Consider the following 230686-nt stretch of genomic DNA (forward strand, 5'->3'; position numbering starts at 1 on the left):
CTCCTAATTTCATCTTTTCAATATCTAAAGGATCTAAAACAGTGGTCATTAGTGGAGCGCAAAACGGATGACATTTCTCGCCAAAAGCAAACACGTACACATACTCTTTTATTTTTGATGTGTTAATAATATTGAAATCTTTATCTACTTCTGTAATCGACAAAGCTCTAAGATCTTGAGGCAGATTATAATTAAATAACTCTAAAAAAGCAGTTTCGTCTTCAATTTTTTCTTCTAGAAATAATTCAAATGCACCTTGTTCCGCAGACACTTTAGCATCGGTTCGTCCAGAACCCAATGTTTTAAAAGGCTTTCCATCCATGATAAATCGCATGGTTTTATCTATCATTAAATGTACGGTTTTAAGTTTTGGTTGCTTTTGCCAACCATGAAAACGATAACCTAAATATTGAATGGTGATAAGATAAAAATAACGTTTTTTCAACTGAATAAGTTTTTAATAAGAGACGGCAAGTAACTTATTTTAGTAGACTTCTCAAAAATTTTACTACTTTTAATCGAAATAAAATTTTACGCCTTTTTAATTATGAATAACGCAATTAAACCTCCCGTTTGGTATTGGTTAGTAACTGGATTTTCGCTTTTATGGAATGGTATGGGAGTTAATGCCTATTTTCATCAAATAAATAATACCGAAGCTTTTAGGTCGCAATATACCGAGGCACAATTACAAGATTTCTTAGAAACGCCAACTTGGGTTATGCGAGCATATGCAGTGGCTGTTTTATTCGGGTTTCTTGCTAGTATTTTATTAATGGTAAGAAAACGGTTAGCCTACCCCATGGCTTTAACATCTTTAATTGCCGTTATAGCACAAATGAGCTATTTGTTTTTTGATGTAAAACCACCAAATTTATTTATGCCAATTTGTATCGTTATCTTTTCTGTGTTTTTACTTTGGTTTACAAAATTCTCTAAAAAGAAAGCATGGATTGTTTAATATCTATGCCTTCTTTTAATAAAAAATTAGGAATTACTCACCTTAAGAACTTCGTTTAAAACTTGTTTAAAAACATTTACTGGTTGTGCGCCTGTAACCGCACTTTTTCTATTAAAAACGATAGTTGGCACAGAGTTTACTCCCATGTTTTTCCAGTATTGTTCTTTTTCTCGAATGTTTTTTTGTGCTTCCTCGTTATCTAAAAGCGCTAAACCTTCTTCAGCATTCAAACCCACATCTTGTAATGCTTGCTTTAAAACCTCGCGATCTGAAACGTCTTTACGATCACTAAAAAAAGCTTTGGTTAATTGCATTTTTAACGCTGTTTGTTTCCCCGAGTCCTTGGCATATTCTAATAGAATATGAGCTTGAAATGTATTTACCATTCGCATGTCATCAAAATAATCAAATGTAAAACCTAATTCCGCGCCAGCTTCCGTCATGATTTGTTGAGAATGCTTTTGTTGTTCTAAGGTAGAGCCGTATTTTTCTTCTATATGATCGTGTACGTTTTGACCCTCCTTAGGCATGTTAGGATTCAACTCGAAAGGTTGCCAGGTAATATCTACTTCATTTTCAATTCCTAATTCTGAAATTGCTTTCTCCAATCGCTTATATCCTATAGTACACCAAGGGCAAACTACATCAGACACTATATCTATTTTCAATTTATCTTTCATAATATTAATTTTTATTAGTTTTTTTTTGGAATCCAAGAGTAACAATTAAATTCCTTCTTTACTCTCGTTAAGCGCTTTGTCTAAAGCAGCATAATTGAAATCAATACAAAACTAACCAATCAGTTAGAAACAGAAAAACTATTAACTTTATTTTCAGAATATGTCATGCCTAAAAAACATCTACACATAGTTTATAGCGTTGCTAATCGGCTATTAAATAAATAGCCAGAGTACATGTTTTTATAATATACTTTTTGCTCGATAGATTCTATAACTTTCGAAGCAAAATCGACTTCATACATATCGGCCATTAAATTTAATCCACCAGGACTAAACACATTAATTTCCATAAGCTTATCGCCTACAATGTCAATGCCAACCAAAAACATACCATCTTGAACCAATTTTGGTCTTACAATATTTGCCAATTCCATAATTTGGTCAGTCATTTTAACTTTCATGGCCTTCCCTCCTGCATGAATATTGCTACGAATATCTCCTGAACCATTAACACGCTGCATTAAGGCATATTCATCGCCCACTTTTAACGGTTCTCCATTCATTAAAAACAATCGGGTATCGCCCTTTGTTGCCTCTTTTAAATATTCTTGAGCGATAACATATCCATCTCTACAAATGGCTTCTATAGTTTGTTTTAAGTTATGAGCATTAGCTTTGTCCATTAAAAACACATTGGTGCCTCCAGAACCTTGGAGTGGTTTTAAAATCATTTTTTGCTTTTGTTCCTGAAAAAATTCTTCAATTTCTTTATGGTCGCGCGTAATAATGGTTTTAGGTCTTAACACTTCTGGAAAATGCTGAAAATACATCTTGTTTACTGCTAAGGCTAAACTTTTTGGGTGATTTAAGACGATAACGCCATTTCGCATAGCTATTTCACCAAAAATAAATGCTGCATTTTGTGCCCAATCGCGTTCATTAATTTCATCGGCAGGATTATTTCTAAGGAAAAGCACATCTAAGTCTTCAGAAGATACACTAATAAATTCTTCTTTTTGAAGCGCCTTAAAATAGGTTTCTTCACTTTTAAATACTTTATCCTTAATGGTTTTACAACGTACAGATAAATGGCCTGTCGATGCATAAGATAATTCTCCTACACCAATAAAATAGACATCATGGCCTTTTTTATAGGCCGCAAAACCTAAGGTTGGTGTGGTGTAATTGTGCTTTTCTGTACTGTGATCGTTTATTATAAATGCTATTTTCATGATATCTTAATTTACAAGTTCTTTAATTTCTATACCTTCATATAAATGGTTTAAACGCTTTATTACAGACTCTCTTTGGTAAAATCGAGGAATTTCTGCTGGATTTAAAACATTTCTATAAAGTAATTCTTCAATAATATGTGTGTGGGTAATATTAAATTTCCCTGTATATAAATAATCGATTTTACCACCTTGTTTTAGGTAATTCATTAAATCCATGATTCCTGCAAGGTAAATAGCATCTTTTGTTAGTCCGCCGCCTCGATACACGCGCATGGTAATGGTATAAGCTGAATAGGCCGAAAAACTATATTTAATTCTGAGGATATTAAAAGTGGTGATAAAATTCGCGCCTTTTAACATCGACTCCACAGCCATAACCCGTCCAGCTAATAACCGCAATCGATTTACCGTTAAACCGCCAACCAAATATTCTGCAATTACGGCTAGCCCTTCTTGAAGTTGATCGTAACCTTCAAAACCTTCATACATTTGCTTAATGGGTTGATTTTTTCCATTACAATACGTCAGAATATGCGTGCCAATTTCATGATGAATTAAAGCATCTACCCGTTTTTCATCGACAAGTAACTGATCGTTAATTAGCAATTTAGATTTAGAAACCATAATACCTGCAACATCGTTTCTAATTTCGAGCCCAATATCTGCATTCGGAAAAATGCCATTGTAATAATCTAATTCGGTTTGGGCTACATCTGCAAATTCGTAGCAATCCAATCGTTTTGCATGATTTACAATTTCTGGTTCCGGAAAGGTTTCTAAAATATGTTTTGCTTCTTTTAAAACTGGAGAAGCAATTCCGCCATATAAACTTTCGCCTACATATCTAAAATTTTTAGAACCACGTTCTTCCAACATGATGAGTTGTTTTTCTATTTCTAATCGTTTCCCTCTAAAAATAAAAGCTAAGGTGGGGTCTTCAATTTTATCTATAGGAATATTATATAATTTACGTTTTTCAACTTCGGGATCTAAGGCAATTAAACGGTATTTAAACGCGGGTTCCTTTTCAAAATCTTGCTCCTTAAAACGATCCCATTCTTCATTACTATTTACAGGAGTTACTCTTAACAGAAAGGCCATACGTTCGCTAATATCGGCTAATTCCTTATCGGTTTGCAAGGTGATTTCATCGATATGAGTTTTACCTAACATCAAATAATTTTTAAAATCATCGGAAGTTTGCACACGAATAAATTCGTAAACTGAACGTTTAATCGTTTCAGAAAACACAGCATAGAACTCTCTGAAAAATAAAGAGTATAACTCATTTGACTTCGAGTTTTTGTATAAGGTTGGAATTTCTAATCCAATAATTAAAGTACCCGATTTTTTAGAAGCATTAGAATCTAATAAGGGCTGTAAATGGTCTGGATGTCGATCTAAGGTATCTATAACCTCTGTGGTTAAATTTGGATGTGTAGCTTTCAACTTATTAAACCCTGTATACAATGCTTTAACCGCACCGGGAGCTTTATCTTCCGGACAAAATACATTGAATTGGTTAGACTGATCTTCCACATTTGGCCACATTTCTAACACCAAAAACATTTCGAATTTTTGAGATATTAAAAGATTTATAGCATCTAATAAATGTGAAACATTAATAGTTTCATCGACTATTAAATACGACGCTTGAGTTTTTATCAATCGCGAAAAGTACACATCTATTTCTTTATATCTGTACACGCATATAAACGGCATTAATTTATCGATATGCAATAAGCCCTTATTAGGTAGATGTTCGTTTACAGGTTGATTTTTAGATAAACTAGCACAAATGCTTTCTATAATATCTGAGTCTAATGCTACCATAATTATTTAGAATAGGTATTATAAAATTGAGAAGCATGTTGCTTAATTTTCAACCCTAATTGCTCTCTTACGTTGGTCACTATTTCAGGATAGATAATTTCTTTAATTTCATCGCAATACACCTTTCCAATTTCGGTTGCTAACACTAAGGTGTTTTTAAAATTCGCTGTAATGTATTTTAAGAAGTAACCATTACCTTGAAAGGTATCGTTAATTCCAGCAGTAGATGGAATATGTTTAGACAGTTTAATTTCTGTAAGCATATGTCTCCACCCGTTAATCACCTTCTTAAAACGGGATTCGTCTACATTTGATGTGCCTAAATTCCATGTTGGTATGTCTCTATCCCAACGTTTTATATTGAAACTATGCAAATCGTAAACAATGGCATGACCGTAGATACTTTCTATAGTCGCTACCAAATGATGGAGTACTTTATAAAAGTTTTTGTGTTTGTTTAATGCACGATCGCGTAAAGACTTTAACAGAGGTTTTTTCCAAAGCGGCTTTCCCCAAGCATCTTTATAAATGGCTTCTTCTGGCGACCTATTTAAGTCGTACTCGAATCTTGAATCTAATCCGGAAATTACTATAGGACAATTGGAAACCATATGTTTGGTTTCCGGGTCTTCTTCATACCAACGTTCGTATTCAGAATGGGTACAGTATTCCCATAAATCGCGTTTAAAATGATGACCATCATGAATTGCTCCACAAATAAAAGGTACATATTTTTCAACTTTAATGGTAAATGAATAATCTGAAGCGACAGCATGAAAATGCTCTCTAGCTTCAATTTTTTTTACGATATTTTTAATAGTCAACTTTTCCATAGTCATATAAAACTATGAAATTGAATCTTAAAAAGAAGTTAAATCACTGATTTACTGGATATAAAACCGCTTTGAAAATAAAAGTAATTAATATATTATCGCGTTCGAAAAAATAAATAACGCAATACATCCTATTTTGAAGATTTACTTTTTATAATTGTCGTCCCAATCTTTTGCTTTAGGCTCTCCAAGTTTGCCTACAGACTTTGCGACTAACATGGTTACCGCAGCATCTCCAGTTACATTTACTGTGGTTCTACACATATCTAACGGACGATCTACTGCAAAAATTAAAGCTAATCCAGCCTCAGGTATTCCTGCTTGAGCTAAAACAATAACCAACATTACCATACCTGCACCAGGTACTGCAGCACTACCAATAGAAGCTAATGTTGCAGTAGCAATAATACCTAATTGCGCACTTAAACTTAAATCCATTCCAAACGCTTGTGCTATAAAAACGGCTGCCACAGCTTGATATAAACTCGTTCCGTCCATATTAATAGTAGCTCCAATTGGTAAAACAAAACTAGTTACTTCTTCATCTACTCCTAAATGTTCTTCTACACGTTCCATGGTTACAGGTAAAGTAGCTGCACTACTACTTGTTGAGAACGCTAATAATTGCGCTGGAGAGATACCGTTAAAAAAGAATTTTGGTGTCCTTTTTGTAAATATAAACACAATCCCGGCATACACCGCCATCATTAATCCTAAGCCTAAAAGCACACTAAAGGCATACCAACTGAGTGCTTTAAATAAATCGGCACTAGGTGCTTCTACAATTAAGGCGGCTAGTAAAGCAAAAACCCCATAAGGTGCTGCCAACATAATAATATCGATAAGCTTTAAGATAACTTCATTAAAACCATCAAAAAAGTCTTTAACAGGTTTTGCCTTGTCTTCAGGAATAAGAATCAGCCCAATACCAAAGAAAATTGCGAAGAATATAACTTGCAGCATATTACCATTATCACTTGCTGCTTTAAATATATTACTAGGCACTAAATCTTCTAAAGCTTTTAAAGGACCTGCTTGTTTTTGTTCTTCTGCCGCAGCAATTTTAGAATCGGCATCGCCTTTATAACTTTCTACAAGTTGGGTTCTAGTTTCTTGAGTTATAGATTTACCAGGTTGAATAATATTTACCACTGCCAAACCAATAGTTACTGCAATAACGGTTGTTATGATATATGTGGCAATAGTTCTTCCCCCCATTTTAGAGAGTTTAGAAATATCTTTTAAATCGGAAACTCCTTTAATTAAAGATGCCAAAATTAATGGGACCGCAATTAATTTTAAGGAGTTAATAAAAATGTTTCCAAAGGGTTTAATCCAATCGCTTACAAAATCATTTCCCCATTCAAATTGGGTCATGACCATTGCAAACAAAACCCCTAAAACCATTCCTAATAAAATTTGCCAGTGTAATGCGAGTTTTTTCATAGTATGGTTTTAGTACGTTATCTTTATTTCTTAAAAGTTGAATTAATTTTTATTTATACATTTTATCAAGTAGCATATAATCTGCCAACACTAGAGCAGCCATAGCCTCTACAATAGGTACGGCTCTAGGTACTACACATGGGTCGTGACGCCCCTTACCTTGCATTTCTACTATATTACCTTCCTTGTCTATGGTATTTTGCGTTTGCATTATGGTTGCAACTGGTTTAAAAGCGACTCTAAAATAAATATCCATACCGTTACTTATTCCACCTTGTATTCCTCCAGATAAGTTGGTTTTTGTTGTACCGTCTGTATTATATAGATCGTTATGTTCGCTTCCTTTCATTTTAGCACCACAAAATCCGCTACCATATTCAAAGCCTTTTACGGCGTTTATAGATAACATCGCCTTACCTAACTCGGCATGTAATTTATCAAACACAGGCTCTCCTAAACCTATGGGCACATTTTTAATCACGCAAGTCACGGTACCTCCAATGGTATCTCCAGCCTTTCTGATGTCCTTAATTTTTGAAATCATCTTTTCGGCAGTATCTGCATCAGGACATCTTACAATATTACTTTCTATATCATTAAAATTGATGTCTTGATAAGGCTTTTCCATAAAAATATCGCCTACAGACGACGTAAACGCATGTATTTCTATACCGCTTAAAACCTGTTTAGCGATTGCGCCTGCCACAACACGACAAGCCGTTTCACGAGCAGAACTACGTCCTCCTCCTCTATAATCGCGAATTCCGTATTTTTTTTCGTAAACATAATCGGCATGCGACGGACGAAATGAATCTTTAATATGGGAATAATCGTGAGATTTTTGGTTCGCGTTTTCTATAATAAAACCTATAGACGTTCCTGTAGTTTTTCCTTCAAAAATACCTGATAGAAATTTAACTTCGTCTGGCTCTTTACGTTGTGTTACAATAGCAGACTGCCCGGGCTTTCTACGATTCATTTCATGTTGAATAGCATCTAAGTCTATAGAAATCCCCGCAGGACATCCGTCTAAAACACCACCTAATGCAACACCATGAGATTCACCAAAAGTGGTGAGCTTAAAAATTTTTCCGAAGGAATTTCCCGCCATAACAAATTGTATTTTTTTGCTAATTTAAAAGTAATATTACTAATAATAAAATAGAATATCACGAAACAGGAAATAATATAGAGAAAGCTTGGTAACCTAAACTTTACAAAAAGCTATTTATTAATTAATTAGGACTTTAAGTTAAAGTAACATATGTTTTTGTTATTTGTAATAATAGCAACATTTAACACCCTAGTTTATTGAAAATTAAAAGAAAAATCGAAGTTGCCGTCATTTCAGATGTGCATTTAGGGACATTTGGCTGCCATGCCAAAGAATTATTATCGTATTTAAATAGTATAAATCCTAAAAAACTCATTTTAAATGGCGATATTATAGATGTTTGGCAATTTAACAAGCGGTATTTTCCTAAAGCACATATGCAAGTTATAAAAAGATTATGGATATGGCTTCTGATGGTATAGAGGTGATTTATATAACAGGAAATCATGACGAAATGTTACGTCGGTTTAGTGATTCAACCATCGGTAATTTTTCGATAGTAGATAAATATACAATGGAATTAAACGGAAAAAACGCCTGGTTTTTCCACGGTGATATTTTCGACGTTTCCATACAAAATGCCAAGTGGCTTGCAAAATTGGGTGGCTATGGATATGATGCATTAATTTTAATTAACCGACTTGTAAATTGGTGTTTAGACAAAATGGGACAAGAAAAATACTCCATCTCTAAACGCATTAAAAATGGTGTAAAAGGCGCTATAAAGTACATTAATGATTTTGAAACTGTCGCTACCGATTTGGCTATAGAACAAGGGTACGATTATGTGATTTGCGGACATATCCACCAACCAAAAATGTTAATTAAAGAAAATAAACACGGTAAAACCATGTATTTAAACTCTGGCGATTGGGTTGAAAATTTCACAGCTTTAGAATATCAATTTAAACGCTGGAAAATCTACAATTACAATCACGATAAGCTTTCACCTTTTTTTGTAGATGAAGAGCTAAAGGCAATGGATATGCAAGATTTAATTGCGGCTATAACAATAGTTGATAAAAAAAATAAAAAACAAAAATCAGATTAACGCGTGTCGCAAAATTGAAACTGGGTGCTGCGCTTCTCGCGCCGTTCCGTCTTTAATTTGATGTCTACAACTAGTACCATTTGCAGAAATTACAACATCCTTAGTGGCTTTTCGAATAGCAGGAAACAAAGTTTGTTCTCCTACATTCATACTAACCTCGTAATGTTCTTTTTCGTAACCAAAGCTTCCAGCCATACCACAACATCCACTAGGTATTATCGTGGCCTTGTAGCCCTTTGGTAAATTCAAGATGGTAAACGTTGATAATTGATTACTCATTGCTTTTTGATGACAATGTGAATGTATTTTTATGACTTTCTCTTCGGTGTGAAATTGATCTGATGAAATATTTCCTTTTACGATTTCTGAATATAAAAAATCTTCAATCAAGAAAGTGTGTTTTGCAATTTGTTTAGCACTTTCCTTATCGTCTGCCAGCATTAAATATTCATCTTTAAAAGTAAAAATAGCAGATGGTTCTATGCCAACCAAAGGCGTGTCTTCAGTTATTAAATCTTTATACGCTTTTACATTTTTAACAGCACAATCTTTAGCCTGTTCTAAAAACCCTTTCGATATAAAAGCACGTCCAGATTCGGCATGTTTTACAAATTTTAAATTATAATTTAACCCTTGTAACAAGGCAATAGCATCTAAACCAATTTGAGTGTCTAATAGGTTAGTAAATTCATCTACAAAAACATAAATAGTTTTGATATGTTTTTTACTAACACCATCATTATTAATACCTTTAATATGATTATTTAAACTTTTAGATGATACTAAAGGCATGCTACGGTTTTCGGCTATTCCAAATGCCTTTTTCATTAAATCTGAGGTCCATTTGGTTTTAAAAAAGAAATTCGTGATGCCAGAAATATGAGTGGTTAGTTCATTGACTTTATTATTATAAGCAAAGAGTTTTGAGCGTAAACTAAAACCATTTACTTTTTGATATTGGTATAAAAATTCTGATTTCATACTCGCAATATCCACTGTACTTGGACATTCGTTTAAGCAAGCTTTACAGCTTAAACACAAGTCTAAAACCTCTTTTAATTCTTTATGATTAAAGGGGTTTTTCTGATCTGAGTTCGTTAAAAATTCACGTAGTGCATTGGCCCGAGCTCGAGTCGCATCTTTCTCGTTTCGTGTTGCTCGGTAACTTGGGCACATGGTACCTCCTAATTCGGGTGGTTTTCTACAGTCGCCACTCCCATTACATTTTTCGGCCTGTCTCAGAATACCTTCAGTAGCAGAAAAATCCATTAATGTTTTAATTTCTGGCTCTTTCCGGTTGGCTACATAGCGTAACTTTTCATCCATGGGAAAGGCATCAACTATTTTCCCCGCGTTAAAAATATTCTTCGGATCGAAAACTGATTTAATACGTTTTACAATGCCGTAATTGTCTTCTCCAATCATTAATGGAATAAACTCGGCTCTCACAATACCATCTCCATGCTCTCCAGACATCGATCCTCCGTATTTTTTAACCAAATGGGCAACATCGGTAGTAATTTTTCGAAACAACACTACATCTTCCTTTAGTTTAAGGTTTAAAATAGGACGCAAATGCAATTCCCCCGCCCCAGCATGGGCATAATAAACTGCCTCTTGTTTATAGCCTTTCATTAAGGCCGTAAACTCATTAATATAATTTGCAAAATCGGGAAGCGCCACAGCTGTATCCTCAATACACGCTGCCGATTTTCTGTCGCCTATAATATTTCCTAATAACCCTAATCCCGCTTTTCTTAACTCAATTGCTTTTTCAATATCGTCGCCATAAAGTACGACATTAGCGTAGCTTAGTCCTTCTACCTCTAGGGCATTAACTAAAGCTTGGGCTTGAAGTTTCGCTTCATCTATAGTGTGTCCTCTTAATTCGTTCATTAAAATAGCTTGAGGATCTCCTACGACAAACTGTCTATTTTCTTGTTGCTTTAAATTGTTTTTTGTGCAATCTAGAATCGTTTTATCCATCATTTCACACATAAACAAATGATGTTTCATGCACGTGGTCGTTCCCACTAAAGCATCTGAAATCGATTTAAAGTGCGCCGCTACCATAACACGTTCGGTGGGTGGTAAATCGTCTAAATGTAAAGTGATTTCTGTTGTAAAAGCTAAAGTCCCCTCGCTACCGGTTAATAAATTACACATGTTAAATGGCTTGTCGGAGGCTCCAAAAGCAGAAGAATCGATCAATTTATCTAAAGCATAACCCGTATTTCGTCTGTGAATTTCTGGTTTCGGAAATTCCTTTTGTATATTTTTCTTGACACTTTCAGGTTCCAATTCCTTATAGATGGTCTTATATAGATCACCTTCTAAGTTTGTTAAACTCAACTTTTCCTGAAATTCATCTGAGGTTAAATTCCCAAATTTAGCTTCACTACCATCGCTTAAAATGGTTTTTAATTCTAAAACTTTATCACGAGTTACCCCATACCTAATAGAGGTAATACCACAAGAATTATTACCAACCATACCCCCAATCATACATCTATTTGATGTTGAAGTGTCTGGCGAAAAGAATAGACCTAAAGGTTTAAGCTGAAGATTTAAAAAATCTTTTACTACCCCTGGTTGTACTGTAACCGTTTTTGCCTCTTTATTAATGGCAATTATTTTTGTAAAATGTTTAGAAACATCTACAACAATTCCTTCTCCTACACATTGACCAGCTAACGATGTTCCTGCTGTTCGAGGTATTAAGGTAATATTATTAGTGTTTGCAAAAGCAATTAAAACTTTTAAATCGGTTTCGTGTTTTGGATAAGCAACTGCTAGAGGTAAACGCCTATAAACCGAGGCATCTGTGGCATAAATGGATTTAATTAAATCATCGAAATACAAATCGCCATCTAGTGACTTGTTTAAGGTTTGCAAATCGAAAGACACAGATTTAGTCATAGTATAAAGGATTAATACCGGTTAAATGTTAAGCTATTTCAAAGTAAAGATAGTTATTAGAATTAACAAAATATTCGTTTGCGTTCATCATTACTAAGTTCTAAATTTTATTTTTGAGACTTAATTCAAAGAAAATTATTAATGAAAAATTTATTTTTAACTACAGCTTTTTTTTAATTGGGATAAGTGTTTTTGCTCAAGAAATATCAAAAAATGCTTTAGGGCTTCGTCTGGGGAGTAATAATGGCTTTGGCGGTGAAATCTCTTATCAGCGAGCTCTTGGAGATAACCATAGATTAGAATTAGATTTGGGATGGAGAGATGGAAAGGATTACGATGGATTTAAACTTACCGGCTTGTACCAATGGGTTTGGCCCATAGAAAACAGGTTTAATTGGTTTGTAGGTGTTGGTGCTGGGCTTGCAAATTACGATTATAATAATGGTCATAATCATTCAGATAATCATAATCACCATCATGATAGTGATACATTTATTTTCGCAGCCGGAAACATTGGTATAGAATATAACTTTAAAATTCCATTATTAATTTCGTTAGATTTTAGACCTGAGTTTGGTTTTGGTGATTACGATGACGACTTAGATTTAGATATCGCTTTAGGACTAAGATATCAGTTTTAGCATTTTTTTTATGCATAAAGGCTTCAGATTAATTAACTAAACTGAAGCCTTTATAAATATTTAATTTTGAGAAATTACAACTTTTTAGAAAAATTAATAAGAAGATTTTAAGGTTTATACTGATAAACTTTTCTGTAAAGTTTCTTCATATAACTTTTCGTATTGCGGAACAATTTTATGTAAATCGAAAATATAAGAGCGCTCTTTCGCGTTTTGTTTGAATTGAGCTAAACGCCCTTCGTCACTTAATATAAAAATTGCATTCTGGCTCATATGTTCAATATCGCCCACATCGCTTAAAAAACCTGTAATACCATTAATATTCACTTCTGGAATACCACCGGTGTTACTCGAAATAACAGGTACACCAGATGCCATGGCTTCTAAGGCTGCTAATCCGAAACTTTCGGTTTCTGATGGCAATAAAAACAAATCACTAAAACATAAAATTTTATCAATTTCGTTACTTCTTCCAAAAAATACCACTTTATCAGAAATACCTAACTGCTGACATAAAGCTTCAGCCTTTTCTTTATCGGGACCTTCCCCTACTACCATTAATTTAGCTGGAATTTCCTTCTGTACATTATAAAAGATTTTAATAATATCTAAAATGCGTTTTACTGGTCTTAAATTACTAATGTGGGTAATGATCTTTTCAGTATCTGGAGCAATCATGCCCCGCTGACAATCGGTAAAAGAAAATTTATACTTTTCTACATCAATAAAATTTGTAATGACATTAATTTCATTTTTTATATCGAATAATCTAAGCGTATCTTCTTTTAAACTTTCGGAAACCGCCGTAACGGCATCAGATTTATTAATACTAAAACTTACTGCGGGTTTATAAAAGGGATGACTGCCCACAAGGGTTATATCGGTGCCATGTAACGTGGTTACAATTGGAATATGAATGCCATCTTCTAACAACATTTGTTTTGCCATATAGGCAGCATAAGCATGAGGAATGGCATAATGCACATGTAAAAGCTCAATTTTATGAAGCTTTACCATATCTACTAATTTACTAGATAAGGCCAACTCGTAAGGCTGATAATGAAATAATGGGTATTCTGGTACAGTAACTTCGTGATAGTGCACTTTGTTACTCAATAAATCTAACCGTACCGGCTGGTTATAAGTAATAAAGTGTATTTCGTGTCCGCGTTTAGCCAATTCTAAACCCAGTTCGGTGGCTACTACACCACTTCCTCCAAATGTTGGATAACAAACAATTCCTATGCGCATCTTAATTTATAATTGCTTCGTAAATGAGTTCTTGAATATCTGTTCTAATATTTTCTCTTAATAACATATTAATTTCTGAAGAAGGATAGGTTCTATTTGCTAGAAACACATATACCAATTCTTCGTCTGGATCTGCCCAAGTGTAGGTTCCGGTGAACCCGGAATGCCCAAAACTTTTCATAGACAAGCAACCACAGGTTGGTCCACTTTTTCCCAATTGAGGTTTATCAAATCCTAAACCACGTCTGTTACCATTATTACAATAATAACAGGTATTAAACATATCTACCGTTTCTGGTTTAAGATAACGCTTTCCGCCATAAAAACCTTCTTGTAAATACATTTGCATAATTTTAGCAATATCGTTGGCATTACTAAACACACCCGCATGTCCACCTACTCCATTTTGCATGGCTGCTCCCATATCGTGCACGTAACCTTGTACCACTTGATGGCGGTAATAGGTGTCATTTTCTGTAGGCACTATATGTTTCATTGGAAATTTTAAATACGGATTATACGTTGTAAAATTCATACCCAGGGATTCGTAAAAATGAGTTTGAACCAAATGATCTAATGTTCTGTCGTAATACGTTTCAATAAATTTCTTTAAAATATAGTAAGGTAAATCGCTGTAACGATACCCCTGTTTTTTTAGCAAGTCTGAGTCCTTGATAACCTTCTGAATACTATCAGGATAGTCCCGTTTTAAGTACAAGTTATTGGTTACTTTTATATTGAAAATTTCTGTTGGTGTTTTACTATAATATTCAGAACTCGGCATTTTAGCCGAGTCGAGTGTTGCAATATAAAAAGGAATCCAGGGTTTTAAACGTGCATAATGCGACAACATTTGTTTTAATGTGATATTCGCTTTATTAGAATTTTTATAATCTGGCAGTAATTCCCCAAGTGTTGAATTAATGGTTATGTCATCGTCTTTTTCAACAATTTCCATGACTAAAGGTAGTGTTGCTACAATTTTTGTTAAGGACGCAATATCGTAAATATCATTAAATTCTACCGCTTCAGATTTTTTATCGTAAGTGTGCTTTCCAAAATTTTTATTATAAATAATCTGTCCTTTTCTAGCTACTAAAAGTTGAATTCCAGGTGTCATATGCTCATCGACAGCGCGCTGTGCAATAGCATCTATTTTATGTAATTTTTCTGAATCGATACCTACACGTTCTGGAACGGTATACCCCAATCTTAAAATAGAGCTGATCTCTATACCATCTCCGGCATGCAGCCCATTACCCACAGAAACTGGTAGTTTCCCTTTAGCCGAAAGCGCACCAAAAATAATTTGTGCCGACTTTTCTTGAGCAACTTCACTATTTTGATAACTAACAACTATACCTTCTATATTTTCAATTGTTGGTAAATCTAACAAGGCATAAGGTTTTACAAAGACATCTAAAATAACGGTATGAGTCTGTGCTATACTTTCTAATAATTGAATTTCTTCCGGAGTAAAACTAAAACTTTTCCACGGATTAGCATTCGAACGGTGTAAACCGACAATGACCGTGTTGTAACTATCTAATTTACTTTTTATATAGCCATAGGTGTCCGATTTAACTTCATGAACCTTAGTGTATTTTTTTAATTCGTTTAAAAAAGGTGTACCGCTATCGTCTCCTAATTTAACATAAGCTATTGCCTTTTTATCTAAATCTCGAATAGGTAATACTTCTTTGTCATTTTTTACAACGGTTATAGCGTTTTCAAATAACTCTTCATTTAAAATATCATCCTCTAATCGATTTAAATCGGAAATAAGGTTTGTGGTATCAATGGGTTTATAATGATTTAAACCCACTTTATATTTAGCCATTAAAATTTTCTTTACCGAATACGCTAAACGTTCTTCAGTAATTTCTTTAGCATTATAAGCCTCGGTAATTTTAGCCATAGCTTTTGGCACATCTTCAGAAATCAATAATATATCGTTTCCAGCTAAAAAGGCCGCTAAATCTATATCGCCCGGACTACTAAAATTAGCAACTCCTTTCATTTCTAGAGCATCGGTAAAAATTAATCCTTCGAAACCCATTTTTTCTTTAAGTAAATCGGTAATGATAGCTTTTGATAAGGAGGATGGAAAATCTGGTTTAGGCTCTAAACTCGGGACATTTAAATGTGCCACCATAACACTTTCCATTCCGTTTTTAATCAAAGTTTTATACGGATAAAGTTCTATAGAGTCTATACGTTTTTCTGTAAAAGTAATTGTTGGCAACGCTTTATGAGAATCAGTTTCTGTATCGCCATGACCAGGAAAATGCTTCCCAGTAGCCATTACGCCAGCACTCTGCAAACCTTTCATAAAAGCCAAAGCATGTGCCGTTACTTCTTCGCGATTTTCTCCAAACGAACGGTTTCCTATTATAGGGTTATTTGGATTTGTATTGATGTCTACATCTGGACCGAAATTAAAATGTATTCCTAAACGTTTACAGTGTTCACCAATATGCTTCCCCGCTTTCTCCACTAAATACTTGTCTTTAATAGCGCCCAAAGTCATGTTCCACGGAAATGCATAGGTAGAATCTAACCGCATGCTTAAACCCCATTCAGCGTCCATACTCATAAGCATAGGAACTTTAGACAGGCCTTGGTAAGTATTACTTAATTTAGCTAATTTTTCGGGTCCACCCTTAGAAAATATGATACCGCCAATATGATTATTTTTAATAAGGGCCTTAATGCCATCTACATCTTTTGTATTTGCAGATGTCATGGCGCGAACCATAAATAATTGTCCAATTTTTTCTTGAAGGGACAAACCATTATATATACTATCTACCCATTTTTTTTGACCTAAAGCGTCTTTTGTAACTAAAGGATTATTGGGATTTTGACTATAAGAAAAATGAATACTAAAAAATATAAGGGATATATATAAAATATTGCGCATGAATAAATCAATTTGATTGTAAATACATTATTTACGATAAATAAGTAGGCAAAATACCATATTTAATATGAAGATAAAAAGACTTTAAGATAGATTTATAAAGTTTTAACTTAACAGTGTAACGCGGCAAAAACATGATACTATAGAAAATCTTTTTATGTATTAATTTGGGGCTAATACATAAACACCCTTCATGTATTAAAAATAAAAGAAGGGTGTTTTATAGTGTCGATTTAGAGCTTACTCCACCAAATCGATATATCTGTCATGATAACCTAATAAATACAAAACACCATCTAATCCTATACTAGAAATAGAACTTTGTGCATTATCCTTAACTTTTGGTTTGGCATGAAAAGCAATACCTAAGCCAGCAAGATTTAACATGGGTAAATCGTTAGCACCATCTCCAACAGCAATGGTTTGACTAATATTGATACCTTCTAAATTGGCAATCTCTTGAAGATACTCTGCCTTTTTATTACCATCTACTATATCGCCAAGATACCCTCCTGTAAGTTTACCATCTACAATTTCTAATTGATTAGCAAAGACATAATCTATGCCTAATTCCTTTTGTAAATAATATCCGAAATAGGTAAAACCTCCAGAAAGGATTGCTGTTTTAAATCCGTAATTTTTTAAAGTGTCTATTAGTCGGCGAGCTCCTTTCGTGATTGGTAAATTTACAGCGACTTCTTGTAACACATCTTCACTCAATCCTTTTAAAAGTTTCATCCGGCGTTTAAAACTTTCATTGAAATCTATTTCGCCTTGCATAGCAGATTCTGTAATGGCTTTAACTTCTGCTCCAACACCTGCTAATTCGGCTAACTCATCGATTACTTCGGTTTGAATTAAAGTAGAATCCATATCAAAACAAACTAAACGTCTGTTTCTTCTATAAATATTATCTTCTTGGAAGGCGATATCGACATCTAAATCCCGTGAAATTTGCATGAACTTTGCTGTAAGTTCAGACTTATCATCAATTTGTCCTCTAATAGACAACTGAATTGAAGCCCTGGGATACTCTTCTTCTTTTACTAAAGATAAACGTCCTGTAAGTCGTTTAATAGCATCGATGTTTAAGTTTTTATCTGAGATCACTTTTGTAACTTCCGAAATTTGTTCGGCTGCTAATTTCTCTCCTAGAATCGTTATTATATAACGATCTTTTCCTTGTAATTTCACCCATTTTTCGTACCCATCCAATGTAATTGGAGTAAATTTGGCCGTAATGCCAAGTTCGTAAGCTTTAAATAATAAATCTTTTAAAACAGCTGCAGATTTTTTCTTTGATTGTATTTCAAATAAAATTCCTAGCGATAAGGTATCGTGTATATTGGCCTGACCAATATCTAAAACTTTGGCACCGTATTGTGCTAAAACACCCGTTAAGCTAGAAGTTAGACCTGGTTTATCTTGTCCTGAAATGTTTAATAAGATAATCTCATTATTCATAATGTTGTAAATATCTTTTAAAGTTGAAAAAATGATGCACTAAGGTTTAATAGCACATGTTTATGATTGATAGCTGTAGTATGTTGAAAATAATGTTTGGAAAACATTTTTAATAGATTATTTAAGAAATCTATTGTGCCAACTGTCGCTAGCAGGCACTTCCCAATTCTCTTTGTATTCAGCAATATTATTTACCAAATTATTAAAAACTATGGTATTTTTAGATACGGCTTTGTCTTTAGCCATCTTTCTAAATTCAGTTAAAGTTTTGTAGGCAACAAATTCCCCTTGCTTGTAAGAAACATTCATTTTGTCTAGTAAATCTACATTATACTCTTTTTCTAATTGCTGAATAAAATGTACCGAAGCATCTAAAGAACATCCCGATGCTTTGTTGATGTCTTGATTTAACCCGATTACAATAAAACGCTTATATTTAATGTCGTAGCCTGCACTTAAGTCGGCACCATGGGCAGTCCAGTTTTCTAAAAACACTTCTATTTTAGATTTTATTTCGTCTAATTCTTGGTCTGAAAATGAACGATTGGCTTGGTATATCCAAACTTTTGAAGTTTCTGGTAATGTATTAAAATCTACTAACATGGTTTAATTCTATATTTTAATTAGTGATGATTTTTGAAATTAATCTCAAAAAATACACCTCAAATAAATCTTGTTTTTTCTGATTGAAATTCTGAAAGGATTCTTGTTTAAATAGTATAACCTAATCCTATTTGTGTTTACAAATCTTGGGCATTAGCAATAAGTTCGGCTATATCCATTACATCTACTTCGGCTTCCTTATCTTTGGCTTTAACACCATCGGTCATCATGGTATTACAAAACGGACATCCAGCCGCGATAATATCTGGCTTTACCTCTATAGCTTGTTCTGTGCGTTCTACATTTACTTCTTTATCCCCTTTTTCGGCATCTTTAAACATTTGCGCACCACCTGCTCCACAACATAAACCTTTGCTTTTACAGTTTTTCATTTCGACCAATTCGGCTTCTAACTTCTGAATTAAATCGCGTGGCGCTTCATACACATTATTAGCACGTCCTAAATAACACGGATCGTGAAAGGTAATGCGCTTCCCTTTATATTGGCCGCCTTCAATAGTTAATTTCCCTTCGTCTAAAAGCGATTTTAAGAATTGCGTATGGTGCATCACTTCGTAATGTCCGCCCAATTCTGGATATTCATTTTTAATGGTATTAAAGCAATGCGGACATGCGGTTACAATTTTTTTAACCTCGTAAGCATTTAAAACTTCTATATTAGTTACCGCTTGCATTTGAAATAAAAACTCGTTTCCAGCACGTTTTGCAGGATCTCCAGTACAACTTTCTTCTGTACCCAAAACTGCAAAATCTACTTTTGCTTTGTTTAATAATTTTACAAATGCTTTAGTAATTTTCTTAGCTCTATCATCAAAACTTCCGGCACAACCTACCCAAAATAAGACATCGGGTTGTTTGCCTTGAGCCATATATTCTGCCATAGTTGGCACTTTTAGTAATTCGCTCATGTTCTATTTTGATTTTGTGTATTTATTAACTTTAAGCATATTAAAACCTATTCGTCTTTCCAGTTTAAACGATCCATTTGGTTGTAAGGCCAAGGTGCACCGTTATTTTCTATGTTTGTCATCATGTTATTTAGTTCTGCTGGGGCAGCCGATTGCTCCATTACTAAATACCGTCTCATATCTATAATTATGGATAAGGGATCTATACTAACCGGACAAGCTTGTACACAAGCATTACACGAGGTACATGCCCAAAGCTCTTCGTTAGTAATATAATCGCCTAATAATTGTTTTCCGTCGTCTTTAAATTCACCATTATTTGCATCTATATTTTTCCCGACTTCTTCCAGACGATCTCTGGTATCCATCATAATTTTACGTGGCGATAATTTTTTACCCGTTTGGTTGGCCGGACATTCGTCTGTACATCGTCCGCATTCCGTACAGGTATAAGCATTTAATAACTGTACCCAATTTAAATCTTGTACGTCGCTCGCTCCAAATTTAGCTACATCATCTGTTCCCGATTCATCTTCTGCAGGGGCTGCAAATGGATCGGCATCGGGATCCATCATCATTTTAACCTCTTTGGTTACAGCCTCTAAATTATCTAATTGCCCTTTTGGTTTTACTTTACCGTAATAGGTATTTGGAAAGGCTAAAAGAATATGTAAATGTTTAGAAAAATATAAATAATTAAGAAAGATTAAAATACCAACAATATGTAACCACCACGCACCACGCTCGATAATATGAAGCGTGCCTTCCGACATATTACTAAATAAAGGTGCAATAAATTGACTTATAACATTTCCATTATTCATAGCTTGAAAATGTACATCTGTGGCATTCATCACTAAAAATAAGGTCATTAAAATCATTTCAAAATAAAGGATGATATTACCATCACTTTTTGGCCAACCTTTCATTTCAGATTTCCAAAATCGTTTTAGCTTAATTATATTCCTACGAATCCAAAATATAATAACCGATACAAAAACTAGTAAGGCCAAAATTTCGAAGGATCCTATTAAAAACCCATAAAAACCACCCATAGCAGAGAATATACGGTGGGTTCCGAAAAGGCCATCAATAATAATTTCTAGAACTTCAATATTTATAATTACAAAACCAACATATACAATAATGTGTAAAAATCCAGCAATAGGGCGACGTACCATTTTGCTCTGCCCCAAAGCAATCCGGGTCATATTTTGCCAGCGTTGCGAGGTATTATCACTGACATCTACATCGTGGCCTAGTTTAATATTTCGGATTAATTTTTTTACATTTTTTGCAAAATAACCTATCCCTGCTATTAAAATTAATGCAAATAATATGTTAGGAAGTATACTCATAGTTTAGTTAGTTGTTGGCGATTGCACGTCTACGTTTAAACCATTATCCTCTACTTGATTTTCTTCAGCATCAAACTTACCTGGTCTTTTTCCGAATAGAGAGAAGTGAACATAACGTTTCGGATTTAACTTCATATCCTGTAATAATTGCTCTAATTGTAAAGATGCTCCTTCTATATTGTTATATAACTGATCGTCTTTTAATAATTTCCCAATAGAGCCTTTTCCGCTATTTACATCGGCCAATACGCCATTAAATGTATTTAAGGTATGTTCTAACTTAACCACCACACCAGATATATTAGACGCTGCTAAAGAATCTGTTAATTCTGAAATATGTGACGAAGCATTGTTTAAATTAGATAAGGTACTTTTAATATTATCTTTATTATCTACTAAAATACCGTTTAAAGAATTTGAAGTCGATTTAAAGGAAGACATGGTTTGGTCTAAAGAAGCGATAGCATGTTTTAAAGAGGCTTTAGTGTCTTCGTCGAAAATACTATTTACATTTAAAAGTAATGAATCTGCATTGTGTGTTAATGATTCTATCTTTTCTTGAAGCGGGGCTAACTTTTCGCCAACTATATCTGTTAAGCCTGATTTTCTTCCTGCTACTAAATAATCTTGATCTTTTGCTAAACCGGCATTATCGAAAACAGGGATGATAGCAATGGCTTTACCTCCTATTAAACTCGTGTCGTATAATTCGGCCTTACTATTTTTAGAAAAAGTATAATCGTTATCTACTACTAAGGTTACCAATAAATTGGTAGTTCCGTCTTCTAACAACTTTATATCTTTAACCTTCCCAACATTTAAACCACTTATAGTAACAGGAGTAGATGGTGTTAAACCTTCAACATTATCATAAACAACATAAAATGTTCTTGATGATGAGAATAAGTTTTCGCCTTTTAAAAAATTAAAACCGAATATAAAAAATATGATACCAGCTATAACTAGGATAGCTACTTTTACTTCTTGCGTTATTTTCAAAGCTATGTTTTTAGTTTATAAACAAAATTAGAAATAATAAAATTAGAATACACTTAATTTGATGTAGTTTTTAGCACTTTATCTAAAAGCACTTGCTCTCCATTTTTAAAAGCAACAATAAAACTAGTGTCAAATCCTTTAGATTTGGCCCGAGATAATAGGCTTTTTATTTCAGCGTAATCTGAGGAATTTCCGTAATAATATTTATACATCTTACCTACTTTATCTCTAGAAATCGGACTTAAGCCACTAAAATTAAAGGGTTTCGTTTCTAGTTTTTTTGAACTAGCCGCTATTTGAACTTTAAATTCTACATCATCATACACTTCGGAAGTGCGTTTTTCTAACACAACACTTTCCTTTTTCGGGGCGCCAATATTTTCTCCTACATTTAAGTCTAACGATCTTTTGTATTCTAATATAGCGTCTTCAATTGCTTGCGAGATTTCTGCCTGCCCTTTCGATGAGTTCAAATAATGCCCTTCTTCTTTATTAGTAATAAATCCAGTTTCTATAAGTACACTTGGCATATAGGTGTTATGCATTACCCATAAACTTGCTTGTTTTACTCCTCTACTTTTACGTTTAAGATTGTTCGCAAAATTATGTTCTATCATACCTGCAAGCAGAATACTATGATCTATATAATCTTCCTGCATTAAAGTTAGTCCGATTAACGACTCTGGTGCATTCGGATTGAATCCGTCGTAATGCTTTTCATAATCGTCCTCTAAAAGAATTACTTCGTTTTCCTCTTTAGCAACATCAAAATTTCGTTTGGTATTGGCAACCCCTACCACATAAGTTTCAGTTCCAGAAGCTTGAGAGTGGTGGGCATTACAGTGTACCGAAACAAATAAATCGGCATCGGCCTGATTTGCAATTTTTGCTCGTCCTCTTAGCGTTACAAACACATCGGTTTTACGCGTATAAATAACTTTTATATCGGGATTCTTTTCTAGTGCTGCTCCAATTTTTAAAACTATCTTTAGAGCAACATCTTTCTCTGTAAATCCATATTTTGTAGGCTTCCCAGGATCGTGTCCACCATGACCAGCATCTAATACAACAACAAATTTATTGGTATTAGGTTCATTATCATTGGTAAAAGATGTTAGAACGGTTACACATACAATACATAAGAAAAGTAACAAGAATTTCGTTTTCATATAGACTATAACACTTAAGGCTTCTGTTTATTATTAAATTTTAGTGAATATTATTCAATCACAAAAAAATATATGTAATTTTGACTTTTTTAATCAGCAATATACACTTTACAAAAATACATTTAAAAGCATTGCGTACAAACTACTTTCAAATACTTTTAGCTTTAAGTTTTACAGTGCTTATCAACACTAATAGCTTTTCTCAAGACCTGCCACAAACCGTTAAGGTAATTAAACCAAATACACCAAACACCCCTTTAATTACTATAGATAGTTTAGCCGTTCGTGAAATTACAGAACAAGCGCAAGACACCACTAAACTTGATAGTGTCTTTATTCAAAAAGAATTTTTAACTAATATCGTAAAATATAGCGCTAAAGACTACTCTTCTTTTAACCGCTTAGAGCAAAAATTATATTTATATAATGAAGCCGAAGTAGATTATGAAGACATGAATATTAAAGCAGGCTCTATTGTAATAGACTATAGTAAAAACGAAGTGTATGCAGGAAGAATTCCAGATTCAACGGGAGCGTTAACACAAAAGCCTGTATTTACACAGGGCGCAAGTGTGGTAGAACCCGATTCAATTCGTTTTAATTTTGATACGCAAAAAGCATTAATTTTTAATTCGAAAACCGAGCAAAGCGGATTTCATATTATTGCGCCTGTAGTAAAAAAGGAAAGCGATTCGGTTATATTTATGGCTAAAGCAAAATTTACAACTTCGCAGAATACCGAAAACCCGGAATATTATTTTAAAGCGAGTAAGATTAAATTTGTACCAGACAAAAAAATTGTAGTTGGTCCCACAAATATGGTAATTGCCAATGTGCCTACTCCTATTGCCGTGCCTTTTGGTTTTTTCCCTTTATCAGACAAGCAAACGTCGGGAATTATAATTCCTAGTTTTGGAGAAGAAAGTAACCGTGGGTATTTCTTGCAAAATGGTGGATACTACTTTGCCGTAAGCGATTATGCCGATTTAACCCTTTTAGCCGATTATTATACCAATGGAAGTTACGGATTTAGGGCAGAGAGTAATTATGCTTTTAAGTATAAATTTAGAGGAAACGTTGGGTTTAGATTCGAAAGTTTAATTAATAGCGAAAAAGGATTCCCAGATTACTCAAAATCTACAGTTTATAACTTAAGGTGGTCTCATAGTCAAGATGCAAAATCGAATCCTACCTCCCGATTTTCGGCATCTGTGAACTTAGGTAGTAGCTCGTATTATAGAGAATCTATAAACCAAATTAACACCGGGAATTTTTTAAATAATACCTTATCATCATCTGTTTCGTATTCTAAATCGTTTACGGGAGAACCTCAAGTTAATTTAAGTGTAACGGCAACGCACTCTCAAAATACCCAAACAGAACAGATAAACATGACCTTACCAACATTTCAAGGAAGTGTAAGTAGAATGTTTCCATTTGCTCCAAAAACAGGTACTAAAAAAGGGATTATTCATAATTTAAATTTACAGTATAGTGTACGTGCCGAAAATCAGATAGAAACTACAGATTCTTTATTTTTTAAACCCCAGATGTTTGATGATGCAAGAGCAGGTATACAGCAATCAGTTCCAATAAGTACAAATTTTAAACTTTTTAAACACTTTAGTTTAAGTGCTGGAACGAATTATCAAGAAAATTGGACGTTTAAAACCGTAAATAAATATTTCGACGAAGATACCGATGAAGTGATTACCGAAACTGTAAATGGATTTGATTCGTTTAGAACCTACAATTTCAATACAAGTTTAGGAACCACTATTTATGGAATGTTCGACTTTAAAAAACCTGGTAAAGACCCAAAAATACAAGCAATAAGGCATGTTATGCGTCCTTCCATAAGTTATAACATAAATCCGTCGTTCGATCAATATTACGACACTTATGACGTAATTTCTGCCGATGGAATCACCCAAGACACATATACGAGATTCGAGGAATCTTTATTTGGCGCACCTAACCAAAACTTCTCGTCCTCTTTAGGTTTATCGTTAGCAAACAATTTCGAAGCCAAAGTAAAAGATAGAGATAGTACGTCTACCGAACCCAAAAAAATCATGTTACTTAATAACCTGAATTTTTCTACAGCCTATAATTTTGCAGGAGACTCTCTACAATGGAGTCCTGTAAGAGTATCTGGTGGGACACAGATTCTTAATAATAAAATGAATATAAATTTTGGTGCCACTTTAGATCCGTATGCTCTAGACAATAACAATAGAAAAATCGATGTTTATAACATTAAAAATAATGGAAGTCTATTTAGATTAACCAGTGCTAATATGACGGTGAGTTATTCCTTATCTAGCAAAATGTTTAGTGGTGAAGCAGAGGATAAAAATGACCGCGGTATCCAGGAAAATCTAAGAGGTGGTGGACGAGATGACGATTTATTTGGTCGATCTCAAGATTTTTCTGATCAGAGTTTTTTCGATAATGAAGATGAAGAAGAGAAGGAAGAAAAGGACACCGAATTTTATAAGTTTAAAATCCCTTGGACACTCAATTTGGCCTATGCCGTGAATTATGCGAATTCGGCTAGGCAGAACGAAATCTCATCGCATTCCTTAATGTTTTCTGGAGATGTAGAACTCTCTCCGCGATGGAGTGTTGGGGCATCTTCAGGTTACGATTTTAAAAACATGGGATTCACCTATACACAACTACGATTTGAACGCGATTTATTAAGTTGGCGTATGAATTTTAGCTGGGTACCTTTTAGCACGCGAAAATCGTGGTATTTCTTTATTGGAATTAAATCGAGTATTTTAAAAGATCTTAAATACGATAAACGTTTACAACCAGATCAACAACTTTAAAACATAACATATGAAAACGATTATTACAACCCCTAATGCTCCTGCTCCTATCGGTCCGTATAACCAAGCTATCTTAAAAAATGGTATGCTATATGCCTCTGGACAAATTGCGATTCACCCATCTACTAGCGAATTGGTTTTAGATGATATTCAGATAGAGACCAAACAAGTTATGGAAAACATAAAAGGGATTCTAGAAGCTGCCGATATGACGTTTAATGATATTATTAAAACTTCTATCTTTATTAGCGATATGCATAATTTTGCTCAAATAAACGAGGTGTACGCCACCTATTTTGATGAAGCTACAGCGCCAGCAAGGGAAACTGTAGAAGTCGCAAACTTGCCAAAATTTGTAAATGTTGAAATAAGTTTTATCGCATCAAAATAAACAATATTTCTTAACCTTATAGGTCCAAACTAATTAACACTATTCGTTAAAGTTTGGGCTATTTTTTTTATTCTACTTTTTCAAACAAAACTTAAAATGTACTTTTATAACAAACAAAAACACTTACGGTATGCGCATTGAAAATGAAATAAAATTAGGCTTTAAAGATGTTATGATTCGCCCAAAACGATCTACTTTAAAAAGTAGATCTCAAGTAAGTTTAGAACGTGAATTTACATTCTTACACAGCAAAACTAAATGGACAGGCGTACCAATTATGGCTGCTAATATGGATACGGTCGGAACTTTTACACTTGCCCTAGCGCTAGCCGAGCAAAACTTATTTACAGCTATTCATAAACATTATACCCTAGAAGATTGGGACCGATTTTTAGATCAAGCTCCTGAAAACATCGAGAATTATATAGCCGTAAGTACGGGTACTGGAAAACAAGATAGCGAAAAACTAAAAGTTATTTTTGAAAAACATCCCAACCTGAGATTTATCTGTATTGATGTGGCTAATGGCTATTCAGAGCATTTTGTGAAATTTGTAGAATATACTCGAGCTCAATTCCCAGATAAAGTGATTATAGCTGGAAATGTGGTCACCGGAGAAATGGTAGAAGAACTTTTATTATCTGGTGCAGATATTGTAAAAGTAGGAATTGGCCCAGGATCGGTGTGTACGACCCGTGTAAAAACAGGTGTTGGATATCCTCAATTATCGGCAATTATAGAATGTGCTGATGCAGCTCACGGATTAGGTGGACAAATAATTAGTGACGGTGGATGCGCTGTTCCTGGCGATGTATCGAAAGCTTTTGGTGCTGGAGCAGATTTTGTAATGCTTGGTGGTATGTTAGCGGGCCATTCAGAAAGTGGTGGGGAATTAATTGAACGCGAAGGCAAACAATTCAAGAAATTCTACGGTATGAGCAGCGAAACGGCTATGGATAAATATGTTGGAGGAGTTGCAGAATATAGAGCTAGCGAAGGAAAAACAGTTGAAGTTCCTTATCGCGGCGATGTTAATAATACCCTACAAGATATTTTAGGAGGTTTAAGGAGTACCTGTACCTATGTAGGCGCACAACGCTTAAAAGAACTTACAAAACGGACGACGTTTATTCGTGTAGCGGAACAAGAAAATAAAGTTTATACAGAATAATCACTATCTAAACTTTCTAAAAACAAAAAGAGGCTGTCGAAAAAGTTGAGTTTTTGTCATTCTGAAATAAATTCAGAAAGACGGATTTCAAAACTTTTTAAACAGCCTCTTTTATATTATGTTTTATAGACCAGAGTTTGGTTAATACTCCACAATTTTGTCTACAACCAATTGTCTCATATTTTCGCCATCTTCCAGTTTATACTGAATTTGTCTTGTCTTTCCTGTAGGCGCATTATTTTCGTAAATCGGGAAACGTTGTACAAAAGTACCTTCTACCATCGCGAATTCATCATGACCATTATAGCCTTTACTAGCTTCTGCATTATCTGAAACATTAGGAATATTAAACTGGCTCATAGACTTACCATTGTTTACAGAAATTCCAATAGCTTCTCCTTTTGCATTCGAACCTGTTTTGGTATAAATTATTACCTCAGGAAAAGAATCATTATTTAAATCATCCATTTCAACATTAGTAATTTCTCCATGAATTGGATAAGTTTGCGGATCTGAAACGTCTGTTAAGCCTATTGGTGTTACACTTACTTCTCCCCCATTTTCTTCAATAATAAATGTATAGTCTCCTTGTGTAACAGATTTAACATATCCCGTTTTATCAATTTGACTTGCATCTAAATCACCATTTAGTTTTGTATATGTTCCTGCTAAATTTGCACCACCAGAACAATAATACGCTAAACCATCTTTATCAGATTCTGGATCTGTACCTATAGTCACGGAATCATCTTTAAAAGAGAATACTATGGTAAATCCGTTTTCGTAAACTTTCAATGTGTTTTCATCACTTACGTTCCCAATAGCATCAAAAGAACAGGTTGCTCTTTTTTTATCCCCTCTAGAACGAACAGATAGTTTCACTTTAAAATCGTCTATAGGTTTTACAATTACTGCAACCCAATCGTAGCCTTCATCTTTTTTGGCATAATCACTATCTACGTAATTTCCGTAATGCGACGTGTTGAATTTAGATTCAGAAGGTGGTGTTTGTTCTTCTATTTCGGTAGTTTTTAATTGTCCTTTGGCAATTGTCTCGTCGCCTTTGGCCCAAGTAAATTCACTGCCTTTAGTCCACAAAACATATCCGTCTTCCCCCTGATACTTTATTCCACTAGCACTTTCTACTCGCTGCAACGCATAGTCTTTATTGGCGTTAGAATCATGAACTGTTATTTTTCCATCATCACTTCCTGGATTAGCTATCACCACGTATTCATTGGCATTATCGCTAGATACAAAAATAGTGGACGAGTTGGAATCTGCTAATTCTAAAGCAGATGCAGTACTTTTTTTAGAATCATTGCAAGACATTAAACTTAAGGATAAACAAACTGCACTTGCAATAATAAAAGGTTTATTCAGACGAATCATAAGTATTGTTTTTATAAATAATGAATTAATAAATTTAGTTAAAAAATAAATATTGAAGCTTAAAAAATTAAGAAGAATTATAAAAAGTCAGTAGGAAAATTAAATTTCTTCTGAAGACAACCCAAGATAGGACTTAATTTAGAAGTGCATATAGAGTCTAAAAATTTAATTCATTTTTGTACTTTAAATTCTAAATTCCGGTTCACTCATTTAAACTATTACTAAAAAAATCTCAGATTAATTTTAAACCTGAGATTTTAAAAGTTATATATTTTATGAGATAATCTATGCTATATCTAAATAGGATCAAGGAGATAAACGCTCTTTTTTCCAATCGTAATCTTCTTGAAGTTTATAACGGATTCTATCATGTAAGCGGTTTGGTCTGCCTTGCCAAAATTCTAATTCTACAGGTCGTACTATAAATCCGCCCCAATAATCAGGTCTTAAAATTTCTTTACCTTCATACTCGTCTTCTAAAACTTTTAATTTAGAATCTAAATACTCTCTGCTCTCAACCACTTCACTTTGATGAGATACTATAGCTCCAAGCTGACTCCCGCGAGGGCGAGATTCAAAATAGCCATCGCTCATATTGGCTGGAATTTTTTCTGCTACACCTTTAATAATGATTTGACGTTCGGCTTTTGGCCAGAAAAACGATAAACACACATTGGGGTTCGCCAAAATAGCTTTCCCTTTTTCACTTTCGTAATTGGTATAAAAAATAAAGCCTTCGTACGTATAGCGTTTTAAAAGTACCACACGACTTTTAGGAAATCCGTCTAAACCAATGGTAGACACTGTCATGGCATTTGTTTCGTCCTCTAAGAAATGCTGATCGACTTCTAAAAACCAACTTCTAAAAAGTTCTAAGGGATTTTCTGGAGTGTCTTCTGCGAGAAGTTCTCGCTTTTCGTAAACCTTTCTGTAATTGCTTAAATCTTGTTCTTCCATAGCCTTAAACGCTTTACAAGTTATATATTAAATACTTTACCCACTTCTGCTAATTCTACGGCGTCGTACACTTCTTGTGCTTCAAATTTAAATTCATTTAAATCGTCGTAGCGTGTAGAAAAATGCCCTAGAATAAGCTGCTTTGCATTGGCAAGTTTAGCTATTTTAGCAGCTTGTTTTGCAGTACAATGCTTTGTTGGCTCGGCATTTTTTCCGTGTTTTTCTAAAAATGTAGATTCGTGATATAAAGCATCTACATCTTTTATTAAAGGTACGATGCTTTCTGTATACACAGTGTCACTACAAAAAGCATAACTTTTAGGAGGCGTTGGCGCTTTTGTTACACTTTCGTTTTTAACTAAAACTCCGGCTTCGTTATAAACATCGGCGCCTTGTTTTAGTTTTCTGTAATACGCCACATCGATATCATCGTTTAAAATGGCATTCATATCGAGTTTGCGTTCACCTACTTTTTCTTTAAATAAAAATCCGTTAGTATAAACGCGATGTTTTAAAGGAATGGTATGTACTTCTACCTGCTCGTCTTCGTATATTAATTCTGATTCTTTAGATGTTAATTCATGAAAAACCAAGTTGAAATTAGTCCAATTCCCACCTAGTTTCATTTGAAGCGTAATCACTTCCTTTAATCCTTTAGGGCCATAAATATGTAAATCGGTTTCTCGGGTTAACAATCTAAAGGTAGATATTAAACCCACTAATCCGAAATAATGATCTCCGTGTAGATGAGAGATGAATATGTGTTTAATACGATTAAATTTAACCTTATACTTTCTGAGTTGCACCTGCGTCCCCTCTCCACAATCAATTAAAAATATCTGATTCTTAATGTCTAAAACTTGCGAGGTTTGGTGGGCATTAATACGTGGTGTTGCACTGTGACAACCAAGAATAGTTAATTGCATAGATTAAAACCCTAAATCGCGTTCCATTTCTTCCATCTCAATAATATCGTAGGCCTCTTTTAAGGTAGGTACCACAACAATTTCGTCTGGAGTTTCTGATAAATTGATTTTATCGGTTACAATTACAAAAGAATGTTTTGCTTTTCTATGATTATTAGATAATTGAAGAAACTCAATAATGTTTTCTAACGTTAGTTTATTTAATGACGATAGGTTAACAATGATATTATCGTTTTTAAATTTTGTATACGAACTTTCAATTTTCTTAACTAATTCTATAGGAGTTGCATTTTCTTGGGTCACGATAGTCGTGTTCCCTTCTGTATTTAAAATCATAAATTACTGTTTTATTTTTGAAGCTAATAAATATATTACAGCCATCCTAATTGCCACACCATTTTGTACTTGATCTAAAATTATGGCTTGTTTAGAATCGGCAACATCACTCGTAATTTCTACACCACGATTTATAGGTCCTGGATGCATAATAGTAATTTCTTTGTCTAGACTATCAAGCAACGCTTTATCTACTCCAAACTGTTGAGTATATTCTCTTGTGGATGGGAAATAACTAATATCCATACGTTCGTTTTGCACACGAAGCATATTAGCTACATCGCACCATTCTAATGCTTTACGTAAATTTGTTTCAACCTTTACTCCAAGATTATTAATGTACTTCGGAATTAATGTTTTTGGTCCACAAACCATAACATTTGCACCTTGAAGTTGTAAGGCGTATATATTTGATAGGGCAACTCTACTGTGTAAAATATCGCCTACTATAACCACATTTTTACCTTTGACATCGCCTAATCGTTCGCGTATAGAATACGAATCTAACAAGGCTTGTGTAGGATGTTCGTGGGCACCATCGCCGGCATTTACAATACTTGCCTTAACATGTTTAGAAAGAAAAACACAGGCACCAGGGTTTGGATGGCGCATAACAACCATATCTACTTTCATAGATAAAATATTGTTTACCGTATCTATTAAAGTTTCTCCTTTTTTAACTGAAGATTGTGCTGCAGAAAAATTAATAACATCTGCAGATAATCGTTTTTCTGCCAATTCGAAAGACAATTTTGTTCGGGTAGAATTTTCGAAAAACAGATTGGCAATAGTAATATCTCGAAGCGAAGGCACTTTTTTAATCGGCCTATTGATAACTTCTTTAAAATGATCGGCAGTTTCAAAAATTAACTGAATATCTTCTTTGTTAAGATATTTAATACCTAGTAAGTGGTTTACACTTAATTCGCTCATCTTAGTCTAATTATTAATTAAATACACGGCGTCTTCCCCATCTTGTTCTTGCCATTGTACTATTACTTTTTCTTTATTTATCGCATCTACTTGTCGCCCTCTATAATTAGGCTGAATTGGTAAATGTCTACTAAAACGTCTGTCTATTAACGTTAAAAGTTCTATTTCTTCTGGTCTTCCAAAAGATTGTATTGCAGTAAGGGCTGCACGTATACTACGGCCAGTATATAACACGTCGTCTATAAACACGACATTTTTATTTTCTACTACAAAATTTATTTCGGTGGTATTGGCCTCCAGAGGTTTGTCGCTTCTTCTAAAATCGTCACGATAAAAGGTAATATCTAACAGACCTAGTTTAAGATCTTTAATTTTATAATCGTCTTTTAAAATTTGAGCTAACCGCAGTGCTAGAAATTTTCCTCGAGGTTGTAATCCTATTAAAACGGTATTTGAAAAATCGTTATGTTTTTCAATAAGTTGACAAGCCAATCGATGAAGAATGATGTTTACCTCTGTGGCGTTAAGTAACACTTTTTGACTCATATTGTTTTCAAACATATTTGCTAAACAAAGGTAAGGTAAAATTTTAATAATTGGGATTGCCTTAGAAACAAAACATAAAAAAGCCTTCCAAAATATGGAAGGCTTTTAAGTTATAAACAGTTAGAAAAAAATTATTTTCCTTCCATTTTATCTTTAAGAGCTTGTAAAGCATCGTTAGCATCACCTAAAGTTGGCTTAGCTTCTTGCGCTTGAGCAGCTACTTTTTAGCAGCAGCTTTAATATTAGCAATCTCTTCTTCTTTGAAAGTAGCTGTATGAGAAGCTACTACTCTTTTAAATTCTTTGTTGAATTCAATGATCTTAAATTCTGCAGAATCTCCTTTTCCTAATTTAGAACCATCTTCTTTCTCTAAGTGACGAGAAGGAACAAAAGCAACGATATCTTCGTTAAAGTCGATAGTAGCACCTTTATCTACAACATCTGCGATAGCAGCTGTATGTACAGTACCTACGGCGAATTCAGTTTCATACTTATCCCAAGGATTAGCAGTTGTTTGTTTGTGACCTAAAGATAATTTACGTCCTTCAACATCTAACTCAAGTACAACAACTTCTAATTTATCTCCAACAGCACAGAATTCTGATGGGTGCTTAATTTTCTTAGTCCAAGATAAATCTGAGATGTAAATTAATCCGTCGATACCTTCTTCTAATTCAACAAATACACCAAAGTTTGTAAAGTTACGTACAATACCTGTGTGCTTAGATCCTAATGGATATTTAGTTGTAATATCTGTCCATGGGTCTGGAGTTAATTGCTTAATTCCAAGAGACATTTTACGCTCTTCTCTATCTAAAGTTAAGATAACTGCTTCAACCTCGTCTCCTACAGAAACGAAATCTTGAGCTGAACGTAAGTGAGTAGACCAAGACATTTCAGAAACGTGAACTAAACCTTCAACACCTTCTGCAACTTCGATAAATGCACCGTAATCTGCGATTACAACAACTTTACCTATAACTTTGTCTCCAACTTTAACGTCTTCACCTAAAGCATCCCAAGGGTGTTTAGATAATTGTTTTAAACCTAATTGGATTCTTGATTTATCTTCATCAAAATCAAGGATTACAACGTTTAATTTTTGATCTAATTCAACAATCTCGTTAGGGTGGTTAATTCTAGACCAAGAAAGGTCTGTAATATGAATTAAACCATCTACACCACCAAGATCGATAAAGACACCGTAAGACGTAATATTTTTAACAACACCTTCTAATACTTGTCCTTTTTCTAATTGACCAATAATTTCTTTCTTTTGTTCTTCAATATCAGCTTCGATAAGCGCTTTATGAGATACAACAACGTTTTTAAATTCGTGATTAATTTTCACAACTTTAAATTCCATTGTTTTGTTTACGTACTGATCGTAATCTCTAATAGGCTTCACATCGATTTGAGAACCTGGTAAGAATGCTTCAATACCAAATACGTCAACGATCATACCACCTTTAGTTCTGCATTTTACAAAACCATTAACGATTTCACCAGTTTCGTGAGCCGCGTTAACGCGATCCCAAGCTTTAATTACACGAGCTTTTCTGTGAGATAATACTAATTGACCAGTTGCGTCTTCACGAACATCAATTAACACTTCTACTTTGTCTCCAACAGCTAGGTTTGGATTGTAACGGAATTCGTTTAAAGAAATAACACCTTCAGACTTTGCGTTAATGTCGATAATCGCATCACGATCTGTAATATGTACTACAGTTCCTTCTACAACTTCGTCATCTAAAGTGTCAACAAAATTTTCTGCTACTAATTTTTCAAATTCTTTTAATTGAGAATCTTCAACTTCATCAATACCTTCTTGGTAATTGTGCCAGTTAAAGTCTGCTAAGAATTTTTCAGGATTTGCTTGAGCTTCAGATACTTTTGGAGCCTCTACAGTTTTTGCTTCAGTTGCTTCAACTTCAGCTTGTTTTGCTTTTTCAGCCATTTAAATAAAATTAATAATGTTTGTGTTACTTTTCTATAAGGTAACCACCCACATTATGTTTTGTATCCTGTCTGTTCTTGGAAGATTTATGCGACAAACACACAGAAGTGTTATATATAATTTAGTTTCATTCCTTTTATCTTTCCAATTGTCGCTAAAAGGAGTGCAAAATTAATTATATTTTTTTAAATAGCCTAATAATTATAATTTAAATTAATCTACTGAAAACAAGCACATTAATTCTTTAAAGGAAATCCTTTAAAATGTGAGATAAGTCTTGAAGAAAATTAATATCTTGTAGTCACAAAAAATAAATTTAATATGACAGCAAAAGCAAAATATCAAGACGTACTTGATTTGGGAGAATCACTTAAAATTCAGAACGGCGATGTTTCTGAAGAAAATGGGGTTTTAAAAGTGAAAGGTATGGCTAAAACACAATACGAAAAGAACCTACTTTGGGACAAAATTAAGGCTATTGGCGGAGAACATCCTACCGACATTAAGGCTAATATTACAGTTGAAGACACTAGTGTTTTTCATAGACATATTGTAAAAAGCGGAGAAACCTTAGGAAAAATTGCCAAACAATATTATGGCGACGCTTCTAAATATCAAGCCATTTTTGAAGCTAATACAGATAAACTTAAAAATCCGGATCTTATTCATCCGAATCAAGAATTAGTGATTCCTAATTTATAAGACAAAACAATTTAAACAAGGGGCTGTTTAAAAAGTTAAATTCTCTACCACATGCTAAGTATGTGATAACATTCTAAATTACATATAGAATGAGAGTTGTTTACTTTTTGGACAGCTTTTTTTTATGCCTTTAAAATAGTTTGAACCTGCTGTAATATAAAGTCTAATTGTTCTTGTATGGTTAAATTAGAATTATCTATAGCAATGGCATCTTCTGCTTTATATAAAGGTGAATCTTTACGCGTGCTATCTAAATGATCGCGTTTTTGTACATTTTCTAAAACATCCTGATATGAAACTGTTTCTCCACGGTCTGACAATTCTTTAAATCGTCTTGCCGCTCGTGTATCGGCCGAAGCTGACATAAAAATTTTAAGTTCGGCATCTGGAAATACTACAGTTCCAATATCACGGCCATCCATAACAACCGCTTTATGTTTCCCTATTTCTTTTTGAATTTTAACCAATTGCGCACGAACTTCAGGAATCGCAGCAATGGTACTCACCAAATTTGAAACCTCTAAGGTTCTTATATCTCGCTCAATGTTTTCGTCGTTTAAATAGACTTCTGCAAAACCCAATTCGTCATTAAACTTAAATGATACTTTTGCATTGGGTAGTTCTGCAATTAGCTTGTCTTTAGAGAAATGATTGTTAGAAATCATATCATTTTGCATAGCAAAAAAAGTAATAGCCCGATACATGGCTCCAGAATCTACATACACATAACCCAAGGCTTTAGCGACTAACTTAGCAACTGTGCTTTTTCCTGTAGATGAAAATCCATCAATAGCAATCGTAATTTGTTTCATTATTTTAAGTCTATATTAATTCCGAAAAAGCTAGAACTCGCTGCACTAGAGTATCTGGCATAGGTATAACTAAATCGCATTCTATTCATTTTAATTCCAATTCCAGCAGAAAGTCCAGAGAAATTTCTTTCATCAACAATACGTAGCTCCTCACCTCTTCTAAAACTGTATCCCAATCGGATATTAAATCCGCTATCTGGAAAAAGCTCTGCACCTACAATGGTATGTCGAAACACATTTTTTAAAAACCCGACATCTTCAGAAGTTTGATTGCCTTCTAAATCGGTTTCATCGCGGGCAGGATTAGCGACCGCAATAGGCCATTGTTGTAAATTCTCGAAAGTTACATGCCAACGGATGGGTACGTTTTCTAATTTTTGAGAGAATCCTAAATCAATTTCTAAAGGTAATGGCTCATGCTGCCCAGCGTAAGTGGTAATTTGAGTTCCTAAATTTCTCACCACCAGAGCTGCATTAAAATCAATATCTTCATTGATATAAATTACACCAAAATCGAAGGCTGCTCCAAACGACGTGTATTGCTCTAATTTAGACGTGATTAGTTTTAAATTAGCGCCTACATAAAAGTCTGAAATCCCTACTCGTAACGCGTAACCTAAAGATAACGCAGATTCTCCTCCGCTAAACTCTCCAGTTTCATTTCCATCTTCATCATAGCCGTCAAACTGACCATAATTAACGTATGTAACACCAGCATGAAAGGTTTGTCTACGTCTGTCGTAAGTATGAGCAAACGCCGCCGTACCATAACTAATTACACCTAAATGACTGGTGTAATTTAAGGCTAACTGATTATCCATTTCATAATTAATAGTCGCCGGGTTGTATAAGGCTTGGGTAACATCGTAATCGACATTGGTAATCACTTTTCCCCCTAAAGCTGCTTGTCGTGGCGAAGACACTAAATTTAAGAATTGGTAAGTCGATTCGCCTCCCAATTGAGCAGACGCCACATAACTACAACAACCCATAAAAAATAATGCTAATTTTCGCCTCATACGGATGCAAATTAAATAAATCTTAAGTTTAAAACGCCTATTTCTTAATTATATTTTTAGGGATTTACAATGTTTTGTAATTGTTGACTTTACCTTCGAAAAACAAAAAATGCATCAAAAACAAAGTTGTTTTATGATGCATTTAAAAGTTTAAGATTATATTTTAAACTAAAATTATAAGGTTTTAGCGTTTTTTACTTTCTCCTTTGTAAGTGCAATTTTCAAGACATCGCTCATCTCGGAAACATAATGGAACGTTAATCCTTTTAAATATTCTGGTTTTATTTCTTCAATATCTCTTCTATTATCCTCACACAGCATAATTTCTTTGATACGTGCACGTTTAGCCGCAAGAATTTTTTCTTTAATTCCGCCAACAGGTAATACTTTACCACGAAGTGTAATCTCGCCTGTCATAGCTAAACTTTTCTTTACTTTTCGTTGTGTAAATAAAGACACTAAAGAAGTTAACATGGTAACCCCAGCACTTGGCCCATCTTTAGGCGTTGCTCCTTCTGGTACGTGAATATGTACATTATATTTATCGAATACATCCGGATTTAAATCTAGTTCCTCTGCATTTGCTTTTATATACTCCATAGCAATGGTTGCAGATTCCTTCATTACTTTTCCTAAGTTTCCGGTAATGGTTAAATTTCCTTTTCCTTTAGAAAGTATAGATTCTATAAATAAAATATCTCCACCAACACGTGTCCAAGCTAAGCCTGTAACCACACCAGCAACATTGTTATTTTCGTATTTATCGCGTTCTAATTTTGGTCCGCCTAATACTTCAATAATATCTTCGTTGGTTACTTTTATATTATAGGTCTCCTCCATGGCAATATTTTTTGCCGCATGACGTACCATTTTGGCAATTTGCTTTTCTAGGCCACGAACTCCAGATTCTCTGGTATAACCTTCAACTATTTTCTCTAGTTGTGCTTTAGCAATTTTTAAATCTTTATCGCTTAAACCGTGTTCTTTTAACTGCTTTGGCACCAAATGGCGTTTAGCAATCTCCACCTTCTCTTCTATAGTATAACCAGTAACATTAATAACTTCCATACGGTCTAATAATGCCGGTTGTATAGTATTTAAACTGTTAGAGGTCGCTACAAACATCACCTTAGATAAATCGTAGCCTAATTCAAGGAAATTATCGTGAAACTCGCTATTTTGCTCCGGATCTAATACTTCTAATAAGGCAGAAGATGGATCTCCTTGATTAGAATTCGACAATTTATCTATTTCGTCTAATACAAATACCGGATTAGAAGTCCCTGCCTTTTTAAGACTCTGAATAATACGTCCTGGCATAGCCCCTATATAGGTTTTTCTATGTCCGCGAATTTCTGCTTCATCGCGTAATCCACCTAAAGATACGCGTACATACTCTCTTCCTAAGGCCTCGGCAATCGACTTTCCTAAAGAAGTCTTACCAACTCCTGGAGGTCCGTAAAGACATAAAATTGGAGATTTCATATCGTTACGTAATTTTAATACCGCTAAGTATTCTATAATACGACGTTTTACATCCTCTAAACCGTAATGATCGCGATCTAGAATACGTTGTGCACGTTTTAAATCGAATTTATCTTTACTAAATTTCTCCCAGGGTAAATCTAGAAACAAATCTAAATAATTACGCTGAATAGAATATTCGGCCACTTGCGGATTCATACGTTGCATTTTTGCAATTTCTTTTTCGAAATGCTTAGCAACATCTTTGCTCCATTTTTTCTTTTTTGCACGCGCTTTCATTTCTTCTATCTCCTCTTCATAACTCACGCCACCCAATTCTTCTTGAATGGTTTTCATTTGTTGATGTAAAAAATATTCACGTTGTTGCTGATTCATATCACTCTGAACTTTCAACTGGATGTCGTTTTTAAGTTCAAGTTTCTGAAATTCAACATTCATATAACGCAAGGTCTCCAAAGCACGTTCTTTAAGATCGTTAGTTTCTAATAGACTTTGTTTTTCCTGAACCGTTAAATTCATATTAGAAGACACAAAATTGATTAGAAACGAATTGCTCTCAATATTTTTAATGGCAAACGAGGCTTCAGAAGGAATACTTGGACTCTCTTTAATTATTTGAAGCGATAATTCTTTAATAGAGTCGATAATCGCTGCAAATTCTACATTCTTCCTTGCAGGTCTTTCTTCAGGAACTTCTGCAATGGTAGCTGTTAAATAGGGTTCTTCGGTAATAACTTCGTTTACTTTAAAACGTTTTTTACCCTGAATTATAACTGTGGTATTACCATCGGGCATTTTTAAAACACGTAAAATGCGCGCAACTGTACCCGTTTTATAAATATCATTTGAAGAAGGATCTTCAATAGTTTCATCTTTTTGAGACACTACACCTATAACTTTTCCTCCTTTATTCGCGTCATTTATAAGTTTAATCGATTTGTCTCTACCTGCAGTAATAGGAATTACCACTCCTGGAAACAACACGGTATTACGTAACGAAAGTATAGGTAATGTTTCAGGAAGTTCCTCTTTATTTATTTCTTCTTCGTCCTCTGGGGTCATTAAAGGAATTAACTCTGAATTTTCATCAAATTCCTGCAATGACAAACTGTCAAGACTTAACAAATTAGATTTTTTCATATATATATTTAAGTCAATCTGTCATTATTAATGGTAATTCACAGATTGTTTTGTTTTAATTATTTCTATTACAAGCTATTATTTAATTCAAAATTAGCTTATTACCACTACATTTTTAAACATAGGTAATATCTATTTTTCAATTAATATGCCAAGCTAATAATATTATTAAAAACTTTGCTCTTAAAACTGTAACAATAAAGTAATACCTTCATCTATATAATAAACCATTAGTCATTTTTTGTAATTGTCAATAACAAATCAACATATCGATACGCTTATAGAGCATTGTAAAACAGGAAACCAATCGGCCCAATTGGAAGTTTACAATAGGTACTATAAAGCGATGTATAATACCTCTTTCAGAATTGTAAAAAACAGTTTTGAAGCCGAAGACATTATGCAAGATTCGTTTTTAACGGCATTTACAAAACTAGAAACGCTTAAAGATGTAAAAACCTTTGGAGCTTGGCTAAAACGTATAGTAATTAATAATAGTATTCAGCATTTTAACAAAAATAGTAAATATGAAGATGTCCCTTACGACACAGTAATGTATAAAATTGAAGACACTTATGTTGACGATAATCAAGATGAAACTTCAAAACAACGAGCAAAATTTGTTTTAGATGGCATGAATACTTTAAAAGATAATTACAGAATTGCGCTCACTTTACATTTAATTGAAGGCTACGATTACGAAGAAATTTCTAGCATTATGAATGTGAGTTATGCCAATTGTAGAACTACAATTTCTAGAGCCAAAGAAAGTTTAAGACAAAAATTACAAAAAGTCGTTTAAAAATATAAGATTATGAAACCAAACGATTCTATAGAAGATTTATTTAAAAGTTTACAACACGATTTTGATGTTGAAACGCCACATACCCATCACGAAAAGCGGTTTGCAGCAAAATTAAAGCTTCAAAATTCGGAGATACAACCTCGTAAAAAAACATATCCATTTTTAAAACCTCTTTTAGCAGTGGCAGCTACAGTTGTGCTACTTTTAGGATTAACGTTTGCCTTTAATAACCATAATAAGGAAGCAGGTTTAGCAAGCGTGTCGCCAGAAATGGCAAAAACTCAAAGTTTTTTTAATGCCACTATTGCTCAAGAATTAAAACAATTAGAAAAAGAACAAGCCCCAGAAGTACAGCCCTTAATACAAGATGCCTTAAAACAATTAAATATTCTAGAAGCCGATTACGAAAAACTAAAATTAGATTTAACAAAAAGTGGCAACGATAAACGCGTAATCTATGCCATGATTGCAAACTTTCAAATCGCATAGACATTCTACAAAATGTTATGGAAACTATAGACAATGTAAAACAATTAAAACATATTACTTATGAAAACCAAACTACCATATAACATCGCTTTTTTATTCTTACTCATTCCTTTAGCGGTGTTGGCTAATAATCCTTTAAAAGGAAAACATACCAAAGAAAAGGTCATTAAAAAAGAGTTTAAAGTAAATAGTAATGCAACCTTAAGTGTTGATAATAGTTACGGAAACCTAGATATTATTACTTGGAATGAAAACCGAATTGTGTTCGAAATTACGATCACTACCAATGGTAACGATTCAGATAAAGTACAGAATAAATTAGAAGATATTACAGTTGCATTTGATGCCTCTTCTAACCATGTGTCTGCGAAAACTATTTTTCATAAAACGAAATCGAAATGGTGGGACTGGAACGGTTCCGACAATGTAAACATGAAAGTCAATTATGTTATCAAAATGCCTATAACCAATAGTGTAGATTTAAGTAACGATTACGGTGCTATTAACCTAGATAAGCTAGAAGGAAAGGCTAAAATTAGCTGCGATTATGGTAAAATTACCACCAAAGAATTAATGGCCGACAATAATGAAATAAATTTCGATTACACCTCTAAATCGTATTTCGAATATATTAAAAGCGGACGTATTAATGCAGATTATAGTGGGTTTACAGTTGCAAAAACTAAAGATTTATTTATCAATGCCGATTACACCCAAAGTAAAGTTGAGATTGGCGAAAATGTGAGCTATAACTGCGACTACGGAAGTATTACAGTTGAAAAAGTTAATAATTTTAAAGGTGAAGGCGATTATTTAACCGTCGTGGTTGGCGATGTTTACAAATCTGTAAATATAAATGCCGATTATGGATCTATAAAGATTAAAAACATGACCGCTAATGCTAAAAATATAACTATCGATTCCGATTATGTCGGAATAAAAATCGGATACGATGCGAATTATCATTTCAACTTCGAATTAGATTTAGAGTATGCCGATTTACGAGATCAAGACGGATTCGAATTTAGCACCAAACGCATAGAATCTTCAGACAAATATTACAAAGGATATTACGGCAGTTCTAACACATCGAATACCATTACAATTAACTCAGATTACGGTAGTGTATCTTTTATAAAAAACTAAAAACACTTATTATAAATAATCATCAAAATCAATCAAAAAATGAACATTAATTATTTAAAAAAGGTCAGTCTAATTACCGTACTAGCCTTAGTATTAAACGCATGTGCAAGTTACGAACACCATGGCATTCAAGGTAATGGCAATGTAATTTCTACAACCAGAGCAACCACAAGTTACGACGCTATTACCTGCTCTGGAGCTATGGATTTTGTTTTAGTAAAAGGTACTGAAGGTGAAATTTCTATTACCGGAGAATCTAACCTTATTCCCTATATCCTAACCGAAGTGGAAGGAAACACATTAATTGTAAAAGTTAAAGAAGGTATAAATATAAGACCTAGTCATAACAAAGATGTCTTGATAAATATTCCTTTTGAAGATATTTTTGACGTTTCCCTCACGGGTTCAGGCGATTTAACGACTAAAAATACTATAAATTCTGAACAATTAATGGTTGGAATTACTGGATCTGGCGATATTATTTTAGATGTAAATACGACAACTGTTGATGCTAAAGTAACAGGTTCTGGAGACTTATCACTAGAAGGCCAAACAGAAAACTTAAACGTAAACGTTACCGGTTCTGGCGATTTTAACGGATATAATTTACAAACCAAAAATACCGACGTTTCAGTGAATGGTTCTGGAGATGCCCGAGTAAATACTCAAACCTATTTAAAAGCGCGTGTTTCTGGTTCTGGCGACATAGAATACAAAGGCAATCCTGAAAAAGAAGACTCTAAAGTATCGGGTTCTGGAAGTATTTCTAAAGCATAAACACTTTAAATATTTAAGGATTAGGCTATATCTAATTAAAAACGGTCATTTTGAAATAGATTCAGAATGACCGTTTTTAATATTTAACGTTATGAGAACCTAAATCAAGTTCAGGCTTGACGAAAACATGTTTTTTATTTTTTCACTTCCTCTTTAGGAATACGATATAATAGAATTATTCCTATTAAAAAGAAGACAAATAAAAACAGGATTGAATTTCGCATACTCCCCGTTATTTGATCTATACTTCCGTAAATAAGCATCCCTATAACGATACCAATTTTTTCGGCTACATCGTAAAAACTAAAATACGATGTTGTTACTTCTGTGTCTGGCAAAAATTTAGAATATGTAGATCGTGACAGGGCTTGAATTCCGCCCATTACCAAACCAACAAACATCGCTGTAATATAAAATTGCATAGGAGTTTCTACAAAATATCCATATAAACACAGACACATCCATATAAAATTAATAACAATAAGTGTTTTTACATTTCCAAATTTTGCAGAAGCTTTAGAGGTTAATATAGCACCTAAAATAGCAACTATTTGAATAACTAAAATACTACCTATGAGTCCCATAGTTTTAGCTTGATCGCCTCCCCACTCTACTTCTTGTTCTCCAAAATAAGTCGCCACCAGCATTATGGTTTGTACCGCCATGCTGTACACGAAAAAAGCACTTAAATAACGCTTTAAGCGTAAGTTCTTTTTTATGTCTTCAAAAACATGTTTTAATTCTTTAAAACCGTTTAATAATACATCTTTAGTAACCTTGTCTCCCGTTTTTACACCTTTAGGTAATATATAATAGGTGTACTGACTAAATAAAATCCACCAGATTCCCACACTTATAAAGGAATATCGCATGGCTTTCATAGCTGCTTCACCCTCGGTACCTGTAATACCGAAAAAGTCGGGTTTCATTACCATGGCTAAATTCAATATTAACAATAAAACACTTCCTAAATAGCCTAAAGAGAATCCTTTCGCACTAATTTTATCTTGTTGTTCGGGAAATGCTATATCTGGTAAATACGAATTGTAAAATACTAAACTTCCCCAATATCCTATCAACCCTAAAAAGTAGAATGCCAAACTCACATAAATATAATCTAAGCTAAACCAGTTTAATCCTATACATGCTAAAGCTCCAGTGTAACAAAACACTTTCATAAACACTTTTTTATTTCCTATATAATCGGCAACTCCCGATAGAATGGGCGAAATAAAAGCGATAACTAGAAAAGCAAATGCGGTAACAAAAGATATTAAGGCTGTATTTTTTACATCGGCTCCAAAAATATGAACACGCTTATCATCTGCTGTAAATAAAGCCCCGTAAAAAATGGGGAAAATGGTTGAAGCAATGGTTAAAGTATAAACAGAATTTGCCCAGTCGTAAAACGCCCAAGCATTTAAAAGTGTTTTACTTCCTTTAGGATATATTTTCATTAAAAATTTGGATTAATACCTTAATAATTTAAATGTGTATTTTAAACGAATAGATTGATTATTCGGTAAACGAAGTTACACCGAATTTTTTTGCTTCTGCTCTAGCATTCGGTACCAAAGCATTTAAACTTGAGATTCGCGATGCATTTGATGGATGCGTCGCTAAAAGTTCTGGAACATTAGAAGATTCCATACGTTTCCATAATTCGGGAGTAACCGCAGGGTCGTAACCTGCAATAGCCATTAAAACAATTCCTATTCTATCGGCTTCGGCTTCATGACTTCTACTAAACGGTAACATACCCGCTACATTCGATCCGATTCCGTAATACTGATTAAATAAATCGCGACTTTGATCGTCTGTAATGGCTACATTCCCGGCAATAGCGATACCTTGCTGAATATAAGCGGCACTCATACGTTGTTGACCATGGTTAGCTAAGGCATGAGCAACTTCATGTCCCATTATGGCCGCAATCCCAGCATCTGAACCTGCAATTGGTAGTATTCCGGTATAAAACACAATTTTACCACCTGGCATACACCAAGCATTTTTTTCCTCGCTATCTACTAAATGATATTCCCATTGATAGCCTTTTAAATACCCTACATAACCGTTTGCATTTAAATACCGCTCGGCAGCTTTTGCAATACGCTCTCCTATTCTTGTTATTCTTCTGGCGTCTTCAGTTCCTTTTACTACTTTATGTTCTTTTAAAAAGGCATCGTACTGTTGGAAAGAAGCAGGAAATAATTGATCGTTGGAAACCAAAGCCATGGTTTGCTTACCTGTAAACGGATTTGTCGCGCAAGATCCAAACATTAACATGCAAGCTAAAAAGCAAACACGGAAAGTTATATTCATAACATTTATTTTTTAATTAAAATTACAAAAACCTATCGGAATGTGATTTTTAAAACTTTTTCTTTTATTTTTTCGTAAGTATAATCATATAAAACGACAATTTAAATAAAACAATTATAATATGAAACCATTTTTTTTGATATGCATTGCCTTTAGTCTTTTTTCTTGCCAAGGGTTTTCACAACAAAAAGACTCTAAAACGACCTCTTATAAAGTAACCAAAAGTAGTTCAGAATGGAAGGCTCAACTTACCGACATACAATACCGCGTGATGCGAGAAGAAGGTACCGAACCACCTTTTTCTAGTCCGTTAAATAAAATTTACGAACCTGGAACTTATCATTGTGCAGGTTGCGATACTCCATTATTTAATAGTGAAACTAAATTTGATTCGGGTACAGGCTGGCCAAGTTTTTACGATTATATAAAAGGAAATGTTAGCTTTTCGTCTGGAGGTGGCGGCATGTATGGTATAGAAGAACACTGCGCAACTTGTGGTAGTCATTTAGGCCATGTATTTAACGATGGTCCAAGAAAAACTACAGGGAAACGCCATTGTATAAATGGTGTGGCTTTAAAATTTGTACCTAAAACGAATTAAATATCAGACTTTAATTTTCTTTTAAACGGACGAATAATTAATCGGGCTTCTCTATCGAAACGAATATAATTATATACCCAGTTTACAAAAACAATCATCCGATTTCTAAATCCGATTAAAAAGAATAGATGAACAAACATCCATACAAACCATGCAAAAACCCCTTGAAATTTAAATTTAGGCATATCGACAACGGCCTTATTTCTACCTACTGTAGCCATAGCGCCTTTGTCTTGATATTTAAACGGAACCATAGGCTTACCAGCCAATAAACGTTCTATATTTGGCCCTAGTTGTTTTCCTTGCTGGATGGCAGGTTGTGCCATCATTGGGTATCCAAAAGGATGGGTTTCTGTTTCTATTTGTGCCACGTCGCCAATAGCGAATATATTTGGGTATGCCTCTAACTGATTATAAGCGTTAACTTTAATACGATTGCTTCTTAAATCTATATTTTCGGCATCTAGGCCTTTTATAGCAGCACCTTTAACCCCTGCTGCCCAAACCATAGTAGCAGTTTCGAAAGTCACATCACTATTCGTTGTAACCGTTTTACCATCGTAACCTTTAACACGTAAATTTTTCCAAACATTTACCCCTAATTCTTCTAAAAATTCTTCCGCATTTTCTGAAGCCGTTTCACTCATTTCTTTTAAAATACGATCTCCAGATTGTATTAAATGAATTTGGGCCAAACGCGTATCTAAATCTGGATAATCTTTTGGTAGAATCCCTTGTTTTATTTCTGCCAAAGCACCAGCAAGCTCTACCCCTGTGGGTCCCGCACCAACAATTACAAAGTTCATTAACGCGTTGCGCTCGTTTAAATCGTTAGTAAGTAAAGCATCTTCAAAGTTTTCTAAAATTAAACTTCGTAAGTTTAAAGACTGCGGAATGGTTTTCATGGCCATACTATGAGTCTCTATAGAGGTATTACCAAAATAATTGGTTTCAGAACCTGAAGCAATCACCAAATAATCAAATTTTAATTCCCCTATATCGGCTTTAATCCATTTTCCTATGGGATCAATTTCTAACACATTTGCCAAACGAAATTGAAAATTTTTGTAATCTTTAAGGATTTTTCGAATAGGATAAGCAATAGAATCTGGTTCTAAACCTCCTGTAGATACCTGATATAGTAAGGGTTGAAAATTATGATAATTATGCTTGTCTAGAAGTACAACCTGGACTTCTAATTTAGATAATGTCTTGGCCAAAGATACGCCAGCAAAGCCTCCTCCTATAATAACAACACGAGGGTTACTCGTTCTGGGTATATTCATATTTAATAAGTTACAGAACAAATATAATAAAAGATCTATTTTTTAACTTCCAAAATTCATAATTCGAAATAGGTTTCGTAAATTCGTAGTCTTAAATGATTTAAAGAATTAGACATGAGTAAATACGATATTATTGTTCTTGGAAGTGGTCCTGGAGGCTACGTAACCGCTATTAGAGCGTCTCAATTAGGTTTTAAAACTGCCATTGTAGAAAAGGAAAACTTAGGTGGAGTTTGTCTTAATTGGGGATGTATTCCTACCAAAGCCCTTTTAAAATCGGCTCAAGTATTCGAATATTTAAAACATGCAGATGACTATGGTTTATCTGTAAAAGAATTCGATAAAGATTTTGGCGCTGTTGTAAAACGTAGCCGAGGTGTAGCCGACGGAATGAGTAAGGGTATCCAATTTTTAATGAAAAAAAATAAAATTGACGTTATTAATGGATACGGTACTTTAAAACCAGGAAAAAAATAGACGTTGATGGTACGGTATATAGTGCCGACCATATTATTGTGGCTACAGGTGCACGTTCTCGTGAATTACCAAGTTTACCACAAGATGGTAAAAAAGTAATTGGTTACCGTGAAGCTATGACTTTACCAGAGCAACCTAAGAAAATGATTGTTGTAGGTTCTGGAGCAATTGGTGTAGAGTTTGCATATTTCTATAACTCTATGGGTACAGAAGTAACCATAGTAGAATACTTACCTAATGTAGTTCCTGTAGAAGACGAAGACGTTTCTAAACAATTAGAGCGTTCTTTCAAGAAAATTGGAATTAATATCATGACATCTTCAGAAGTTACTTCTATAGACACGTCTGGAAAAGGTGTTAAAGCTACTGTAAAAACAAGTAAAGGTGAAGAAGTTCTTGAAGCAGACATCATCCTTTCGGCAGTAGGAATTAAAACAAATATTGAAAACATCGGATTAGAAGATGTTGGTATTGCTGTAGATCGCGATAAAATCTTAGTTAACGATTATTACCAAACAAATATCCCTGGATACTATGCAATTGGTGATGTTACTCCTGGTCAGGCTTTAGCACACGTTGCTTCTGCAGAAGGTATTTTATGTGTTGAAAAAATTGCAGGAATGCACGTTGAGCCAATCGACTACGGAAACATTCCAGGTTGTACCTATGCATCTCCAGAGATTGCAAGTGTAGGTTTAACTGAAAAGCAAGCTAAAGAAAAAGGTTACGAATTAAAAATTGGTAAATTCCCATTCTCTGCTTCTGGTAAAGCTAGTGCCGCTGGAAACAAAGATGGTTTCGTAAAAGTAATTTTCGATGCTAAATATGGCGAATGGTTAGGTTGCCATATGATTGGTGCTGGTGTTACAGATATGATTGCTGAAGCAGTTTTAGGACGTAAACTTGAAACTACTGGTCATGAAGTATTAAAAACCATTCACCCTCACCCAACGATGAGTGAAGCTGTAATGGAAGCTGTAGCTGCTGCTTACGACGAAGTAATTCACATCTAATAAAACATCGTTTTATTTTATATATAGAAAAGGAGATTCAAATTGAATCTCCTTTTTTTATGTACTATAATTATATGTGGACTTAGAACATATATCCTACCCCAAATTGCCATACACTATTCTTGCCATCTACGTCTCCCAAAATGGTGTCATCTTCAAAAATTTTGGTTAAACCTAAAGTGTAGCGCGCACTTAAAAATAAACCAGCATCAAACTTGTACGAAGTACCAAAGGCTAAGCTAGTTTCAAAATCTTTCACATAAGAATCGTTACTATCAACTTCAAAATCACCACTATCAGCATTTGGCTCCCAATCAAATTCTTCATGAATTTTAAATCCAAATTGTGGCCCTACTTCAACACTTAATCCTTCAATTAAATATGCTTTAATTAATAAGGGCACCTGAATATAATCTAATTGATACTCTAAATTCTCATCGGTATCAAATACATTATCCTGATCTATTTCTAAAATATCAAACCCTTGCCCAGAATAAAATACCTCAGGTTGGAAAGAAATTCTTTCAGAAATAGGAATTTCGGCCAATAGTCCCGCATTAAAACTTGTTCTTGAATCTACATCGTTAAAATCATCGCCTATTAGCTTAGAAAAATTAACTCCTGCCTTCGCTCCAAATTGAACGGCTTTAGAATCTGATTGCGCGTAAATCGATGTTATAGTAAATACTAATACTCCTGTAATTGCAATTAATTTTTTCATATTTTTTTAATGTTTTAATTGAGTTATTAACCCAAATCTATAAGCCATAAATTAACTGACAATAAGACTTAACAGCATATTAACAAGATGTGTAATTCTTCAAAAAAACAATCGTAATTATTAAAATTTAGAGGCAACTCTATTGAAATAATTGTTAACTCCTTTGCTTCAATTTGCCACATTTAAAATGAGTTTAGAATACCTTGCAAAATCGTTAAAGACAGAAAAAAATTGAAATCTTTACTCTATATATTATCTATTCAAAACGTCTAGACTTCTAATTACACTATTACTTTTACACGATATTTTATAAAAAAATGTAGATATAAGCTTCGCTATTCATACTTTTGAAAAAAGTACATCATATGGAATTAAAAGACCTTATCGCTAAAAGGCGCTCTGTAATGCCCGATCAATATAATTCAAAACCCATTTCTAAAGCCGTTATAGATCAACTTTTAGAAGCGGCAAATTGGGCTCCCACCCATAAGCGTACAGAACCATGGCGATTTAAAGTTTTACAAGGAGATTCTCAAGAGGCTCTAGGAGTCTTTCTTTCAGAAAAATTTAAAAGTACAACCGATAAATTTTCAGAATTTAAATTCAATAAACTGAGAGAAAATCCTAAAAAAGCAGGAGCTATTATTGCCATTTGTATGGCACGTGATCCGGAGGCTAGTATTCCCGAATGGGAAGAAATTGCTGCTACAGCTATGGCCGTACAAAATATGTGGCTTATGGCTACAGACCTACAATTAGGCTCGTATTGGAGTTCTCCTGGATTAATAGATTATATGGACGAATTTTTCAGTCTAGCACCTAACGAGCGCTGTTTAGGTTTTTTCTATTTAGGATACTACGATACGCCATCACCAGAACGGATACCAAAACCTCTATCTGATAAAGTAGAATGGCTATAATTTTAACAATTATTTAGTCCACTTTCTTCCTTAAAAACTACCAAAAGATAGTATATTTACACAATAAAAGATAAAATTATCTTTTATTGTGTAATTTATAGTATTATGAACACATTTATGCCAGTAATAGATACCTTACCAGAAGGACATCCTGTACGTGTTTATTTTGAAGAGGCTAAACTCATAGAAGGCTTATTAGATGAATTGCAAGGTGTAGATCCTGCAGAAGATTTTCAGAAATATTTTAATATTTTTAACCAACTTGCTACTATTGAAAAGCGGTTTAGAAGAAAGGAAAACCAATTGTTTCCATATTTAGAAAAATATGAATGGTACGGCCCTTCTAAACAAATGTGGTCTTTTCACGATACCTTAAGAGATCAAATACGGTTATTAAATATACACAACGAGGTACGCGATATACCAAAAATAAAAAAGGATCTTCCCTATTTAATCAATGGCATAAATCGCCTGTTAGAAATTGAAGATATTCGTTTATTTCCAAATGCTATGGAATTATTAAGTGATGACGATTGGAAAGAGTTTTACGAAGGAGACGAAGAAATTGGTTGGATGTTAGCCAATAAACCAATGCCCTACCCTGCTGTAACGGAACAGCCTTACGAACATCCTAGTCAAGCAATAAATACGCCTGAATTGACTTTTTCGCTAGAAAATACTTTTCATTACGATGAAGGATATATGACGCCAGAACAGGTTAATTTATTATTGCGTTTTTTACCTTTTGATGTGACTTATGTTGATGAAAATGATAAAGTCATTTTTTATAACCGCGGAGACGATCGTGTATTTCCAAGAAGTAAAGGTATTATAGGTCGTGAGGTTAAATTTTGCCATCCTCCAAAAAGTGTCGATACCGTTTTACGAATTTTAGAAGAGTTTAAAGCTGGCAGAAAAGATGTAGCCGATTTTTGGTTCGATATGAAAGGGCAGATAATCTATATTAGATATTTCGCTATTCGCGATAAAAACAAAACATATAAAGGTGTGCTTGAAGTGTCTCAAGACATTACCACTATTAAAAAGCTAGAAGGTCAGAAACGACTTTTAGATTGGGATTAATTTTATATACAGTTAAAAACGAAAGTGGCTGTCTAAAAAAGTTAAGTTTTCGTCAACCTGAACTCGATTCAGATTCTCACATAATTGATTACTATTGTGATATTCTAAAATAAATTTAGAATGACGAATTTCAATACTTTTCAGACGGCCTCTTTTTATATAAAGCTTTTTATAGCCAACTCGTAACTTTGTAAGCCAAAACCAAGAATAACACCTTTAGCATTAGGCGAAATATACGACTGATGTCTAAACTCTTCTCTAGCAAAAGTATTAGAAATATGAACTTCAACTACTGGAGTTTCTATGGCCTTCACAGCATCTCCTATGGCAACCGAAGTATGTGTATAAGCTGCTGCATTTAATACAATACCATCAAAACTAAACCCTACTTCATGCATTTTATCTATGATTTCTCCTTCTACATTAGATTGAAAATACGATAAATCTACCTCTGTATATTTTGCTTTTACAGTCTCAAAAAACTCTGTAAAGGTTAAACTTCCGTAAATTGCTGGTTCGCGTTTTCCTAATAAATTTAAATTAGGTCCGTTTATTATTAAAATTTTCTTCATAAAGTAAATGTAAAAAAGATTGAGACATAAAAAAAGAGCGATTAAAAAAATCGCTCTCCTATATAATTAATAGTAAGTTTGAACTTAGTTTAGGTTCAACATAACTCCAAAATTAAGGGTAGACCATGTTACCCAACTGTTGTTGTTACTAACACCTGTATAAGAAAAGTTTAACTGCACTAAATCTGATAAGTTAAAAGCAAATACTGGTCTGTAGTAGAAACCACCATCAAAACTATCGCTAATTCCTATAGCGTACCCTAGGTCTGCACCAAACTCAATTTTAGGAGTTGGAACATAACGCGTTGCTACAGCAACTGGAATAAATTGAAAATCTTCACCTTCATACTCAACAAAAACACCTTCATAATCATCTCCAAATACAATTCCATATCCAGAGGCAATACCCATGCTTAATTGTGGAACAACAGGATATAAATAGTTTACATCAATAGATAAACCTGCAGAAGAGTAATCTGATAAATCTGCTATTGGTAGCATAAAACTTGCTCCAAAATTTAATCCGGTGTGTCCACTAGAAACAGGTCTGTAAACCGTTTGTTGTGGGTGAGTTGTCGTGGTAGTTGTTGTACTTCTAACTACGGTTTGTGCTTGCATACAAGCAAAAGAACCAAGTGAAATTAAAGCAATTAAAACTAATTTTTTCATAATAAATTTATGTTTGATTAACAATTCCAAATTACTAACTTTTTTGTTTAATATTAAAAATAAAACTGAAAAATATTCATATTAAACAATTGAAGTCTGTCTAAACAGCTGTATTTTACTAGTATGGCAATCGAATAAATAATTAAACCGAGTTTGCTTTAAATATGATTAATATTTGATATTTTGCTAGCATGAAATGGGAAAACGCTTTAAAAGATTATAGTTTATTTTTAAAAATAGAGCGCGGATTATCGGCTAATTCGGTAAGTAGTTATGCCTTAGACGTTAAAAAACTAATGGTGTTTCTAGAAACCAATACGATTAGCATCTCGCCTGTAGAAATTTCATCGGAACACATTCAACAATTTATTTACGAAGCGGCTAAAACATTAAATGCACGGTCCCAAGCACGTTTAATTTCTGGTCTTCGTAGTTTTTTTGATTATTTAATTTTTGAAGATTATCGGGCAGATAACCCTTTAGAGTTGATTGAATCTCCTAAAATTGGTAGAAAACTACCAGACACTTTGAGCGAAGAAGATATAGACCAATTAATTGAAGCCATCGATTTATCATCAAATGAAGGCGAACGAAATCGTGCTATTTTAGAAACACTTTACAGTTGTGGCTTACGGGTAAGCGAATTAACGAATTTAAAAATATCTGACTTATATTTCGACGAAGGTTTTATAAATGTAACCGGTAAAGGCGATAAACAACGCTTTGTGCCTATTGTGGCTTCAACAATAAAATATATTACTATTTATTTAAGAGATATCCGCCCACATCTAAACATTCAACCAGGTCATGAAGACACCGTATTTTTAAATCGTCGTGGCAAGCAATTAACCCGCGCTATGATTTTTACCATAATTAAACAATTGGCTGTAAAAATTGACCTTAAAAAGCGTATTTCTCCGCATACCTTCAGACATTCGTTTGCGACCCATTTGCTTCAAAACCAAGCCGACTTACGATCCATCCAATTGTTATTAGGTCATGAAAGTATCACTACTACCGAGATTTATGTGCATCTCGACAAAAAACATCTTACCGAAGTTGTAGAGAAATTTCACCCTAGAAAGTAAGTGGTTATCATTTAGATTTAATCCTTTTCTGTTGTATTTGTATCGGTGTGTGTTTATGAATACAGTTCCGGCAATTCTTAAAAAGAACTGTCCTACTTTGTATCATCTTTAATTTATAGTATCTTCAAATTAGGAAACCTTACTAAAAGTCTCTTTATTTATGTTATACCTGTATAATAAAGAGACTAAACCATATTGGCCAGACTATGAAAAAATTATTATTCTTATTTAAACGATTAAAATCTACCTTTTGGTTTATTCCTGTATTAATAATAATATTATCTATTTTTCTTTCTATAGGTCTTGTGTCCTTAGACCAAGTTGTAACCTTACCGCACGAGGGTTTAGCTCGGTTCTTTTTTGTAAATAGTGCAGATTCTGCTCGTAGTATTTTATCTACCATCTCTGGCGCTATGATTGGTGTTGCCAGTACTGTATTTTCTATAACCTTAGTAGCTTTAACTTTAGCGTCTTCGCAATTTGGACCGCGCCTCATTCGGAATTTCATGTATGTAAGGCTGAATCAAATTGTATTGGGGTCTTATGTGTCAACCTATATTTATTGCCTTTTTGTGTTAAACGCTATTAAAGAAAGTGACGGTTATACGTTTATGCCATCTTTATCTATACTTGTGGCCATAATAGCTGCGTTTATAAACATTTTGCTGCTTATTGTTTTTATTCACCAAATCGCAACAAGTATTCAAGCGGATAAGGTAATTTCTGATATTTCTGATATTATTTCCAACCAATTCCAGTCCTTATATCCTGATAAAATGGGTGAAGAGTTAACACCAGAAACCCCTTTGAATGTAGAATTTATAAAATCGGAATATTTAATCCAAACTCCTATAACATCTAAAAAAAACGGATATATACAGTATATAGATAACGATGCCCTTTTGGAGGCTGTTAGCGATTTAAACGCCGTACTAGACTTAGACTTTAAACCTGGAAATTATATTGTGGATGGCCTTGAAATTGGACTATTATATTCCAACGAGACTTTGGATGAAAAGCAATTAGAATCCATCACAAATCAGTTTGTAATTGGTAAAACAAAAAATGCACAACAAGATCTTGAGTTTTCTATTTTACAGATGGTTGAAATAGCATCTCGAGCATTATCTCCGGGTGTTAACGATCCGTTTACGGCCATTACTTGTATAGACAATCTAACGTCTACGTTATGCCACTTAACTCAAGTAAAATTTCCTTCTAATTACAGAATGGACAACGATCGTCATTTAAGAATAATCACGGAGCATTTATCATTTGAAGACTTTTTAGATTCGGCTTTCAATCAAATTCGTCAATATTCTGCTGGATGCACCTCTGTAATATTAAAATTGATGGATGCATTAATTACCATCAACAAATTCGCTAAAAAAGCAGTATATAAACAAGCACTTATAAAACATGCAGAAATGGTTGTAAATGTGGGCAAAGCGTCTTTAAAAGAAAAACGTGATCTTGATTTGTTATTAGTTCGGTCTAAAGCCATCTTATAACACAAAAAAGGTCCAGAATTACTTCCGAACCTTTTTAAGTAACACCTATTAAAATTCTACTGCTTAATAATTTTTATAAAATGAGATTAACCTTTTAACCACGCCTTACGTAATTCTATTTGTTTTGCTGTAGCTTCTGGATTTGCTTTAAGTGCCTGCCCTGTAGTATAGGTTTTGGTTAATTTTGTTTTAATCACCACTTCTTTACCAAATCTTGTTAAACGTACATCGATATCTTGTCCAGGCTGCCACATGATCATTTTCTGTAACATATCATTCGCGTTTACAATGGTCATTTCCTCTCCATTTATACTCTTAATAATATCGTTTGGCAATACCCCTTGCTCATGCCAAAAACTATTGTCTCTTACCAAATCGCTAAAAAATATCGTTCTCGTAACAGGATCACCTCCTAAAATTAATTCACCATTATTCAGTAAATAATTGGTTTCAATTTTACTTTCAGTTTCTATTAAACCTACTTTATTAAAATAAATATTATAATCTATAGGTGTTGTTCCTACCACATGTGTATTTAAAAATTCTCCCACTTCAGGATAGGTCATGCTTGTAATTTCTGCAATTAAACTATCATCATCAAATGGTTTATTTTTACCATATTTTTTCGATAATTCTTTCATTAAAGATAAAATACCACGTTGTCCGTTGCTTTCTTCACGCATAATAATATCGATACACATACCAATTAAAGCACCTTTCTGGTACACATCGATATAGTTATCGGAATATGGTTTTTCTAAGATATTTTCACTCATTTTAGTAAAACTCATGGTATCATCAAAACTCTTAGACATATGGATTTTTTCCATGAGTTTTGAATAAAACTGATCTTCAGAAACCAAATCTTCACTTACCTGAAACAAGGTTGCAAAATACTCTGTTACCCCCTCATACATCCATAAATGCTTAGAAAAAGTAGGATTGTTATAATCGAAATAATGTACATCTGCAGAATGCACACTTAAAGGCGTTACAATATGGAAAAATTCATGAGACACGACATCTATCATACTTTCATCTAAAGCTTCTTCAGGCATACTATCTTGTAACACCACCACTGTAGATGTGTTGTGCTCTAGAGCTCCAAAACCTTTCGGGTTTCCTTCTCCTTCACCAGCCAAATACAAATAAATGTCGTATCGAGAAGTTGTATGAATATCGCCTAAAAATGCTTTTTGAGCTTGCATCATTTTTTCCATAGTCTGACGCAATTTTTTAGCGGTATGTGTTTTAGATGGCGAGTACACACTTAAAACCACTTTTATATCGCCAACTTGAAATGTTTCAACATCTAAATCTCCATACATCATCGGGTTATCGGTAATATCAAAATATCTTGGTGCAGCATAACTCGTGGTTACTGTAGTACCATCTTCACTAGTTACCTCTTTTACATTTTGTAACGCCGATGTGCGTTTAAAAGTAGCTGGAGCTGTAACATCTAAGGTATATTGATTGTTTTTTAAAGAATCGAAATACCCAATAAATCCGTGCAGATTTAATACATAGTTGTTAGGTTCTATATTCGTCCCAGAAGGTGAAAATGGGGTATCCCCTCCTATTCCTCCTTCTACTTCTATATCGAAAGTGTCGTTAACATAATAGGTAACATAATCTAGGTTTACGGCATTAGGGATCGTCCAAGAATTAACGTCTAATTTAGTTGTCGGAATTTCTTCGCCTTTATAATTGTAAGCTTTAAAATCGTCTATATATTTACCAAAATCGCTTACAGAGTAAGTACCCTGTACTACGCGCGGCAATCTATAAACAACGGTGTCTTGTGCAAATCGACCAGGGTTAATAGTAACAGGTGCTTTATCGTCTACCACTTTAGTTAAATTGATAGAAGTTACAATAGGTGTATTTAAAGCCGAATCGTCTTTTGATACTTTTTTAGTAGAGCCACAGCCTACAAGTACTAAACCTGCAAGTGCTAAAGCAAAGAATTGATTTTTCATGTATTAGTTTGTTTAATCTAAATTAGTCTGCCAAATTAATAATCTGAAACAAAAAAGGATGACAACATTTTGTTAAAAGAAATTTGAATCACAGCTTACAAATGTAACTTTTTATCTGAAATTAAAATTTTTCTTATTAATTCGACATGCAATTCTTATCTTTGACAAACATATTTTAGGAATGCAGTTTAAACACCCAGAACTTCTTTACGCTCTTTTTTTATTACTTATTCCTATTATTATTCACTTATTTCAGCTCAGAAGATTTAAAAATGAAGCCTTTACCAATGTCGCTATACTTAAATCTGTAACGCAACAAACTCGTAAAAGTTCTCAGCTAAAAAAATGGTTAACTTTACTTACCCGTTTACTTCTCTTAGCGTGTATAATATTGGCCTTTGCACAACCCTTTACTACCTTAAAAAATACGGTTGAAACCCCTAAAGAAACGGTTGTATTTCTAGACAATTCGTACAGTTTACAGCAAAAAGGAGCGCAAGGAGAATTACTTAAACGTGCCGTACAAGATTTAATTTCTGAAACCGATTACGATAAACCTATCACTTTAGTTACCCACGATGCGGTTTATAAAAACACCACTTTAAAAGCAATTAAAAACGATTTATTACAACTAAATTATACCGCAAGTCCACTATCTTATAAAGCCGCCTTGCTAAAGTGTAAATCCCTTTTTAAAACACCTTCACAGCGTAAACAGCTTATTTTTATTTCCGATTTTCAGGAACTAAAAGATCCCTTTTCTGTGGATACAGACTCGTTAACTCAGGTGGAATTAGTACAACTAAAGCCAATAAATACCAATAATATTGCGATAGATAGTGTTTACATTTCGAAATCAAATCCGACACAAACAGAATTAACTTTAATCTTAAAAAATTATGGCGATGCGGTAGATAACCTGTCCGTGGCCTTGCACAACAACGATAAGTTAATTGCAAAATCGGCAGTTACTATAAGTGATAAGGCTGAAACACAATTTACTATTCCTAGCAATGAAGTGCTAAATGGCACTTTTAGTATTGAAGATTCCGGATTACAATTTGATAATACCCTATATTTTAATTTAAATGCTCCTGCTAAAATTCATGTTTTAAGTATAACAGATGGAGATGACAGTTTTTTAAGAAAAATCTATACTAAAGATGAATTTGAATTTTCTTCTATCGCAGCAAATCAATTAGATTATAACACTTTAGAAACGCAGAATACCATCATTTTAAATGAATTAAAAGACATACCAACTTCCCTAATTAATATTTTAAAATCGTTTACAGATCAAGGAGGAAATGTGATTGTAATACCGTCTCAGCATTTAAATTTAAACGCTTATAATAAGTTGCTGTTAAATTATAACACCTCGTTTCAGTCGCATATAGATTCAGAAAAACGGGTAACAACTATAAATTATTCGCATCCTATTTATAAGGATGATGTTTTTGAAAAACAGGTAAGTAATTTCCAATACCCCAAAGTTAATCAATATTATAATTTAAGTGGAAATTTAGGGAGTTCAGCCTTAAGTTTTGAAGATGGAAAACCATTTCTAACTCAATTTTCAAATGTTTTTGTGTTTACCGCTCCCATAAATTCTGAAGTTTCTAATTTTAAAAATTGGGCTTTAATAGTCCCTTCTTTTTATAAAATGGCAGTAAGTAGTTTACAGCATCCTAAATTGTATTACACTATTGGAACTCAAAATAATTTTGATGTTGAAGTCGCTTTAAATCAAGACGATATTATTTCAATAAAAAATGAGCAAGGAGATTTTATTCCGCAGCAACAATACTTCAATAATAAAGTAAGTGTAATTACTACCAATCGTCCAGAACATTCTGGAATTTATCATATTACAAGCAAAGAAAAAACACTTAAAAATATTAGTTATAATTATAATCGTGCCGAAAGCAGATTGGTGTATCAAGACCTTTCAACACTTAAAAATGTAACTATCAATAATTCAATACCAAGTCTTTTCAACACTCTAAAAAGTAATACAAAAGTTAATGAGCTATGGAAATGGTTTACTATTTTTGCATTAGCCTTTTTGATTATTGAAATGCTCATCTTAAAATTTTTTAAATGAACGTACTTATAAAATCTGCAACCATTATTGATACTAAAAGTGAGTTTCACAACCAAACTCTTGATATTTTAGTAGAAAAAGGCAGTATTTCCAACATTGGAAAATCGTTAAAAAATCCGAATAACTACGACGAAATTTCTCTTGAAAACCTTCATATTTCTCAAGGTTGGTTTGATAGTAGTGTGAGCTTTGGAGAACCAGGTTTCGAAGATCGTGAAACTATAGAAAACGGACTAAAAACAGCCGCTTTTTCTGGGTTTACCACAGTGGCGATGAATGCAAATAGTCACCCAGCTATCGATACTAATAGTGCCATTACATTTGTAAAAAGTAAGTCTAGAGATCATGCCGTAACCCTATTACCTATTGGAGCACTTACCAAAAATAGCGACGGTGTAGATTTAGCCGAGTTATACGATATGAAATCTGCTGGTGCTGTAGCCTACTACGACTATAAAAAACCGATTAGCAATGCAAATCTTATGAAAATTGCCTTGCAATATGCTAGTAATTTCGACGGTTTGGTTTATTCTTTTCCGCAGGACAATAAAATAGCTGGAAAAGGTGTCATGAACGAACATATAACAAGCACCACTTTAGGGTTAAAAGGCCTGCCTTCTGTCGCCGAAGAATTACAAATAGCACGCGATTTATTTTTATTAGAATATACCGGTGGTAAATTACATATCCCAACCATTTCTACAGCTAAATCTGTAGCCTTAATTCGCGAAGCAAAAGCTAAAAAATTAGACGTAAGTTGTAGTGTTGCCATTCATAATTTATACTTTGATGACAGCGTACTAAACGATTTTAATACCCATTACAAAGTATTGCCTCCATTGCGAACAAAGACCGACATCGACGCTTTAATAGAAGGTGTAAAAGACGGCACTATAGATATGGTAACCAGCGATCATACCCCTTATAATATTGAGGAAAAGAAAGTTGAATTCGATTATGCCGCTTACGGAACCATAGGTTTAGAAAGTGCTTTTGGTGCTTTACAAACTATATTTTCTTTAAAGAAAACTATCGATATTTTAACCAAAGGAAAACAACGTTTGGGAACAGTAAACACCCCGATTGCTGTCGGAAATTTAGCGAACTTCACATTATTTAATCCAGAGAAGAAATATACGTTTACTACAAACGACATAGTGTCTAAATCTAAAAATGCCATTTTTGAAGGCGCTTCTTTAAAAGGCCAAGCTTACGGCATTATAAATAACAAGCAACTCATTTTAAAATAAAAACCCATGATAAATCAAACCGTTCAAGAAGGTAAAACAATGGCAATTATTTGCTATTTAACGTTTATTGGTTTAATAATTGCAATAATTATGAACCTAGAAAAACGTAATCCGTTTACCTCCTTTCATATAAGACAAATGCTTGGATTACTTATTATGCTACTTGTTTCTAACATGATAGAAAAGTATTTAAATAGTTGGCTAGGTACCATTTGTTGGTTTTTCACCGCAGGTTGTTGGCTGTATGCCTTTTTTCATGTAATAAAAGGAGAAATGAAACTGATACCCTATGTTGGCGATAAATTTCAAGAATGGTTTAGAAATATAAGATAATGAAAGACCTTAGTTTATATCACATTACAAGACCTTCAACTCTGAAGGAAAATGCACCACTTTTAATTATGTTTCATGGTTATGGTAGCGACGAAAATGATTTGTTTTCTTTTGCATCAGAATTACCTGAAGACCTATTTATAATTTCGGTTAGAGCACCATTTGCTATGCAACCTTACGGAAATGCTTGGTATGCCATTAATTTTGATGAAGACAATGGAAAGTGGAGCGATGACGAACAAGCAAAAACATCTCGAGATTTAATATCTAAATTTATAGATGAAGCAACCGAGCAATATCCAGTAGATAAAGAAAATGTTAGCCTTTTAGGCTTTAGCCAAGGAAGTATTTTAAGTTATGCTGTTGCACTAACCTATCCGGAAAAAGTAAATAATATCATAGCTTTAAGCGGATATATTAATCAGGAACTGATTCCTAAAAACCATAATACCGAAGATTATAAACACCTTAATTTCTTCTGTTCTCACGGTAGTGTAGATCAAGTCATTCCAGTAGATTGGGCAAGGAAAACACCAGGTATACTTGATGGTTTAAGTATAAAACATGAATATCATGAATATCCCGTGGGTCATGGGGTAGCACCACAAAACTTTTACGATTTTAAAAACTGGTTATCAAAATTGGTTTAAATTCCATCCCATTATAAATAGAAAAGTGTATAAAAAACCAGAATTAAACATGGTATTTTATACACTTTTTTTTATTCGATTAAAATTCAGATAATCGTTTTCTAATAAAGATTTACTGAAGTGGGTATAACAACGAGTCTATAACATCGAAAGTCACTTCGTTCTGATTTATTACTTCGTATTTAATTAGAAGTTCTCCCCAGAAAATACCATCAGAGAAATCGGTAATCAACCATTTATGGTTTAATATTTTAATGGAGTTTATAAGCATCGATTTTCCTTCGTTTGCAGCATACGGAATTAAGGGGTTCCCTCCTTTTACTGTATTTTGCTTATAAATTTCATCTTTAATAAACGGAATTAAAGTAGGTACATCAAACCCTTTATTTTCTAAATACGTAATGGCATCTTCATTGTGCTCGATATTAAAATACGACAATTCAAAAATCTTATCGTTTAACACCGCAACAGAATCTTTTAAGGTTTCTACTCTAGCGTTACACTTTTCTATGGTTCTTATATCGTCTTCAAAAACATTTTTGGAATTCACATATTGAAATAAGATAAGGAGTAACGAAAAAATAAATAGGTACATGAAAATTTTCTGCTTCATTATATAGTAATTTGGAGGTTATCGTATGCTAAAAATACGTTTTTTGGTAATTGATTTTGAACCACGTCATGGAAACCTAACAAATGACTAATATGAGTTAAGTAGGCCTGTTCGGGTTGTACTTTTTTAATAAATGCTAAGGCTTCATCTAAACTAAAATGCGATATATGTGGCTGAATACGCAGGGCGTTTACCACTAAAACTTTAACGCCTTTTAATTTGTCTATTTCTTCATTTTCTAAAGTTTTCATATCGGTTAAATATGCAAAATCCTTAAAGCGAAACCCAAAAACTTGCAATTTAAAATGCATACCATTAATAGGTATAACTTCTAAATTTTCAATTTTAAATGGTGTATTAGTAATAATATGTGGTTGCACACTTGGCGCACCTGGATACTTATTTTCGGTTTCAAAAATATAATCGAATCTACGCTCTAAAGAGGTTAACACCCGTTCGTGAGCATAAATATCGATATCGCCTTGACGAAAGAAAAACGGACGAATATCATCTAAACCAGCTGTATGGTCGGCATGTTCGTGTGTAAATAAAATACCATCTAAGCTTTCAACTTTATTGCTTAACATTTGCTGTCTAAAATCTGGACCGCAATCTATAACATAAGAAAAGTTGTCCCATTCTATTAAAACAGAAACACGAAGGCGTTTATCTTTTGGGTTTTCACTTAAGCATACCGGATGATCGCTACCAATTATGGGTATGCCTTGTGATGTTCCTGTACCTAAAAAAGTGATTTTCAAAAGTGTAAAGTTTTAATACAAAAATAGACTTATTTTTTTGTTAAGTAGGCTAATTTAATACCTTTGTAACACACATACAAATCTACATTTAAAGATGGAAATCACCCTGAAAGGAGACAAAAAGATTGAAGATATTCCTTCGTTAAAAACGAAAGCACTTCGAATCAATTTAAATGAAAACATTTATGGAACGTTTGCCGAAATTGGTGCAGGACAGGAAACTGTTCGACATTTCTTTAGAGCTGGTGGTGCCTCAGGAACAATAGCAAAAGCCATGTCGGCTTACGATAAAGCCTTTAGTGACGCTGTTTATGGTGTTGAAGATGATGGTAGATATGTTACTGAAGCTCGTTTATTAAAAATGCTTAATCACGAAATTGGACTGATAGAAGAGCGTATTACAAGAGACAAACACCCTAATAAAATGTTTTTCTCTTTTGCCAATACCGTTACAACTATCGATTTTGCAAAGCAATTTAAAGGTCATGGTTGGGTTGGAATTAGATATCAAGTAGAGCCAAATCAAGATTATAACGAAATTACTCTTCACCTTAGATTTAAAGAAACAGACGCCAGATTACAACAAGAAACACTAGGTGTGCTAGGAACCAATTTAATTTATGGTGCGTTTTATAAGTATAATGAGCCTAAAAAATTATTGCGCTATTTATACGATCACCTACACAAAGATCAATTAGAAATTGATACTATAAATTTTTCGGGACCAATTTTTGAAAATGTAGACAACCGATTAATGAGTTTACAATTGGTGAAAAATGGCATGACAGATGCCGTAATGTTCGATCCTGATGGAAACAACGTTTTACCAGCTCGTGTACTTTATAAGAAAAATATTTTAGCCTTACGCGGAAGTTATAGACCTGTAACGAAAGTGAACATGGATATGTTTCATAAATCGTACGACATGTTTATTAAGGAAAATAAAGTCGATGAAGCTAATACTAAAGTTATTTTCGAGATTACCTTATCTAACTTACGTGCCGAAGGAGAAATCGATGAGCAAGATTTCATGGATCGCGCCCAATTACTGTGTTCTTTAGGTCAAAGTGTACTTATTTCTAATTTTCAAGAGTATTACAAATTAGTTGAATATTTCTCGCAATACACTAAAAACCGCATGGGATTAGCCATGGGTGTAAATAATTTAGTTGATGTATTCGATGAAAAATATTACCGCCATTTAAGTGGAGGTATTCTAGAAGCTTTTGGTAAATTATTCTTTAAAGATCTTCGCGTATACTTATACCCTATGTTAGACGAAAATGGGGTATTAATGAATAGCGAAAACTTAAAAGTACACCCACGTATGAAAGAATTATATAAATTCTTTAAATACAATGGTAAAGTTGTAGATGTTACAGATTACGATCCTAATATCCTTTCGGTATTTTCTAGAGAAGTACTAAAGAAGATTGCTAATAACGAAGAAGGTTGGGAAAATATGCTTCCAGAAGGTATTGCTAAATTAATTAAACAAAAATGTTTATTTAGCTGCGAATCGGAAGAAACATTAAATCGCTAAACTCGAAATAGTTCGACAATATTCAAGAGCCTTTAATGTGGTCTTATTGGATTAGAAGTTATGTTTTTTAAATTTTGATACAGTGTTTCTATAACATTCTTACCAAACTATAAATAGTAAATTATTATAAATATTAAACGCCCTTTGAATTCATCTTCAAAGGGCGTTTAATTTTTACTTTATTTAGTTTAGGCCTTTGGACTCTGTTTTTGTTCTTCTGCCGGCGGAGCAGCTAATTCGGGTTGCTCGAACAAATCTAAGTAAGCATAACCTATGTGCGAAATCACATCAGAAGCAATTAAGCTTTGGTAACTTTTAGATTCAATGGCAATATCGGCGGCTTTACCATGTAAATAGGTTCCAAAACAAGCAGCTTCAAACGGTGTATAACCTTGAGAAACCAACCCTGTAATAATTCCCGTTAATACATCTCCTGTTCCAGCAGTAGCTAAACCTGGATTTCCGGTGGAATTTATATAGTATTTGTTTTGGTATACCGTTATAGAATTGGCCCCTTTAATTATTACAATAAGCTTATATTTCTTAGTAAATGCTTTTACTTTATTCAGCTTATTAAAATCGTCTTTCCATGGTCCGATTAAGCGTTCTAACTCTTTCGGGTGCGGAGTTAAAATGGTGTCTGGTTTTAATAATTTCAATAAACTTTTCTTTTTAGACAGTAAATTCAATCCGTCGGCATCAATAATTAAAGGGAGTGTATTTTTTTCTAAAAAGGCTTCAAAAGCATTTAAGGTTTTTGTGTCGGTACCCAAACCTACACCTAGCCCAATCACGGTTGGTTTGACGTCGAAAGTCATGTTAGAAATAAGCTGTTCTTCTGCATCTGTAATTACCATAGCTTCAGGTACAGCGGTCTGAAGCGGGATATATCCACATTTCGGAACATAAGCTGTTACTAAACCTGCTCCTGCAGCCAAAACAGCCCGACAAGCCAATTGAACCGCTCCAATTTTACCATAACTTCCACCAATAATAAGTGTATGCCCAAAATCGCCTTTATGCGAAAACTTATCTCGTTGTTTGTACATAGGCAAAACATCCAACTTCCCTAAAATATGTGCTTCGGTTTCTGTGGTTTGTAAATATTCAGGGTCTATACCAATATTTAATGCTTCCCATTGATCGATATATTTCGATGTTTCGGGTAAGAAAAACACCAATTTAGGAGTTTGAAAACTTAAAATTAAATTAGATTTAACCACTTCATCTTCATGACTCGGAATGCGATCTGTATATAATCCTGAAGGAATATCTACGGAAATCGTTAACGCTTCGGATGCCTTTAAATGTTTAAATAAAGCCACTACCCAATCGTTAATTGGTCGATTTAGTCCGACACCAAAAATCGCATCGATTACAATATTTTGTTTCGAAATTTCAGGAAAATCATCTTCCTTATGTATAGAAACCGGCCAATCTTTGGTTGTTTCTTTTAAACGCTCATAATTGGTTAAAAAATCTTGCGACCGTTTATCGCTAAAATCAACGATATAGGTTTTTACATTATAACCATGAGTAATTAAATGCCTTGCCAACACCAAACCATCGCCCCCATTATTACCTATACCACAAAAAATTTGGATAAGTACCGGTGCGCCTTGTAATCGGGTGTCTAACCAATTAAACAAACTAATTCCGGCGCGTTCCATTAAATCAGCCGAGCTAATATTCTGTTTTTTTATAGTTAATCTATCGCCTTCATAGATTTGTTCTTTAGAAAATATTTTCATTCGTATTTATTTTGAAAAAATTCATTAGAGATTATTCATTTTTATAGATATAAATTGTATTTAAATAAACAATTTATGCTTAACAGTAAATAATCTGTAAAAAATTATGATCCGTTTTTTTATAACAGTAAAAGTAATACATTTGAGAAGTTTAGTAGTAAAAAATGCAAAATACAGAATTTACATCTCAATTTATTTCAATTCCAACACACGTTGGTTATACTGCTATTATTCGTACTTCTATATTAAACATTATTACCCCTTGGGGTAATTAATTATATATCTTCCGTCCACTCAATTTGTAATATTATGTTACAATATCAAAATATTAAGTTATTAAATTTATACAATCTAATCTAAAATGAAAGTATTAAAATTCGGAGGAACTTCTGTAGGATCCTCAAAAAACATAAACAACGTCGTTTCTATTCTAACAAAATATGCACAAACATCTCAGGTAATTTGTGTGGTTTCAGCCGTTGGTGGTATTACCGATAAATTATTAGAAGCAGGCCAATTAGCACAATCTAAAAACAGTGCATATCAAGAGGCTTTTTCAAATATTAAATCTATTCACCTAAACATTATTAAGGAATTAATTCCCGTAAATAATGAAACCGTTTTAAGCACTGTTGAAAGTAAATTAGACGATTTAAAAAACCTTTTAGATGGTATTTTTTTAATTAACGAATTATCGCCAAAAACATCTGATAAATTAGTGAGTTTCGGAGAATTATTATCTTCTTATATTATTGCAGAAACGCTTAAAGATCGTGGTGCAAATGCCGAACGTAAAAACAGTCAGGAATTAATTACTACCAATTCTAACTTTACTAAAGCAGAAGTAAATTATACCATTACTAACGACAATATTAAAAGCTATTTTAAAGATAGTAATTACGATATTACCATTTTACCAGGCTTTGTATCTAAGTCTATTACTGGAGAAATTACTACTTTAGGCCGTGGTGGATCTGATTTTACAGCAGCCATTGTTGCAGCAGCGTTACAAGTAGAGCAGTTAGAAATCTGGACCGATGTAAGTGGTATGTATACCGCCAATCCTAGAATGGTTAAACAAGCCTTGCCTATCGATAAATTATCGTATCAAGAAGCGATGGAACTGTCACACTTCGGAGCAAAAGTACTTTATCCACCAACAGTGCAACCGGTATTAAGTTTACAAATTCCTATTCATATAAAAAACACGTTAGAACCAGATGCGGTTGGTACCATTATTTCTAAAGACAGTAATAATGTAACCAATACAGCAAAAGGAATTACAAACATTAGTAATGTAGCCTTGTTAACACTTCAAGGAAACGGTATGGTTGGAATTCCAGGATTTTCTAGACGTTTATTCCAAACTTTAGCGCAGGAGAAAATCAATGTCATTTTAATTACTCAGGCATCTTCAGAGCATTCTATCTGTTTCGGGATAGATGAAAAAGATGCTGCATCTGCAAAAGTTGCTATCGATACGGAGTTTGAAAATGAAATTTCGCTTAAAAAAATCGATCCTATTTTAGTGGAGTCTGATTTATCTATCATTGCTTTAATTGGTGATAGCATGAAGAGTCACCAAGGTGTTAGCGGGAAAATGTTTAGTGCTTTAGGTAAAAACAACATTAATATTAGAGCGATTGCTCAAGGTGCTTCAGAACGTAATATTTCGGCAATTATCGCTCAAAACGATGTTAAAAAAGCCTTGAATATATTACATGAAGTCTTTTTTGAAGGTAATATAAAACAACTTAACGTATTTATTACAGGTGTTGGAAATGTTGGTGAGCGTTTGGTTGAACAAATAAAACAACAACGTAAATATTTAAAAGAAAACCTTAAAATTAATTTACGTGTTGCTGGACTTTCAAATTCAAGAAAAATGATTTTTGACGGTGAAGGTTTATCCCTAAAAAACTGGAAAGAACAATTAGAAACCGGTGAAGATGCAAGTTTAGAAGGCTTTTACGAAGGGGTTAAAAACTTAAACCTACGTAATAGTGTGTTTGTAGATGTTACTGCCAATAAGGATGTAGCCGATTTATATGCCAAATATTTAAAACAAAGTATAGCGGTGGTAGCATGTAATAAAATAGCGTGTTCTAGCAAGCTTGAAAAATATAAAGAATTAAAACAATTATCGTACAAATACAACGCACCTTATTTATTTGAAACCAATGTAGGTGCAGGTTTACCTGTAATTGACACGTTGAACAATTTAATCGCTTCTGGTGATAAAGTAACCTCTATTCAAGCTGTATTATCGGGAAGTTTAAACTTTGTGTTTAATAATTTTAACGATACGACTAAATTCTACGATGTTGTAAAACAAGCGGCAAAAGAAGGATACACAGAACCAGATCCAAGAATCGATTTAAGTGGTGTAGATGTAGCCCGTAAAATATTGATTTTAGCCCGTGAAAGCGGTACTGAAATGAATTTAGAAGATATTGAAAATACACCGTTCCTGTCTGAAGCAGGAGTAAAAAGCGATACGGTAGACGATTTCTACCAAACTTTAATTGACGATGAAGCGCATTACCAAAGTTTATATGCTTCGGCAAAGGCCAATAACAGTCAGTTAAAATATGTTGCAGAATTTAACAACGGACAAGCTAAAGTTGGCTTGAAAGAAATTCCAGAAGGACATCCATTCTATAACTTAGAAGGAAAAGATAATATTGTAATGTTTTACACACAGCGTTACCCAGAACAACCTATGATTATTAAAGGAGCTGGTGCCGGTGCAGAAGTTACAGCTTCAGGATTATTTGCAGATATAATAAGAATAGGAAACAACTAATTTAAATTTTAAGACAATTTTTATCTGAAAATTTAATAAAGTTGTCGCTTTAAAAACATGAACGAATTAAGAATATTTTCGCCTGCTACTGTTGCTAACGTTTCCTGCGGATTCGATGTTTTAGGTTTTTGCTTAGACAGTATTGGCGATGAAATGGTGATACGTAAAACCGATAAAAAAGGCATTCATATTACTAAAATTGAAGGCTATAATTTACCCTTCGAGGCCGAAAAAAATGTAGCTGGGGTGTCGGCTCTTGCGTTATTAGAAGATTACAAATCCGATTTTGGTTTCGAAATAGAAATCTATAAAAAAATTAAACCAGGCAGTGGTGTTGGTAGTAGTTCTGCAAGTGCCGCTGGTAGTGTATTTGGCATGAACGAACTCTTAGGTCGTCCATACAACAACACACAGCTTTCTTATTTTGCCATGAAAGGTGAAGCTTTAGCGAGCCAAAGTGAACATGCCGATAATATTGCTCCTGCCCTTTTTGGTGGCTTTACACTGGTTAAAAGTGTGAGTCCTTTAGAGATTTTAGAGATTCCAACACCAGACAATTTATATGCTACTATTATACATCCGCAGATAGAAATTAAGACTTCTGAAGCGCGTGCTATATTACCAAAGCAAGTCGATTTAACAGATGCCATTTCGCAATGGGCCAATGTAGGAAGTTTAATTCATGCTTTACACACAAGTAATTACGGATTAATTGAACGTTCACTACACGATGCCATTGTAGAACCGCATAGAAGCAAATTAATACCCTTATATCAGGACGTTAAATTAGCAGCCAAATCGGCTGGTGCTTTAGGAAGTGGTATTTCGGGTTCTGGACCATCAATTTTCAACCTATCGGAAGGTTTGGAAACAGCTAAAAAAGTAGAAGAAGCCATTCGTAAAGTTTATGCTAAAAGTGATATTGCATTCGATACTTATGTATCTAAAATCAATGCTGAAGGCATGAAAATACTAAGTCAACACAACTAAAAATATGAAAATCCGTAGTCATTCACAAAATCACTCGTCACTCTGAATTTATTTTAGGGTCTCAACTAAAAGTTTTGATTTATAAGCTTCGGTATGACGAAAACAAATAATTACAATAGAAAACGGATTATTAGACCAAAAAAAGAAAACTAAGAAAAAACCAAAACAAACGCTATGAATTATTTTAGTTTAAACAAAAAAGCTCCAAATACAACATTTAAAGATGCTGTAATTAGAGGCCTAGCTCCAGACCGTGGGTTATATTTCCCAGAAAGTATCACACCTTTATCTGAAGACTTTTTTAAGAATATCGATGCCTTATCGCATTCAGAAATTGCATTCGAAGCCATAAAACAATTTGTCTCTCCAGAGATTCCTGAAGCCGATTTAAAAACGATAGTAGAAGAGACATTAGCTTTCGATTTTCCGATAGTAGAACTAGATAAAAATATTTCTTTTTTAGAATTATTTCACGGACCAACCATGGCTTTTAAAGATGTTGGCGCACGATTTATGGCACGTTGTTTAGGACATTTTTCTAAAGAAGATGCCAAACAAGATGTTACCGTTTTAGTAGCCACTTCTGGCGATACTGGAGGTGCTGTTGCTAACGGATTTTTAGGTGTAGAAGGCGTAAACGTAGTTATTCTTTACCCTAGCGGAAAAGTGAGTGATATTCAAGAAAAGCAATTAACCACCTTAAAAAAGAATATTACAGCTTTAGAAGTTAATGGTACGTTTGACGATTGCCAGGATATGGTTAAGCAAGCGTTTTTAGACGACGACTTAATTTCTAAAATGAAATTAACATCGGCAAACTCTATAAACGTGGCCCGTTGGTTACCGCAACTGTTTTATTTTATGTTTGCCTATAAAGAACTTCATAAAAAGTACGACGAGCTTGTATTTTCTGTACCTAGCGGAAACTTTGGAAATGTTTGTGCTGGTATGATGGCACAACGCTTAGGTTTACCAGTCTCTCATTTTGTAGCGTCTAACAACGAAAATAATGTGGTAACACGATTTTTACAAACCGAAGAATACAGCCCTAAACCTTCTGTACAAACCATCTCTAATGCCATGGATGTTGGTAACCCGAGTAACTTTGTAAGAATTCAAGAAATCTATAACAACGATTTTAAAACGTTGAAAGAAAACCTGTCATCTTACAGCTTTACAGATGAAGAAACTAAAGAAGCTATGACAGAAATTTATAACGAGTATAGTTATGTTGCAGATCCGCATGGTGCTGTGGGATATTTAGGAGCAAAAAAATATATAGAAACGCATCCTAACGCACATTGTGTGTGTTTAGAAACTGCACACCCAACTAAATTTTTAGATGTTGTGGGCGAAGTTATTAAAGAAAACATCGCTTTACCTCCACAAATTTTATCGGTAATGGATAAAAAGAAAAAGTCTATTAAAATTGATACCTATTCAGATTTGAAAAACTATTTATTAAAATAGAATTTCATTTTTTAAGAAGGAATCAAATTTTTCACATAAAAGGCTGCCAAAAAAGTTTTAAAAGCCGTCATTCTGAATTTATTTCAGAATCTCATCATATTGATAACCAATCATTATGAGAACATGAATTACCTTGCCTACCGGCAGATGGGAGTTCAAGTTGACGAAAATCTAACTTGTTTGACAGCCTTTTTTTTATTTTGATCATGAACACGCTTAGCTAAAAAGGATTTAAATATAATCCTACTACTCCGCTATCCAGAAAAGTTTTTATTTAACTATTAACTACACTATGTTCTACCATTTCTATATTTTGGCTAAGTTTTCTATTCGTATTAATAAAACGAATAATTAGGTAGCCATAAAATACCAACACGGGTAATTTCATAAAATCCCAATACGGATTATTCGTATCACTACCTAGATGCCATAAAACTAAAATTGCAATAAAAAATACATAAATTCTTATACCTCTAAAACGGTTAAAAGCAGCATTTAAATGGTCAATGATTGTTTGTAATTCATTATTCAACGTATCTATACCTACAAAATCAGATTTTGAATCTATAAATTTCAAATGCTTTAATAGCTTAAGTTCATACCATCCATTTGGAAGGTATATAGCAGAACTCAGCGCTAATAGAATTAATAATCCACTATCTATCCATTTAAAAACATTTAAGTCTAAATGCTCAAAAATTTTAGATAACACAACAATCCCTGCTAAAATAATGGTTAAAACGAGTTCTATTACCGTTGATTTTTTTAGAAATTTAATTCGTTTTTCATTCTCTATTTTATTATCTGCTAGATTAGATTTTAGCGAAAAAATAATTTGTATCCGCTCCTTAATTTTTTGATTCATACCCCATTAATTAGTTTTGTTTCATTTTTGGAGTAAACAATTTAAGTACCAAAGCTAATCCTATAGCACTTAAACCTCCTCCTATGGTAGACCATATATCATTATCTTTAAAAAAATAACCCAAGCAAATTCCTAAAATAATAATTGCAATTCCGATACCTTGTTGTCTATTCATAATATTTTAAAATGTTTTTGTTATTTAAGTGCATCAATTCCAAAGCCACCATTCGGCTTTAAATCCTAAGTAATAGCCCCAACGTTCTGCACCAGTAAACTGTAAATAGGGTGAATACAGATTTTCCATAGCAAAATCGTTATACCTGGCTACAGAAGCAACGAATCGCAAATGTGGTCTGGCCCAAATATTTCGGGCACCTGTGGGGACATAAACCGGAGCTATACTTAATTTAGTCATACTGGCCATAGGGTTTTCGCCATCCTTACGCTGCGAATAATGTAGTTCGGCAATAAGGTGAAAATAATCGCTAATGTAAAATTCGTTTCGAGTACCTACCGAAAAATCATGTTTTCTATTATAAACCTCCTTTTCAAAATAAGTAGGCGCCATATCATTAGATGCTGCACCACCTTTACTCTGAGTTAAAATAACATAACCATTTAAAGAATAAAATTCAGAAAAATTAAGCACCATATTATTTACAATCGCCAAAGAATAAGCGCCTTTATAACTTAAAGATAGCGAGTCTGGAGCACCATATGTTAACCAGGTTTTCGATAAGCCCCCATCGCCCCCATTAGCAATTCCTGTACCGTACCGTATGGTAAAATCGTTAAACGAATCGGGTTTCATTTTAAGAAATTTTTTATGATGCCTTAACCCTACCACAAAACCCTTATCGGAAGGAAAATTAACCGCTACTTCAACATCGCCTTCTTCGGTTAAGTCATTCTCGTTATCGCCGTCTCCCATATAATGAAATTCACCCATAGCTGTAATAGCATTCGATTCATTAATATTAAAATCGTGCTCGCCAATAAACACAGTACGTTGTCTTAAAGCGGCACTTGGTGTTCCTGTTTTTATATTTAAATAAAAGTAAGGCGGCAATGTAGACGTGGTATCTACAGAGGCAACAAAAATAGCTGCAAACCTCGATTTTTTATATTCTACGCCCACCCCTTGACCAGAATGATCGTTAAAATAAAAATGATCGGCTATATGTGCATCTTGTCCGCGATAAAATCGAGAACCAATCCAAATATTTAAATCTTTTCCTCTAATATTTCTAGCTTCAACATACAATTCTGGCATAGCTATGGTTAATCCGCCCAAACTTGATGTCGAAGAGTTTCCTATAGATGTTAAACTCGTAGAATAGGCAGACAAACGCATTTGCATATGTATTTCTGTGCTATCGCCTTTTTTCGGTGTGAATGTTAAATTAGGTACCAGTTCTACATAGTCTTGTTCTTCTAACCGTCCACCAATACTTCCCATATTATTTAGGTTAAGTCGGCGACCAATAGATTCGCCATTTTCAAAAGACCAATCTACCCCTACACGACCATAAGACCCAATATAAAACTTTTTGTTTTTGGCATATTCGTAATTGACTTGCGAAAATCCGTGAAAAGAAATAGACAAAAATGCCAATAAAATAATAGCGTTTTTAATAGATGTAAAATCAATAAAGTTCTTGATTTTCATATAATTTAGTTAGTTGGTTACTCAAATATAATAAGTTATGCTGAATAAATACAATCTTGATTTACATTAAATTATTAATAAACCATCTTCTTATTCAAGATTAAAGCGTGCTATAATTAAGTTGATTTTATACACTTCTCCCGCTAAAAACAGATAAATTTCAATACTTTTGCAGCATATTCAATTCTATCTAAATGAAAAAAACAGCTTTAACTACAACTCACGAAGCTCTAGGTGCTAAAATGGTACCTTTTGCAGGATTTTATATGCCCGTTCAATACGAAGGTGTAAACATAGAACATGAAACAGTTAGAAAATCTGTAGGTGTTTTTGATGTAAGTCACATGGGAGAATTTTTAATTGAAGGTCCTAATGCCTTAGACTTAATTCAAAAAATAAGTAGCAACGACGCTTCTAAATTAACAGTAGGTAAAGCACAATACAGCTGTTTACCAAATGAAGATGGTGGTATTGTTGACGATTTAATTATTTACAAACTAAAAGAAGAAACTTATTTACTTGTTGTAAACGCTGGTAATATTGAAAAAGATTGGAATTGGATTACCTCGCAAAACGATGTTAGTGCAAATATGCGCAACTTAAGCGAAGATTATTCTTTATTAGCGATTCAAGGCCCAGAAGCTATAGAGTCTATGCAACCATTAACAAGCAAAAATTTAGCTGGGATTGCGTTTTATAGTTTCGAAATTGGTGATTTTGCAGGAATAGAAAATGTTATTATTTCGGCTACAGGATATACTGGTAGTGGTGGCTTCGAGATTTATTGTAAAAACAATGAAGTAAAACAAATTTGGGATAAAGTTGTAGATGCTGGTGCCAAACCTATAGGACTTGCTGCTCGTGATACCTTACGTTTAGAAATGGGGTATTGTTTATATGGAAATGATATAGACGACACCACATCGCCAATAGAAGCAGGTTTAGGGTGGGTAACAAAATTCACTAAAACCTTCACTAATTCTGAAGCCTTAAAAGCAGAAAAATTAGCTGGACCAGACAGAAAATTAGTCGCATTTAAAATAGATGGTCGCGGAATTCCTCGTCATGGTTACGACATTGTAGATAACGATGGTAACAAAATAGGAACCGTAACTTCGGGTACCATGTCGCCTTCTTTAGGTATTGGTATTGGTTTAGGTTATGTGTCTTCGGCTTATACTGCTATAGACAGTAAAATTAATATACAAATTAGAAAAAATGCTATTCCTGCAACGGTTGTAAAGCTTCCGTTTTATAAAGGCTAATAGTAGCTAGGCTTCTCAAGAAGTAGGTTTATGAAGGAGAGCAGAAGCAAACATAAAATCTTAATTTTAGGAGCAAGTGGCTTTATAGGTAATGCGATCTATAAAGAGCTTTGCTCCTATTTTAATACCTATGGAACTTATCATATTTCTAGAAAAGAGTTTGATAACAATCAGCATTTTTTTCAGTATAAAGTTGAAGAAGATGATATTTTCGAAATTCTAGACGCCGTTCGACCTACTATCATCGTATCGGCATTACGCGGAGATTTTTCAGCACAAATTATAGCTCATAATCACCTATCCGAATATCTCTTGGCAACCAATACACGACTCTTTTTTATGTCATCGGCCAATGTTTTTGATGCCTATAGCCAATATCCTAGCTACGAATACGACAAAACATTGAGTCATAGCATATATGGGCATTTCAAAATTAAAATTGAAAACATGCTCATGCGATTGCCTAAAAGACAAATTGTTATTTTAAGGGTACCCATGGTATTTGGAGCGCAGTCGCCAAGAATACAAGAGATTAAACAGCATTTACACGAAAAGACTGCTATAGAAGTATTTCCTAATTTAATTATGAATGTAACGTCCGATTCTAAACTTACGCAGCAAATTCATTATTTAATTAATAGGAATAAATATGGGATTTATCATTTAGGGAGTACCGATTTAGTACATCACGATGAATTTATAAAGGAAATCATTTCAACTATTGGGCTTTATAACCCGGTTTTAAAACAAGTATTTACTACAAACGACGATAGATATTTAGCAGTTTTACCTAAAGATAACTTATTACCAAAACACCTAAGAGTGATTAGCAAACAAATATTAACCGAATTAGAAGTGTAATTGATTTTACCAGTAATAATCACTATTTTTAGTACCAATTAAAACACAAAAAAAATGAGCAAATTATCAGAAGAAGATATAGAAAAGCGTTTATTAAACTTACCAGAATGGGAGTATTACGAAGACGCCATACACGCCGAATTTGAATTCGAAAACTTTAAAGATTGCTTTAGTGCTATGAGCAGAATTGCATTCGAGTGCGAAGCCTTAAACCATCATCCAGATTGGTCTAATGCCTATAATGTACTCTCTATTTCGCTAACTACACACAGCGAAAATGGTGTTACAGAAAAAGATTTCAAATTAGCAAAAGCGATAGAAGATATCCTAGAACCAGACGAAGATTAAACTTAAATTTGTTGACATATTTTTTTAAATTTGCAATCAACTAAAAACATATACATATCCAATATATTTCCGTAAGCAGTTCTTGTAATAAAGATGCTGGCTTGTCTAGCAGATTTGAGATTAGCCCATTTAAGGTCGGGCTCAAAAAACACTACTTTTGGATGTAGACGGATACCTAATAAAAATATTAAAATACATAAGAAATGGGAAGAGCTTTTGAATTTCGTAAAGCACGTAAAATGAAACGTTGGTCTGCCATGAGTAAAGCATTTACTCGTATTGGTAAAGACATTGTAATGGCAGTTAAAGAAGGTGGTCCAGATCCAGATAGTAATGCACGATTACGTGCCGTTATCCAGAATGCTAAGGCCGTTAACATGCCTAAAGACAATGTAGAACGTGCCATAAAACGAGCTAGCGACAAGAGTTTAGGCGATTTTAAAGAAGTCCTTTTTGAAGGCTATGCACCTCATGGAATTGCTATTTTAGTAGAAACGGCTACAGATAATAATACGCGTACCGTTGCCAATATACGTAGCTATTTTAATAAATGTGATGGGAGTTTAGGAACATCTGGATCTGTTGTTTTTATGTTTGACCATACGTGTAATTTTAGAATTAATGCCGAAGGTATAGATCCAGAAGAATTGGAATTAGAATTAATTGATTTTGGAGCCGAAGAGGTTTTTGCAGACGACGATGGTATTTTAATCTACGCTCCTTTCGAGAGTTTTGGTGCCATTCAAGCCGAATTAGAGTCTAGAGAAATAGAAATTTTATCTTCAGGTTTCGAACGTATTCCGCAAATTACAAAGGAATTAACAGCAGAACAGGTTGCCGATGTAGATAAACTTTTAGAAAAAATTGAAGAAGATGACGATGTACAAAACGTATATCACACCATGAAAGAATCTTCAGACGAAGAGTAAATTCAAACTTCAAAAATCATATTAAAAAGAAGCCGTCCGAAAAGTATTAAAGTCCAACCTTCTGAATGTATTTTCAGATGTTCATCCATGGAAAGTCAAGGGTGTAAAAATTGAATTTCCTTGCCTATTTGTAGTCAAGAATTCAGATTGGAAAAATTCAACTTTTTAGACAGTTTCTTTTTTATTCCAAATAAAATTATCTCCTAAAGGTGAATAAATCTATAAAACCTAGAAAATATATGATTAGGGTTTTGTAAATTTGACTTCCAAAAATACATTCATTTAGCTCTCATAAAATATGCCTCACATTAAGCGTATAGAATCAGAAATATCAGATTTACAACATAAATTACGTCACCATAAATTATACGATGTGCTTACCACCGCAGAAGATGTTAAGCTATTTATGGAACATCATGTGTACACCACATGGGATTTTATGTCTTTGTTAAAAACCCTGCAATTGCAATTTTCTACATTTAAATTACCTTGGGTACCGAATGATAATCCCGACATTTTTAAATTTATAAATGAAATCGTAGCTGCAGAAGAAAGCGATGTTAATGAATTGGGTGAAACCAAAAGTCATTTTGAGATGTATGTAGATAGTATGCATCAAATTGGAGCGAATACGACCTTAATTACAACTTTTACAGAACTTATACATAATAAAATATCGGTTTCTAAAGCGGCTAAATTGGTGTATATTCCAGAGTTTATAAAAGATTTTATCGAATTTACGTTTAATATTATTGAAACCAAGAAGCCACATGTTATGGCCGCCGTTTTTATTTTTGGACGAGAAGATATTATTACAGATAAAGTTTTAAAAGTGATTAACTCTATCGAATCTGAAGATATTTCATGTTCTAAAATAAAGTTTTTATTAAACCGCTATCTCTTCTTAAAACAAGAAGATCATCGTGCCTTATCGTATAGGATGTTATCTAAATTATGTGGTTCAGATCTAGTAAAATGGGAAGAAGTATTAACCGCTTCCCGCGAAGCTTTAGAACACCGTATTATTCTATGGGATAATATTTATACTATTATAAAAACCAATAAAGAAGAATTGGATTAGTCTCGTATTACCTTATTGTTTTATCATAATCCAATTTTTATGCATTTAACCTTTAAATTATGAATTGGATTTTACTTGTAATAGCCGGCTTATTCGAAGTAGGTTTTGCTTCTTGTTTAGGTAAAGCAAAATATACCCAAGGCATAGAAGCCACATATTGGTATATTGGCTTTTTTGTGTGTTTAACCATAAGCATGGTGCTCTTGGTAAAAGCAACCGAAACATTACCTATAGGCACTGCCTATGCCGTGTGGACAGGAATTGGGGCTGTTGGTACCGTGTTAGTTGGTATATTTATTTTTAAAGAACCTGTAGATTTTTGGAGAGTATTTTTCTTATCTACTTTAATACTTTCTATTGTTGGATTAAAATTTGTATCGCATTAACCGAAACTTTTTTCCGGCACTTTACCTACAACACCTTTAAAAAAGGCCTCCATAAATTTAAAATCGGCTTCCATATCGTCTGTAGGATAGAATGGTTTCGAAATCACATTTTGCTTTTTACCAAAATCGAAAGTTATCATTACAATAGGTACGTTAGCTTCTTTAGCTATGTAATAAAACCCCGTTTTCCAGGCTTCAACTTTCTCACGCGTTCCCTCGGGAGCAATATTTAAACGAAATTCTTCTCTGTTTTTAAACAACTCGGCAATAGCTTGTACTTTATTTTGTCCAGAAGTTCTATCTAAGGCCACACCTCCTACTTTCCTGAAATACCAACCCATAGGCCATTTAAAAAGCTCTTTTTTGGCTACAAAATTTATAGGAGTGTCTTTAATTTTACGAATTAAGATACCGATATAAAAATCGTGCCAACTGGTATGAGGAACAGCAATTACGATATACTTTTTTAAGTCGCGTGGAAAATCACCTATTAATTTCCATTTTAATACCTTAAAATATATAAACTCATAAAGTGATTTAATCATAATAAAAAAATTTACAGGCAGTTGCTGTTACATAACACTGTACATGCTTTTTAATTTATCTCTAGTAATTGTTTTTTTCCAATTTGGTCCTAAAGCATTTTCCCAAAGCGGTACAAGACTTAAAGCGACATCGATCATCGTATTATACTCTGCATCAGTTAAATCTTTACACAGCCCTTGAGGTAATTGGATGTTATGTTTTAGTTTCATGGCTTTAAAAAGCTTAACGCCTTCCGGATAAAACTCTTCCAATTGATCGAACACGATGCAATTTCCTAGTCCGTGTTTTGTTCCTAATAAATAAGACAAACCATAACTCATGGCATGCGCAATACCTACCTGCGAATAAGCAATACTCATGCCACCATGCCAAGAGGCCATCATTAATTTATCTTGCGCTTCCTTTTTGTCTAATGTATTATCTAGAAAAACCTCCTTACACAAAGCCATAGCTTTTTCGCCATAACTTTGGCTAAATGCATTTAAATAAGTACCTGTTAAAGATTCTACACAATGAATATAACAATCCATGCCGGTATAAAACCATTGGTTTTTAGGAACATCATTTATTAATTCTGGGTCTAACACCACCTGATCGAAAGGTGTATAATCTGAATTTATTCCTAATTTTTTTTCAGGCCCTGTTAACACGGTGGTTCTAGACACTTCAGAACCGGTTCCGGAGATCGTTGGAATTCCAACGTGATAAATTGCTGGATTTTTAACTAAATCCCATCCCTGATAATCACTGGCTTCTCCTTCGTTTGTCAACATAATAGATACCGCTTTAGCAATATCTAATAAAGTACCGCCTCCAATACCAATTATACCAGATGGGCGGTCTTTAAATTTTAAAATAATATGTTCTACAAGGGCATCAATTTGTGAAGTTTTTGGTTCATCGGCCGCAGAAACAAAAATTATTTCATCTTCATACCCTAACGGAATACGAGAAGTGATTTTGTCGTTGCCTTGAAAAACGTCATCAACAAAATATATAAATGGTGCTTTTACGTTTAAACGTTTAGGTGCTAAAATGTCTTCTAACTGATTAAAACTACCACGTCCAAATATGACTTTGGACACCATCGGAAAATTTTTAAAATTCATACTAATTATATAATAACACGTGTATTATTCAGTTTATAAAAGCTGTAATAAGTCTTTTAAACCATTAAGAGTCTTATACGCTTTATTTTGTATCTCGTTTTCTGTAACTTGTTCGTGTACCCAAGTGGTGTGAAACGGAATATGAATGGCTTGGGCATTTATGTTTACAAGGGGCAGTACATCAGATTTTAAAGAGTTCCCAACCATTAAAAATTCGGAAGGATCAATCTTTAAATGATTTAATAAATTAGAATAGTTTTCTTCTTTTTTATCGCTAACCACTTCTATATGATGAAAATATTGCAATAAACCCGATTGTTTTAATTTGCGTTCCTGATCTAATAAATCGCCTTTAGTGATTACTATTAATCTGTAGTTTTCTGCTAATGATTTTAAAACCAGTTCTACATCTGCTAATAAATCTACAGGTTTGTTAATCATCTCTTTTCCTATATCTAGAATAGCTTTTATAGTACTATTAGAGACTGTATTATTAGATATTTCTAGAGCCATTTCAACCATAGACAACACAAAACCTTTTATACCGTAACCGTATAAAGGCAGGTTTTTTAACTCCATTTTAAAAAGTTCCTGATCGATTTGGTTTATGGTTTCGTACTGAGATAATAAGGTTGCAAATTTTGCCTCCGCATCTCTAAAATAGGTTTCGTTCACCCATAAAGTATCATCGGCATCAAACCCAACTACTTTTATTTTACTATAATCTACTTCCATAATTTCTTGGCGCGTTCTAAATCTTCAGGCGTGTCAATTTCTACTCCTTGTACATCGGTTTCTACCATTTTTATACGCTTACCATATTCTAAATAACGAATACATTCAATTTTTTCTGAAGCTTCTAGAGGCTTCATTGGTAATTTATAAAAATCTAAAATCGCCTCTTTTCTAAAAGCGTAAACCCCTTTATGTTTAAAATATTTTACGTTTACATTGGGATCTCTCGGATACGGAATCGGGCTTCTAGAAAAGTATAAAGCAAAATTAAAATTATCGACAATCACTTTTACTGTATTCGAATTAGCTATTTCCTCCTGATCTGTAATATGAACCATTAAAGAAGCCAAATCGATTTGTTTGTCGGTATCGTCCTTAAATACTTCTATTAACTTTCTTAAAGATTCTACATCTGTAAATGGTTCATCACCTTGTACATTTACCACAATGTCTATATCTAAAAACTCGACTGCTTCGGCAATTCTATCGCTACCACATTCGTGTTCTTTAATGCTCATAATCGCTTTACCTCCATTATTTACAACTTCATTATAAATAATATCGCTATCTGTTACAACAATAACATCGTCGAATAATTGGGTGGCAACTGTAGCTTCGTAAGTCCGTAGAATAACACTTTTCCCTCCTAAATCTTGCATTAATTTCCCCGGAAAACGAGAGGCGCTATACCGCGCAGGAATCATTGAAATTATTTTCATAGTATAAAACTAAATCAACTTCAAAAATACAATTTTCTAATACATTTTAGGTGTCGCAAATCGTAAAGTTTTTATAAGTGTTACAACTCAAAAAGATTATTCTTAAATAAAAGACAATTTTTAACAGAGCAACTTCATTAATTCGTAACTTTAACTAACATTAATTTTAAAAACCATAAAAAAATGTCTGGTATATTAGATTTATTAAATAGTGATTCAGGTAAAAGCCTAGTAAACGAATTAGCAGGACAAACAGGTCAAGACGAAAGTAAAACAGGACAATTACTCTCTATGGCATTACCGGTACTCATGCAAGCTATGAATAGGAATGCAAGTGCTTCTCCTGAAAGTGCCGATAGCCTTTTAAACGCTCTAAACTCAAAACATGACGGAAGTATTTTAAATGATTTAGAAGGGTACTTTAAAGGTGGAGTTGATGAATCTGCTATAAACGACGGAAGTAAAATTTTAAATCATGTTTTAGGGGATAAACAACAACACGTAGAACATGCTTTAAGTCAGAAGTCTGGAATTAACGCTGGTACCGTTGCACAAATTTTAAAAATGGCGACACCTTTAATAATGGGCTATTTAGGCAAAAAGAAAGCCGAACACAATGTCAATAATTCTGGCGATTTAGGAGGATTATTAGGAGGATTATTAGGAGGAAGCGATCCTAAACATGAACGTAGTTTCTTAGAATCTATTTTAGATGCAGATGGAGACGGAAGCATTGTAGACGATGTTGCAGGTATGTTTTTAGATGGCAATAAAAAAGGAAACTCTGGTGGATTATCTGGAATGATTGGTGATTTACTAAAATAATCTTTTACATACTTTACAATATAAAAAAGCCAAGCCACGTTGCTTGGCTTTTTTGTGTCCCTACTTTACTTTTAAAACTTAATTAATAATTGTATATTTAATAAAATTCGTTTTAAAATGAAAGCACTAGTCTACATCTTTATAATTGCCATTTGTTTTGTTGGATGCCATTCCACCAAGCCAAAAGTAGCTAGTGGCACCTCTGAAGTGAATCTTACAGAAAACGATACCGTTCGCATAGAAAATGATAGTTTAGAGTATGAAATTATTATTATAGAACCTGGTTTTAATTATTGGTTGGCTAGTACAGCCCGGCCGGAAGGATACTACACCCAACAATTCTTAGAATCTAGAAACTACGTGATGGTTGTAGAGTGGAATAATCGTGTAATTAACCCAGGTCGCTACGATCCTAATTTATATGAACTCACCATAGATTATAGGCCCAATATAGATTATGGATATGAAGTGAATTATAAGCTTTATAATTATTTTATATACTTTCAGATAAAATACAATCAGAAATTGTCTGGTTTTGTTCCTAGAATTTAACATATATTTGCAGTCGTAAATATTTATGGAAAAATTTAAAAAACATTGGGAAATCACTAAAAATTGGCAACTCATCTTTCCAATTGTAGGGTTATTGACCCTTATATATAGTGGTTTTAAGATTTCTCGCTCCATTCTCGGAAATTACAGTCCTTATATTATTGCCCTATCGACTGTAGTAATTTCATTTTTACTATTAAAATTCTTTCTTTTTCTGTTTAAAAAAGTAGAAAAAAAATGGGTCTTAAACTACCGTTGGGAAATGATTCGTGTGTTTATGGTATTTGCCGTAACAGGGTCTTCCTCTCTATTTGTTGGTAGACCTATTATGCAATGGATTGGAATTACTAAAGAGAATTTAAGCCCGTTTTTATACTGGACCTTATACATTATTGTAGGTATTATATTTTACCAGATTCTATTGGTCTTTTTTGGATGGTTATTCGGGCAGTTTGAATTTTTCTGGACATTTGAAAAGAAAATGCTACGTCGTTTTGGTTTAAAACGATTTGTAGATTAGTATGCAAAAACTAAAAAAACATATTGCTTTTAAATCCTTTACCTTGGTATTGGTTTTTACCCTCCTAACTCCAACATTGGTGAAGTTTCATCACATTTTTGAAACCCACCATCACGAGGTTTGTCACGGCGAAAAAAACACGCATCTACACACAGCAAATGTAGATTGTGAGTTCTATAAATTTCAATTAAATCATCTTTTTACGATACCAATTTTTATTGCCGAAATTCCCTTGGTTAAAGAAAATCACCAATTAATTTCATCGCAATATCACTTTATAAGCGATTACCAACATCTCCCTTTTGCATTAAGAGGACCTCCTGTTTTAATTTAAACCAACTCACTTAATTTGATTAAAATCAGTACTTTACATTGTTTAAATTAAACACATACAAATGAAATCATTCATAATAATATTATTATGTTTTGTAGCAATGCCCAGTATGGCACAAAACATACTACAAGGTCGTGTAGTAGAAGACGACACACAACAAAGCCTAGCATTCATAGAGGTATATTTTCCACAACTTGAAAAAGGAGCTATTACCGATGGGGATGGAAATTTCGCTATAGAAAACCTACCTACAGGAACTTACAAATTGGTTAGTTCTTCTATGGGTTACGAGACAACAACGCAAAACGTTACTTTACCTTATACAGGAAACCTTTTAATTTCTATTAAAACGTCTGCTATAGAAATGGAAGAAGTTATAATATCGACTCCCTTTCATAAATTACAACGCGAAAACGTTATGAAAGTGGAACGTGCAAAAGTTGGAGATTTAAAAGCAAGTGGAGCAGTAACTTTAGCTCAAGGGATTACAGATATTCCAGGTGTTGAAAGTATTACTACTGGAATGAGTATTGGTAAACCGGTAATTAGAGGTTTAAGCTCCAATCGAGTATTAGTTTATACTCAAGGTGTCCGTTTAGAAAACCAGCAATTTGGAGACGAACACGGGTTAGGTATAAATGATGCTGGTATAGAAAGTGTGGAGGTTATAAAAGGTCCGGCATCCTTGCTTTATGGTAGCGATGCTTTAGGAGGGGTTTTGTATTTAAACCCAGAACATTTTGCGGCACAAGATGAATCTCACGGAGATTTTGGAGTAATGTATTATGGAAACACCCAAGGTATCAGTACCAATTTAGGATATAAAACATCTGCTAATAAATTTAAATTTTTAATCCGAGGAAGTTTATCTGAACAATCCGATTACAACACAGAAGATTACCGCGTTACCAATACACGTTTTAAGGAAAAAGATTTAAAAGCAGGATTCGGATTTCAAGATACTCATTTTAAAACCGAAGTTCGTTATAATTTAAACGATTCTAGACTAGGTATCCCTGAAGAAATTGGCGAACAGTCTACTAATAAATCTCCACTGTTGCCCTATCAGCAAATTACCAACCATATTTTTAGTTCCAAGTCTAGTATCTTTTTTAAAGACTCGAGTTTAGATGTAAATCTTGGTTTTTTATATAATGACAGAAAAGAGTTTGAAGAAGAGCACGACCATGATCATGACGATGACCACGACCATGACCATGCCATAGCTTTTGATGAACATGATGAGCATGACGATCACGAGGAATTACACCCGGCACTTCATATGAAGTTAAAAACATTTAATTACGATATTAAATACAACATGGCAACCTATGGTAAAGTAGAAACTATAATTGGTGTGCAAGGTATGCATCAAGTGAATACCAATTATGGAGAAGAAACTTTAATTCCAAATGCAACGACAAACGATATTGGTATTTTGGCAACATCACATATCCATTTTAATACAATAGATGTGCAATTAGGAGCCCGGTTTGATACACGAAGCATTTCTACAGAAACAGAATTAAATAAAACATATAATAGTTTTAATGGTGCGGCGGGTTTAAAAACCAATATTGCAAAAAACACCTCCTTACGATTAAATTTAGCTACTGGATTTAGAGCTCCTAACTTGGCAGAATTAACATCTTACGGAGCACATGAAGGCACAAATCGTTTTGAAATTGGGAATCCGGATTTAGAAAACGAGCAAAATTTTCAAACAGATTTAGCCATAGAATATAAAAACAAGCATATTGAAGTATTTGCAAATGGTTTCTATAATATAGTTAACAATTACATCTACCTTTCTCCTAACGGGGAATATATAAATAACGACCCCGTGTATTTATACCTACAGGACGATGCTGCTTTATATGGAGGTGAATTTGGTGTTCACATTCACCCACATCCAATCCATTGGTTACATATTGAAAGTAGTTTTGAAACAGTAACCGGGAAACAAGATAGTGGCGAGTACTTACCTTTAATTCCTGCAAATAGTTTTAACAATACCGTTCGTGTAGAGTTTGAAAAAACCTGGATGCAAAAAGGATATGCGTTTGTAAAATTAAGCACCACTCTAGACCAAGATAACGTCAGTGAATTTGAAACCGACACAGATGGTTACAACTTGTTTAGTGCTGGTATTGGAGGAAACTTTAAAGTATTTAAAAATATTTTAAATGTAAGTATTACAGGAACTAACCTTACCAATAAAAAATATATAAATCACTTATCGCGATTAAAAGCAGATGGTATTTACAATATGGGTAGAAATATAAGTGTAGGTTTAACCTACAAGTTATAAGGATAACATATTAGGATCTCAAACAAAAAAGTCTCTTATATAAGAGACTTTTTTGTTTTTAATTGTTGTTGTTTAACTTTCTTAGCGCTGTACACATAGGTGTAAAACCACATTAAGGTAAACGTTGGTATGATATCTAAACCAGGCATAGCTTCTTCTAAAAACGAAATTCCTGCTGCAATTTTTCCTTGTTGTCCTTTATACATTTTGGTCATGATCCAAGCCGACATTGGCGCCCAAATAATATCGAAAAACTCTCCTATTCCAGGGATAATAAAACTAACATATCCTATAGCATCTAAAAAGATGCTTAAGACTAGCTTTTTATAATTTTTGTTATTTGACATATAGTACACTTAGTATTGTTTAACTCCTTAAGTGCAAGAAACATACCAGATTATAACTATGACAAATTTTCACTAATAAGCTTTAAAAACTCATTACGTGTTTCTATTTTCTCAAACTGCCCACGAAAGCCCGAAGTTGTTGTTACCGAATTCTGTTTCTGAACCCCTCGCATCATCATACACATATGGCTCGCTTCAATAACCACAGCAACTCCTTGAGGTTTTAAGGTTTCGTTTATACAGTCTAAAATTTGCTGAGTTAATCGTTCCTGTACCTGTAATCGTCTTGCAAAAACATCTACTATTCGTGGTAATTTACTCAACCCGACAATGTGACCGTTTGGAATATACGCAATATGTGCTTTTCCGAAAAAAGGTAACATATGATGCTCGCAAAGCGAATATAATTCTATATTTTTCACTATTACCATTTCGTTATAAGACTCTTCGAACATGGCACTTTTTAAAATTTCGGCTGCATCTAAATCGTAACCTTGAGTTAAAAATTGGATGGCTTTAGAAGCCCGTTCAGGAGTTTTAATTAAGCCATCGCGAGAGACATCTTCACCAATATTTTCAATAATACTTTGGTACTTTAATTTTATATCGTCTGTAAGGTCTAAGTTATATTCTTCGTAATGTTTATAAGGCATAAATTGGTGTTTAAATGAAACAAAGATAGTAGTATTGATTGTATTAAAGATAAAGAATATAAATTAGACCTAAATAAGAAGAGTTTCAAATACGATTAGTCAATGAAATATGTACAAAATGTTGTAAAATGATAATATGATTAAAAACGTACAATCTAGAAAACATTATATGATTCTAAACAGCGGTAACACTTTGTTGTAATGTATGTGTTTTCCTAGTTCTATATTTTTTTTAATTCAGAAGAAATCAAAATCTATTTAATTTTGTAGGATAATATATAAGTATTACTTTAATCATCTTAATTACATTGCATGATTCAAGCGAAAAACATTCATAAATATTACGACGATTTCCATGTTTTAAAAGGTGTAAACCTGCATATAAAAAAAGGTGAAATTGTATCGATTGTAGGTGCTTCTGGCGCTGGAAAAACTACCTTATTACAAATCTTAGGCACCTTAGACACGCCATCAAAAAGAGAACCTTGCGAACTTATAATCAACGGTGTAAATATCCAAAATTTAAAAGAAAAGAGCTTAGCAAAATTTAGAAACGAACACATAGGATTCATTTTTCAATTTCATCAATTATTACCGGAGTTTAGTGCTTTAGAAAACGTATGTATTCCTGCTTATATAAAAGGAACGACTACCAGTGCGGCCGAACCTAGAGCAAAAGAATTACTAGATTTTTTAGGTTTATCGCACCGTTATCACCATAAACCTAGCGAGCTGTCCGGCGGAGAACAACAACGTGTCGCCGTAGCACGAGCCTTGATAAATAATCCAGGATTAATTTTTGCCGATGAACCTTCGGGAAATTTAGATAGTGAATCTGCCGAACAATTACACAATCTCTTTTTTAAACTAAGAGAAGAATTTGGTCAAACCTTCGTAATTGTAACACATAACGAGGATTTAGCGAATTTGGCAGACCGAAAATTAGTCATGGTAGACGGTAATATTAAAGCCTAATATGGAGACATACAAAATTATTTTACACCGCTTTATCACGTTTCTTAAAGCCCCTTACGTAGGTAACAAAACCTTGTTTCATGATTTTAATAAGGTTCAGGTTTTCATCACCGCTTTGGTAACCACATTTGTTTTAAACTTTGGTTTCACCATACTTTTTACCATTATAGAAACTATGGGGCTTGTTAATTTTGAAGATCATGCCTCTACAAAACTCTTCGAAGATTATCCACCTTATGCTATAGCTATTATTGGTGTAATCCTAGCTCCGTTATTAGAAGAACTCTTTTTTAGAGGTCCATTAACACTTTTTCATAACAACAAATGGTTTATTTATGTGTTTTATGTCTTTGCTATAGGTTTTGGTTTAATTCATATTAGCAATTTCGAAATAACACGAAATGTCATCATTTTGGCCCCTATTCTCGTAGCTCCTCAAATTGTTGTGGGATTATTTTTAGGAGTCATCCGATTACAATACGGTTTAGTGTACTCGATATTATTTCATGCCTTGTATAACGCTGTTTTAATTATTCCTGCCTTACTTTTTATGAATGAGCCATGACAGACAAAGACCTAAAAGAATTTCTAGATTCTAAAGTAGACCTTTATAATAATCCGAAATTTATTGAAAGCGACCCGATACAAATTCCACACCTATTTAGTGCCAAAGAGGATATTGAAATTGCTGGGTTTTTAACGGCGACTATCTCTTGGGGAAACAGGAAAAGTATTATTAAAAATGCAAAGTCTATGATGGCTTTATTAGACCATGCCCCTTACGATTTTGTGATGAATCATACGGAATCCGATTTAGAAACATTACACTCGTTTGTGCATCGTACTTTTAATGGAGACGATTTAAAACAGTTTATATTAAGTTTAAAGCACATTTATACAAATTACCACGGATTAGAATCTCTTTTTGCTCAACATGCAGAACCCGATACTCTCCAACCCGCAATACATAATTTTAAAAACGTGTTTTTTGAAAACGAACATTTACTGCGCACTCAAAAACATATTAGCGATCCGTTTAAAAATTCGGCCGCAAAACGCATCAACATGTTTTTACGTTGGATGATAAGAAAGGATAATGCCGGAGTAGATTTTGGCATTTGGAAGAGCCTTGCTCCTGCCCAACTTTCTTGTCCGTTAGATGTACATTCTGGAAATGTAGCCCGAAAACTAGCTCTTTTAAATAGGAAACAAAATGATGGAAAAGCTTTAGCAGAACTAGATTTAGCCTTACGTAACCTTGACAAATCAGATCCGGTAAAATATGACTTTGCTCTTTTTGGATTAGGTGTTTTTGAAGGTTTTTAATCCTATTTTAGTATATTTAAAATTCTAAACGACCACGCCATGAAACATTATTACGCCATTCTATTTTTATTATTTGCCATGTGTTTAAATGCACAATCCATAAAAATACCAGCAGATACCATGGTTGTTACCACACTTACAACCACTATAAAAAATAAAAGTATTTCATACACGGCAACAACTGGGACTCAACCTGTTTGGAATGAAAAGGGAGCTCCTATTGCAGCATTACATTACACCTATTACGAACGTAGTAACGTTAAAGACATGGCTAACCGACCTTTAGTGATATCGTTTAATGGCGGCCCGGGTTCTGCGTCTGTTTGGATGCATATTGCATATACCGGACCTAAAGTATTGAATATTGATGACGAAGGGTATCCAGTTCAGCCTTATGGAGTGAAAGACAACCCTAATTCTATTTTAGATATTGCCGATATTGTTTACGTGAATCCTGTTAACACAGGATACTCTAGAATGATTCCCGATAAAGAAGGTAAACTACCTGAGCGTGATATCTTTTTTGGGATAAACGCAGATATAAAATATTTAGCAGCATGGATTAATACCTTTGTAACAAGAAAAAACCGTTGGGAATCGCCTAAATATATTATTGGCGAAAGTTATGGAGGAACACGTGTTATGGGCTTGGCTAACGAGTTACAATCTCAACAATGGATGTATTTAAATGGGGTAATTATGGTGTCTCCTGCAGACTACCAATTATACGGCACGGGGCAACCTATTTATTCTGCACTTAATTTGCCTTATTTCGCAGCTACGGCCTGGTATCACAAGCTATTACCAGCCGAATTACAGCAAAAAGATTTATTAGAGGTGCTTCCAGAAGTAGAAACCTATACCATTAATACCCTTATGCCAGCCATAGCAAAAGGCGGATTTATCTCGGAAACAGAAAAACAGCAAGTTGCAAAACAGGTGGCATACTATTCGGGATTAACAGAAAAAGAAGTCCTACAAAATAATCTAGTGGTTCCAAGCAATTATTTCTGGAAAGCTTTATTACGCGATAAATCAGGTCAGACTATTGGTAGGTTAGACTCAAGATATTTAGGAATAGATAAAACAGAAATGGGTGTTTCGCCAGATTATAATGCAGAGATTAGTTCTTGGTCACACTCCTTTACTCCAGCCATAAATTATTATTTACGTGAACATTTAAATTTTAAAACCGATTTAAAATATTATATGTTTGGCGACGTTCACCCTTGGGATCGCAGAAATAATACAGTAAGAGAAGATTTAAGACAAGCCATGGCAGCAAACCCTTATTTAAAAATTTTGGTACAATCTGGATATTATGATGGTGCCACCACTTACTTTGCTGCAAAATATACCGCGGCTCAAATAGATCCTAGCGGAAAATTAAAAGATCGGTTTACAATTAAAGGCTACAGAAGCGGACATATGATGTACCTAAGAAAAGATGATTTAATCTCAGCAAACGAAGATATTCGAGAGTTTATTACAAAAGCATCTAGTAACGGTAAAGCTGCAAAATACACCAGAGAGTAACTTATTGAGTTTTCTATTTAAAAAGTTTAAGCCGATAGTTTGACATCTAGTCTAAGCTATCGGCTTTATTTTAGTACGAAAGTAAAGTCGATTGCTTACCGCTCATTTTCCTTTTTAAGAATGGAATACAAGCTTTAAATAATGTCTGAGCTTCTCATTAGTTTTGAAAATTAGTAATCTCTTATTATTAGGTATATCTGTTTAACTAAATTCGCATGCTATGTGATACTGAAACAAGTTCTGTTTGACGCTCTACTAGGGAGTTTTAATCTAAATTTACTTCAGAATATCTCAATATAAATTATAAATGAATGATTAGCATAAACAAAAAATCCAGCAACTTGCTGGATTTTTTGTTTGTATAAATAGGTAACTCTAAATATTACTTAGCAATATTAACAGCTCTAGTTTCTCTAATTACAGTCACTTTTACCTGACCAGGATAGGTCATATCTGTTTGGATTTTCTGAGAAATGCTGAATGATAAATCAGCTGCGTTTTGATCGTTAACTTTTTCACTTTCAACAATTACACGTAATTCTCTTCCGGCTTGTATAGCATAGGCTTTTTTAACACCTGTAAAACCAAATGCAATATCTTCAAGATCTTTTAAACGTTGTATATAACTGTCTAATACCTGACGTCTAGCACCTGGTCTAGCTCCAGAAATAGCATCACAAACTTGAACTATTGGTGCTAAAAGGGACTTCATTTCTATTTCGTCGTGGTGCGCTCCAATAGCATTGCACACGTCGTCTTTTTCACCAAATTTCTCAGCCCATTGCATTCCTAAAATAGCGTGAGGCGTCTCCATATCGGCTTCTGCATCTGGCACCTTTCCTATATCGTGTAATAAACCGGCACGCTTGGCTAATTTCGGGTTTAACCCTAATTCTGCAGCCATAATACCACAAAGCTTAGCAACTTCACGTGAGTGTTGCAATAAGTTTTGTCCGTAAGACGAACGATATTTCATTCGTCCAACCATTTTAATAAGCTCCGGATTTAAATTGTGAATACCTAAATCGATTACCGTACGTTTACCAACTTCTATAATCTCTTGCTCGATTTGTTTTCTTGTCTTTTTAACAATCTCTTCAATACGAGCAGGGTGAATTCTACCATCTGTAACTAATTTATGTAACGATAAACGTGCAACTTCACGTCGTACAGAATCGAAACAAGATAAAATAATAGCTTCAGGCGTATCATCTACAATAATTTCTACACCAGTTGCAGCTTCAATAGCACGAATGTTTCTTCCTTCACGACCAATAATACGACCTTTTACATCGTCTGATTCGATATTAAATACAGATACACAGTTGTCTACTGCTTCTTCTGTACCAATACGCTGAATGGTGTTTATAATAATTTTTCTTGCTTCTTGCTGTGCGGTAAGTTTAGCTTCTTCTACCGTATCTTGAATATAAGATAAGGCGTCATTTTTAGCTTCGCCTTTTAAAGATTCAATTAATTGCGATTTGGCTTCTTCTGCAGATAAACTAGATATAACTTCTAATTGATCAATCTGGCTTTTATGAAGACGCTCTATTTCTTCTTGTTTCTTGTCTAAAAAGTCTAAACGCTGATTGTAGTCTTTTAATTTAGCTTCGTATTCTTGATTTAATTTTTTGTTTTTAGATAACTCATTCGACACCTGAGATTCTTTGTCTCTCGTGCGTTTTTCTGCATCTCCTATTTTTTTATCGCGACTTAAAATTACTTTTTCATGCTCAGATTTAAGTTCAATAAACTTTTCTTTAGCTTGTAATATTTTGTCTTTTTTAATGGATTCACCATCATTTTTGGCATCTTTTATAATTTTTTCGGCTTCACTTCTAGCATCAGAAAGGACTTTCGATGCATTATTTTTTTCTAAAGTCTTAGCTATTATAAAGCCAATTATGACGCCGAGTAACGCGCCTCCTGCAATTAATATAATTGAGTTCTCCATGGGTTCAGTTAGTATTATTAATATATAAAAAAAGCCTGCACCGGTTTTATTGTTTTGTATAAACTCCTTAAAAACAAGTTTAGGGCTAACAAGTTGATCAAGGATCTGCTCTAAGACAGCTTGCTTTTACAACTTAAACTCACCCTTTTTAAAGAATTAACGTTGAGTTTATCAAAAATAAATAACCAATACAGGCAGTAACTTTGTCTATTTTAAAGATCGTTAAGAATTCAATTGTTCATGTAATAATCGATTTAAAGCGTTAAGCTTGTCCTCTACATGTTCACTTACAGATTCCTTATCTATTTGTTTTTGTTCTACTTGAGTTGCAAATTGTAACGCACACATGGCCAACACATCTTGCTTATCTCTAACAGAATAACTTTGCTCAAATTGCGTAATCATAGCCTCAATATTCTTAGCTGCTTTTCGTAAACCTTCTTCCTGCTCTGGAGCAATAGTTAAAGGATATACTCGATTAGCAATAGAAAGTTTAATTTTTAGCATCTCTGACATTACATCATTTTATGATTACATTATTCAGAGAGTTGTGCAATACAATAATCAATCTCCCTTACTAACGAATTTATTTTAAGCTTTGTTTCTCTTTTATTATCATCACTGCCAAGCATGCTTTTTGCTATTTTGAGAGCTTCATATTTTTCTGCCCAAGCTTCAATTTCTTGTTGCTGTGATTGAAGGTTAAGCCGAGATTGTTTTAAATCCTCTTCTAATTTAGCATTCGATTGCTTTAACGCGTCTACCCGTTGTAGCATCTTGCTAATTTTATCTTCTAGAGCATCTACAATTTCTTCAATATTACTCATTTGCAATTACCATACTTATCTCACAAAGTTAACATACCTAGGTAAAAATAACAATTGTTTTGCTCATAAAATTTAAAATACTTTATTCGCTCTCATTTTCAATATGATGTGAACCTAATATCAGATTATACTTTGGTTATTGGTAGCAAATAATTACTTTAGTGCCTCAATTTTTATTTATGCGAATCCCTTTTTTATTACTTTTTTTTATTCCTTTTGTACTTTTTTCACAAAACCCATATCCTCAAGATTATTTTAATAATCCGTTAGACGTTCCTATTGTACTAGCCGGTACTTTTGCCGAGTTACGCTCAAATCATTTCCATTCGGGTATGGATATTAAAACACAACATCGGGAAGGATTAAAAGTATTAGCTTCAGCCGAAGGCTTTGTAAGTCGGATTAAAATTTCTCCTTTTGGTTATGGTAAAGCGTTATACATTACGCACCCAAACGGGTATACTACGGTATACGCCCATTTATCAAAATTAGCACCCAAAATTGAGGCTTACCTTAAGGAACAACAATACGAAAAGGAATCGTATAGCATCGAGCTCTTCCCTCCTATTAAAGCGCTTTTAGTACAACAAGGCGAACTTGTTGCTTATAGCGGAAATACGGGAAGTTCTGCTGGCCCTCATTTACATTTCGAAATTAGAGATAAAAATGAACACCCTATAAACCCCATGTTGTTTGGCATTAATACTAAAGATACCACCAAACCAATTATTAGTAATTTATATGCCTATCCTATTGGCGAAAATTCTCAAGTCAACAAATCGGATAGTAAACAAAAAATACGATTAATTAAACAAGCAGACGGGAATTTTATTACCGAACCTATTGAAGCCGTTGGGAAAATTGGCTTCGGAATAGAAACCGTAGACCGTCAAGATTTAGCTAGAAATAACAATGGTGTGTACAACATCCAGACAAAAGTTAATGGCCAACCAAATTTTGAAATTGACTTTAGTACCTTTTCTTTTGATGAAACAAACGACATAAACAGGCTTATAGATTACCAAATTTATAAAGCCGATAAAGACCGCATTCAAAAACTATTTATAGACACTAATAATAGTCTAAGCCTATATAAAAACACTACCGACAATGGGTATTTAAGTGTTACAGACAGCACCTCTTTAGTTTACAAAATAAAGGTGAGCGATTTTGAAGCCAACGAAACTTGGGTTACCGTATCTATAGATGGAAAACATAGTCCAGATGTTTTAAAACAATCACCAAAAGTGACTCCTCATTATATATACGAAAATAAAGCTTCAACATTAACTGAAGGCAATGTCACTGTAAACTTCTATAAACATACTTTTTACGATGATTTCTTTTTAGATTTTCAAGTCTCTAACGATACCTTAACCCTAGGACCAGAAGGTCATGCTGCTCGAAAAAATTTCAATATCGCTTTTGATATTTCAAAATATAACGAAGCCGACAAATCAAAATTGTTTATTGCAGAACTTGTAGGCTACAGAAAAACACCCAGTTATTCTAAAACCACACGTCACGACAATACCTTGTCTACCTATACAAAAGATTTAGGAATATATACTTTAGTCTCAGATACTATGGCTCCAAAAATTACACCTCTAAATTTTAAAAACGAGCAATGGATTAGTACCTTAAATACATTGAAAGTAAAAATTACCGATGATCTTTCAGGCATTTCAGATTATAGAGCAACCATTAATGGAAAATGGATTTTGATGGAATACGAATATAAAAATAACACCCTGACTTACGATTTTAGCGATAATATAAGTACAGATACCACCAACGATTTTAAAATAATAGTAACCGATAATGTAGGAAATAGTTCTACATTTGAAGCTAGGTTTCACAGAAAATAAATGAAAACATTTTTTACTCACAAGCGTTTTTTACTGCAAATCGTATATGTCCTTATACCGTTTTTAGGACTCTCTCAAAATGGAACTTTGCAAGGGGTTATTCTAGATGAATTAAAACAACCTATACCTAACGTAAATATTAAAGCCGGAACAACAGGAACGCTATCTAATGAGAATGGTTTTTACACCATTAAAATTCCTGACAACAAAGATGTTACAGTTGTTTATTCACATTTATCATTTAAGTCTGTAACTGCTAGTTTTCATTTAAAAGATGGTGAAGTTTTTGAATTTAACCCCATTTTAAACACCAATGTAGAGCAAATTGAAACCGTTGTTTTATCTGGTAGAAAACGTAAAGATGTACAAGGTATTGTGAATTTAAATCCTGCCGAAATACGTAAAATTCCAGGCGCAAATCCAGGGGTTGAAAATCTATTAAAAACACTTCCGGGTGTAAGCAGCAATAATGAATTAAGTACTCAATATTCTGTTCGTGGTGGAAATTACGACGAGAATTTAGTTTACGTAAATGGCATAGAAGTGTATCGCCCATTTTTGGTGCGTTCTGGGCAACAAGAAGGTTTAAGTTTTGTAAACAGCGATATGGTACAAAATGTAGACTTTTCGGCGGGAGGATTTCAAGCTAAATACGGCGATAAGCTATCTTCTGTTTTAGATATTACCTACCGTAAACCTGTAAATTTTAGAGTTAATGCCGACTTGAGCCTGCTTGGTGGAAGTCTTTCTGTAGAAGGTGTTAGTAAAGATTCAAAATTCACTTCGCTTGTTGGTATGCGTTACAGAGATAATAGTTTATTGGTAGACGCCAAGGAAACTGAAACCAATTACGATCCTAAATTTGCAGATATTCAAGCGTATTTCACATACCAGTTTACAGATAAATTCAGTTTGAATTTCTTAGGGAATGCAACCATTAATAAGTACAATTACGAGCCAGAAACGCGCCAGACAAATTTCGGAACTCTAGATAATCCCTTAGCCTTACTTGTTTTTTACGAAGGCCAAGAAAAAGATGCTTACCAAACGCTTTTTGGCGCATTACAGGCTACTTACGAAGTAAGCGATAAATTAAAATTACATTTAGTGGGGTCTACATATCACACTACCGAAGAAGAATATTTTGATATTTTAGCACAATACAGACTCGGAGAAGTCAACAATAATATAGGTGATGAAAATTTAGGTGATGTTGAATTTAGCCATGGTATTGGCGGACAGTTAAATCATGGAAGAAACGATTTAGATGCCTTAATTTCTACAATCGAGCATAAAGGAAGCTATACCTCTAACGGAAATGATTTTGATTGGTCTGTTAAATTTACAAATGAAGATATTAGAGACCGTCTTGTAGAATGGGAAGTTATAGATTCTGCTGGGTTTTCTATTAACCCTCCAAAATTCAGAAATCCAAACAATCAACCTTACGAACCTTATGAAGGCCCATTGGTAGCCTTTCAAAATGTTCGTGCTACAAATCATACTAGTATTGATAGAATTCAGGCCTATTTACAATGGAGTCGCCGATTTGAACTTGGCGATGCCGAAGTCTGGGCAAATGCCGGTGTGCGATCACATACTTGGACTGTTAGTGGTGAGGATATCGAAAAAAACACACAAACGGTAATTAGTCCGAGAGCTCAATTCGCTATTAAACCAAACTGGAAACACGATATGCTTTTTAGAGTTTCTGGAGGAGTCTATTACCAGCCTCCTTTTTACAGAGAATTAAGAGATTCTAGCGGTACGGTTATTCCAGATGTGAAAGCTCAGAAATCGATTCATTTTGTAGCGGGTAACGATTATAGTTTCCAAATATGGGAACGCCCTTTTAAGTTAACCACCGAAGCTTATTATAAAAAACTTACCGATGTTAATCCGTATACGGTAGAAAATGTTCGTATACGTTATCGTGCAGATAATAATGCCGAAGCTTATGCCTATGGTTTAGACCTTAGAATAAACGGTGAATTTGTTCCTGGTACAGAGTCTTGGTTTAGTTTTGGATATTTAAAAACCGAAGAAAACATAGACGATCGTGGTTATATTGCTAGACCAACAGATCAGCGTTTAAAATTTGCCGCCTTATTTCAGGATTATGTACCTAAATTACCGGCTATGAAAATGTATTTAAATTTGGTATACAATACAGGACTACCAGGAGGCTCTCCAAGTTATGCGGACCCTTACGATTATCAAAACCGCTTACCAGATTATAAACGTGCCGATTTAGGTTTACAATATGTTATTGTTGATGTAAATGAAAACTTTGAAAACGGATGGAAAAAACCCTTTAAGTATTTATCTGTAGGGTTTGAAATTTTTAATGTTTTCGATGTTCAAAACTCGATTACAAACACTTGGGTTCGCGATGTGTATAGTAAACGACAATACGCGATACCTAATTATTTAACACCTCGCGTATTTAACGTAAGAACAACCATGCAATTCTAAATTTTCAATATAAAGTAAACTTTGTGCGACGTGAAAAAGGTAGACGATAAAGATACATGTTGGACAGTTTGCTCTGATTGTCACGGTCAAGGAAGAAAAAGACAGCGGCTACGCAAGAAGGATCGCCGTCATTACCAAAATGCGTTAAAACAATTTGAAAATTCTAAAGAGAAAGGCCCTGCTCCTGTTCGCCCTAAAGGCCCGTTAATTCCATGTATAAATTGTTCAGGCTCGGGAATAATCCCTGCTTCAAGCTATCCGAAACCGGACCATAACACCTATCCTCATGTTGCTATTATAGGAAGTGGTATTGGTGGTGCAGCTTTGGCTGTAGCTTGTTTACATCGGGGTATTCCATTTACCCTTTACGAACGCGATACGAGTTTCGATGATCGGGCTCAAGGATATGGTTTAACCTTACAACAAGCAAGTAAAGCTATTGCTGGCTTAGGAATACCTAATTTGAACGAAGGGGTCATTTCATCTCGACATGTGGTTCATACAACCCAGGGAGAAATTATTGGAGAATGGGGTAACAGAAAATGGGTAAAAACTCAAAACAAGGCTGCTTCAAAACGCACCAATATACATGTCCCTAGACAAGCCTTACGGAATGCTTTATTAAAGCAACTCGATAGACATAGTGCCATACAATGGGGCCATCAATTAATCGATATTAAAAGTCAGAAAGATAATAGTATTACATTAGGTTTTAAAGTGAATGGCGACATTAAAACTGAAAAAGCAACATTGGTTGTTGGTGCAGATGGTATTAGAAGTACGGTAAGAACTATACTTCTTAGCCCTCAAATTAGCCCACTACGTTATTTGGGTTGTATAGTAATTTTAGGAATTTGTCCGCTCGATAGCATCGCAAATACAGATTCTAATTTACTTGATTCTGCCACCGTATTTCAAACAGCAAACGGTAATGAACGTATTTATATCATGCCATTTACAGCAAACTCCGTGATGTGGCAGCTAAGTTTTCCCATTTCGGAACAGGAAGCTAAGGCTTTGAGCAAAGCGGGTTCGAAATCCCTAAAAAAAGAAGCACAAAAAAGAACGCAGTGGCATACCCCAATACCTCAAATTATAAATGCCACCCAAGAATCACAGATTTCTGGTTACCCAGTTTACGATCGCGAATTACTTAAACCGGAAGTATTAAATCATGCAGGCCCGGTTACACTTATTGGTGATGCTGCTCACCCCATGAGTCCGTTTAAAGGACAAGGAGCCAACCAAGCTTTATTAGATGCTCTTTTATTAGCAAGAGACCTTACAAAAGGATGCGGACCTCACTCTGATTGGAATACTAATGGCATTCGAAAAACAATTTTGGAAGATTTTGAAATTGAAATGTTAAAGCGTAGTGCATCTAAAGTAAAAGATTCTGCTGCAGCTGCAAAGTTCTTGCATTCAGAAATTGTACTTCATAAAGCTAACGAACCAAGAGGACGATGTTTAAAAAAGAAAAAGAATTAGGTTAAATCAAACTTATTTTGCTTGGCGTAAAGCATCGGCAAAAACGGCATCGAAATTGCTATTCTCAATGGCTTTCGCAGCTTTTTCTACATCATAACGAACCCTTTTAAAAGTCACCAAAATGGCTTCAGGATTACTAGGATCAAAATTTTCTTGGTCCCATTCTAAAATAACATAACATAATCTTGGATCGCCATCTTTAGGCTTTCCTACCGAACCAATATTAATTACGTGATTTGCTACCCCTCTATTCATTATCGTTCTATGAAATGGTTTATGTGTATGCCCGCAAAGCATAATATGTGCATTTCTACCGGTAAGCATATCTAGAACTTCATTTTCCGGATAATCTTTAACCATATAATCGTTTATCGCTTTTACACTTCCATGCACTAATAAAACATTAAATGGACTCTCATTCATAACAAAAGACAAGTGCATTTCCCTTGGTAAATTTTTTAAAAACTGACTGTGATTGTCATCCAACATCCCTCGTGTTAAAGCTTTATTAGAATGCGGATTTTTATCTTCTGCTTTCAACAAAAATTCTTCATGATTACCCATTATAGTAGGAATTGCTCGTTTTCTAATTTCATGGGTCACTTCATTAGGCCAAACATTGTAACCCACCAAATCTCCTAAACAATATATAGCATCGGGAGCCTCCTGCTCTACGTCTTCAAAAAAAGCCTCTAATGCTGGCAAATTAGCATGTATATCGGAAAAAAAAACAAATTTCATAATTAAAAAAATATGGGATTAATAAGTAAACAATGATAGAAAATTAGTTTATAAACAAAAAAAATCTCGTTAAGAGATTTTTAGTTTTATAATGCTTTAATAAGTAATTCTGCCGTTGCTGGGTTTGTAGCTAATGGCACGTCGTGCACATCGCAAATTCGCATTAACATAAATATATCTGGTTCGTGCGGATGTTTTTCTAGAGGATCTCTAAAAAATAACACCATATGGCATAAACCTTCGGCTACACGTGCTGCTATTTGCGCATCGCCTCCTAAAGGGCCAGATAAATAAGGAACCACTTGAAAACCTGCTTTCTCAACTTTCTGCCCCGTGGTTCCGGTAGAAATTAATGAAATTTTCTTTTGGTCTAAAATGTCTCGATGTTCGTTAAGAAACTGAACCATTTCAGCTTTCTTACCATCGTGAGCAATAATTGCGATCTCCATTAGTCTAAATCATTAGTGTGAAATTTCGCTAAACCTTCTATAGGACGTCTTGTAAAATTACCTACGGTAAAATTCATTTCTTTTGCCACGGCTAAAATCTCGTCTTTAGCAAAAAATGCAATCGATCCGGCAAAATGAACAGGAACAGTTTTCAATTCCTCTTTATATTGCATAATCATATTGTTAGCAAACAATCTTATCCCGTTTTTAATAAGATTCTGAATATACTCAGAGTCTTTATTTAAAAACATAAATTCGGCGAAAGAAGCCAAAAATGCATTTGGGTTTGGTTGCTTATAAATATTGTATTTAATATAATCGGCTTCTAAATTATATTTATCGGCCATCGCTACGCGGATAGCTTCGGGCATTTTATTAAAGTAATAATCGCGAATTAATTGCTTTCCGTAGTAATTACCACTAGCATCGTCCATTAAACTCCATCCTAAAGATTTTACGCGTTGGTGTAAATTAGTACCATCGAAATAACTACAGTTAGACCCTGTACCTAGAATACAAACTACTGCAGCTTCTGTAGGTGTATTAATTGTAGAATACACGGCAGCCATAGTATCTTCGTCTACTGTTATTTCAGCATTTACGAAGAAATCTTCTAAAATCCCTTTTAATAATTGTTTAGGTTTTTCTGTTCCACAACCTGCACCATAAAAGAAAACATGAGATACGTCCTTTTTGTGTTCACTTAAGGCTTCACTCTTTTTTAAAATTTTTCTTAATTTTTTTTCAGAAAGAATTGCGGGATTAATACCGCTTGTTCTGATTTTTTCGAGAAGTTGTTTCCCATTTTTATCTACAGCAATCCAATCTGATTTTGTAGAACCACTATCAACTATTAAAATCATATTATATTAAATAAAAAAAATCCGTAATTCTATACCTCTATGGTAATAGAAGATATAAAATTACGGAAATTATAAGTGAAAATTATAGATTGTGAACTTTTTCAGCTAAATCGATTAATTTATTTGAATATCCAAATTCGTTATCGTACCAAGATACAACTTTGAAGAATTTAGAGTTTAATTCGATTGCTGCTTCAGCATCAAAGATACTAGTACGAGCATCACTTACGAAATCTTGAGATACTACTAACTCATCTGTGTAACCTAAAACACCTTTCATAGCACCTTCTGAAGCCGCTTTAAATGCTGCTTTAATTTCTTCTAATGATGTATCTTTTTTAGTTTTTACAGTTAAGTCTACTACAGAAACATCTGCAGTTGGTACTCTAAATGCCATACCTGTAAGTTTTCCATTTAATTCTGGAATTACTTTACCTACAGCTTTAGCAGCTCCTGTTGAAGCAGGAATAATATTTAATAATGCACTTCTACCACCTCTCCAGTCTTTACGAGAAGGACCATCTACAGTTAATTGAGTCGCTGTAGTAGCGTGAACTGTTGTCATTAAAGCTTCTTCAATACCAAAGTTATCATTTAATACTTTAGCTACAGGAGCTAAACAGTTTGTAGTACAAGATGCGTTAGATACGATAGTATCTGTAGCTTTAATTTTTTCGCAGTTTACTCCCATAACAAACATTGGAGCATCTGCACTTGGCGCAGAAATTACAACTTTCTTTGCACCTGCTTGAATATGATAATCTGCTTTTTCTAGAGTTGTAAAGATACCTGTACATTCTGCAACGATATCTACACCAGCTTCATCCCACTTTAATTGTGTTGGGTCTTTTTCTGCTGTAATTCTTACGTGTTTACCGTTAACAACTAAATGTCCATCTTTTACTTCGATTGTACCGTCAAATTTACCATGTACAGAATCGTACTCTAATAAATAAGCTAAATGGTTTACATCTAACAAATCGTTAATTGCTACTACTTCTACATCTGGTCTGTTTAATGTAGCTCTAAAAGCGATTCTACCAATTCTACCAAATCCGTTAATTCCTAATTTTAATGTTGACATATTCTTAATTTAATGTTTAAGTGCTCATGATATCTGACACACGTAATAATTCTAAGTTAATTTTTGACTGACCTTTTATAGCTTGATCTAAAGGGGTTAATGCCATAACATCGTTAAGCAAACCGACCATGAAATTGGATTTTCCTTCTAACAAACTTTCTACTGCTTTTACTCCCATACGACTTGCCAAAACACGGTCGAAGCACGATGGTGAACCTCCACGTTGCATATGGCCTAAAACAGATACACGTACTTCATATTCCGACATATGTTCATCAACATAGTCCTTTAATTCAAATACGTTTTTTCCAATTTTATCACCTTCGGCAACGACTACTATACTCGATGATTTACCAGAGGCTTTACTTCTGCGTAAAGATTCTAATAATCTATCTAATCCTAAATCTTCTTCTGGTATCAATACCTCTTCGGCACCAGCACCTACTCCAACGTTTAAAGCGATATGCCCTACATCGCGCCCCATAACTTCTATAAAGAATAAACGGTCGTGAGAACTGGCTGTATCTCTAATCTTATCGATAACATCTACAACAGTATTTAAAGCTGTATCGTACCCTAAAGTATGGGTTGTTCCATAAATATCATTATCTATGGTTCCGGGAATTCCCATTACAGGAATGTCAAATTCTGAACTAAAAACCATGGCTCCAGTAAAACTACCATCACCACCAATAACCACTAAAGCATCTACTTCGGCCTTTTTAAGTTGGTCATAGGCTTTTTGTCGGCCTTCCTTGGTCATAAAATCTTTAGACCGCGCTGTTTTTAAAATCGTACCACCTTTATTAATAATACCTTTCACACTTCGTGCATCCATTGGAATAAAATCGCCACGAATCATCCCTTGATAACCGTGAACAATTCCTACACATTCTATATGATGAAAGGCACATGTTCTAACTACCGCACGAATTCCTGCATTCATTCCAGGAGCATCTCCTCCAGAGGTTAAAACACCAATTTTTTTAATGGTTTTTGACATGTTATATTGATTTGCTAGCTAAATTACTAAAGTTAATCAACATAAAAAACCGCTTTTAAGACTTTTTAACAATGGGTCTTAAACTATAACGTTTGAATACAGAAAAAAGTTAAAAACTTATTTTATTATTAATAAAATGGGAGATTTTACGGTTAATTTTCTTCTGAATCTTCGGATTTTAAAATAATGAATTCCGGAATCGCATTGTCATCTTTTGGAAGCTCGACAGGAACTTCGTTTTGGGTAGCACTTTCTATCTCCACCTTTTTTTCTCCTACAAAGATTTTTCGAATTAATTCTCTAAAAGTATCAAAGTCTACATTATATGAAATTCCGACACCTTGAGTATACCCTATTTCTTCTCCAAAATCGCGAATACTATTTTCTCGATTAAATACACTTGCTGTTAAAGTACCTTCCTCGTTCAATAAGAAATCAATTTCTATATCTCCTGCAATAACGGTTTGGCTCACCCCTCCTACCGGTACATCAACATTTCCATTAATCATCACCCGATCGCTAATTTTTGTTTGTAGCGTTACTCCAAATCGATCATCGGTTTGGTAATCGGGGTTATTTTCACCCAGTTCATAATTTAAACCAATATTCAATTTATTGTCTCCACTAGAAAACAACCCGTTTACAATTCCATTTAATCGTTCTGTTAAGGTACCGTAAGGATTAATACCCGATAAACCACTAGAAAACGATCCGGTAGTAAGAAGATATAGTGCTTGGTTATCGCGATCTTCCTTAGACTCTAATCTATAAGTAAGCTCGGACTTTACAGTGGAATTCACGTTTGGAAATTCAAAACCAAAATTAACTTCTGGCTTTTCTAACTGATTAGTTAACTCGATCTCTACATTTACAGGAATACTCTTATTAATAGGATTATCTAATAAAGGTGACGGATTAGCTTGTGTTTTATATATGGCTTTAATATCTATTCGGGCGCCTAACGGATTCCCATCCCACGCTAAAGTTCCCCCTGGCTGTACTATAAATTCCTTTTGAATTAAACCACCGTACATAAAATTATAAACTCCTTGAAACACCGAAAAATCGCCATAAATATTAAATTTCCCGTTGGTATTAATTTCAATTAGCAAACCGCCAATACCACGTCCCTTAATGGTGCTTCCAGAATCACGGTCCATTACAATTTCAATCTCGGCATTATTATTTACCTCCAAATCGAAATCTAATTCTAGTCCTTTTATATCTTTAATTAAAAGTTCTTTACCTGCAAGTTTAGCTTTCTTCTCTTCCGGACTTAAAAAATGAATAAAAGTATTGTCTCCAAAAGATTCTGAATCGCTCATAGGAATTTTAAACACGGTTCCTTCCATGGTTTCTCCTACAACCGAAATTACAAGTTCGTCTGTAGGACCATTAATTGTAGCGTTTCCTGCAATATAACCTTGACCATAATATAAGGCATCTTCAGAGTCGTCGGTATTTAAAACAAGTAGACGATCGGTTTTTATGTCGATACCCAATTCCCAATCGGTAAAATTTTGGTGTTTTATAAAACCTCCTAAAACTCCTTCTGTTTTAAACACGTTATCGGTGATTTGTATATCATCAAAAATAAACTCTTGGTTTTTTAAAACCACACGAGAATCATCTGCAAAATCATAATTGGTATTTAATACAGGCACTAACAAACCAGCTTCTCGTAAATTGAGTGCTCCTTCTAAAGCAGGCTTCTTTAAATCGCCTATTAATTTTACATTTCCAGACACAAAGCCGCGAATATCGCTAATAACATCTTTCCCTAAGGGACTAAAAGGTTTTAGATCGAAATCGTTAAACCTTAAATCGACATCGATGTGCGATTCGTTATTTAAAGCATCTATATACCCAATGGCTACAAAAGATCTATCTTCATCGTTCTTAATTTTAGCATCGACAAAATAGCGGGTTAAATTTTCGTTACCGGTAATATTACCACTAAAAGAACCTAATCTAAAACCATTCACTTCTAGGAAATCTATAGACACATCGGAACTTGGTAAATAATGCCCGTTTTGCTGAAACACATGAAGTTTTCCATTTAATATTCCGCCCAATTCTAAACTGTCGAATTGCGGTGTAACTTTTGCTAAATCTACTTTATCGAAAGTAAGTTCTAAATCTTTTTCTACAGAATCTTGTAAAAATCCTGATAATGAGATTTCTTCATCATCTAGCGACATTACCAGCTTTTCTATATTAAACTGTTTTAAATCGTGACTAAATTCTATCTTATTTAAAGTATCTCGATCCTGATTAATAAACCAAGTGCTATTTTTAAAAGTAACATCAGATTTTTTAAACCCGACTACAGAATTATTCACTTCATTTAAAGTGTGGTAAATATTTAAATTATAAACATCGTCATTTCGTTTACCACCCTGAAATTCGGTATGCATAATAAGGGTGTCATTAATCGTTTTATTTACCAGACTAAACCTAGAGATATCGTAAAATTTAGTATTTAAACTATCTATTTCTATGTAGGTATTAAAAATCGGATTTTTATTATCTACGTTTATAACAATGTCACTGGCAAAATAATCGTACAATTTAATTTCTGGCGACCTAAAAATGATGTTTACTTTTTCATCTTCGCTCTGCACATGTCCTTTTACAAATGTATTTGTACCCAAAGTAATGTTAGGATAAAATACTTCTACAATTTTATTATAAATCTTAAAATTGAAATCTAAATATTCGCTTGGTTCTATTTCTTTAGGCTCAAATTTGCTATAAATACTACCCAATGCATTTTTAAACAATACGCCAATATTTTTAAATTTAAAAATACCACTCATTTCACCTTCTATTATGTCTGGCGAGTTTACCAATACGTGACGAATAGAATCTTCAAAAACAGATGTTATGGTAAAATCGTCAAAAATATAGTTGTCGTGTTCATTTAAATAATTGGCATTAGAAATTGAAATAACACCTTCAATATCGTTTACAGATGTTCCCTCTGCTTTTATATCGACCAAACCTTTAAACATAGAAAGGCTATCATTTCTCACAAAATTTAATATTCTTAAATTGGCATATTTTACATCGGCAACAAAATCTACTTTATTAATTTGCTGTGAAAAATCGGCTAAGCCATCAAAATTTAGTTTAAAATTAGGATCATCGCTTACCAATTTCCCGTTATAAACGCTATTTCTAAAGTTTCCTAAAACGGTTAAATTCTTATAGGAGTAATTATTAAAGTCCATATAAAACACTTCACCGTTTACTTTAGTGTCTACATTTTCTGTGGTAAATCCGCTCCCATCAACTTCTAAATCTAATGAAGTTAAATGAAATTTCGGATCGTTTAAATAAGCCCCTAAATCGAAATCTGTAACTGCGATATTCCCTCTATACGCTGCTTTATCGATATGATCGATATCGGTTAAAATTAAATCAGATTTTATTAAACCTAAAGAGGTATTAATATTTAAGTTGGCATTAATTTTTGTGGATGTTATTTCTGAAGTTCCTGTAATATTAAAGTTTCCAAACCTATCGAAATTCGAAGGTATACTTTGCCCTAACACATTAGGCAGTAAAGCGATTAAATCTTTGTAGGTTGAAGATAAACGCGCGTAATTACCTTTCATATAAAAGGTATGGTCTTCTTTTGTAAATAGGTTTTTAAAGTTGAGATCTCCAATAATCCTAGAATTACGATTGGTTTTTAAGTTTAAATTATTAAGATTTAAATCGTTTAAAGTTCCCGTTAAATTAACCGAAAAATTAGCACGCTGATTAACTCCAAATTCATTATAAAAATAATTCAGATCAGAGAACGCTAAATCAGCATTATCTATATTGGCAATTACTTGTACTTTATCTGTAAAAACTGCTAAATCTTCCCGATTAAACTCGAACCTAATATCCCCTTCTAATTCAGAGTCTTTTGTTTTTAAACTTAAATCGGCAAGGTTAATATCACTTAATGTATAGGAAAAATTCGTTGTTAAATTTTCTACAACTAGTCCGCGACTATCCACAAATTTAAGCGTATTAATACGTGTAGAAACATCTGGTCCATTAATTAAAAAATTAGATGCATTAATTTCTACATCGTTAAAAACTAAAACTTCGGGAGTTTCTAAATTTTCGTTTGTAAATGTAAATTTTCCTTTATAAATATTTAAATCGCTAGAAGCCAATAAAAATTTACTTGGTGAATCGTCGTCACTATCAAAACGAGAAACAAAAACGTCTAAATTCGTGTGTTCTTCACCCTTATATGTTTTTATATTGAATTTTAAATCGCTTAAATCGATTTCAGAAAAATTTAATTTCCCGCGATACAGATTCCTGAAATTTACAATATGAGTTTCTAATAATTTCGCGCTAATTAAGGTGTCTTGTTTATAATCGGAAATAAGAATTCGTTTCACCTGAACATCTCCATTAAAATGAAGTCCAACTGCACCAATATGGATTTGCGTATGGTAAGATTCGTTTAGTTTTGAAGTGGCATATTTTCCTAATCGCGTTTGCACACCCGGAATTGACAAAATCAAAACCAAGATTATAAAGAGCAGCAAAATTATCGCTGCTAATTTAGATAGTATTTTTAAAAATTTTTTGATACGTTTTAAAGTTATAACTTTGAGCCAAAAATAACAATAATTGTGTCTAATATATTCTAATGCAATCAGAAAATATCTACATTCTAGGAATTGAGTCTTCTTGCGACGACACCGCTGCTGCTGTAATACACAACGGCAAAATATTAAGTAATGTTGTAGCCAACCAAAGTATTCACGAACAATATGGTGGTGTGGTACCCGAATTGGCTTCTAGAGCACACCAACAAAACATTGTTCCGGTTGTGCACCAAGCTTTAACAAAAGCTAATATTACTAAAGACCAATTGCATGCTATTGCCTTTACGCGTGGCCCAGGATTAATGGGTTCGCTTTTAGTGGGAACCTCTTTTGCAAAATCGTTGGCTTACGGATTAGATATTCCGCTTATAGATGTTAACCACATGCAAGGCCATATTTTAGCACATTTTATTGATGAAGAAGGCTTTAGCAAACCACCGTTTCCGTTTTTAGCGATGACCATTTCTGGCGGTCATACTCAAATTGTAAAAGTAAATGGGTATTTTGATATGGAAGTTATTGGTGAAACCATAGATGACGCCGTGGGTGAAGCTTACGATAAAAGTGGAAAAGTTTTAGGTTTAGGCTACCCTGCCGGCCCCGAAATGGATAAACGCGCTCAATTAGGAAATCCGAAAGCCTTTAAATTTACAAAACCAAAAGTAGAAGGCTTAAATTTTAGTTTCTCTGGCTTAAAAACAGCTATTTTATATTTTATTCAGAAGGAAACAAAAGCTAATCCAAACTTCATTGCAGAGCATTTAAACGATATCTGTGCCTCTATTCAATATACAATTATTGGCATTTTAATAGACAAGTTAAAATTAGCTAGCAAGCAAACCGGAATTAAACATATTGCTATTGGCGGTGGTGTTTCTGCAAACTCCGGAATTAGAAAAGCACTTAAAGATGGTGAACAAAAATTTGGTTGGACCACCTATATCCCTAAATTTGAATTTACTACAGACAATGCGGCTATGATTGCCATTGTAGGCTATTTAAAGTATTTAGAAAACGACTTTTCGGACTCGGATATTACAGCTTCTGCACGTTTAAAATTCTAATAAATCATTCTTGTTTTAACTAAAATGTATTATAATTGTAAACCCAAATTATAATACTAAATAACCCCATTAAACCAACCTCATGTTAAAAAACCTACTTTTAACGGGAGCTATAATTAGCTCTACCTTATGTTATGCTCAAAAATCAACTAAAGCCAATTTAGATTTAATTACAACCCCAGAAGAAGCTCAAATTTTCATTAAAGAAAATAAAAGTCTGAAAGGAAAATTTGTTGTTTTTAACAAAGAAAAACACAATACACCTTTAACCACAGCGCTTTTTGATTTACCTAAGGGTGGTTCTAAAATTTACGAAAATGAATTTAACAAAACGACCTATAAGATTATAGATAAAGATGAAGTTACTTATTATCGTGCTAGCTATATTTTTATAAATAGTGAGCAGTACAACGAAACCGATTTAAAACGATTAAAACAAACCATTTACTCTAAATTTAATCAAGGGTATCGTTTTAAAGATTTGGTAAATCAATATTCTATGGATAAAAATGCCTCTCGAGGTGGAGATACCGGATGGATTATAGAAGGCACTATGCCTACAGAAGTTGAAGATGAATTGATTAAAAACAATAAAAATCATTATTTAAACAAACTTTTTACCGTAGATATAGCTGATAAAAATTGGCATTACGTAATTTTAAAGACTGAAGAACCTAAACCGATTGAAGAAATTAAGGTTTTAAAAATAACCGAAGCGCTTTAACTATGCAATTATTTTACAACCCCGACATTACCGAAAACACTTTACAACTTGCTTTTTCTAAAGAAGAAAGCAGACATATTGTAAAAGTATTACGAAAACATACTGGCGATATGTTATATGTTACCAACGGTAAAGGCTGGTTGTTTACGGCGCAATTAAATTTGGCCGATATAAAGAATTGCTTAGCAACCATTACAGAAAAAACCTTTCAAAATCCAAAAGATTATACCTTACATTTGGCGGTTGCACCAACCAAGATGAACGATAGGTACGAATGGTTTTTAGAAAAGGCAACAGAAATAGGTATCGATAGCATCACGCCTATTATTTGCGATCACAGCGAACGAAAAGTTGTAAAAACAGAACGTTTCGAAAAAATATTGCAAGCGGCTATGAAACAATCTTTACATTATTATTTACCTGTTTTACACGATCCTATTCCTTTTAAAACTTTTATAAATCAGCAACATGCCGGAGATTGTTTTATAGCGCATTGCGAAGAAACCGACAAAAAATCTTTAAAACAACTCTTAAAACCCAAAACCGAAGTCACCATTTTAATTGGCCCTGAAGGCGATTTTAGCACAAAAGAAATAGAATTAGCACTTAAAAACAATTTCATTCCCGTAACTTTGGGTAACACAAGATTGCGAACAGAAACAGCCGCTATTGTAGCCTGCCATACCGCAGCTTTATTAAACGAATAACGGAGTATGAAATTATTTTGGGCACTTACCTATTTTTTAATTACAGCTAGTCTTTCAGCTCAAGATGTTGCTGTTTTGCACTATAAAGGCGGTGGAGATTGGTATAGCAACCCTACTTCGCTACCTAATTTGGTAAAATATTGTAATGCACATATTAACACAAGAATTAACCCTAAAGTTGAAAGTGTAGAAACCGCTAGCCCAGATTTATTTCAATACCCTTTTGTGCATATGACGGGGCATGGAAATGTCTATTTTGACGAACGTGATAAAACCAATTTAAAAAACTATTTAATTTCGGGTGGTTTTTTGCATATCGATGATAACTACGGATTAAAGCCTTATATTACCAAAGCTTTAAAAGAAGTGTTCCCAGAACAAGATCTTGTAGAGGTTCCAGCTTCTCATGAGATTTTTCAAACTCCAAATCGTTTTCCAGAAGGCTTACCAAAAATTCACGAACACGATGGTAACCGTCCGCAAGCTTTTGCTTTGTTTTATGAAGAACGCATGGTATTACTTTTCACTTACGAAAGTGATTTAGGTGATGGTTGGGAAGACCCAGAAGTCCATAACGACCCCGAAACAGTAAGAGAAAAAGCTCTAAAAATGGGAGCTAATATAATTTATTATGTTTTTAATCATTAAGATTTAAATGGCTCAACTTAACCACTACAATACTTCGTTTAGTAAAAAAACGTTTCCTATAACATTGGTTTGCGATAATGTATCGAACGCTCCAAATATTGGTAGTTTATTTAGAACGGCAGATGCGTTCGGGGTAGAAAAACTAATTCTTTGTGGTCCTTATATTCCTTTAGGTCGAAAAATGACAAAAACTTCTCGTGCTACAGAAAAAGTAGTGCCTTTTGAAATTAAGGAAGATGTTACCTCGGTTATCACCCAATTAAAATCAGAAGGTTACAACATTATAGCTTTAGAGATTACAGATAATAGCACCGCCTTAAGACATGCCGATTTTTCTGAATCTGGCCCGATAGCTTTGCTCATTGGAGACGAGAATTTTGGAATCTCAGAAACTCTATTACAACTCGCAGATCTGGTGATTCATATCGATATGTTTGGGCAAAACAGCAGTATGAATGTAGTGCAAGCAACCAATATTATTTTATACGAAATAACAAAACAAACTCTTTAAAGGTTTATTTATATTTGTCTCATGGAATCTAAAACTATAGCAAATGGTATTTTAAGAGCAATCTTTACTTTAGTTGCAATTGCTATCCTTATATACTTTTTATATCAAATTCAATCGGTGATTGTTTATTTGATTATCTCGGCAGTCATTTCATTAACGGGTTCACCTTTAGTTCGTTTTTTTAGGCATCGTTTTAAATTAAACGATACGCTTTCTGTTGTCCTCACCATGTTAATTATTGTAGGCTCTTTAATAGGATTAATTTTATTATTTATTCCGCTTGTAATAGAACAAGGACATAATTTATCTTTATTAAATATGGATAAGCTTCAAGGGAATTTAAATACGGTGTATTTACAAGTTTCTGAGTATTTAGCTGGTAAACATATCTATTTAGAAAAATCTTTAGAAGACTATAATTTATTGTCGAAATTCAATTACTCTGCTATTCCAGACTTTTTAAATTCTCTATTAAGCGGATTTGGAACTGTAGGCGTCGGGTTGTTTTCTATACTTTTTATTTCCTTTTTTCTGTTAAAAGACAGACGGTTATTAGAAGATAGTTTTATGTTGGCCATACCAGAAAACAAGAAACTACGTGTTAGAAAATCGCTTTACAAAATTAAAGGCTTATTATCGCGCTATTTTCTTGGTTTGCTTATTCAAATCTTAATTCTGTTTGTGATCTATTCTATAGTTCTATTAATTTTCGGAATTAAAAATGGAATTGTTATCGCATTCCTTTGTGCGCTCTTAAACTTAATCCCATATATAGGCCCGCTTATTAGTGCCATATTAATGGCTATTCTATCTTTATCAAGCAACCTACAAGATGATTTTAGTGTAATTTTACCAACTACAATTTATGTCTTAATCGGATTTTGTATTGCACAATTAATAGACAACTTTTTTAGTCAGCCTATAATTTTTTCAAGAAGTGTAAAATCGCATCCTTTAGAGATTTTTCTAGTTATTATAATTTCAGGAATACTGTTTGGTATCGTTGGTATGGTGTTAGCTATTCCGGCTTACACCTCTTTAAAAGTTATTCTTAAAGAATTTTTATCGGAAAATAAACTCGTAAAATATCTTACAAAAGATTTATAATTTTTCATTGAACAAACGCCTTTTACATACCGATATTCAAGATTTTATAACCCAAAATTTAAAATCAGAAATCGCATCAATCCTTTTAAAAGGCACCTCTTTTAATGGTGTAGAAACGCGTGAACTGGTAGAACAAATAGAAGCTAAAAACAAATGCTTAAGCAAACTACCAAGCTGGTTTAATACCGAAAATATTTATTATCCAAATAAGTTAAATATAGAGCAAACATCTTCTGAACGTACAGCAAATTATAAAGCATCATTAATTACAGGCGATTCCATTTTAGATATTACGGGCGGATTTGGTGTAGACTGTTTTGCATATTCTAAATCGTTTAAAGAGGTTACACATTGCGAGATTAACACCGATTTAAGTGCTAAGGTTGCTCATAATTTTAAACAATTACAAGTCGACAATATTAAAACAGTTGCCCAAGACGGACTTTCGTATTTAAAGGAATCTGAAACTGTTTACGATTGGATTTATATCGATCCTTCTCGGCGTCACGACAGCAAAGGGAAAGTCTTTTTTTTAAAAGATTGTTTACCAAATGTCCCCGAACATTTTGATCTACTCTTTAAACATACACAACAAATTTTAGTAAAAACCGCACCTTTACTAGATATTTCTATAGGAAGTCAAGAACTTAAGCAGGTTAAAGCTTTACATATTATCGCTGTTAATAACGAAGTAAAAGAGTTATTATGGGTGTTAGAAAAAGGTGCTTCAACAAATTTTCCCATTTATACAGTCAATTTAACTAAAACGGGAATAGAAACCTTTAATTTCGATTTAAATTCTGAAGCCTTAAGTCAACCAGATTACTGCCAACCCTTACACTATATTTACGAGCCAAATTCAGCCATTTTAAAAGCTGGAGCGTTTAATTCAGTCGCAGAACAACTTGGTGTTTGTAAATTACATAAACATTCTCATTTATACACTTCTGAAGCCCTGATTGAATTTCCGGGAAGAACTTTTAAAGTTATAAATACCCTAACTTTTAACAAAAAAACTATCCAAAAGACGGGAATAAAAAAGGCGAATATTACAACCCGAAACTTTCCTGAATCTGTTTCAGATTTAAGAAAAAAATTAAAAATTACAGATGGCGGTCACCACTATTTATTTTTCACAACCGATATGAACGACAATAAAATTGTTATAATTTGTGAAAAAATTTAAAAGTATTTTTAATGCTAATGTAATTGAATTCCCTTTTTTTCGACTTAAAGTTGTAACCAACCACCACCATTATGAAACTAAAACTATTTCCATTTTTTATTTTAGTCCTATGTTTATCTTTTAGTAGTTGCTCGTCTAGCGATGATGACTCCTCGAATACAGATGAAACCGAACAACCAGACGATACTCCATTTGCAAAAGGTGATTTTGTTAGTGTTGCTCATCCAACTACAGGAACTGCAACGGTAAATCATGACAAATCGGAGTTACAGCTTACAAGTTTTAAAACAGATAGCGGACCTTTATTAGAATTATATCTTACCACTGCTTTAGATGCAGAAGACTTTATTTCGCTTGGAGTGCTTAAAGGTATAAATGGCGATTACACCTATAGTATACCTGAAAACACAGATTTAAGTAAGTATAAATATGTTATTGTTTGGTGTGTAGATTTTTCAGTAAATTTTGGATATGCAATTTTAGAATAGTACGACTACAAAGCATCGATATAATACCAGCAATCATTTTCTTTAACAAAATGGGAGTTTTCATGAATCATATCTAGGGCACCATGGTCCTGAAAAATGGCTTTAAACTCAACCGTTCCTTCTGTATCTGTTGGTAAGCCTTTTTTCGTGTTTATAATAACTAATTTTATCCACTCTACAGATTTAGCCCACTTAACTATGGCTTTTTTTTCTGAAATTGGGCGTGTACTTTTATGGTGACTTTTCATTAAATAATCACCATTTGCAAGTACAAAAGCTGTGTATCTTGAGCGCATTAATGCTTCTGCCGTTTTTACTTGTAGTAAATCGTCATGGGCTATTTTACAACAATTTTGGTAAGTTTTTTCACTTCCACAAGGACATATCATAAACTTATTTGGTATTTATCTGTTGGTCTTGAGACTTCTTAACTATGGCTTGTAACCGTTCTTTACGTAACGCTTTATCAGACCGTTCTTTATTCTTTTTACGATCCATTAATTTAGAATGTTTCGCTTTATTCTTCGTGTTTTTCTCTTTCCCTTTTTTTGCCATATTTCCGGAATTTCAATTCAAAATTACAATTTTAATTCCTCGTGAGTTTCTTTAATTCAATTAAATCACTCATTTTTTAAACCTATAATAACTTATAAGCTAAAATGCTTTTATATCTTCGCAAACAAAAAAATTATGCTAAAAGCTGTTTTGTTCGACATGGATGGTGTGATCGTTAATACAGAACCCTTACACTACAAGGCGTATTACGAAATGTTTAAATCTGTAGGGATTGAAGTACCGCTAGAACATTATCAATCGTATACAGGCCGTTCTACAATAAGTACTTGTCGTGGTATTTGCGAACATTTTAATTTATCGCAAGATCCTGAAGAATTGGTGCAATTAAAACGTAAGGCTTTTAGACTTCTTTTTAAAAATGATCCTGAATTAGATTTACTACCTGGTGTTCTCGATTTAATTAAAAACTATCATGAACATGGAATCACATTGGTTTTAGCATCTTCGGCATCACAAATTACAATTCATGATGTATTTACCCGATTCGATTTAGATCAATATTTTAAAGGTCGAATTTCTGGTGCCGATTTGGAAGCCTCGAAACCACATCCTGAAATTTTTGAACGCGCTGCCGAAATCGCAGGTTTTGCCCCTTCAGAATGTATGGTTATAGAAGATTCTACTAGTGGAATAAAAGCTGCCCATGCAGCAGGAATTTATTGTGTTGCTTATAAAAGTCCGCATTCTAAAAATCAAAATTACACCTTAGCAAATAAAGTGATTTCAGATTTTAAAGACATTACTTTCGACAATATTAAAGACGTATTCTAAGATTGTTTTTACTTAATTAACAACGATTTTAGCTCGGGATAGGTGCCTTTAAAAATATTTAAGTCGATATAGCCATCTACCCCTTCTATCTGACCTTGTTCTGTAAATTGCCAAATGCTCCAAGGTTTAGTAAAAGGTTCGGAATAGTTGCCATAATTAGCAATCCAAACTGGATATTTATCAAATTCTGGTGTATTTAAATGTTTTCTATAAAAATGATCTCCCGTATAAATTATAGGGGTAACACCATAATGCAATTCAATATCGTCTAACCATTTTTTAATACCGAGTTTTAAATTTTCTACAGTTTGTATGGTAGATAAATTTTCTATATCTAAAATTGGAGGAAAGTCGCCAGGTTTAAGATCTACATGCTCCTTAAACTGTTTTGCCTGACTTAAAGAATGCTGATTAGGCCTATAATAATGATATGCACCACGGATAACTTGTTTGCTTTTTATGGTTTCCCAACGGGTGATGTAGGTGCTATCTAAACCATCTATCCCCATAGTTGCTCTTATAATTATAAAAGCAATAGGAATACTATCGTTAATGTAATTTACATGTTCCCAATCAATAGTGCCTTGGTAATGTGATAAATCTACACCATATAAAGCTCTTGGATAACGCTTAAAGATGGATTCGTTTTTAGAATCGGCAGTACTTGCATCTTGACTTAGCCTATAATATAAAATACTTAGATCGATCCTAAAATAATATATAGCAAAAAACATCACGCAGCTGCATGCTATAATTACATATAAAACAACCCTTTTTCGCGTCATAAATGCAAAGCTAATATTTAAATATGACTAAAAAAAGACACATGGAAAATACCATGTGTCTAAATTGTATTACTGTTTAGTAATACCCCTAATTAACTAATAGCTCTTACAAATGTAATCTATACTAAATTAATAGACTTAACGATTTAACACTTTTTTTTAAACTTTTTTTAATTAATTGAGAATCACTTGTTTTGTTTATCAATTTTTTAGCTAAAGGTTTAATTTTTTAAAAATTTATATTAAAATTACATTTTTATTATCCGTTTAGACAACTCCCCTTCACTTGTATATATTTTTATAACATACATACCTGCGGAAATATGAGATAAGTCGATGTAATCGCTTGGATTACTTATTTGCTTTACTTCTTTTCCTAATACATTATAGAATTGTAATTCTTGAATTTCTACATTCGAATTAGTTTTAATTCTCAGTACATTCTCAATTACGGGATTAGGATACAGCTCTATAACTTTTTCTAAATGGGTTTCATCAACACTAAGTTTTTCTTTAAACTCCAAAGTTATCGTTTCGCCTATCCATTTAAAATTTTCAATATTAGAATCATAAACCTCATAATTATAAGCACCATTATCCTCAAGCATAGCATTTGTTATTACATAAGAGTTATTTACAGCGCCATCTATGGCATTGCCATCCTTAAACCATTGAAATGATTGAACGCGTCTGGAATCTTTATCTTGCTCAACAAATAATGTGAAATCGCTTCCTAATAAAGCTTCCTCATAACTTGGTACATTTCGACTAAATTGAGGGCTGTAATAATAATGACTTTTCCACATAGATTGGTAGGCTTCAAATTGATCTGAAAAATCGCTCGCTAAAAAATAATTATTACTAATATTTAAGAATACCAATTTAGGTAATTCAGAAAAATCTGGTAACTTACCATAAAACTCATTATAAGAAACATCAAGAAACGCAATCTCCTTGAAGTCTCGTATATATTCAGGTACGGTACCTGTTAAGTGATTATCATACAACCAAAACCCTCTTAATTTAGTTAGATTTTTAAAACTTTCAGGAATTTCTCCGGTAAAATTATTTTCTTCAAAACTAACAACTTTAAGTTCTGTTAAATTCCCAATCTCTTCGGGCAAGGTACCTTCTATAGCATTTCCCCATACTATAAGCCACTCGAGTTCTTTAAAAACACCAATATCTGCTGGTAAGGTTCCGGTTAAATTATTATAAACAAAATCTAATTCTACAACTTTATTTCCGGATACTTTTACTCCAAACCAATTTCTAACAGGTTCATCTGTTAACCAATTCGTATTATTAAGCCAGGAATCCCCATTCGTAGCCTTGTAAAACTCAATTAAGGCATTTTTTTCTGTATCAGACACAGCTCCATAAATTTCTTTATTTCGTGATATAAAAAATAATTCTGGAAAATTTTCACTTGAAGCTTTACAAACATAGATATCAAAATCATTATCTGTTAAACTCGAAATTCTATAGTCTTTGTTCGTTTCATTTTCGATGATTTCATCTGTCCCATCAAGATATTTTAATCTGCTCCTGTACCATTGATACGTTATATTAGTACCTTCTATATTTGGCATTGTTAAGATATATTCATTTCCCAAAACACCTTCAATAGATTCCACCTCTCCCACATATTGCGGTGAAAATTTAAAGGTTTCAAGGGTGGAATTATTTTTATAATGTACTTCTATATCATTAGAGCTATAATTATTTTCAATGATAACTAACTGAGTCAGGGAAGCCATTTCTGAAAAATCGATTAAAGTCCCGGAAAGATTATTACCTGTTAAATCTAAAATTTTTAGATATGATAAAGTTTTTAAAGATTCAGGTAAAGTTCCTGTAAGATTGCGCTGATATAAATTAATAGATACAATATGATCATCCTCTACAGTAACCCCAGACCAAGTATCGACAGGTTCATCACTTAACCAATTTTTGTTATAAGACCAAGAGTCTCCCCCTGTTGCATTATACAAGTCTATTAAAACTTGTTTTTCCTCATCTGGAACAGAAAGTAATAAACTTTTATCGACAGCATCAGGACTGTTAAATCGAGCATGTACATCTATTGAAATAGACAACATTAATACTAAAAATAGCGTAATTTTTTTCATAGTAAATGGTTTTAATTAATAGTTATTAAAATTACAGTCTCTTTCTATTTATGGAAATACCCGAATTTGGGTATATTCTTAACTTCAACTTAATCGAAAAACAACTACATTACGTTAATTCCATCACTATTTTACTAATTTTACCATATGGAAACATCGAAACGAAAAATCACGATTAAAGTAATCATTGGCTATATTATATTAGCCATTGTTGCAGTAACAACCACCTTTTTGGTTTTTTCGGAAATTAAAAATTTCATGAATTTAAAGCGTGAAGATGTTAGCGATAGAAATAAAGTTATTAATGTAGGAAACTTAATTGCAGATATATACGAAAACGAAAGCGTAGCAAGGGCAGCCATACAAAGCGGGTCTCAAGAACAATTTAAAATTTACATCTCTAAAAACACCCAACTTAATAACGACATTGATAGTTTAAAAATTAAGTTAGACAACACCCACCAAGCACAATTATTAGACAGTGTAAAACAACTTATTGCGGTAAAGTTTGAAAATATTAAAGCTCTTAAACGAATTAAAGAAGATGATTTATCTGAGCGGTCTATAGAAAATGCGTTACAAAAAATTAACTCTATTGAAAGTTCTATTGGGCGATTAACTATTGAAGATTTTGCCGAAGATCCTAATGCTTTAAACCCACAAGTTAAAAAATCGGTTGAAGAATATATTGCCATACTTAATAAATACCGCCCAAAAGACGAAGACGAAAACATAAGTCAGAAGCGTTTAGATTCTATTGTAATTGCTGCTAGAGACATGCTAAAGCAAGTAAAAAAGGATGCTTTAACACAAAAAAACAATCTATCTACCCGAGAGAATTCTATTTTGATTAACGATTTAAATGTATCGCAAAGTTTAAGAAAACTCCTTTTTAATCTTGAACATGAAATTGTAGAATATTCTAAAACCATAAATGAAGAACGCGAACAAGCCTTAGACCGCAGTACAAAAATTTTAAGCCTTGCAACCATAATTGGTACCCTATTAATCATTTTATTTTCCTTTATCATTTTAAATGATTTCTGGAAAAGTCAGAAATACCGAAAAGATTTAGAAAAAGCAAATGCTTTTACCTCTTCCCTACTTCAAAGTCGCGAGCAATTAATTTCTATGGTAAGTCACGATTTAAGAACACCACTCAGCACCGTAACCGGTTACAGCGATTTATTGGCTAAAATTACAAGCGATAGTAAATCGAAATACTATATAGATCGCATTACAAAAGCTTCTAAATACATGAAAAACCTGGTTGATGATTTACTGGAGTTTTCGAAACTAGAACGTGGAAATATTAATATAGAAAACATTCCGTTTTTATTAAATCCGATTATAGATGAAGTGGTTGTAAGTGTACAATCTGTATACCCAAATAAGGATATTAAATTACGAGTAGAGCGTACCACAAATATCGAAAAATCTATCCTAGGCGATCCATTTAGAGTGCGTCAAATTTTATATAATTTGGTTGGAAATGCCTATAAATTCACTGAATCTGGAGAAATTAAAATTGAAACCATAAGCTTTAAAAATACAGAGAGAAAACAACTTCTTCAGATTCGAGTATCCGATACCGGTATTGGAATTCCTACCGAAAAACAATCTATTATTTTTGAAGAATTCACCCAAATTGAAGGTGAAAACGAAAAGAAATATGATGGATTTGGTTTGGGTTTAACCATATCTAAAAAATTAGCAAATTTACTTGGCGGGGAATTATCTTTTATAAGTGAAGAGCAAAAAGGGAGTACATTTATTTTCACGTTTCCTGTAGTGTATAGTGTTAAACCTATTGCCAAATTAAAACCTAAAAGAGAAACCATAGCACCAAACCTTCATGTTATAGTTGTAGATGACGATGCCTCGTTAAGACAACTTTTAACAGATATTCTTCAAGACAAAAACCTAAAAGTTACGGCGTTTGAAACTGCAAAAAAAGCCTTAAAAGGCATGAAAAAATTAACTTACGATTTAGTTATTACAGATATCCAATTACCAAAAATGAATGGTTTTCACTTTATGGAAACCTTAAAAAAATCCTCCTTTTACAATAATCAACCTATTATTGCATCTACAGGAAGAAAGGGTTTAAAAGGTAATGTATATAAAGAAAGTGGTTTCGACGATATAATATTTAAACCTTATGGTGTAGACGAACTTATGAAAACACTGAGTAAATGGTTGCCTAGTGTAGAGTTAAAATCAACAACACCGCAGGCACCTACTACTATTCAGAAATTTAAACATTTTAATATTGCTCCTATCAGTACGTTTTTAAATAACGATATCGAATCGTTAAAAGACACCTTACAATTGTTTTTAAACGAAACCGAAAGTAATTTAGAAACTTTAGAATCTGGAGTGCATTCAAAAAACTTGGAAGTAATACAAGCTACAAGTCATAAAATGCTTACTATGTTTAAGCAATTAGAAATTAAAAGTGTTATCCCGTATTTAACCTATCTCGATACGTTAAAAGATATAAACGACGAGCACTTACTTACTAATTTTGAAAATCTTAAAGCAAAAACACAAGAAACCATTTTAGAAATGGAAGAATTTATAGACTAATATTATATTCTTTAATCTTATTATACAGCGTTTTTCGGGTAACATTTAACAGTTTAGCCGCAAGCGTTTTGTTGTTATTCGCTTGTTCTAAAGCTCTAATTATTAAATCTTTTTCGTTGTCTTTGGTCGAAAAACTCTTAGAAGGCAAAGGTGATTCCTCCGCACTTGGGCCTTGTGTTAATTCTATGGGTAATACACTGCGCTCTATTAAATCGCCAGTTGTTAATAAGGTTGCTCGTTTTATAACATTCCCGAATTCTCTTAAATTCCCTGGCCAAGAATAATTCTGAAAAATTTTAAGCACTTCGTCCGAAAACCCAATCACATTCTTATTTAAAGAGCTATTGGCTTTTTCAAGAAAGTAATCTGCAAAAATAATAAGATCGTCTTTGCGCTCGTTTAAATTTGGAATTTTAATAGTGAATTCGTTTAAACGATGGTATAAATCTTCGCGAAATTGTCCTTTTTCTACCGCTTTCAACAGATCTTCGTTGGTTGCCGTTATTAATCTAATATCAACCTCAATTTCTTCGCTACTTCCTATGGGCTTTATACGACGCTCCTGTAAAGCGCGAAGCAGTTGAATCTGATTTTCGTAAGACAAATTACCAACTTCATCTAAAAATAAAGTCCCATAATTAGCCGATTCAAAATGTCCTTTTTTATCGGTTATAGCACCTGTAAACGATCCTTTTTTATGTCCAAAAAACTCACTTGAAGCAATTTCTTTGGGAATGGCACCACAATCTACAGCCACAAAAGGTTTATTTTTTCTTAAACTTAATTTATGAATAGATTTTGCAACCACTTCTTTTCCTGTTCCACTTTCGCCTGTTATTAAAACAGACATATCTGTGGGACCAACAAGCTGTACGTATTCATTTAATTTTTTTGAAGTAGAACTAATTCCTTTTACAAATTCGGTATTGTCATCGGTTACCTTTTTCTGAGTCACTTCAGGCTGACTACTTTTAGTTGTAGTGTTCAGGGCATTGTTTATTACATGTAAAACTTCGTCCTGATTAAAAGGTTTCGAAATGTAATCTATAGCGCCTTGTTTCATGGCTTTTACAGCAGTAGAAACTTCTGCATATCCCGTCATTAAAATAACAGGTGTTTTCTCCTTATGCTTTTTTACGATACTTAACAACTCTAAACCATCACCGTCAGGTAATCTTAAATCGGTAAAGATTAAATCGAATTCTTCTTTTAATATAATGGTTTTAGCTTCTTCGAAACCGTAACTTATAGATACATTATAATGGTGCTTCTCTAAAAAGCGTTTAAGCATATTTGAAAATGCAACATCATCTTCTATTAAAAGGATTGACTTCATATGGTGTTTAAGAAAGGACTTTTAAGTTTAGGGTAAAATTAAGCAAAAAAAGAGGGCGTTTAAATAAAACACCCTCTTTTCTGGATATGAAATTGAAATTATTTATTAATCCAATCTCCGGTTTCGGTTGTAAAAACGGTTTCTATAACCCCATTTACACTAAGTACTAATTTATATTCCTTAGCATCATTTATATAGGCTTTAGAAACCGTCGTGTTGTTAAATCTTTCTGCAACAGCCTCTGTAATTGCTATTGGTAAATCTTGTAACTCCACTTCGTTATATGCCGCTTCATATTCATTTTGTAACTCCATAACGAGATCTCTTTCGCTATGCGTAAATTGAAATACCGAAGCAGAAATAGAAATACTTCCTAAAACTAACGCAGATGCAATAATTATCTTTTTCATAGAATTATTTCCCTTTCATATTTCGTACTAAAAACTAATGGTTAATTGGCTTTTTACTATTTTTTAATCCATTCTCCACTAGCGTTAGCGTAAACAGTTTCCATGGCGCCATCTAATTCAAGCTCCAATTTATACTCTTTTTCATCATTTACATAAGCTTTAGTAATTGTAGCTCCTGCAAAATCGTTAGACACCGCATCTGTAACAGCTTTTGGTACTTCGCTAACTTTAATTTCTTTGAAGTTTTCATTTACACGAACCTCGTTGCCGTGTTGTATTAATGCAACTGGTGTTGCTGCACAAAATGTTAAACTTCCTAATACAATTGCTGATGTTAAAAATAACTTTTTCATAATTTTAAATTTTAATTAATTTATATTCTGGTTACTCTAATAAGTCTTATTTATTTATCCAATGGCCATTTTCGTCTGTATAAACAATCTCAATGGCATCGTTTAAATTAAGTTCTAACTTATATTCTTTTAATTCGTTCATATATGCTTTCGCTAATGTGTCTTCACCAAAGTTTTTAACTATTGCAGCTAAAATTGAATCTGGTAAATCGTGATTTGCGATACGTGTAAAATCTTCTTGAAAAACAATATCCATAATACCATCATGAAAAAACATGGTTTGCGGAGTTGCTGCATGAGAGGAAACTCCTCCTAATGCTAATGCCGATGCTAATACTATATGTCTCATTTTATTATGTTTTAATTGTTCTAAATAACTGTTCTGCCTAATTATAAGAAATAAACATGCCATGCTAACTAATATTCAACTAAATACATTTAATTTATTCAATTTCAATTACTTACAATTATTTATAATTTTATTTAGAATAAAACACTTTGTAAAAACTGTGTAAAACAGCTGTTTAACCTGTGAAAAAATTACACACTACTTACCCACATATCTATGGTAAAATATTTAATAGGGCGTTATTAGGAATAGAAAACCTTTAAAATATCTGGAGATATAAGTATTAAGGTTTATGAAGAAAATAGTATGCATAAAAAAAGCTGTCCGAAAAATATTTAAGTCCGTTATCGTGATTTTTTTTCAGAATCTCATCACTTAAATCGTGACATATCAGATCCTAAATCAACATGCACGACTGTAGTCGGCAGTTATGGTAGACGGAAACTTTACTTTTTGAACAGCTCTTGTATGGTTTTAAATTGCGTAGTTACAATTCTATTTTTGCATTATGCTCTGCAATTTCATCAATGTAGTTGGCTACCACGAAATCTTCGGCTTTAAAGTTTTCACTTCGCTTTTTAGCTTGTTTTTGTCGTTTTATACTTCTGGCAAATCGTCGTATACTATCTTCTGTATCTAAAATAAGACCTGGTACAGGAATACTTTTATACTCTTTATCTTTTGCAACCATCGTAAAGTAAGACGAGTTGCAATGTTTAATAATACCTGTATGTATATCTTCAGATTCAACACGTAAGCCTACAACCATTGAAGTTCGCCCTGTATAATTTACCGATGCTTTTAAAGTTACTAATTCGCCAACTGCAATGGAATTTAAAAAATCGACTTTATTAACAGAAGCGGTAACCGAATAATGTTCGGAGTGTTTTGAAGCACAAGCAAACGCGATTTGATCCATCAAATTTAAAATAAATCCACCATGAATATTTCCTCTAAAATTAGAATGTGAGGGTAACATTAATTGGGTCATTGTTATTTGCGATTCTTCAATACGTTTAAATTTCATAATTCTTTTTTTGTAAAATATTAACGTTTAAATGTAATTATTTTTCTTTTACGGTTAAACTTCTTTAATAATTACTATGAAATTCAACGAATTATTACTCATTTACTGATAATTAATTAATATTAATTCCCAAAATATAGAATCAATCAAATAAATAATGAAGTTTTTATTAATTCCAAAATGTCTAAGCAAGCACAGATCGTTTTTAATTCCTGAGAAATTAGACTATTCAACTGTATAATTTACATAAGGCTCAAAACTTAGTTTTATAACATTTTTTTCGATTGCGTTATCGCTTATTTCAGAAAGGTTTTATTTTTAGGACACTTTTAAATTCTAGTATTTACATTTGTACAAGATTTTTTTGATTGTGTATAAATTGATAATTTTATAAACACTAAACTTAAATTAATGGCTTCAGGTTTTTTTGCATTATTAGACGATATCGCTGCGCTTATGGACGATGTAGCAACCATGGGTAAATTGGCTACTAAAAAAACAGCTGGAATATTAGGCGACGATTTAGCAGTAAATGCGGAAAAAGCTTCCGGATTTGTGTCGTCTAGAGAAATTCCTGTATTGTGGGCCATTACCAAAGGTTCGCTAAAAAATAAACTAGTTATTCTGCCTTTTGCCTTCTTATTAAGTGCCTTCTTACCCATAGCCATTCCTATAATTTTAACCTTAGGAGGTTTGTATTTAGCCTATGAAGGTGCCGAAAAAATTTATGAATATTTTGTACCTCACAAACATGGCCATGCAGAAGAGGTTATTAAAGCTACCACCGAAGCGGATATTTTAAAACTTGAAAAAGAAAAAATAAAAGCCGCCATTGTTACCGATTTTATATTATCTGTAGAAATTGTTATTATTGCTTTAGGCTCTGTAGTTGGACAAACCTTACCCACACAAATTATTGTAGTATCTATTGTAGCGTTAATTGCAACCATAGGCGTTTATGGTATTGTAGCTTTAATTGTTAGAATGGACGATTTCGGATTAAAACTTATTAATTTAAACGAAGCGGAAAATAGTTTCTCAGATAAAGTGGGGCGTCTATTAGTAAATGCCTTGCCATGGGTTATTAAAGGACTTGGGTTTGTAGGAACCATTGCTTTGTTGTTAGTTTCTGGAGGGATTTTCATGCATAACCTTCCGTATTTACACGACTTATTACACCATTGGCCAAGCCTAATAGCAGAATTATTTCTAGGAATAGTTATCGGGTTTATAGTGTTACTTTTTATAGAACTTTTTAAAAAACTAAAACCTAAAAAAGCTGAACATTAAAGGAGATTTTTTGATAATTAATAGCACTTAAAAACTGTTAAATAACATAAAGAAATATCATTAAAAAATGACTTATGGCTCCTGCCAAAACAAATAAATGCCAGATGACGTGGTTAAAAGGAATTTTATGAATCGCATAAAAAATAATTCCTACAGTATAAAATAATCCGCCAGCAATTAATAAATACACCCCACGATCTCCAATAACCTGAGCTAAATTAGAAAAGTCGAAAATAATAAGCCATCCCATAACTAAATACAACACCGTAGAGAAAACCTCGAATTTTCCTGTAAAAAATAATTTTAAAACCAGTCCGAAAGCAGCAATACCCCACACGATAAAAAACAAATTCCAACCTAAACTTTTGTTTAAAGCAATAAGTAATACGGGGGAATAAGTTCCTGCTATTAATAGGTAAATACTAATATGGTCTACTATTCGTAAATAATGTTTTTGATGTTCTTTAGTCACATAATGATATAAAGCTGATGCCGAAAATAACACTATATTAGAGATACCGTACACCACGACACTAAAGGTACTCCATGCGTTTTGAGGTTCGCTATAATATAACAATAAGCCTAACCCTAACACGCCTAAAAGTGCCCCAAAAGCATGTGTTAAGGTATTTAATTTTTCTTCAAAAGGACTTTGGACTCTCATGGTTTTGTAGATGCTAAGCGTTTAGACCATTTCGCTACAGCGGCATAAAAATCGAAATCTAAAACCGAATTTTGTCGTTTTAATTTTCCGTTCTGAAAACTACGTTGTAAAATATCTTCAATAAAATAATCTTCCTTAGACTCCATCGGATCAAATTCCTCCTTAAGCGAAATATCGAAGATTCTCGCCGTATTATTAAACCAAAAAGCACGCCAACCACTTCGTAATTCTTTTATTAAATCGAAGGTCGTTATTCCTGTTTGCCTATGAATTAGTTTAACCAAAATTTGCCCTTCGGTACGAGTTAGTTTTTTTAATTCTTCGGTAAATTCTTCTTCTAAATATCGCTGAACTTGTTTGGTGTACCGCTTTTTATCTCGGTTAGATTCTAAATGATCTAATCTCGATTTTAATTCTTGCAAGCGTTCTGCAGCCAGTTTAGCATAAGGATAAACTTTAAGCGTTTTTCTTCGTAAAATTAAATATTGTATGTGTTCTTTTCTATCTATGAAATCGATTTTAGTTAAAATCATAACTTCATCTAAATCAATCGATTTTCTAGGGATCGAATCGCCTTCAATAATTATAAAATGATCCTGAATACTATCTAGCTCCTTCTCATCTATTTGAGCGAAGCTAAAAAGCGGTATTAGTAACAAAAAGTACAGTAGGATTTTCATAAAAAAGTAGAAGCCAAAAACTATTCCAAAATTAATAATTTACACTGCTTAAAACATTAAAATCTTATTAATATTATTATTTTTATGCAAAACTTTTTTAAATGGCAAAACAGAGTATATTAAATAAAAAATCGTTAGACTTTCTAGAATCCTATTTAAATAATGCGGCACCGACAGGTTACGAATGGACCGGACAAAAATTGTGGATGGACTATTTAAAACCTTATGTAGATGAATTTATTACAGATACCTATGGTACGGCCGTTGGTGTTATAAATCCAGATGCGCCTTATAAAGTTGTAATTGAAGGTCATGCCGATGAAATCTCTTGGTATGTAAATTATATTTCGGATAACGGATTGATTTATGTTATTCGAAATGGTGGTAGTGACCATCAGATTGCTCCTAGTAAATTGGTAAATATTCATACTAAAAATGGTATTGTAAAAGGTGTTTTTGGATGGCCAGCCATTCATACACGAGATAAATCTAAGGAAGAACCACCAAAACCGGATAATATTACCATTGACGTTGGTGCAAAAGATAAAGCCGAAGTAGAAAAAATGGGCGTTCATGTGGGGTGCGTTATTACCTATCCCGACGAATTTCATATTTTAAATGGCGATAAATTTGTGTGTCGAGCACTCGATAATAGAATGGGTGGGTTTATGATTGCCGAAGTGGCGCGTTTACTTCATGAAAACAAAAAGAAACTCCCTTTCGGGTTATATATCACTAATTCTGTACAAGAGGAAATTGGACTTCGTGGTGCCGAAATGATTACGCAAACCATTAAACCTAATGTTGCTATAGTTACCGACGTAACCCACGATACCACAACCCCAATGATAGAGCCAAAATCGCAAGGTTTGGCAGAAATAGGTAGTGGTCCGGTAATAGCTTATGCTCCCGCGGTTCAACAAAAATTAAGAGACTTAATTACAGAAACTGCCGAAGCCAATAAAATTCCGTTTCAGCGTGCGGCATTATCCCGTGCAACAGGAACAGATACAGATGCCTTTGCCTATAGCAATGGCGGTGTAGCTTCAGCCTTAATATCTTTACCATTACGATATATGCATACTACGGTAGAAATGGTACATCGCGACGATGTTGAAAATGTAATAAAGCTAATCTACGAATCGCTTCTTAAAATTGAAGAAGGTGAAACGTTTAGTTATTTTAAATAATTAATTGAGGCTGTCTAAAAAGTATTAAAATACGGTATTCTGAATTTATTTCAGAATCTCTTCTCATTGATAAACAAATATGTGAGAATCTGAATCGGCTTGCCTGTGGGCAAACAAGATTTCAGGTTGATTTTTATTCAACTTTTTAGACAGTTTTTTTATACACTATGGACGAACTTATAGATATAGTTACCAAAACAGGGGAACCTACAGGACAAGCGGTTAAGAAATCGGTGATTCATAGCGAAGGCCACTACCATAATACAGCACACCTTTGGTTGTATACATCTTCTGGCAACATTTTATTAGCCCAACGCAGTTATAAAAAAGCTATTTGTCCTGGCATGTGGGATGTTTCTGTTGCTGGTCATGTAGATGCTGGTGAAACCATTGAAACTGCCGCATTACGAGAAACTCAAGAAGAGCTCGGACTTACACTTACAGAACAGGAGTTACATAAAATAGGAGTTTTTAATTGCTTTCAATCTTACGATACTGGTATAGTTGACAATGAATTCCATCATACCTATATCGCGGAACTTAAAACAAATATTTCAGAATTAACACCTCAAGCCGAGGAAGTTGAGGCCTTGCAGCTAGTTAGTTTTGAAACCTTTAAATCACTATTGGCCAATAGTGAACATAATGACTATTTTGTACCGTCTAACCGTGCGTATTACGAAGAGGTATTAATACATATATCGAAACAACTTGATACTAATTAAGGCAGAAAATAGGTTTCTACTTTATTATCTAATTTAATCATATTCGTCATTCTTCTAGAAGTATCTAACTTTTCAATTTCGACATAGGACTTTAATTCTGTTTTTATATTATGGGTTTTAACACCAATCCAAACAGAAATTATTAAAGTAAAAATTAGATCAAAAATTAAAAATTCTCCTTTGGTTAAAACTACAGCTATACCTAAAAGCATCCATATAAACCCTAAAACAAAAAGATCTGTAGTTAATTCGTCAACAATTTTATTGGAAATAGCATTCATTTTAGCTTGCATTATAAAAGTGTTCAATTTCACAGGTACCTTAAACTCTTGTTCAAATTTAGAGACATATTCATCTTTAAAATAATCTTCAGAGCGTTCTAGCCATCGTTCCTTTCTTGTTGCATCGGAATGCCAAAATTGAATAGTTTCTAGCCAAATTTGAAAAAAGCCTACTTCATTTTCTATAAATTTTAATTGGGTCCAGGTGTAAAATTGAGGAACCTGATAACTTGGTTTAAGAGTCAATTCTGCATACAGAATATCAGCATCCTCCTGACTGTATAAAACTGTAGAATAACCAATACTAAAAAGTAAAATTAATATTAAATAATGCTTCATTTAACTATGTGAATTTTACTTTTTTATGGTTATAGGTTTATATTGATATTAAAAATACTACTCGAAATTCACTTAAGAATTTGAGTAATACCTGAAATAAAATTTCAATTAATTAAGAATCAAAAGTATACCTGAAACAGACAAAACCTGTCCATTTAAAAATTAATTGTAAGAATTTTAAAGAAAGAAGATGTACTAAATAAAAGACGTAAATTACTTATAATACATAAGCATATTTTCTAGGTAGAGTTTAATTTCTTCTACAACAAAAGCGGGAGACACTATTTTAACCCAACGGTTATACTTTAAAATTTGCATAAAAAACTCGTAATTCGGTTCTAAAAATACTTTTATTTCTCCCCAAATGCGTTCGTTATTATAATCTAAATCTTGAGTATTTATATCTTTTGGTAATGACACATTGACTTGCGAATGATGCAAAGGGTTACTTTCTAAATATTTAAAGTGATGATTTGCCACCTTTAAATGTATCCAAACTGGTTTTAAATTTGCTTTTAAAATACCTATAGAATCTTTAAAATACTCCGCTTCATTAAAGGATTCTGGTAGTTTGGCTTCTCTATTGGTTATAAATAAACCATTTATCCGACTATCTAAACAAAAGGCATATATACCAATTTCTGAATTGTACCCCATTAAATACCAAGCATCATTTATTTCCTTAATATGTAAGGGCTGAACTATTGTTTTAATATTTTGAAATCTATTATCATCATACCAGCCTTTATAATCTACTTCTATAAGATACTTACATTCTATAGCATTAATTAATGCTACCATATCTATTAACGGACTTAAAGAAGTACGAGACATGGTTACAAATTGCTTCCAAGCATGCGCATGATGATTCAATAAATACAGTTCAGTTTTTTCGAAGATATCTTTTAATTCATCTGTAATAACCAAATCTTTATCTAAAATGTAATATCCTTGATGCCGTTTATGCCTTATATAAATTTTTGTAAAAGCTTTAATAGCTTTAATATCTCGAGTAATTGTTTTACGGCTATTAAAATCTAATTTTTCGTAAAGTGAATCTTCTTTATTTAGTTCAACAATGTGTTGAAGTGCGCGCTGTAATTCCTCGAACGTGACATATGGTCTAGACAGGCCATATAATTCTGGATTTTTAATGATTCGTAATACATAATAGCGTCGTAAGAATTCTGGAGTCATAAATTTGCTTTACAAAAAACTTTAAAAATAATAAACATCTAGTTAAACCCACTTCATTTTCTATATTTGAGTTTTATTTTTAACTATGCATAGTGCTTTTAGCAAAAAAGATCTAAATTCTACGTTTTGGTTTACCTCCGAAAAAATAATTCATTTTATTTTTTCAATATTGATTATCCCTAAAATATTTAATACCATAGGGACTATAGATATGGGACGTCTAAAATTTGTAGAGGCAAGCTTAGGTATGTTCACTCCTATTTTTTTCTTAGGTCTATCTACCATCTGTATTCGGGAAATGGTTACCAACCCTAAGCTAAAAGAAAAAATAATTAGTTCTGCCCTTATTATGCGTCTAATTAGCTGGTTTGTTATGGGAGTAGGATTAATTTTATACGCCTATTTTTCTGCACAACATGCATTATCTACCATTTACTTTATTATTCTATTAAGTTATTTATTTAGAATAACCGATGTGTTTGAATGGTATTTTATTGTATCTAAACAAGCTAAATATATATTTCTATGTAAAACCATTAGCTTACTAATTATATTTAGTTTACAATATTATGGTCTTAAACATCAATTTGGTGTTATTTTTTACGCCTTTACTTTAGCCTTAGACTATTTGTGCCAAGGCTTGCTATATTACTATTTTTTAAAGTCAAACCGGGGTTCGTTTATAAACAAGTGGCATCCATCTTTTACTTTGGGTAAAAAGCTAATAAAGGAGGCTTTTCCATTAATTCTTTCTAATGCTTTAGTCATGGTTTATATTGGTATAGACGAAATGTTTCTAAAATATTATTTAAACGACCATGCAGTTGGTATTTTTGGAAGTGTTCAGTTTTTAGTTATTGGCTTAAGTTGGACTATTGGTTTTGCAATTATTAATGCCCTATACCCTTCTTTAGCCGAATCGTACCACAAGAATAAAAACACCTATTATAAAAAATTTAGACAATTAAATGCCATGCTCATTATCTTAGGTATAGGTATTGGTTTATTCTATACATTTTATGGAAACATCATTTTAAATACCTGTTTTACAAGGCAATACACAGAAGCGAATACTCCCTTAAGAATTTTCTGTTGGGCTCCGCTATTTGTTTTTTTTGGTATGTTATACGAAAAACATCTGTTAACTATAAGTGCTTTAAACCATGAAGTGTACCGCTTTGCTTTAGGCTGTATTTTAAATGTTATTTTGTGTTATATTTTAATTCCTATATATCAAATTAATGGTGCAGCATTAGCCGTTTTAATAAGTCATTTTACTATTAATGTAATTTACCCTCTAACCCACCAAATTCTGAAACCTGTACCAAAACTTATATTTAATAAATCATGAATCTTCTCCTTCTCGCCCTTGCTCCTATTATCGTAATTATTGTATACATTTATTGTAAGGACAAATACGAAAAAGAACCCAAATTATTTTTGTTTTATAATTTTCTTTTAGGGGCTTTTGTTAGTGTATTTATTACCACTATTATTTCGTTACTATTCAATTTTACACTGCCTTTTAATGAACCCAATGTTGTGCATCAATTTTTAAAAGCCTTTTTTGTAGTTGGTTTTACAGAAGAATTTAGCAAATATATAATTGTAAGATACGTAGCGCAACCAAACAAGGAGTTTAACGAACCGTTCGACGGCATTGTGTATGCCATAATGGTTTCTATGGGTTTCGCAGCTTCCGAAAACATACTTTATGTACTTCAAGGAGGCTTCCAAACCGGACTTGTACGTGCCTTTACTGCTGTTCCGGCGCATGCTGTTTTCGCCATATTAATGGGCTATTTTATGGGTAAAGCAAAGTTTTCAAACCAAAGAATAAAGTACAATTTAACAGGCTTAGGCTTAGCTATTTTATTTCACGGTGGGTACGATTTTTTCCTTTTTATCGATTTTATACCAGGAGTTTGGGTAGGTGCCTTTATTTCTTTAGGCCTAGGTTTTATATTGGCAAGAAAAGCAATAAAAAAACATCAAGAGAAATCATATTTTAAATAATAGTGCTATCTTTATTCTACGAAAATTACACTACATGTATCCAATGAAGAATACGATAGCAGAGCGCGTTGCTGACTTTATAAAAAACTTTCCTCCCTTCGATTTACTCGATAAAGCCCAATTATTAGACATATCTAAAGAAGTAAAAATCAAATACTTAGACAAGGAGAATGTTATTTATAATGTGAACGATCCGTTGCACGATCAGTTCTACATGATATACAAAGGGGCCGTTAAACTGAAAAAATATATCAATGAAAAATTGGAAACAATTGATCAGTTTGATGAAGGTGATGTCTTCGGATTGCGCCCATTATTCGCAAAAGAGAACTATGCCATAACTTCTATAACAGAAGAAGAGACCATTTTATACTGTATTCCTATAGACATGTTCCATCAGTTTATAGATCATAATAAAGAGGTTCGTAAATATTTGATAGAGAGTTTTGCATCGAATACAGAAAACCCATTTTCTAACGAATTTCAAAAAAAATTATTAGAAGATGATGTAAAATTAGATTTCTCGAAGGATATGTTCGAGATGCAACCTGTTCGATTAATAAAGAATGTAGTCACGACCAAGCAAACATCTAGTATAAAAGATGCTGCAAAATTAATGTCTAAAAATAATGTAGGATCTATAATTATTGAAGACAAAGAATGCCCAATAGGGATTATTACAGATAAAGATTTACGTCTGCATGTGGCTACCGGAAACTATTCTATAGATGATGAAGTTTCTAAAATAATGATTCATCCTGTTATGTGTTATAAGAAAAATATAACCATTGCCCAAGCGCAAATAACCATGATGAAACATAAAATTAATCAAATTGTGGTTACCAAAGACGGAACACCAAATTCAAAAATATTAGGAGTCTTCTCAGAGCACGATATTATTGTAATGAAAGGTACCAACCCGTCGGTATTAATGAAAGCCATAAAACGTTCTAATTCTACAAAAGATTTAAAACGAATTCGCGAAAAAATCATGATGTTGTTAGAAGGCTATGTCGATCAGAACATTCCGCTTACACATATTAATAATATTATATTCGAATTAAATGATGCTACTATAAAACGTGTTATAGAGCGTTGTATAGAAAAAATGGGACAAGCACCTCCAGTAAAATTTGCTTGGATGTCTATAGGTAGTCAAGGTAGAAAAGAACAACTATTACACACCGACCAAGACAATGCCATTATTTTTGAAAACACAGACGATGATCACTTAGAGGAAGTAAGAACCTATTTCTTAACACTCGCAAAAAAGGTGAATAAACGTTTAAAAACTATAGGATTTGAGTATTGCCCAGGCGAAATGATGGCGAAAAACCCTAAGTATTGTTTAAGTTTAGACGAATGGGAAAATCAATTCTCGGCTTGGACAAGAGAAACTGGCGACGAGGAATTATTACTTTGTTCAATCTTTTTCGATTTCGATATTACTTACGGAGATCCTAGTCTTACCAATCAATTATCCGATCATGTTTTAGAAATCACAAAAAACAACCTAATTTTTCAATCTAAATTAGGAGCAAGTTCTTTAAGAAGTCCTTCGCCTTTAGGATTCTTCAGACAGTTTTTAGTGGAACAAGATGGCGAACATAAAGATCATTTCGATTTAAAGAAAAGAGCCATCATGCCAATTTCTGATGCTGGACGTTTATTAGCAATACATTATCAAACCAAAAACATTAATAATACTGCCGAACGTTTTGAAAAACTCGCAGAATTAATGCCTGAAGATGAAGAGCTGTATTTATCTTGTGCCTACGCTTCTAAAGCGCTATTAAAATTTAGAACAAAGCATGGCTTACGCCATCATGATAGCGGACGTTTTATCGCTTTAGCCGAATTATCTAAAGAAGAAAAAATGAAATTAAAACGTTGTTTTAAAGCCGTGTCTAAGGTTCAAGAACTTATTAAATTAAAATTTAATCTTAAGAATTTCATTTAATGAAGTGGGGTTTTAATAAAAAAAACAAAACACTTCCAGAGTACTGGTCCCGCTACGAGTCCTTATTTTTAAATCCTCCCAAAAAAACAGATTTAAATACGACAACATTCGTGGTTTTAGATACCGAGACAACAGGATTTAATTACGATAAAGATCGCATATTATGTATTGGTGCCGTAAAGGTGCTTAATGGTTATATTGATGTAAATTCGGCTTTCGAAATCTATATAAAACAAGATTATTTTAACGAAGAAACCATTCAAATTCACGGGATTTTAAAGCATGATAAGCTTCAAACCGTAACCGAAGAAGAAGCGATAATTTTATTTCTAGATTATATTCAAGATGCCATTTTAGTGGCACATCATACCTTTTTCGATTTAACGATGATTAACACAGCCCTTAACAGATTAGGGCTGCCAAATTTAAAAAACAAAGAATTAGACACTATGTCTATCTTTAAAGCCACACGTTTAAAATCTAATATCATAGACCAAAAAAAGCGCTATTCTTTAGACGAGCTCGCCGAATATTACGATATCGATTTAAGCGACCGACACACTGCTTCTGGAGATGCTTTAATTACTGCCATTGCTTTTTTAAGAGCAGTGCACACTTTAGTTAAAACAAAACAATACACCCTAAAGGATCTTTTAAAACTAAAATAACTCTATTCTAAAGGTTACACGTCCACGTCTTATTTATTATATTTACGAGACTAACTATTAGAAATATGAGTAAACCAACCAAAATAACTGTAGACGATTTACATCATTTCGAAATGACTTCAAACGATGTAGATGTACTAGATTGTGTTCAAACTAAAGCCAACCACTACCATATTATAGAAGACCACAAGTCTTTTGATGCAGAGGTTTCCAAATCAGATTTTCAGAATAAATCTTACGATATAACCATCAACAACACCCTATATAAAGTAAAAATTTCTACAGATTTAGATGAACTTATAAAACAAATGGGCTTCGAAATTGGAGCGTCTCAACACATTGACAGTATTAAAGCCCCAATGCCTGGCTTAATTTTAGATCTTCATGTAAAAGTTGGCGACCATATCACTACAAATACGCCCATTCTTATTTTAGAGGCCATGAAAATGGAAAACAGCATTCTTTCTCCTCGTGATGGTGTAGTGAAATCTGTAGCTGTAACCCAAGGCAATACTGTAGATAAAGGAGATTTATTAATCGAATTCGAATAAATTAGCTTCATTATGAAAAAAATATTAGTTGCCAATCGTGGTGAAATCGCTCTGCGTATTATGAAAACCATAAAAAAATGGGCATAAAAACCGTAGCTATTTATTCAACAATAGATAGAGAATCTCCACATGTTACCTTTGCAGACGAAGCGGTTTGCATAGGAGAACCACCGTCTAATCAATCGTATTTATTGGGAGATAACATTATAAAAGTTGCCAAACAATTAGGTGTAGATGCTATACATCCGGGGTACGGATTTTTAAGTGAAAATGCCGATTTTGCAGAAAAAGTTGAAGCCAATAATATCATATTTATTGGTCCGAAATCGGAATCCATTCGGATTATGGGAAGTAAATTGGCTGCAAAAGATGCCGTTAAAGATTATAATATTCCGATGGTTCCTGGAACCAAGGATGCCATTTCCGATATCAAAGACGCTGAGGCTATTGCTAAAAAAATTGGCTTTCCTGTCTTAATCAAAGCCTCTGCAGGTGGTGGCGGAAAAGGGATGCGCATAGTAGAGAATGAACATGAATTAGAATCTCAAATGAAACGTGCCATAAGCGAAGCCACTTCTGCTTTTGGAGATGGCTCTGTTTTTATAGAGAAATATATTGCCTCTCCCCGACACATCGAAATTCAAGTTATGGCAGATAGTTTAGGGCATACCGTTCATCTGTTTGAGCGGGAATGTAGTATTCAACGTCGCCATCAAAAAGTAATTGAAGAAGCACCATCGTCTATTTTAACTCCAGAATTACGAGACAAAATGGGAGAAGCCGCAAAAAAAGTGGCGAAAGCTTGTAACTATGTTGGTGCTGGAACGGTAGAATTTCTACTTGATGAAAATAATAAGTTTTATTTTCTGGAAATGAATACAAGGCTACAAGTAGAACATCCCGTAACAGAACTAATAACGGGTCTCGACTTGGTAGAACTTCAAATTAAAATAGCTCGGGGAGAATCTTTAAATTTAATTCAAGCCGACTTAGAAATACAAGGACATGCCATGGAATTACGCATCTATGCCGAAGATCCTTTAAATAATTTTCTACCTAGCGTGGGCAATCTAAAAGTATATCAATTACCCGAAGGCGAAAACATACGGGTAGATAATGGTATATTAGAAGGCATGGATGTCCCCATATATTACGACCCCATGTTAGCCAAATTAATCACCTATGGAAAAACCAGAGAAGAAGCCATTTTAACCATGCTAAAGGCTATAAACGATTATAAAATAGAAGGGATTAGCAGCACCTTAACGTTTGGAAAATTTGTGTTTGAAAATGCAGCATTTCGAGAAGGCAATTTCGATACCAATTTTGTAAACATGTATTACGATCCGAAACTATTAATAAAACAAGCAGAAAAAGAAGCCAAACTAGCAGCTATTATTGCTTTAAAGCAATATCAATCGGACTTAAAGCAAGTGAGATTACCTAATCGTTAAACTGAAATTAAAATGGATTCGAAAATAAAAATTTTAACCGATAAACTTGAACAAGCTTACTTAGGTGGCGGAAGTAATCGTATAGAAAAACAACATCAAAAGAAAAAATTAACGGCTCGAGAGCGCGTCAATTATTTATTAGACGATGGATCTTTTGAAGAAATTGGCATTTTAGTTACCCATCGTACCACCGATTTTAACATGGATAAAGAAGTGTATTATGGCGATGGTGTCATTACCGGTTACGGCACAATTAATAACAGACTCACCTATGTATTTGCTCAAGATTTTACCGTTTTTGGAGGTTCGCTATCTGAAACCCATGCCGAAAAAATATGCAAAGTCATGGATCTGGCCTTAAAAATGGGAGCACCAATTGTAGGATTAAACGATTCTGGTGGTGCCCGTATACAAGAAGGCGTACGTTCGTTAGGAGGTTATGCCGATATTTTTTATAAGAATGTGCAGTCTTCAGGAATAATTCCTCAAATATCGGCCATTATGGGACCTTGCGCGGGTGGCGCCGTTTATTCTCCAGCGATGACAGATTTTACTATGATGGTAGAACAAAGCAGTTATATGTTTGTTACCGGACCCAATGTAGTAAAAACAGTGACCAATGAAGAAGTAACATCAGAAGCTCTAGGAGGTGCTCATACCCATGCCACCAAATCTGGTGTTGCCCATACCACTTCTCCAAACGATGTAGAATGTTTAGAAGCGATTAAAAGGTTATTGAGTTATTTACCACAGAATAATACCCGTACTGCAGACCAACTGGATTTTACTTTTCAAGATGAAATTCGAGATGAATTACGATCAATTATTCCAGAAAACGCAAATAAGCCATACGATATGCATCATGTTATAAACGGCATTATTGATACGGATTCCTTTTTCGAAATTCATAAAGATTATGCAGAAAACATCATTGTCGGATTTGCTAGAATTGGTGGCAGAAGCATTGGTATTGTTGCAAACCAACCGTTATTTCTGGCCGGTGTTTTAGATGTAAATAGTTCTAAAAAAGCAGCCCGTTTTACTAGATTCTGCGATAGTTTTAATATTCCTCTTTTAGTTTTAGTTGATGTTCCTGGATTTTTACCTGGAACAGATCAGGAATGGAATGGTATAATTACCAACGGAGCTAAATTATTGTATGCCTTAAGTGAAGCTACCGTACCACGCGTGACATTAATTACCAGAAAAGCCTATGGCGGTGCCTACGATGTTATGAATTCTAAACATATTGGTGCCGATATGAATTTCGCTTGGCCAAGTGCAGAAATAGCGGTTATGGGTGCTAAAGGGGCAAGCGAAATTATTTTTAAAAAGGACATACAAGAGGCAGAAGACCCGATTGCTAAATTGGCTGAAAAAGAAACAGAATACGCAGACACCTTTGCAAACCCGTATCGTGCTGCAAGCCGCGGATTTATAGATGAAGTTATTTTACCGCAAGATAGCCGACGAAAATTACTAAAAGCCTTTAGTATGCTAGAGGATAAAAAAGTAGAGTTACCAAAGCGAAAACATGGGAATATTCCGCTTTAAATCAAGCTATAAATAACATTAAAACATCTAAAGAAAAGTAATATAATTAAAGGCTATTCTTTAGATGCTTTTATTCGCTGTTTTTCGATTTCGAAACGTTGTAAACAATCGTCTAAGGTATTACCATGTGTATGGATACATTCGCAAAAAGCATCACCTAATGCTTCATTTTTAGTCCCTTTAAATTGTGAATTACAATCAGATACTGAGTTTCTTGGCATAACTTCAAAACCAAACTGAGCATAAGCAATTGTTATAACGATACAGAGTAATACTCCACTAAAAAAGATAATGGGAAATTTTTTGGTATAGAGTTTCGGTTTTTGAAACACCCCTCTATTACTATAGTGTTTAAAAGGCAAAATGTATTGCATCCTGTCGTAATGCCAAACCAGAAGAAACAAATTAGCAAGTACCATTAAAGGCGATGTAACCAACGAACCCTCAAACCGTACGGCAAACGATAAAATCCAAATATTTACAATAATGGGAAAATATAAGAGGGCTCCCAAAGTTACCGTCCTCGGAATTAAAAGTAAAACGGCCGCCAAAACTTGTGCATAACCAATACACGTATAATAATAGCCTGTATGATGTAAGGCTTCAAGGTATGCCCCCATAGGATGTAAAACCGAAAGACCACTGGCAAAACGCTCTCCCATAATTTTAACCAAACCCGCAAAAATAAAGGCATACGCCAGACTTATACGGCAAAATATAGAGAAAAGCCAATACCACCTATTTTGTTTTATTTAGTAATAAAACTGTTCGAATCTATCTCGATTAATCCACATGTTATATTAAATACCTTTAAAACACTTTTTAAGTATGGAGATCGTTTACGTATTTTAGTGCGGTTTCAATTACGAATATGTTCCGAAGGAAAATCATACGTACAAAAGCCCACTAACCTTTAATTAATCAACGAATTTAGCATTACTTTTTACATTATTGTAGCCCGTTATTTAATTCCAAATTTCATTTGATGCTGTTAAAATAACAGGATAATTATCAGTTACCAGTATGGTGTGTTCGTGTTGGGTTACATATCCACCTTTATTTCCGACTAAAGTCCAACCGTCATTCAATTCTACAGCAACAGTTGAATGTGTTGATATAAAAGTTTCTATAGCAACTTTAGTTTTAACGCTGTAATTTAAAATATTTTCAGGCTCTTCGTGTAAGTTCCTACCGACTCCATGTCCAGCCAAGTTTCTAATAACTTTAAATCCTGACTTTTTTGCTTCAGTTTCTATTAAATATCCTATTTCAGAAATTCTTACTCCGCCTTTAATATTGTTTATCGCTTTACGTAAAATGTTTTTAGAAGCATCTACTAGAGGTTGGTGATTATGAATGTCCTTTCCAAGGACAAAAGAGCCACCATTGTCAGACCAAAATCCGTTAAGTTCTGCAGAAACATCAATATTAATTAAATCTCCCTCTTTCAATATTTTTTTATTAGATGGTATTCCGTGTGCTGCTTCTTTGTTTATGCTTATACAAGAATAACCAGGAAATCCATAAGTTTCATAAGGTGCAGATTTAGCTCCATAACGCTTTAAAATTTCACCTCCATACTCATCAAGTTCTTTAGTTGACATTCCAACTTTAGCATATTCTCTCATTAATTTTAGTGTAGTTCCAACAACTTCACTAATTTTTTTCATTCCAGTTAATTCAGATTCCTTTGTTATAGACATTCTGTATTTTTTTAATTGATTACAACATCTTTTAACCACCTAAAAAAGCCATAATAAGTCTTTACGACTTCATTAACGGTTTTAAAAACGCCGCAGCCTCCATATGTTTATTACTCATAGCAAAATCGTAAGAGGATTCCCCATCAACATCTACAGCATTAACATCGGCACCGGCATCTAAAAGAATTTTCATAACTTCTATTTGCCCTTCGCCAGCGGCAAACATAATAGGTGTCCATTGCTCATGGTTATCTTTTAAGTTTACTTGTGCTCCAGATTCTACTAAAAGTTTCACTGTTGAAGCAAACGGTCCTGTACATCCGTACATAAGTGCTGTACGATCTGTAGTATCCCTTAAATCTACTGTTGCTCCACTATCCAATAAAGCTTTTACAACAGATGTATGCCCATTAAAAGCGGCTAACATTAAGGTAGTTCTATTTTCTTCACCACTAGTATTTGGGTCGAAGCCTTGACCTAAAGCATAGCTAATTGCCTCTAAATTTCCATTTTGTGCTGCTTCTAACAGTGCTGCAATATCAAAATTTTTCGCATTATCGGCTGGCTTTACTGGAGATTCTATAGTTGTTTCTGTTGTCGTTTGGGTTTCAGATTTATTTTGTCCGCAGGCCATAATGATTAATCCTGCTAATAAGCATATTGAAGTTTTAATACGTTTCATAAGGTGATTTAAGTTTTAGTTTTACTAAAGTATTTAAAAGGGATTAACTCCCCTAACACAATCCGATTTTATTTAAATTTTAGCTTGATACGTATACAAGTCGTAATAGCGTCCTTGAGCAGAAATTAACTCATCGTGTGTACCACGTTCTGCAATACGGCCATCTTCAATTACCAGAATCTGATCGGCTTTACGGATAGTGCTCAAGCGGTGCGCAATAACAATTGTGGTTCTATCTTTAGTTAATTCATTTAAACTTTTCTGAATAAAGCCTTCACTTTCTGTATCTAGGTTCGAGGTGGCTTCATCTAATATAATCACTTTCGGATTGGCTAAAATAGCACGTGCAATAGCGATGCGTTGGCGCTGACCTCCAGATAATTTTACTCCACGCTCCCCTATTAAGGTATCTAATCCGTCATCAAATCTATCTGTAAATTCACTCACATAAGCCGAGTCTACGGCTGCTAGTAACTCAGACTCGGTTGCATCTGGCCTTGGAAATAAAATATTTTCTCTGATGGTCCCTTCAAATAAAAATTCATCTTGTAACACCACTCCCAAATGTTTTCTAAAACTGTTTAGTTTTACTTTAGAAAGGTCGTAACCATCTACCGTTACACTACCCGACTTCGGGTTTAAAAATGTAGCCGATAAGCCAGCAATAGTAGATTTTCCAGATCCTGAACTTCCCACCAGTGCAATTACAGAACCTGAAGGTGCGTTAAAGCTAATGTTGTGTAACACATCTTTTCCAGCCTCGTAAGCAAAGGTTACGTTGTTAAATGCTAAATCGCCTTTTAAAGTTTCTATGTCTATAGTCCGGTGTATATCATCTTCTTCAGCATCCATATTCATAAGTTCTTCCGTACGGTCTAAACCTGCTAAAGCCTCGGTTAGCTGACTTCCAATATTACTCATTTGCACAATTGGTGCAATCATAAACCCAAGTAATAAGGTAAAAAACATAAAATCTCCTATGGTTAATTCGCCTTGCATAATTTTATATCCTCCAATCCCCATAATTCCGGTAGACGCTATTCCTAATAGAAAGGTAGACGAACTCGTCATGAAGGCGGTAGCTGTTAAACTCTTTTTTACATTTTGAAATAATCGATCGACGCCATCCTCAAAAGTTTTGTTTTCCTGAGCTTCTGCATTAAACGCTTTAATTACGCGAACACCAGCTAAAGTCTCTGTTAAACGGCCAGTAACTTCGGCATTAATAACACCACGTTTTCTAAAAATTGGTCGTATGTATTTAAAAGCTTTTAATGCTAAAACACCAAAAACTGCCACAGGAACCAATACAAAAAGTGTCATAGACGGACTTATACGGATGAGTAGAATTAAAGATATTACAGCCGTAAAAGTTCCACCAACAAGCTGTACTAAACCAGTTCCTATTAAATTCCGAACGCCTTCCACATCGGTCATGATTCGAGATACCAATACTCCAGATTTTGTATTGTCGAAAAAGCTAATAGGAAGCGACAACACTTTTTTCTGAACTTTTGCACGTAACTCCGATATTAAATACTGCGCCTGTACACTTAATATTTTAGTCAGTAAAAAAGAGGTTACTGCCTGCACCAAAATAGCACTTCCTACTATAGCTAATAAGGAATATAATTGATCATAATTTTTATTAGGAATCACGTCGTCTAACAATACTTTGCTTTGCCAAGGCAACACCAAACTCGCTAACCGACTAAATACAATAAGGATTAAGCCAATAAATACCAAATTTCGACGCGGCCATATAATGGTTTTAAAGGCTTGAGCCATACTTACCTTAGAAGCTTTCTTTTTAGGATCAGGTACGGCTTGTTTATAATGTCTCATAGAAATGAATTTAATGGTAAAGATAATTTTACTCTCGAAATTATTAAGCCTTATACTATAAATATTAAAATTGAGTTTAAATCGTTTATGGGTTTGCCATGTATTCCTTAACTTTAAAGCTATTAAAAAGCTAAACTTATTATGGAATATAGAACTATTGGAACCTCTGATTTAAAATTATCGGCTATTACATTTGGAGCTTGGGCTGCTGGCGGTTGGATGTGGGGCGGAACCGAACAACGTGATGCCATAAAAGCCATACAATCTGCTTTCGATTTTGGGGTAAGCGCTATAGATACCGCTCCTATTTATGGTATGGGACATAGCGAAAATATTGTGGGAGCTGCCATAAAAGAATTACCAAGAGACCAAGTACAATTGGTTACCAAATTTGGTTTGCGATGGGATGCCACAGAAGGTGATTTTTATGTAAATTCTAAAGATAACTCAGGTAAACCCATTTCGATTTATAAAAACGCGAGTAAAACTAGTATTATAAAAGAATGCGAAGATAGCTTGAAACGCTTAGGCACAGACTATATCGATTTATACCAAATACATTGGCCCGATAAAACAACGCCTATTCAAGAGACTATGGAAGCCGTAGCCCAATTAATTCAGGCGGGAAAGGTGCGCTATGCTGGAGTATGTAATTATGATGTTGCTCAGCTAGAAGAGGCGAAAAAATATGTCGATATCATTTCTAACCAAGTCCCTTACAGCATGATAAATCGTGATATCGAAAAAGATATAGTACCTTTTACATTAAACCACAACATGTCTATTCTTGCTTACAGCCCTTTACAACGTGGGTTACTAACTGGAAAAATGCAAGCCGGACATAAATTTGCTGAAGGTGACCACCGCCAAAACTTGGCCTTTTTTAAAGATGAAAACATTAAGCAAACCGCTGCATTTTTAAACACTTTACAACCTTTAGCCGAGGCAAAACAAGCCAGTATTTCTCAATTGGTTTTACGTTGGACCATAGAACAGCCCGGTGTAACCATTGCCTTAGCAGGAGCTAGAAATGCCGAACAAGCTATACAAAATGCCAAAGCTATAGACATTAAATTAACCGCAGAGGAATTACAATTCATATCGACTAATTTAGACGAGCTAAAACTAAACTTATAAAACACTTAGCCCAACTCTTTTTTATTCAAAAGGTTGGGCTGAATAAGTTGCTCATCTCTAAAAAATGGTATATCCAAAAATTACAGAAATTGTATTATAATCGGAATTATAATATTGATAATCTTTCAACAAGTCTCTATTGGTATTATACCGTAATTCTACACTATAGGTATCGTTATAAGTATACCCAAATCCTAAACCAATACTAGATGAATTTATAATTTCTAATTCCGAACCCGTATCGTAATTTACAGTAGAATTCATAGGGATATCTAAGATATACGAGGCGTTTACAAATAATTTAGAACTGTTATTTAAAAAGAAATAATGTCTAATTCCAATAGGTAATTCTATGGAAGAATAATCGACTTCAACATTTGAATTTTCTAAGGTTTCTTCAGATTTAAAAGACTGATACGTAGGTTCAACAATTATAGCCCATTTGTTTTTATTGAAAGGCAAAAATATTTCAGCTTCAAGTCCAATCCTAAATCCTATTTTGCTTCCAAAATCTACATTTCTAGAACTTAAAGATGTATTTTCTATAGAAAAAGAAGAACTTTTAATTCCTATTCTAGGTGTTAGATTAAAAAGATCTTTTTTCTGTTTTTCTTCGAAATTAACTTGTTCTACATTATTACACTGATTATAGGTCACAAAAATTTTAACCAAGTCGTCTTTTTCATATTTTAACCTTTCAATATCTTTTGAGCTTATGTTTTTACAGGTTAAATTATTCAATAATTGCTGTCTATACCTATTATTTTCTTTTATTAAATCGCCTGTAGATCTATAATTTTTAAAGATTAATTGCTCCACAGTCATCCCATTGTCCATGCTATAAAAGAATCGAACTAAATTACCATCTTCAAACTGATATAAATTAGCCTCCCCTTCTACTAAAGCCTTTAAAAAGAGGGTTTCTTCATGAAATACCGGATTTCTATTAGGGCTTAAGTTATTAATTACTTTACTAGAACGATCCATTTTAACGGTGCGCTTGATATATTTTGAAAAGTTATGAATTCCAAATTCTATTACACTTTGTATTGTACCTTTTTTTATTTCAGACTCCGCCGAAAGTTTATAGTCAAAGTCGGTAGGATTGTTCTTCCAATCCATATTTTTTATAAGACATTCGGTACGTTGATTGTCTGAATCTATAAAATATCCTTTTTCGAAAACGATTTGCGAAAAACTTTTGGTTGTAATAATGGTTAATAAAACAAGTAGCAGTTGGGGTTTCATTTATTTTTACGGTTAAGGGGTTATGTTTCAAGGAGCTATAATTAATCAGCCACAGTCTATTTATAGTAAGCAAAAAGCTTCTTTCAAGAAGAAGAATTTTGCTACAATAAAAATAATGAATCATATTAAAAAGCCAATGAACTTTTTAAATTATTCGATAAACCACAATGTTTTAAATTACTCGTTTTAAAATTAACTTTACTGTTAGTCCGTTATTATACAGTTCGCAGTATTTTATCCATTTTACGCCCTTTAGCTAACTCATCTACTAACTTGTCTAAATACCTTACTTGTTGGGTTAAAGTGTTGTCTATGTCTTCAATTCTATAGCCACAAATTACGCCTGTAATGAGGTGGGCATTCGGGTGTAAAGATGCTTCTTTAAAAAAGGTTTCAAAAGTAACCTTTTCGGCTATTAATTTTTCTAATTGTAATTCGTCAAAACCGGTTAACCAAGAAATAACTTCATGAAGTTCTGCTTTAGTTCGTCCTTTTTTCTCAACCTTGGCTATATAATGGGGATAAACCGATGCAAAAGTCATATTAGCTATACGCTCATTATGTTTGTCTGTTACTTTCATCATTCTTGCATTTAATTTTAACAAATATAAACTATAAACTAAAATAGGAGTTTAACAGTTCACTTAAAACAAGCTTTTAAACCGCTAACTAACTGATTAAATTAACAATACAATATAACGTAATATTAACCTTATTATCGCATTGGAAATATTACTTTTGCCGAATGCTAAAAAAAGAGACTAAAAATCAGTTTGAATTTATTGCTTTAATGGCTTCATTAATGTCTATAGTTGCATTAACTATAGATGCATTACTTCCTGCAATCCCTAATATTGGCTTAGCTATAGGAAATCAAAACAGTACCGATTTACAACTTTTGGTAACCATGATTTTTCTAGGCTTTGGTTTAGGGCAATTAATACTAGGGCCACTCTCCGATAGTTTTGGTAGAAAGCCTATTATGTATCTTGGATTTTTTATTTTTTTATTGGCTAGTATAGTTTGTATCACTGCCGAAAGTTTGGTTTGGATGTTGGTTGGACGTATTTTTCAGGGTATCGGACTTTCTGCACCTAGAACCTTATGTATTTCTATTATTAGAGATTCACATAAAGGCGATTATATGGCAAGAATGATGTCTTTTGTAACTGCATTTTTTATTCTTGTGCCTATTATTGCTCCTGCTCTGGGTCAGTTTATATTAAACCATTTCGATTGGCATTATATTTTTTATACCCAGCTATTCTTTGGAGCTATTGTTATTTTTTGGTTTTGGAAACGTCAGCCTGAAACCTTACATCCAGAATATAAAATACCATTTAATAAACATGTATTTATTAATGGTTTTACAGAATTATTGAAGTTTAAAGAAGCCATTATTTTTACGATGCTTTCGGGTTTTATTACAGGAGCTTTTATGGTGTATTTAAGTGCTTCGCAACACATTTTTGAAGCGCAATATGGTTTAGGCGACAAATTTCCTTTAGTATTTGCTGGTTTAGCTTTTTCTATAGGATTATCTACTTTATTAAACGGAACCCTTGTTGTTAAATTTGGAATGCGCAACTTAGCTTTTGCAGCACTAACCGTTTTTTCTGGAGCTTCAATATTGTATGTCATTTTATTTTGGAATTCTGCAAACCCAAGTTTATCGGTATTAATTCCTTTTTTAATTATTCAATTCTTTTCCTTAGGATTTATTTTCGGAAACCTAAGAGCTATTGCCATGGAACCAATTGGTCATATTGCTGGAATTGGGGCTGCTATTACGGGGTTTATATCTACTCTAATTGCTATTCCTATTGCTACAATTATTGGCGAATATGTAACCGATACGGCTCTTCCCTTATTTTTAGGATTCGCCATTTGCGGTTCGCTCTCTGTGGGAGTATTTATTATAATGAGACGTCGAAGAACATCAGCTTTAGCCGTAGCGAAGTATTAGAACAGACTAGGTATAGTAGAATTATTTTTTTATAACCGGTCAAATCTGAAATATCCTGCTTTATTATTTTAAAAATTGAATATTTACAATATTTACAACTGCAGAAATAACATACTCTATCCCAATAGCGATTACAATAAAACCAATTATTCGTGATAACGCATTTATGCCCGAAGCTCCTAAACATTTTACTATAAGGTAAGAGCTTTTTAAAATAAGATAAATGCAAATGGTTGTAAAAACTAACGCGGCAATAATTATGGAGATCTCCTTAATTTCTGTGAATTCTTGATTGTAGGCTATTAATAACGAAATGGTACCAGGACCCGCCAACATAGGCATGGCCAAGGGTGTTAAACTAATCTCGTTTCTGGTTTTAATATCCTCTTCTACTCGTTGGCGTTTCATGCCTTTATGCTCGGCAAATTTTCCTGTTAACAATGCAAATCCGGAAGACGCAATGATAAGTCCGCCAGCAATTTTTAAAGCATTAATACTTATTCCAAAAAAAGACAAAATATAAGTGCCGGCAAAAAAAGACAGCAACACTATAATTAAGGCATTTAAAGAGGTCCAAAAGGCGATACTCGCACGTTCCTTTTTCGTGTGTTCTGAAGACAATCCTACAAATACAGGAACTGTTCCTAAGGGATTCATTATTGAAAATAGAGCACCAAATGTGGCTAAAAATAATTCCATTGTTTTTTTGTGCAAATACAATGAATTTTATTCGCCAATATGTTAGTTTAGGTTTAAGGAATAGTGAATTGAAAATGAAATTCTCTTCCTTAAAAAGCACAACATGTTAAGCTTTTATACGCAAGATTTATAAGGCGCTCATTAGTACCGTGGTAGTATAAATAATACCTAGAACTTGAGTTATTACTTACGTTTTATCTAAAGGTTAAATGACTTCATAAGCCATCTATTAAAAGAAAAAAATAAAAGACTAAAACTCTACACCTCTCGTTTTACAGGAATTAAAGCGCTCTTTTTTAGTTTAATAAAACCTAAAGCATCTAACACTTTCATGATACCATAAGTAATGTCTAACTCATACCAACGCACCCCTCCAAAATTAGCACGCCCCCCGTATTTATGGTGGTTGTTATGGTAACCCTCGCCCATCATTAAAAAATCGAATGGCAATAAGTTCTTTGAAGTATCGCTCACTTTAAAGTTAACATACCCATAAATATGCGCAAACCAATTTATAATAACGCCATGTATAGGGGCCATAAAAAACGCCACTGGTAAAAATAACCATTGCCACCAAGCGGTTGCAAAAAAGAAGAAAATAGCTGTATATAAAGCAGCCCAAGCTAAGCGGGAACCCCGAGAACTTGCAAAAGCATCAAAACGCTCCCATTGTGGTACATTTTTAGTAAACTTAGAATCTACTGCTACTCGTTTCTTATTAATATCCTGATAAATGTTTTTTGTTCGCCACATCATAGAAAACACATTACTATCGTATTTCGGTGAATGCGGATCATTTTCTGTATCTGCATAGGCATGATGCATTCTGTGCATAACGCCATAACCGTAAGCACTTAAATAATTAGAACCTTGACATACCCAGGTAAGAAAAAAACAAACTTTTTCTGCGAATCTAGACATGTTAAACGTTTGATGCGCAGCATACCTGTGTAGAAAAAACGTTTGGAAAAACAAACCCGAATACCATAGAATAATCATGAATATAATAATAGTCATATGTTGTAATTTAATACAACAAAGAACCAAATTATTTAGGAGTAAAATATGAACGTAAGTTAAGAAATACGCTTCCGGATACGACTTAAGGCTTGTGCTGTAACACCAATATACGAAGCAATATACTTTAACGGAATATCTTTAAGCAGATTAGGACGTTCGGTAAAAAGGTTAAGATACCGCTGTTCTGCAGTTTCATTTAATAGGGATTGTTCCCGTTTAGATTTTATTAAAAACAAGCGTTCTGAAGATAATCTCCCTATTAAGTTTCCAACTTCTGTATTGTTATAAACCTCTTGCAAATCGGAATACGATACACTCCAAATAGATAAATCGGTTAAAGCTTCTAAAGCGTATAGAGAAGGTTTTTGCGTTAAAAAAGAATCGTAAGCACTAACAAATTCATTTTCGAAACAAAACCCAAAAGTAACGTCTTTGTCTTCGTCTTCATTCGGAATTAAAAATCGAGCAATACCACTGTTTATGAACGAAATATAATGTTCTACCTGTCCAACTTCCAAAATACGTTCCTTTTTTTTAAACGTTCGTGCTTTTAATTTCGAAGAAAACAGTTTCCAATCTGCATCACTTATGGGTACAGTAGATTCTATATATGCTCTAATTTCAATCATGAAAAATGTTCGTTAATGCCATTATAAATTTTGATTAACACAAAGGTAAGCATCCTAAATTAGGTTAAATAATAAAGGAACTACATTATTTAAAAATAAAAAATATCAAAGTTTATATTATCGTTTTATCAGAAAATTTTTACCTGCTGTTTTTAAGAAAACGATTGAATTAACAATAAATCAGCCCAATTTTTATCAATACTAAAGTTATACCCCTTAAGTAAATTTAATTTGTTATTTTAGAATTCTAAAACCAAATTCATGTCTATATTAATCACCAATATAAAACAGCTTTTACAAGCAAGAGCTCACAACGTTTTAAAAGTATCGGGAACAGAAATGAACCAACTATCTTTACTAGAAAACGCCTATTTACTTATTGAACACGATACAATTGTAGAATATGGTGAAATGAAAGATATTGGAGGTATTGAAGCTGAAACCACCATCGATGCCACCGGTAAAATAGTATTACCAACTTGGTGCGATTCGCATACCCATTTGGTTTATGCTGGTAATCGTGAACAAGAATTTGTAGATAGAATTAATGGTTTAAGTTATGAAGATATTGCCAACCGTGGTGGAGGCATCTTAAACTCGGCTGAGAAGCTTCAAAACACCACCGAAGATGAACTTTATAACCAAGCAGTATATCGTTTAAAAAATGTGATGAGACTTGGTACGGGGGCCATAGAAATTAAATCGGGTTACGGACTTACCACAGAATCCGAATTAAAAATGCTTCGCGTTATTAGTCGATTAAAACGGGATTTTCCTTTAAAAGTCATGGCTACATTTCTAGGAGCGCATGCAGTTCCTAAAGAATTTAAAGATAATAAAACAGGTTATGTAGATCATATTATAAATGATATGATACCCAAAGTAGCCAAAGATTTATTGGCCCAATATATTGATGTATTTTGTGAATCTGGATATTTTTCTATTGAAGATACCGAGCGTATTTTAGAAGCTGGAAAAAAACATGGATTAACACCTAAAATTCACGTCAATCAATTCAATGCCTTTGGAGGTGTCGCTTTAGGGGTTAAACACGAAGCCCTTTCTGTAGACCATTTAGAAGTCTTAAATCCTAAAGATATTGAAGCTTTAAAAGGCAGTAAAACCATGCCAGTAGCATTGCCATCTTGTTCTTATTTTATAAGTATTCCGTATACACCAGCACGTCAAATTATAGATGCAGGGCTTCCGTTAGCCTTGGCTACCGATTATAATCCTGGAACCACACCAAGCGGAAACATGAATTTTGTGGTAAGCACAGCTTGTATTAAAATGAAAATGACTCCAGAAGAAGCCATTAATGCTGCAACCATAAATGGTGCCTATGCCATGGGTGTTAGTAATATGTTTGGAAGTATTACTCGAGGTAAAAAAGCCAATGTTATGATAACCAAAGCTATACCAAGTTATAATTATTTACCTTATGCCTTTGGAGAAAACAATATTGAAACCGTTATTATTAATGGTGAAATTATTGAATAATCTTTAATGTTTGATTTGATTGTGCTTTTAACCTGAGAAATTAGCGATTGTAACTCTTCAAGTTTAAAGAGTTTTTAAACTAAAAAAAGAGGTAAACTTAAAAGTTTCATTTTCGTCAACTTGAACTTGATTCAGGTTCTCACATATTTGGTTATTTATGTGAATAAATTCTGAAATACATTCAGAATGATAACTTTGTAAAGTTTTAAACAAAAAAATCCCAAATAACTTAAAGTTATTCGGGATTTATATTTTAGGTAATATAATTTTTACTTCAGCGTAAACTCTGTAGTAGATACTAAATCTTTAGAGTTAAATACGTTTACCATATAACGTCCTTCTTCAAAACGATCTTCGCCTTTAGACGCTACAAATTCACAAACATTTAAACTCGCATTTTCGTAGTTAAAACGACTAACCACACTATAGTTTAATGATTTTTCTCCAAAAACAACCTGCTCATTTGCACCTAACACATTGTTTTTAGGATCGATTACTTGAATATATAATTCTTGATCTCCTTCCTGTACTAAATTGTTTTTAGCAACAGTAAAACAAACTCTAAGTTTATCGGCACGTCTAGCACGTTCTGTTGGTATTAATTTTCCTGAGCTTCGTTCTATCACCCCAAAACCTTTTAGCCCCACAGTAGATAAAACTGCTGCATTTTCAACAACTTCTGCTAATGCCGTGTTTTGTACTAATAAAGAATCTGTAAACATATTACGTTGCTCTAAATGAACACGTGTACTATCTAAAGAAGTGGCTAATAAATTATTTTCAACTTTTAACTTATCGTTTTCAGCCAATAAGACATCCATCTCCTTTTGTAAACTCACATATTTTTGCTTGTATTTCCACAAACTTTTTATGTTGTTTTCAGAAATTTGAAGCGAATCTATTAATCCTTGAATACGCGTTCTAGCTTCTATTAAATTTGCATTAGCAATATCGTTCTCGCTAATGGCAACATCGTATTGTTTTGCCATATTACTTAAATCGGTCATTACTAATTGCTTCTCTTCTTTTAATTGTGCTTCGGTTTCACGTTTCGTTTTCATAAGATCGAAAGTGTAAAATGCAGTCGCTAAGAACAGTACGACAGCAATACCTAATGCTATTTTTAATCCGTTATTTGATTTACTTTCTTCCATAATTTAATTTAAGTTTTAAGATTCTAATTGGTTAAGTTATTATTTGGTTTTTATTCAGCTAATATTATTAAAATTCTGTTCATAAAACAAAAAAACATGTATTTTTAAATTTTATAAACCCTTTTATTAATGGATAAACTTGTCGTTTTTAATAATTCCGATCTTTCAAAATTTTTAAACATTCGTCCCTTCGAATCTAAATTTGGAGAACATATAAATTTACTCCCACCCGACTGTAATATATACGAATATATAGAAACTTTAGATGTCGAATACGTTTTAGTAGGCTTACCAGAAGACGTAGGAGTTTTCGCTAACCTAGGTGACTGTGGGGCTTCAACAACTTGGGAAACTACCTTAAAATATATTTTAAACATTCAGAAAAATGAGTTTACACAGCCAGAAAAAGTCTTAATACTAGGGCATTTAGACTTTGAAAAAGAACTAAAAAAAATACAAACGCTAGATAGAACAATTGAAAAAGAGCTAGCCAAAGCTCGAAAGTTAGTATCTAAAATAGATAAACATGTTACGCATTTGGTTTATACGCTGATAAAAGCTGGTAAAAAACCTATTCTAATTGGTGGAGGCCATAACAATGCTTATGGTAACATTAAAGGTGCTGCCCTAGCATTAAATGATTCTATAAACGCTATTAATTTTGATGCCCATACGCATTTTAGAGCCGAAGAAGGTAGACATAGTGGAAACAGTTTTACCTATGCCTTTACCGAAGGTTTTCTGAATCAGTATTATATGTTTGGTTTACACGAAAGCTATATCTCGAATAGCATTTTAAAAACCATTAACAAATTAAATAATGTAAACTACAGCACCTATGAAGATATAGAAGTAAAAAATAAATCGTCTTTTAAAAAAGAATTACAAAAGGCATTAGCATTAATAGAAAACAAGCCTTTTGGTTTAGAAATTGACTGCGATGCTATAGAAAACATCAACTGTAGCGCAATGTCGCCAGGAGGTTTCAACTTAAAAAGAGCTAGACAGTTTGTTCATTATTTTGGAAAACAAAATCATGCAACCTATTTACATATTTGCGAAGCCGTTCCAAATGAAAGCAATGAGACTCAAATTGGCATGCTCATCGCCTATTTAATTTCAGATTTCATTCAGGCAAACTCAAAATAAAACCATATATTAAATCACTATTAATCAAATAAACAACACATGAAAAAATTACATATTTACGCGCTTCTTTGTTTATCGATGGCCCTATTTAGCTTTAAACCGGTTGCAAATACCAAAGCCTTAGAATCTACTATATGGCATGATATAAAAGATACGGATACCAAAATCATCCCTATTTCTCATGCTACTTTTATTTTAGAAGTTAAACATATTACCATTTATGTGGATCCCGTTGGAGGCGCAGAATCCTTTAAAGACAAAAAAGAACCAAATCTTATATTAATTACCGATATCCATGGCGATCATTTTAATTTGGAAACTTTAGAAGCTGTTGCTAAACATCATACAGCTATTATTACCACACAAGCTGTAGCCGATAAATTATCGAAAACATTAAGAGACCAAACTTTTGTGTTAAATAATGGTGAATCTAGAACTTATGATCATTTAAAAATTGAAGCCATACCTATGTATAATTTACGTCCAGAAGCCCTTAAATACCATACCAAAGGCCGCGGAAATGGATATGTTATAAACAATCATGGCGAACGTATTTATATTTCTGGAGATACCGAAGACATTCCAGAAATGCGAAATTTAAAAGATATTGATATTGCTTTAGTTTGTATGAATTTACCATACACTATGCCTGTTGATAAAGCAGCAGAGGCCATTTTAGACTTTAAACCTAAAGAAGTTATTCCTTATCATTACAGAGGCACCGATGGGTATAGCGATGTTAATTCATTTAAGGCCTTAGTTAATGCTAAAGATCCCAAGATTAAAGTCACACTACTTGATTGGTATTCAAAAAATTAACTCATTTTATTTTTAAAATATTGAATAAATAATTTATATTTGGTTAGCTATTAATCAAACCCCAAACTCAAATTATAATGTCAATACCAACCTATAGTTCATTTTCAAACCTAGCAGCCGCCCCACTTTTAGTAGGAAAACAATTTGTAATCGGCTTATCTATAACCTTTTTATTTTTCTTTGTTTTACTCATTTTTGTAATCAGGAAAACCTATAAATTAAAAGCCGAAAACGAACGCTTAGCGAATTTAAATATCGACATTGACGAGGACAAAAAAGAGTATCAAGATTTTACAGAAGGCCACTTATATACCAAAGAGTAAAAGCCTTCAAAATTATAAATAGTACAACAAAAAACAGCCTGCAAATGCAGGCTGTTTTTTGTTGTATATTATCTTAATAACTTAGCGTACTAACTTTTTATACTTAATACGTTTTGGCATTAAATCTCCACCTAAACGTTTCTTCTTATTCTCTTCGTATTCACTAAAACTTCCTTCAAAGAAATACACTTGGCTATCTCCTTCAAAAGCAAGTATGTGTGTACAAATTCTATCTAAGAACCATCTGTCGTGACTAATAACTACGGCACAACCTGCAAAGTTCTCCAAACCTTCTTCTAAAGCTCGTAATGTGTTCACATCTAAGTCATTAGTAGGTTCATCTAAAAGTAATACATTACCTTCCTCTTTAAGCGTCATAGCTAAATGTAAACGGTTACGTTCTCCTCCAGAAAGTAATTTCACCTTTTTATTTTGCTCTCCTCCAGAGAAATTAAAACGACTTAAATAGGCACGGGAATTTACTTCCTTTCCGCCCATTAAAATCAACTCTTGCTCGTCGCTAAAGTTTTGCCAAATCGTTTTTTCTGGATCTATATTCGAGTGACTTTGGTCTACATAAGCAATCTTTGCTGTATCTCCTACTTCAAACGTTCCTTTATCTGGTTCTTGCTCGCCCATAATCATTCTGAAAATGGTAGTTTTACCAGCTCCATTCGGACCAATAATCCCAACAATTCCAGCCTGTGGTAAATTGAAGTTTAAATCTTCGTATAATAATTTATCGTCGAAACCTTTACTAATACCTTTTGCCTCGATAACATTGGTTCCTAAACGCGGACCGTTAGGAATGTAAATTTCTAATTTTTCGTCAAGTTGTTTTTGGTCCTGACTCATTAATTTATCGTAGTTCTTTAAACGCGCCTTTTGCTTAGTTTGGCGTCCTTTAGCACCTTGACGTACCCAATCTAACTCACGCTCTAATGTTTTCTGGCGTTTAGAAGCTGTTTTACTTTCTTGTGCTAATCGTTTCGATTTTTGATCTAACCAAGACGAGTAATTTCCTTTCCAAGGAATACCTTCCCCTCGATCAAGTTCTAAAATCCAGCCCGCTACATTATCTAAAAAGTATCTATCGTGCGTTACGGCAATCACCGTCCCTTTATATTGCGCTAAATGTTGTTCTAACCAATGTACAGACTCTGCATCTAAGTGGTTGGTAGGCTCATCTAAAAGTAACACATCTGGTTCTTTCAATAAAAGTCTACACAAAGCCACACGACGACGTTCCCCCCCAGAAAGTACACTAATTTTCTTATCGCCATCTGGTGTACGTAGGGCATCCATAGCGATTTCTAACTTGGTATCAAGTTCCCACGCATTGGCAGCATCAATTTGGTCTTGCAACTCGGCCTGACGAGCCATTAATTTATCCATTTTGTCCGGATCAGAATATACTTCCTCTAAACCAAACATATCGTTAATCTTATTGTATTCGTCAAGTATTGCTACGGTTTCTGCAGCACCTTCACGAACAATTTCCATTACCGTTTTATCCTCATCTAATTGCGGCTCTTGTTCTAAATATCCTACAGAATAGTCTTGTAGAAAAGTCACATCACCTTGATAATTTTTATCAATTCCCGCAATAATTTTCAATAAAGTCGATTTTCCAGAACCATTAAGACCTAAAATCCCAATTTTGGCTCCGTAGAAAAAACTTAAATAAATATTCTTTAAAACCGGTGTATTGGCACCAGGAAATGTCTTGGTTAAACCAGACATTGAAAAAATAACTTTTTTATCGTCACTCATAATTATACTCTACCTTTTAATGCGTTAAAAACCCAAGCAATAGCAAAAAAACCAATACCAACCGAGGCAAATCCCCAACCTGCCACATCGTTATATCTAAACGCACCAAGTGCGATTAACCCCAATCCTACTACAATCATAATGGTTGTTGCCCAAGCTAAAACCGTATTTTTATTCATTGCCATAATATAAATTCTAATTTTTTAGGGCGCATAGTTTTTATCTAAAAAGCTAAAAACCACCAGGCTATCCGTTATATCTTTTTGTATTGTATCCAATAAAAAAAGGATGCCACTTCTATCCTTTGCGCAAATTCAGATGCAAATATCGTGTTTTTAGAAGTAAAACTAAAGTTTATAAATGATTAAATTAACAACTTCATTAAAGAAAAAGCATCCTTTATTATACATTTCTTAATTATTAGAATCTAATATTCTCATTTTCATCAATTTTATTAAATTTTCATAGTTAAAAAGTTAATAAACAAAGCACCATATTTCCATTAAAAACACAGATTCAACATGTTGTTTTACAACACAATACAACTCATAATTTCATTTTGTTTAATACTTTTCTTAATTATGCCATTAGCTCATGTAATCTCTCTACTTTTGCGTTTTCATTTAAAAACTTAAAACCTTAGTTACTAGTTCATGAATAAAGCCTTATTATCTTTAGCCATAGGTGGATTTGGTATTGGTTTAACCGAATTCGTTATTATGGGAATTTTACCAGAAATTGCCACAGCTTTCGACATTAGTATTCCAAAAGCAGGACATTTTATTTCTGCTTATGCTTTAGGCGTTGTAATTGGTGCGCCTATTTTAACGAGCCTAGGAAGCAAATGGCCAGCCCATAAAGTATTACTGCTTTTAATGTTATGGTTTACTGTATTTAATACCCTCTCTGCTTTTGCCACTGGTTATCATTCGTTTTTAATCTTACGCTTTTTATCGGGGTTACCTCACGGTGCTTTTTTTGGAATAGGTGCTGTAGTGGCTGGTAAACTATCTAAACCTGGTAAAGCCGCACAAGGGATTGCTATTATGTTTAGCGGACTAACATTTGCGAATCTTCTTGGCGTTCCTCTAGGTACTTATCTAGGAAAACATTTTAGTTGGAACATTTCGTTCCTGTTAGTAGGTTTTGTTGGTGTATTAGTGGTATTAAGTATAAAATTATGGATGCCTAGTTTAAAACAGTCCTCTGAAAATAAATTCTTCGAAGAATTAAAAATATTTAAACGCTTAGAACTTTGGCTTATTATCCTTTTAACCACCATTGGTACTGGAGGTTTCTTTGCTTGGTATAGCTATATTTCGCCTTTAATTACCGATGTTGCTGGACACCCAACCGAAATGGTTTCGATTGCCATGATTTTAGCCGGATTGGGTATGGTAATTGGTAATTTTATGGGGGCCAAATTAGCAGAAAAATTCACTCCAATTTACGCCATTATTATCACCCTAAGTTGTATGGTAATCTGTCTTGCATTAAACACTATCCTTGCCTCCGATAAGGTTATGGTTTTAGTAATGACTTTTATTATTGGTGCGGTAACCTTTTGTTTATCTACCCCAATACAGGTGGCTATAATAAACGCTTCTAAAGGCTCTGAAACCTTAGGGTCTTCTCTAAATCAAAGTGCCTTTAATATCGGAAACGCCTCAGGGGCTTATTTTGCAGGACTTCCAATTGCCATGGGATACGGGTATACATCGGCAGATTGGGTTGGTGCCGCTATGGCATCTATTGGTGTTTTAATTGCTATCGGTATTATTATGTTAAGAAAGCATCATAAAAAACAAGCCGTTCTTGAGGCCTAATTTGAAATAAAAAAAACCACAAATTAGAACCTAAATATCTAATTTGTGGTTTGCTTCTAGGCAACAGCTAATATTATGAATTCTCGCCGGTTAATTTCACCCATTCCTCATAGGTAATAATACCTAATTCTGGTTTTGGTGTGCCTTCTAAAATGGCAATAAATTCTAAACAATGGCCATCTGGATCGTTGAAATAAATAGCTACGGCCGGCATCCATGAAAAAACCATAGGCCTATTGGTACCATCTTTTAAAAAATTGTAAGGTTTTAAATCCCGTGCTTTTAAAAATTCAACCGATTTGTGCAACACATCTTCTTTGTCGCAACGAAATGCAAAATGCATGTTTACAATTTCAGATTTTGGTTTTTCCCAAAGTCCTAACATATATTCTTGAGGTTTTCCAACCCAAAAAAATGCAATACGACGCTCATCATTATAACCACATTTTTCTAGGCCCAGCACATTCTGATAAAACTCTACTGATCGTTCTAAATTTTCAACATGGATATGAGTTTCATAAAGTCCTTTTATCATAAGCTTGGTAAATTAAATCAGTTTCATTTTACAATTTGTATTGTAAAGATCGATTTACACTTAAAACCTAAACAATACCTATTTTAACTTATACACATACGAAACTCTCATGTAAATTTAGAATATCGACTTTACACAAAATACATTCCTTACTTTATTTTGAATACGCTCCAGACGAATAAGTCAGTTCATAACTATGTGTATATATTTCGAAAACAATTCCAAACGGATCCTCTACATAACACATTTTAAAAGGCTTATCCTCGGGATAATAAGATCTAATAGGCATACGTTGTTTCCCTCCATAAGAGACTATTTTTTCAATAAGGTCCTCAATATTTGGGTCCTGCACACAAAAATGAAATAAACCTGTATTAAAAGGATTAAATTCTGGAGCTTCTTTAATTCCATTCGGAAACGAAAATAACTCAATTCCAACACCATCTGAAGTTGCTAAATGCGCAATTTCAAAATCGGTCCAATCCTCTCCAAAAACGTCAATACACATTTGCCCTATGGCCGTATCTTTTTCCTTTTTAACCGTAGAAGGTTCCATTATTACATACCACCCCATAACTTCTGAGTAGAATTTTACGGCGTCTTTAATATTTGGAACAGTGATTCCGATATGTGAAAATGCTTTTGGATAATTTTTTTTAGTTGTCATATCTTATGTTTTAGTTTACAAAATTACGCTATATTTGCCTAAAAGGCAATAACTTACCAAAAAGTAGTATAGTTACCTAAACGAGTAATTTATTGATATTCAATTATATACAATTTAAAAATGAATAAGGATATTACATGTCCGTTACATTATACCATGAATTTAATTGGGACAAAATGGAAACCTTTAATATTATTTCATCTATTAGATGGTGATTTACGTTCGGGAATATTACAAAAGCAAATTCCTGAAATTTCAAACAAAATGTTTACGCAAACTGTTAGAGATCTAGAACAAGACGGACTTATTTCTAGAACGGTTTATCCCGTTGTTCCTCCTAAAGTAGAATATGGCTTAACGAAACGCGGCAAATCGCTTGAAGGCATATTGCGAAGTTTAGATGCTTGGGGATTGAAAGATTGTCAGCACAATTCTTAATTTTTAAAAATGATTTTTAACTGGTTTCCAGAATCTAGTGTGACCTATTATTCAATATTCATACATTAAAACACCATCGGGACTTCAATAAACAACATACTTGAATCGGCCTGGGCTTCAACTTTAAACTGTTTGGTTTCACTTATCCCTATTGCATCACGAGTTTCTAATACATCATCAGAAATTTTTAGTTTTCCATGAATAAGCATAACATAAACGCCATGGTTTTCACTTTTTAGCGAATAGGAAAACTCCCGATCTTTATCTAAATCAAGTATTGACAATTTAGCATCCTGATGAATTTTTAATGTCCCGTCTAAATCTTCTTCGATAGATGAAACTAGCGTTTGTAATTTGTTTTGTCGCGCTTTAGCATCGAATGTTTTCTGATCGTATCTAGGTTCTACATTTTGCTTATTCGGTATAATCCAAATCTGAAACAGGCTTAAATACTCGTCTTGAGATCCATTAATTTCGGAATGCTGAATCCCTTTCCCTGCCGACATGACTTGCACTTCTCCTGGCATAACCGATTCCCATGAATTATGCATGGAATCTCTATGTTTTAAAACACCTTTTAATGGAATGGTAATGATTTCCATATTATCATGCGGATGTGTTCCAAACCCCATTTTCGGTTCTAGAACATCATCATTTAGCACACGTAATGCGCCAAAATGCATCCGGTCTCTATTCTGGTAACTTGCAAAACTAAAAGAATGATTAGCCTGTAACCAACCGTGATTAGCGAATCCTCTTGTATTTGCTTTATGAACTATTGTTTTCATATCTATTTTCTTTTTAATTCTAATTACCTTGTCCTTGTTATCTTATTTTATCTAACAAATCACTTAATTGTTTAGCTTCTGTTTCGGTTAAATTCTTGAGTAAATCTTCATCAAAATCAACTGCAATAGCTTTTAGCAATTTTTTCCCAGCTTTTGTAATTTCTATATGTACCACACGTCTGTCTGCAGGACAAGCAATCCGTACTATTAACCCTTTAGCACATAATTTATCCATAAGCCGTGTTGCATTGGGTGCACGATCTATCATCCTATCTTTAATAGTTTGCACTTTAAGCGCTTGGTTTGCACCATTTAAAATACGTAAGATATTGTACTGCTGTGGCGAAATTCCGAAGGGTTTAAAAAATTCATTTTGTAAACTTGTAATCCAATTCGATGTGTATAAAATATTAATTAAAGCCTTTACCTTATTATTTTTAAACCGCGACGTTAAGTCGGTTGAAAGATCTCCCATAACTACTGCTTTAAAATATCCTTATATTCGGTTTTCTTCTTAAAAACTGCCTGAGCATACGAACAAAGTGGGGTAACCGAAAAATTTTTTTCTCGTGCAAATACTACCAAAGAATCGATTAATCTATACCCTATTCCTTGTCCTTTTAAACTCGAATCCACCTCGGTATGATCTATGATAAGATGATCTGGTTCTTTACAATGATATGTCATTTTCGCGACAGATATTCCAGATGCATCTTCTAGATAAAACTGACCTTCCGTACCCGAATCTTTATGTTTTATTTCCATAATTACAGCGCTTTTTCTAATGATTCCACTGCCTTTCTTAATTCCGAATTCAAGGTTTCATCTATAATTTTTCCGTCTTTAAAATGTGTTCCGAAAGATGGCAACGAAAATGTTTCAATGATATTTCCACCTTGAAAAGGAAATCGTTTTTCTGCAATTTCTAAAACTGAACGCCCTCCTCTAGCTCCAGGAGAAGTAGCCATAAGCAACATAGGTTTATTATGCCATAATTTGCTTTCTATTCTCGACATCCAATCAAATAAATTTTTAAATACCGTCGTATAAGCGCCATTATGCTCTGCCAAAGACAATATTATACCATCTGAAGATTTTATATGATTTAAAAATGTTTGTGCATGTTCTGGAAACCCGTGTTCTTTTTCTAAATCTACTCCAAAAATAGGAAGCGGAAAATTGTTTAAATCTAAAACAGTGACCTTCGCGTCTTGTATAAAACTTGCCGCATATTCTGCCAATTGTTTGTTTATCGACACTTTACTATTACTTCCTGCAAAAACTATTATTTCTTTCATATGTATATCATTTAACTGTTGTATATACAAATGTAGTGAAATTTTATTTAGTTTCCAAGGAATATATTTCCATGTAATAAACTATCATAATCATAAATTTGGCTTTACTTTTTTGAAACTTTCGTACTTTAGCGTTAAAATCTTTTTACATGGATATCAACTTCAATAAAAACGAAGATCATAATAAATTATTAGTATCAGACTTAAGAAGTCGTTTTGCCAAAGTCAGTCTTGGTGGCGGACCAAAGCGGATAGAGAAACTTCATAGTAAAGGAAAGCTAACGGCTAGAGAACGTATAGATTATTTGTTAGATCCAAAATCTAAAAGTATAGAAATTGGAGCCTTCGCTGGAGAAGATATGTACCCTGAACATGGCGGTTGCCCTTCTGGAGGCGTCGTAGTAAAAATAGGTTATATAAAAGGAAAGCAATGTATTGTTGTTGCCAATGATGCCACGGTTAAGGCTGGTGCTTGGTTTCCAATAACTGGAAAGAAAAACTTACGAGCCCAAGAAATTTCTATAGAAAACCGTTTGCCTATTATTTATTTAGTGGATAGTGCAGGTGTGTATTTACCCCTTCAAGATGAAATATTCCCAGACAAAGAACATTTCGGGCGTATATTTAGAAATAATGCGATTATGAGCAGTATGGGAATTACCCAAATCTCTGCTGTTATGGGAAGTTGTGTAGCAGGTGGTGCCTATTTGCCAATTATGAGCGACGAAGCTTTAATTGTAGATAAAACAGCGAGTATTTTCTTGGCTGGGAGTTATTTGGTTAAAGCTGCTATTGGAGAATCTATAGATAATGAAACTTTAGGTGGAGCTACAACCCATTGCGAGATTAGTGGGGTTACAGACTATAAAGCTAAGGATGATAAAGATGCCTTAGATAAAATAAAATTTATTATCGATAAAATTGGGGATTACGATAAAGCCGGTTTTAATCGTGTAGTATCCTTAAAACCAAAAGCTGAACAGAAAGATATATACGGCATTCTTCCTAAAAGTAGAGCCGATCAATACGATATGAAAGACATCATTAAACGATTAGTCGATAACTCTGAATTCGAAGAATATAAAGAAGGTTACGGCAAAACAATTATTACTGCCTACGCTAGAATTGACGGTTGGGCCGTTGGTATTGTTGCGAATCAACGTCAGTTAGTAAAAACAAAAAAAGGAGAAATGCAGTTTGGAGGTGTTATTTATAACGATAGCGCCGACAAAGCCACGCGGTTTATAGCAAATTGTAATCAGAAAAAAATTCCTTTAGTGTTCTTACAAGATGTTACCGGTTTTATGGTAGGATCTAAATCTGAGCACGGCGGAATTATAAAAGATGGTGCTAAAATGGTTAATGCAGTAAGTAACTCGGTGGTACCAAAATTTACCATAATTATTGGAAATAGTTACGGTGCTGGAAATTATGCCATGTGTGGTAAGGCTTACGACCCGAGGTTAATTGTAGCTTGGCCAAGTGCCGAACTGGCTGTAATGAGCGGAAATTCTGCCGCCAAAGTCTTATTACAAATAGAAACAGCCTCTTTAAAAGCGAAAGGCGAAATTATAACTCCGGAAAAAGAAGAAGAACTATTTAATAAAATAAAATCACGTTACGACAAGCAAGTTTCCCCATACTATGCTGCCTCTAGACTATGGACCGATGGTATTATCGATCCGCTAGATACAAGAACATGGATTTCTATGGGAATTGAAGCCGCCAACCACGCTCCTATCGAAAAGAAATTTAATTTAGGAGTAATACAAGTGTAGTGCTTCGTTAGAATAGTTTGAAAACAGAATACCGTAAACAGCCATTTTAATATACCCTACTAAATATGTTTATGCAGTATTGATTGATATCGACACGCTAAAATTGAGCACTTCAAAACGACCTTAGCTTAAAATTTCTCAACATTTCAAGCAAAAGAGCCAACTGACTTCTATTAATTGTACTTCATAGTTTTGGTGTTTACTCACATCAAAATCATAAAATTAGGCCTGTGTTTAGTTCTTGTCTAGTCTAGTTTTTATTCTATCCCATACGAAGTGTGTAATATTATAGTTCAAACAAATCTTAACTATACTATGACACACAATTTCGTTTTAACAACTATTTTTTTGTTTTCCTTTTTTAGTTTACAGGCACAGGATTGGAAAGACATTCCCATTCCTGCAGATCCAGGAGAAGATAAAATTTGGGAACTACAGGAAAATGTTTCAGACGATTTTAACTACACGTTTGATGCTAGCTCAGGAAAAACAGATTTTGGAAACAATAAGTGGTATAACTTTTACCACAATGCTTGGGATGGTCCTGGGACGACCTATTGGAAATACAATCACGTTTGGGTAGATGGATCAGATTTGCTCATAACGTCTTCGCGATGGAGTCAAACAAATGAAGACTTGCCTAAAACCAATGCGCCAAACAAAATGGGTAAACCTAATGACGGTATAAACGCAGGCTGCATAACCTCTAACAACAAAGTAGTTTATCCCGTTTTTGTTGAAGCTAGCGTAAGCGTTGCCAACATTGCACTTGCTTCCGATGTTTGGCTATTGAGTCCAGACGACACTCAAGAAATTGATATTATAGAATGCTATGGTGGCGCCGATAGCAATAACGCTTTTTTTGCAAAAGATATTCATTTAAGTCATCATTCATTTATACGTAACCCATTTCAAGATTACCAACCTAGAGGCAAAAACACTTGGTACACACGAAGTGATATCACAACCTCTTGGGGTGATTATTGTTGGAATAATGGCGAAAGAAAATATGTGAATATTGGGGTAAACTGGATAAGTCCATTTCATTTTGAATATTATATTGATGGCGAATTAGTTCGCGTACTTTACGACAAAGCTTCAGCGACAAAAAGGGAGACACTTGGTATTACACCTACCCTAGTATGACCAACGGAAAGCTGGATTTTGATTCTAATGGTTACCAACCGAAAATCCATTTGCGACATCATCAAGCTATGCATTTAGCACGTTACAAAATGCTAGCAACACCTCATCAGTAAGTATAATCGATCCTTATAATTATCAAAACGGTCAAGGATTTAGTAAAGAATTAGACATTATTATAAATGTAGAATCACAAAACTGGCATGTAGACGCAGGCAGAACACCAAGCGATGCTCTACTAGACGACCCCAGCAAAAACACCATGAAGGTGGATTGGATTCGGGTTTACAAGCCTACTAATAAGTTAAGTACAGAAATACCAACGTCATCCAAGGCTATTCATATCTATCCTGTTCCGGCAAATCAAACGCTACATATTAAAAGCGAACAAAAATAGATGACATAAAAATATATAATGCTTTAGGAGTTATGGTGTATCAACAAACTACATCGACAGAATCAATCCCTCTTGATCAATTACATACTGGGGTTTATTTTATAAGCATAAACGCAAACAACAAAACAACAACTAAGCGCTTTGTTGTACAGCATTGAATATCGCAAAAACAACCTCTAACAAACTACAATATTTAACCACTCAATAGTAAATCTAGGATACTAAATTTTAATTATTCATGAAAACCGATAAACTAACTTTTCACCTATTTATGTTGTGTTTTATTTTATGCACAACAAAAATATTTGCTCAACCCAACACCACACTTGCGCTTGAAGACTCAAACCAACAGGTTATTGATTTAAGCGGCATGCGATGGCGATTTAAAATGATGGCACCAGGAGAAGGCGTAAAAAAGGCCTGCACAAATTACCAGCAGAAGACATTGAAACTCTAGTCTGGAATAACGCTAAAGTCCCTGGCGATGTGTACACCGATCTTTGGAAAGCAGGCATTATTGAAGATCCTCATTTTGGAAGAAACAGCGTAAAAGCCCAATGGGTACAACAGTACGAATGGTGGTACGCTTTACAATTTAGCGTTACCGAAGATGTAGAAAACCAATTAGTAGACCTTGTTTTTGAAGGAGTAGATTATGCCTGCGAGGTGTGGCTAAACGGTCATTATTTAGGAAAACATGAAGGGGTATTTTCTAAATTTTCTTTTGATGTTGCCGATTTTCTTCGTATCCATAAATACGATTTCCTTAAAGGCCGAAACATGCTCGTGGTTAAATTAGACACACCGCCGCAAGTAAACGCTTTTGTTGCCGGAAAAAAACACCTTGGTTTGGCGATTATTGGAGAGACATCACCCCTATTGGTATTATACGCCCTGTTAAATTAGTACGTACAGGAAAAATCCGTTTTAAAGATGTGTATGCTAACAATACCATTAATAAAGATGGATCGGCCGATGTAAATCTTGAAATTACCGTAGAAAACACCAATAAAGTTGCTAAAGAATTTTCATTTGAAGCAGCCCTTAACGGGAAAAACTTTAAAATGAAAGAACAAAAAGTAAACTTTAAGAAAACCATTCAACCGGGAACTCATAAAGTCATTCAGAAAATACATTTAAAAGAAGCAAAACTATGGTGGCCTTGGGATTTAGGCGACCAAAACCTATACACTGCAAAAATTGCGGTTAAAGATGGTAAATTAAACCAAGATATTAACGAAACCACTTTTGGTATTCGTGAAGTCACTTCTAAATGGAATCCTGGTTTTGTTAAAGATGTCGATGTTACCTTCCCGAGATCAACATATATAAACGGTAAGTTTCACTTCATCCGTTCGGCATGTTGGGGTGGTCCACCAAATATTTTTGTAGGGCGTACCGAAACAAGCGATTATAAAGAGTTAATTCGTTTGGCTAAAGAAATGAATATGAACAATATTCGAATCTTCGGATGGCATCCACCAGAAGTTCCAGAATTTTACCAATACTGTGATGAAATGGGTATGACCGTTTGGCAAGACATGATTCCTTTAGGAACTGGAAATATTCCTTCAGACGAAAAGAACCTAGCAGAAATCTTTAACGAAGGTGTTAAAGTGGTTGTAGAACGCAGAAATCATCCGTCGTTAATTATGATGGAAGGTGGTGAAGAAATGATGTTCCGTACCCGTGACCCTAAATTTGGTCGTGAATTCTTAGAGCGTTTAGGCGATTCACTTCAAGCTTATGTCGATTTACCATATGTGCCAGATTCTCCTATGACCGATCATGTTGGGCAACAAGCAGGTTTCAAACCTAAAGAAGCCGTTCATGCCTTACGTTACTTTTACGATATGGGTAAATGGTTGCACGAAGATTGGTACCAAACCAAAGCAGACGGCTACCCTATTGTTCCAGAATTTGCAATTACCTCGGTGCCTTCCGTAGAAAGTTTAAAGAAATTTATTCCTGAAGAAGAATTATGGACTCCTGGTTTAAGTTGGGGACACCATTGGGCAGATTTAACCCGTTTACGCATGCAAAACTGGGATGTTTTTGGTAGTGAAATGAAAGGTTCTTTAGAAGAATTTGTAAATGCTACTCAAGATGCACAAGGGATTATTTTCCAAAACGGCATTGAGCATTTCCGTCGTGATAAACCAAGTTTAAGTGGTATTGCCCTTTGTCATTATATTACTTACGGACCAGACATGAAATGGGCTATTGTCGATAATTACAGAAAACCTAAAAACTCATACTACTTTGTTCAAAAAGCGTATCAGCCGCTTTTAGTGAATTTTGAATTTAAAAAACGCCGTTGGGATACTAAAGAGCCTTTTGTTGGAAATATTTGGGTGATTAATGATTACTATAAATCATACAAAGATTGTACGGTGAAGTTTGAAATGAAAGACGACTCTGGAAAAGTGATTGCTAACAAAACCTTCTCCATTGACAAGATTGAAGAAAACAGTGCGAAATCATTCTTCCCGATTAATGAAAAGGTATTAAAATCGGTGAAATCTAAGTTTTTTGTGAACCTAGAATTAACAGATAAAAGCGGAAAAGTCATCTCTAAAAACGATTATTTCTTCCTAATTGGCGATCAAAAAGAGGCCACAAAACATTTTAACGCTTGGAAAGATGAACGTTTGAAAAATGAAAACGAAAATGGCGGATATGGTTCATACTACCACTTCTTCAAAGATTTTACAGGAGAAGACGGACAACGTTACGAGAGTGAAACACAAATTCCAAGAGCATCAGGATTTTAAACAACAACTAACTATTATTACTAATTGCAGAGACTGTCTAAAAACAGCACCCAAATCGAAACAACTACTTATTAACTACCAATAAATTGGGTTTTTAGATGGTCTCTTTTTTACTAGACTACGAATTATGTCAGAAAAACATATAAAATTAAAAGGAATAACCTGGGACCACAGTCGTGGTTTCACATCGGCCGTTGCTACAGCACAACGTTTCCATGAGTTAAATCCGAATATAGAAATCACCTGGGAAAAACGTTCGTTACAAGCTTTTGCAGACGAACCGATTGATGCCCTAGCAAAACGTTATGATTTACTAATTATAGATCATCCATGGGCAGGTTTTGCAGCCCGAACAGGGGTTATCATTCCGTTAAATGAACATTTACCGAAATCATTTTTAGACGATCAGGCTGCGAATTCGGTTGGGAAATCACACGAAAGTTATTGTTTTGATGGCTACCAAAGTGCTTTAGCCATCGATGCAGCAACGCCCGTGGCAGCAAGCAGACCAGATTTATTAAACAAACTCGGAAAAACGCTACCAAAAACTTGGGCCGATTTAATCGCCTTAGCAAAGGACGGTTTGGTTGCTATTCCTGGGATTCCGCAGGATACGCTAATGAGTTTTTATATGATTTGTTGCACGCTTGGAGAAGATGTAGCCCTAACAAAAGACTATTTTGTTTCGGAAGACATCGGGCTAAAAGCCTTAGATATTTTAAGAGATTTAGGTCAGTATCTGGATGCTTCTTGCTACGACATGAACCCCATTAAGGTTTACGAAGCCATGACACGCAGCGATAAATTTGCCTACTCCCCTTTTGCTTACGGCTACACCAACTACTCAAAACGCGGTTATGCCAATCATATTTTAAAATTCCATGATACCGTTACTCTAGAAGGTCAGCATTTAATTACCACTTTAGGTGGAACAGGTTTAGCTATTTCATCAAATTCAAAACATAAAGAAACCGCTTTGGCTTACGCCGAATATGTAGCGTCGCCTAAAACCCAAAAAACCGTGTTCTTTGATTATGGCGGGCAACCAGGACACCGAGAAGCTTGGTTAGATACCACGAATAATTTCAATGCTTTAGATTATTTTAAAGACACGCTACCCACTTTAGATAGAGCTTTTTTAAGACCACGTTACCACGGACACATGTATTTTCAGGATAACGCAGGGGCTCCAATTCGTGAGTTTATGAAAAACGGCGGCCATGCCAAAATCCTTTTAGACAGCTTGAATAATTTGTATCTTGAATCTTTAAAGAAAACAACCTAATCATTTATAAATGTTACCATTAGAAGGCATTACCGTATTAGAGTTTGCGCAATTCATGGCAGGGCCATCGGCTGGATTAAAAATGGCCGATTTAGGTGCTCGTGTGATTAAAATTGAACGCCCAGGTTCTGGTGAAGCGGGCCGACAAATTGCGCTTAAAAATATTTTTATTGATGAAAGCTCTATGGTGTTTCATACGGCCAATCGAAATAAACAATCGTATGCAGCCAATTTAAAAGACCCAGACGATTTAGAAAAGGTTAAAAAACTCATTGCGCAGGCCGATGTAATGACCCATAATTTCCGACCAGGCGTTATGGAAAAAATTGGTTTAGATTATGAAACTGTAGCTGCCATAAATCCTAAAATGGTGTACGGTGTGGTTTCTGGATATGGTCCCGTTGGGCCTTGGGCTACCAAACCTGGCCAAGATTTACTTATTCAGTCCTTGTCGGGATTTGTTAATTTATCAGGAAACGAAGCCGATGAACCCACAGCTACCGGGCTAGCCACTTCTGATATTTTTACAGGGGTACATTTAGTTCAAGGTATTTTGGCTGCACTTATTGCTAGAAACCGCACTGGTAAGGGATCAAAAGTTGAAGTCAGTTTATTGGAGTCGACTTTAGACATCCAATTTGAATTGTTAACTACTTTCCTGAATGATGGCGAAACGCTACCAAAAAGAGCAAAAAAAGGTAATGCCCATGTGTATTTAGAGGCGCCTTATGGCATTTATCAAACCAAAGATGGCTACATAAGTATTGCGTTAACACCTTTAGATGCTTTGGCAAAAGCGATGGATTTGCAACTTCCTGATGCTTTTCAAAATCCGAAAATATGGTATGAAAAACGTGATGACATCATGGCCTTTTTACAAGAACATCTCATTAAAGAAACCTCAGCACATTGGTTATCTATTTTTGAAGCTTTAGACTTTAGAGTTTCAGAAGTATTTGATTATAAAACATTATTAAATCATGAAGGCTACAAAATCCTTCAAATGGATCAAGAGGTTGAAACTTCCGATGGTATTTCAATGAAAACCACACGCTGCCCCATCCGAATAGACGGCAACCGCATTTTCAATAAAAAATCGGCACCAAAAGTGGGTGAAGATAATGCCTTAATAGATAAAGAATTTAATCTAAGTTAATCATGAAAAAACCATTAGAAGGCATTTTAGTTGTAGACTTTAGTCAGTATTTATCTGGCCCTTCAGCGAGTTTAAGATTGGCTGATTTAGGTGCTAGAGTCATTAAAATTGAAAAACCCGAAACGGGAGATTTAGGTCGTGGTTTGTATTTTTCAAATGTGGTGATGAACGGCGCTTCATCCATGTTTCATGCCATCAACAGAAATAAACAAAGTTATGCGGCTAATATGAAAGCAGAAGACGAACGTGAAAAAGTCTATCAATTAATCCGCAAGGCCGATGTTTTAATTCATAATTTCAGACCAGGCGTTGTAGATAAACTAGGCATTGACTTTGAAACCATAAAATCTATAAATCCTAAAATCGTTTATGCTGAATTATCAGGTTATGGCAAAGAAGGCGTTTGGAAAGACAAACCAGGATTGGACTTATTATTGCAATCCCTTTCAGGTTTAACACAACTAAACGGAAACGATGGCGCAGGCCCTATCCCTATTGGATTGGCCGTAGTTGATATTTTATCTGGCGCCCATTTAGCACAAGGTATTTTAGCTTGTTTGTACAGAAAAGAAACCACGGGTGAAGGCGGTCGCGTGGAAGTAAGCATGCTGGAATCGGCCTTAGAATACCAGTTTGAATCCATTACCTGTTACTTTAGAGACGGCGGGCAACCAACCATCCGACCAAAAAGCAATTCGGCACATGCCTATTTAGGCGCACCTTACGGAGTTTACGCGACTAAAAATGGCGCTATTGCTTTGGCCATGGGATCTATTCCTTTTATTGGCGGTTTAATAGGCTGTGAAGCTTTATCAAAATATGAAACGCCCGAAAGTTGGTTTAATCAAAGGGATGAAATTAAAGACATCCTTGCCAAACACCTAGCTACAAAAGACACGAAAGCGTGGTTAGCAGTTTTAGAACCGGCCGATATTTGGTGTGCGGAAATCATGAATTGGAAAACACTCATGGATCAAGACGCCTTTAAAATTTTAGAGATGATCCAGGATGTTAACATGGCCGACGGCTACAGTTATAAAACGACACGTTGCCCGATTCAAATTAATGGTACCTGGTTAACCTCAGAAATTGGCAGCCCCGTTTTAGGCGAACACAATGAGAAAATCAATAATGAACTAGCATCGTAATAACTGAATTTTATGAGTGATTTATCAACCAACTTACTAATCAAAAAAGAAGCAGGCGTGGCTACCATTAGCTTAAACAGGCCTAAAGCGAATAGTTACTACAAAGACTTTTTAGATTTAATTAGTCAAGCTGTAAAGGAAGCTAGCGCAGACGATGCTATCAAAGTTATTTTAATCAATAGCACTTCCGAAAAGTTTTTCTGTGCTGGAGCTGATATTAAAATCTTCAGTAGCAATACCACCGAACAAAATGCCGAGATGGTTAGAGCCGCACGCGAAGTTTCCGAAGCCATTACCTCAAGCAGTAAAATTGTTATTGCAGCAGTTAGCGGTCATGTTTTAGGCGGCGGATTAGAAATGATTATGGCTTGCGACATCCGTCTTGCTTCCGAAGGCAACTATTTGATTGGCTTACCCGAAGTGAAATTAGGCTTAATGCCTGGAAACGGCGGCACACCAAGACTAATCGATTTAATTGGAGCAAGCAGAGCCATGGAATTGTTGGTAACCGGAAATATCATATCACCACAAAAAGCTTATGATTATGGCCTATTTAATCAATTATACCCTGCGGATGCTTTTGAATTAAGCGTAACAAATTATGTGAAAGATTTAGCGCAAGGCGCAGGACAAGCCATGGCGGCCATCAAACATTATGTGCAAAAACATAAAGGCATGAACTTACAAGAATCGTTAGATTACGAAACCACATCGGTTAACACCTTGTACGATACGCATGATGCTAAAGAAGGTTTTTTAGCCTTTGTAGAAAAGCGTACACCAAAATTTAATTAACTAATAAAACATACTAATAATGGCAAAAGAAATTAAACATTACCCCTGTTTCATCAATGGTGAGTGGTTAGATTCCTCAAAAAGAGCACTTATTGAAGTAGAAAACCCTGCTAACAATGACGTTTTTGCAACGGTTACCGCATGTACCAAAGAAGATGTACAATATGCCTTAGAAACTTCAGAAAAAGCGCAATTTGGATGGCAATTAACACCTGCTCAAACTAGAGCCAATTACATTTATGCTATTTGCGATCGTTTGAAAGCGGAACGGGAACATTTCGCCAAATTATTAGTTATGGAGCAAGGAAAAACCTATACTGAAGCGCTTGGTGAAGTTGATGACACGATTCGCTATATGACCTATTCCGCGGAAGCAGGACGACGCATTCAAGGGGCCATTTTCCCAACTGAAAATGCCAATGAGCGTTTGGAAATCCATAAAGTTCCCTACGGCGTTACCGTGGCATTGTGTGCCTTTAATTATCCTTTAGCTTTAATCGGACGAAAATTAGGTCCGGCTTTGGTTACAGGAAACACCATTATTTTAAAACCACATGAATTAACACCTGTTACCGCTTCAGAATTTTGCCGATTGGTAGAAGACGCAGGCCTTCCTAAAGGCGTTGTTAATATGGTAGCGACACAAAATGCACAAACCGCTTCTTTATTAGTTGAAAGTCCGATTACCAAATTAATCAGTTTAACCGGAAGCACCAATGCGGGACGCGCTATGTATCGCGCTGCTGCGGATAACATTACAGGTTTAATCTTAGAATTAGGTGGTAAAGCACCATTTATTGTTTTAGATGATGCGGATATCGATAAGGCTGTTGAAGCTGCTGCCATTTCTAGATATGCCAACTGCGGACAAGTATGTATTTGCAATGAAATGGTGATGGTCGACGAAAAAACAGCTGATGAATTTACCGAAAAACTCATTAAACGTGTGGCACAGATTAAAACCGGTAATCCTTTTGATGCTTCGGTAAATATGGGTCCCAATGTAAGTTCGCAAGGTTTAGCACGCGTGCAAGATTTAGTAAATCAAGATATTGCCAATGGCGCCGAACTGGTTATGGGAGGCGGCCGACCAGATGGTACTGAATTTGAAAAAGGCAACTGGTTTGCTCCAACCATTCTTACCAACGTTAAAAACGGCTATGCCACAACAAAACACGAATTATTCGCGCCTGTTTTACCCATCATTAAAGTAAATGGTTTTGATGAAGCTATGGCCTATTCGAATGCCAGAGAAGAAGGTTTATCGGCATACTTATTTACCAATAATTATAAGATTCATCAAAAAGCCATTGATCAATTACAGGTGGGAACAATTTTCATCAATAAACAAATTGTTGGCTATATTCAAGGCTATCATTCGGGACATAAAACCTCGGGAATTGGTGGCGAAGATGGTATTTATGGCATAGAACATCATTTACAAAAACGTACGGTTTATTTGGAGTATTAGTACTAAAATTAAAATCTAGACCTTTCAGGTTTTAAAAACCTGAAAGGTCTTTTACCATCCTTTGCAGGAAGCCAAAATCAATAATACCAAATCCACAAAATAACCTCTTCAGAATAGCTTAAATATCTATATTTTTATAGTAGGTATTATTTGTTTAGGAATGTTTAATTCTCGATCGTGAGCACCTTCATAAATAGTACTCATATTATATAAATTTGCTTTACTCCAATCGCATTCTATACGTTTGTCTCCCAGAACAATTTTACCCAACTTATTACGAAACCATTCAGCCAAATCTTTATACGCAGGATCGTTTGCTACGTTCTTAGTCTCGTCTGGATCTATACGAAGATCGTATAACACGAGTTCGGCTTTTTCAACAGGACACTCTAAAGCCCAATTAATATTTTCATTTAAATACGGCTTATTTGAAGGTCTTGTTCTCATGGAAAAAGCAAAATGATTAGAACGCAAATAGGCTCTAGGCCCAGCGACTAAGTTAATCTCACCAATTACATAATCTCTTACTTCCTTTTCTGTTTTTAAGGTCTTTAACAAGTTAATACCATCTAAATAATTATAAGCTTTATTCTGAATGGGCACCTGAGCCTCAGCTAATATCGTTGGAGCCACATCTACATATTCTACTAACTGATTGGATATTTTTCCTTCCGGGACTTTTTCTTTATTTGAAGAAACAACAATAATAGCACTATTTGTTGATTGTTTCCAGGGACCAAATTTGGCCTCTATACCTTGCTCTCCGAGGTGCCAACCGTGATCTCCAATTGTGAAAATTATTAAATATTCCTGATTATTCTTTTTACAATACGCTTTAAAGTTTGCAACGGCCACTCCTATTAGTGCATCGCCATGCGCACAAAACGCATAATAATCTTGAATGGCCTGTTGTTTTTCTTTATAGCTCATTCTAGACATGTTTAAATCGTTATACAACTTAACCATTTGAGGCGGAAGGTTCTCTAACTCAGCCTCATTGAACTCAGGGATTTTATAAGTTTTGGTTTTAAAACTGTCGCGAAATTTCTTAGGAGGCAAAACCGGAGTATGTGGTAAATGAAAACCTAAATTTATTAGTAACGGCTTTGCTGTATTAGCTCCCCTTGCCTGCGCTCCATAACTTGTTACATAAGTGCTATTTTCATTTTTAAGTAGTTGTTAAACTCTTGCACAATCATAGCATCTATCGTTTTGTTGGCTGGCATTGGATTGAGACCTCCAATAATTAAATTGGGGTTAGAACGGGTGTAAGATCTTAAAATTTCAAATTCGTTTTCGATGTCTTGTCTTTTCTTAATATCTGCTTCACTAATAATACCATCATTTCTTTCGGAAAAATAACTTTCAATAGTACCATTAGGCCTTTTTACACTTTCGATGGTTCCTGTATACCTTGCCTGACCATTAACCATTTCTAAAGGGTTCTTACCCCAAAGGTCGCCAATACCATTTTTTTGTAAATCGTGTTTAAAGTGTACGATAAATTCATAATGCTTAGCATTGGAAAAGCTTGGTTTACCTTCCCATTTGTATATATACTCACCTGTTTTTCCGAACTGAGCGGTACCATATCCTTTTTGCTGTAAAGTTTGCCCAAGTGATGGCTTTACAAAATCTGGATTTTGATGCGTTAATTCAAAGCCATAATGCCCGGCTCTAAAAGGATAACGCCCACTAATTAACGAGCCTCGAGATGGGCCACAAGCAGGCGAGTTTGTAAAGGCGTTTGTAAACAACACGCCTTCGCTAGCTAACTTATCTATATTGGGAGATGAAACATACCCCAAGACACTATTTTTCTGTCCTCTAGTTGCTAAATTGTAAGCAGAAATGGCATCTGGCCTATGATCGTCGGTAATAATCCAAAGAATATTGGGCGCGTTTTGTGCCACACTTGAAAAAATATTAAAACATAATAAAACAAATACGGAAATATAATTTTTTAAAAATTTCATGCCCTTTTGTGTATTTGATTATTCTATTTAATTACTAAAGGATAAACCTGATCATTATACATGATGCCATCGCTGGATGTAAAGGTTGCGCGCAACATATAGAATTGACCTTCTGGCAAATCTTTTGTTGGTGTTAAACCTTTAAGAGAAAAGGTTTTTACAGCTTTACCAGACACTTTGTTAAGTGCAGTTTCATCAACGAAAACCACGTCTTTAATAGGCACCCATTCATTTTTAAAATGACGCAACCACAAACGCACACCACCTTCATCGGCATTTATAACTTTATGTCCAGACCCCGCGTGATATTCGGCTTCAACAGTAATGTTATCTCCGACATTAAAGCTGTTGAATTTTTCTTTATTCAAAAGCTTAATAAAAGGTTTCACAAAAGCCTCCACGTTTATCATAGTATGAGCGCTAACTTTAGGGTTTTCAGCCGAAGCTACAGTAATTTTAGTTTTGCCTGCTTTTTGAGCCTTTACCTTTCCTAAGTCATCAACTGTAGCTACTTCAGGATGACTACTTTCCCAAACTAAATTTTGATTATCGGCGTATTTCGGATTTAATGTTGTTTCCAATTGCAAGGATTCATTCTCAAACAAAGTAACCTGCGCTTCAGATAAAACAATCGTTTCAATAGGTTGCGCATACCAATCAACAATACTTATTTCTTTTGAAGCCTTTAAACCATTAGCCGTACTTGTTGCTGTAATTGTCGCTTTCTCACCGATGTTCCCAACAGCTTCAACTACGCCATCTATTCCAACTTTTAAAACCTCTGGATTACTGGAAACCCATTGCACCTCTTGATTGGCGTTTTTAGGTGAAGCTTTTATTGTTAATGGCATGGAAGTACCCTTTCTTATTTCGGAAACATTATTAACTATAACCACCCCTTCTGGATCTAATTTATTCGTATCGATTATGCCGTTAGCCGCCTTATTATTAAACACAACCGTTTCACCATTTCGCCATCTCACGGTTACGCTTTCTATTTTAGTTTCAGTCCCTAAACCAAAATGTACCATATTTAATAAACTTTGAGAAAACACTTCGCCAGCCGAGCCTACGCGTTTACGGTATTCGTGATTTGCAGTCTTTACAATAACCTCAGCAGAAATGGCATCGATATTCGATTTTGGGGCATAACCAACACGTACTAAAGCATAATTACCGCTACCCGGATTTTTATTCGCATACAAATACCACATACCGCCTTCACTACCATTTAGCAGGTCTAAACCACCATCTAAATCGAAGTCGAAAGCCTGTCCCATATCGCCATTTCCAGCATCACCAATAGCATTGGCGCCGTGCATGGTAACGGTTTCAAAAGCGCCATTCCCTGTGTTTAGCAACATATAATCGGAAGTTCTAGACCCAATAAAGCCCCAACGGTACACAAATATATCTTGGTAACTATCGTTGTTAAAATCTCCCACAGTAACCCCTAAAGAATTCCCTCCGGGCTGGATGTTATAAGCTTCAGAAACATCTGTAAACACCCCATTATCATTCCTAAGTAAAATATCCTGAACATTTCTATTTTGAGGTACAAATTCGGGCATTACAGCTTCTACACCAGACAAACTAAATCGATACGACCAGAATAAATCGCCATTTCTAACCAAAGCTGCTTTCCATTTGTTTTCGCCTATGGCTCCAATATAAAAACCATCAGCCGAAATATCTTCTGGCCAACCTTGAGCCGTTTTGCTATCAATTTCGAAATCTTGACCCGAAGGTATTAGAGCTTCTTTTTTGTTTTCACCTAAAAAAATAGGATAGGTTTTTCCTCTATAATCGCCTTGCGCTAAGTAATAGTAGTTGTGAAGTTTAATTTTATTGTCGCCAATAAACTCAAAAGCATCAACGCCTTTATAACCTCTGGTTTTAAGTGCCATTTCTTTATTTACAGGATCGCTGTCTAACGAGGGTGTTTCGCCTTTTCCGCCTTCAAATTCTAGTCCGCGAGCTAAATACAAATCTAAATCGCCATCATTATCGATATCTACATCTGCAAGTGCCATAATTTGCTTGTATTCAGGAAGGTCCTTTAACATTTTAGCAGTAACCTCTTTAAAGGTGAAATCGCCATTACCTTTCCAAATAGACAATGGGCCGTATAAAATGATATCATCAATGTGATCGCCATTAATATCGGTTATTAAAGCACGCGAAGGATGTGCATCTTGAATTCCAGGTACATCTTTAAACTTAAAAGTACCATCGCCTAAATTTTCATAAAAGAAATGCTGTGGTTTTTCCTTTTTAAACCTTCTTCATTCACCAACATTAAATCTAAATCGCCATCCAAATCGTAATCTGCCCAACGTGCACCTCTCCCCCTAGCGCCACGGGTAATACCAACATCGCCTGTAAATCGAATAAAATTAGAGTAATCATTTTTATAATAATTGGCAATGGAAGGGTTCGCTCCATTTCCACCACCTTGGGTAACGACTAAATCTAAATCGCCATCATTATCATAATCTCCAAGCGCAGTACCATGCAAATCGTGCATGTACCAACGGGCGAGATTTTGACTGTGTTTTGTTACTGTGCCGTCACCATTATTCCAATACAGTTTACTTGATTCTTGGTTGTGGTTGTTCACTATAAAATCGTAATAACCATCTTGATTAATATCGGCTATGGAAGGTCCGCCATATTTTATAGAATTCACACGATCCAGTCCTGCAGCTTCACTGATATCTGTAAACTTAGGAATCTCAAGGTTTCCAGCATCCTCTACAATTATTTTATGAATGGTCATTTCGGCATCTCTAAGCGAAAGTTTGAAATTTACGTCTCCCAATTCTTTAAATTCAATTAAAGCATTTACTTTTTGAAGCCCAGATTTTGAAATATTTAAATTATCTAAAAGCAATGCCCCATCAGCAAATAAACTCAGACTACCATAGGAATTATTATTAGTTAAATTAATAGTGATTTTTTAACCTTACTCCCTTTAATTTCAGCATTAAAATTAAGTGGCTTTAAACTTTCTACAGGACTAGAATTACCGAGTATTTCATTAGTATTTGATTCCATCTTAACACAAGATTGAACCATTATAATGATATAAAGGCATAGGAATTTTAGAATTGTTTTGCTTTTAGAATAATAAATTTTTTGATGCATCATATTTAGAGTGTTTGGTAAAATCTATTCAAAAGAAGAAAAATATTGGAGTGGTATTTTTCTTGTGATTCGATAGTTTTTTTCTGTTTAATTGAATTTATAAATTTGATGAAAAATCAGAAGCAAACAAGAAATATCTACTAGACAATAACTATACAGGCTACTAATTTTATGATTAAAAAGAATAGATTTCAGAAAAACAACTTAAAACAAGACTTAGGTTTTACATTTAGTTTAACCCAATAAAAAAAAGCCAAATCAAAGAAATGATTTGGCTTAAAAACAATAAAATACAAACACTTCTATTCTGGTTTATACACACGAATCCAGTCTACTTTCATAATGGTTTTTTCTTCGTTGGTTACTGTAGGATCGGTTAAGAAATCTATAGCACCATCGCCTTGACTTTCGCTAGATCTCCAAGATTGAGCTGCTGCACTAATAATCATGTGCATAGGTTTGGTTAACCCATTACCATTGGTAAAATTTTTAGGATCAATTTCATCTACCGGTGTTTTTCTAACCATTTTCCCGTCTACATAATACGATAACGACCAAGGATCTTCCCATAACACACCATAATTGTGGTACTCGTCGGACCAAACTGTATTTTTTCCGTCGGCATACCAAGTTTCTAGGCCTTCTGGTTGATAATCTTGAAAAGGATCTCTAATAAATACATGATGACTTAAATGTAATCTTTTAGAGAAGTAATCGCTGCTTTTAGCTCCAAAAGCTTCTAAATTATCTATTTCCTCTGTAGAATCATCGCTTAACATCCAAACTGCAGAAGACAAAACCGATTCACTAAGTTTTACACGAACTTCCATATATAACGGGTATACGGCTTTTTCTTTTGAGCTAATACAACCAGTTTTTATTGTGTTTCCGTCTATATTTGCTTTAAATACTAATTCGCCATCAACAATTGAGGATTGCTCAGGCATGTATCTTGTTATACCAGGACCCGTCCAGCCATTAAAAAATGAATCTTGCCAGTTATTCGTAAATGCTTCAGATGCTTTTCCTTCATCGGCATTGAATTCATTCGAGACATTTGGTTGAATAGTCCATGATTTTCCATCTTCAGGGCTAGGCAAAAATGGCACTTCATTTTCTTCTGGAATGGTGGTATCTTCGTCTTTTATCTCTGTGTCTTCATCATGGGAATCATTAGAACTACATGTCGTACAAAAGACTAAAAGCAGCATAACGAAAAAAGGTTTTATTAAAATTAAATTTAATGGTTTCATAATATAAAATTAAAGGTGATGCATTTTTGATTAAAAAATCCCAATTGGCTAAATGCCTCTTGGGATTTAAAAACAAACAAAATAGGTAATACAATATGTTTAAGGCCTTAAATTGGCTTCGATTAAAGTTAAGTTATCCATATAAAACTTAAGTTCTTGTGGATTATTTTGATTATTTGCTCTAATACTAATTGTTGTAGGACCAGCCTCGGCAAACTCCACAATTTGGGAACTATAAACCCACTCGCCTACTGCATAATCTGCCGTAAATGTAGGATTACCTCCAACACTCCAATCGGTTGCTGGTGCCCAGTAAAAACGTACATCTGGAGGTAATGCATCTGGTAATATTTGACCTAAAGATTCTACATATACCCAAACACCTAATTCATAAGCTTGCCCAGCTTTAACCGTGAACGATGCTTTTTCTCCTGCACTATCTACCTGGCCAATAATCATTCCTCCTCCAGCATCTACCACAACGTATCCACTTTTATCACCATCGTAAGCTTGCGCTGTACTAATATTAAATTTATATTTATCCCAAGGTGTTCCCCACCATTGGTATACCCAGTCTGTAGACATCGTATTCTCAAATCCGTAATCCACTATACCATTATTAAATAAATTCTCTCCTCTAAACACCATAGGAACATCTGTTAAAGCGTCTACAGCAACTCCATCTAAGGTTTGTAAAGTACCCGGTGTATAAGAAACGGTTACTTGATCGTCATTATAAGTTGATTCATTTGCCAAGGTTAGTAAAACACGGTTTCCTTCTATAGCATCTACAGATGCACTTGCCACCATTGGGTTTAATACTGTTTCTCCGTTAGTAATGGTTACTGAGAAATCTGATGGATTTAAGGATTCAGGATCCATTTCTCTACTAAACTCCAATGCAATAGCATCTTCAAAATTATAAGTGGCATCTAAAGTAACAGGATCTGTCGACGCTATTACAGTTATAACATTTTCATAGCTTTCTATAGCTTCTCCAAAAGGACGGTCTCTTTTCGCTAATAAATCCAGTCCAAAAGTCCCCATTTTGCGGTACTTTACATCAACCGTTTCTGTGTTTTCTACAGCTAATGGTGTACCCCCTTCAAAATGCCATGTTGTGGTTTCTGGTTCACCTACAATGTTATAGGTATAACGAACAGAGCGGCTTGCTTCTATAATGTTCTCTGCACCCTCTGCAAAATTTAATGCGGCACCTAAAGTTCCGTCAGGATTGATATAATTTGCTGTAATATTAATACTTAAAGGATTTAAAATATTAACGACTATTGTAGTATCTAATTCTTTACCCATTAGATTTTCATCTACATAAGCATCATTTTTAAAGACTTGATGTAATTTCACATCGTACACTCCTGGTTCGTAAAAATAGGCCTTAACAATATCTTCTGATGACTGATTACCTTGTACGTTAGTTATGTTTTCTGGGAAGGTCCAAGTACGGGAAATTACACCTGGTGATACATCACCAAAAGTTATATAATTGCCCACTTCAACCTTATTCTCAAAATCCATTTGGCTGGTATAAATAACACGTTGGCTAGGCTCCTCCAAGTGTATGTCGTTATCGTCGTTACATGCCGTAAAACCTAGTGCGGCTATACACAGAACTTTAACTATATTTTTATATGTTTTCATGCGTTTCGTTTTAGTTGTTAATCTCAGGGTTAGTCTGTTGCTCTTGCACTGGAATTGGTAAGAAATCGTGTGCTGCAGGTTGGTAATTTACACTTGAAAGATTAAAATCTGGTCTTACACGTTCTTTAATAAATAATGGTGCAACACCATTCCCAGATATTTCTAAAATATCTTGATTGTTTTGTCTCCAAACTTCGTCTGCACGTAAATCATCGAAAACTTCTTTTACTATCCCCCAACGTACTAAATCTTTCCAACGGTGACCTTCGAAAGCCAATTCTAACGGACGTTCCACTCGTCTGATGTGTGTCATAACCGTTTCTTTAGTTGCTGATACTAAAGGCTGATTACCATGTACTTGCTTACTTATATGTAACTGTGGAAATTGACCTCCATTTTCATCCATATATTTTTGAAGAGTTATAACGCCTGCACGAGCACGAACCATATCGATATATCTAACAGCCTCGGCAACGTTTCCTGAACTTTCTAAAACCGCTTCGGCATACATTAAATATACATCGGCTAAACGAATATGACGGAAATTTATACCTGAACGACTGTTAGCATCTTCTTGTTTTAAATGATACCAGTTTGAATACTTCTTTATATAGGCACTTTGCCCGAAAGCCCATCCGCCACGTTCACCTACAGGAAGTAAATAATAATCTGTTTCTGCATTGATAGGTGCTATAGAAGCCGACATTCTCTTAGAATGTAAATTTCCATTATTGATTGAATTTGAAACGTCTACTTCGTCGCTGGTATACAATTCATGTAAATAATAAGACGGTAGTAACGTATTATATCCGCCAAAACTTAATTGTCCGAAAGCTCTAGAAATTGTTGTGGCCTCCGCACCGGTTTCATTTACATTATCGTCTACAATTTCTCCATTTGCACCTGGATTTACTTCAGAATTGTAAGCAACCTCAAAAATAGATTCTGAGTTAAATTCATTTTCATCTGTAAAATTATCCATTATATCTGGTACCAAACTATACACACCAGAATCGATAACTTCTTTAAACAAACGGGCTGCTTCTGTATAATTTTCATCGAATAAATATACTTTTCCAAGCATACTTTTCGCTGCACCTACAGTAATACGACCTAAATCTCCAGACGACCAATTTCTTGGCAAATGCGCTTCTGCATATTGCAAATCTGGAATTATAATAGCATTTGTTACGTCTTCTATAGAACTAAATGGCTTAGCGAAATCTTCTTTAGTTTCTGCAACCTTGGTATGAATTACTGCACCGCCATAGGTATGGGCTACTTGAAAATAAAAGAAAGCTCTTAAAAAGTGTGCTTGTGCTGCAATACTCTCTCTTTCTCCAACACCAAATGAAGCTTCGGTAGTTTCTAAATTTTGTAATATTTGGTTTGTTCTAAAAATACCAATATACAATTCGTTCCATTTATCGGTTACATAATAGGTACCATCGTTAAATGTTAAGTTTCTGAAAGCAAACGGACGATACCAAGATTCGGTACCTCCTATATCTCCCATAATCATATCGTAAACCAAACCACCACCACTAATGTGTTGAAATTGTAACGCACCATAAGCGGTTACCAAAGCGGATTGAAATTGCGTAGAGGATTTCCAAAACGTATCTGTTGTTATCGTATTTGGATTACTTTGGTCTAGAAAATCTTCGGTACAACCTGCTAGCAAAAAGACGCTTAAAACAGGTAGTATAATATATGTTTTTATTTTATTTTTCATGTTCTTACTTCTTTAATACATTAGAATTTTAATTGCATTCCGATAATAAATCTACGTGATACCGGATAGTTTCCACGGTCAACACCACGTGTGAATATTCCATCTCCTCCTACTTCTGGATCGTATCCATTATAATTGGTAAATGTAAATGGATTCATTGCTGTAAAATAAATTCTAGCGTTACTAATGACTTTGGTATCTAGCGTTGGAATGGTATATCCGAAGGTTATATTTCGGATTCTTAAATAAGAACCGTCTTCTAAGAAATAGTCTGAACGCGCTCTAATACTATTATCAAATGCATTTTCTCTAAATGTTGGAACATCTGAATTTGCATTTTGTGGCGACCACATATAGTATTGCTCATTATGACGACCTTGAGTATAGGCGTATAAACGTGCTCCATTATAAATTTTGGCACCTTGAGAATAATACGTTTGTACGTAAAAATCGAATCCTTTATAATCTAGATTTAAATTAAAACCTGCTTCAAAATCGGCTTGTCCAGATCCGGAATATACACGGTCGTTTTCATCTATTTTACCATCGTTGTTTTGATCGATATACATCATATCTCCCATTTGAGAACTCGCTTCAATTTTTCTGTATTCGTCTAATTCTTCTTGTGTTTTAATAATACCTGCATGCTGTACTAAGAAAAATGCACCAGCTTCGTAACCTTCAGCTAAGAACGTAGTATAATCAACGTTTTCTCCTAAAGACACTACAGGTCTACCATTTCCATAGCCACGCTCTACACCATTAAGATCGGTTACTTCGTTCACATTTTTAGTAAAGGTACCCGCCAAGTTATATTTTAAACCTCCCGAAGTTTCACCTCTATAAGACAAGGCTAATTCCATACCTTTATTCACCATATTCCCCGCGTTTGTAACACGTACATCGTAGGTACCTAAGGCTCTTGGGTGATAAGTTCCAGAAGATGCAGGTAAACGTTCTTGAATTAACATATCCTCTTTATCTGTCTGATAAAAATCTGCGGTAAAGTTTAAGCGATTATTAAACATCCCTAAATCAAGACCAATGTTTTTAGAAATACTGGTTTCCCATTTAATATTAGGATCGGAATACCGTCTTTGAATAGCACCGTTACTTATTTCTTCATTAGGACCAAACGGATAGTTTACCCCACTTTCTATTTGCGCTGTAAATGAATATGCTGGAATGTTTTGGTTTCCAACTTCAGCCCAACTCGCTCTTAGTTTTAAACTGTTAATGGCATCGACATTAAAGAAAGATTCTTCACTAATATTCCAACCTGCAGAAAATCCTAAGAAATCACCATAACGATTACTTTCACTAAAATTTGAAGATCCATCACGTCTGTAACTTGCAGAGAATAAATACCGCTCGTCATAGTTATATTGTACTCTAAATAATTTTCCAGTTAGTGTATTTACTAAATCATAACTACTAGGTTTCAAGGCTTCATTTCCTGCTCCTAACACCGGCGTATCATTACTTAACAACCCAATAACACCGGTACTTACTTGTTTCGAAGTATATTTTTCGAACGATAAAACCCCTAATAAGTTTAAGTTATGCTTACCGAAACTTTTGTTGTACTTAAATAAGTTTTCTAAAACACGACGTTCTGTGAAAAGAAAATCTTCATTTAATTGAGCATCTTCTCTAGAAGCTGTTGGGTTAAAGTCTCCCTGATAATCGTAAACTAAATATTGGGGTCTAAAGAATTTTCTTCTATAATCGTAAGTGTTACGACCAATGTTTAATTGATAACTTAATCCTTCAATAAATTCATATTCTAAATTAACTGCTAAGTTCGAACTATTAACCACGCGATCATCGTCATTTTGTAACTGACTAGATAGGTAACTGTATTGAATTGCATTTCTTACAGGAATTGTAACCGAGTTATCTGCACCTGTACCTTGAATTTGGCTAAGTGCTGGTTGCCAAGGAGTCTGAGCGATAGCATATTCATACAATGCCCAAGGTTCTTGTTCTCTATTTTCTTGTTGCAGTGCTACACTTGCAAAGGCTCTAAATTTTCCTTTTTTGAATTGTCCGTTTAAACGCGTGCTTAAACGATCGAAACCAGAATTAATTAAGATTCCATCCTGATTAAAGTAATTGGCACTAAAATTCAAGGTTACATTTTCTGTTCCTCCAGAAATACCTAAATTATAATTTTGAATCCCAGCATTGTTATTCTGAACATCGCCAACAAAATCACTGTCATAATCTAAAGCGTCTGGATTAAAGAAAAAGATTAAAGGATCTCTCCCTAACGCTTCTAGTTTTACCTTTTCAGCATACATTTGTTGTTGCGTATTCATTAATGGTGTACCCGATGTAATATTTTGCACACCTCCATAGGTACTAAAATCTACGGTTAAATTTCCAGTAGATCCTTTTTTAGTGGTTATTAAAATAACACCATTAGATGCTCTTGTACCGTATACCGCGGCAGCTGCACCATCTTTAAGAATATCTACTTTTTCAATTTGCTCGGTTGGAATATTTGGATCGCCTTGAAATGGAATACCATCTACTACATATAGAGGCCCTAGAGCACCAGAACTCACAGATCCTAAACCTCTAATTTGAATATTAGCGGCTTCTCCTGGTCTACCACTACTAGATTGTACATTAACCCCTGCAACTTGACCTTGAATGGATTCTCCTAAATCGGCAACAGGTGCTCTCGTAATAGTTTCTGAAGTTACCACCGCTACAGCTCCTGTAACTTCCTTTTTCTTTTGTGTACCATAACCAACTACTACAACTTCATCAAGACCTTGGGCATCTGGTTCTAAACTAACATTTAAAACGGTTTGAGTATTAAATGTTACCTCTTTTGTTTTGTATCCTAAATATGAATATACAAGAACATTCCCAGAATTAGCGTTTAAAGTATAAAGGCCATCGAAGTCTGTAACCGTTCCATTATTTGTACCCTTAATTAATATGGCAACACCCGGTAGCGGAATGCCATTTTCGTCTAATACTTTTCCACTAATGCTGCTTTGAGCATATGCATTAGTCATAGTTAATAGCAAGAAAGAACAAACGAGTATAAACTTGTTCCTCCATAGTTTTAGTTTTTGTTTCATATTTATGTGTTTAGTTTGTTAGTGCTTACTTGATAAATTGATAGACCAGTTTTTGTTTATTTGATAATTACATGACCGATTTATTATCAATTACTCAAGCCAACTGATGCTAATTTACAAATACATCAACGCGACACATTAAATTCATACTAGACTTAAACTAGACAAAGACCATAAACACTGAAAAACAACAAGTTACAACCTAAATTAGATCTAGTTTGTACAGTTTTATTGAGTGAAAATCTATTTAAAATTTTGAAATTGTGATTCAAATTTCAAAAAACTAAGACTATTTCGACACTTTTTATACGCCATAAATTTGATTTTTCATTATTTCGAATGAAAAAATAACAAATATTTAATAGTATCAATAATTTAAAACCCATATTATTATTGATATATCAAAATCTCATAATTTAATACTTTAAAAACTTACTGGAAGAACAATGAAATTTGTAATTTTTTTTTTTTTTTAAATTTAAGAATTAAACTTAAGGTTGTCCAGATCATTTAGCTCCGCTATTTTATTGATTTCTGCTTTAAAAATTATCATCAACATTTTTATTTGTATAGTATACTTCTCAACTTTATCTCACTTAAGCATTACAAAAGTGCCGTAAGTTATTTAGTAAACAAATGGATTTAAAATTATAATTTAAAGCGATTTATAATAGGATATTTACTATTGATGGACTTGTTTTTAACTCATAGTAAGACTGGAATTGTATTGATTTGGCTACTTATAATGACTTCCAATAGTTTAGAACGAGGCCTAATTTGATTATTGTAATGTCTCTCTTATTTAATTTTCTAAATATTTAAGTACCCACTTTAATAACGAATAGATGGTATTTTAACTAGTAAACTTATCTAAGATTGGTTTAAAAGAAACTAAATTCTAATGAACTAAAAAACACATTATTAGTGTTTTTAATTACAAAAAAAGCCTTCTAAAATGAATTAGAAGGCTTTTTTAATCGGGTGTATTTTATATCTATTTACTACTACTCTCTCCTTTAGCTACGTGAGTTGTTTTTCTATGCGACTCAAAACGCATAATGCTTTGATAATCGTAAGAGTTATAAATATGAGACAAGCCCCAACGTAAAATTTCGGTTGGTTCTTTTTCTACATCTGCAGTTCTATTTAAACCAATGGCGTGGGCATTCACTCCTGGAATCACCGACATAATTTCGAAGTTTATACCGTCTTCCGCCCATTGTATGGTATTTTTCTCTGGACCATCAGTAGTTATTAACGATGCAATCCCGCCATTATACGGCCATACACAAATTTCATGTCCGCTATTACTAATTGGGTTATACGGCGATTTTACATAAGGCCCTTTAGGATTATCGGCAATAGCTACACCATGACGAATTTGACGTCCACCAAAAGTAATCGCTTCACCCATTTGTTCACCTTTATAATACAAGTAGAATTTCCCTTTATAAGGAATAATGCAAGGATCGTGTACTTTATGGCTATCGAAATCTCCTTTTTTCTCTACTAAGAATCTGTTTTGTTCAGTTCCTTTCCAAACCCCATTATCTGCTGGACTTAAAATTGGTTCTTCACTTTTTGTCCAAGGCCCATCTGGCGAATTCGACCATGCTAAACCTACTTGATTTTTAACACGAACATTATAAGGTGATTTCACAGTCTGGTAACATAAATAGTACATGCCTTCATGTTCCATAATTTCCACAGTAAACACCGAACGATCATCATAACTTCCTTTCTCTCCTCTAGGCACAGCCATGCCTTCTTCTTTCCATGTCCAACCATCTTCTGAAGTGGCATACCAAATATCGCAACGATCCCACGGGAATACCTTATCATTTTCAATATCGCCAGCAAAACCATCGGTTTTTCCTGTAGATTTTGAATACCAAACATAATATTTCCCGTCGTGCTTAATCATTGCACTTGGGTCACGACGTACAACACCTTCTTCATACGCCAAATCTCCTTTTAAAGGTTGAAGTTGTGAAAACTCTATAAACCAGTCATTCCCTAAATCGGTTGGCCATTGTAAGGCTCTTTTTGATGCTGCGCTTAAATGGTTGACATCGGTTATTCCTAAAAAATCAATTTGTTCTGCGGTAGGCGCTTTAGGCTCCTCAGAAGTATTTTCCTTTTTCATAGTTTCAGAGTTTTTCTGACAAGAACTCGTCATAAATAATAGTACCATGAGTACCGTTACACTTAATTTATATTTCATGTTGTAAATATTTTAAATTATTAATTATAAAAAAGCTATTACCAAAACACCTGTAATCATTGCTGCCAAACCAATATATAATGACGTTTTAGCCGTTTTCGGTGCAGCAACCCATTCTTTTGTAAGAACACCTGCAGTCACTGCTGTTACTACAGATAACGTATTAAAAATAGCGTATCCTATAGAGCCACCTTCATGACCTAAAACAAAAGAAGAATACGCAAACACTATAGAAGCAGCAAAATTTAAAGCTGCCATGATACCCGCCATCGAAATATTTTTACCTGCTTCAGGCACCTTAAAACTGCTCCATAATTTCCTTTTAGACAACATAATTATGAAATATGGCACTACAAATACACCACCAGAAACATACACAATAAACATAGAAGCCACCGAAGATAACCAAGGTTCGTTTTCATGAGCTACAACAGTATTTCCTATAATGTTTTTTGCAACTTCTCCATCATGAGTAATTTCTAAAGCCACATTAAATCCTGTACATAAAATACCGCCTACAACAGCAATAATTATTCCTGTTAGCATATTGCCTTCGGCCTTATTATCTTCTGTTTTTTCAGCCACAGAACGTAAAATACCTGCTCGACCGTTAAAAATAATTCCTACCAAAATAATAGAAATTCCTATTAAAATGGTAATAATTTTTCCCTTATCTAACCCGCCTTCTTCTAATTGTGGTAATCCAGATAAACCCCAAGGTAATAAAGAGCCCACAACGATTATGGTACCAATAAAAATAGAGAATCCTAAAGACATCCCGATATAGTTGATGGCCTTTCCCCAAAGCATCATACCTACACCCCATAAGAATCCTGGAATTAACATTTTTAGGAGTACTGGAGCTCCAACATCGGTTAGCACTTGACTAAAGTTATTAATCATAGAAAAGGCTACCACAAATGGTATCACCCATAACATAAATAAGTAACATAAACCCCATGCATTTTCGAAGGCATAGTTTTTTATGTATTTTTCGGGCATGGCCCAAAAGCCGAGCATAATGCCCGCGGTAATCGCTAATAATATTCCCATAGTTTAATTTATTAAGTTAATGGTTTAATTGGTTCATGTTTCTACCAACCAAATTTAAAAATGGTGGTACTTTTAAAGGTGTCGCCAGCCTTGGTTACAGACTTTGGAGACCCATCAATGTTTGGTCCGTTTGGATAGCGGTGAGTTTCGCAACAAAATCCGCGGTATTTTCCAAATTTCTGACCGTTTTCACGTTGCAAGTCGTCTGATGTGTATTTACCCGTATACAGTAACATACAAGGCTCGGTGGTGTACACATCTAAACGTCTTTTTGTATTTCGATCTGTTATTGATGCCGTGTGTTTTAACTTAGAATCGTCGCCATCAAAAATGTAGAAATGCTCGAAACCATCGTTCATTTGTTTATGCACATCGCCAATAACTTTTCCGTCTCTTAAATCGTCAGCTTCTCCTTCAACATTTAAAATCTCGCCTGTAGCAGCTCCAGTTTCATCGGTTGCTAAGCGTTTATCGGAAAACACTTTGGCGGTATGATTTTCTATGTTTTCTGAAAACCCAGATAAGTTAAAATAGGTATGATTGGTTAACGACAATGGGGTGTCTTGATCTGGCGTTCCTTCGTACTGAATGGTTAATTCGTTATTGTTATTAAGTGTAAAGATTACTGAAACCTTTACATTACCAGGAAACCCTTCTTCTAAATCTTGACTTAACAAAGTCATTTTAATGGCTGAAGCATCTTTAGTATCGACTAAGGAAGCTTCCCATATTTTTTTATCGAAACCTTCAACACCACCGTGTAAATTATTATCGCCTGCGTTTTTTGCTAACTGAAACGTTTTTCCATTTAAGGAAAACTCAGCATTTTTTATTTGTGAGCAATAACGTCCAACAGTGCCTCCAAAATAAGGCGAATTGTTTTTATAAGCTTCAGAAAAATAACTCTCTAAAGTATCGAATCCACAGGTTATGGTCTCAATGGTTCCGTTAGCTTCAGGCACTTTTATAGAAGTGATTGTCGCGCCGTAATTGGTTATTTTAACTTCAACACCATTGGCATTTGATAAAGTAAACAACGCAATATCTTGATCTTTTAATTGCCCGAAATTCGTTTTTAATATCTTCATAAGTAGGGTTTAGTTTTGTTCGTACGGACTTAATTTTTCCCAGTTGAAAACAACACCAACACCTGGATAATCTGGTGCTACGGCACGGTGATTCTCCACCACTAAAGGTCTGGTTGTATATTGGTCTATCGGGAAACTATGCACTTCTAACCAACCTGAATTTGGTTGTGCAGAAACTAAACTCACGTGTAATTCTTGCATCCCATGCGAACAAGCTGGAATACCGTGTTTATCGGCCAATCTAGCAGCTGCTAACCATCCTGTAACCCCACCACAATTGGAAGCATCGGGTTGTACAAAAGATAGTTTTGATTGCTCCATAGCATACTCAAACTCGTGAATGGTATGTAAATTTTCACCCATTGCTAAAGGAAATCCAGTAGCATCAACAATCTCGGCGTAGCCTTTATAGTTATCTGGAATAATAGGCTCTTCAAACCACGTAATATTTTGGTCTTTAAACCCTTCAATGGCTTTAATAGCTTGCTCTACGGTCATGGAATAATTCGCATCCACCATAAAGGTTACATCTGGACCAATATATTCACGAACCGCTTTGATACGCTCTAAATCTTCCTCTAAATTTTCACGTCCGATTTTAATTTTTACGGCATTAAATCCGCTTTCCAAATAACCTTTCATATTACTTAAAAGCTTCTCAATTGGAAACATTAAATCGATACCACCGCAATAGGCTTTACAAGTATTTCCAGCGCCACCAGCCATTTTCCAAAGTGGTTGTCCTGCTTTTTTACAACGAATATCCCATAAGGCAATATCGACTGCCGATATTGCAAACGAAGCGATCCCACCACGACCTACGTAGTGAATGTGCCACTCTAAGAAATCGTAAATCCCCTCTACATCGGTACCATCTTTACCAATTAAAGCTTCAGTAAAATCGTGTTCTACCATGGCCTTAATGGCAAATCCGCCTTTTCCGCCGGTGTAAGTATATCCTGTGCCCTCGGTACCATCTTCTAAAGTGATGGTAACCGTTACCAATTCAAAATGATAGTGATCGCCATGTTTAGCGTCGGACATCACCTCTGGTAAAGGCACGGTGAATAATCTAGTTTTTATGTTTGCTATTTTTGTACTCATAATTATATGCTTTTTTAATGTAATTTAATCCCAAATTCAACCGGTTTTGAAGCGCCGAGCTTAGCACTTCGCTCACTTGGCAGGGCGTTAGAAATCGCAATTTTATACCGTCCTTTAAACCATGCCTTTTTACCTTCTAAATCGGTTTGATAAAAATCTTTATCGGTTAAAGTAAATGTCAATTCTTGTGATACATTAGGTTTCAATGCAACTCTTTTGAAGGCTTTTAAGGCATATTTTGGAAGAAAGCCTTTGTGGTCTTCAGGAATTAAATAAACCTGTACTACATCTTCTAAATGGATATCACTTTGATTTTTTACGTTAACTGAAAATGAAACCTCTTCCCCTTTTTTAATCGTTTTAGACTTTGGCGAAACGGCTTCAAATGAAATTTTACCATAACTCAATCCAAAACCAAAAGGATACATCGGTTCTTTTTCCATGTATTTATACGTACGTCCTTTCATGCTATAATCATCGAAAGGTGGTAATTGCTCCTCGTTTTTAGGAAATGTAATAGGTAAATGCCCTGAAGGTGATAAATCTCCAAAAATAACATCGGCAACCGCGTTTCCGCCTTGTTCACCAGGGTACCACATTAAAACTATAGCATCTACATAAGGTTCTACTTCTTCTAAAGACACCGGACTTCCTGTGCCTAGAACAAGAATTAGCGGTCCTTTTTTGTTTTTACTGACATCTTTAATGTAGTCGATTTGACTTTGTGGTAATTTTAAATCTTGTCGATCTCCTTTGTGTTGCGAGGCAATAGCATCGACTTCTTCGCCTTCAATTTCGTTTGAAATTCCAGCAACTAAAATGGTAGCATCAACGGTTTTTGGTACTTGAACTGCCCAATTTAAAGGGTTTAAATTATTTTGAAAAGGTAAAACACCAAGACGGTATTCTACGGAAGTGCCTAGTGACACCTTATCGGCAACACCTTCTAAAACGGTTACCATATTTGGAGACATCCCGTAATAATTCGCGATTAAAATTTCGGTTGAAGCTGCGAATGATCCTGTAACATACAGGGATTTTATATTTTTATCTAATGGTAAAACGTTGTTCTCATTTTTCAATAAAACGATTGATTGTTGAGACGCTTTACGAGCAATGTTTTTATGTTTTGCGGAATTGATCACTTCTGTTCCCAGTTTGGTGTATGGGTTACTAGCATCAGAATCAAAAAAGCCTAGTTTAAAACGGATTAAGAATAATTTTCGTAAACGCTCATCAATCAAGTCTTCAGAGATAAGTCCTTTTTTTACGGCAGATGCTAACTTTTGGTAAACCCATCCGCAGTTTAAATTCACACCAGCCAACATAGCAAGAGCAGCTGCTTCTTCCTGAGTCTTTGCTTTTTTATGACCTTTCATAATATCGCCCAAAGCCCCGCAATCGGAAACAATATAACCGTTGAAACCCCAAGCTTTCTTCAAAGTTTCATCTAATAAAAACGTACTACTTGTTGAAGGCTCGCCGTAAACAGCGTTGTAAGCGCCCATAACTCCTTGCACATCGCCTTCTTTTACCAAAGCTTCAAAAGCTGGCAAGTAAGTTTCATATAAATCTAATTTAGAAGGATCGGCATTAAAACTATGACGTAAAGCTTCCGGTCCCGAATGCACTGCAAAATGTTTGGCACAAGCGGTCGATTTAAAATACTTCTCGTCATCGCCTTGTAAACCTTCAACAAAGGCTACGCCTATTTTAGAAGTTAAAAACGGATCTTCACCATAGGTTTCTTGTCCGCGACCCCAACGCGGATCTCTAAAAATGTTCACGTTTGGCGACCAATAGGTTAATCCGGCATACATACCACGATTACCAATAGATTTTGATACTTGAAATTTGGCCCGTCCTTCATCTGAAATCGCATTAGCAACTTCTTTAATTAATTCCAGGTTAAACGTGGCGCCCATAGCAATCCCTTGAGGAAAAATAGTTGCTTTTCCGTTTCGAGCAACCCCATGTAATGCTTCATTCCACCAGTTATATTCAGGAATTCCTAAACGTGTTATGGCTGGAGAATCTGACATAAACTGACTGCATTTCTCCTCTAAAGTCATAGCATCAAGCAAGGCGTCTACCCTTTTTTCAAAAGGAAGAGCTTCATCAAACCAAACAAAAGATTGTTGGCTATTTGCTTGAAACAGACTTATAAAAAGACTTAAAATGAAGACAGATTTACGCATAAATTTTATTTTAATTCTAAATCTTCAATGTTTGAATAGGCATTGCCGCGTTTTGCGTTGAAATGCTCAACCATCAGTTTTAATTGTTCTGGGTTAGACTCTGCAAGATTTTGTTGCTGACCAGGATCTGTTTTCAGATTATACAATTGATATTCTGGAGAAATCCCGATTTCAATTTGAACATCTTCATAATAACTTTTGCCTTCGTATGGCGGAATCATAATCCAATCGCCTTCACGATACGCTGTTCTAGTATTCGCTTCTAATATTAAAGACTCACGTCCCTTTTGACTTTCGCCTAAAAATGCATTTAAAATGTCTTTGCTATCTGAAGGTTTTATGTCGCCATCAATTAATGTTGCAAAAGAAGCCATTAAATCCACCTGACAAACTAAAGTCTCAGACACTTGTGGTTTTATTTTTCCTTCCCAATAGGTTATAAATGGTACATGTGTACCTGCTTCAAACAAGCTATATTTTCCGCCACGAAGGCCACCTTTTGGATCGTGATCTCCTAGTTTTTCAACCGCATCATCTTCATAGCCATCATTTAAAACAGGGCCATTATCACTTGAAAAAACGATTAAAGTGTTTTCTAAAAGTCCTTCAGATTTAAGGGTATTTATAAATTCACCAATAACCCAATCCGCTTCTAAAATCACATCGCCACGAGGTCCTAAACCAGATTTTCCTTCAAAACGCGGATGAGGCGTTCTAGGCACATGCGGTTGCTGTAGGGCGTAATACAAGAAAAAAGGTTGATCTTTATGGTTTTTCACGTAGGTCTGCGCCTTCTCTAAAAAGTGATCGGCCATATCGATATCTTTCCACTTGGCTGCTTCACCACCTTTCATATAACCAATTCTAGGAATACCGTTTACGATGCTGTTGTTATGTCCATGATGCCATTTCATTTTAAGCATTTCAGGGTTTGAAATTGCTGTTGGCTCCCCTTCAAAGTTTTTATTATAATTCACTTCTATAGGATCGTTTGGATCTAATCCAACCAAATCACCATTTTCAATATATACCGTTGGCACGCGGTCTTGAGTTGCTGCCATGATGTATGAATAATCAAATCCTACTTCGTTAGGACTCGGTGAAATGTGCTTATTCCAATCGACGTGCCCCGAACCTAAACCTAAATGCCATTTCCCTACAACGGCCGTTTCATAACCTTTAGATTTAAAAAGTTTTGGAAGTGTTTCCTGAGTAGTCGAAATTAATAAAGGAGCCGTTCCTGGAAGGATTTTAGCATCCTTATTACGCCAAGGATACACCCCTGTTAATATGCCATAACGGCTTGGTGTACACGTTGCAGAGGTTGCATAACCATTAGTAAAGCGTACACCACCGTTAGCCAATTTATCTATATTTGGTGTTTGTAAAGCCGTTGCACCATAGCAACTTAAATCGCCATACCCTAAATCGTCTAAATAAATAACCACCACATTAGGTTGTGTTATGGTTTTTTCAGCTTTAATTTCAGCTTGTTTTTTATCACTTTTACAATGCATAAAAGTGATGCTTAACACCGCTAAAAGGAGGTATTTGAATTTATTCGGATTAGGGAAAATCATTATATTGACGTTTTAATTAAGCTTTATGTTTAATGTAGAATGTTTTCTTTTCTAAATACTGTTCGAAACCGTATTTACCATCTTCACCACCAGAACCTGATAATTTATATCCGTTATGGAAGCCTTGATGTTGTTCTCCATGTCCTCTATTCACATAGATTTCACCGTATTCTAACTCATCATTACACTTCATAATGGTGTTCATATCGTTAGTGAAAACCATAGCCGCTAAACCGTATTCACAGTCGTTTGCGTAACCAATAACTTCTTCAAAAGAAGAGAATTTAAGTACTGGTAAAATAGGTCCGAAAGACTCTTCATGAACAATCGTCATATCCTGTGTTACATTGGTTAAAACCGTTGGTTCGAACCAGAAACCTTTTTCAAATTGAGCGCCTTCTGGACGTTTTCCGCCTGTAGCTACTGTAGCGCCTTCTTCAATAGAAACGGCCACTAAATGCTCCATGTGCTTTAATTCTGAACCGTTTACTTTTGGTCCCATATCGGTTTCTTCTAGCATCGGGTCACCCACTTTTAAAGTTTTCACTTTAGCAATGAATTTTTCCATAAACACATCGTAAATACCTTCATGCACATACATACGTTCGTTACAGGTACATACTTGTCCGCAGTTATCAAAACGCGAATGTAAAGCCGCTTCAACTGCTGCATCGATATCGGCATCTTCAAACACGATAAATGGTGCTTTTCCACCCAATTCTAATTGAACATGTGTTAAGTTATTTGCTGCTAATCTTGCAATTTGCTGTCCTACAGGAGTAGATCCTGTCATGGTTACCATTTTGGTAATTGGATTTTCCACTAAGGCGTTCCCCATAACACGACCTGGGCCGGTTAGGATATTGATAACACCAGCTGGAATTCCTACTTTGTTAGCTAAATTACCTAACTCTAAAGTGGCTAAAGGCGTTTCGGAAGTTGGTTTAATAACAATCGTATTTCCTGCCACTAAAGCAGGACCTAATTTACGACCAGCTAAAGCTAATGGGAAATTCCAAGCGGTAATGGCAACAACCACACCACGAGGTACTTTTTGAATCCAAATTTGCTCGTTTGGGTTGTCTGAAGGAATGATATCCCCTTCAATACGACGTGCACCTTCACAAGCATATCTAATAAATGAAGCCGTAACAGACACCTCAAAACGGGCTACCTTTAGAAGTTTCCCTTGCTCTTTAGTTAATAAATTGGCTAAATATTCGTTATTAGCGTCTATTTCATCCGCCAATTTATATAATAATTCAGCACGTTGACGCGCTGGTAATTTTTTCCACTCTTTTTGAGCTTTATCGGCAGCTTCTAAAGCTTCATTAGCTTCTTCGGCAGTTCCGTTTTGTACGCGAGCAACAACTTCTTCAGTTGATGGGCTTACAATATCAATCGTTTCTCCTGATGTTGATGTTCTCCATTCTCCGTTAATGAATAACTGATAGTCTTTTATTTTTGTCATAATTAACCGTTTTAATTATTAGTTTCTGTATTTATCTAGTCGCTCAATGGCGTCTTTTTCATATTGATGTTTTAGCATCCAACGTGGGCGTTCCAAAGACACTTCCCAATCAAAAAATTGCTTATATAAATCGTTTACAATGTCTGGATGCGTTGTCGCTAAATTGTTAACTTCAGATTCATCTTCAGCTAAATTGTACAATTCTGCAGGGCGATCTGGATAGCGAATTAATTTCCAATCCTGGTGTCTAATGGCACCTCTAATTTCTTTCTTCCAATACAATGTTTCGTGTGGTCTCGATTTGTTTTCCCCTGTTACGAAAGGCAATAGGTTAACACCATCTAAACCTGCAATTTGCTTTTCATTTCCTCCTGCTAGATTGTAAAACGTAGGGAATAAATCTAAGGTGCTAATAGGGTATTGGTACGTTGTATGCTTTTGTTGTTGATTTGGTAAGGCCATTAAAAAGGGTACACGAATACCACCTTCCAAATGATTGGCTTTAGTGCCGCCTAAAGGTTTATTTAAAGACGCATTGGTATCTGAGGGGCCGCCATTATCATTGGTAAAAACAATGATGGTGTTGTCTCGTAAACCTAGCTCGTCTAATTTATCGAATACTTTTCCGCAGGCACGATCTAAAGCCAAGGTCATGGCTGCTAAAGTTTTTCGTTTGCCTTTTAACTTTGGAAACTTTTTTAAATCGTCTGGATGCGCTTCCATAGGTGTATGCACCGCATTAAAAGACAAATACACAAAAAATGGTTGTGCTTTGTTTTCTTCAATAAATTGAACCGTTTCATGAGCCAAGGCATCGGTTAGATACTGTTTAGTCTCTTCAAAAGTGCCAAAACCACGTTCCATGCGATCTTCTTTTCTAGAGCTTTTATTATTCTCATCAAACTCGTAATAACTTCTCGCACCGCCTCTAAATCCGTAAAAGGTATCGAAACCGCGTTTTGTTGGATGAAAGCGGTCGGCGTTGCCCATATGCCATTTTCCGAATAAAGCCGTTTTATAACCTTGTTCTTTTAGGTATTCTGAAATTAATTTTTGATCAAGCGGTAAGCCCATCTCATCGCCTGTAGTTCCTGAAGCACTCATATAGCCAGGTACATTGTTTTCTTCGTAACCAAAACGTTGTTGGTATTTCCCGGTTAAAATCCCGGCTCTTGAAGGACCGCAAACCGCAGCAGATACGTAAGCTTGAGTAAAGCGAATGCTTTGTTCAGCCAGCTTGTCTAAGTTTGGGGTTTTGAATTCCTTACTGCCTTGAAAACCAAAATCGGCATAACCCGCATCATCCGATAAGATGAATATGATATTAGGCTGATTTTGACCATATACAAATGAAAACACTCCAAAAATAAACGCTGTTAAAATTGGAAATTTATAAGGTATTATGTTTAGAGTGTTTTTCATCTTTACTTTATTGTGGAATAGATTAGCGTCCCATCCAACCGCCGTCTACTAACACGATAGAACCGTTCATGTAGCTAGCAGCTTCTGAAGCTAGGAACACTGTTGGACCAGCAAAATCTTCTGGTTTTCCCCAACGTCCTGCTGGAATACGTGATAAAATAGACTCTGCACGCGCTGGATCGTTTCTTAAAGCTTCAGTATTATCTGTAGCGATATATCCTGGAGCAATGGCGTTTACATTCACACCTTTTCCTGCCCATTCGTTAGCAAAAGCCATGGTTAACTGACCAATGGCACCTTTACTAGCCGCATAACCTGGTACAGTAATCCCACCTTGGAAGGTTAATAATGAAGCTGTAAAAATGATTTTTCCAGCGCCTCTTGCTACCATTTCTTTACCGATTTCACGAGTTAAAATGAATTGTGCATTTTGATTTACCTCAATCACTTTATCCCACATCTCATCTGGATGTTCTGCAGCAGGCGTTCTTAATATAGTTCCTGCATTGTTTACTAAAATGTCAATTTGTGGATGATCGGCTTTAGCAGCTTCAATAAATTTATAAAGCGATTTTCTGTCTGAAAAGTCACATTGGTATGCCGAGAATTTTTTTCCTCTAGCTTCCACTTCTTTAGCCACATCGCTTCCTGATAATTCTAAAGATGCCGAAACACCAATAATATTTGCACCAGCTTCGGCCAAACCAATAGCCATAGCTTTGCCAATTCCTCTTTTACAACCTGTAACTAAAGCTGTTTTTCCTTCTAAACTGAATGTATTTAAAATGCTCATTTTTATTTATTTTTTAGAATTTATAACTGACAATCCATTAATACTTTTAAGCCATCAGGATTGCTATCTATGTTTTCGAAAACTTGTTGAATATTACTTAAAGGCTGTACATCGGTAATCATATCTTCAAAAGGTAATTCGTTTGCAGTGATAAGTTCGATAGATTTTTCGTAATCTTCCTTCTCATAAACACGAGCGCCAATTAAGCTTAATTCTTTCCAGAAAAATTTAAATAAATCTACTGGCTTTTTCTCTCCGTGAATAGCCACCATCACGATACGACCGCGAATTCCAGCAACTTCACACATAATGTCCAATGCTGGTTGCACGCCAGCCACTTCAAAAACCACATCGGCTCTACGGTTTTCTGTTTTACTTTTTACGTATTCCACTAAATCCACATCAATCGGACTCACAGCATCAAAACCAAGAGCTTTTGCTTTTTCAATACGCTTCGGGTTCACTTCAGAAATGATCACTTGTGCGCCAACTTCTTTAGCCACCATAGCCACTAATAAACCAATTGGACCACCACCTAGAACTACAGCAGTTTCACCTTTTACTAAACCACTTCTGCGTACATCGTGTGTAGCAACCGATAAAGGTTCAATTAAAGCAGCCAATTTTAAATCGGTTGTTTCTTTTAATTTATGTAAGGTAAATGTTGGTACATTCCAATATTGTTGCATTGCCCCTTCACTATCGATTCCAATAAATTTTAATTCTTCACAAATGTGATTGAAACCTTTATCGGAAGCTTTTACTTTTCTATCATCCAACGGACGAACCACAACTTTATCGCCAACGGCATAATCGGAAACACCATCGCCAACGGCATCAATAACCCCAGACATTTCATGCCCTATGGTTACAGGAATGTTTACACGTTTGTCCATCATACCGTGGTAAATATGAACATCGGTTCCACAAACACCAACATAAGCGACTTTAATTCTAACCTCGCCAGCAGCTGGTTCTGCCAATTCTTTTTCTATTACTTTGAAGGTTTTATCCCCTTCGTAACGTGTTGCTTTCATATCTTTTTAATTTTTATTTACTTTTTATTGAAATCGTTTCCGTTTTTAATCCGTGACCTTTGGTCTTAACATGAATAGTTCCTGGCGTTCCTGTAGCCTGAATAACTACCAAGGTTTTACCGTTATGCGTAGTGTTTTTGTTAGACTGAAAAGGTTGTACACTCTTTTTCCAACCGTTATCAACACCTAATAATTTGGCAGGTCCAGAAATTTCAAAATGAATTTCACGATCGTCTGTCGCTACAGGGTTTCCTTTGCTATCCGTAAGTTGTAACACAATATTTGATACATCGTAATGATTTGCTTCAAGCGTTAAATCATCAGCAATTAATTCGATTTCGGAAGATTTCGTGGCTGTAATAAGCTTCGATTCTGTTACAACTCCATCCTTAGAACCTTTAGCGATCAATGTACCTGAAGTAAAAGGCACGCCCCACTTATAAATATGATCTTCGAAATCTTTTAAATATTTTTTCCCTAGAGATTTATCATTTAAAAACAATTCAATTTCATCGCAATTTGAGTAGATTTCAACCGAAATCATTTCCCCTTTTTCATAGTTCCAATAGTCATTAACATCTTGCCATTCCCAAAGGGCATTTTTCCATTTATTAGGGTTTTTAGCTACGATGTTACCGTTGTCATCAATTTTGTTTAATGACTTTTCAATGGTTTGTGTCGCAATATGGATCATTGGCTTTTCGGTCCATAAGGATTGCATCATATAATAAGACCCTTTTGGAAAACCAGCAGTTGTTAACAAGCCAGAAGGTTGCACACGTACTGGCCAAGGCTCTCTAATTTCTCCCATATAATCGATACCTGTCCAAAGAAAAGTTCCAGAAATAAACGGACGCTCCATAATGGATTTCCATTCGTGGTACTGCGCTAAATTTTCGGTTCCCATAATTGGTTTATCCGGGTAGTTTTCGTGTCCGTAATCATATAAAATACGTCGATAACTATACCCAACTACATCTAAAGCATCGGTGTATCCAGACAAATGACTTACCGATGGTAATATTAAATTTGCTGTAACAGGACGTGTCGTATCTAAAGCTTTTGTCCAGCGTGATAATTTTTGAGCCGTTTCACCAATATCGTATTTACCTTTTGGCAGGGTTTCTAGCTGTTCCTTAATTTTTTCTGGAGAATATGGCGGCTGATCCCAAAAGTAATTTCCGTTCCAGTTCATATTTCCAAAAAAACCGGTTGCATCGGCATTTCTTGGGTAGGTCCACTCGATTTCATTACCAATACTCCATTGAAAGATTGAAGGGTGGTTACGATGACTTAACATGATAGCCGTTAAATCTTTCTTTGCCCATTCTTGAAAATGTTCTTGATAACCACGAGTAACGTAATCGACACTTTTTTCATTGGTGTTTAAACGTTTATCTTTAGGGTTATCCCATTCATCAAAAAACTCATCTTGTACCAAAAAGCCCATTTCATCACACAAATCCAAAAACTCGTTTGAAGCTGGATTATGGGAAATTCTAATAGCATTTACCCCTCCATCTTTAAGAATTTTAAGGCGTCTTTCCCAAACATCTTTTGGCACTGCTGCTCCTACGAGTCCGCCATCATGATGCAAACACACCCCCTTAATCTTCATATTTACACCATTTAAAAAGAAACCATTATTGGTATCAAACTTAATCGTACGGATTCCGAATGGGGTTTCAACCACATCAATAACCCTATTGTTTTTACTAATGGTTGTTACTGCTTTGTATAAATATGGTGAGTTAACATCCCAAAGTTGAGGATGGTTCACATTTAAATCCTGAGTGATTTCAGCTTTTGATTGCGCTTTAATAGCTAATTCAGAACTTGTTTTTGCGATTTCATTTTGGTTAGCATCAAAAATCTTAGTGGTAACAAAGACTTTTTCATCTGAATTGTATTCATTATTAAACGCCAAATCTATTTGAACCTTTGCTAAATCTTCCGTAACAGAAGGGGTTGTAACAAAAGTTCCCCAAATAGGAATATGAAGTTTATTGGTCGTAACTAATTTTACATTTCTGTAAATTCCTGCCCCTGTATACCAACGGCTATCGGCATAGCGGCTATGATCTACTTTTACGATAATAGTATTCGCTTTACCATTTGAATTTAAATAAGGGGTTAAATTGTAATAGAAAGGTGAATATCCATAAGGATGAAATCCTAATTTGTGACCATTTATATATACCTCAGAATTATTGTAAACACCGTCAAAAAGAACATAAGTTAATTGGTTCGAGTCCGTTTTTAAATTGAACTCCTTTTTATAATAACCGTAACCTGCACTTGGTATAAATCCAGTAGCTTTAGCATCGTCGCCCAAAGATTCATCAAACCCGTTTTCAACAACCCAATCGTGCGGTAGGTTAACCTTTTTATACTGCGTTGCACTTATATTATTATAGTCAACATCGGTTCTACTTAAATAAAAACCCCAATCTAAATTAAAATCCAATTCTCGATTAAATTCAGCCATATTTTGAGAATACGATAAAAAATGACCGCAAATAATAAAAACCACATAAAATATATTCTTCATATTTAGTAAATTATTAGAATACAAAAATGGCTTTTATAATTCAGAGCAGATAGTTTTTGTACTAGACTAGAACTGTACAACTTTAGTTTATCCCTTTATTTTACTACAAAAACACTCAACATAAACAGATTTTAGCATGTTTTCTCGCTTACTTTTAAAAACACTTAACCTGAAAATTTTATAGATCGTGAATTTTAAAGCATCAAAGAAATTGACATAAAACACAAATTAGTTTAACTGATTTTCTTAAAAAGTTAAGATTAGAAGTGACCAAATTATTTTAAAATTTTCACACGATACTCTTATATATATTAAATAGTAACACCATGATCACGGTGGGATTGACAAACCAAAAAGTCAAAATATTTCTAGACAAACATATAGATTGAACCAAATAACCGTATTCGAATACTTGCCATATTCATTATTTACCCCATTAAAACTATTATTAATTTCATTGATTATGATCGCATTTTTTAAGAAATTAATATTTATAACATAATTATTTACGAATTACACACTAGACAATAACTGAACATGGCATAAAAATTAAACATAATTAAACACGACAAAACAAGAACACCATATAAATACAACAAACTAAATATCAATTCATTACACCTAAAATAATTAAGTCTTTTTCTAACAAAATTGAATTTTAACTAGACAATCACCCATATATAGCCTTCTTAGAAAGCTTAGAATCACTATTTATTTTATTTACATTTGAAAAGACGCAAACAAACTAAACACTGTACTTGTTGAGTACAGAATAAACTAACAATTTATTCATTTAACCCGATGAAACGAATTAAACTATTTATTGTTCTACTGTTAACAACCTTTCAGTTAATTAAGGCACAAAGTGTTATTAAACGAGACTCCTTTTATAGAAAGGCTGAAATTATTAAATATGAATCCCCTGATAGCGCTGCCATTTATTTTCAGAAAAGTGTAGATTACCAACTCCAGGAGCAGGATACTTTGGCAGCCATTAACAGTTTAAAAGAATTATCCTTTTTATATGCTCATAATGTGAATTATGGAAAATCGTATGATGGCTATTGGAACGCTTTACTTTTAGCAGACAAATCTAACGATTCGGTATCTATCGCTAGCATTTATAATCAACTAGGTTGGCTTTATAGCTTTTACAAACGAGACAATGAAGCCTTAAAATACTTTAATAAAGCCATCGCTATTGATAAAAAACTTAAAGTAGACCCTATAGACTATAACACCAACTTAAGAAGCGATTATTTTTCTATTGCAGTTTTTCATCGTGATAACGATCAATTTGAGTTGGCCCGCAAATACTTAGATAGCAGTAATATTTATCATTTAAAAATCACCAGTCAAACCCCTTATTTTGCTAATTCAGAACTTGGTTATATTTTATGCAAAGAAGGTAATTATACAGAAGGCCTAAAATTGCTTAAAATCTCTGAATCTTATTTCGAGGAATCAGACCCGTCCTACCTAACGATGATATATTATTTATTAGGCGAAGTATACCGAGACTTAAATGATTTTGATTTAAGTGAATTGTATTTAAAGAAATCTTTAGAATTCGGTGAGAAATATCACACGCATAGTAATTACGCACCACGAAATTATCAAGCCCTTTCCGAACTTTACCGTGCCAATAATAAATTCAAAGACGCATATAAAGCCTTGTTAAAAGCTAATGAATTGAATAATAATATTTTTGGTGGACGTAGCGAAAACAACCAACATTTATTAGAAATTAAGGACGATTTTAGGGTAGAAAAACAAAAACAAGACGCCCTTTTAAAAGAAAAGCGTTTAGCAGAATTAGAACACGAAGATAAAATATGGCTTTTAAAAACAGTCTTACTTATAGTCGTTGTATTGTTTATATCTCTTTTTGCTGCTTTATTTGTTAGAAACTTAAGGATTAAGCATAAATCTGAAAAACTAAATTTAAGAAAGCAACAAGACATAGAGCGAAAACGACAAAACGATATTTTAGAATTAAAAAACAAACAATTGGCGGCATCTGCCCTACAACTCATAGAAAAAGACGAGTTTTTAGAAACAATCAATTCAAAATTATCTAAACAAGATACTCAGATTGATACTAATGTTATTAAACGTATGGTAAAAAGTATTCAAGGGAATACTGCAAGTAATTGGAAAGAATTTGAAGCCCGGTTTACGAATATAAATCAAAGTTTTTATGCTAACATCACAGAAAAATTCCCAAAACTAAGCCAGACCGACCAAAAGTTATGCGCTTTAATAAAATTGAATTTTTCAAGCAAGGAAATGGCATCCATATTAGGGATAAGCGTAGAAAGTGTACACACGTCTCGTTACCGTTTACGCAAAAAATTAGGCTTAGAACGCAATGATAACTTAACCGATTTTATCAATGAATTCTAAACCTGAAAACTATGTATAAAGCCTTATTAATTAATAAGAACTCATACAATTAAAATATGCCATGAATACAAAAATTAATTTAATTAATGTATTCGTGGCAATTTAAAAGTAAGTGGATTATTCCTGTTCTAAAGTCCAGGTTCTTACCCAATCCACTTTCATGGTATTTATAGTGTTATCATTCAATTCAGATTTTGCAGGAAGCCCTCCTAACCAATTATCATTAGAAGTCCACAAATCAAAAATAATTTCTAAATCTCTAGTAAACTCACGATCGGGATATTCCTTTCCAGAACGATCATGTCCTACAACAACACTCCCCGCAGGTTCTCCATCTAAATAAAACTGTATATGTTTGGAATCTTTCCACCACACACCAAAGGTATGGTAATCTTCATTCCACTTTACGTTTTTACTAGGGTTAGTATCTGATAAGTTACTTTGGTTAAAATTATCTTCGTCCCTAATAACTCCCGGCGTTTTGTTTGAATCGGCCTGGAAATATTGCGAATTCATTTGTAGTGGAAAATCTGGCTGGCAATCGCATGATGGTTTTGCATTGTTTTCAATAATATCAATTTCATCACGATTGTAGGAGTCCCCATTATTTAACCAATACGTATTATAGGCAGAAATATATGATGCCTTTATACGGGCTTCGGTATACATTGGGTAATTGGCTTTCTCTCGTGAATGAATTCTTGCCGTTTGAAACCATCTATCTTCCGGATTACTTTCGTTTAACGTGGCTTTAATCCATAAATTTCCATCTGCAACTCCAGAATTTGTACCTGCTGTCGTCATAAATACAGGCACCCCATAATTCCATGTCGATTTAAACCATTTATTGCTGTCCCAAACTTCAAATTCATCAGACATTTGTTCATTTTTTACCCATTTTTTGCCTTCTGGGGTGGTGTTATTTATAGAAACAAATGAGGGATAATTAGGATCTATATTTTCAAAATCTTCAGCGGTCGGTCCTTCTACTGGATTTACGGTAACATAAACAGTCGCCGTATCTGAATCGCCATCCTTATCCTTTAAAGTATACGTAAAACGGTCTTCCCCATTAAAATTTGCCTCAGGAATGTATTCAAAAATACCATCGCTAATTTCTGTAACCTCGCCATGAGTTGCATCGGTTAACAAGCTGTAATCGTCTCCATCGCCACCATCCTTGCCAATATCATCGTTTGCAGATACATTTATTTGGTTTACCTCTCCTGCTTTACTGTTTTCAAATACAATAAGTTCATCATCAACTGCTGTTGGTTTATAATCTTCTTGTACCGATTCGGAATCAGATCCGCAGTGTACCAATGAAAAACATAGCATAGCAATTACGCTTAATTGTATCATATTGCTTAAAAATTTTATTCTTAATACCATTTCAATAGTTTTAAATTCTGCCATCAAAATTATTGATACTAATGATAAACAATACATGATTACACTAGACAAGAACTAAACATAGGTTGATATTTATAATTTTTTACCAACTTTTTATCGATAACTAATCCTTTTTATGCGATTCATTAAAACTGAAACTTAAATTCTGTTGTACTACTATTTAAACAAAAATTACAACACAATTGATTACTAGATACACCTTAAAAATTACTGATTCAAATAATTTTTACGAAACTGCAAAGGCGAACAATTCATAAATTTCTGGAACTGTTTATAGAAATAGGGCAAACTCTCAAAACCACATTCGTATGCAATTTGGCCCACCTGTTTATTGGTCTCTATAAGTTGTTTACACACAATATTTATTCGATATTCATTAACAAACGTAAATAAAGATTTATTTAGTGATTTTTTAAAAAACCTACAAAAGGCTTCATCACCCATTGAAACTAACGAAGCAACATCGTTAAGTATTATTTTTTTATCGTAATGGGCATGAATGTATTCGTATACCTTATCAATTCTCGCGTTGGCTTTTATATTTAAGGAACTCGAAAAATATTCAGAAGACAGCAATTCATAATCATCGATTAATGCGAGTTCATTGAGCAATTGTACGAAACTCATCAATTTATCAAACGCAGGTTTATTTAAAATTGAAACAAGTTCATTATAATAGGTTTCTCCCACTTGTGAACTAAATTTAATGCCCCTTACCGATTTTGCTAATAGATTTTTAATGTGATAAAATTCATCTTTATAAATCCAATCGGCACCTAATAAATTTTCATCCCACTGGAACACCAACGATTTTACTCTAGATCCAGAATTCAAGGTATTCTTCCAACAATGTGGCAAATTACTTCCGAATAAAACAAAATCGCCAGCATCAAATTTCTGTACGCTATTTGCTACATACCTAATCCCCTCTCCTTTTTCTATAAACGTAAGCTCAAATTCTGGATGAAAATGCCAAGGTGCATTAAAATTCACATCCTCATAAACAAAAGCTTTAAAAGAAGAATGAATTGGTGTGCTTACTTTTTCAAATTGTGCTTTCAAAACGGATTTTATTTAAGAAATTAAAAATTAACAGAATTACATTCTATGCAAAAAAACTACACTTATTAACTCCAATACTAAATTACATCAATAAACATGTCAATATAGATACTTTTTTAGCTAAATACGATACTTTCTTGTAAAAACTTTTTTTACACTTTTGTTCATTCCAGCACTAACTTTTAAATGAAATACACCACCCATGGATAAAAGTAAAATTAATGATCCTTTTGAAAATGATAGACTTGAAAAAGGATTTGGCGAAATGGACGACCAAAACGATCCTGTTGTTATGGTATTGGGCCATAAAGATGTAAGACGGTGCGCCCACAATTGGAAAACCTATCAGTCTGGTGCAAAACCTGGACGCATTGTTATTCCTTCAGAAGTAAATATTCGCGACACACGCCAGATCCCTTTTGAGCTAGATCCACCAATGCATGGGGATTATAGAGCACTATTAGAGCAGTGGTTTAAACGCCCTTTAGAAGCAGATTACGAAGCTGAATTAAAAAAACAAATCAGCAACTTGTTTGATGACGTTTTAGATCAAGATAAAACAGAAGTTATTCATGATTTTTCCCTAAAACTACAATCAAGAGCCCTCACTCTATTATTTAACGTACCATTTTCTGTTTCCGAAACTTGGATTTCTTGGGGAACGCATGTTTTTAGAAGTGAAGACACTTCCTTAGATGCCAGTAAAGCAAATGTATTGTACGATTATATTGATGAACAAATTGATAAAAGTAGTGCAAACCCGGGCGATGATTTTTACTCGCAACTTTTAGCATCAGAAGTCAACGGTAAAAAATTAACAAAAGAAGAAATTAAAGGTATTGTTATTTTAACTTTTGCCGGCGGAAGAGATACCGTAATTAATGCGGTTACGAACTCTATTGCTTATTTCGCAGAACATCCAGAATCTTTAGAACGACTACGTAAAGAGCCCGAATTAACAACTACCGCAATAGAAGAATTAGTACGCTATTTTTCACCTTTAACCCAAATGGGACGTGTGGCAACAGAAGATGCTATGGTTTGTGAACATGCCGTAAAAGCCGATACTAGAATTTCTCTAAACTGGGCTTCTGCAAATAGAGATGCTAAGGTTTTTGAAAATGCAAATGAAGTTGTTATCGATAGGAAACTTAATCCACATGTCGCATTTGGTTTCGGAACTCATAATTGTTTGGGCGCTACTCATGCCAGACAAATTTTAAAAATTTTAATACACACTCTAATTGAGAAAGTGGAATCTATAGAGATTCTAGATTATAAAGAAAACATAGAAGACCTTGGCGATTATAAGCGCAAAGTAGGTTTTAATAAAATCAATGTAAAATTCAATAGTAAACTAAATTAAAATGGCTAAAATAATTTTTGTAACAAAAGATAACGATACCATAAGCACTGAAGGAACTACTGGAAGTGTCATGGAACTTGCTGTACAAAACAAAGTTAAAGGGATTGAAGGTAATTGTGGCGGCGTGTGTTCTTGTGCCACCTGCCATGTGCATGTATCTCCAGAAGATTGGGATAAAATTGGTGCTCCGAGCGAATTAGAAAGCGATATGCTTGAATTTGATGAAAATGTAAGTGAGTACAGCCGTTTATCATGTCAGATACAAGTTAGCGATGCCCTTGATGGAGTTATTTTAAAGGTTGCGCAATAGGATGTTAGAACATACTAAACATAAAACATGTGTTGTAATTGGCGCCAGTCATGCTGGTGTTAATTTTGCTTTTAATTTAAGACGAGAAGGTTGGCAAGGCGACATTTTGGTGTTCGATAGTGATCCTGAAATGCCGTATCACAGGCCTCCGCTTTCTAAAACATATATTACTTCGGAAGATGATTCGATAATAGACACGCTATTTCCTGAACAAAATTATAAGACCGATGCGATTACTTTAAATTTAGGTAAGACCATTTTGGCTATAAACAAACACGAAAAATCATCACGCTGCTAGATGGCACCGATCAAACTTACGACAAGCTAGTCATAGCAATGGGCGCACGGCCTTTTATTCCGCCAATTACAGGTATAGAAACGGCAAAAAACCTATTCCCAATGCGCACCTATGCCGATGCTATTCATATAAAAAAGGCCTTAAAAGCATCAGCACAGAAGCGAGTTGTGATTATTGGAGGTGGTTATATCGGTTTAGAAACGGCTGCTTCCTTAAAAAAAATGGGTGCAGACGTTACTGTTTTAGAACGTGAACCACGCGTTTTAGCACGCATTACGGCCCCTGAAATGTCTGAGTTTTTTCAAGATTTACATACCGAAAATGCTGTTGATGTATGCACTAATAAAAATGTAATTTCTATAGAAAACACGGCGCATTCAAATCGAATAATTTGTGATGATAACACGACATATTTAGCCGATGTTATTGTTATTGGCGTTGGAATAAAAGTGAATGTAGAACTTGCACAAGCCGCTGGTTTAGAAATTGAAAATGGTATTAAAGTCGATGAAACATGCCAGACTTCTAACGAAAATATTTACGCTATTGGAGATTGCACGTTTCATTTCAATCCACATTACAAAAGATTTATCCGATTAGAATCTGTTCAAAATGCCGTAGATCAAGCCAAAGTCGCTGCTGCAGCTATTTGCGAACAAACTGTGACTTACAATACTATGCCTTGGTTTTGGTCAGATCAATTCGATGTAAAGTTACAAATGGTCGGACTCTCTACAGGTTACAACCAAATTATAAAACGAGTTGAACTAAACCATCCTAGAAGTCTTTCGGTTTGGTATTTTAAAGACGACGAACTTTTAGCAGTAGATGCAGTTAATAATGCAAAAGCCTATGTTTTGGGTGGTCGTTTTATATCCGGAAAACAACGTATAGATAAGGCTAAATTACAAGATTCAACTATTGCAATTACGCCGAGGAGCATTCTTAAAGATTAAAAACAAACTTAACTATTAAAAAAATTATATGTCCATAATTTCAAAATGCGCGATTGCAAAAGGCGACGGAACTTTTAGTATTGAAACTGTAAATGTAGAAAGTCCAAAAGCCGAAGAAGTACTTGTTAAAGTGAAAGCTGCAGGGCTTTGCCACACAGATCATGATTCCTTACATTGGGGAAAACCTATAGTTATGGGGCACGAAGGTGCTGGTATTGTTGAACAGGTTGGAAATGCTGTTACCGACTTAAACGTTGGGGATTATGTGATTTTAAATTGGGCAACCCCATGCATGTCTTGCTTTCAGTGCCAAGAAGGCAATCAGCATATTTGTGAAAATAATTCGCCTGTTACTGCCGGTGGAAATGGATACACTCCTGGTCATGCGCATTTAGAAGGTACCACTTGGAATAACTCCCCTATTGAACGTTCTTTTAACATCGGAACGCTTTCAGAATACACCTTAGTTAAAGCATCGGCCTGTGTAAAAGTTGAAACCGATATGCCCGTGGCTTCAGCAAGTATTATTAGTTGCGGTGTGATGACTGGTTATGGCTCTGTTGTAAATTCGGCTAAACTTCAAGCAGGAAGTTCCGCTGTAGTTCTAGGCACTGGAGGTGTCGGATTAAATGTTATTCAGGGTGCTAGAATTTCTGGGGCTTCAAAAATTATCGCTATCGATATTAATCAGGAACGTCTAGATATGGCTTTACAATTTGGAGCTACGCATACCATATTAGCCGATAAAAATGATGATGGATTATTAAAAGCTTCCGAAGCCGTTAAAAAACTCACCAATGGCAGAGGTGCCGATTATGCGTTTGAATGTACTGCAATTCCAGCTTTGGGGGCAGCACCATTAGCTATGATTAGAAATGCAGGAACAGCAGTTCAAGTTAGCGGAATTGAAGAAGAAATCACCATCGATATGCGATTGTTTGAATGGGATAAAGTTTACATTAATCCTCTGTACGGGAAATGTAGACCGCAAATAGATTTCCCCAAATTGGTAAACCTGTATAAAAAAGGTGATTTAATGCTAGATGAAATGATTACTAGAACCTACCCATTAGAAGACTTGCAACAAGCTTTAGACGATATGTTGGCTGGTAGAAATGCTAAAGGGGTCATCGTTTTTGATTAGGGAAATAGGAAAGTTATACACCGACACATTAAATTTAATCCATTCTTTAAAAAGCTACATCCTATTTATAAATACCAACATACAAATGACATCGAATTTTAGAACCACAGAAATATCCAATCCCGAATTTGAAAGTAATAACCTGAGATTTATTACCGTAAAATCACGGAATTTAAATGGTCGTGGCGATATTTGTGTATTTGTTCCACCCTTCAAAAATTTAAAAAACGTTCCCATAGTAACGCTGCTCCATGGTGTTTATGGCAGTGCTTGGATTTGGGCACATAAAGCTGGTGTGCACTTTACTGCATTAAAAATGATGGAACAAGGTATAATTCAACCTATGGTTTTTGCCATGCCCTCTGACGGTTTATGTGGAGATGGTTCGGCATATTTACCACATGACAATGCCAATTACGAACAATGGATCGTGAATGACGTGATAGCTGCTGTAACAGAAAACATTTCATGCACTTCAAAAGATTCTCCATTATTTATTTCTGGCCTTTCTATGGGAGGCTATGGCGCTTTAAGATTGGGTGCAAAATATCCAGCGAAATATAAAGCAATTTCAGCACAGTCCTCCATAACCAACATCAATCAATTGCATTTATTTGTTGAAGAGGCAGAATCTAATTACTATCAAAATGACAGAACTACTGAAGATGTTTTTAAACTGATGCTTCAAAATAAAGAAGGCCTACCTCCTTTGCGTTTCGATTGTGGTAAAGATGATTTATTAATTGCCTATAACAGAACCTTACATCAAGAGTTACTAGCTCATCATATCGATCATATTTATGAAGAATTTGAAGGTGCTCACGATTGGTCGTATTGGCAAAAACACGTAAAAAAATCACTGTTATTTTTTAATCAGTTTATTTGAAACTAATCACGTTTTATAAAAAAAATAGAGTTCATTTTCTTCTTATACATTTTACAAAAGACTAAAAATAACACTTCACATAACAACTATGCTGGTAAGGTTACAAGCCTGGATTCACTAGGTTGAAGACCAAAATTTTATTTTTCGAAATTAAAATAGTTCACAGCATTATGGTAACAAATATCTTGCACCATAGCTCCTAAAAATTCAATATCGTTTGGCACCAATCCTTTGTTTAAATCTTCTGCCAATACATCGCATAAAATACGTCTGAAATATTCGTGTCTTGGAAACGACAAGAAACTTCTACTATCGGTTAACATCCCAACAAAACGACTTAAAAGTCCCATATTAGAGAGGGTATTTAACTGCTTTTCCATTCCATCTTTTTGGTCTAAAAACCACCAACCAGAACCCCATTGCATTTTACCCGGCGTACCACCAGTCTGGAAATTCCCCATCATAGTAGCAAACACTTCGTTTTGCGACGGATTTAAATTATACGTTATCGTTTTAGCTAATTGATTGGTTGAATCTAAGGTGTTAAACAACTTCGACATGAATTCTGCCATCGGGAAATCGCCTATAGAATCGCATCCTGCATCTAAGCCTACTTGCTCTACCAAACGACTATTATTATTTCGAATGGGGCCTAAATGGTACTGCTGTACCCAATCTAACTTATGGTATTGTTTCGCTAAATAAATGAATAAAAAGGATCTGTATTTATTGATTTCCAAGGTTGAAAGTGCTTCCGATTTTAATCGTTTTTCAAAAATACTAGATGCTTCTTCTAAAGCGCAATCTTCAATAGTTAAGGCTTCACCAACACCAAAATCTGACAATCGGCAGCCATGGTCATGAAAAAATTGTATTCTAGAATCAATTTCAGCGATAAATTCTGAAAACTTAGTAATCTTGGTTTTAGAAGCTGTTTCTAATTTTTTTAAATATCCAGAGAATTTTTCTTCTGCAATAAAGAACAATTCATCTGCTCTAAAAGTCGGATAAACTTTAGTAAAGAACCCTGCTTTAGCAATTTGTTTATGATAGGCTAAATCGTCTGTAGGATCATCTGTTGTACAAACCACCTCTACATTCATGTGTTCTAAAAGTTGAGCAGGTGTTTTATCTTCTAAAATTTTATTGGCTTGCTCGTAAATAGTTTCAGCGGTACTCGGTTGCAACACCAAATCGATATTGAAATAGCGTTTTAATTCTAGATGCGTCCAATGAAACAACGGATTTCTTAAAGTATAGGTTACCGTTTCTGCCCATTTTTTAAATTTATCTGCTTTTGAAGCCGATCCTGTTATAAATTCCTCATCTATACCATTTGCTCGCATTCCGCGCCATTTATAATGGTCGCCTTGTAGCCAAGCATCGGTAAGATTTCCTATAGGCTGATTTTCTGCAATTTGCTTTGCCGATAAGTGATTATGGTAATCAATAATCGGCATATCTTTAGCGTACTTATGATATAAAATCTCTGCCGCCTTTGAGTTCAATAAAAAATGATCTGTAATAAATCCTTCAGATTGTATAGCTGCCATTTTAAATACTTTTTGCGATTCCAAGTTCTAATCCGCGTAATTCAGCAAGACCTCTTAAACGTCCAATGCCAGAATATCCTGGATTGGTTTTCTTTTTTAAATCGTCTAACATCTGGTGACCGTGATCTGGGCGCATCGGAATATTCCAATCTGTTTTACCTCCAGCTTTACGTTTACGCTCTTCTAAAACAATAGCTTTTACCACATCGTACATTGGCACATCACCTTCTAAATGATTCGCTTCGTGGAAATTCCCAGCAGCATCACGCTCGGTACTTCTTAAATGAATAAAGTGTGCACGATCTGCAAAACGTTTAAAAATCTGAACCAAATCGTTAGACGCAATAACGCCTAAAGACCCGGTACAAAATGTAATTCCGTTAGATCTGTCTGGAACTTGCTCAAACAAATAGGCATAATCGGCTTCTGTACTTACCACTCGAGGAAGTCCTAAAATTGGAAATGGTGGATCGTCTGGATGGATGCACATTAGCACCTCATTTTGTGACGCAACAGGAATAATTTCCTTTAAAAAAGCGACTAAATTCGCCTTTAATACCGTAGCATCAATATGGGCATAAGTATCTAAAACGGTTTGAAACTGCTCTAAAGTATAACCTTCTTCTGCTCCTGGTAATCCTGCGATTATATTGTTTACCAACTGTGTTTTGTCGGCTTCAGTCATGGCATCGAAATAACGTTTTGCCGTGCTTTTTTCTGCTTCCGTATACGTCGATTCTGCTCCTGGGCGTTTCAGTAAAAACAATTCGAAAGCTGCAAAAGCAGCAGCATCGAAACGTAAGGCACGAGACCCATCGGCAACTTCGTAATTTAAATCGGTACGCGTCCAATCCAGAACCGGCATAAAATTATAACATACTATGTGAATGCCACAAGCAGCTAAATTTCCGATACTCTGTTTATAGTTGTCTATATACTTCTGAAAATCTCCAGAGCGTGTTTTTATACTTTCATGAACGGGGATACTTTCTACCACGCTCCATGTTAATCCAGCCTCTTCAATAGTTTTTTTCCGTTCTAAAATATCTTCTGTTTTCCAAACGGTTCCGTTAGGAATATGATGTAAGGCCGATACAATACCGGTTGCACCTGCTTGTTTTATATCTGATAAGGTTACTGGATCTTTTGGTCCGTACCATCTCCATGTTTGTTCCATACTATTACATATTATGTTTTAAACTCCGCTATACGCACTAAATCCGCCATCGATTGGAATAACAACACCCGTTACAAACGACGATGCATCGTCGCATAAATAAAGCGTTGTACTAATTAAATCTTCGGGCACACCATAACGCCCCATTGGCGTTTGATCTATAATTTGTTGTCCGCGTTGCGTTAAACTTCCGTCGGTATTTGTTAATAGAGTTCTGTTTTGATCGGTTAAGAAAAATCCTGGAGCAAGTGCATTTACACGGATCCCGACTTTAGAAAAATGAACTGAAAGCCATTGTGTGAAATTTGAAACTGCGGCTTTAGCACCACTATAGGCAGGTATTTTTGTTAAAGGTGTGAAGGCATTCATTGAAGAAATGTTTAAAACGCTACAGCCTTTTTTACCAATCATATCTTTTGCAAAAATTTGGGTTGGTAATAAGGTTCCTATAAAGTTTAAGTTAAAAACAAACTCAATACCTTTAGTATCTAAATCGAAAAACGTTTTAAATCCTTCTGTTGTATTTTTTAAATCGTCTGCTTCTAAAAACGGATTAGAAGTTGTTCCAAGCGGGTGGTTTCCTCCTGCTCCATTCACTAAAATATCGACAGTACCGTAAGCAGCATTAATTTTAGACTTAGCCTCTTCTAAAGATGCTTTTTCTAATACATTGGCCATAACGCCCATCGCTGTTCCGCCTGCGGCTTCTATTTCTTTAGCGACTTGTTCTGCGGCTTCTAATTTTAAATCTAACACGGCAATTTTATGCCCTTGTTCTGCTAATGCTTTTGCTAGTGTACTGCATAAAACACCTCCAGCTCCTGTTAAAACGACTACTTTACTCATGTATGAATGCTATTTTATTTTTATAAATTTCGTGTTCGCACACACAAATATAATAAATTTTAGTGTACGCCCACGAAAAACACATCTTATTTATAATAAAATGCTTTAATTTGTACTTTCACAATTAATGAACACCAACAAAAAAGCATGATAAGAATAAAGGATATTGCAAAAGAAGCCAATGTTTCTGAAGGCACAGTAGACCGTGTTTTACACAACCGAGGTGGTGTTTCTAAAAACACAGAAGCCAAAATACGTAAGATTTTAGAACTTAGAAATTACAGCATAAACCCCGTTGCTAGTGCTTTAGCAATGAAAAACAAACATAATATTGCAGTTTTAATTCCGGAATACAATGAAACAGATTCTTTTTGGAAATCGCCTTATCTAGGGATTTTGAAGGCAAGTGATGAAGTTAAAAATATCGGAATAACTGTCAATTATTTTAAGTTTAACCAATACGAACCGGCTTCTTATCTGGAATCATTTGAAGCTTTATTAAATAGCGAACCTACAGCTGTAGTTTTCGCGCCGATGTTTTTAAATGAAACAAAACACATAACTACGCAATTAGAAACCGCTAATATTCCTTATCTATTTCTGAATATTGATATTGAAGGCTTTAACAACCTTACTTATATTGGACAAGATTCTTATACTTCCGGGTATATTGCAGGAAAATTGATGCATTTAGGGATGGAAAAAGAGTCTAAAATATTAATGATTCAATCTCGTGAACAGTCTGGAGATAATAATGCCATTTCTAAACGGATACACGGATTTAATGATTTTTTTAAGGACCATACTCCGGAAACCGTTCCTATTAATTTGAAAATTGAAAATTTTAATGATGTTTTAAAAACACAGGAGAGTATTAAAAATACTTTAAATTCTAACGATTCTATACGTGGTATTTTTATTCCGTCTAGTCGAACTTCAGTTATTGTTGACTGCTTAAAACAAAGTGAACCAAACGAATATAAAATTATAGGTTTCGATAATACACCACAAAACGTTGACTGTCTTAAACAGGATGATATTTCCTTTTTAATTTCTCAAAAACCTTTTGAACAAGGCTATGAATCTATCCGATTAATGTCTGATTATTTACTAAAATCGAAAATACCAAATGACAAGGTGTACCTACCAATAGACATTCTAATTAAAGAAAATGTAGTGTATAACGACATGAATCAATTGATGTTTGAAAATGCGATTTCTGAAGCTTAACATGTAAATGTATTTCAAAAAAATAATCAAACAACAAACGATTTTTACAGCGTTAGTCATTTGACTATTATATTCTCTACTAAAATTTAAAGCTAGAGTTTATTGTACATCTAGATTTCGTTTTCTAGTTAAGGCTTCTAAAAAGTAATAATCGCCATACACTATGGGCTCATCTATTTCATCATTTTTGGGCCAATTTCCGGTACTATGATCTAAAACAAATGGTCCGTTAACCGTATCTTTTAAAAGATAAGCTTCAGAATTTAAAGTATTTAAAACCTGTGTTGCAAAATCTAGATAGGTTTTGTTGTTTGTATAGGTATATAATTCAAATAATGCCGATGTTACTATAGCCGCTGCCGAAAAATCCGGATTAAAACATGGCATTAACAGCATTATAAACATAATCTTACTGGCAGTATTTTAAGTGTGCTCTAATTTACTCTCTGTTTTTTATATATAAATCTTGCACTAATACAATTAGAATAACAATTATTGGAGTTGCTAAAACCAATCCCCATATCCCTGTAAGTGTTCCCATTATAAGCTGTGCGATAATTATAAGCGCAGGAGGCAGATTCAGTAATTTTTTCTGAACAAGTGTTGTAATAAAATTACTTTCAATAAACTGAATAAGTATATAAAGTCCTGCGACTAAAAGTGCTGTTTCAGGGCTCTGTAAAAGGCCAATTAGTACTGCTGGGATTAATGCTATTAAAGGTCCGAAATTTGGAATAAAACAAATTAAACCAGCTAGAAGAGCTAAAACAAGCCAAAGCGGAATTCCAATAATAGCCAAACCTACTGCCGTTAAAACAAAAACAATAAACATAGAGAAGAAGGTTCCTTTTAACCAGTTAAGTAACTGATTGCTTATATTATTTAGGACTTGCCTACCTGTTTCTTGCCCCTTAATGGGTATGAGTTGTACTAAGCCATTAATGTACGTTTTGGGAGATATCGTGAAGAAAATTCCAATGAATAAAATAACATATAGATCGCCAAAAAATCCGAATGTAGATTGGAAGAATTGCCCAGCAAAACCTTGTGCTTTCTCAATCGAGTCTCTAGAAGAGAAGTTGTCTACAATAGTTCTACCTATCGAACTTTCATTTAATTTCGCCTTTGCATTTTCAACGGTCTTAGGTAAGGTTTCTACGAGTTCAGCCATTTGATCTTGTACTTTTGCACCAATCAACCAGAATAATCCTATGACTATTAAAAAGGTACTTATAATGGAAATAGCGACACATATTCCTTCTTTCCATTTGGTCTTTTTTTGAATAAAACTACTCAATCCTCTGAAAAATATAGCGATAAGTGCACCAGCTAATATTAGTAAAAAAACTCTAAATGTAGCTTTTAAGAGTAATAAGGTAATTATTGAAAAAGCAAGTATTCCAACGACTATCCAAACCTTTTTTTGAAAAGACGGATTGTTTTCTGAAGTAGATTGAGGTTTGTTTTCTTTCATCTTAATAGTGTAATGACTTAAATCATAAATCTACATTTAAATTATTTGATTTATGTGCTGCATTGCAATAGACTCAGACGCTAAAAATCATAATAAAACTATAAAGTTACATACGTTTAAAATAGAAAGTTGCCCTCATAAAAAAAATAAAAAACGCAACGTACTATAAGTGTTTGAGTTAGATGAATATAATTGAAATTATCTAATTAATAATCTTTTATATGAAATTTTATCATATTAGTAAATGTGATTGCTTTTTAGTACTTTAATTGTGGAATTTTACAAGTGTACATGTGAAATACATTTGTGAATTAAAAACAAAAGGATGGAATTTTTTAAAAAAATAAAACAAATTACACACTTAATGAAGCAAGTAGACTTTGCCGAATTAAATAAGATTTCAGAAAAAATAGACTTACCAAAAATTATGAAATCTGTTGGCGAACTGGATGATACTCAGCTTAAGGGATTAACTAAACTACTCACCGAAAAAGCCAAAAAAGGACAACGCCAATTGCCACCTATAGATGGTGATTTCTACGATTACGATTTAAAACTGACTCAAGACCAGCGAGAAATTCAAATGAAAGTGCGCAATTTCATGGAGACCGAGGTCGAACCTATTGCAAACGACTATTGGAATCGTGCAGAATTCCCGATGGAAATTATACCAAAATTAGCCAAGCTAAATATTACAGGAGTGGCCTATGTAGGCTATGGCTGTCCTAATTTATCATTCGTTATGGAAGGTATTATCGCTGAAGAAATTTCTAGAGTCGATGTCTCTATATCTACTTTTTTTGGGGTGCATAGCGGATTGGCAATGGGATCTATTTACCTATGCGGAAGTGAAGAGCAAAAACAAGAGTGGTTGCCAAAAATGCAAAAAATGGAAAGCATTGGTGCATTTGGTTTAACAGAACCTAATGTAGGAAGTGGCGTTGCTGGTGGTATGGAAACCACATGTAAAAAAGTGGGTGATGAATGGATTTTAAACGGACAAAAGAAATGGATTGGAAATGCCACTTTTGCCGATGTTATTATAATCTGGGCAAGAGATGTAGATAGTAATCAGGCGAAAGGCTTTTTAGTTCGAAAAGGAAATCCAGGTTATAAAGCGGAGAAAATTGAAGATAAAATGGCCTTAAGAACGGTACAAAATGCCTTAATTACAATTACAGATTGTAAAGTGCCCGAATCGGATAGGTTACAAAAAGCAAATTCATTTCGAGATACAGCAAAAGTATTAAGAATGACTAGGGCTGGCGTAGCTTGGCAAGCTTTAGGTTGTGCTCGAGGTGCCTATGAGAGTGCATTAAAATATACCAAGAAACGGGAACAATTTGGGAAACCTATTGCTAAATTTCAGCTGATTCAAAATCATTTGGTTGAAATGTTAGCAAACTTAACTGCAATGAAAGCGATGGTATATCGTCTTTCAGAATTACAAGATCAAGGACTTTTAACAGACGAACATGCGTCGCTTGCTAAAGTGTTTTGTTCTATGCGAACTCGAGATGTAGTAAGTCGTGCGCGAGAGGTAATGGGCGGAAATGGAATATTATTGGAATATGATGTAGCGCGCTTTGTAGCCGATGCAGAAGCCATATATTCTTATGAAGGCACCAAAGAAATAAATACTCTAATAGTTGGAAGGGCGATAACAGGTTATAGTGCCTTTGTGTAATGGTATTTAAAATTTATCTCTAAAAAAGATATTTGCATTACAACTTTCAATTAACATGGGCATCATATTTAAATCTTAGAAATAGATCTTTTAACAGTTAAACCATGCAGAATAATTGAAATTAAAATGACTAAAGATATAATAGAAAATAGCTGGTCGGTATTCTCAAATTCACCATTTTTAATGGCATAGGTTAAATAAAAAACAGAGCCTATGCCTCTAATTCCGAAAAAAGATATGGCTAATTTTTTCTTTAAATCTAAACCAGAATGTGTTAGTGCAACATAACCTAATACAGGTCTTGCTACTAAAACTAAACAAAAACAAAATAGCACTAATTTAAGATCGAGGAAATTTAAGATACCACCCATTATAGATCCTCCAAAAAAGACCATCCAAAAGATGATAAGAAATTTTTCAACATTGGTAATGAATGCTAAACTGGGTTCGTAATTATTACTTTCACCATGTATATGCGCATGATAATGTGCAAAAAGGCCAGTAAAAAACACACTGATAAATCCATAAGAGCTCATAAGCTCAGCTAAGCCATAAGACACTAATGTTAGCGAAATGGCGACAAAAGCTTGATGAATTTTGCTTTCTCTTTTTTTGGTCAGTTTAGTGGTAAAATAACTATATAGAAATCCGATAAGTATACCGACTAAAACCCCAACTACAATTTTGTATAACACATGGTAACTTAACCAAGTTGTCCAAACTTCGCTGTTTAAATTATCGCTTTTAGACCATAAAATAGCCAAATAAACAAACGGAAACGCCAAACCATCATTTAAGCCTGCTTCTGCAGTTAAATTATATTTTACACCAATATTTCTTTTAGACACATCGGACTGTTTTTCATTAAGTTGAATTTCGGAAGCCAATGCTGGATCTGTCGGCGATAAAACCGCGGCTAATAATAATGCAAGTGCTTCAGAAAAGTCTAAAATAAAATATGAATACAGGAATACAAAAATCATGAAAAGAGGCATCGTAATGCCTAATAATCGTAATGGGTTCCGCCATTCTTTCCAAGTATAGTTTAAACCTATTTTTAACCCTGCTACCATTATACTAATAATTACAACCATTTCGGAAAACTTTAAGGTTGAATCAATATCCCAAATCGGATCGGGCCAAGGTAACGGCGCTTTTAAATAATACAATACGCCACCTAAAATAAGAAAAGGTATGGTATAACTAATCTTAAAATACTTTAGAACTATGGGTGAAAAACTAGCTAAAAGTGTGGTTAAACCAATAATTAATAATATTATAAAATAGGATGGCATATAAGGTTGGAGGTTAGTAAATAATCATACTATTTTTTTGGAATAACTTTTAATTTTAAAAAATAATAAGGATTATCCCCTTACGGAATAATCCTTATTTTAGAATTATCTTCTAGACTTCTGATTACTTTTAAATGGGTTGTTTTCGAACTCATGTCTGTTGTAAAAACTTTCCTCATCATAAGGGTAATTTTTATGAGTTTTCGATTGCAAATCAGTTTCATCTATTTCAGTCTTAGAGAAATAAGAAGCACCAATGGTATGAAATTTTCTTATTTCGTCACGTGCCAGTTCTCTAATCCGTTCTTCATTAATAGTATCGTTCGCATGAATAGTTTCTATTCTTTCAGTTTTTAGAGCATCCTGATGGTTTTGATGCGCATAATCTCGTTTATAAGAATCTAATACTTGTACTTCGTAAGCGCGATCTACATTGTCACCTTTTCGATAACGTTTAGTTTCAGAAAACGTTCTGTAGTTTACAGTGTGGGTGTAAACGTGTTTTAAATCGGAATTTATATCTATCAAACCAATGGGTATAATAATATGATTTTCACCATCTTTATTAATAAACTCTCTAACCTCCCCGTTGCCGTCGGTACTATATGGATCATGACTTGCGTCAATAATAGATTTGTCTACCTCTACGTCTATATAAACAACGCGCTGTGCTTCTTTATTAACTAGTAAATTATCTACTTTTCCTATTACTCGGTTATCTATGTCTTTTACGTCCCAACCTCTAATATCGGCATAGCCTTCAGAAATTTTATAATCGGAAAGTTCGTCTAAATCGTATAAGTGCTTTTCGTTTGTGTTCATTTTTGTAAGATTTAATAATTAATAGTTGTCAAGATTTCATAAGCTGTATTAAGATAATCTTGAATGTTTTTTTGTTGCTTTGCCCAGTCTGTAGAAGCATTTAGTTCATTAGAAACGGTCTTTAAATTAGAAACTTCCTTGTCTAAATTTGGAGCATTTTTATTCTGAATTTCAGAAATAACAGCGGTAATCTCAGAACTTAGCGTTTTTAAATCTAATTTGCTGAAATCCTCTTGCCCCATTTGAGCCGACTTAAATTGAATTAATTCTGATTCTAAATTCTTTAAAGAAGTAGAATTATACAAGTTCGTTTCTACTGCTTTAGAAGCAGAGGCATTGGCTAAATTGTAAAAGGCTTTCGCCGTGTATATATAATCTGTTCCTAACTTCATCGAGTCTTTTAATGATTCTTCTACATTAACTAAGTAAGTTGAGCTGGGTTTGTACTTGGTAGTTGTATTGCTAGACGGTGCATTATTATAGCTCGAATTACTATTATCGGAAATTGTATCGGTCATTACTGGCTGATTTGTATTGATATCATCCATATAATCGTCGTTATTATTAGTTGCATAAAACAGGAATGATATTATTCCTAAAACAACTATTAATCCTAAAATCCAAGGCCAAATTGGCTTTTTCTTTTCTATTTTAATTTCTGCCATATCATTTTAATTTTAGTGTATTCAGAAAACTACAGGAGTTTCTTCTACATTGTTAGACTATAAAATTATAAATGAAAACGCTAGTGGGATTACTCCATCGAGAATTATATTAACCTTAAAAATTAAGGCAGATGTTGTATCATGTATTATACTAAATATATTTCTATACGAATGAAATTTCGATTTTATTTACCAAATATGTTTCATTCCTGTATTATTTACCATTTTAATTTGGTGGTCCGTAGGGTTATAAATACTTAAAAAACTTTCAAAATCGATTAAGAATATAAATGACACAGAGAATAAACGTAGATCCGGAACCTTTTTATTTCAAGCATTAATATTATGTGTTTTTGAGTAGTGAAATAGTTTTAGCCTACAATAAGTGAATACCTCACTCATTTGAGCATTATGATAGTTAATTTAAGGGAGTAAAATATAATTTATATACTGACTATCAAAATCTTAGTCTAATTCTGGTCAACAAATTTTAAGATTTTATTTTGTTATCCGATTTGTTGACATTTTATTTAATATTATTTGTTTTATTTTGATATTATCAAAAACAAAAAAAACCTTGTAAATCATAAGACTTACAAGGTTTTCAGTCGGGGTGGCAGGATTAACCATCAAACCACAACCCACAGATCTTCAACACACTAACACCGTTACGTATTAATTACTCACCGAATAGTACACTTTTATTAACAAGAACTATAAAACAATAATTAGCTTATCATTTCTATGTATAAAGATACAATTAAAATTAACCCTATTTAAATATTATTGATTGTTGAAATAGTATTTTTAAATCTGATAGAATATTTTCTGCTCAAATTTATGACGGGTAATACCTTATAATAAATGTAACAAATGGTCAATTTCTTTAATTATTCCTAATTAAGGAGTATTGAAGCATGTTAAAATTCAAGATATTCAAACCTCTACTCAACCATTTAAAATAAATTCAGGAAATCAGTAATCAAAACTAAAATATCCAAAACCTTAAAACATTTAACATTATGGCCACAAGTATCGTAACAACAGAAGACCTTATTGAGTTTAGAGCAAAACTTCTACAGGATATCAAAACCCTATTATCGAATAAGGATAAGAAAGAGTTCAAAAAACATATTAGATCCTCCGAAGTTATGAATCTTTTAAATATTAGCCCTGGAACATTACAAAACTTTCGTATAAACGGAACAATACCATATACCAAAATTGGAAATATTATCTATTATAAGTTAACAGACATTCAAAAGATATTAGAAGAGAATAGAATATCAGATGGTGGTCCACATTAAATTACTATTTATTCTACATGCTTTTACCAAATAATGCTCAAGTCTGTCTTGAGCATTATTTATTTAGTGTATTTGCTATTTGCTAAACTTAAACTTATTCTCTAAAAAACTACTTAATAATTAATCTATTAAATATACTGAAATCCAATTTTAATAGCTTGTCTTATTTTCTAAATTTCAATTTTTTTACTTCACTACATTTCCATTCTATAATCCGAGTTTTTTTTCTGTGGAATAACTTATTCAAAAAGAATTCCGAAATGGTTATTAAGGGTTTGGTTGATGCTTCTCAATACTCATTGATAATAGTCATCATTCAGTCAAAACATGTTTTTAGAACCTACTCTAATGTTTCTTTTCTGATTCCTAAATATTCCACAGGAAAAATACACTTCATTTCAAAAAATTAAGCCTCAAAAGTAAAGCTATCGACTAGGTCTTCCTCATATTTTTACTAGCCAACTTGAACTTTTCTATCATAGAAACCCTACTTCAAAATTTCAAATCTTTCTCCTTATTATCTGTATTCATAGTTTTGGGTAAAAAATGTACCGGTTTTATTAGGCTGAGCTGGTTTTTGGGTAAAAAAACAGATAATCAATTGGTTGAAAGCTAAGCTAGGCAAACACAACAACCTAAAAACCAATTAATTATAAAGAGTGTAAAATTAGTAACCGCGCGCTAGCGGGTTACCCTCTTGCTCTTCAATTTCGTCCCGTAACATCGGGACAAAAATCAGACTACTAGATAAGCTCTACTTCGAATGGAATAATTAAATAGTGGTCAATTATTGTTTTCACTATAAAAAAATTTACGATGATTATTTTTTAATCAAAACTCAAATATTTTAGAATTAACAAAACCTATATCATTCATATCGAAAGAATACTCATTTTTTTTTAATTTAATTATATCTTTTTTTACTGCTAATTAACATCCAATATTCAAGCTTGACCAAGACTTATAAAAGTGGTGAGGAACGAACCCGGTTATGCAGTCTTCAAGTTTGAATATTGTAATTTAGCAGTCTAAAAAAGATCATAATAATATTTAGAAGACAGTTTTTCAATTCCATAATAACTTAAATTAAATTCCTTTTAGAATTAGGAAAATGACTTAAATTAAAAATAATACTCAGAAAGGTAAAATCCAACTAATAATGGGTAAGACACTTTATAGAAAACAGACAGATTTATTGCTATTTTGAAGATTACTATTTATTTCAGAATACATGAAAACAATTTTCAAAATAACTGCAGGTTTATACTGTATTTTAGCCTCTTTCCAATTATTAGCGCAACAAAAGCAGCCTAATGTTTTATTTATTGCGGTAGATGATTTACGTGCCGAATTAGGAACATACGGCTCTCCCATTGTAAAATCGCCAAATATTGATGCCTTAGCAGAACAAGGCATACAATTTAATCGTGCCTACTGTCAGCAAGCTATTTGCGGACCATCTAGAGCAAGTATCATGACGGGATCTTACACTGAAACGATAAACGTTATCGATCTTTTTCAAGATTTTCGAGCTAATCGTCCTGCTATTAAAACCATTCCGCAGCATTTTAGAGAAAACGGATACGAAACCGTTTATACTGGTAAAGTATTTCATGGTCAATATACAGACGATGAGATGTCTTGGAGCAGAAAGCCAACCCGCGTGGAACGCAACGCAAATACACCAAAAACAGAAGGCGGTTATGCTCTTGAAGAAAGCCAATTAATCTACATAAACAATAAGAAAGCTTTAGATACAAAATATGGCGAGAAATTAATTAGAGAAAATTGGCTAGCAAAAGGCCCTGTAACAGAATGTGCCGATGTACCCGATGAGACCTATGATGATGGCTACAATACCAAACTTGCCATTGCTACTTTAAAAGATATGGTTAACAAAGGCGACAAACCTTGGTTTATCGGTTTAGGCTTTAAAAAACCACATTTAGATTGGATTGCTCCTAAAAAATACTGGGACTTGTATGATGAAAAAAACATTCCGATTTCCACACAAGTAAACCCGCCTAAAAATGGTGCTAGTATGGGTTTATCAGAATCTTTAGAAGTTCGTGTGTCTGCCGATATGCCTAAAACTGGTCCGTTTTCGCCTGAACTACAACGCAAGTTAAAACACGGTTATTTTGCCTGCATTAGTTATATCGATGCGCAAATTGGTAAAATGGTTGCCGCGTTAAAGGCCACAGGACAATACGAAAACACGATAATTGTATTATGGTCCGATCATGGTTTTAACTTAGGAGAAATGGGCTATTGGGGAAAAGCGACCAATTATGAACTTGCAACCCGTGTGCCTTTTATAATTGTAGCTCCAGAAACCAACAAAAAAGCTAAAGGAAAAGTCTCGAATGCCACTGTAGAATTAATTGATGTATTTCCAACTCTGTGTGATTTAGCTGGTTTAGACAAACCAAGCCATTTAGAAGGACAAAGTTTGGTGCCAATTTTAAAGAAACCAAGTTTAAAATCTCAAAAACCTGCTTTTAGTGTGTTCCCTACCCCTGCACTTCGCGAATGGGCTGCAAGACCTTTTACCCCACCATTTAGAACGACCTTTTTCATGCCTTTAATTGAAAAAATCGAGACTAAAATTGAAACCCAAATGGGCGATAAATGGGATAGAAAAACATTTGAACAATTTGTTATGGGTTACGCCATGCGCACCGATCGCTATCGATTAGTACTTTGGAAAGATCGCAGACACCCTGAAGCCACACCACTATTCATCGAACTTTACGACCATGAAAAAGACCCTAATGAAACCGTAAACATTGCTAATAAAAATCCAGAATTGGTAACAAAATTAACTGAAACGTTTAATAAAGAGTACAGAAAATCTTAATTAATGTTAAGCTTATAAAAACGGAAATCTCATGTGTAAGGCATGGGATTTTTTTTGTTTGCTATCTTAACTCATCTGCAAAGAAGTATGCCTATAAAAGTTTATACTCAAAACATTATAATCAACAAATTTAATATATAGTTCCTTCCGTAGCACCCTTATATTCGGTATAATACGCCAATTTAAGCTTCCTCTACAGCCATTAACCTATCCTGAAATAAAACCCTAAAAAGTGTTCCTTTTAAGTTTTAAATCTTTAGGGAATTAAGAGTCTCAATAGAATACAATAATTGTCTGTTTTCAACATAAAAAAACTCAGGCAAATCATGTATTTACCTGAGTTATAAGACTAACACTAATTATATTACGACACTATTCTTGTTTCCCTATACTAAGTTTAGTATTTATAGCTTTAATATTTTTTGATTCCGATTCGCCATTTGACCAGGTTACTTTTACTTTTCCTGGTTTAGTACAGTTGCCTAAACCAAAATGCATTTGATTATTAAAACCTTGTGAATATTGTGCTCCTGTAGAGCCAATACGATGTTTTTGCTTATTTCCACAGGCATTCACTTCTACTAACGCGCCTAAAGCTGTCGTGTTATTCTTTGCAGAATTTCCGACCTCAACCGTTATAAAATTAGTGTTTTTAATTAGCGGCAAGTCGTTTTTAAACAGATGCCATTTACCACGTTCGTTCCCAATAACCACATCCACTTTACCATCTTCATTATAATCGATAACTTCAACAGCCATACCTATGGCTCCTAATTCTGTTGAAATAATTTGGCTGTGTTTCAATTCTTCAAAACCTTCATCACCATAATTTAAATACAAAATAGATGCGTTTTCATTTACCAAATCACCTCTTTTAATCACTAAAACATCGGTAAATCCGTTGTTATCAAAATCGGCAACGGTTGCAGCGGCGCTATGTTCTTCAAAAAAGATATTCATTTTCTTGGTAACATCCTTATATTTTCCACCCACGTTTTCCAATAACACATCGGTTAACCCTTTTGGATGTTGATAGGCTGGGTA

Annotated in this window: 204 protein-coding genes, 1 other RNA gene and 4 pseudogenes (2 of these 209 running past the window's edge); 93 read left to right on the forward strand and 116 right to left on the reverse strand. The window is 34.2% G+C overall.

Annotated features, from left to right (window positions below):
- Positions 1-445 carry the 5' portion of a tRNA pseudouridine synthase A gene (locus A9D35_RS02190; protein ID WP_066218401.1) on the reverse strand. It extends 335 nt beyond the left edge of the window, so the window shows 445 of its 780 coding nt (coding positions 1-445); it begins with the start codon at positions 443-445; its stop codon lies beyond the left edge, outside the window.
- 102 nt (positions 446-547) lie between these two features.
- On the opposite strand from A9D35_RS02190, the gene A9D35_RS02195 reads away from it, so the two are divergent.
- On the forward strand, positions 548-961 hold the full coding sequence (locus A9D35_RS02195; protein WP_066218403.1) for a hypothetical protein: 414 nt from the start codon (positions 548-550) through the stop codon (positions 959-961).
- 26 nt (positions 962-987) lie between these two features.
- Here the strand turns inward: A9D35_RS02195 and A9D35_RS02200 are convergent, their stop codons facing one another.
- From A9D35_RS02200 to aroC, 6 genes are all read right to left on the reverse strand, one after another.
- The gene (locus A9D35_RS02200; protein ID WP_066218405.1) at positions 988-1641 is read right to left on the reverse strand and encodes a DsbA family oxidoreductase; all 654 of its coding nucleotides are present in this window, start codon (positions 1639-1641) and stop codon (positions 988-990) included.
- Positions 1642-1832: 191 nt separating this feature from the next.
- On the reverse strand, positions 1833-2873 hold the full coding sequence (locus A9D35_RS02205) for a glutathione synthetase (RefSeq protein WP_066218408.1): 1041 nt from the start codon (positions 2871-2873) through the stop codon (positions 1833-1835).
- A gap of 6 nt (positions 2874-2879) precedes the next feature.
- Positions 2880-4709, reverse strand: a complete 1830-nt coding sequence (locus A9D35_RS02210) for a peptidase MATCAP family protein (protein WP_066218411.1) — start codon at positions 4707-4709, stop codon at positions 2880-2882.
- Positions 4710-4711: 2 nt separating this feature from the next.
- Positions 4712-5542 carry an N-formylglutamate amidohydrolase gene (locus A9D35_RS02215; RefSeq protein ID WP_066218414.1) on the reverse strand — a complete coding sequence of 277 codons (831 nt, stop codon included), beginning with the start codon at positions 5540-5542 and terminating at the stop codon, positions 4712-4714.
- A gap of 144 nt (positions 5543-5686) precedes the next feature.
- Positions 5687-6988 carry a dicarboxylate/amino acid:cation symporter gene (locus A9D35_RS02220; RefSeq protein WP_066218417.1) on the reverse strand — a complete coding sequence of 434 codons (1302 nt, stop codon included), beginning with the start codon at positions 6986-6988 and terminating at the stop codon, positions 5687-5689.
- 49 nt (positions 6989-7037) lie between these two features.
- A complete protein-coding gene (gene aroC / locus A9D35_RS02225) occupies positions 7038-8099 on the reverse strand; it encodes a chorismate synthase (protein WP_066218420.1) in 1062 nt (353 codons plus the stop codon).
- Between the two features lie 200 nt (positions 8100-8299).
- Between aroC and A9D35_RS02230 the strand changes: the two are divergent.
- Positions 8300-9153, forward strand: a pseudogene (locus A9D35_RS02230) (UDP-2,3-diacylglucosamine diphosphatase).
- Here A9D35_RS02230 and A9D35_RS02235 read toward each other — a convergent pair.
- A complete protein-coding gene (locus tag A9D35_RS02235) occupies positions 9145-12072 on the reverse strand; it encodes an FAD-binding and (Fe-S)-binding domain-containing protein (protein WP_066218422.1) in 2928 nt (975 codons plus the stop codon). The pseudogene A9D35_RS02230 and the gene A9D35_RS02235 sit on opposite strands and share 9 nt — an antisense overlap.
- A 113-nt stretch (positions 12073-12185) precedes the next feature.
- Between A9D35_RS02235 and A9D35_RS02240 the strand changes: the two genes are divergently transcribed.
- Complete coding sequence (locus A9D35_RS02240) at positions 12186-12713, forward strand: hypothetical protein (RefSeq protein ID WP_439951222.1); 528 nt, start codon at positions 12186-12188, stop codon at positions 12711-12713.
- A gap of 114 nt (positions 12714-12827) precedes the next feature.
- Here the strand turns inward: A9D35_RS02240 and bshA are convergent, their stop codons facing one another.
- The 8 genes from bshA to A9D35_RS02280 all read right to left on the reverse strand — a co-directional run bounded on the left by bshA (position 12828) and on the right by A9D35_RS02280 (position 23409).
- Complete coding sequence (gene bshA, locus A9D35_RS02245) at positions 12828-13964, reverse strand: N-acetyl-alpha-D-glucosaminyl L-malate synthase BshA (protein ID WP_066218425.1); 1137 nt, start codon at positions 13962-13964, stop codon at positions 12828-12830.
- Position 13965: 1 nt separating this feature from the next.
- A complete protein-coding gene (locus A9D35_RS02250; RefSeq protein ID WP_066218428.1) occupies positions 13966-16887 on the reverse strand; it encodes a serine hydrolase domain-containing protein in 2922 nt (973 codons plus the stop codon).
- Between the two features lie 240 nt (positions 16888-17127).
- Positions 17128-18351 (reverse strand): phosphoserine phosphatase SerB, encoded by a 1224-nt coding sequence (gene serB, locus A9D35_RS02255; RefSeq protein WP_066218431.1) that lies wholly within the window; start codon positions 18349-18351, stop codon positions 17128-17130.
- 117 nt (positions 18352-18468) lie between these two features.
- On the reverse strand, positions 18469-18954 hold the full coding sequence (locus A9D35_RS02260) for an ABC transporter ATPase (protein ID WP_066218433.1): 486 nt from the start codon (positions 18952-18954) through the stop codon (positions 18469-18471).
- Positions 18955-19091: 137 nt separating this feature from the next.
- The gene (locus tag A9D35_RS02265; protein ID WP_066218436.1) at positions 19092-19883 is read right to left on the reverse strand and encodes a (Fe-S)-binding protein; all 792 of its coding nucleotides are present in this window, start codon (positions 19881-19883) and stop codon (positions 19092-19094) included.
- 47 nt (positions 19884-19930) lie between these two features.
- Complete coding sequence (locus tag A9D35_RS02270; RefSeq protein ID WP_066218438.1) at positions 19931-21241, reverse strand: 4Fe-4S dicluster domain-containing protein; 1311 nt, start codon at positions 21239-21241, stop codon at positions 19931-19933.
- A 3-nt stretch (positions 21242-21244) separates the two neighbouring features.
- Positions 21245-22240, reverse strand: coding sequence for an MlaD family protein (locus A9D35_RS02275; RefSeq protein ID WP_066218440.1), 996 nt, complete (start codon positions 22238-22240; stop codon positions 21245-21247).
- A gap of 53 nt (positions 22241-22293) precedes the next feature.
- Positions 22294-23409, reverse strand: coding sequence for an N-acetylmuramoyl-L-alanine amidase family protein (locus A9D35_RS02280; RefSeq protein ID WP_066218442.1), 1116 nt, complete (start codon positions 23407-23409; stop codon positions 22294-22296).
- An 80-nt stretch (positions 23410-23489) separates the two neighbouring features.
- Between A9D35_RS02280 and A9D35_RS02285 the strand changes: the two genes are divergently transcribed.
- The 3 genes from A9D35_RS02285 (at position 23490) to A9D35_RS02295 (ending at position 27808) form a co-directional block, all read left to right on the forward strand.
- Positions 23490-26246 (forward strand): putative LPS assembly protein LptD, encoded by a 2757-nt coding sequence (locus A9D35_RS02285; RefSeq protein WP_083191588.1) that lies wholly within the window; start codon positions 23490-23492, stop codon positions 26244-26246.
- Positions 26247-26256: 10 nt separating this feature from the next.
- Positions 26257-26637: a Rid family detoxifying hydrolase gene (locus tag A9D35_RS02290; protein ID WP_066218451.1), complete on the forward strand. Its 381-nt coding sequence runs from the start codon at positions 26257-26259 to the stop codon at positions 26635-26637.
- Positions 26638-26767: 130 nt separating this feature from the next.
- Positions 26768-27808, forward strand: coding sequence for a GMP reductase (locus A9D35_RS02295; RefSeq protein WP_066218454.1), 1041 nt, complete (start codon positions 26768-26770; stop codon positions 27806-27808).
- Positions 27809-27949: 141 nt separating this feature from the next.
- On the opposite strand, the gene A9D35_RS02300 is transcribed toward A9D35_RS02295, so the two are convergent.
- The 7 genes and pseudogenes from A9D35_RS02300 to rpsA all read right to left on the reverse strand — a co-directional run bounded on the left by A9D35_RS02300 (position 27950) and on the right by rpsA (position 34858).
- A complete protein-coding gene (locus A9D35_RS02300) occupies positions 27950-29200 on the reverse strand; it encodes an MliC family protein (protein ID WP_083191589.1) in 1251 nt (416 codons plus the stop codon).
- A 306-nt stretch (positions 29201-29506) separates the two neighbouring features.
- Positions 29507-30157, reverse strand: coding sequence for a pyridoxamine 5'-phosphate oxidase (gene pdxH / locus A9D35_RS02305; protein WP_066218457.1), 651 nt, complete (start codon positions 30155-30157; stop codon positions 29507-29509).
- 20 nt (positions 30158-30177) lie between these two features.
- On the reverse strand, positions 30178-31083 hold the full coding sequence (locus tag A9D35_RS02310; RefSeq protein WP_066218460.1) for a ribonuclease Z: 906 nt from the start codon (positions 31081-31083) through the stop codon (positions 30178-30180).
- A 3-nt stretch (positions 31084-31086) separates the two neighbouring features.
- Positions 31087-31419, reverse strand: a complete 333-nt coding sequence (locus A9D35_RS02315) for a ribonuclease Z (protein WP_066218462.1) — start codon at positions 31417-31419, stop codon at positions 31087-31089.
- 3 nt (positions 31420-31422) lie between these two features.
- Positions 31423-32352, reverse strand: coding sequence for an aspartate carbamoyltransferase catalytic subunit (locus A9D35_RS02320; protein ID WP_066218465.1), 930 nt, complete (start codon positions 32350-32352; stop codon positions 31423-31425).
- Between the two features lie 6 nt (positions 32353-32358).
- Positions 32359-32898 (reverse strand): bifunctional pyr operon transcriptional regulator/uracil phosphoribosyltransferase PyrR, encoded by a 540-nt coding sequence (gene pyrR, locus A9D35_RS02325; protein ID WP_066225705.1) that lies wholly within the window; start codon positions 32896-32898, stop codon positions 32359-32361.
- Between the two features lie 131 nt (positions 32899-33029).
- Positions 33030-34858: pseudogene (gene rpsA / locus A9D35_RS02330) on the reverse strand (30S ribosomal protein S1).
- A gap of 321 nt (positions 34859-35179) precedes the next feature.
- Here rpsA and A9D35_RS02335 point away from each other — a divergent pair.
- Positions 35180-35560: a LysM peptidoglycan-binding domain-containing protein gene (locus tag A9D35_RS02335; protein ID WP_066218467.1), complete on the forward strand. Its 381-nt coding sequence runs from the start codon at positions 35180-35182 to the stop codon at positions 35558-35560.
- A 122-nt stretch (positions 35561-35682) separates the two neighbouring features.
- Here the strand turns inward: A9D35_RS02335 and cmk are convergent, their stop codons facing one another.
- From cmk to lon, 3 genes are all read right to left on the reverse strand, one after another.
- On the reverse strand, positions 35683-36372 hold the full coding sequence (gene cmk / locus A9D35_RS02340; RefSeq protein WP_066218470.1) for a (d)CMP kinase: 690 nt from the start codon (positions 36370-36372) through the stop codon (positions 35683-35685).
- Entirely contained in the window at positions 36372-37391 is a 1020-nt protein-coding gene (porQ, locus tag A9D35_RS02345) for a type IX secretion system protein PorQ (protein ID WP_066218475.1), read from the reverse strand. Before porQ ends, cmk begins: the two co-directional genes overlap by 1 nt.
- Positions 37392-37565: 174 nt before the next feature.
- Complete coding sequence (lon, locus tag A9D35_RS02350) at positions 37566-40016, reverse strand: endopeptidase La (RefSeq protein WP_066218478.1); 2451 nt, start codon at positions 40014-40016, stop codon at positions 37566-37568.
- Positions 40017-40263: 247 nt separating this feature from the next.
- On the opposite strand from lon, the gene A9D35_RS02355 reads away from it, so the two are divergent.
- The 4 genes from A9D35_RS02355 to A9D35_RS02370 are packed head-to-tail and all read left to right on the forward strand — an operon-like array spanning position 40264 to position 43233.
- Positions 40264-40818 carry an RNA polymerase sigma factor gene (locus A9D35_RS02355; protein ID WP_066218481.1) on the forward strand — a complete coding sequence of 185 codons (555 nt, stop codon included), beginning with the start codon at positions 40264-40266 and terminating at the stop codon, positions 40816-40818.
- 12 nt (positions 40819-40830) lie between these two features.
- Positions 40831-41310 (forward strand): hypothetical protein, encoded by a 480-nt coding sequence (locus tag A9D35_RS02360; protein WP_235817834.1) that lies wholly within the window; start codon positions 40831-40833, stop codon positions 41308-41310.
- Between the two features lie 60 nt (positions 41311-41370).
- Positions 41371-42456, forward strand: coding sequence for a hypothetical protein (locus A9D35_RS02365; RefSeq protein WP_066218484.1), 1086 nt, complete (start codon positions 41371-41373; stop codon positions 42454-42456).
- 39 nt (positions 42457-42495) lie between these two features.
- Positions 42496-43233, forward strand: a complete 738-nt coding sequence (locus A9D35_RS02370) for a head GIN domain-containing protein (protein ID WP_066218487.1) — start codon at positions 42496-42498, stop codon at positions 43231-43233.
- Positions 43234-43367: 134 nt separating this feature from the next.
- Here the strand turns inward: A9D35_RS02370 and A9D35_RS02375 are convergent, their stop codons facing one another.
- The gene (locus tag A9D35_RS02375; RefSeq protein WP_066218492.1) at positions 43368-44690 is read right to left on the reverse strand and encodes an MFS transporter; all 1323 of its coding nucleotides are present in this window, start codon (positions 44688-44690) and stop codon (positions 43368-43370) included.
- A 58-nt stretch (positions 44691-44748) separates the two neighbouring features.
- Positions 44749-45555, reverse strand: coding sequence for a M48 family metallopeptidase (locus A9D35_RS02380; RefSeq protein ID WP_066218494.1), 807 nt, complete (start codon positions 45553-45555; stop codon positions 44749-44751).
- Positions 45556-45676: 121 nt separating this feature from the next.
- Between A9D35_RS02380 and msrB the strand changes: the two genes are divergently transcribed.
- Positions 45677-46156, forward strand: a complete 480-nt coding sequence (gene msrB, locus A9D35_RS02385) for a peptide-methionine (R)-S-oxide reductase MsrB (RefSeq protein WP_066218497.1) — start codon at positions 45677-45679, stop codon at positions 46154-46156.
- Here the strand turns inward: msrB and A9D35_RS02390 are convergent.
- Positions 46153-47442, reverse strand: coding sequence for an NAD(P)/FAD-dependent oxidoreductase (locus A9D35_RS02390; RefSeq protein WP_066218500.1), 1290 nt, complete (start codon positions 47440-47442; stop codon positions 46153-46155). The two genes, msrB and A9D35_RS02390, sit on opposite strands and share 4 nt — an antisense overlap.
- 114 nt (positions 47443-47556) lie before the next feature.
- Between A9D35_RS02390 and lpdA the strand changes: the two are divergent.
- Positions 47557-48932: pseudogene (lpdA, locus tag A9D35_RS02395) on the forward strand (dihydrolipoyl dehydrogenase).
- Positions 48933-49014: 82 nt separating this feature from the next.
- On the opposite strand, the gene A9D35_RS02400 reads toward lpdA, so the two are convergent.
- Complete coding sequence (locus A9D35_RS02400; protein ID WP_066218502.1) at positions 49015-49653, reverse strand: porin family protein; 639 nt, start codon at positions 49651-49653, stop codon at positions 49015-49017.
- A 365-nt stretch (positions 49654-50018) separates the two neighbouring features.
- Here A9D35_RS02400 and A9D35_RS02405 point away from each other — a divergent pair, with 365 nt between their 5' ends.
- Both A9D35_RS02405 and A9D35_RS02410 read left to right on the forward strand, forming a co-directional pair.
- A complete protein-coding gene (locus A9D35_RS02405) occupies positions 50019-50573 on the forward strand; it encodes a nitroreductase family protein (RefSeq protein WP_066218505.1) in 555 nt (184 codons plus the stop codon).
- A 105-nt stretch (positions 50574-50678) separates the two neighbouring features.
- Entirely contained in the window at positions 50679-51656 is a 978-nt protein-coding gene (locus A9D35_RS02410; protein ID WP_083191590.1) for a DUF438 domain-containing protein, read from the forward strand.
- Between the two features lie 155 nt (positions 51657-51811).
- Here the strand turns inward: A9D35_RS02410 and aroQ are convergent, their stop codons facing one another.
- Together aroQ and A9D35_RS02420 are read right to left on the reverse strand one after the other, a co-directional pair.
- Positions 51812-52228, reverse strand: coding sequence for a type II 3-dehydroquinate dehydratase (aroQ, locus tag A9D35_RS02415; protein WP_066218507.1), 417 nt, complete (start codon positions 52226-52228; stop codon positions 51812-51814).
- Positions 52229-52312: 84 nt separating this feature from the next.
- Positions 52313-52897, reverse strand: coding sequence for a hypothetical protein (locus A9D35_RS02420; protein WP_066218510.1), 585 nt, complete (start codon positions 52895-52897; stop codon positions 52313-52315).
- Between the two features lie 191 nt (positions 52898-53088).
- Between A9D35_RS02420 and xerD the strand changes: the two genes are divergently transcribed.
- Both xerD and A9D35_RS02430 read left to right on the forward strand, forming a co-directional pair.
- Positions 53089-53985, forward strand: coding sequence for a site-specific tyrosine recombinase XerD (xerD, locus tag A9D35_RS02425; protein WP_066218513.1), 897 nt, complete (start codon positions 53089-53091; stop codon positions 53983-53985).
- Positions 53986-54191: 206 nt separating this feature from the next.
- Positions 54192-55496: a DUF2254 domain-containing protein gene (locus A9D35_RS02430; protein WP_066218515.1), complete on the forward strand. Its 1305-nt coding sequence runs from the start codon at positions 54192-54194 to the stop codon at positions 55494-55496.
- Positions 55497-55582: 86 nt separating this feature from the next.
- Here the strand turns inward: A9D35_RS02430 and A9D35_RS02435 are convergent, their stop codons facing one another.
- The gene (locus A9D35_RS02435) at positions 55583-57478 is read right to left on the reverse strand and encodes a M61 family metallopeptidase (RefSeq protein WP_066218520.1); all 1896 of its coding nucleotides are present in this window, start codon (positions 57476-57478) and stop codon (positions 55583-55585) included.
- A 181-nt stretch (positions 57479-57659) separates the two neighbouring features.
- Between A9D35_RS02435 and A9D35_RS02440 the strand changes: the two genes are divergently transcribed.
- The 4 genes from A9D35_RS02440 to A9D35_RS02455 are packed head-to-tail and all read left to right on the forward strand — an operon-like array spanning position 57660 to position 61815.
- Positions 57660-59582 (forward strand): BatA domain-containing protein, encoded by a 1923-nt coding sequence (locus A9D35_RS02440; RefSeq protein WP_066218523.1) that lies wholly within the window; start codon positions 57660-57662, stop codon positions 59580-59582.
- The gene (locus tag A9D35_RS02445) at positions 59579-60832 is read left to right on the forward strand and encodes a dihydroorotase (RefSeq protein ID WP_066218526.1); all 1254 of its coding nucleotides are present in this window, start codon (positions 59579-59581) and stop codon (positions 60830-60832) included. Before A9D35_RS02440 ends, A9D35_RS02445 begins: the two co-directional genes overlap by 4 nt.
- Positions 60833-60838: 6 nt before the next feature.
- Positions 60839-61165 (forward strand): DUF4870 domain-containing protein, encoded by a 327-nt coding sequence (locus A9D35_RS02450; RefSeq protein WP_083191591.1) that lies wholly within the window; start codon positions 60839-60841, stop codon positions 61163-61165.
- On the forward strand, positions 61165-61815 hold the full coding sequence (locus tag A9D35_RS02455) for an alpha/beta hydrolase (RefSeq protein WP_066218529.1): 651 nt from the start codon (positions 61165-61167) through the stop codon (positions 61813-61815). Before A9D35_RS02450 ends, A9D35_RS02455 begins: the two co-directional genes overlap by 1 nt.
- 112 nt (positions 61816-61927) lie before the next feature.
- On the opposite strand, the gene A9D35_RS02460 is transcribed toward A9D35_RS02455, so the two are convergent.
- A complete protein-coding gene (locus A9D35_RS02460) occupies positions 61928-62428 on the reverse strand; it encodes a hydrolase (RefSeq protein WP_066218532.1) in 501 nt (166 codons plus the stop codon).
- Positions 62428-63189, reverse strand: a complete 762-nt coding sequence (locus A9D35_RS02465; protein ID WP_066218535.1) for an MBL fold metallo-hydrolase — start codon at positions 63187-63189, stop codon at positions 62428-62430. The genes A9D35_RS02460 and A9D35_RS02465 overlap by 1 nt, the downstream gene beginning before the upstream one ends.
- 94 nt (positions 63190-63283) lie before the next feature.
- Between A9D35_RS02465 and A9D35_RS02470 the strand changes: the two genes are divergently transcribed.
- Positions 63284-64732 (forward strand): nicotinate-nucleotide adenylyltransferase, encoded by a 1449-nt coding sequence (locus tag A9D35_RS02470; protein WP_066218538.1) that lies wholly within the window; start codon positions 63284-63286, stop codon positions 64730-64732.
- Positions 64733-64920: 188 nt separating this feature from the next.
- Here the strand turns inward: A9D35_RS02470 and A9D35_RS02475 are convergent, their stop codons facing one another.
- Complete coding sequence (locus tag A9D35_RS02475; RefSeq protein ID WP_066218541.1) at positions 64921-66483, reverse strand: bifunctional ADP-dependent NAD(P)H-hydrate dehydratase/NAD(P)H-hydrate epimerase; 1563 nt, start codon at positions 66481-66483, stop codon at positions 64921-64923.
- Positions 66484-66844: 361 nt separating this feature from the next.
- Between A9D35_RS02475 and thrA the strand changes: the two genes are divergently transcribed.
- The 3 genes from thrA to thrC all read left to right on the forward strand — a co-directional run bounded on the left by thrA (position 66845) and on the right by thrC (position 71749).
- Entirely contained in the window at positions 66845-69289 is a 2445-nt protein-coding gene (thrA, locus tag A9D35_RS02480) for a bifunctional aspartate kinase/homoserine dehydrogenase I (RefSeq protein WP_066218543.1), read from the forward strand.
- 57 nt (positions 69290-69346) lie between these two features.
- On the forward strand, positions 69347-70279 hold the full coding sequence (locus tag A9D35_RS02485) for a homoserine kinase (RefSeq protein WP_066218545.1): 933 nt from the start codon (positions 69347-69349) through the stop codon (positions 70277-70279).
- Positions 70280-70453: 174 nt separating this feature from the next.
- On the forward strand, positions 70454-71749 hold the full coding sequence (gene thrC / locus A9D35_RS02490) for a threonine synthase (RefSeq protein ID WP_066218547.1): 1296 nt from the start codon (positions 70454-70456) through the stop codon (positions 71747-71749).
- A gap of 274 nt (positions 71750-72023) precedes the next feature.
- Here thrC and A9D35_RS02495 read toward each other — a convergent pair whose 3' ends face one another.
- The 3 genes from A9D35_RS02495 to A9D35_RS02500 are packed head-to-tail and all read right to left on the reverse strand — an operon-like array spanning position 72024 to position 74283.
- Positions 72024-72614, reverse strand: a complete 591-nt coding sequence (locus A9D35_RS02495) for a hypothetical protein (RefSeq protein ID WP_066218550.1) — start codon at positions 72612-72614, stop codon at positions 72024-72026.
- 10 nt (positions 72615-72624) lie between these two features.
- Entirely contained in the window at positions 72625-72789 is a 165-nt protein-coding gene (locus A9D35_RS18645) for a hypothetical protein (protein WP_159427034.1), read from the reverse strand.
- 33 nt (positions 72790-72822) lie between these two features.
- On the reverse strand, positions 72823-74283 hold the full coding sequence (locus tag A9D35_RS02500) for a carbohydrate porin (RefSeq protein WP_083191592.1): 1461 nt from the start codon (positions 74281-74283) through the stop codon (positions 72823-72825).
- 194 nt (positions 74284-74477) lie between these two features.
- On the opposite strand from A9D35_RS02500, the gene gcvT reads away from it, so the two are divergent.
- From gcvT to A9D35_RS02530, 6 genes are all read left to right on the forward strand, one after another.
- Positions 74478-75548, forward strand: coding sequence for a glycine cleavage system aminomethyltransferase GcvT (gene gcvT / locus A9D35_RS02505; protein WP_066218553.1), 1071 nt, complete (start codon positions 74478-74480; stop codon positions 75546-75548).
- 30 nt (positions 75549-75578) lie between these two features.
- Complete coding sequence (locus A9D35_RS02510) at positions 75579-76409, forward strand: sugar nucleotide-binding protein (RefSeq protein WP_066218555.1); 831 nt, start codon at positions 75579-75581, stop codon at positions 76407-76409.
- Between the two features lie 54 nt (positions 76410-76463).
- Entirely contained in the window at positions 76464-76757 is a 294-nt protein-coding gene (locus A9D35_RS02515) for a 4a-hydroxytetrahydrobiopterin dehydratase (protein ID WP_066218557.1), read from the forward strand.
- Between the two features lie 203 nt (positions 76758-76960).
- On the forward strand, positions 76961-77686 hold the full coding sequence (locus tag A9D35_RS02520) for a YebC/PmpR family DNA-binding transcriptional regulator (protein WP_066218559.1): 726 nt from the start codon (positions 76961-76963) through the stop codon (positions 77684-77686).
- A gap of 298 nt (positions 77687-77984) precedes the next feature.
- Positions 77985-78767: a DUF3050 domain-containing protein gene (locus A9D35_RS02525; RefSeq protein ID WP_066218562.1), complete on the forward strand. Its 783-nt coding sequence runs from the start codon at positions 77985-77987 to the stop codon at positions 78765-78767.
- A 59-nt stretch (positions 78768-78826) separates the two neighbouring features.
- A complete protein-coding gene (locus A9D35_RS02530; RefSeq protein WP_066218565.1) occupies positions 78827-79153 on the forward strand; it encodes a DMT family transporter in 327 nt (108 codons plus the stop codon).
- Here A9D35_RS02530 and A9D35_RS02535 read toward each other — a convergent pair.
- Genes A9D35_RS02535 through kdsB form a run of 4 tightly spaced genes read right to left on the reverse strand, consistent with a single transcriptional unit; the run spans position 79150 to position 82262 of the window.
- Complete coding sequence (locus A9D35_RS02535) at positions 79150-79695, reverse strand: 1-acyl-sn-glycerol-3-phosphate acyltransferase (RefSeq protein WP_141675583.1); 546 nt, start codon at positions 79693-79695, stop codon at positions 79150-79152. The genes A9D35_RS02530 and A9D35_RS02535 overlap by 4 nt on opposite strands.
- 30 nt (positions 79696-79725) lie before the next feature.
- Positions 79726-80787, reverse strand: a complete 1062-nt coding sequence (locus A9D35_RS02540) for an iron-containing alcohol dehydrogenase family protein (RefSeq protein WP_083191757.1) — start codon at positions 80785-80787, stop codon at positions 79726-79728.
- Between the two features lie 54 nt (positions 80788-80841).
- Entirely contained in the window at positions 80842-81543 is a 702-nt protein-coding gene (locus A9D35_RS02545; RefSeq protein ID WP_066218570.1) for an HAD family hydrolase, read from the reverse strand.
- Positions 81534-82262 (reverse strand): 3-deoxy-manno-octulosonate cytidylyltransferase, encoded by a 729-nt coding sequence (kdsB, locus tag A9D35_RS02550; RefSeq protein WP_066218574.1) that lies wholly within the window; start codon positions 82260-82262, stop codon positions 81534-81536. The genes A9D35_RS02545 and kdsB overlap by 10 nt, the downstream gene beginning before the upstream one ends.
- Positions 82263-82445: 183 nt before the next feature.
- On the opposite strand from kdsB, the gene A9D35_RS02555 reads away from it, so the two are divergent.
- The 5 genes from A9D35_RS02555 (at position 82446) to A9D35_RS02575 (ending at position 86804) form a co-directional block, all read left to right on the forward strand.
- The gene (locus A9D35_RS02555) at positions 82446-83087 is read left to right on the forward strand and encodes a DUF937 domain-containing protein (RefSeq protein WP_066218577.1); all 642 of its coding nucleotides are present in this window, start codon (positions 82446-82448) and stop codon (positions 83085-83087) included.
- A gap of 117 nt (positions 83088-83204) precedes the next feature.
- Positions 83205-83639, forward strand: coding sequence for a DUF6146 family protein (locus A9D35_RS02560; protein ID WP_066218580.1), 435 nt, complete (start codon positions 83205-83207; stop codon positions 83637-83639).
- A gap of 25 nt (positions 83640-83664) precedes the next feature.
- Complete coding sequence (locus tag A9D35_RS02565) at positions 83665-84159, forward strand: DUF6787 family protein (RefSeq protein ID WP_066218582.1); 495 nt, start codon at positions 83665-83667, stop codon at positions 84157-84159.
- A gap of 1 nt (position 84160) precedes the next feature.
- Positions 84161-84493, forward strand: coding sequence for a hypothetical protein (locus A9D35_RS02570; RefSeq protein ID WP_066218585.1), 333 nt, complete (start codon positions 84161-84163; stop codon positions 84491-84493).
- Positions 84494-84554: 61 nt separating this feature from the next.
- The gene (locus A9D35_RS02575) at positions 84555-86804 is read left to right on the forward strand and encodes a TonB-dependent receptor (RefSeq protein ID WP_066218588.1); all 2250 of its coding nucleotides are present in this window, start codon (positions 84555-84557) and stop codon (positions 86802-86804) included.
- Between the two features lie 35 nt (positions 86805-86839).
- Here A9D35_RS02575 and A9D35_RS02580 read toward each other — a convergent pair whose 3' ends face one another.
- Both A9D35_RS02580 and folE read right to left on the reverse strand, forming a co-directional pair.
- Complete coding sequence (locus A9D35_RS02580; RefSeq protein ID WP_066218593.1) at positions 86840-87151, reverse strand: hypothetical protein; 312 nt, start codon at positions 87149-87151, stop codon at positions 86840-86842.
- A 56-nt stretch (positions 87152-87207) separates the two neighbouring features.
- Positions 87208-87804: a GTP cyclohydrolase I FolE gene (gene folE, locus A9D35_RS02585; RefSeq protein ID WP_066218594.1), complete on the reverse strand. Its 597-nt coding sequence runs from the start codon at positions 87802-87804 to the stop codon at positions 87208-87210.
- A 312-nt stretch (positions 87805-88116) separates the two neighbouring features.
- Here folE and A9D35_RS02590 point away from each other — a divergent pair, with 312 nt between their 5' ends.
- The 4 genes from A9D35_RS02590 to A9D35_RS02605 are packed head-to-tail and all read left to right on the forward strand — an operon-like array spanning position 88117 to position 91641.
- The gene (locus A9D35_RS02590; protein ID WP_066218597.1) at positions 88117-88779 is read left to right on the forward strand and encodes an ABC transporter ATP-binding protein; all 663 of its coding nucleotides are present in this window, start codon (positions 88117-88119) and stop codon (positions 88777-88779) included.
- Between the two features lies 1 nt (position 88780).
- Positions 88781-89344 (forward strand): CPBP family intramembrane glutamic endopeptidase, encoded by a 564-nt coding sequence (locus tag A9D35_RS02595; protein WP_066218600.1) that lies wholly within the window; start codon positions 88781-88783, stop codon positions 89342-89344.
- Positions 89341-90105 (forward strand): TIGR02757 family protein, encoded by a 765-nt coding sequence (locus A9D35_RS02600; RefSeq protein ID WP_066218602.1) that lies wholly within the window; start codon positions 89341-89343, stop codon positions 90103-90105. The genes A9D35_RS02595 and A9D35_RS02600 overlap by 4 nt, the downstream gene beginning before the upstream one ends.
- Positions 90106-90144: 39 nt before the next feature.
- A complete protein-coding gene (locus A9D35_RS02605; protein WP_066218605.1) occupies positions 90145-91641 on the forward strand; it encodes a S10 family peptidase in 1497 nt (498 codons plus the stop codon).
- Between the two features lie 382 nt (positions 91642-92023).
- On the opposite strand, the gene rny is transcribed toward A9D35_RS02605, so the two are convergent.
- From rny to A9D35_RS02625, 4 genes are all read right to left on the reverse strand, one after another.
- A complete protein-coding gene (rny, locus tag A9D35_RS02610) occupies positions 92024-93598 on the reverse strand; it encodes a ribonuclease Y (RefSeq protein ID WP_066225718.1) in 1575 nt (524 codons plus the stop codon).
- Positions 93599-93658: 60 nt separating this feature from the next.
- Positions 93659-93766, reverse strand: a non-coding RNA gene (ssrS, locus tag A9D35_RS02615) — 6S RNA.
- Between the two features lie 54 nt (positions 93767-93820).
- Positions 93821-94114: a cell division protein ZapA gene (locus A9D35_RS02620; RefSeq protein WP_066218607.1), complete on the reverse strand. Its 294-nt coding sequence runs from the start codon at positions 94112-94114 to the stop codon at positions 93821-93823.
- Positions 94115-94134: 20 nt separating this feature from the next.
- A complete protein-coding gene (locus tag A9D35_RS02625) occupies positions 94135-94425 on the reverse strand; it encodes a coiled-coil domain-containing protein (RefSeq protein WP_066218609.1) in 291 nt (96 codons plus the stop codon).
- Between the two features lie 179 nt (positions 94426-94604).
- On the opposite strand from A9D35_RS02625, the gene A9D35_RS02630 reads away from it, so the two are divergent.
- The 3 genes from A9D35_RS02630 to A9D35_RS02640 are packed head-to-tail and all read left to right on the forward strand — an operon-like array spanning position 94605 to position 100256.
- Entirely contained in the window at positions 94605-96293 is a 1689-nt protein-coding gene (locus A9D35_RS02630; protein ID WP_066218612.1) for a M23 family metallopeptidase, read from the forward strand.
- Positions 96294-98768 carry a TonB-dependent receptor gene (locus tag A9D35_RS02635; RefSeq protein ID WP_066218614.1) on the forward strand — a complete coding sequence of 825 codons (2475 nt, stop codon included), beginning with the start codon at positions 96294-96296 and terminating at the stop codon, positions 98766-98768. It begins immediately after the preceding gene.
- Positions 98769-98798: 30 nt separating this feature from the next.
- On the forward strand, positions 98799-100256 hold the full coding sequence (locus A9D35_RS02640) for an FAD-dependent oxidoreductase (RefSeq protein WP_066218616.1): 1458 nt from the start codon (positions 98799-98801) through the stop codon (positions 100254-100256).
- Between the two features lie 12 nt (positions 100257-100268).
- Here A9D35_RS02640 and A9D35_RS02645 read toward each other — a convergent pair whose 3' ends face one another.
- From A9D35_RS02645 to A9D35_RS02670, 6 genes are all read right to left on the reverse strand, one after another.
- A complete protein-coding gene (locus A9D35_RS02645; protein WP_066218621.1) occupies positions 100269-100997 on the reverse strand; it encodes a metallophosphoesterase family protein in 729 nt (242 codons plus the stop codon).
- 86 nt (positions 100998-101083) lie between these two features.
- Positions 101084-101446, reverse strand: a complete 363-nt coding sequence (locus tag A9D35_RS02650) for a methylglyoxal synthase (protein WP_066218624.1) — start codon at positions 101444-101446, stop codon at positions 101084-101086.
- Complete coding sequence (locus tag A9D35_RS02655; RefSeq protein ID WP_066218626.1) at positions 101446-102309, reverse strand: BadF/BadG/BcrA/BcrD ATPase family protein; 864 nt, start codon at positions 102307-102309, stop codon at positions 101446-101448. The genes A9D35_RS02650 and A9D35_RS02655 overlap by 1 nt, the downstream gene beginning before the upstream one ends.
- An 82-nt stretch (positions 102310-102391) precedes the next feature.
- Positions 102392-103393, reverse strand: a complete 1002-nt coding sequence (gene gap, locus A9D35_RS02660) for a type I glyceraldehyde-3-phosphate dehydrogenase (protein ID WP_066218629.1) — start codon at positions 103391-103393, stop codon at positions 102392-102394.
- Positions 103394-103409: 16 nt separating this feature from the next.
- Complete coding sequence (gene pfkA, locus A9D35_RS02665) at positions 103410-104396, reverse strand: 6-phosphofructokinase (protein ID WP_066218632.1); 987 nt, start codon at positions 104394-104396, stop codon at positions 103410-103412.
- A 152-nt stretch (positions 104397-104548) separates the two neighbouring features.
- Positions 104549-108931, reverse strand: a complete 4383-nt coding sequence (locus tag A9D35_RS02670; protein WP_235817835.1) for a translocation/assembly module TamB domain-containing protein — start codon at positions 108929-108931, stop codon at positions 104549-104551.
- A gap of 128 nt (positions 108932-109059) precedes the next feature.
- Between A9D35_RS02670 and tsaD the strand changes: the two genes are divergently transcribed.
- From tsaD to A9D35_RS02710, 8 genes are all read left to right on the forward strand, one after another.
- Positions 109060-110082: a tRNA (adenosine(37)-N6)-threonylcarbamoyltransferase complex transferase subunit TsaD gene (gene tsaD, locus A9D35_RS02675; protein WP_066218635.1), complete on the forward strand. Its 1023-nt coding sequence runs from the start codon at positions 109060-109062 to the stop codon at positions 110080-110082.
- Between the two features lie 82 nt (positions 110083-110164).
- Positions 110165-110806: a peptidylprolyl isomerase gene (locus A9D35_RS02680; protein WP_066218637.1), complete on the forward strand. Its 642-nt coding sequence runs from the start codon at positions 110165-110167 to the stop codon at positions 110804-110806.
- A gap of 2 nt (positions 110807-110808) precedes the next feature.
- On the forward strand, positions 110809-111513 hold the full coding sequence (locus A9D35_RS02685; RefSeq protein WP_066218640.1) for a 16S rRNA (uracil(1498)-N(3))-methyltransferase: 705 nt from the start codon (positions 110809-110811) through the stop codon (positions 111511-111513).
- A gap of 6 nt (positions 111514-111519) precedes the next feature.
- The gene (locus A9D35_RS02690; RefSeq protein ID WP_066218643.1) at positions 111520-112161 is read left to right on the forward strand and encodes a DUF4159 domain-containing protein; all 642 of its coding nucleotides are present in this window, start codon (positions 111520-111522) and stop codon (positions 112159-112161) included.
- A gap of 7 nt (positions 112162-112168) precedes the next feature.
- A complete protein-coding gene (locus A9D35_RS02695; RefSeq protein WP_066218644.1) occupies positions 112169-112672 on the forward strand; it encodes a TrmH family RNA methyltransferase in 504 nt (167 codons plus the stop codon).
- Positions 112673-112693: 21 nt separating this feature from the next.
- Entirely contained in the window at positions 112694-113779 is a 1086-nt protein-coding gene (locus A9D35_RS02700; protein WP_066218647.1) for an AI-2E family transporter, read from the forward strand.
- Positions 113780-113786: 7 nt separating this feature from the next.
- A complete protein-coding gene (locus A9D35_RS02705; RefSeq protein WP_066218650.1) occupies positions 113787-114965 on the forward strand; it encodes a THUMP-like domain-containing protein in 1179 nt (392 codons plus the stop codon).
- A gap of 71 nt (positions 114966-115036) precedes the next feature.
- Positions 115037-115453 (forward strand): DM13 domain-containing protein, encoded by a 417-nt coding sequence (locus A9D35_RS02710; protein WP_066218653.1) that lies wholly within the window; start codon positions 115037-115039, stop codon positions 115451-115453.
- A gap of 5 nt (positions 115454-115458) precedes the next feature.
- Here the strand turns inward: A9D35_RS02710 and A9D35_RS02715 are convergent, their stop codons facing one another.
- Both A9D35_RS02715 and A9D35_RS18755 read right to left on the reverse strand, forming a co-directional pair.
- Positions 115459-115842 (reverse strand): YchJ family protein, encoded by a 384-nt coding sequence (locus A9D35_RS02715; RefSeq protein WP_066218656.1) that lies wholly within the window; start codon positions 115840-115842, stop codon positions 115459-115461.
- Positions 115843-115846: 4 nt separating this feature from the next.
- Positions 115847-116008: a hypothetical protein gene (locus tag A9D35_RS18755; protein WP_162841018.1), complete on the reverse strand. Its 162-nt coding sequence runs from the start codon at positions 116006-116008 to the stop codon at positions 115847-115849.
- 135 nt (positions 116009-116143) lie between these two features.
- Between A9D35_RS18755 and A9D35_RS02720 the strand changes: the two genes are divergently transcribed.
- Entirely contained in the window at positions 116144-116800 is a 657-nt protein-coding gene (locus A9D35_RS02720) for an HAD family hydrolase (protein WP_083191593.1), read from the forward strand.
- Positions 116801-116808: 8 nt separating this feature from the next.
- Here the strand turns inward: A9D35_RS02720 and A9D35_RS02725 are convergent, their stop codons facing one another.
- Together A9D35_RS02725 and A9D35_RS02730 are read right to left on the reverse strand one after the other, a co-directional pair.
- Entirely contained in the window at positions 116809-117534 is a 726-nt protein-coding gene (locus A9D35_RS02725) for a GH25 family lysozyme (RefSeq protein WP_159427035.1), read from the reverse strand.
- 299 nt (positions 117535-117833) lie between these two features.
- Positions 117834-119717 carry a T9SS type A sorting domain-containing protein gene (locus tag A9D35_RS02730; RefSeq protein ID WP_066218664.1) on the reverse strand — a complete coding sequence of 628 codons (1884 nt, stop codon included), beginning with the start codon at positions 119715-119717 and terminating at the stop codon, positions 117834-117836.
- Positions 119718-119864: 147 nt separating this feature from the next.
- On the opposite strand from A9D35_RS02730, the gene A9D35_RS02735 reads away from it, so the two are divergent.
- The gene (locus A9D35_RS02735; RefSeq protein ID WP_066218666.1) at positions 119865-122306 is read left to right on the forward strand and encodes an ATP-binding protein; all 2442 of its coding nucleotides are present in this window, start codon (positions 119865-119867) and stop codon (positions 122304-122306) included.
- Here the strand turns inward: A9D35_RS02735 and A9D35_RS02740 are convergent.
- The 5 genes from A9D35_RS02740 to A9D35_RS02760 all read right to left on the reverse strand — a co-directional run bounded on the left by A9D35_RS02740 (position 122296) and on the right by A9D35_RS02760 (position 125781).
- Positions 122296-123642 carry a sigma-54-dependent transcriptional regulator gene (locus tag A9D35_RS02740; protein ID WP_066218670.1) on the reverse strand — a complete coding sequence of 449 codons (1347 nt, stop codon included), beginning with the start codon at positions 123640-123642 and terminating at the stop codon, positions 122296-122298. The two genes, A9D35_RS02735 and A9D35_RS02740, sit on opposite strands and share 11 nt — an antisense overlap.
- A gap of 98 nt (positions 123643-123740) precedes the next feature.
- On the reverse strand, positions 123741-124052 hold the full coding sequence (locus A9D35_RS02745; RefSeq protein WP_066218673.1) for a hypothetical protein: 312 nt from the start codon (positions 124050-124052) through the stop codon (positions 123741-123743).
- A 56-nt stretch (positions 124053-124108) separates the two neighbouring features.
- Positions 124109-124405, reverse strand: a complete 297-nt coding sequence (locus tag A9D35_RS02750) for a hypothetical protein (RefSeq protein ID WP_066218676.1) — start codon at positions 124403-124405, stop codon at positions 124109-124111.
- A 46-nt stretch (positions 124406-124451) separates the two neighbouring features.
- The gene (locus A9D35_RS02755) at positions 124452-124754 is read right to left on the reverse strand and encodes a hypothetical protein (protein WP_066218679.1); all 303 of its coding nucleotides are present in this window, start codon (positions 124752-124754) and stop codon (positions 124452-124454) included.
- A gap of 487 nt (positions 124755-125241) precedes the next feature.
- Positions 125242-125781, reverse strand: coding sequence for an acyl-CoA thioesterase (locus A9D35_RS02760; protein WP_066218682.1), 540 nt, complete (start codon positions 125779-125781; stop codon positions 125242-125244).
- 411 nt (positions 125782-126192) lie between these two features.
- Between A9D35_RS02760 and A9D35_RS02765 the strand changes: the two genes are divergently transcribed.
- Positions 126193-127071 (forward strand): DUF808 domain-containing protein, encoded by an 879-nt coding sequence (locus A9D35_RS02765; RefSeq protein ID WP_066218685.1) that lies wholly within the window; start codon positions 126193-126195, stop codon positions 127069-127071.
- A gap of 37 nt (positions 127072-127108) precedes the next feature.
- Here A9D35_RS02765 and trhA read toward each other — a convergent pair whose 3' ends face one another.
- Both trhA and A9D35_RS02775 read right to left on the reverse strand, forming a co-directional pair.
- On the reverse strand, positions 127109-127735 hold the full coding sequence (trhA, locus tag A9D35_RS02770; RefSeq protein WP_066218687.1) for a PAQR family membrane homeostasis protein TrhA: 627 nt from the start codon (positions 127733-127735) through the stop codon (positions 127109-127111).
- Positions 127732-128415 (reverse strand): DUF4294 domain-containing protein, encoded by a 684-nt coding sequence (locus tag A9D35_RS02775; RefSeq protein WP_066218690.1) that lies wholly within the window; start codon positions 128413-128415, stop codon positions 127732-127734. Before A9D35_RS02775 ends, trhA begins: the two co-directional genes overlap by 4 nt.
- A gap of 101 nt (positions 128416-128516) precedes the next feature.
- Between A9D35_RS02775 and A9D35_RS02780 the strand changes: the two genes are divergently transcribed.
- On the forward strand, positions 128517-129605 hold the full coding sequence (locus A9D35_RS02780; protein WP_066218693.1) for a M42 family metallopeptidase: 1089 nt from the start codon (positions 128517-128519) through the stop codon (positions 129603-129605).
- A gap of 167 nt (positions 129606-129772) precedes the next feature.
- Entirely contained in the window at positions 129773-130330 is a 558-nt protein-coding gene (locus tag A9D35_RS02785; RefSeq protein ID WP_066218697.1) for an NUDIX hydrolase, read from the forward strand.
- Here A9D35_RS02785 and A9D35_RS02790 read toward each other — a convergent pair.
- Positions 130327-130950, reverse strand: a complete 624-nt coding sequence (locus tag A9D35_RS02790; protein WP_066218699.1) for a hypothetical protein — start codon at positions 130948-130950, stop codon at positions 130327-130329. The genes A9D35_RS02785 and A9D35_RS02790 overlap by 4 nt on opposite strands.
- Before the next feature lie 213 nt (positions 130951-131163).
- Positions 131164-132147: a helix-turn-helix transcriptional regulator gene (locus A9D35_RS02795; protein WP_066218702.1), complete on the reverse strand. Its 984-nt coding sequence runs from the start codon at positions 132145-132147 to the stop codon at positions 131164-131166.
- An 85-nt stretch (positions 132148-132232) separates the two neighbouring features.
- On the opposite strand from A9D35_RS02795, the gene A9D35_RS02800 reads away from it, so the two are divergent.
- From A9D35_RS02800 to A9D35_RS02830, 7 genes and pseudogenes are all read left to right on the forward strand, one after another.
- On the forward strand, positions 132233-133498 hold the full coding sequence (locus A9D35_RS02800) for a flippase (protein WP_066218708.1): 1266 nt from the start codon (positions 132233-132235) through the stop codon (positions 133496-133498).
- Positions 133495-134163, forward strand: coding sequence for a PrsW family intramembrane metalloprotease (locus A9D35_RS02805; RefSeq protein WP_066218711.1), 669 nt, complete (start codon positions 133495-133497; stop codon positions 134161-134163). Before A9D35_RS02800 ends, A9D35_RS02805 begins: the two co-directional genes overlap by 4 nt.
- 43 nt (positions 134164-134206) lie before the next feature.
- Positions 134207-136123 (forward strand): DUF294 nucleotidyltransferase-like domain-containing protein, encoded by a 1917-nt coding sequence (locus tag A9D35_RS02810; RefSeq protein ID WP_066225723.1) that lies wholly within the window; start codon positions 134207-134209, stop codon positions 136121-136123.
- Entirely contained in the window at positions 136123-136791 is a 669-nt protein-coding gene (locus A9D35_RS02815) for a 3'-5' exonuclease (protein WP_066218713.1), read from the forward strand. The genes A9D35_RS02810 and A9D35_RS02815 overlap by 1 nt, the downstream gene beginning before the upstream one ends.
- A 65-nt stretch (positions 136792-136856) precedes the next feature.
- Positions 136857-137342, forward strand: a complete 486-nt coding sequence (locus tag A9D35_RS02820) for an acyl-CoA carboxylase biotin carboxyl carrier protein subunit (protein WP_066218714.1) — start codon at positions 136857-136859, stop codon at positions 137340-137342.
- A gap of 12 nt (positions 137343-137354) precedes the next feature.
- Positions 137355-138796, forward strand: a pseudogene (accC, locus tag A9D35_RS02825) (acetyl-CoA carboxylase biotin carboxylase subunit).
- 12 nt (positions 138797-138808) lie between these two features.
- Entirely contained in the window at positions 138809-140350 is a 1542-nt protein-coding gene (locus A9D35_RS02830; protein WP_066218716.1) for an acyl-CoA carboxylase subunit beta, read from the forward strand.
- A 53-nt stretch (positions 140351-140403) separates the two neighbouring features.
- Here A9D35_RS02830 and A9D35_RS02835 read toward each other — a convergent pair whose 3' ends face one another.
- The 4 genes from A9D35_RS02835 to A9D35_RS02850 form a co-directional block, all read right to left on the reverse strand.
- On the reverse strand, positions 140404-141012 hold the full coding sequence (locus tag A9D35_RS02835; RefSeq protein WP_235817836.1) for a DoxX family protein: 609 nt from the start codon (positions 141010-141012) through the stop codon (positions 140404-140406).
- Positions 141013-141315: 303 nt separating this feature from the next.
- Positions 141316-142053, reverse strand: coding sequence for a type I methionyl aminopeptidase (gene map, locus A9D35_RS02840; protein WP_066218719.1), 738 nt, complete (start codon positions 142051-142053; stop codon positions 141316-141318).
- A gap of 61 nt (positions 142054-142114) precedes the next feature.
- Positions 142115-142735 (reverse strand): ankyrin repeat domain-containing protein, encoded by a 621-nt coding sequence (locus A9D35_RS02845; protein ID WP_066218722.1) that lies wholly within the window; start codon positions 142733-142735, stop codon positions 142115-142117.
- Between the two features lie 72 nt (positions 142736-142807).
- Positions 142808-144580, reverse strand: coding sequence for an ABC transporter ATP-binding protein (locus tag A9D35_RS02850; protein ID WP_066218725.1), 1773 nt, complete (start codon positions 144578-144580; stop codon positions 142808-142810).
- A gap of 141 nt (positions 144581-144721) precedes the next feature.
- On the opposite strand from A9D35_RS02850, the gene A9D35_RS02855 reads away from it, so the two are divergent.
- Positions 144722-145717 carry an aldo/keto reductase gene (locus A9D35_RS02855; protein WP_066218728.1) on the forward strand — a complete coding sequence of 332 codons (996 nt, stop codon included), beginning with the start codon at positions 144722-144724 and terminating at the stop codon, positions 145715-145717.
- Between the two features lie 57 nt (positions 145718-145774).
- On the opposite strand, the gene A9D35_RS02860 is transcribed toward A9D35_RS02855, so the two are convergent.
- Together A9D35_RS02860 and A9D35_RS02865 are read right to left on the reverse strand one after the other, a co-directional pair.
- Positions 145775-146965 carry an outer membrane beta-barrel protein gene (locus A9D35_RS02860; protein WP_066218731.1) on the reverse strand — a complete coding sequence of 397 codons (1191 nt, stop codon included), beginning with the start codon at positions 146963-146965 and terminating at the stop codon, positions 145775-145777.
- 215 nt (positions 146966-147180) lie between these two features.
- Positions 147181-147546 (reverse strand): DUF2200 domain-containing protein, encoded by a 366-nt coding sequence (locus tag A9D35_RS02865; protein WP_066218734.1) that lies wholly within the window; start codon positions 147544-147546, stop codon positions 147181-147183.
- 164 nt (positions 147547-147710) lie between these two features.
- Here A9D35_RS02865 and A9D35_RS02870 point away from each other — a divergent pair, with 164 nt between their 5' ends.
- Entirely contained in the window at positions 147711-148931 is a 1221-nt protein-coding gene (locus tag A9D35_RS02870; RefSeq protein WP_066218735.1) for a multidrug effflux MFS transporter, read from the forward strand.
- Positions 148932-148994: 63 nt separating this feature from the next.
- On the opposite strand, the gene A9D35_RS02875 is transcribed toward A9D35_RS02870, so the two are convergent.
- The 3 genes from A9D35_RS02875 to A9D35_RS02885 form a co-directional block, all read right to left on the reverse strand.
- Positions 148995-149630 carry a MarC family NAAT transporter gene (locus A9D35_RS02875; protein WP_066218738.1) on the reverse strand — a complete coding sequence of 212 codons (636 nt, stop codon included), beginning with the start codon at positions 149628-149630 and terminating at the stop codon, positions 148995-148997.
- A 258-nt stretch (positions 149631-149888) separates the two neighbouring features.
- Entirely contained in the window at positions 149889-150647 is a 759-nt protein-coding gene (locus A9D35_RS02880) for an acyl-CoA desaturase (protein WP_066218743.1), read from the reverse strand.
- Positions 150648-150706: 59 nt separating this feature from the next.
- Positions 150707-151279 (reverse strand): Crp/Fnr family transcriptional regulator, encoded by a 573-nt coding sequence (locus A9D35_RS02885; protein ID WP_066218745.1) that lies wholly within the window; start codon positions 151277-151279, stop codon positions 150707-150709.
- A gap of 261 nt (positions 151280-151540) precedes the next feature.
- Here A9D35_RS02885 and hutI point away from each other — a divergent pair, with 261 nt between their 5' ends.
- Entirely contained in the window at positions 151541-152779 is a 1239-nt protein-coding gene (hutI, locus tag A9D35_RS02890; protein ID WP_066218749.1) for an imidazolonepropionase, read from the forward strand.
- Between the two features lie 269 nt (positions 152780-153048).
- Here the strand turns inward: hutI and A9D35_RS02895 are convergent, their stop codons facing one another.
- Complete coding sequence (locus A9D35_RS02895) at positions 153049-153933, reverse strand: DUF8428 domain-containing protein (RefSeq protein WP_066218753.1); 885 nt, start codon at positions 153931-153933, stop codon at positions 153049-153051.
- A 129-nt stretch (positions 153934-154062) separates the two neighbouring features.
- Between A9D35_RS02895 and A9D35_RS02900 the strand changes: the two genes are divergently transcribed.
- The 3 genes from A9D35_RS02900 (at position 154063) to A9D35_RS02910 (ending at position 156224) form a co-directional block, all read left to right on the forward strand.
- Positions 154063-155082 carry a formimidoylglutamase gene (locus tag A9D35_RS02900; protein ID WP_066218756.1) on the forward strand — a complete coding sequence of 340 codons (1020 nt, stop codon included), beginning with the start codon at positions 154063-154065 and terminating at the stop codon, positions 155080-155082.
- A gap of 39 nt (positions 155083-155121) precedes the next feature.
- Positions 155122-155901: an MBL fold metallo-hydrolase gene (locus A9D35_RS02905; protein ID WP_066218759.1), complete on the forward strand. Its 780-nt coding sequence runs from the start codon at positions 155122-155124 to the stop codon at positions 155899-155901.
- 77 nt (positions 155902-155978) lie between these two features.
- A complete protein-coding gene (locus A9D35_RS02910) occupies positions 155979-156224 on the forward strand; it encodes a hypothetical protein (RefSeq protein ID WP_083191594.1) in 246 nt (81 codons plus the stop codon).
- A gap of 81 nt (positions 156225-156305) precedes the next feature.
- Here the strand turns inward: A9D35_RS02910 and ettA are convergent, their stop codons facing one another.
- Together ettA and A9D35_RS02920 are read right to left on the reverse strand one after the other, a co-directional pair.
- On the reverse strand, positions 156306-157997 hold the full coding sequence (gene ettA / locus A9D35_RS02915) for an energy-dependent translational throttle protein EttA (protein ID WP_066218765.1): 1692 nt from the start codon (positions 157995-157997) through the stop codon (positions 156306-156308).
- Positions 157998-157999: 2 nt separating this feature from the next.
- A complete protein-coding gene (locus A9D35_RS02920; protein ID WP_066218768.1) occupies positions 158000-158182 on the reverse strand; it encodes a CAL67264 family membrane protein in 183 nt (60 codons plus the stop codon).
- 468 nt (positions 158183-158650) lie between these two features.
- On the opposite strand from A9D35_RS02920, the gene A9D35_RS02925 reads away from it, so the two are divergent.
- The gene (locus A9D35_RS02925; RefSeq protein ID WP_066218772.1) at positions 158651-159823 is read left to right on the forward strand and encodes an MFS transporter; all 1173 of its coding nucleotides are present in this window, start codon (positions 158651-158653) and stop codon (positions 159821-159823) included.
- Positions 159824-159896: 73 nt separating this feature from the next.
- Here the strand turns inward: A9D35_RS02925 and A9D35_RS02930 are convergent, their stop codons facing one another.
- Both A9D35_RS02930 and A9D35_RS02935 read right to left on the reverse strand, forming a co-directional pair.
- Positions 159897-160358, reverse strand: coding sequence for a VOC family protein (locus A9D35_RS02930; RefSeq protein ID WP_066218780.1), 462 nt, complete (start codon positions 160356-160358; stop codon positions 159897-159899).
- Between the two features lie 154 nt (positions 160359-160512).
- Positions 160513-161025, reverse strand: a complete 513-nt coding sequence (locus A9D35_RS02935) for a VOC family protein (RefSeq protein ID WP_066218783.1) — start codon at positions 161023-161025, stop codon at positions 160513-160515.
- Between the two features lie 120 nt (positions 161026-161145).
- Between A9D35_RS02935 and A9D35_RS02940 the strand changes: the two genes are divergently transcribed.
- On the forward strand, positions 161146-161463 hold the full coding sequence (locus tag A9D35_RS02940; RefSeq protein WP_066218785.1) for a winged helix-turn-helix transcriptional regulator: 318 nt from the start codon (positions 161146-161148) through the stop codon (positions 161461-161463).
- Between the two features lie 65 nt (positions 161464-161528).
- Here A9D35_RS02940 and A9D35_RS02945 read toward each other — a convergent pair whose 3' ends face one another.
- From A9D35_RS02945 to A9D35_RS02960, 4 genes are read right to left on the reverse strand one after another with little or no spacing between them, the layout of a single operon-like run.
- Positions 161529-162251 (reverse strand): pirin family protein, encoded by a 723-nt coding sequence (locus tag A9D35_RS02945; RefSeq protein ID WP_066218788.1) that lies wholly within the window; start codon positions 162249-162251, stop codon positions 161529-161531.
- A gap of 37 nt (positions 162252-162288) precedes the next feature.
- Complete coding sequence (locus A9D35_RS02950) at positions 162289-162726, reverse strand: MarR family winged helix-turn-helix transcriptional regulator (RefSeq protein ID WP_066218791.1); 438 nt, start codon at positions 162724-162726, stop codon at positions 162289-162291.
- 2 nt (positions 162727-162728) lie between these two features.
- Positions 162729-163016 carry a GNAT family N-acetyltransferase gene (locus A9D35_RS02955; RefSeq protein ID WP_066218793.1) on the reverse strand — a complete coding sequence of 96 codons (288 nt, stop codon included), beginning with the start codon at positions 163014-163016 and terminating at the stop codon, positions 162729-162731.
- Between the two features lie 2 nt (positions 163017-163018).
- Positions 163019-163549 (reverse strand): NADPH-dependent FMN reductase, encoded by a 531-nt coding sequence (locus A9D35_RS02960; RefSeq protein WP_066218798.1) that lies wholly within the window; start codon positions 163547-163549, stop codon positions 163019-163021.
- A gap of 149 nt (positions 163550-163698) precedes the next feature.
- Between A9D35_RS02960 and A9D35_RS02965 the strand changes: the two genes are divergently transcribed.
- The 11 genes from A9D35_RS02965 to A9D35_RS03010 all read left to right on the forward strand — a co-directional run bounded on the left by A9D35_RS02965 (position 163699) and on the right by A9D35_RS03010 (position 175496).
- Complete coding sequence (locus A9D35_RS02965; RefSeq protein ID WP_066218802.1) at positions 163699-165327, forward strand: acyl-CoA carboxylase subunit beta; 1629 nt, start codon at positions 163699-163701, stop codon at positions 165325-165327.
- A 315-nt stretch (positions 165328-165642) separates the two neighbouring features.
- Complete coding sequence (locus tag A9D35_RS02970) at positions 165643-166473, forward strand: LamG domain-containing protein (protein ID WP_066218805.1); 831 nt, start codon at positions 165643-165645, stop codon at positions 166471-166473.
- A 399-nt stretch (positions 166474-166872) separates the two neighbouring features.
- Positions 166873-167025, forward strand: a complete 153-nt coding sequence (locus A9D35_RS19610) for a T9SS type A sorting domain-containing protein (protein ID WP_369692194.1) — start codon at positions 166873-166875, stop codon at positions 167023-167025.
- An 80-nt stretch (positions 167026-167105) separates the two neighbouring features.
- Complete coding sequence (locus A9D35_RS18845) at positions 167106-167324, forward strand: hypothetical protein (protein ID WP_066218808.1); 219 nt, start codon at positions 167106-167108, stop codon at positions 167322-167324.
- A 29-nt stretch (positions 167325-167353) separates the two neighbouring features.
- Positions 167354-167773, forward strand: coding sequence for a glycosyl hydrolase 2 galactose-binding domain-containing protein (locus tag A9D35_RS18850; protein ID WP_066218811.1), 420 nt, complete (start codon positions 167354-167356; stop codon positions 167771-167773).
- Between the two features lie 29 nt (positions 167774-167802).
- Positions 167803-169641, forward strand: a complete 1839-nt coding sequence (locus A9D35_RS02985) for a beta-galactosidase (protein WP_066218814.1) — start codon at positions 167803-167805, stop codon at positions 169639-169641.
- A 127-nt stretch (positions 169642-169768) separates the two neighbouring features.
- The gene (locus A9D35_RS02990; RefSeq protein ID WP_066218817.1) at positions 169769-170926 is read left to right on the forward strand and encodes an extracellular solute-binding protein; all 1158 of its coding nucleotides are present in this window, start codon (positions 169769-169771) and stop codon (positions 170924-170926) included.
- A gap of 10 nt (positions 170927-170936) precedes the next feature.
- Positions 170937-172082, forward strand: a complete 1146-nt coding sequence (locus A9D35_RS02995) for a CaiB/BaiF CoA transferase family protein (protein ID WP_066218822.1) — start codon at positions 170937-170939, stop codon at positions 172080-172082.
- Positions 172083-172084: 2 nt separating this feature from the next.
- Entirely contained in the window at positions 172085-173230 is a 1146-nt protein-coding gene (locus tag A9D35_RS03000) for a CaiB/BaiF CoA transferase family protein (protein ID WP_066218825.1), read from the forward strand.
- A 12-nt stretch (positions 173231-173242) separates the two neighbouring features.
- On the forward strand, positions 173243-174025 hold the full coding sequence (locus A9D35_RS03005; protein WP_066218828.1) for an enoyl-CoA hydratase/isomerase family protein: 783 nt from the start codon (positions 173243-173245) through the stop codon (positions 174023-174025).
- A 19-nt stretch (positions 174026-174044) separates the two neighbouring features.
- On the forward strand, positions 174045-175496 hold the full coding sequence (locus A9D35_RS03010) for an aldehyde dehydrogenase family protein (RefSeq protein ID WP_066218831.1): 1452 nt from the start codon (positions 174045-174047) through the stop codon (positions 175494-175496).
- Between the two features lie 126 nt (positions 175497-175622).
- On the opposite strand, the gene A9D35_RS19070 is transcribed toward A9D35_RS03010, so the two are convergent.
- The 19 genes from A9D35_RS19070 to A9D35_RS03105 all read right to left on the reverse strand — a co-directional run bounded on the left by A9D35_RS19070 (position 175623) and on the right by A9D35_RS03105 (position 204885).
- Positions 175623-176555 carry a sulfatase-like hydrolase/transferase gene (locus tag A9D35_RS19070; protein ID WP_369692140.1) on the reverse strand — a complete coding sequence of 311 codons (933 nt, stop codon included), beginning with the start codon at positions 176553-176555 and terminating at the stop codon, positions 175623-175625.
- Positions 176556-176641: 86 nt separating this feature from the next.
- A complete protein-coding gene (locus A9D35_RS19075; protein WP_235817837.1) occupies positions 176642-177472 on the reverse strand; it encodes a sulfatase-like hydrolase/transferase in 831 nt (276 codons plus the stop codon).
- A 23-nt stretch (positions 177473-177495) separates the two neighbouring features.
- The gene (locus A9D35_RS03020) at positions 177496-179673 is read right to left on the reverse strand and encodes an Ig-like domain-containing protein (RefSeq protein WP_369692195.1); all 2178 of its coding nucleotides are present in this window, start codon (positions 179671-179673) and stop codon (positions 177496-177498) included.
- A 35-nt stretch (positions 179674-179708) separates the two neighbouring features.
- The gene (locus A9D35_RS03025) at positions 179709-180365 is read right to left on the reverse strand and encodes an FG-GAP repeat domain-containing protein (RefSeq protein WP_066218837.1); all 657 of its coding nucleotides are present in this window, start codon (positions 180363-180365) and stop codon (positions 179709-179711) included.
- A gap of 556 nt (positions 180366-180921) precedes the next feature.
- Positions 180922-181872: a family 16 glycosylhydrolase gene (locus A9D35_RS03035; RefSeq protein WP_066218842.1), complete on the reverse strand. Its 951-nt coding sequence runs from the start codon at positions 181870-181872 to the stop codon at positions 180922-180924.
- 99 nt (positions 181873-181971) lie between these two features.
- The gene (locus A9D35_RS03040) at positions 181972-183531 is read right to left on the reverse strand and encodes a SwmB domain-containing protein (RefSeq protein WP_066218845.1); all 1560 of its coding nucleotides are present in this window, start codon (positions 183529-183531) and stop codon (positions 181972-181974) included.
- A gap of 10 nt (positions 183532-183541) precedes the next feature.
- The gene (locus tag A9D35_RS03045; protein ID WP_066218848.1) at positions 183542-185266 is read right to left on the reverse strand and encodes a RagB/SusD family nutrient uptake outer membrane protein; all 1725 of its coding nucleotides are present in this window, start codon (positions 185264-185266) and stop codon (positions 183542-183544) included.
- Between the two features lie 20 nt (positions 185267-185286).
- Positions 185287-188364 (reverse strand): SusC/RagA family TonB-linked outer membrane protein, encoded by a 3078-nt coding sequence (locus A9D35_RS03050; RefSeq protein ID WP_066218854.1) that lies wholly within the window; start codon positions 188362-188364, stop codon positions 185287-185289.
- Positions 188365-189358: 994 nt separating this feature from the next.
- Entirely contained in the window at positions 189359-190510 is a 1152-nt protein-coding gene (locus tag A9D35_RS03055) for a glycoside hydrolase family 117 protein (protein ID WP_235817930.1), read from the reverse strand.
- Between the two features lie 102 nt (positions 190511-190612).
- The gene (locus A9D35_RS03060) at positions 190613-191641 is read right to left on the reverse strand and encodes an L-rhamnose/proton symporter RhaT (RefSeq protein ID WP_066218860.1); all 1029 of its coding nucleotides are present in this window, start codon (positions 191639-191641) and stop codon (positions 190613-190615) included.
- A gap of 41 nt (positions 191642-191682) precedes the next feature.
- Complete coding sequence (locus tag A9D35_RS03065) at positions 191683-192729, reverse strand: aldose epimerase family protein (RefSeq protein ID WP_066218864.1); 1047 nt, start codon at positions 192727-192729, stop codon at positions 191683-191685.
- A 9-nt stretch (positions 192730-192738) separates the two neighbouring features.
- Positions 192739-193833 carry a mandelate racemase/muconate lactonizing enzyme family protein gene (locus A9D35_RS03070; protein WP_066218867.1) on the reverse strand — a complete coding sequence of 365 codons (1095 nt, stop codon included), beginning with the start codon at positions 193831-193833 and terminating at the stop codon, positions 192739-192741.
- A gap of 14 nt (positions 193834-193847) precedes the next feature.
- Positions 193848-196031: a glycoside hydrolase family 3 C-terminal domain-containing protein gene (locus A9D35_RS03075; protein WP_066218869.1), complete on the reverse strand. Its 2184-nt coding sequence runs from the start codon at positions 196029-196031 to the stop codon at positions 193848-193850.
- Between the two features lie 5 nt (positions 196032-196036).
- Positions 196037-197548 carry a sulfatase family protein gene (locus tag A9D35_RS03080; RefSeq protein ID WP_235817838.1) on the reverse strand — a complete coding sequence of 504 codons (1512 nt, stop codon included), beginning with the start codon at positions 197546-197548 and terminating at the stop codon, positions 196037-196039.
- A 79-nt stretch (positions 197549-197627) separates the two neighbouring features.
- Complete coding sequence (gene aldA / locus A9D35_RS03085; protein WP_066218873.1) at positions 197628-199082, reverse strand: aldehyde dehydrogenase; 1455 nt, start codon at positions 199080-199082, stop codon at positions 197628-197630.
- 18 nt (positions 199083-199100) lie between these two features.
- A complete protein-coding gene (locus tag A9D35_RS03090) occupies positions 199101-200504 on the reverse strand; it encodes a sulfatase (protein ID WP_066218876.1) in 1404 nt (467 codons plus the stop codon).
- 22 nt (positions 200505-200526) lie between these two features.
- The gene (locus tag A9D35_RS03095; protein WP_174545283.1) at positions 200527-201291 is read right to left on the reverse strand and encodes an SDR family NAD(P)-dependent oxidoreductase; all 765 of its coding nucleotides are present in this window, start codon (positions 201289-201291) and stop codon (positions 200527-200529) included.
- A 26-nt stretch (positions 201292-201317) separates the two neighbouring features.
- On the reverse strand, positions 201318-202334 hold the full coding sequence (locus A9D35_RS03100) for a zinc-dependent alcohol dehydrogenase (RefSeq protein ID WP_066218881.1): 1017 nt from the start codon (positions 202332-202334) through the stop codon (positions 201318-201320).
- Positions 202335-202347: 13 nt separating this feature from the next.
- Positions 202348-204885: a glycoside hydrolase family 2 TIM barrel-domain containing protein gene (locus A9D35_RS03105; protein WP_066218884.1), complete on the reverse strand. Its 2538-nt coding sequence runs from the start codon at positions 204883-204885 to the stop codon at positions 202348-202350.
- Between the two features lie 801 nt (positions 204886-205686).
- Here A9D35_RS03105 and A9D35_RS03110 point away from each other — a divergent pair.
- On the forward strand, positions 205687-207291 hold the full coding sequence (locus A9D35_RS03110; protein ID WP_066218888.1) for a tetratricopeptide repeat protein: 1605 nt from the start codon (positions 205687-205689) through the stop codon (positions 207289-207291).
- A 117-nt stretch (positions 207292-207408) separates the two neighbouring features.
- Here A9D35_RS03110 and A9D35_RS03115 read toward each other — a convergent pair whose 3' ends face one another.
- Together A9D35_RS03115 and A9D35_RS03120 are read right to left on the reverse strand one after the other, a co-directional pair.
- A complete protein-coding gene (locus tag A9D35_RS03115; RefSeq protein ID WP_141675458.1) occupies positions 207409-208653 on the reverse strand; it encodes an Ig-like domain-containing protein in 1245 nt (414 codons plus the stop codon).
- A gap of 258 nt (positions 208654-208911) precedes the next feature.
- Positions 208912-209766, reverse strand: coding sequence for an AraC family transcriptional regulator (locus A9D35_RS03120; RefSeq protein ID WP_066218893.1), 855 nt, complete (start codon positions 209764-209766; stop codon positions 208912-208914).
- Between the two features lie 202 nt (positions 209767-209968).
- On the opposite strand from A9D35_RS03120, the gene A9D35_RS03125 reads away from it, so the two are divergent.
- The 6 genes from A9D35_RS03125 (at position 209969) to A9D35_RS03145 (ending at position 214726) form a co-directional block, all read left to right on the forward strand.
- The gene (locus tag A9D35_RS03125) at positions 209969-211132 is read left to right on the forward strand and encodes a cytochrome P450 (protein WP_066218896.1); all 1164 of its coding nucleotides are present in this window, start codon (positions 209969-209971) and stop codon (positions 211130-211132) included.
- A gap of 1 nt (position 211133) precedes the next feature.
- Entirely contained in the window at positions 211134-211442 is a 309-nt protein-coding gene (locus tag A9D35_RS03130; protein WP_066218901.1) for a 2Fe-2S iron-sulfur cluster-binding protein, read from the forward strand.
- Between the two features lies 1 nt (position 211443).
- Positions 211444-211740, forward strand: a complete 297-nt coding sequence (locus tag A9D35_RS19380) for an FAD-dependent oxidoreductase (protein ID WP_262487475.1) — start codon at positions 211444-211446, stop codon at positions 211738-211740.
- 38 nt (positions 211741-211778) lie between these two features.
- On the forward strand, positions 211779-212696 hold the full coding sequence (locus A9D35_RS19385) for an NAD(P)/FAD-dependent oxidoreductase (protein ID WP_262487476.1): 918 nt from the start codon (positions 211779-211781) through the stop codon (positions 212694-212696).
- 28 nt (positions 212697-212724) lie between these two features.
- Positions 212725-213840: a Zn-dependent alcohol dehydrogenase gene (locus A9D35_RS03140; RefSeq protein WP_066218904.1), complete on the forward strand. Its 1116-nt coding sequence runs from the start codon at positions 212725-212727 to the stop codon at positions 213838-213840.
- An 85-nt stretch (positions 213841-213925) separates the two neighbouring features.
- Positions 213926-214726, forward strand: a complete 801-nt coding sequence (locus A9D35_RS03145) for an alpha/beta hydrolase (RefSeq protein ID WP_066218907.1) — start codon at positions 213926-213928, stop codon at positions 214724-214726.
- Between the two features lie 137 nt (positions 214727-214863).
- On the opposite strand, the gene uxaC is transcribed toward A9D35_RS03145, so the two are convergent.
- Genes uxaC through A9D35_RS03160 form a run of 3 tightly spaced genes read right to left on the reverse strand, consistent with a single transcriptional unit; the run spans position 214864 to position 218302 of the window.
- Positions 214864-216279 (reverse strand): glucuronate isomerase, encoded by a 1416-nt coding sequence (gene uxaC, locus A9D35_RS03150; RefSeq protein ID WP_066225724.1) that lies wholly within the window; start codon positions 216277-216279, stop codon positions 214864-214866.
- A gap of 1 nt (position 216280) precedes the next feature.
- Positions 216281-217456 (reverse strand): mannonate dehydratase, encoded by a 1176-nt coding sequence (gene uxuA / locus A9D35_RS03155; RefSeq protein WP_066218911.1) that lies wholly within the window; start codon positions 217454-217456, stop codon positions 216281-216283.
- A gap of 18 nt (positions 217457-217474) precedes the next feature.
- Positions 217475-218302: an SDR family oxidoreductase gene (locus A9D35_RS03160; RefSeq protein WP_066218914.1), complete on the reverse strand. Its 828-nt coding sequence runs from the start codon at positions 218300-218302 to the stop codon at positions 217475-217477.
- A 147-nt stretch (positions 218303-218449) separates the two neighbouring features.
- Between A9D35_RS03160 and A9D35_RS03165 the strand changes: the two genes are divergently transcribed.
- Entirely contained in the window at positions 218450-219532 is a 1083-nt protein-coding gene (locus A9D35_RS03165; RefSeq protein ID WP_066218916.1) for a substrate-binding domain-containing protein, read from the forward strand.
- Positions 219533-219631: 99 nt separating this feature from the next.
- Here A9D35_RS03165 and A9D35_RS03170 read toward each other — a convergent pair whose 3' ends face one another.
- Together A9D35_RS03170 and A9D35_RS03175 are read right to left on the reverse strand one after the other, a co-directional pair.
- On the reverse strand, positions 219632-219919 hold the full coding sequence (locus A9D35_RS03170) for a hypothetical protein (RefSeq protein WP_066218919.1): 288 nt from the start codon (positions 219917-219919) through the stop codon (positions 219632-219634).
- Between the two features lie 52 nt (positions 219920-219971).
- Complete coding sequence (locus A9D35_RS03175) at positions 219972-221006, reverse strand: AI-2E family transporter (RefSeq protein WP_066218922.1); 1035 nt, start codon at positions 221004-221006, stop codon at positions 219972-219974.
- 325 nt (positions 221007-221331) lie between these two features.
- Here A9D35_RS03175 and A9D35_RS03180 point away from each other — a divergent pair, with 325 nt between their 5' ends.
- Complete coding sequence (locus tag A9D35_RS03180) at positions 221332-222693, forward strand: acyl-CoA dehydrogenase family protein (RefSeq protein WP_066218925.1); 1362 nt, start codon at positions 221332-221334, stop codon at positions 222691-222693.
- 68 nt (positions 222694-222761) lie between these two features.
- Here the strand turns inward: A9D35_RS03180 and A9D35_RS03185 are convergent, their stop codons facing one another.
- From A9D35_RS03185 to A9D35_RS18485, 3 genes are all read right to left on the reverse strand, one after another.
- Entirely contained in the window at positions 222762-223988 is a 1227-nt protein-coding gene (locus tag A9D35_RS03185) for a cation:proton antiporter (protein ID WP_066218928.1), read from the reverse strand.
- 105 nt (positions 223989-224093) lie between these two features.
- On the reverse strand, positions 224094-224810 hold the full coding sequence (locus tag A9D35_RS03190; protein ID WP_066218930.1) for a PRC-barrel domain-containing protein: 717 nt from the start codon (positions 224808-224810) through the stop codon (positions 224094-224096).
- Between the two features lie 11 nt (positions 224811-224821).
- Positions 224822-225475: a hypothetical protein gene (locus tag A9D35_RS18485; protein WP_066218933.1), complete on the reverse strand. Its 654-nt coding sequence runs from the start codon at positions 225473-225475 to the stop codon at positions 224822-224824.
- A gap of 1022 nt (positions 225476-226497) precedes the next feature.
- Between A9D35_RS18485 and A9D35_RS03200 the strand changes: the two genes are divergently transcribed.
- Positions 226498-226782 carry a helix-turn-helix domain-containing protein gene (locus tag A9D35_RS03200; RefSeq protein ID WP_066218936.1) on the forward strand — a complete coding sequence of 95 codons (285 nt, stop codon included), beginning with the start codon at positions 226498-226500 and terminating at the stop codon, positions 226780-226782.
- A gap of 1231 nt (positions 226783-228013) precedes the next feature.
- Positions 228014-229642, forward strand: a complete 1629-nt coding sequence (locus tag A9D35_RS03205) for a sulfatase (protein WP_066218939.1) — start codon at positions 228014-228016, stop codon at positions 229640-229642.
- A gap of 372 nt (positions 229643-230014) precedes the next feature.
- Here the strand turns inward: A9D35_RS03205 and A9D35_RS03210 are convergent, their stop codons facing one another.
- Positions 230015-230686, reverse strand: the final stretch of a protein-coding gene (locus tag A9D35_RS03210) for a CRTAC1 family protein (RefSeq protein ID WP_066218943.1). The gene runs 1227 nt beyond the window's last position; 672 of the gene's 1899 nt are visible here — the last part of the coding sequence; the start codon falls outside the window, past its right edge; its stop codon occupies positions 230015-230017.

The sequence above is a fragment of the Formosa haliotis genome, from assembly GCF_001685485.1.
Taxonomy (GTDB): Bacteria; Bacteroidota; Bacteroidia; order Flavobacteriales; family Flavobacteriaceae; genus Formosa; species Formosa haliotis.

Coding starts and splice junctions, on each gene's coding strand:
- A9D35_RS02905 (WP_066218759.1), top strand. CDS start 155,122: ATGAAAAAATTACATATTTACGCGCTTCTTTGTTTATCGATGGCCCTA.
- A9D35_RS02300 (WP_083191589.1), bottom strand. CDS start 29,200: ATGATTCGTCTGAATAAACCTTTTATTATTGCAAGTGCAGTTTGTTTA.
- A9D35_RS03115 (WP_141675458.1), bottom strand. CDS start 208,653: ATGATACAATTAAGCGTAATTGCTATGCTATGTTTTTCATTGGTACAC.
- A9D35_RS03105 (WP_066218884.1), bottom strand. CDS start 204,885: ATGAAGAATATATTTTATGTGGTTTTTATTATTTGCGGTCATTTTTTA.
- A9D35_RS02600 (WP_066218602.1), top strand. CDS start 89,341: ATGACAGACAAAGACCTAAAAGAATTTCTAGATTCTAAAGTAGACCTT.
- A9D35_RS03125 (WP_066218896.1), top strand. CDS start 209,969: ATGGATAAAAGTAAAATTAATGATCCTTTTGAAAATGATAGACTTGAA.
- A9D35_RS02530 (WP_066218565.1), top strand. CDS start 78,827: ATGAATTGGATTTTACTTGTAATAGCCGGCTTATTCGAAGTAGGTTTT.
- A9D35_RS03010 (WP_066218831.1), top strand. CDS start 174,045: ATGGCAAAAGAAATTAAACATTACCCCTGTTTCATCAATGGTGAGTGG.
- uxaC (WP_066225724.1), bottom strand. CDS start 216,279: ATGGCAGCTATACAATCTGAAGGATTTATTACAGATCATTTTTTATTG.
- A9D35_RS19380 (WP_262487475.1), top strand. CDS start 211,444: ATGTTAGAACATACTAAACATAAAACATGTGTTGTAATTGGCGCCAGT.
- A9D35_RS02920 (WP_066218768.1), bottom strand. CDS start 158,182: ATGGCAATGAATAAAAATACGGTTTTAGCTTGGGCAACAACCATTATG.
- A9D35_RS02580 (WP_066218593.1), bottom strand. CDS start 87,151: ATGTCAAATAACAAAAATTATAAAAAGCTAGTCTTAAGCATCTTTTTA.
- A9D35_RS02555 (WP_066218577.1), top strand. CDS start 82,446: ATGTCTGGTATATTAGATTTATTAAATAGTGATTCAGGTAAAAGCCTA.
- A9D35_RS02655 (WP_066218626.1), bottom strand. CDS start 102,309: ATGATTTTAATAGTTGATAGTGGTTCTACAAAATCAGATTGGATTGCT.
- A9D35_RS02830 (WP_066218716.1), top strand. CDS start 138,809: ATGGATTCGAAAATAAAAATTTTAACCGATAAACTTGAACAAGCTTAC.
- A9D35_RS02695 (WP_066218644.1), top strand. CDS start 112,169: ATGGCTCAACTTAACCACTACAATACTTCGTTTAGTAAAAAAACGTTT.
- A9D35_RS02605 (WP_066218605.1), top strand. CDS start 90,145: ATGAAACATTATTACGCCATTCTATTTTTATTATTTGCCATGTGTTTA.
- A9D35_RS02735 (WP_066218666.1), top strand. CDS start 119,865: ATGGAAACATCGAAACGAAAAATCACGATTAAAGTAATCATTGGCTAT.
- A9D35_RS03045 (WP_066218848.1), bottom strand. CDS start 185,266: ATGAAAAATAAAATAAAAACATATATTATACTACCTGTTTTAAGCGTC.
- A9D35_RS02690 (WP_066218643.1), top strand. CDS start 111,520: ATGAAATTATTTTGGGCACTTACCTATTTTTTAATTACAGCTAGTCTT.
- A9D35_RS02315 (WP_066218462.1), bottom strand. CDS start 31,419: ATGATTTTAAATACAGAAGGGAACACGACTATCGTGACCCAAGAAAAT.
- A9D35_RS02440 (WP_066218523.1), top strand. CDS start 57,660: ATGCAGTTTAAACACCCAGAACTTCTTTACGCTCTTTTTTTATTACTT.
- A9D35_RS03040 (WP_066218845.1), bottom strand. CDS start 183,531: ATGAAAACATATAAAAATATAGTTAAAGTTCTGTGTATAGCCGCACTA.
- A9D35_RS02835 (WP_235817836.1), bottom strand. CDS start 141,012: ATGGGAGAGCGTTTTGCCAGTGGTCTTTCGGTTTTACATCCTATGGGG.
- A9D35_RS02290 (WP_066218451.1), top strand. CDS start 26,257: ATGAAAACGATTATTACAACCCCTAATGCTCCTGCTCCTATCGGTCCG.
- thrC (WP_066218547.1), top strand. CDS start 70,454: ATGAATTATTTTAGTTTAAACAAAAAAGCTCCAAATACAACATTTAAA.
- A9D35_RS19385 (WP_262487476.1), top strand. CDS start 211,779: ATGGGCGCACGGCCTTTTATTCCGCCAATTACAGGTATAGAAACGGCA.
- A9D35_RS02450 (WP_083191591.1), top strand. CDS start 60,839: ATGATAAATCAAACCGTTCAAGAAGGTAAAACAATGGCAATTATTTGC.
- pfkA (WP_066218632.1), bottom strand. CDS start 104,396: ATGTCAAAAACCATTAAAAAAATTGGTGTTTTAACCTCTGGAGGAGAT.
- A9D35_RS02895 (WP_066218753.1), bottom strand. CDS start 153,933: ATGGAAGAAAGTAAATCAAATAACGGATTAAAAATAGCATTAGGTATT.
- serB (WP_066218431.1), bottom strand. CDS start 18,351: ATGAATAATGAGATTATCTTATTAAACATTTCAGGACAAGATAAACCA.
- A9D35_RS02930 (WP_066218780.1), bottom strand. CDS start 160,358: ATGATAAAAGGACTTTATGAAACTCATATCCATGTTGAAAATTTAGAA.
- A9D35_RS02270 (WP_066218438.1), bottom strand. CDS start 21,241: ATGAGTATACTTCCTAACATATTATTTGCATTAATTTTAATAGCAGGG.
- A9D35_RS02455 (WP_066218529.1), top strand. CDS start 61,165: ATGAAAGACCTTAGTTTATATCACATTACAAGACCTTCAACTCTGAAG.
- A9D35_RS02570 (WP_066218585.1), top strand. CDS start 84,161: ATGCAAAAACTAAAAAAACATATTGCTTTTAAATCCTTTACCTTGGTA.
- A9D35_RS03000 (WP_066218825.1), top strand. CDS start 172,085: ATGAAAAAACCATTAGAAGGCATTTTAGTTGTAGACTTTAGTCAGTAT.
- uxuA (WP_066218911.1), bottom strand. CDS start 217,456: ATGGAACAAACATGGAGATGGTACGGACCAAAAGATCCAGTAACCTTA.
- A9D35_RS02815 (WP_066218713.1), top strand. CDS start 136,123: ATGAAGTGGGGTTTTAATAAAAAAAACAAAACACTTCCAGAGTACTGG.
- A9D35_RS02390 (WP_066218500.1), bottom strand. CDS start 47,442: ATGAATATACCCAGAACGAGTAACCCTCGTGTTGTTATTATAGGAGGA.
- A9D35_RS02775 (WP_066218690.1), bottom strand. CDS start 128,415: ATGAAAATCCTACTGTACTTTTTGTTACTAATACCGCTTTTTAGCTTC.
- A9D35_RS02900 (WP_066218756.1), top strand. CDS start 154,063: ATGGATAAACTTGTCGTTTTTAATAATTCCGATCTTTCAAAATTTTTA.
- A9D35_RS03075 (WP_066218869.1), bottom strand. CDS start 196,031: ATGCGTAAATCTGTCTTCATTTTAAGTCTTTTTATAAGTCTGTTTCAA.
- cmk (WP_066218470.1), bottom strand. CDS start 36,372: ATGAAACAAATTACGATTGCTATTGATGGATTTTCATCTACAGGAAAA.
- A9D35_RS02510 (WP_066218555.1), top strand. CDS start 75,579: ATGAAGGAGAGCAGAAGCAAACATAAAATCTTAATTTTAGGAGCAAGT.
- A9D35_RS03160 (WP_066218914.1), bottom strand. CDS start 218,302: ATGAGTAAAGTAGTCGTTTTAACAGGAGCTGGAGGTGTTTTATGCAGT.
- A9D35_RS02865 (WP_066218734.1), bottom strand. CDS start 147,546: ATGAAAGTAACAGACAAACATAATGAGCGTATAGCTAATATGACTTTT.
- A9D35_RS03060 (WP_066218860.1), bottom strand. CDS start 191,641: ATGGGAATATTATTAGCGATTACCGCGGGCATTATGCTCGGCTTTTGG.
- A9D35_RS02200 (WP_066218405.1), bottom strand. CDS start 1,641: ATGAAAGATAAATTGAAAATAGATATAGTGTCTGATGTAGTTTGCCCT.
- A9D35_RS03005 (WP_066218828.1), top strand. CDS start 173,243: ATGAGTGATTTATCAACCAACTTACTAATCAAAAAAGAAGCAGGCGTG.
- A9D35_RS02885 (WP_066218745.1), bottom strand. CDS start 151,279: ATGATTGAAATTAGAGCATATATAGAATCTACTGTACCCATAAGTGAT.
- A9D35_RS03055 (WP_235817930.1), bottom strand. CDS start 190,510: ATGAAAAAGGAAAATACTTCTGAGGAGCCTAAAGCGCCTACCGCAGAA.
- A9D35_RS03200 (WP_066218936.1), top strand. CDS start 226,498: ATGGCCACAAGTATCGTAACAACAGAAGACCTTATTGAGTTTAGAGCA.
- A9D35_RS02215 (WP_066218414.1), bottom strand. CDS start 5,542: ATGGAAAAGTTGACTATTAAAAATATCGTAAAAAAAATTGAAGCTAGA.
- A9D35_RS02320 (WP_066218465.1), bottom strand. CDS start 32,352: ATGAGCGAATTAAGTGTAAACCACTTACTAGGTATTAAATATCTTAAC.
- A9D35_RS02495 (WP_066218550.1), bottom strand. CDS start 72,614: ATGAATCAAAAAATTAAGGAGCGGATACAAATTATTTTTTCGCTAAAA.
- A9D35_RS03070 (WP_066218867.1), bottom strand. CDS start 193,833: ATGAGTACAAAAATAGCAAACATAAAAACTAGATTATTCACCGTGCCT.
- gcvT (WP_066218553.1), top strand. CDS start 74,478: ATGAAAAAAACAGCTTTAACTACAACTCACGAAGCTCTAGGTGCTAAA.
- map (WP_066218719.1), bottom strand. CDS start 142,053: ATGTCTATAACAAAGGAATCTGAATTAACTGGAATGAAAAAAATTAGT.
- A9D35_RS02805 (WP_066218711.1), top strand. CDS start 133,495: ATGAATCTTCTCCTTCTCGCCCTTGCTCCTATTATCGTAATTATTGTA.
- A9D35_RS02280 (WP_066218442.1), bottom strand. CDS start 23,409: ATGAAAACGAAATTCTTGTTACTTTTCTTATGTATTGTATGTGTAACC.
- A9D35_RS02445 (WP_066218526.1), top strand. CDS start 59,579: ATGAACGTACTTATAAAATCTGCAACCATTATTGATACTAAAAGTGAG.
- A9D35_RS02810 (WP_066225723.1), top strand. CDS start 134,207: ATGAAGAATACGATAGCAGAGCGCGTTGCTGACTTTATAAAAAACTTT.
- A9D35_RS02780 (WP_066218693.1), top strand. CDS start 128,517: ATGGCAAAACAGAGTATATTAAATAAAAAATCGTTAGACTTTCTAGAA.
- A9D35_RS02590 (WP_066218597.1), top strand. CDS start 88,117: ATGATTCAAGCGAAAAACATTCATAAATATTACGACGATTTCCATGTT.
- A9D35_RS02965 (WP_066218802.1), top strand. CDS start 163,699: ATGGATATCAACTTCAATAAAAACGAAGATCATAATAAATTATTAGTA.
- A9D35_RS02265 (WP_066218436.1), bottom strand. CDS start 19,883: ATGAGCGAATTACTAAAAGTGCCAACTATGGCAGAATATATGGCTCAA.
- A9D35_RS02260 (WP_066218433.1), bottom strand. CDS start 18,954: ATGTTAGTAGATTTTAATACATTACCAGAAACTTCAAAAGTTTGGATA.
- aroQ (WP_066218507.1), bottom strand. CDS start 52,228: ATGAAGAAAATTTTAATAATAAACGGACCTAATTTAAATTTATTAGGA.
- A9D35_RS02595 (WP_066218600.1), top strand. CDS start 88,781: ATGGAGACATACAAAATTATTTTACACCGCTTTATCACGTTTCTTAAA.
- A9D35_RS18755 (WP_162841018.1), bottom strand. CDS start 116,008: ATGGCAAAAAAAGGGAAAGAGAAAAACACGAAGAATAAAGCGAAACAT.
- A9D35_RS19075 (WP_235817837.1), bottom strand. CDS start 177,472: ATGAAATTTTTAAAAAATTATATTTCCGTATTTGTTTTATTATGTTTT.
- A9D35_RS02625 (WP_066218609.1), bottom strand. CDS start 94,425: ATGAGTAATATTGAAGAAATTGTAGATGCTCTAGAAGATAAAATTAGC.
- A9D35_RS02715 (WP_066218656.1), bottom strand. CDS start 115,842: ATGATATGTCCTTGTGGAAGTGAAAAAACTTACCAAAATTGTTGTAAA.
- A9D35_RS03180 (WP_066218925.1), top strand. CDS start 221,332: ATGGAATTTTTTAAAAAAATAAAACAAATTACACACTTAATGAAGCAA.
- A9D35_RS02475 (WP_066218541.1), bottom strand. CDS start 66,483: ATGAAAATATTTTCTAAAGAACAAATCTATGAAGGCGATAGATTAACT.
- A9D35_RS02370 (WP_066218487.1), top strand. CDS start 42,496: ATGAACATTAATTATTTAAAAAAGGTCAGTCTAATTACCGTACTAGCC.
- A9D35_RS02740 (WP_066218670.1), bottom strand. CDS start 123,642: ATGAAGTCAATCCTTTTAATAGAAGATGATGTTGCATTTTCAAATATG.
- A9D35_RS02295 (WP_066218454.1), top strand. CDS start 26,768: ATGCGCATTGAAAATGAAATAAAATTAGGCTTTAAAGATGTTATGATT.
- tsaD (WP_066218635.1), top strand. CDS start 109,060: ATGCAATCAGAAAATATCTACATTCTAGGAATTGAGTCTTCTTGCGAC.
- A9D35_RS18485 (WP_066218933.1), bottom strand. CDS start 225,475: ATGGCAGAAATTAAAATAGAAAAGAAAAAGCCAATTTGGCCTTGGATT.
- A9D35_RS03100 (WP_066218881.1), bottom strand. CDS start 202,334: ATGAAAGCAACACGTTACGAAGGGGATAAAACCTTCAAAGTAATAGAA.
- A9D35_RS02820 (WP_066218714.1), top strand. CDS start 136,857: ATGAGTAAACCAACCAAAATAACTGTAGACGATTTACATCATTTCGAA.
- A9D35_RS02785 (WP_066218697.1), top strand. CDS start 129,773: ATGGACGAACTTATAGATATAGTTACCAAAACAGGGGAACCTACAGGA.
- folE (WP_066218594.1), bottom strand. CDS start 87,804: ATGCCTTATAAACATTACGAAGAATATAACTTAGACCTTACAGACGAT.
- A9D35_RS02525 (WP_066218562.1), top strand. CDS start 77,985: ATGCCTCACATTAAGCGTATAGAATCAGAAATATCAGATTTACAACAT.
- A9D35_RS02520 (WP_066218559.1), top strand. CDS start 76,961: ATGGGAAGAGCTTTTGAATTTCGTAAAGCACGTAAAATGAAACGTTGG.
- A9D35_RS02420 (WP_066218510.1), bottom strand. CDS start 52,897: ATGAAAAAATTAGTTTTAATTGCTTTAATTTCACTTGGTTCTTTTGCT.
- A9D35_RS02795 (WP_066218702.1), bottom strand. CDS start 132,147: ATGACTCCAGAATTCTTACGACGCTATTATGTATTACGAATCATTAAA.
- A9D35_RS18645 (WP_159427034.1), bottom strand. CDS start 72,789: ATGAATAGACAACAAGGTATCGGAATTGCAATTATTATTTTAGGAATT.
- A9D35_RS02790 (WP_066218699.1), bottom strand. CDS start 130,950: ATGAAGCATTATTTAATATTAATTTTACTTTTTAGTATTGGTTATTCT.
- A9D35_RS02680 (WP_066218637.1), top strand. CDS start 110,165: ATGTTAAAAAACCTACTTTTAACGGGAGCTATAATTAGCTCTACCTTA.
- A9D35_RS02855 (WP_066218728.1), top strand. CDS start 144,722: ATGGAATATAGAACTATTGGAACCTCTGATTTAAAATTATCGGCTATT.
- A9D35_RS03080 (WP_235817838.1), bottom strand. CDS start 197,548: ATGCATTGTAAAAGTGATAAAAAACAAGCTGAAATTAAAGCTGAAAAA.
- A9D35_RS02375 (WP_066218492.1), bottom strand. CDS start 44,690: ATGAAAATATATCCTAAAGGAAGTAAAACACTTTTAAATGCTTGGGCG.
- A9D35_RS03140 (WP_066218904.1), top strand. CDS start 212,725: ATGTCCATAATTTCAAAATGCGCGATTGCAAAAGGCGACGGAACTTTT.
- A9D35_RS02540 (WP_083191757.1), bottom strand. CDS start 80,787: ATGGTGTCCAAAGTCATATTTGGACGTGGTAGTTTTAATCAGTTAGAA.
- A9D35_RS02800 (WP_066218708.1), top strand. CDS start 132,233: ATGCATAGTGCTTTTAGCAAAAAAGATCTAAATTCTACGTTTTGGTTT.
- A9D35_RS03190 (WP_066218930.1), bottom strand. CDS start 224,810: ATGAACACAAACGAAAAGCACTTATACGATTTAGACGAACTTTCCGAT.
- A9D35_RS02210 (WP_066218411.1), bottom strand. CDS start 4,709: ATGGTAGCATTAGACTCAGATATTATAGAAAGCATTTGTGCTAGTTTA.
- A9D35_RS03205 (WP_066218939.1), top strand. CDS start 228,014: ATGAAAACAATTTTCAAAATAACTGCAGGTTTATACTGTATTTTAGCC.
- msrB (WP_066218497.1), top strand. CDS start 45,677: ATGAAACCATTTTTTTTGATATGCATTGCCTTTAGTCTTTTTTCTTGC.
- A9D35_RS02955 (WP_066218793.1), bottom strand. CDS start 163,016: ATGGAAATAAAACATAAAGATTCGGGTACGGAAGGTCAGTTTTATCTA.
- A9D35_RS03145 (WP_066218907.1), top strand. CDS start 213,926: ATGACATCGAATTTTAGAACCACAGAAATATCCAATCCCGAATTTGAA.
- A9D35_RS02575 (WP_066218588.1), top strand. CDS start 84,555: ATGAAATCATTCATAATAATATTATTATGTTTTGTAGCAATGCCCAGT.
- A9D35_RS02745 (WP_066218673.1), bottom strand. CDS start 124,052: ATGAAAAAGATAATTATTGCATCTGCGTTAGTTTTAGGAAGTATTTCT.
- A9D35_RS02730 (WP_066218664.1), bottom strand. CDS start 119,717: ATGAAAAAAATTACGCTATTTTTAGTATTAATGTTGTCTATTTCAATA.
- A9D35_RS02460 (WP_066218532.1), bottom strand. CDS start 62,428: ATGAAGCAGAAAATTTTCATGTACCTATTTATTTTTTCGTTACTCCTT.
- hutI (WP_066218749.1), top strand. CDS start 151,541: ATGTCTATATTAATCACCAATATAAAACAGCTTTTACAAGCAAGAGCT.
- A9D35_RS02910 (WP_083191594.1), top strand. CDS start 155,979: ATGTCAATACCAACCTATAGTTCATTTTCAAACCTAGCAGCCGCCCCA.
- A9D35_RS02870 (WP_066218735.1), top strand. CDS start 147,711: ATGCTAAAAAAAGAGACTAAAAATCAGTTTGAATTTATTGCTTTAATG.
- A9D35_RS03065 (WP_066218864.1), bottom strand. CDS start 192,729: ATGAAGATATTAAAAACGAATTTCGGGCAATTAAAAGATCAAGATATT.
- gap (WP_066218629.1), bottom strand. CDS start 103,393: ATGTCAACATTAAAATTAGGAATTAACGGATTTGGTAGAATTGGTAGA.
- A9D35_RS02925 (WP_066218772.1), top strand. CDS start 158,651: ATGAATAAAGCCTTATTATCTTTAGCCATAGGTGGATTTGGTATTGGT.
- A9D35_RS03110 (WP_066218888.1), top strand. CDS start 205,687: ATGAAACGAATTAAACTATTTATTGTTCTACTGTTAACAACCTTTCAG.
- A9D35_RS02960 (WP_066218798.1), bottom strand. CDS start 163,549: ATGAAAGAAATAATAGTTTTTGCAGGAAGTAATAGTAAAGTGTCGATA.
- A9D35_RS02515 (WP_066218557.1), top strand. CDS start 76,464: ATGAGCAAATTATCAGAAGAAGATATAGAAAAGCGTTTATTAAACTTA.
- A9D35_RS02685 (WP_066218640.1), top strand. CDS start 110,809: ATGCAATTATTTTACAACCCCGACATTACCGAAAACACTTTACAACTT.
- A9D35_RS03165 (WP_066218916.1), top strand. CDS start 218,450: ATGATAAGAATAAAGGATATTGCAAAAGAAGCCAATGTTTCTGAAGGC.
- A9D35_RS02470 (WP_066218538.1), top strand. CDS start 63,284: ATGGAAATCACCCTGAAAGGAGACAAAAAGATTGAAGATATTCCTTCG.
- A9D35_RS02635 (WP_066218614.1), top strand. CDS start 96,294: ATGAAAACATTTTTTACTCACAAGCGTTTTTTACTGCAAATCGTATAT.
- A9D35_RS03130 (WP_066218901.1), top strand. CDS start 211,134: ATGGCTAAAATAATTTTTGTAACAAAAGATAACGATACCATAAGCACT.
- A9D35_RS02560 (WP_066218580.1), top strand. CDS start 83,205: ATGAAAGCACTAGTCTACATCTTTATAATTGCCATTTGTTTTGTTGGA.
- ettA (WP_066218765.1), bottom strand. CDS start 157,997: ATGAGTGACGATAAAAAAGTTATTTTTTCAATGTCTGGTTTAACCAAG.
- porQ (WP_066218475.1), bottom strand. CDS start 37,391: ATGAGGCGAAAATTAGCATTATTTTTTATGGGTTGTTGTAGTTATGTG.
- A9D35_RS02205 (WP_066218408.1), bottom strand. CDS start 2,873: ATGAAAATAGCATTTATAATAAACGATCACAGTACAGAAAAGCACAAT.
- pyrR (WP_066225705.1), bottom strand. CDS start 32,898: ATGAGTCAAAAAGTGTTACTTAACGCCACAGAGGTAAACATCATTCTT.
- A9D35_RS02940 (WP_066218785.1), top strand. CDS start 161,146: ATGAATAAGGATATTACATGTCCGTTACATTATACCATGAATTTAATT.
- A9D35_RS03185 (WP_066218928.1), bottom strand. CDS start 223,988: ATGCCATCCTATTTTATAATATTATTAATTATTGGTTTAACCACACTT.
- A9D35_RS02250 (WP_066218428.1), bottom strand. CDS start 16,887: ATGCGCAATATTTTATATATATCCCTTATATTTTTTAGTATTCATTTT.
- rny (WP_066225718.1), bottom strand. CDS start 93,598: ATGGAGAACTCAATTATATTAATTGCAGGAGGCGCGTTACTCGGCGTC.
- A9D35_RS02710 (WP_066218653.1), top strand. CDS start 115,037: ATGAAACTAAAACTATTTCCATTTTTTATTTTAGTCCTATGTTTATCT.
- A9D35_RS02405 (WP_066218505.1), top strand. CDS start 50,019: ATGGAATTAAAAGACCTTATCGCTAAAAGGCGCTCTGTAATGCCCGAT.
- A9D35_RS02760 (WP_066218682.1), bottom strand. CDS start 125,781: ATGAAATTTAAACGTATTGAAGAATCGCAAATAACAATGACCCAATTA.
- A9D35_RS02725 (WP_159427035.1), bottom strand. CDS start 117,534: ATGTTTTTTGCTATATATTATTTTAGGATCGATCTAAGTATTTTATAT.
- A9D35_RS02620 (WP_066218607.1), bottom strand. CDS start 94,114: ATGTCAGAGATGCTAAAAATTAAACTTTCTATTGCTAATCGAGTATAT.
- aldA (WP_066218873.1), bottom strand. CDS start 199,082: ATGACAAAAATAAAAGACTATCAGTTATTCATTAACGGAGAATGGAGA.
- A9D35_RS02945 (WP_066218788.1), bottom strand. CDS start 162,251: ATGAAAACAATAGTTCATAAAGCAAATACAAGAGGATTCGCTAATCAC.
- kdsB (WP_066218574.1), bottom strand. CDS start 82,262: ATGAAAATAATTTCAATGATTCCTGCGCGGTATAGCGCCTCTCGTTTT.
- A9D35_RS02220 (WP_066218417.1), bottom strand. CDS start 6,988: ATGAAAAAACTCGCATTACACTGGCAAATTTTATTAGGAATGGTTTTA.
- trhA (WP_066218687.1), bottom strand. CDS start 127,735: ATGAGAGTCCAAAGTCCTTTTGAAGAAAAATTAAATACCTTAACACAT.
- A9D35_RS03050 (WP_066218854.1), bottom strand. CDS start 188,364: ATGAAACAAAAACTAAAACTATGGAGGAACAAGTTTATACTCGTTTGT.
- A9D35_RS02935 (WP_066218783.1), bottom strand. CDS start 161,025: ATGACAACTAAAAAAAATTATCCAAAAGCATTTTCACATATCGGAATC.
- thrA (WP_066218543.1), top strand. CDS start 66,845: ATGAAAGTATTAAAATTCGGAGGAACTTCTGTAGGATCCTCAAAAAAC.
- A9D35_RS18845 (WP_066218808.1), top strand. CDS start 167,106: ATGAAAACCGATAAACTAACTTTTCACCTATTTATGTTGTGTTTTATT.
- A9D35_RS02860 (WP_066218731.1), bottom strand. CDS start 146,965: ATGAAACCCCAACTGCTACTTGTTTTATTAACCATTATTACAACCAAA.
- aroC (WP_066218420.1), bottom strand. CDS start 8,099: ATGGCGGGAAATTCCTTCGGAAAAATTTTTAAGCTCACCACTTTTGGT.
- A9D35_RS03090 (WP_066218876.1), bottom strand. CDS start 200,504: ATGAAAAACACTCTAAACATAATACCTTATAAATTTCCAATTTTAACA.
- A9D35_RS03035 (WP_066218842.1), bottom strand. CDS start 181,872: ATGAAACCATTAAATTTAATTTTAATAAAACCTTTTTTCGTTATGCTG.
- A9D35_RS02195 (WP_066218403.1), top strand. CDS start 548: ATGAATAACGCAATTAAACCTCCCGTTTGGTATTGGTTAGTAACTGGA.
- A9D35_RS02850 (WP_066218725.1), bottom strand. CDS start 144,580: ATGAGACATTATAAACAAGCCGTACCTGATCCTAAAAAGAAAGCTTCT.
- A9D35_RS02755 (WP_066218679.1), bottom strand. CDS start 124,754: ATGAGACATATAGTATTAGCATCGGCATTAGCATTAGGAGGAGTTTCC.
- A9D35_RS02630 (WP_066218612.1), top strand. CDS start 94,605: ATGCGAATCCCTTTTTTATTACTTTTTTTTATTCCTTTTGTACTTTTT.
- A9D35_RS02950 (WP_066218791.1), bottom strand. CDS start 162,726: ATGGGAGATCTTTCAACCGACTTAACGTCGCGGTTTAAAAATAATAAG.
- A9D35_RS02545 (WP_066218570.1), bottom strand. CDS start 81,543: ATGGAAGTAGATTATAGTAAAATAAAAGTAGTTGGGTTTGATGCCGAT.
- A9D35_RS02365 (WP_066218484.1), top strand. CDS start 41,371: ATGAAAACCAAACTACCATATAACATCGCTTTTTTATTCTTACTCATT.
- A9D35_RS02700 (WP_066218647.1), top strand. CDS start 112,694: ATGGAATCTAAAACTATAGCAAATGGTATTTTAAGAGCAATCTTTACT.
- pdxH (WP_066218457.1), bottom strand. CDS start 30,157: ATGGAAGAACAAGATTTAAGCAATTACAGAAAGGTTTACGAAAAGCGA.
- A9D35_RS02430 (WP_066218515.1), top strand. CDS start 54,192: ATGAAAAAATTATTATTCTTATTTAAACGATTAAAATCTACCTTTTGG.
- A9D35_RS02970 (WP_066218805.1), top strand. CDS start 165,643: ATGACACACAATTTCGTTTTAACAACTATTTTTTTGTTTTCCTTTTTT.
- A9D35_RS02875 (WP_066218738.1), bottom strand. CDS start 149,630: ATGGAATTATTTTTAGCCACATTTGGTGCTCTATTTTCAATAATGAAT.
- A9D35_RS02650 (WP_066218624.1), bottom strand. CDS start 101,446: ATGGAGATCGCAATTATTGCTCACGATGGTAAGAAAGCTGAAATGGTT.
- A9D35_RS02845 (WP_066218722.1), bottom strand. CDS start 142,735: ATGAAACGTATTAAAACTTCAATATGCTTATTAGCAGGATTAATCATT.
- A9D35_RS02410 (WP_083191590.1), top strand. CDS start 50,679: ATGAACACATTTATGCCAGTAATAGATACCTTACCAGAAGGACATCCT.
- A9D35_RS02335 (WP_066218467.1), top strand. CDS start 35,180: ATGACAGCAAAAGCAAAATATCAAGACGTACTTGATTTGGGAGAATCA.
- A9D35_RS02435 (WP_066218520.1), bottom strand. CDS start 57,478: ATGAAAAATCAATTCTTTGCTTTAGCACTTGCAGGTTTAGTACTTGTA.
- lon (WP_066218478.1), bottom strand. CDS start 40,016: ATGAAAAAATCTAATTTGTTAAGTCTTGACAGTTTGTCATTGCAGGAA.
- A9D35_RS02235 (WP_066218422.1), bottom strand. CDS start 12,072: ATGACTAAATCTGTGTCTTTCGATTTGCAAACCTTAAACAAGTCACTA.
- xerD (WP_066218513.1), top strand. CDS start 53,089: ATGAAATGGGAAAACGCTTTAAAAGATTATAGTTTATTTTTAAAAATA.
- A9D35_RS02380 (WP_066218494.1), bottom strand. CDS start 45,555: ATGAATATAACTTTCCGTGTTTGCTTTTTAGCTTGCATGTTAATGTTT.
- A9D35_RS02400 (WP_066218502.1), bottom strand. CDS start 49,653: ATGAAAAAATTAATTGCAATTACAGGAGTATTAGTATTTACTATAACA.
- A9D35_RS03175 (WP_066218922.1), bottom strand. CDS start 221,006: ATGAAAGAAAACAAACCTCAATCTACTTCAGAAAACAATCCGTCTTTT.
- A9D35_RS02720 (WP_083191593.1), top strand. CDS start 116,144: ATGCTAAAAGCTGTTTTGTTCGACATGGATGGTGTGATCGTTAATACA.
- A9D35_RS03170 (WP_066218919.1), bottom strand. CDS start 219,919: ATGCCATGTTTTAATCCGGATTTTTCGGCAGCGGCTATAGTAACATCG.
- A9D35_RS02995 (WP_066218822.1), top strand. CDS start 170,937: ATGTTACCATTAGAAGGCATTACCGTATTAGAGTTTGCGCAATTCATG.
- A9D35_RS02565 (WP_066218582.1), top strand. CDS start 83,665: ATGGAAAAATTTAAAAAACATTGGGAAATCACTAAAAATTGGCAACTC.
- A9D35_RS02750 (WP_066218676.1), bottom strand. CDS start 124,405: ATGAAAAAGTTATTTTTAACATCAGCAATTGTATTAGGAAGTTTAACA.
- A9D35_RS02485 (WP_066218545.1), top strand. CDS start 69,347: ATGAACGAATTAAGAATATTTTCGCCTGCTACTGTTGCTAACGTTTCC.
- A9D35_RS02990 (WP_066218817.1), top strand. CDS start 169,769: ATGTCAGAAAAACATATAAAATTAAAAGGAATAACCTGGGACCACAGT.
- bshA (WP_066218425.1), bottom strand. CDS start 13,964: ATGCGCATAGGAATTGTTTGTTATCCAACATTTGGAGGAAGTGGTGTA.
- A9D35_RS02360 (WP_235817834.1), top strand. CDS start 40,831: ATGAAACCAAACGATTCTATAGAAGATTTATTTAAAAGTTTACAACAC.
- A9D35_RS02765 (WP_066218685.1), top strand. CDS start 126,193: ATGGCTTCAGGTTTTTTTGCATTATTAGACGATATCGCTGCGCTTATG.
- A9D35_RS02645 (WP_066218621.1), bottom strand. CDS start 100,997: ATGAAATTTGTTTTTTTTTCCGATATACATGCTAATTTGCCAGCATTA.
- A9D35_RS02500 (WP_083191592.1), bottom strand. CDS start 74,283: ATGAAAATCAAGAACTTTATTGATTTTACATCTATTAAAAACGCTATT.
- A9D35_RS02310 (WP_066218460.1), bottom strand. CDS start 31,083: ATGCAATTAACTATTCTTGGTTGTCACAGTGCAACACCACGTATTAAT.
- A9D35_RS02880 (WP_066218743.1), bottom strand. CDS start 150,647: ATGACTATTATTATATTCATGATTATTCTATGGTATTCGGGTTTGTTT.